The 213,582-nt window shown below is 50.0% G+C and carries 208 protein-coding genes, 4 tRNA genes, 3 rRNA genes and 1 pseudogene (1 of these 216 only partly in view); 123 read left to right on the top strand and 93 right to left on the bottom strand.

Annotated elements, in window-relative coordinates; translation table 11 throughout:
- The first annotated feature begins 107 nt into the window (after nt 1-107).
- On the top strand, nt 108-596 hold the full coding sequence (locus MLAB_RS09305) for a MogA/MoaB family molybdenum cofactor biosynthesis protein (RefSeq protein ID WP_011834120.1): 489 nt from the start codon (nt 108-110) through the stop codon (nt 594-596).
- Nucleotides 583-1,101 carry a GNAT family N-acetyltransferase gene (locus tag MLAB_RS09300; protein WP_011834119.1) on the top strand — a complete coding sequence of 173 codons (519 nt, stop codon included), beginning with the start codon at nt 583-585 and terminating at the stop codon, nt 1,099-1,101. Before MLAB_RS09305 ends, MLAB_RS09300 begins: the two co-directional genes overlap by 14 nt.
- Here the strand turns inward: MLAB_RS09300 and MLAB_RS09495 are convergent.
- The 6 genes from MLAB_RS09495 to MLAB_RS09270 form a co-directional block, all read right to left on the bottom strand.
- Nucleotides 1,074-2,030: a hypothetical protein gene (locus tag MLAB_RS09495; protein ID WP_143702808.1), complete on the bottom strand. Its 957-nt coding sequence runs from the start codon at nt 2,028-2,030 to the stop codon at nt 1,074-1,076. The genes MLAB_RS09300 and MLAB_RS09495 overlap by 28 nt on opposite strands.
- Before the next feature lie 163 nt (nt 2,031-2,193).
- Nucleotides 2,194-3,216, bottom strand: coding sequence for a hypothetical protein (locus tag MLAB_RS09490; RefSeq protein ID WP_011834117.1), 1,023 nt, complete (start codon nt 3,214-3,216; stop codon nt 2,194-2,196).
- Nucleotides 3,217-3,267: 51 nt separating this feature from the next.
- Nucleotides 3,268-3,762: a KEOPS complex subunit Cgi121 gene (cgi121, locus tag MLAB_RS09285; protein WP_011834116.1), complete on the bottom strand. Its 495-nt coding sequence runs from the start codon at nt 3,760-3,762 to the stop codon at nt 3,268-3,270.
- Between the two features lie 2 nt (nt 3,763-3,764).
- The gene (locus tag MLAB_RS09280; RefSeq protein WP_011834115.1) at nt 3,765-5,945 is read right to left on the bottom strand and encodes an ATP-dependent DNA helicase; all 2,181 of its coding nucleotides are present in this window, start codon (nt 5,943-5,945) and stop codon (nt 3,765-3,767) included.
- A gap of 93 nt (nt 5,946-6,038) precedes the next feature.
- Nucleotides 6,039-6,581: a KH domain-containing protein gene (locus MLAB_RS09275; protein WP_011834114.1), complete on the bottom strand. Its 543-nt coding sequence runs from the start codon at nt 6,579-6,581 to the stop codon at nt 6,039-6,041.
- Nucleotides 6,582-6,584: 3 nt separating this feature from the next.
- Complete coding sequence (locus tag MLAB_RS09270; RefSeq protein ID WP_011834113.1) at nt 6,585-7,451, bottom strand: serine protein kinase RIO; 867 nt, start codon at nt 7,449-7,451, stop codon at nt 6,585-6,587.
- Between the two features lie 956 nt (nt 7,452-8,407).
- Here MLAB_RS09270 and MLAB_RS09485 point away from each other — a divergent pair.
- The gene (locus MLAB_RS09485; RefSeq protein WP_052289008.1) at nt 8,408-9,409 is read left to right on the top strand and encodes a pentapeptide repeat-containing protein; all 1,002 of its coding nucleotides are present in this window, start codon (nt 8,408-8,410) and stop codon (nt 9,407-9,409) included.
- Between the two features lie 591 nt (nt 9,410-10,000).
- On the opposite strand, the gene MLAB_RS09260 is transcribed toward MLAB_RS09485, so the two are convergent.
- Nucleotides 10,001-10,804 carry an MBL fold metallo-hydrolase gene (locus MLAB_RS09260; RefSeq protein ID WP_048062333.1) on the bottom strand — a complete coding sequence of 268 codons (804 nt, stop codon included), beginning with the start codon at nt 10,802-10,804 and terminating at the stop codon, nt 10,001-10,003.
- Nucleotides 10,801-11,505 (bottom strand): flavodoxin family protein, encoded by a 705-nt coding sequence (locus tag MLAB_RS09255; RefSeq protein WP_011834110.1) that lies wholly within the window; start codon nt 11,503-11,505, stop codon nt 10,801-10,803. The genes MLAB_RS09260 and MLAB_RS09255 overlap by 4 nt, the downstream gene beginning before the upstream one ends.
- 364 nt (nt 11,506-11,869) lie before the next feature.
- Here MLAB_RS09255 and hmdC point away from each other — a divergent pair, with 364 nt between their 5' ends.
- The gene (hmdC, locus tag MLAB_RS09250; protein WP_011834109.1) at nt 11,870-13,390 is read left to right on the top strand and encodes a 5,10-methenyltetrahydromethanopterin hydrogenase cofactor biosynthesis protein HmdC; all 1,521 of its coding nucleotides are present in this window, start codon (nt 11,870-11,872) and stop codon (nt 13,388-13,390) included.
- Nucleotides 13,391-13,626: 236 nt separating this feature from the next.
- On the opposite strand, the gene hmd is transcribed toward hmdC, so the two are convergent.
- From hmd to MLAB_RS09190, 11 genes are all read right to left on the bottom strand, one after another.
- The gene (gene hmd, locus MLAB_RS09245; protein ID WP_011834108.1) at nt 13,627-14,655 is read right to left on the bottom strand and encodes a 5,10-methenyltetrahydromethanopterin hydrogenase; all 1,029 of its coding nucleotides are present in this window, start codon (nt 14,653-14,655) and stop codon (nt 13,627-13,629) included.
- 147 nt (nt 14,656-14,802) lie between these two features.
- Complete coding sequence (locus MLAB_RS09240) at nt 14,803-15,321, bottom strand: UPF0254 family protein (RefSeq protein ID WP_011834107.1); 519 nt, start codon at nt 15,319-15,321, stop codon at nt 14,803-14,805.
- Nucleotides 15,321-15,956 (bottom strand): ThiF family adenylyltransferase, encoded by a 636-nt coding sequence (locus tag MLAB_RS09235; RefSeq protein ID WP_011834106.1) that lies wholly within the window; start codon nt 15,954-15,956, stop codon nt 15,321-15,323. The genes MLAB_RS09240 and MLAB_RS09235 overlap by 1 nt, the downstream gene beginning before the upstream one ends.
- Nucleotides 15,943-16,674 (bottom strand): Nif3-like dinuclear metal center hexameric protein, encoded by a 732-nt coding sequence (locus tag MLAB_RS09230; RefSeq protein ID WP_011834105.1) that lies wholly within the window; start codon nt 16,672-16,674, stop codon nt 15,943-15,945. The genes MLAB_RS09235 and MLAB_RS09230 overlap by 14 nt, the downstream gene beginning before the upstream one ends.
- The gene (locus MLAB_RS09225; RefSeq protein WP_011834104.1) at nt 16,661-17,443 is read right to left on the bottom strand and encodes a DUF1188 domain-containing protein; all 783 of its coding nucleotides are present in this window, start codon (nt 17,441-17,443) and stop codon (nt 16,661-16,663) included. The genes MLAB_RS09230 and MLAB_RS09225 overlap by 14 nt, the downstream gene beginning before the upstream one ends.
- The gene (locus tag MLAB_RS09220) at nt 17,440-17,931 is read right to left on the bottom strand and encodes a DUF3236 domain-containing protein (RefSeq protein ID WP_011834103.1); all 492 of its coding nucleotides are present in this window, start codon (nt 17,929-17,931) and stop codon (nt 17,440-17,442) included. The genes MLAB_RS09225 and MLAB_RS09220 overlap by 4 nt, the downstream gene beginning before the upstream one ends.
- Entirely contained in the window at nt 17,928-18,977 is a 1,050-nt protein-coding gene (hmdB, locus tag MLAB_RS09215; protein ID WP_011834102.1) for a 5,10-methenyltetrahydromethanopterin hydrogenase cofactor biosynthesis protein HmdB, read from the bottom strand. Before hmdB ends, MLAB_RS09220 begins: the two co-directional genes overlap by 4 nt.
- Before the next feature lie 505 nt (nt 18,978-19,482).
- On the bottom strand, nt 19,483-20,187 hold the full coding sequence (locus MLAB_RS09205; RefSeq protein ID WP_011834101.1) for a flavodoxin family protein: 705 nt from the start codon (nt 20,185-20,187) through the stop codon (nt 19,483-19,485).
- 73 nt (nt 20,188-20,260) lie between these two features.
- The gene (locus MLAB_RS09200; RefSeq protein ID WP_011834100.1) at nt 20,261-20,965 is read right to left on the bottom strand and encodes a flavodoxin family protein; all 705 of its coding nucleotides are present in this window, start codon (nt 20,963-20,965) and stop codon (nt 20,261-20,263) included.
- Between the two features lie 32 nt (nt 20,966-20,997).
- On the bottom strand, nt 20,998-21,909 hold the full coding sequence (locus MLAB_RS09195) for a phosphotransferase family protein (protein ID WP_011834099.1): 912 nt from the start codon (nt 21,907-21,909) through the stop codon (nt 20,998-21,000).
- A gap of 12 nt (nt 21,910-21,921) precedes the next feature.
- Nucleotides 21,922-22,875 carry a tyrosine--tRNA ligase gene (locus MLAB_RS09190; RefSeq protein ID WP_011834098.1) on the bottom strand — a complete coding sequence of 318 codons (954 nt, stop codon included), beginning with the start codon at nt 22,873-22,875 and terminating at the stop codon, nt 21,922-21,924.
- A 149-nt stretch (nt 22,876-23,024) separates the two neighbouring features.
- On the opposite strand from MLAB_RS09190, the gene MLAB_RS09185 reads away from it, so the two are divergent.
- Entirely contained in the window at nt 23,025-23,306 is a 282-nt protein-coding gene (locus tag MLAB_RS09185; RefSeq protein ID WP_048062142.1) for a hypothetical protein, read from the top strand.
- Between the two features lie 633 nt (nt 23,307-23,939).
- Here MLAB_RS09185 and MLAB_RS09180 read toward each other — a convergent pair.
- Together MLAB_RS09180 and MLAB_RS09480 are read right to left on the bottom strand one after the other, a co-directional pair.
- Nucleotides 23,940-24,761 carry a winged helix-turn-helix transcriptional regulator gene (locus tag MLAB_RS09180; protein WP_143702807.1) on the bottom strand — a complete coding sequence of 274 codons (822 nt, stop codon included), beginning with the start codon at nt 24,759-24,761 and terminating at the stop codon, nt 23,940-23,942.
- A gap of 28 nt (nt 24,762-24,789) precedes the next feature.
- Nucleotides 24,790-25,236, bottom strand: coding sequence for a hypothetical protein (locus MLAB_RS09480; protein ID WP_011834096.1), 447 nt, complete (start codon nt 25,234-25,236; stop codon nt 24,790-24,792).
- Between the two features lie 196 nt (nt 25,237-25,432).
- On the opposite strand from MLAB_RS09480, the gene MLAB_RS09170 reads away from it, so the two are divergent.
- The 9 genes from MLAB_RS09170 to MLAB_RS09140 all read left to right on the top strand — a co-directional run bounded on the left by MLAB_RS09170 (nt 25,433) and on the right by MLAB_RS09140 (nt 31,332).
- Nucleotides 25,433-26,107 (top strand): hypothetical protein, encoded by a 675-nt coding sequence (locus MLAB_RS09170; RefSeq protein WP_048062140.1) that lies wholly within the window; start codon nt 25,433-25,435, stop codon nt 26,105-26,107.
- Between the two features lie 428 nt (nt 26,108-26,535).
- Nucleotides 26,536-26,682, top strand: a complete 147-nt coding sequence (locus MLAB_RS09915; RefSeq protein ID WP_187146122.1) for a hypothetical protein — start codon at nt 26,536-26,538, stop codon at nt 26,680-26,682.
- A 480-nt stretch (nt 26,683-27,162) separates the two neighbouring features.
- On the top strand, nt 27,163-27,582 hold the full coding sequence (locus tag MLAB_RS09165) for a hypothetical protein (RefSeq protein ID WP_143702806.1): 420 nt from the start codon (nt 27,163-27,165) through the stop codon (nt 27,580-27,582).
- 210 nt (nt 27,583-27,792) lie between these two features.
- The gene (locus MLAB_RS09160; RefSeq protein WP_011834094.1) at nt 27,793-28,224 is read left to right on the top strand and encodes a hypothetical protein; all 432 of its coding nucleotides are present in this window, start codon (nt 27,793-27,795) and stop codon (nt 28,222-28,224) included.
- A 303-nt stretch (nt 28,225-28,527) separates the two neighbouring features.
- A complete protein-coding gene (locus tag MLAB_RS09155) occupies nt 28,528-28,926 on the top strand; it encodes a hypothetical protein (RefSeq protein WP_011834093.1) in 399 nt (132 codons plus the stop codon).
- Nucleotides 28,927-29,092: 166 nt separating this feature from the next.
- Nucleotides 29,093-29,782: a hypothetical protein gene (locus MLAB_RS09150; protein ID WP_011834092.1), complete on the top strand. Its 690-nt coding sequence runs from the start codon at nt 29,093-29,095 to the stop codon at nt 29,780-29,782.
- A complete protein-coding gene (locus MLAB_RS09145; protein WP_011834091.1) occupies nt 29,779-30,204 on the top strand; it encodes a hypothetical protein in 426 nt (141 codons plus the stop codon). Before MLAB_RS09150 ends, MLAB_RS09145 begins: the two co-directional genes overlap by 4 nt.
- Before the next feature lie 240 nt (nt 30,205-30,444).
- A complete protein-coding gene (locus tag MLAB_RS09910) occupies nt 30,445-30,591 on the top strand; it encodes a hypothetical protein (RefSeq protein WP_187146121.1) in 147 nt (48 codons plus the stop codon).
- A gap of 63 nt (nt 30,592-30,654) precedes the next feature.
- A complete protein-coding gene (locus tag MLAB_RS09140) occupies nt 30,655-31,332 on the top strand; it encodes a hypothetical protein (RefSeq protein ID WP_011834090.1) in 678 nt (225 codons plus the stop codon).
- Nucleotides 31,333-31,383: 51 nt separating this feature from the next.
- Here MLAB_RS09140 and MLAB_RS09135 read toward each other — a convergent pair whose 3' ends face one another.
- Genes MLAB_RS09135 through MLAB_RS09125 form a run of 3 tightly spaced genes read right to left on the bottom strand, consistent with a single transcriptional unit; the run spans nt 31,384 to nt 34,045 of the window.
- A complete protein-coding gene (locus tag MLAB_RS09135; RefSeq protein ID WP_011834089.1) occupies nt 31,384-31,854 on the bottom strand; it encodes a VOC family protein in 471 nt (156 codons plus the stop codon).
- A complete protein-coding gene (locus tag MLAB_RS09130) occupies nt 31,851-33,011 on the bottom strand; it encodes a phosphoglycerate mutase family protein (RefSeq protein WP_011834088.1) in 1,161 nt (386 codons plus the stop codon). Before MLAB_RS09130 ends, MLAB_RS09135 begins: the two co-directional genes overlap by 4 nt.
- Nucleotides 33,012-33,019: 8 nt before the next feature.
- Entirely contained in the window at nt 33,020-34,045 is a 1,026-nt protein-coding gene (locus MLAB_RS09125) for a type II glyceraldehyde-3-phosphate dehydrogenase (protein WP_011834087.1), read from the bottom strand.
- Between the two features lie 207 nt (nt 34,046-34,252).
- On the opposite strand from MLAB_RS09125, the gene MLAB_RS09120 reads away from it, so the two are divergent.
- The 4 genes from MLAB_RS09120 (at nt 34,253) to MLAB_RS09105 (ending at nt 38,213) form a co-directional block, all read left to right on the top strand.
- Nucleotides 34,253-35,092 carry a class I SAM-dependent methyltransferase gene (locus MLAB_RS09120; protein ID WP_011834086.1) on the top strand — a complete coding sequence of 280 codons (840 nt, stop codon included), beginning with the start codon at nt 34,253-34,255 and terminating at the stop codon, nt 35,090-35,092.
- A gap of 227 nt (nt 35,093-35,319) precedes the next feature.
- Nucleotides 35,320-36,375, top strand: a complete 1,056-nt coding sequence (locus MLAB_RS09115) for an ABC transporter substrate-binding protein (RefSeq protein ID WP_011834085.1) — start codon at nt 35,320-35,322, stop codon at nt 36,373-36,375.
- 9 nt (nt 36,376-36,384) lie between these two features.
- Complete coding sequence (locus MLAB_RS09110) at nt 36,385-37,437, top strand: FecCD family ABC transporter permease (RefSeq protein WP_011834084.1); 1,053 nt, start codon at nt 36,385-36,387, stop codon at nt 37,435-37,437.
- On the top strand, nt 37,434-38,213 hold the full coding sequence (locus tag MLAB_RS09105; RefSeq protein ID WP_011834083.1) for an ABC transporter ATP-binding protein: 780 nt from the start codon (nt 37,434-37,436) through the stop codon (nt 38,211-38,213). Before MLAB_RS09110 ends, MLAB_RS09105 begins: the two co-directional genes overlap by 4 nt.
- Nucleotides 38,214-38,304: 91 nt before the next feature.
- Here MLAB_RS09105 and MLAB_RS09475 read toward each other — a convergent pair whose 3' ends face one another.
- The 3 genes from MLAB_RS09475 to putP form a co-directional block, all read right to left on the bottom strand.
- On the bottom strand, nt 38,305-41,073 hold the full coding sequence (locus MLAB_RS09475; protein ID WP_052289007.1) for a PGF-pre-PGF domain-containing protein: 2,769 nt from the start codon (nt 41,071-41,073) through the stop codon (nt 38,305-38,307).
- 255 nt (nt 41,074-41,328) lie between these two features.
- A complete protein-coding gene (locus MLAB_RS09095) occupies nt 41,329-49,647 on the bottom strand; it encodes a hypothetical protein (protein WP_011834081.1) in 8,319 nt (2,772 codons plus the stop codon).
- 368 nt (nt 49,648-50,015) lie between these two features.
- On the bottom strand, nt 50,016-51,512 hold the full coding sequence (gene putP, locus MLAB_RS09090; RefSeq protein ID WP_011834080.1) for a sodium/proline symporter PutP: 1,497 nt from the start codon (nt 51,510-51,512) through the stop codon (nt 50,016-50,018).
- Between the two features lie 123 nt (nt 51,513-51,635).
- Between putP and MLAB_RS09085 the strand changes: the two genes are divergently transcribed.
- Both MLAB_RS09085 and MLAB_RS09080 read left to right on the top strand, forming a co-directional pair.
- A complete protein-coding gene (locus tag MLAB_RS09085; RefSeq protein WP_048062137.1) occupies nt 51,636-51,830 on the top strand; it encodes a DnaJ domain-containing protein in 195 nt (64 codons plus the stop codon).
- Nucleotides 51,831-52,100: 270 nt separating this feature from the next.
- Nucleotides 52,101-53,045 carry a magnesium transporter CorA family protein gene (locus MLAB_RS09080; RefSeq protein ID WP_011834079.1) on the top strand — a complete coding sequence of 315 codons (945 nt, stop codon included), beginning with the start codon at nt 52,101-52,103 and terminating at the stop codon, nt 53,043-53,045.
- Here the strand turns inward: MLAB_RS09080 and MLAB_RS09075 are convergent.
- Nucleotides 53,042-53,725 carry an SAM-dependent methyltransferase gene (locus tag MLAB_RS09075; protein WP_011834078.1) on the bottom strand — a complete coding sequence of 228 codons (684 nt, stop codon included), beginning with the start codon at nt 53,723-53,725 and terminating at the stop codon, nt 53,042-53,044. The genes MLAB_RS09080 and MLAB_RS09075 overlap by 4 nt on opposite strands.
- Before the next feature lie 138 nt (nt 53,726-53,863).
- Here MLAB_RS09075 and MLAB_RS09070 point away from each other — a divergent pair, with 138 nt between their 5' ends.
- The 3 genes from MLAB_RS09070 (at nt 53,864) to thiC (ending at nt 57,697) form a co-directional block, all read left to right on the top strand.
- Entirely contained in the window at nt 53,864-54,829 is a 966-nt protein-coding gene (locus MLAB_RS09070; RefSeq protein WP_011834077.1) for an EamA family transporter, read from the top strand.
- Nucleotides 54,830-54,929: 100 nt separating this feature from the next.
- Nucleotides 54,930-56,111 carry a fibronectin type III domain-containing protein gene (locus MLAB_RS09065; protein WP_011834076.1) on the top strand — a complete coding sequence of 394 codons (1,182 nt, stop codon included), beginning with the start codon at nt 54,930-54,932 and terminating at the stop codon, nt 56,109-56,111.
- 308 nt (nt 56,112-56,419) lie between these two features.
- A complete protein-coding gene (gene thiC, locus MLAB_RS09060) occupies nt 56,420-57,697 on the top strand; it encodes a phosphomethylpyrimidine synthase ThiC (RefSeq protein WP_011834075.1) in 1,278 nt (425 codons plus the stop codon).
- Between the two features lie 103 nt (nt 57,698-57,800).
- Here thiC and MLAB_RS09055 read toward each other — a convergent pair whose 3' ends face one another.
- Nucleotides 57,801-58,658: a TetR/AcrR family transcriptional regulator C-terminal domain-containing protein gene (locus MLAB_RS09055; protein ID WP_048062135.1), complete on the bottom strand. Its 858-nt coding sequence runs from the start codon at nt 58,656-58,658 to the stop codon at nt 57,801-57,803.
- 165 nt (nt 58,659-58,823) lie between these two features.
- Here MLAB_RS09055 and MLAB_RS09050 point away from each other — a divergent pair, with 165 nt between their 5' ends.
- The 11 genes from MLAB_RS09050 (at nt 58,824) to MLAB_RS09000 (ending at nt 73,023) form a co-directional block, all read left to right on the top strand.
- A complete protein-coding gene (locus tag MLAB_RS09050; protein ID WP_011834073.1) occupies nt 58,824-60,890 on the top strand; it encodes an efflux RND transporter permease subunit in 2,067 nt (688 codons plus the stop codon).
- A 1-nt stretch (nt 60,891) separates the two neighbouring features.
- Nucleotides 60,892-62,406 carry a nucleic acid-binding, OB-fold, tRNA/helicase-type gene (locus tag MLAB_RS09045; RefSeq protein WP_011834072.1) on the top strand — a complete coding sequence of 505 codons (1,515 nt, stop codon included), beginning with the start codon at nt 60,892-60,894 and terminating at the stop codon, nt 62,404-62,406.
- Between the two features lie 91 nt (nt 62,407-62,497).
- Nucleotides 62,498-63,544 carry a DUF3089 domain-containing protein gene (locus MLAB_RS09040; protein WP_011834071.1) on the top strand — a complete coding sequence of 349 codons (1,047 nt, stop codon included), beginning with the start codon at nt 62,498-62,500 and terminating at the stop codon, nt 63,542-63,544.
- Nucleotides 63,545-63,645: 101 nt separating this feature from the next.
- Nucleotides 63,646-64,557: a DUF3089 domain-containing protein gene (locus tag MLAB_RS09035; RefSeq protein ID WP_011834070.1), complete on the top strand. Its 912-nt coding sequence runs from the start codon at nt 63,646-63,648 to the stop codon at nt 64,555-64,557.
- 118 nt (nt 64,558-64,675) lie between these two features.
- Nucleotides 64,676-65,587, top strand: a complete 912-nt coding sequence (locus MLAB_RS09030) for a DUF3089 domain-containing protein (protein WP_011834069.1) — start codon at nt 64,676-64,678, stop codon at nt 65,585-65,587.
- A gap of 130 nt (nt 65,588-65,717) precedes the next feature.
- Complete coding sequence (locus MLAB_RS09025; RefSeq protein WP_011834068.1) at nt 65,718-66,182, top strand: NfeD family protein; 465 nt, start codon at nt 65,718-65,720, stop codon at nt 66,180-66,182.
- Between the two features lie 3 nt (nt 66,183-66,185).
- Nucleotides 66,186-67,223 (top strand): SPFH domain-containing protein, encoded by a 1,038-nt coding sequence (locus MLAB_RS09020; RefSeq protein WP_011834067.1) that lies wholly within the window; start codon nt 66,186-66,188, stop codon nt 67,221-67,223.
- Nucleotides 67,224-67,355: 132 nt separating this feature from the next.
- Nucleotides 67,356-68,183, top strand: coding sequence for a DUF432 domain-containing protein (locus MLAB_RS09015; protein WP_011834066.1), 828 nt, complete (start codon nt 67,356-67,358; stop codon nt 68,181-68,183).
- A gap of 1 nt (nt 68,184) precedes the next feature.
- Nucleotides 68,185-69,117 (top strand): mechanosensitive ion channel family protein, encoded by a 933-nt coding sequence (locus MLAB_RS09010; RefSeq protein ID WP_011834065.1) that lies wholly within the window; start codon nt 68,185-68,187, stop codon nt 69,115-69,117.
- Complete coding sequence (locus tag MLAB_RS09005; protein ID WP_011834064.1) at nt 69,118-69,594, top strand: HEAT repeat domain-containing protein; 477 nt, start codon at nt 69,118-69,120, stop codon at nt 69,592-69,594. It abuts the gene before it with no gap.
- Nucleotides 69,595-69,597: 3 nt separating this feature from the next.
- A complete protein-coding gene (locus MLAB_RS09000; RefSeq protein WP_011834063.1) occupies nt 69,598-73,023 on the top strand; it encodes a DNA polymerase II large subunit in 3,426 nt (1,141 codons plus the stop codon).
- A gap of 388 nt (nt 73,024-73,411) precedes the next feature.
- On the opposite strand, the gene MLAB_RS08990 is transcribed toward MLAB_RS09000, so the two are convergent.
- Nucleotides 73,412-74,011, bottom strand: coding sequence for a TetR/AcrR family transcriptional regulator (locus MLAB_RS08990; protein ID WP_011834061.1), 600 nt, complete (start codon nt 74,009-74,011; stop codon nt 73,412-73,414).
- Between the two features lie 120 nt (nt 74,012-74,131).
- On the opposite strand from MLAB_RS08990, the gene MLAB_RS08985 reads away from it, so the two are divergent.
- Complete coding sequence (locus MLAB_RS08985; RefSeq protein ID WP_011834060.1) at nt 74,132-75,028, top strand: class I SAM-dependent methyltransferase; 897 nt, start codon at nt 74,132-74,134, stop codon at nt 75,026-75,028.
- 16 nt (nt 75,029-75,044) lie between these two features.
- Here the strand turns inward: MLAB_RS08985 and MLAB_RS08980 are convergent, their stop codons facing one another.
- Both MLAB_RS08980 and MLAB_RS08975 read right to left on the bottom strand, forming a co-directional pair.
- Nucleotides 75,045-75,728: a methyltransferase family protein gene (locus MLAB_RS08980; protein WP_011834059.1), complete on the bottom strand. Its 684-nt coding sequence runs from the start codon at nt 75,726-75,728 to the stop codon at nt 75,045-75,047.
- 12 nt (nt 75,729-75,740) lie between these two features.
- Nucleotides 75,741-76,400, bottom strand: coding sequence for a TetR/AcrR family transcriptional regulator (locus tag MLAB_RS08975; RefSeq protein WP_011834058.1), 660 nt, complete (start codon nt 76,398-76,400; stop codon nt 75,741-75,743).
- A gap of 146 nt (nt 76,401-76,546) precedes the next feature.
- Between MLAB_RS08975 and MLAB_RS08970 the strand changes: the two genes are divergently transcribed.
- The 4 genes from MLAB_RS08970 to MLAB_RS08955 all read left to right on the top strand — a co-directional run bounded on the left by MLAB_RS08970 (nt 76,547) and on the right by MLAB_RS08955 (nt 79,920).
- The gene (locus tag MLAB_RS08970) at nt 76,547-78,148 is read left to right on the top strand and encodes an amidohydrolase (protein WP_011834057.1); all 1,602 of its coding nucleotides are present in this window, start codon (nt 76,547-76,549) and stop codon (nt 78,146-78,148) included.
- On the top strand, nt 78,145-78,852 hold the full coding sequence (locus MLAB_RS08965) for a methyltransferase family protein (RefSeq protein WP_011834056.1): 708 nt from the start codon (nt 78,145-78,147) through the stop codon (nt 78,850-78,852). Before MLAB_RS08970 ends, MLAB_RS08965 begins: the two co-directional genes overlap by 4 nt.
- 91 nt (nt 78,853-78,943) lie before the next feature.
- Entirely contained in the window at nt 78,944-79,498 is a 555-nt protein-coding gene (locus MLAB_RS08960; RefSeq protein ID WP_011834055.1) for a GNAT family N-acetyltransferase, read from the top strand.
- A gap of 65 nt (nt 79,499-79,563) precedes the next feature.
- The gene (locus tag MLAB_RS08955; protein ID WP_011834054.1) at nt 79,564-79,920 is read left to right on the top strand and encodes a cupin domain-containing protein; all 357 of its coding nucleotides are present in this window, start codon (nt 79,564-79,566) and stop codon (nt 79,918-79,920) included.
- Between the two features lie 11 nt (nt 79,921-79,931).
- Here MLAB_RS08955 and MLAB_RS08950 read toward each other — a convergent pair whose 3' ends face one another.
- Both MLAB_RS08950 and MLAB_RS08945 read right to left on the bottom strand, forming a co-directional pair.
- On the bottom strand, nt 79,932-80,285 hold the full coding sequence (locus MLAB_RS08950; protein ID WP_011834053.1) for a hypothetical protein: 354 nt from the start codon (nt 80,283-80,285) through the stop codon (nt 79,932-79,934).
- Entirely contained in the window at nt 80,282-80,953 is a 672-nt protein-coding gene (locus tag MLAB_RS08945; protein WP_011834052.1) for a hypothetical protein, read from the bottom strand. The genes MLAB_RS08950 and MLAB_RS08945 overlap by 4 nt, the downstream gene beginning before the upstream one ends.
- A gap of 213 nt (nt 80,954-81,166) precedes the next feature.
- Here MLAB_RS08945 and MLAB_RS08940 point away from each other — a divergent pair, with 213 nt between their 5' ends.
- Together MLAB_RS08940 and MLAB_RS08935 are read left to right on the top strand one after the other, a co-directional pair.
- On the top strand, nt 81,167-81,685 hold the full coding sequence (locus tag MLAB_RS08940; protein WP_011834051.1) for an SOUL family heme-binding protein: 519 nt from the start codon (nt 81,167-81,169) through the stop codon (nt 81,683-81,685).
- A 118-nt stretch (nt 81,686-81,803) separates the two neighbouring features.
- Nucleotides 81,804-82,667 carry a class I SAM-dependent methyltransferase gene (locus tag MLAB_RS08935; protein ID WP_011834050.1) on the top strand — a complete coding sequence of 288 codons (864 nt, stop codon included), beginning with the start codon at nt 81,804-81,806 and terminating at the stop codon, nt 82,665-82,667.
- Between the two features lie 22 nt (nt 82,668-82,689).
- Here MLAB_RS08935 and MLAB_RS08930 read toward each other — a convergent pair.
- Both MLAB_RS08930 and MLAB_RS08925 read right to left on the bottom strand, forming a co-directional pair.
- Nucleotides 82,690-82,771: transfer RNA gene (locus tag MLAB_RS08930), tRNA-Leu, on the bottom strand.
- A gap of 560 nt (nt 82,772-83,331) precedes the next feature.
- A complete protein-coding gene (locus tag MLAB_RS08925) occupies nt 83,332-83,718 on the bottom strand; it encodes a zinc ribbon domain-containing protein (protein ID WP_011834049.1) in 387 nt (128 codons plus the stop codon).
- A 114-nt stretch (nt 83,719-83,832) separates the two neighbouring features.
- On the opposite strand from MLAB_RS08925, the gene MLAB_RS08920 reads away from it, so the two are divergent.
- Entirely contained in the window at nt 83,833-85,653 is a 1,821-nt protein-coding gene (locus tag MLAB_RS08920; protein WP_011834048.1) for a hypothetical protein, read from the top strand.
- A gap of 529 nt (nt 85,654-86,182) precedes the next feature.
- Here MLAB_RS08920 and MLAB_RS08915 read toward each other — a convergent pair.
- The 4 genes from MLAB_RS08915 to MLAB_RS08900 are packed head-to-tail and all read right to left on the bottom strand — an operon-like array spanning nt 86,183 to nt 91,419.
- Nucleotides 86,183-87,259 carry a hypothetical protein gene (locus tag MLAB_RS08915; protein WP_048062325.1) on the bottom strand — a complete coding sequence of 359 codons (1,077 nt, stop codon included), beginning with the start codon at nt 87,257-87,259 and terminating at the stop codon, nt 86,183-86,185.
- Entirely contained in the window at nt 87,252-89,795 is a 2,544-nt protein-coding gene (locus tag MLAB_RS08910) for an ORC-CDC6 family AAA ATPase (RefSeq protein WP_011834046.1), read from the bottom strand. The genes MLAB_RS08915 and MLAB_RS08910 overlap by 8 nt, the downstream gene beginning before the upstream one ends.
- A 4-nt stretch (nt 89,796-89,799) precedes the next feature.
- A complete protein-coding gene (locus MLAB_RS08905; protein WP_011834045.1) occupies nt 89,800-90,900 on the bottom strand; it encodes a DNA adenine methylase in 1,101 nt (366 codons plus the stop codon).
- Between the two features lie 36 nt (nt 90,901-90,936).
- Nucleotides 90,937-91,419: a hypothetical protein gene (locus MLAB_RS08900; RefSeq protein WP_011834044.1), complete on the bottom strand. Its 483-nt coding sequence runs from the start codon at nt 91,417-91,419 to the stop codon at nt 90,937-90,939.
- Between the two features lie 100 nt (nt 91,420-91,519).
- On the opposite strand from MLAB_RS08900, the gene MLAB_RS08895 reads away from it, so the two are divergent.
- Complete coding sequence (locus MLAB_RS08895; RefSeq protein WP_011834043.1) at nt 91,520-92,287, top strand: rhomboid family intramembrane serine protease; 768 nt, start codon at nt 91,520-91,522, stop codon at nt 92,285-92,287.
- A gap of 9 nt (nt 92,288-92,296) precedes the next feature.
- Here the strand turns inward: MLAB_RS08895 and MLAB_RS08890 are convergent, their stop codons facing one another.
- On the bottom strand, nt 92,297-93,373 hold the full coding sequence (locus MLAB_RS08890) for a DMT family transporter (protein ID WP_048062133.1): 1,077 nt from the start codon (nt 93,371-93,373) through the stop codon (nt 92,297-92,299).
- A gap of 760 nt (nt 93,374-94,133) precedes the next feature.
- Between MLAB_RS08890 and MLAB_RS08885 the strand changes: the two genes are divergently transcribed.
- Together MLAB_RS08885 and MLAB_RS08880 are read left to right on the top strand one after the other, a co-directional pair.
- Complete coding sequence (locus MLAB_RS08885; protein WP_011834041.1) at nt 94,134-94,721, top strand: flavodoxin family protein; 588 nt, start codon at nt 94,134-94,136, stop codon at nt 94,719-94,721.
- A complete protein-coding gene (locus MLAB_RS08880; RefSeq protein ID WP_011834040.1) occupies nt 94,718-95,320 on the top strand; it encodes a flavodoxin family protein in 603 nt (200 codons plus the stop codon). Before MLAB_RS08885 ends, MLAB_RS08880 begins: the two co-directional genes overlap by 4 nt.
- Before the next feature lie 436 nt (nt 95,321-95,756).
- On the opposite strand, the gene truA is transcribed toward MLAB_RS08880, so the two are convergent.
- Nucleotides 95,757-96,602, bottom strand: coding sequence for a tRNA pseudouridine(38-40) synthase TruA (truA, locus tag MLAB_RS08870; protein WP_011834039.1), 846 nt, complete (start codon nt 96,600-96,602; stop codon nt 95,757-95,759).
- Nucleotides 96,599-97,297 carry a CehA/McbA family metallohydrolase gene (locus MLAB_RS08865; protein ID WP_011834038.1) on the bottom strand — a complete coding sequence of 233 codons (699 nt, stop codon included), beginning with the start codon at nt 97,295-97,297 and terminating at the stop codon, nt 96,599-96,601. Before MLAB_RS08865 ends, truA begins: the two co-directional genes overlap by 4 nt.
- A 47-nt stretch (nt 97,298-97,344) precedes the next feature.
- On the opposite strand from MLAB_RS08865, the gene MLAB_RS08860 reads away from it, so the two are divergent.
- Both MLAB_RS08860 and MLAB_RS08855 read left to right on the top strand, forming a co-directional pair.
- Complete coding sequence (locus MLAB_RS08860) at nt 97,345-98,772, top strand: DUF4346 domain-containing protein (protein ID WP_011834037.1); 1,428 nt, start codon at nt 97,345-97,347, stop codon at nt 98,770-98,772.
- A 2-nt stretch (nt 98,773-98,774) separates the two neighbouring features.
- Nucleotides 98,775-99,698 (top strand): cysteine-rich small domain-containing protein, encoded by a 924-nt coding sequence (locus MLAB_RS08855; RefSeq protein WP_011834036.1) that lies wholly within the window; start codon nt 98,775-98,777, stop codon nt 99,696-99,698.
- Here MLAB_RS08855 and MLAB_RS08850 read toward each other — a convergent pair.
- From MLAB_RS08850 to MLAB_RS08835, 4 genes are all read right to left on the bottom strand, one after another.
- Complete coding sequence (locus MLAB_RS08850; protein WP_011834035.1) at nt 99,695-99,880, bottom strand: DUF1858 domain-containing protein; 186 nt, start codon at nt 99,878-99,880, stop codon at nt 99,695-99,697. The two genes, MLAB_RS08855 and MLAB_RS08850, sit on opposite strands and share 4 nt — an antisense overlap.
- 56 nt (nt 99,881-99,936) lie before the next feature.
- Nucleotides 99,937-101,175: an ABC transporter substrate-binding protein gene (locus MLAB_RS08845; RefSeq protein WP_011834034.1), complete on the bottom strand. Its 1,239-nt coding sequence runs from the start codon at nt 101,173-101,175 to the stop codon at nt 99,937-99,939.
- Nucleotides 101,176-103,155, bottom strand: a complete 1,980-nt coding sequence (locus MLAB_RS08840; protein WP_011834033.1) for an Nramp family divalent metal transporter — start codon at nt 103,153-103,155, stop codon at nt 101,176-101,178.
- 105 nt (nt 103,156-103,260) lie between these two features.
- Nucleotides 103,261-104,232, bottom strand: coding sequence for an ROK family protein (locus MLAB_RS08835; protein WP_011834032.1), 972 nt, complete (start codon nt 104,230-104,232; stop codon nt 103,261-103,263).
- A 68-nt stretch (nt 104,233-104,300) separates the two neighbouring features.
- Here MLAB_RS08835 and MLAB_RS08830 point away from each other — a divergent pair, with 68 nt between their 5' ends.
- The 14 genes from MLAB_RS08830 (at nt 104,301) to rrf (ending at nt 116,607) form a co-directional block, all read left to right on the top strand.
- On the top strand, nt 104,301-104,909 hold the full coding sequence (locus MLAB_RS08830; protein ID WP_187146120.1) for a DUF2975 domain-containing protein: 609 nt from the start codon (nt 104,301-104,303) through the stop codon (nt 104,907-104,909).
- A 2-nt stretch (nt 104,910-104,911) separates the two neighbouring features.
- Nucleotides 104,912-105,115, top strand: coding sequence for a helix-turn-helix domain-containing protein (locus MLAB_RS08825; protein WP_011834030.1), 204 nt, complete (start codon nt 104,912-104,914; stop codon nt 105,113-105,115).
- Nucleotides 105,116-105,189: 74 nt separating this feature from the next.
- The gene (gene nadX, locus MLAB_RS08820) at nt 105,190-105,948 is read left to right on the top strand and encodes an aspartate dehydrogenase (RefSeq protein WP_011834029.1); all 759 of its coding nucleotides are present in this window, start codon (nt 105,190-105,192) and stop codon (nt 105,946-105,948) included.
- Nucleotides 105,945-106,847, top strand: a complete 903-nt coding sequence (nadA, locus tag MLAB_RS08815) for a quinolinate synthase NadA (RefSeq protein ID WP_011834028.1) — start codon at nt 105,945-105,947, stop codon at nt 106,845-106,847. The genes nadX and nadA overlap by 4 nt, the downstream gene beginning before the upstream one ends.
- The gene (gene nadC, locus MLAB_RS08810; RefSeq protein WP_011834027.1) at nt 106,848-107,675 is read left to right on the top strand and encodes a carboxylating nicotinate-nucleotide diphosphorylase; all 828 of its coding nucleotides are present in this window, start codon (nt 106,848-106,850) and stop codon (nt 107,673-107,675) included.
- The gene (locus MLAB_RS08805) at nt 107,676-107,909 is read left to right on the top strand and encodes a hypothetical protein (protein WP_048062130.1); all 234 of its coding nucleotides are present in this window, start codon (nt 107,676-107,678) and stop codon (nt 107,907-107,909) included. It begins immediately after the preceding gene.
- On the top strand, nt 107,906-108,403 hold the full coding sequence (locus tag MLAB_RS08800; protein ID WP_011834026.1) for a GNAT family N-acetyltransferase: 498 nt from the start codon (nt 107,906-107,908) through the stop codon (nt 108,401-108,403). The genes MLAB_RS08805 and MLAB_RS08800 overlap by 4 nt, the downstream gene beginning before the upstream one ends.
- 134 nt (nt 108,404-108,537) lie before the next feature.
- Nucleotides 108,538-110,139 (top strand): hypothetical protein, encoded by a 1,602-nt coding sequence (locus tag MLAB_RS08795; RefSeq protein WP_011834025.1) that lies wholly within the window; start codon nt 108,538-108,540, stop codon nt 110,137-110,139.
- Nucleotides 110,136-110,741 carry an RPA family protein gene (locus MLAB_RS08790; protein ID WP_011834024.1) on the top strand — a complete coding sequence of 202 codons (606 nt, stop codon included), beginning with the start codon at nt 110,136-110,138 and terminating at the stop codon, nt 110,739-110,741. Before MLAB_RS08795 ends, MLAB_RS08790 begins: the two co-directional genes overlap by 4 nt.
- Before the next feature lie 476 nt (nt 110,742-111,217).
- Nucleotides 111,218-112,684: ribosomal RNA gene (locus MLAB_RS08785) — 16S ribosomal RNA — on the top strand.
- A 152-nt stretch (nt 112,685-112,836) separates the two neighbouring features.
- A tRNA-Ala gene (locus MLAB_RS08780) sits at nt 112,837-112,909 on the top strand.
- Between the two features lie 345 nt (nt 112,910-113,254).
- Nucleotides 113,255-116,172 (top strand): 23S ribosomal RNA (locus MLAB_RS08775).
- A 234-nt stretch (nt 116,173-116,406) separates the two neighbouring features.
- Nucleotides 116,407-116,478: transfer RNA gene (locus tag MLAB_RS09775), tRNA-Cys, on the top strand.
- Between the two features lie 7 nt (nt 116,479-116,485).
- Nucleotides 116,486-116,607 (top strand): 5S ribosomal RNA (gene rrf / locus MLAB_RS08770).
- Together the 16S, 23S and 5S rRNA genes with 2 tRNA genes alongside form the textbook arrangement of a ribosomal RNA operon.
- A gap of 471 nt (nt 116,608-117,078) precedes the next feature.
- On the opposite strand, the gene MLAB_RS08765 is transcribed toward rrf, so the two are convergent.
- Genes MLAB_RS08765 through thiM form a run of 4 tightly spaced genes read right to left on the bottom strand, consistent with a single transcriptional unit; the run spans nt 117,079 to nt 120,052 of the window.
- On the bottom strand, nt 117,079-117,720 hold the full coding sequence (locus MLAB_RS08765; protein WP_011834023.1) for a phosphoribosylanthranilate isomerase: 642 nt from the start codon (nt 117,718-117,720) through the stop codon (nt 117,079-117,081).
- Nucleotides 117,710-118,636: a class I SAM-dependent methyltransferase gene (locus MLAB_RS08760; RefSeq protein ID WP_011834022.1), complete on the bottom strand. Its 927-nt coding sequence runs from the start codon at nt 118,634-118,636 to the stop codon at nt 117,710-117,712. The genes MLAB_RS08765 and MLAB_RS08760 overlap by 11 nt, the downstream gene beginning before the upstream one ends.
- The gene (gene thiE, locus MLAB_RS08755) at nt 118,629-119,261 is read right to left on the bottom strand and encodes a thiamine phosphate synthase (RefSeq protein WP_011834021.1); all 633 of its coding nucleotides are present in this window, start codon (nt 119,259-119,261) and stop codon (nt 118,629-118,631) included. Before thiE ends, MLAB_RS08760 begins: the two co-directional genes overlap by 8 nt.
- The gene (thiM, locus tag MLAB_RS08750) at nt 119,258-120,052 is read right to left on the bottom strand and encodes a hydroxyethylthiazole kinase (protein ID WP_011834020.1); all 795 of its coding nucleotides are present in this window, start codon (nt 120,050-120,052) and stop codon (nt 119,258-119,260) included. Before thiM ends, thiE begins: the two co-directional genes overlap by 4 nt.
- A gap of 67 nt (nt 120,053-120,119) precedes the next feature.
- On the opposite strand from thiM, the gene hmgA reads away from it, so the two are divergent.
- From hmgA to MLAB_RS08710, 8 genes are all read left to right on the top strand, one after another.
- Entirely contained in the window at nt 120,120-121,334 is a 1,215-nt protein-coding gene (hmgA, locus tag MLAB_RS08745) for a hydroxymethylglutaryl-CoA reductase (NADPH) (RefSeq protein WP_011834019.1), read from the top strand.
- Between the two features lie 267 nt (nt 121,335-121,601).
- Nucleotides 121,602-122,396, top strand: coding sequence for a 2-amino-3,7-dideoxy-D-threo-hept-6-ulosonate synthase (locus tag MLAB_RS08740; RefSeq protein ID WP_011834018.1), 795 nt, complete (start codon nt 121,602-121,604; stop codon nt 122,394-122,396).
- 7 nt (nt 122,397-122,403) lie between these two features.
- The gene (locus MLAB_RS08735; RefSeq protein WP_011834017.1) at nt 122,404-123,441 is read left to right on the top strand and encodes a 3-dehydroquinate synthase II; all 1,038 of its coding nucleotides are present in this window, start codon (nt 122,404-122,406) and stop codon (nt 123,439-123,441) included.
- Complete coding sequence (gene aroE / locus MLAB_RS08730) at nt 123,438-124,859, top strand: shikimate dehydrogenase (protein ID WP_011834016.1); 1,422 nt, start codon at nt 123,438-123,440, stop codon at nt 124,857-124,859. The genes MLAB_RS08735 and aroE overlap by 4 nt, the downstream gene beginning before the upstream one ends.
- The gene (locus MLAB_RS08725) at nt 124,856-125,698 is read left to right on the top strand and encodes a shikimate kinase (protein ID WP_011834015.1); all 843 of its coding nucleotides are present in this window, start codon (nt 124,856-124,858) and stop codon (nt 125,696-125,698) included. The genes aroE and MLAB_RS08725 overlap by 4 nt, the downstream gene beginning before the upstream one ends.
- A gap of 1 nt (nt 125,699) precedes the next feature.
- Entirely contained in the window at nt 125,700-126,968 is a 1,269-nt protein-coding gene (aroA, locus tag MLAB_RS08720; RefSeq protein WP_011834014.1) for a 3-phosphoshikimate 1-carboxyvinyltransferase, read from the top strand.
- Nucleotides 126,965-128,038, top strand: a complete 1,074-nt coding sequence (gene aroC / locus MLAB_RS08715) for a chorismate synthase (RefSeq protein WP_011834013.1) — start codon at nt 126,965-126,967, stop codon at nt 128,036-128,038. Before aroA ends, aroC begins: the two co-directional genes overlap by 4 nt.
- Complete coding sequence (locus MLAB_RS08710) at nt 128,031-129,086, top strand: prephenate dehydrogenase/arogenate dehydrogenase family protein (RefSeq protein WP_011834012.1); 1,056 nt, start codon at nt 128,031-128,033, stop codon at nt 129,084-129,086. Before aroC ends, MLAB_RS08710 begins: the two co-directional genes overlap by 8 nt.
- A 21-nt stretch (nt 129,087-129,107) precedes the next feature.
- Here MLAB_RS08710 and MLAB_RS08705 read toward each other — a convergent pair whose 3' ends face one another.
- Nucleotides 129,108-130,040 carry an AEC family transporter gene (locus MLAB_RS08705; protein ID WP_011834011.1) on the bottom strand — a complete coding sequence of 311 codons (933 nt, stop codon included), beginning with the start codon at nt 130,038-130,040 and terminating at the stop codon, nt 129,108-129,110.
- Between the two features lie 64 nt (nt 130,041-130,104).
- Between MLAB_RS08705 and MLAB_RS08700 the strand changes: the two genes are divergently transcribed.
- A complete protein-coding gene (locus tag MLAB_RS08700; RefSeq protein ID WP_011834010.1) occupies nt 130,105-130,641 on the top strand; it encodes a hypothetical protein in 537 nt (178 codons plus the stop codon).
- 123 nt (nt 130,642-130,764) lie between these two features.
- Here the strand turns inward: MLAB_RS08700 and MLAB_RS08695 are convergent.
- A tRNA-Ile gene (locus MLAB_RS08695) sits at nt 130,765-130,838 on the bottom strand.
- 106 nt (nt 130,839-130,944) lie between these two features.
- Between MLAB_RS08695 and iorA the strand changes: the two genes are divergently transcribed.
- The 4 genes from iorA to MLAB_RS09470 all read left to right on the top strand — a co-directional run bounded on the left by iorA (nt 130,945) and on the right by MLAB_RS09470 (nt 136,110).
- Nucleotides 130,945-132,729 (top strand): indolepyruvate ferredoxin oxidoreductase subunit alpha, encoded by a 1,785-nt coding sequence (gene iorA / locus MLAB_RS08690; protein WP_011834009.1) that lies wholly within the window; start codon nt 130,945-130,947, stop codon nt 132,727-132,729.
- Entirely contained in the window at nt 132,726-133,307 is a 582-nt protein-coding gene (locus MLAB_RS08685; protein WP_011834008.1) for an indolepyruvate oxidoreductase subunit beta, read from the top strand. The genes iorA and MLAB_RS08685 overlap by 4 nt, the downstream gene beginning before the upstream one ends.
- Before the next feature lie 130 nt (nt 133,308-133,437).
- Entirely contained in the window at nt 133,438-134,163 is a 726-nt protein-coding gene (locus MLAB_RS08680) for an alpha/beta hydrolase (protein WP_011834007.1), read from the top strand.
- A 381-nt stretch (nt 134,164-134,544) separates the two neighbouring features.
- Nucleotides 134,545-136,110, top strand: coding sequence for a cache domain-containing protein (locus tag MLAB_RS09470; RefSeq protein ID WP_011834006.1), 1,566 nt, complete (start codon nt 134,545-134,547; stop codon nt 136,108-136,110).
- A 98-nt stretch (nt 136,111-136,208) separates the two neighbouring features.
- Here the strand turns inward: MLAB_RS09470 and MLAB_RS10015 are convergent, their stop codons facing one another.
- The 6 genes from MLAB_RS10015 to MLAB_RS08655 all read right to left on the bottom strand — a co-directional run bounded on the left by MLAB_RS10015 (nt 136,209) and on the right by MLAB_RS08655 (nt 140,870).
- Nucleotides 136,209-136,334, bottom strand: a complete 126-nt coding sequence (locus MLAB_RS10015) for a hypothetical protein (RefSeq protein ID WP_280841924.1) — start codon at nt 136,332-136,334, stop codon at nt 136,209-136,211.
- Nucleotides 136,335-136,560: 226 nt separating this feature from the next.
- Nucleotides 136,561-136,791, bottom strand: a complete 231-nt coding sequence (locus MLAB_RS09750) for a hypothetical protein (RefSeq protein ID WP_143702801.1) — start codon at nt 136,789-136,791, stop codon at nt 136,561-136,563.
- Between the two features lie 77 nt (nt 136,792-136,868).
- Nucleotides 136,869-137,756, bottom strand: coding sequence for an acetylglutamate kinase (argB, locus tag MLAB_RS08670; protein WP_011834005.1), 888 nt, complete (start codon nt 137,754-137,756; stop codon nt 136,869-136,871).
- The gene (argJ, locus tag MLAB_RS08665) at nt 137,753-138,916 is read right to left on the bottom strand and encodes a bifunctional ornithine acetyltransferase/N-acetylglutamate synthase (protein ID WP_011834004.1); all 1,164 of its coding nucleotides are present in this window, start codon (nt 138,914-138,916) and stop codon (nt 137,753-137,755) included. The genes argB and argJ overlap by 4 nt, the downstream gene beginning before the upstream one ends.
- Nucleotides 138,913-139,905 (bottom strand): N-acetyl-gamma-glutamyl-phosphate reductase, encoded by a 993-nt coding sequence (gene argC, locus MLAB_RS08660; protein WP_011834003.1) that lies wholly within the window; start codon nt 139,903-139,905, stop codon nt 138,913-138,915. The genes argJ and argC overlap by 4 nt, the downstream gene beginning before the upstream one ends.
- A 35-nt stretch (nt 139,906-139,940) precedes the next feature.
- The gene (locus MLAB_RS08655; protein WP_052289005.1) at nt 139,941-140,870 is read right to left on the bottom strand and encodes an ADP-ribosylglycohydrolase family protein; all 930 of its coding nucleotides are present in this window, start codon (nt 140,868-140,870) and stop codon (nt 139,941-139,943) included.
- Nucleotides 140,871-140,958: 88 nt separating this feature from the next.
- On the opposite strand from MLAB_RS08655, the gene MLAB_RS08650 reads away from it, so the two are divergent.
- Nucleotides 140,959-141,792, top strand: coding sequence for an RNA-processing protein (locus MLAB_RS08650; RefSeq protein ID WP_143702800.1), 834 nt, complete (start codon nt 140,959-140,961; stop codon nt 141,790-141,792).
- Entirely contained in the window at nt 141,789-142,391 is a 603-nt protein-coding gene (locus MLAB_RS08645; protein ID WP_011834000.1) for a fibrillarin-like rRNA/tRNA 2'-O-methyltransferase, read from the top strand. Before MLAB_RS08650 ends, MLAB_RS08645 begins: the two co-directional genes overlap by 4 nt.
- 33 nt (nt 142,392-142,424) lie before the next feature.
- Here the strand turns inward: MLAB_RS08645 and MLAB_RS08640 are convergent, their stop codons facing one another.
- Nucleotides 142,425-143,396, bottom strand: coding sequence for a DUF475 domain-containing protein (locus MLAB_RS08640; protein WP_011833999.1), 972 nt, complete (start codon nt 143,394-143,396; stop codon nt 142,425-142,427).
- 101 nt (nt 143,397-143,497) lie between these two features.
- Here MLAB_RS08640 and MLAB_RS08635 point away from each other — a divergent pair, with 101 nt between their 5' ends.
- Together MLAB_RS08635 and MLAB_RS08630 are read left to right on the top strand one after the other, a co-directional pair.
- Entirely contained in the window at nt 143,498-144,097 is a 600-nt protein-coding gene (locus MLAB_RS08635; RefSeq protein ID WP_052289004.1) for a DUF2115 domain-containing protein, read from the top strand.
- Nucleotides 144,098-144,155: 58 nt separating this feature from the next.
- Complete coding sequence (locus MLAB_RS08630) at nt 144,156-145,427, top strand: cation:proton antiporter (protein ID WP_011833997.1); 1,272 nt, start codon at nt 144,156-144,158, stop codon at nt 145,425-145,427.
- On the opposite strand, the gene MLAB_RS08625 is transcribed toward MLAB_RS08630, so the two are convergent.
- Nucleotides 145,424-147,262: a YgiQ family radical SAM protein gene (locus tag MLAB_RS08625; RefSeq protein ID WP_011833996.1), complete on the bottom strand. Its 1,839-nt coding sequence runs from the start codon at nt 147,260-147,262 to the stop codon at nt 145,424-145,426. The two genes, MLAB_RS08630 and MLAB_RS08625, sit on opposite strands and share 4 nt — an antisense overlap.
- Nucleotides 147,263-147,741: 479 nt before the next feature.
- On the opposite strand from MLAB_RS08625, the gene MLAB_RS08620 reads away from it, so the two are divergent.
- Both MLAB_RS08620 and MLAB_RS08615 read left to right on the top strand, forming a co-directional pair.
- On the top strand, nt 147,742-148,254 hold the full coding sequence (locus tag MLAB_RS08620) for a DUF2178 domain-containing protein (protein ID WP_011833995.1): 513 nt from the start codon (nt 147,742-147,744) through the stop codon (nt 148,252-148,254).
- A complete protein-coding gene (locus MLAB_RS08615; RefSeq protein ID WP_011833994.1) occupies nt 148,244-148,435 on the top strand; it encodes a helix-turn-helix transcriptional regulator in 192 nt (63 codons plus the stop codon). Before MLAB_RS08620 ends, MLAB_RS08615 begins: the two co-directional genes overlap by 11 nt.
- Before the next feature lie 73 nt (nt 148,436-148,508).
- Here the strand turns inward: MLAB_RS08615 and MLAB_RS08610 are convergent, their stop codons facing one another.
- Nucleotides 148,509-149,177, bottom strand: coding sequence for a DUF120 domain-containing protein (locus MLAB_RS08610; protein ID WP_011833993.1), 669 nt, complete (start codon nt 149,175-149,177; stop codon nt 148,509-148,511).
- Between the two features lie 107 nt (nt 149,178-149,284).
- Between MLAB_RS08610 and MLAB_RS08605 the strand changes: the two genes are divergently transcribed.
- The 10 genes and pseudogenes from MLAB_RS08605 to MLAB_RS08560 all read left to right on the top strand — a co-directional run bounded on the left by MLAB_RS08605 (nt 149,285) and on the right by MLAB_RS08560 (nt 158,017).
- Nucleotides 149,285-149,995, top strand: coding sequence for a helix-turn-helix domain-containing protein (locus tag MLAB_RS08605; protein ID WP_011833992.1), 711 nt, complete (start codon nt 149,285-149,287; stop codon nt 149,993-149,995).
- The gene (locus MLAB_RS08600; protein WP_011833991.1) at nt 149,989-151,032 is read left to right on the top strand and encodes a hydroxymethylglutaryl-CoA synthase; all 1,044 of its coding nucleotides are present in this window, start codon (nt 149,989-149,991) and stop codon (nt 151,030-151,032) included. Before MLAB_RS08605 ends, MLAB_RS08600 begins: the two co-directional genes overlap by 7 nt.
- Nucleotides 151,033-151,040: 8 nt before the next feature.
- Nucleotides 151,041-152,204, top strand: a complete 1,164-nt coding sequence (locus MLAB_RS08595; protein ID WP_011833990.1) for a thiolase domain-containing protein — start codon at nt 151,041-151,043, stop codon at nt 152,202-152,204.
- A gap of 1 nt (nt 152,205) precedes the next feature.
- Nucleotides 152,206-152,598, top strand: coding sequence for a Zn-ribbon domain-containing OB-fold protein (locus MLAB_RS08590; protein WP_011833989.1), 393 nt, complete (start codon nt 152,206-152,208; stop codon nt 152,596-152,598).
- A gap of 345 nt (nt 152,599-152,943) precedes the next feature.
- Nucleotides 152,944-154,890, top strand: a complete 1,947-nt coding sequence (locus MLAB_RS08585) for an NADH-quinone oxidoreductase subunit 5 family protein (RefSeq protein ID WP_048062128.1) — start codon at nt 152,944-152,946, stop codon at nt 154,888-154,890.
- Nucleotides 154,881-155,750 carry an NADH-quinone oxidoreductase subunit H gene (locus MLAB_RS08580; RefSeq protein ID WP_011833987.1) on the top strand — a complete coding sequence of 290 codons (870 nt, stop codon included), beginning with the start codon at nt 154,881-154,883 and terminating at the stop codon, nt 155,748-155,750. Before MLAB_RS08585 ends, MLAB_RS08580 begins: the two co-directional genes overlap by 10 nt.
- Nucleotides 155,747-156,181 (top strand): NADH-quinone oxidoreductase subunit B family protein, encoded by a 435-nt coding sequence (locus tag MLAB_RS08575; protein WP_011833986.1) that lies wholly within the window; start codon nt 155,747-155,749, stop codon nt 156,179-156,181. The genes MLAB_RS08580 and MLAB_RS08575 overlap by 4 nt, the downstream gene beginning before the upstream one ends.
- Nucleotides 156,178-156,561: an NADH-quinone oxidoreductase subunit C gene (locus MLAB_RS08570; protein ID WP_011833985.1), complete on the top strand. Its 384-nt coding sequence runs from the start codon at nt 156,178-156,180 to the stop codon at nt 156,559-156,561. Before MLAB_RS08575 ends, MLAB_RS08570 begins: the two co-directional genes overlap by 4 nt.
- Nucleotides 156,558-157,636: pseudogene (locus tag MLAB_RS10075) on the top strand (hydrogenase large subunit). The gene MLAB_RS08570 and the pseudogene MLAB_RS10075 overlap by 4 nt, the downstream one beginning before the upstream one ends.
- 6 nt (nt 157,637-157,642) lie before the next feature.
- Nucleotides 157,643-158,017 carry a 4Fe-4S dicluster domain-containing protein gene (locus MLAB_RS08560; RefSeq protein ID WP_011833984.1) on the top strand — a complete coding sequence of 125 codons (375 nt, stop codon included), beginning with the start codon at nt 157,643-157,645 and terminating at the stop codon, nt 158,015-158,017.
- Between the two features lie 404 nt (nt 158,018-158,421).
- Here MLAB_RS08560 and queC read toward each other — a convergent pair whose 3' ends face one another.
- The 3 genes from queC to MLAB_RS08545 are packed head-to-tail and all read right to left on the bottom strand — an operon-like array spanning nt 158,422 to nt 160,099.
- Nucleotides 158,422-159,090 carry a 7-cyano-7-deazaguanine synthase QueC gene (gene queC / locus MLAB_RS08555; protein WP_011833983.1) on the bottom strand — a complete coding sequence of 223 codons (669 nt, stop codon included), beginning with the start codon at nt 159,088-159,090 and terminating at the stop codon, nt 158,422-158,424.
- Complete coding sequence (locus MLAB_RS08550; RefSeq protein WP_011833982.1) at nt 159,087-159,695, bottom strand: 7-carboxy-7-deazaguanine synthase QueE; 609 nt, start codon at nt 159,693-159,695, stop codon at nt 159,087-159,089. Before MLAB_RS08550 ends, queC begins: the two co-directional genes overlap by 4 nt.
- Entirely contained in the window at nt 159,692-160,099 is a 408-nt protein-coding gene (locus MLAB_RS08545; RefSeq protein ID WP_011833981.1) for a 6-carboxytetrahydropterin synthase, read from the bottom strand. Before MLAB_RS08545 ends, MLAB_RS08550 begins: the two co-directional genes overlap by 4 nt.
- Nucleotides 160,100-160,514: 415 nt before the next feature.
- On the opposite strand from MLAB_RS08545, the gene MLAB_RS08540 reads away from it, so the two are divergent.
- Genes MLAB_RS08540 through MLAB_RS08530 form a run of 3 tightly spaced genes read left to right on the top strand, consistent with a single transcriptional unit; the run spans nt 160,515 to nt 163,767 of the window.
- Nucleotides 160,515-160,943, top strand: a complete 429-nt coding sequence (locus MLAB_RS08540) for a 30S ribosomal protein S12 (RefSeq protein WP_011833980.1) — start codon at nt 160,515-160,517, stop codon at nt 160,941-160,943.
- Between the two features lie 5 nt (nt 160,944-160,948).
- Entirely contained in the window at nt 160,949-161,533 is a 585-nt protein-coding gene (locus MLAB_RS08535; protein WP_011833979.1) for a 30S ribosomal protein S7, read from the top strand.
- Between the two features lie 35 nt (nt 161,534-161,568).
- A complete protein-coding gene (locus MLAB_RS08530) occupies nt 161,569-163,767 on the top strand; it encodes an elongation factor EF-2 (RefSeq protein WP_011833978.1) in 2,199 nt (732 codons plus the stop codon).
- An 841-nt stretch (nt 163,768-164,608) separates the two neighbouring features.
- Here MLAB_RS08530 and MLAB_RS08525 read toward each other — a convergent pair.
- From MLAB_RS08525 to MLAB_RS08480, 11 genes are all read right to left on the bottom strand, one after another.
- Nucleotides 164,609-165,151 (bottom strand): hypothetical protein, encoded by a 543-nt coding sequence (locus MLAB_RS08525; protein ID WP_048062127.1) that lies wholly within the window; start codon nt 165,149-165,151, stop codon nt 164,609-164,611.
- 515 nt (nt 165,152-165,666) lie between these two features.
- Nucleotides 165,667-166,158 carry a hypothetical protein gene (locus MLAB_RS08520; RefSeq protein WP_011833976.1) on the bottom strand — a complete coding sequence of 164 codons (492 nt, stop codon included), beginning with the start codon at nt 166,156-166,158 and terminating at the stop codon, nt 165,667-165,669.
- Between the two features lie 514 nt (nt 166,159-166,672).
- Nucleotides 166,673-167,110, bottom strand: a complete 438-nt coding sequence (locus tag MLAB_RS08515; protein ID WP_048062316.1) for a GxxExxY protein — start codon at nt 167,108-167,110, stop codon at nt 166,673-166,675.
- A 315-nt stretch (nt 167,111-167,425) separates the two neighbouring features.
- The gene (locus MLAB_RS08510; RefSeq protein WP_048062126.1) at nt 167,426-167,629 is read right to left on the bottom strand and encodes a hypothetical protein; all 204 of its coding nucleotides are present in this window, start codon (nt 167,627-167,629) and stop codon (nt 167,426-167,428) included.
- Nucleotides 167,630-167,660: 31 nt separating this feature from the next.
- Nucleotides 167,661-168,146: a hypothetical protein gene (locus MLAB_RS08505; protein ID WP_011833974.1), complete on the bottom strand. Its 486-nt coding sequence runs from the start codon at nt 168,144-168,146 to the stop codon at nt 167,661-167,663.
- Nucleotides 168,133-168,399: a hypothetical protein gene (locus MLAB_RS08500; protein ID WP_011833973.1), complete on the bottom strand. Its 267-nt coding sequence runs from the start codon at nt 168,397-168,399 to the stop codon at nt 168,133-168,135. The genes MLAB_RS08505 and MLAB_RS08500 overlap by 14 nt, the downstream gene beginning before the upstream one ends.
- The gene (locus tag MLAB_RS08495; RefSeq protein WP_011833972.1) at nt 168,396-168,923 is read right to left on the bottom strand and encodes a hypothetical protein; all 528 of its coding nucleotides are present in this window, start codon (nt 168,921-168,923) and stop codon (nt 168,396-168,398) included. The genes MLAB_RS08500 and MLAB_RS08495 overlap by 4 nt, the downstream gene beginning before the upstream one ends.
- Nucleotides 168,920-169,300 (bottom strand): hypothetical protein, encoded by a 381-nt coding sequence (locus MLAB_RS08490; protein ID WP_011833971.1) that lies wholly within the window; start codon nt 169,298-169,300, stop codon nt 168,920-168,922. The genes MLAB_RS08495 and MLAB_RS08490 overlap by 4 nt, the downstream gene beginning before the upstream one ends.
- Nucleotides 169,297-169,662: a hypothetical protein gene (locus tag MLAB_RS08485; protein WP_011833970.1), complete on the bottom strand. Its 366-nt coding sequence runs from the start codon at nt 169,660-169,662 to the stop codon at nt 169,297-169,299. Before MLAB_RS08485 ends, MLAB_RS08490 begins: the two co-directional genes overlap by 4 nt.
- Nucleotides 169,655-169,813, bottom strand: a complete 159-nt coding sequence (locus MLAB_RS09905) for a hypothetical protein (RefSeq protein ID WP_187146119.1) — start codon at nt 169,811-169,813, stop codon at nt 169,655-169,657. The genes MLAB_RS08485 and MLAB_RS09905 overlap by 8 nt, the downstream gene beginning before the upstream one ends.
- 488 nt (nt 169,814-170,301) lie before the next feature.
- The gene (locus tag MLAB_RS08480; protein ID WP_048062125.1) at nt 170,302-170,523 is read right to left on the bottom strand and encodes a hypothetical protein; all 222 of its coding nucleotides are present in this window, start codon (nt 170,521-170,523) and stop codon (nt 170,302-170,304) included.
- A gap of 96 nt (nt 170,524-170,619) precedes the next feature.
- On the opposite strand from MLAB_RS08480, the gene MLAB_RS08475 reads away from it, so the two are divergent.
- The 6 genes from MLAB_RS08475 to rhuM all read left to right on the top strand — a co-directional run bounded on the left by MLAB_RS08475 (nt 170,620) and on the right by rhuM (nt 175,215).
- Nucleotides 170,620-170,865, top strand: a complete 246-nt coding sequence (locus MLAB_RS08475; protein ID WP_048062124.1) for a hypothetical protein — start codon at nt 170,620-170,622, stop codon at nt 170,863-170,865.
- A gap of 294 nt (nt 170,866-171,159) precedes the next feature.
- Complete coding sequence (locus MLAB_RS08470) at nt 171,160-172,203, top strand: helix-turn-helix domain-containing protein (RefSeq protein WP_011833968.1); 1,044 nt, start codon at nt 171,160-171,162, stop codon at nt 172,201-172,203.
- Nucleotides 172,200-172,820, top strand: coding sequence for an adenine deaminase (locus MLAB_RS08465; protein ID WP_011833967.1), 621 nt, complete (start codon nt 172,200-172,202; stop codon nt 172,818-172,820). The genes MLAB_RS08470 and MLAB_RS08465 overlap by 4 nt, the downstream gene beginning before the upstream one ends.
- A 7-nt stretch (nt 172,821-172,827) precedes the next feature.
- On the top strand, nt 172,828-173,808 hold the full coding sequence (locus MLAB_RS08460) for a hypothetical protein (RefSeq protein WP_143702799.1): 981 nt from the start codon (nt 172,828-172,830) through the stop codon (nt 173,806-173,808).
- Entirely contained in the window at nt 173,805-174,857 is a 1,053-nt protein-coding gene (locus MLAB_RS08455) for a hypothetical protein (protein WP_048062123.1), read from the top strand. The genes MLAB_RS08460 and MLAB_RS08455 overlap by 4 nt, the downstream gene beginning before the upstream one ends.
- A complete protein-coding gene (gene rhuM, locus MLAB_RS08450) occupies nt 174,805-175,215 on the top strand; it encodes a RhuM family protein (RefSeq protein ID WP_245525966.1) in 411 nt (136 codons plus the stop codon). Before MLAB_RS08455 ends, rhuM begins: the two co-directional genes overlap by 53 nt.
- 364 nt (nt 175,216-175,579) lie before the next feature.
- Here the strand turns inward: rhuM and MLAB_RS08445 are convergent, their stop codons facing one another.
- The 4 genes from MLAB_RS08445 to MLAB_RS08430 all read right to left on the bottom strand — a co-directional run bounded on the left by MLAB_RS08445 (nt 175,580) and on the right by MLAB_RS08430 (nt 179,142).
- Nucleotides 175,580-175,912 carry a hypothetical protein gene (locus tag MLAB_RS08445; protein ID WP_011833964.1) on the bottom strand — a complete coding sequence of 111 codons (333 nt, stop codon included), beginning with the start codon at nt 175,910-175,912 and terminating at the stop codon, nt 175,580-175,582.
- A 243-nt stretch (nt 175,913-176,155) separates the two neighbouring features.
- Nucleotides 176,156-177,772, bottom strand: coding sequence for a CotH kinase family protein (locus MLAB_RS08440; protein ID WP_011833963.1), 1,617 nt, complete (start codon nt 177,770-177,772; stop codon nt 176,156-176,158).
- Nucleotide 177,773: 1 nt separating this feature from the next.
- Nucleotides 177,774-178,451, bottom strand: a complete 678-nt coding sequence (locus MLAB_RS08435; RefSeq protein ID WP_011833962.1) for a DUF4956 domain-containing protein — start codon at nt 178,449-178,451, stop codon at nt 177,774-177,776.
- Between the two features lie 4 nt (nt 178,452-178,455).
- Nucleotides 178,456-179,142: a polyphosphate polymerase domain-containing protein gene (locus MLAB_RS08430; RefSeq protein WP_011833961.1), complete on the bottom strand. Its 687-nt coding sequence runs from the start codon at nt 179,140-179,142 to the stop codon at nt 178,456-178,458.
- A 136-nt stretch (nt 179,143-179,278) separates the two neighbouring features.
- On the opposite strand from MLAB_RS08430, the gene MLAB_RS08425 reads away from it, so the two are divergent.
- A complete protein-coding gene (locus MLAB_RS08425) occupies nt 179,279-180,100 on the top strand; it encodes a PHP-associated domain-containing protein (RefSeq protein ID WP_048062122.1) in 822 nt (273 codons plus the stop codon).
- 567 nt (nt 180,101-180,667) lie between these two features.
- On the opposite strand, the gene MLAB_RS08420 is transcribed toward MLAB_RS08425, so the two are convergent.
- Nucleotides 180,668-181,237 (bottom strand): hypothetical protein, encoded by a 570-nt coding sequence (locus MLAB_RS08420; RefSeq protein WP_011833959.1) that lies wholly within the window; start codon nt 181,235-181,237, stop codon nt 180,668-180,670.
- A 48-nt stretch (nt 181,238-181,285) separates the two neighbouring features.
- The gene (gene cls / locus MLAB_RS08415; protein WP_048062121.1) at nt 181,286-182,776 is read right to left on the bottom strand and encodes a cardiolipin synthase; all 1,491 of its coding nucleotides are present in this window, start codon (nt 182,774-182,776) and stop codon (nt 181,286-181,288) included.
- A gap of 112 nt (nt 182,777-182,888) precedes the next feature.
- On the opposite strand from cls, the gene MLAB_RS09900 reads away from it, so the two are divergent.
- The 13 genes from MLAB_RS09900 (at nt 182,889) to rpl12p (ending at nt 192,565) form a co-directional block, all read left to right on the top strand.
- Nucleotides 182,889-183,032: a hypothetical protein gene (locus MLAB_RS09900; protein ID WP_187146118.1), complete on the top strand. Its 144-nt coding sequence runs from the start codon at nt 182,889-182,891 to the stop codon at nt 183,030-183,032.
- A gap of 2 nt (nt 183,033-183,034) precedes the next feature.
- Entirely contained in the window at nt 183,035-184,000 is a 966-nt protein-coding gene (gene cofG, locus MLAB_RS08410) for a 7,8-didemethyl-8-hydroxy-5-deazariboflavin synthase subunit CofG (protein WP_011833956.1), read from the top strand.
- Nucleotides 184,001-184,067: 67 nt separating this feature from the next.
- Nucleotides 184,068-184,856 carry a heparan-alpha-glucosaminide N-acetyltransferase gene (locus MLAB_RS08405; protein ID WP_187146117.1) on the top strand — a complete coding sequence of 263 codons (789 nt, stop codon included), beginning with the start codon at nt 184,068-184,070 and terminating at the stop codon, nt 184,854-184,856.
- A gap of 50 nt (nt 184,857-184,906) precedes the next feature.
- Nucleotides 184,907-185,719, top strand: a complete 813-nt coding sequence (locus MLAB_RS08400) for a heparan-alpha-glucosaminide N-acetyltransferase (protein WP_011833954.1) — start codon at nt 184,907-184,909, stop codon at nt 185,717-185,719.
- A 47-nt stretch (nt 185,720-185,766) separates the two neighbouring features.
- Nucleotides 185,767-186,600 (top strand): heparan-alpha-glucosaminide N-acetyltransferase, encoded by an 834-nt coding sequence (locus MLAB_RS08395; RefSeq protein ID WP_011833953.1) that lies wholly within the window; start codon nt 185,767-185,769, stop codon nt 186,598-186,600.
- A gap of 1 nt (nt 186,601) precedes the next feature.
- Complete coding sequence (locus MLAB_RS08390; RefSeq protein ID WP_011833952.1) at nt 186,602-187,933, top strand: D-aminoacyl-tRNA deacylase; 1,332 nt, start codon at nt 186,602-186,604, stop codon at nt 187,931-187,933.
- Nucleotides 187,930-189,246: a cell division protein FtsZ gene (gene ftsZ, locus MLAB_RS08385; protein ID WP_083755075.1), complete on the top strand. Its 1,317-nt coding sequence runs from the start codon at nt 187,930-187,932 to the stop codon at nt 189,244-189,246. The genes MLAB_RS08390 and ftsZ overlap by 4 nt, the downstream gene beginning before the upstream one ends.
- A 4-nt stretch (nt 189,247-189,250) precedes the next feature.
- Nucleotides 189,251-189,496 carry a protein translocase SEC61 complex subunit gamma gene (locus MLAB_RS08380; protein ID WP_011833951.1) on the top strand — a complete coding sequence of 82 codons (246 nt, stop codon included), beginning with the start codon at nt 189,251-189,253 and terminating at the stop codon, nt 189,494-189,496.
- Nucleotides 189,497-189,498: 2 nt separating this feature from the next.
- On the top strand, nt 189,499-189,975 hold the full coding sequence (locus MLAB_RS08375) for a transcription elongation factor Spt5 (RefSeq protein WP_011833950.1): 477 nt from the start codon (nt 189,499-189,501) through the stop codon (nt 189,973-189,975).
- A 159-nt stretch (nt 189,976-190,134) separates the two neighbouring features.
- Nucleotides 190,135-190,608: a 50S ribosomal protein L11 gene (locus MLAB_RS08370; protein ID WP_011833949.1), complete on the top strand. Its 474-nt coding sequence runs from the start codon at nt 190,135-190,137 to the stop codon at nt 190,606-190,608.
- 129 nt (nt 190,609-190,737) lie between these two features.
- The gene (locus MLAB_RS08365; RefSeq protein WP_011833948.1) at nt 190,738-191,379 is read left to right on the top strand and encodes a 50S ribosomal protein L1; all 642 of its coding nucleotides are present in this window, start codon (nt 190,738-190,740) and stop codon (nt 191,377-191,379) included.
- Nucleotides 191,380-191,381: 2 nt separating this feature from the next.
- Nucleotides 191,382-192,230 carry a 50S ribosomal protein L10 gene (locus MLAB_RS08360; RefSeq protein WP_011833947.1) on the top strand — a complete coding sequence of 283 codons (849 nt, stop codon included), beginning with the start codon at nt 191,382-191,384 and terminating at the stop codon, nt 192,228-192,230.
- Nucleotides 192,231-192,253: 23 nt separating this feature from the next.
- Nucleotides 192,254-192,565: a 50S ribosomal protein P1 gene (rpl12p, locus tag MLAB_RS08355; protein ID WP_011833946.1), complete on the top strand. Its 312-nt coding sequence runs from the start codon at nt 192,254-192,256 to the stop codon at nt 192,563-192,565.
- Nucleotides 192,566-192,670: 105 nt separating this feature from the next.
- Here the strand turns inward: rpl12p and MLAB_RS08350 are convergent, their stop codons facing one another.
- Together MLAB_RS08350 and hypF are read right to left on the bottom strand one after the other, a co-directional pair.
- Entirely contained in the window at nt 192,671-193,243 is a 573-nt protein-coding gene (locus tag MLAB_RS08350) for a hypothetical protein (RefSeq protein WP_011833945.1), read from the bottom strand.
- Nucleotides 193,240-195,468 carry a carbamoyltransferase HypF gene (gene hypF / locus MLAB_RS08345; RefSeq protein WP_011833944.1) on the bottom strand — a complete coding sequence of 743 codons (2,229 nt, stop codon included), beginning with the start codon at nt 195,466-195,468 and terminating at the stop codon, nt 193,240-193,242. Before hypF ends, MLAB_RS08350 begins: the two co-directional genes overlap by 4 nt.
- Before the next feature lie 109 nt (nt 195,469-195,577).
- Here hypF and MLAB_RS08340 point away from each other — a divergent pair, with 109 nt between their 5' ends.
- Both MLAB_RS08340 and MLAB_RS08335 read left to right on the top strand, forming a co-directional pair.
- The gene (locus MLAB_RS08340; RefSeq protein ID WP_011833943.1) at nt 195,578-196,378 is read left to right on the top strand and encodes a DUF7839 domain-containing protein; all 801 of its coding nucleotides are present in this window, start codon (nt 195,578-195,580) and stop codon (nt 196,376-196,378) included.
- 1 nt (nt 196,379) lies between these two features.
- The gene (locus tag MLAB_RS08335; RefSeq protein ID WP_011833942.1) at nt 196,380-199,091 is read left to right on the top strand and encodes a DEAD/DEAH box helicase; all 2,712 of its coding nucleotides are present in this window, start codon (nt 196,380-196,382) and stop codon (nt 199,089-199,091) included.
- Nucleotides 199,092-199,099: 8 nt separating this feature from the next.
- Here MLAB_RS08335 and MLAB_RS08330 read toward each other — a convergent pair whose 3' ends face one another.
- The 9 genes from MLAB_RS08330 to trmY are packed head-to-tail and all read right to left on the bottom strand — an operon-like array spanning nt 199,100 to nt 205,550.
- Complete coding sequence (locus MLAB_RS08330; RefSeq protein ID WP_011833941.1) at nt 199,100-200,605, bottom strand: catalase; 1,506 nt, start codon at nt 200,603-200,605, stop codon at nt 199,100-199,102.
- 57 nt (nt 200,606-200,662) lie between these two features.
- Nucleotides 200,663-201,007 (bottom strand): hypothetical protein, encoded by a 345-nt coding sequence (locus MLAB_RS08325; protein ID WP_011833940.1) that lies wholly within the window; start codon nt 201,005-201,007, stop codon nt 200,663-200,665.
- Nucleotides 201,008-201,034: 27 nt separating this feature from the next.
- Nucleotides 201,035-201,616: a HemK2/MTQ2 family protein methyltransferase gene (locus MLAB_RS08320; protein WP_011833939.1), complete on the bottom strand. Its 582-nt coding sequence runs from the start codon at nt 201,614-201,616 to the stop codon at nt 201,035-201,037.
- A complete protein-coding gene (rsmA, locus tag MLAB_RS08315) occupies nt 201,616-202,392 on the bottom strand; it encodes a 16S rRNA (adenine(1518)-N(6)/adenine(1519)-N(6))-dimethyltransferase RsmA (protein ID WP_011833938.1) in 777 nt (258 codons plus the stop codon). Before rsmA ends, MLAB_RS08320 begins: the two co-directional genes overlap by 1 nt.
- A 9-nt stretch (nt 202,393-202,401) precedes the next feature.
- Nucleotides 202,402-202,980 (bottom strand): DUF655 domain-containing protein, encoded by a 579-nt coding sequence (locus tag MLAB_RS08310; RefSeq protein WP_011833937.1) that lies wholly within the window; start codon nt 202,978-202,980, stop codon nt 202,402-202,404.
- Between the two features lie 9 nt (nt 202,981-202,989).
- Nucleotides 202,990-203,358 (bottom strand): RNA polymerase Rpb4 family protein, encoded by a 369-nt coding sequence (locus MLAB_RS08305; RefSeq protein WP_011833936.1) that lies wholly within the window; start codon nt 203,356-203,358, stop codon nt 202,990-202,992.
- 39 nt (nt 203,359-203,397) lie between these two features.
- Complete coding sequence (locus tag MLAB_RS08300) at nt 203,398-203,694, bottom strand: 50S ribosomal protein L21e (protein ID WP_011833935.1); 297 nt, start codon at nt 203,692-203,694, stop codon at nt 203,398-203,400.
- 2 nt (nt 203,695-203,696) lie between these two features.
- Entirely contained in the window at nt 203,697-204,932 is a 1,236-nt protein-coding gene (locus MLAB_RS08295) for a tRNA pseudouridine(54/55) synthase Pus10 (protein ID WP_011833934.1), read from the bottom strand.
- A 30-nt stretch (nt 204,933-204,962) separates the two neighbouring features.
- Entirely contained in the window at nt 204,963-205,550 is a 588-nt protein-coding gene (gene trmY, locus MLAB_RS08290; RefSeq protein WP_011833933.1) for a tRNA (pseudouridine(54)-N(1))-methyltransferase TrmY, read from the bottom strand.
- Nucleotides 205,551-206,037: 487 nt separating this feature from the next.
- Here trmY and mcrB point away from each other — a divergent pair, with 487 nt between their 5' ends.
- From mcrB to mtrC, 8 genes are all read left to right on the top strand, one after another.
- The gene (gene mcrB / locus MLAB_RS08285) at nt 206,038-207,351 is read left to right on the top strand and encodes a coenzyme-B sulfoethylthiotransferase subunit beta (protein WP_011833932.1); all 1,314 of its coding nucleotides are present in this window, start codon (nt 206,038-206,040) and stop codon (nt 207,349-207,351) included.
- Nucleotides 207,352-207,389: 38 nt separating this feature from the next.
- Nucleotides 207,390-207,863 carry a methyl-coenzyme M reductase operon protein D gene (gene mcrD / locus MLAB_RS08280; protein ID WP_011833931.1) on the top strand — a complete coding sequence of 158 codons (474 nt, stop codon included), beginning with the start codon at nt 207,390-207,392 and terminating at the stop codon, nt 207,861-207,863.
- A 2-nt stretch (nt 207,864-207,865) separates the two neighbouring features.
- Nucleotides 207,866-208,489, top strand: coding sequence for a methyl-coenzyme M reductase I operon protein C (gene mcrC, locus MLAB_RS08275; protein ID WP_011833930.1), 624 nt, complete (start codon nt 207,866-207,868; stop codon nt 208,487-208,489).
- 11 nt (nt 208,490-208,500) lie between these two features.
- Complete coding sequence (mcrG, locus tag MLAB_RS08270; RefSeq protein ID WP_011833929.1) at nt 208,501-209,265, top strand: coenzyme-B sulfoethylthiotransferase subunit gamma; 765 nt, start codon at nt 208,501-208,503, stop codon at nt 209,263-209,265.
- Between the two features lie 5 nt (nt 209,266-209,270).
- Nucleotides 209,271-210,977: a coenzyme-B sulfoethylthiotransferase subunit alpha gene (mcrA, locus tag MLAB_RS08265; protein ID WP_011833928.1), complete on the top strand. Its 1,707-nt coding sequence runs from the start codon at nt 209,271-209,273 to the stop codon at nt 210,975-210,977.
- Nucleotides 210,978-211,424: 447 nt separating this feature from the next.
- Complete coding sequence (gene mtrE, locus MLAB_RS08260; protein ID WP_011833927.1) at nt 211,425-212,312, top strand: tetrahydromethanopterin S-methyltransferase subunit E; 888 nt, start codon at nt 211,425-211,427, stop codon at nt 212,310-212,312.
- A gap of 2 nt (nt 212,313-212,314) precedes the next feature.
- Nucleotides 212,315-213,178, top strand: a complete 864-nt coding sequence (mtrD, locus tag MLAB_RS08255; protein WP_011833926.1) for a tetrahydromethanopterin S-methyltransferase subunit D — start codon at nt 212,315-212,317, stop codon at nt 213,176-213,178.
- Between the two features lie 10 nt (nt 213,179-213,188).
- Nucleotides 213,189-213,582: the 5' end (the start) of a tetrahydromethanopterin S-methyltransferase subunit MtrC gene (gene mtrC, locus MLAB_RS08250; RefSeq protein ID WP_011833925.1), read on the top strand. It continues 452 nt past the right edge of the window; only the first 394 of its 846 coding nucleotides appear in the window; it begins with the start codon at nt 213,189-213,191; the stop codon falls past the right edge of the window.

The following is a 213,582-nucleotide window of genomic DNA, read 5'->3' as shown; positions in this document are numbered from 1 at the left end:
AAAAAAACATCTGCAATATCTTAGACTTCCATCACAAACATTCATGGTAAATCACTTCTCCTAAACAGGAGAATAACCTATTATCTTTGAACTCATACATTTCCCTCATGTCAAGAGAACACCGTGAAGATATTTCGGTGAAAACTGCAGTGATCACTGTTTCAACGACCCGCACGGAAAAAACCGATCTCTCCGGAAAAATAATTCAGGAAGCATTTGAAAAAGCCGGTATTCCAGTTTTCCCGGTGAAAATCGTTAAAGACGATATTGGGGAAATCAGATCGGCCGTTATGGAAGCGCTCGACTCTGCAAACTGTATTGTCGTGAACGGAGGTACGGGTCTTACACATGACGACTGCACGATTGAAGCCGTCTCGCCGCTTTTCATAAAAACCATGGACGGATTCGGCGAACTCTTCCGGCAGAAAAGTTATGCCCAGGTGGGAAACGCCGTCATTCTTTCTCGTGCCGCAGCCGGTATAAACAAAGGCCGGGCAATATTCTGCATCCCGGGGTCCCCAAAAGCCGTCAAACTTGCAGCCGAAGAGATCATCGTCCCAGAAATCGTCCACATCCTGACCCATGCAAACCAGTGACCCCCGCATCCTGCTTACACCCGTTCGAACCGCTGAAGAGATTCAGACTGTTGCCGATCTTGCAGAAAAGGTTTGGACCGAACACTATACCTCTCTGATCGGTTCGGCGCAGGTTGTCTATATGATAGAAAAGTTCCAGTCGGTTCCGGCAATAACCGAGCAGATCCAAAAGGGATACAGATATTATCTGATGCAGTACAACGGCATATCCGTTGGATATACGGCAATACTCTTGGAGCCTTCGGAAAAATCGCTTTTCCTTTCCAAAATATATGTGGAAAAAGCCTACCGCGGCAAACACATCACCTCCCAGACGATTTTTGCTCTGAAAGAAATCTGCCGTGAGGAAGGACTCGAAAAAATATGGCTGACGGTGAACAAAGGAAATCACTCCTCCATTGCCGTATACGAACATCTGGGGTTCGTCAAGGTCCGTGACGTCGTGACTGACATCGGAGAAGGCTACGTCATGGACGATCACATCATGGAAGCGACCATTTCATAGGTCTCTTCCCTGCTGTAGGACCCGGTGTTGATCACGTCAAGTTCATCAAAGTAGGCATAGCAGGTTTCCATATACTCGTTATAGCTGGTGAGATTTTTCTCATATTTTTCGTAAACCGCCGGATCGTACGCCTGAGCGAGCTGAACCTCCTGTCCCATTATCTCGGTTTTAAGTGTTCTCATCTCCTGACTCAGCGAGTCGATGGTCTCAACAATTCTATCCCGCTGCTCTAAGATCGTGTCCACCTGCCAGGAGACCGTGTAGGCTGCCGTCCCCCCTCCAACAAGAATGACCGAATCCTCTCTGACCCTCGTTCTGTTTTTGGTTCTGCTTCTGATGACTGCGGCGTTCTCGCCGATGTATGCATATCTGGTCGTTTCGATCAGGATGTAGCTGCTGATCACCTGTCCTGCCTCCTCCGCTTTGATCGCGGCCGTCATATGGTTTGCTTCGCTGAAGACCGCGACTCCTGCCGCATAGCCGGATTTTGCAAGGAGCCCTGAGAGAAGAACGCTTTTGTCGTCACAATCCCCTTTGTTCTCGATTACCGTTTCGATCGGGAAGTTCACCGCGGCCCCGACCGTTTTGTAGGGGATGTTCTGGACGTAGGTGGTCAGCAGTTCGACGTACTCGTCGCTTGTGAGATTATGCTCCTTGGAATACCCTTCAAAAAATCCGAGAAGTTCTGCATACATTTCATCCTGGGCCGGGTCATTTACGATCGCAGCGTAATACTGCTTTGGGGAACAGCCGAAAAGAGGGATGGATTTTGCACCTTCTCTTTTTGCACCGTTGTAAGGAGAGAGATGAAGGGTGACTTCGCCCGAAACGATCCCGTCCTTAAAGGGAAACTCGATTTCGACGACCGTTGTCGAGGTGTCGGACGGATCCGCGGCGATTGCCGGAACCGTGTTTTGGATAACCGTCATGCCAACGGCCGATGAGGTTATCATACAGAGGATAAGCAGGAAAAAGAGTATTTTATTGAGTATTTCCATTCGATCTATGGAAATGGATTCTCTTTTGCATTAATCGTTTCGTTTGGTTTTTCTGCCGACCCTTTCAGTTCTTCAATACAGGCCCGTGATGCCCCTATTTCATGGACTGAATCGTCTGATACACCTTCTCTCTGTTGTAGGGTTCTGTGTTGATCATATGCAGCGTCGCACGGATTTGATTTCCCGCCTCGATCCCCTCGTCGTACTCATCGAGATGGAGATCATATTCATCGTGAAGGGTCGCGTTCGATGCATACTCCGGGGTTTCGAGCATCGCCTTTTCCGTTGTGATAGTTGCACTCAGACTGTTTAGATTGTGATACAGGACCTCCAAAGCTGCGTATGCCGCATCCCGGACATTCAGGATCGTGCTGACCTGCCAAGATGCCGTATAGAGACCCTTTCCTTCCCCGATCCGGTAGAATTTGTAATCGCCGTGATCGGTTCCCGAGTGCAGCAGTGCGGGGACTTCGCCGACATATGCATATCTGGTCGTTTCGATGATGCTGTATCCGCTGTTTTCATACTCGGTCTGATACCCTCCTTTCACTCCTGCAGCCATGTGATGGTCTTTTTCGAAGACAAATACACCGGCATCATAATTTTTTTTGGCGAGGAGACCTGAGAGAAGAATACTTTTGTCGTCACAGTCCCCCCAGTTTTCGATCACCGTTTCAATCGGGAATTTAATCTCCGTCTCGGATGTTTTGTAGGGAATGCTCTGCACGTAGGTGGACAGAAGTTCGACATACTCATCGCTTGTCAGATTATGTTCCTCTGCATAGGTATCGAAGACTTGAAACAGTTCTGCATACATCTGATTTTGGGCCGGATCATAGGCGATCGCGGAGTAATACCGTTCCGGCAGACAGCCTATCAGCGGTGTTACCTTCACTCCTTCCGTTGTTGCTCCGTAGTAGGGAGCAAGGTCGAGCGTGATCTCGGCTATGACCGTATCATTCATGAACGGAAAATCTATGTGGACGACGGTTGTCGAGGTGTCGGATAGATTCACCGGGATCTCCGGATATCTGTTTTGATCAACGGCCAGACCGATGCCTGCCGCAAGTATCAGGAGAATAACAAGAGAAAAAAGGAGTATACGCGGTGTTTTCATCGGTTGTATGGAAATACACCGTATTCTCAATTAATTGTTTCGTTTGGACGGTTATCGCCATGCATCGAGCATAGCGACCCGTTCTATCACAAGTTCGCCGATCCGGTCCTCGCCGACGACGCCGATCTCCTCTTCGGTGATGGAAAACTCCCGCATGAGGGTCTTTGTGTCGGCGGTGACTTCATTCGACTCTTCGATGAGCTCCCGGATCTCTTCCTCCGCTCTGCCGGCATCGCCGTCGAGAATCAGGACATACACCTGATTTTGACCTGCCTGCAGACCGAATCGCGGGGCAAGGGAACACTGTCTCTGCCCGGATGCATACAGCAGGATCTCCATCGAAAGAGTGCGGGCAATATTTTTTCCTTCGGCAAAGGACCGCTCTGCATGCATGACCGCCGATTCTATGTGGGGTTTTCCGGCGATCTTTGCCGCGTCGAAAAGAACGATGGTTGACCCTGTGTCTTTCCCGATGCCGTTAATCGTTTTCAGCGTGCCTGCAACACTCTCAACATCCAGTTTTCCTGAAAAAATCTTCATCGTCATGTTTATCCTCCAAAATCGAAAAGGGTAGCCTGCGGTTTTTTCTCGGTCGGCAGATCCTCTTCTTCGTGCTCATCCTCGCTCTCTTCAAGTTCCTGCTCTCTCTTTTTTGCGGATCTGCGGCCCGCCTGTTCGAGAACATTTTTCGCGATGGTCGCTCCAAGAATCGAGACGACCTCATCTTTTTCTGCGGCCATCAGCTTTTCCGGGCTGGTGATACCTCTGTCAAAGATTCTGCGGGCCCGAACCCGCCCTATTCCTTTGAGGGCGATCAGGGGGAGAAGCTCCTCTTTTACGCCGTGGGTCACCCGGAGTTCGAGATCCCGCATCTCGTCATCGCAGTCGGCGGCGAACTCATGACAGATCCTGCCTGCCGCATGCATGAGCCATCTGAGGTTTTCAACAACTGCATGGATATCGCCGGCGCCTACTCCGAACCGCTCGCAGATGGAGTCCTCGCCGATCTCGGAGATCCACTCCTCGGCGACGAGCGCCGTCTTGATCGCCGCAAAAAACTCCTCGGACAGATCATCGAGCAGGAGTTCTTCGCTTCTTTCCTTGAGGATTTTATCCACGAACTTCTCGTCCGAGGCTTTCAGATAGAATCTGAACATATCCGGCGTCATGCAGAGAAGGTGCAGCATCCCAAATGCCGTGAACTTTTTCCCGGCAAGGCCGTCTTTGATCATCATGGCAGATTCGGGGTCGAGGTAGAGCCGGGACGTCAGCGCTCCAAACAGGGTCCCATGGATCTCGTCTCCTTCCCTCTCGACCATCCCGGACTTTTCCAGATAGGCAAGCGTCTTCTCGATGTTTTTGTCGAGACGCCGGTGAACGGACTTCTGGCTTGCGTAGAAGGATTTTTCCATAAATCCCCTGACTTCGCCATCCGTCTGGGCAAAACCCGAGGTGATGAGTGCAAGAAGATGGCTTCTGAGTTCGTTCTCTCTCTGACACTGGGAAGTGATGTCTTCGGCCGGTGCATCGATGAATTCTTCGAAGAGCCGGTCCACGTCACGTTGCTGCTTGGCGATAAGGACCGCTTCTCCGTAGGGATCGAGTCTCGGTCTGCCGGCCCTTCCCGCCATCTGCCGGTACTCGAGGACCGGGATCGGGTTCATGCCGGCCCCCCGCTCATACCGCTGATAATCCCGGATGATCACCCGCCGTGCTGGCAGGTTGAGTCCGGCGGCAAGCGTCGGGGTCGATGAGATGCAGAGGATGTCTCCGTTCCTAAATCCCTCTTCGACTGCCGCTCTCGCTTCCCGGGGCAAGCCTGCGTGATGGAACGCGGCTCCGGATTTTACCGCAAGGGCGAGATTTTTCCCGGACGCAGTCGTGTCGGCTTTTCCGATCCGTTTTGAAAGTTCGTCGAGCGTGGGTGAGGTTTTTTTCAGCGTGACTGCGGCCCGCTTTGCGTATGCCTCGGCCGAACGCCTTGACGAGACGAAGACCAGGCACTGCCCGCCTTCGTTTACCGTATCCAAGAGAAGATTGAGATCATCGTCCTTTTTCGGGGTTTCGAGCAGACGTTCGGTTCCGTGGAAATGGATCGCTCCGTCATAGTAGACTCCTTCCCGGAGATCGACCGGCCGCCACTCGCTCGTGATGAGGGCGGCATCCAGCCATTTTGCAAGGCTTTCGGGATTGCCCATCGTGGCTGACAGGCCGATGATCTGCATGTCTGGGTTCTGGAACCTCAGCTGCGCGATCACCATTTCAAGAGTGCCCCCGCGTGATTCGTCACCGATGAGGTGGATTTCGTCAACGACGAGAAGAGAGATGCTTTTCAGCCACCCGGCTTTGTTTCTGATCAGCGAATCGGTCTTCTCGGATGTGGCGACAATGATGTCGTACCGCCCGAGGTACTCGTCGCGCTGATCCGGGTCCCCGGTCGCGATCCCGACCTTGACGGATTTGCCGCTGAAGTCTTCGTATTTTTCCGATGCAAGGGCTTTGAGGGGGACAATGTAGAGACACTTTCCCCCCTCGGCAACCTCCTTCTGCATCGCCATTTCTGCGATGAGTGTTTTTCCTGAAGCCGTAGGGATGGCGGCTAAAATGTTTTTCCGGTTGAATAGTCCGGCATTTACACATTCGGCCTGCGGGGGGTACAGCTCCTCGATCCCATTTTTCGCGTACGCCTCGCGCAGGTGATTTGGGATCGGCATCTCGTTTATTTTCATGAAACGAGTCCGGATCCGTTTAGACCCCTTTGTTTCCAGTGGAACTTTGCAGAATCACTCATGATATTTAACAGTTGCTACTTATGCTGTGCCTTAGTAGTAATAGTTCAGAACATCCAGCTTTGCTTCCTTCTTTTTGCGATCCAGGAAGTTAAAGACGGTATTGTGGTCCGAGCCGTTTATGAGCATGGTTATCGCGGTGTGAGCGTCGTTCATCTGATCCGGCATGCCGATGATGCCGACGGTCTTTCCGTATACGGAGATGAGTGCACCGGTCATATTTTCGATCTGTTCACGGGCTTTTCCTTCGCGTCCGATGATCCTTCCTCTGATGCGTGCGAGTTTCTGGGGGGTGTCTGCGATATCCGAGAGGTCGATCAAGGTCAAGATCATGTCGTCGTCTTCGAGGAGTTTTTTCGCACGTTCGGGCGAGAAGCCGCGGCCGATCGCTTTGATGACTTCCATCGAGCGGATCTCTGCAAGCGTATCTTCTTCGTTGATGATCTCGATGAGTCCGGTCTGACTGTCGATTTCAAGGGTTACGTTGAGGGATTTCTCAAGGAATTTTCTGGTCTCGCCGCCTTTTCCAATGATGGCGCCGATTCTGTCGTTGGGGATCTTTACTTCCTGTGTCATGATTTATATCTCGAAAAATTCTTCACCGACGATGTTTCGAAAAAGTTCGTGTTCGTCGGTGGTTTTGCATTTGTTTGCAAAAAATCTGTTGATGTTTTTGATGTCCCTGAAAAGGAAATTGTAGGCTCTGGGGTGTTCGGGGGTTACCGCCTGGGCCATGTCGATTAAAATGAGTCCGTCTGGTCCGGTGAGGATGTTGTACTCGGAGAGGTCGCCGTGAACGAGCCGTGCTTTCTGGTAGAGATCACGGATAAGCCCGATGGTTTCTTCGTAGGCTTCGGCGGGGGTTCCCGGGAGACACTGCCGCATCTGGGGGTAGGGGATGTTTCCCTCGCCAAGGAATTCCATGACGAGGATGTTTCTGTCGAATGCGTAGGGGGTCGGGCAGGGAATGCCGGCTTCTTTGGTCCGTGAAAGGTTGCTGTACTCTTTTTTGGTCCAGGCAAAGATGATGTCTTTGTGGGTCCGGCGGATGCCGGCGAACCTGGGATCACCGAGGATGTACTCGCTCATGGTGGTGAAGTTTCCTGTTCGAAGCCGATAGATTTTGACGGCGGCAGAGATTTCTTCACCGTTTTCATCGGTTTTTCCTGCGAGGAAGACGTTTGCCTCCTTGCCGGTGGAGATGGAGCCACCCATCGAGGAGATGATCTTTTTGTTGACGAGTTTGTATAATGCTAAAAGAGTGACTTCATCGAAGACTTCGCCGGTGACTTTTTGCGAGTCGGCGTCTTTGATCCGGATACCGAACTCGGCGAGTTTCCGGTCGAGGTACTCGATCCTTCCATCATGTTCGTAATGGCGGTCGGCTGAGGATGCGGATCTTGGTGGTGAGCTAACTTTGGATTTGCGGGGTTTTTCGGGGGACATAATAGGGGTTGATGTTTGGTTCAGCTGTGCTGCTCTGGTATATGTTTCTTTTGTCAGGTATTAGTTTTTGGGGAGAGGGACGGGTTTTTGGAGAGACCTATACAGAGAGCAGAATTTCCGACCGATGGTGAAATTTGGGGGCACGATGTATGTGCCCCCGTTTTTTTGTTTACTTTGCGGGGGCAGGTTTCAAAAATCTCCGTGCCCCCGAATTCTGTTGATTTGCGGGTTATTTTTGCGAAAAAAGCTGATATGCTGAGTTTTCGGTGCGGGGGCACATTTTTTTCAAAACTCTCTATTTTATAGTAATTAGGCTTATATTCGGGGTTTAGAAAATTTTCTGAGGGTTTTGAAAAAAATGTGCCCCCGAAATGGAGTTCTGTTAAGAATGAGTTGATCGACCCACACTCACAATGAAATGCGGGTGTTGAATTTGGACACGTTGTATTTGTTGATACCTGTCCAACTCGTTTCCATCTCGTTTTTGCCGGATGGTTTGGACACGTTTTGAAAACCGGACGTGTCCACGAAAATCTTTGTAATTCGGGTTTTTTGTCAAAAATGGATGGATATAGGGTTTTTATTATTTTGGACAGATTTTTTCCAAAACTCTGTTTTTCTGTAGTAATAGGGTTAGAGGTAGATTTTAAAGATTTTCCCAGGGTTTAGAAAAAAATGTGTCCAAATGTATTTTGGGTTTTTGAGTCCTCATGGAAAGGAGTTGGTCTGGTGTGAATACATGAAATATTCAACCGCGAATCTCCGCGAATTCCCGCGAATCGCATTTTTCTTGCGTCGTCGTGCTCTGCTCCGGCTGATCGCCTGCGCAGGAATCGCACGTCGCCTGGAAAAATGCTAGGGAAAAACCGGCGTGCCGGTTTTTCTTAACTGGGATTTCTCATCTTGAGCAGGTTCTGAGGTATAATTATATGGTCAGGTGGCCACTCTATGATATTATGGGGAATGAGAATGAAAGACCGAAAGGTTGGAATAAGGAATTATATGATAAGCTGAGTTTTGAATATTTGATCGAGTGTGCTCAGTATCGGAGGATCGAAGAATGGAATCTGGCGTATGAGAAATATCTGAAATCTGAATGGGAGAGGATTCTTCCAGATGAGGGATATAATTTGGAAAATATTGGGAAATTGTTTTATTATGGTTCTGGTTTTGTACGACCTGGTTTTCAATGTAAGGATTTTACCAATGCAATTCAGGAGGGAGCCGATTTCTCTAGTGCACATCTTTATGGAGCCGATTTCTCTAGTGCACATCTTTATGGAGCCGATTTCACTTATGCATCTCTTTATGAAGCCGATTTTATATGTTCACATCTTGAGGACACCAATTTATTTGAGACAATTCTTTATGGAGCCAATTTATCATGGGCATCGCTTATTGGAGCCGATTTTATATGTTCACATCTTGAACGAGCAATTTTTCACTTCTCTATAGTAAATGGTGAGACCCAATTTACAAATAGCACCATAGATGATAAAACAGATTTCACCGGGACTTCTCTTTCATCGGCCCGCATCGAACCGGAACTTAGAACCAAGCTTGAGAGAAACATCCGGCAGATACGCTGGGAAGAATGGTATAATGATAATAAACTGCTCGAGATACCGGCGAGAATATTCTGGAAAATTTCCGATTACGGCAGCAGCACTCGTGCAATTTTGTTCACCTTTTTATTTTCGAATGTTATCTTCATGATGTTCTATCTTGCACTTCGCGATGCGGGTCTCCTGGAAGGATCGATCCTTTCCTCAGGGAACGATCTCCTCTTAGCCTACATGCAGACGACGCTTGTCCCCTTCGGCATTTTGGGCATTGACCTTACGACCCTCTCGCTCTTTCCCGTATTCATCATCTTCCTTCAGGTGATTTTCGGCTACACCATTCTCGCAGCTTTGGTCACCAGAATGGCGATCATGTTCCAGAACCTGAGTCCCTAGACTCTTTTTTTCACGAGACTCTATAGAGAATAAAAGGAGGATATTTTCACGGTGGTCTCGATCTGAAAAAAAGAGGCGGGTATGCTTGGATGCATGAGATAAACCAACCGCGAATCGGCGCGAATCCCGCAAGCCGTTGGCTTGCTCCCAGAATCGGATTTGCATACCCTCACTTTCGCAATCCAGCTTCGCTGTCTTGCTCATCCCTTCATCGGGAACGTTCGGGCAAATCCTGTCGGCGCCCCGGCGGCTCCTGTGAGGGAATTATTCATTGAGCAATCCTAAATGTGAAAAAATGTTCTTAGTAAAAACAATCCAAAAATGAGATGGAGAGAGGGAAATCACCATTGGGAGGCGCTGGGGCGCCGACAGGATTTGCCCGAACGCTCCCGATGAAGGGATGAGCAAGACAGCGAAGCTGGATTGCGAAAGTGAGGGTATGCAAATCCGATTCTGGGAGCAAGCCAACGGCTTGCGGGATTCGCGCCGATTCGCGGTTGGTATTATCTCATGAGCCATAAGATAACAGTAACACCTCGCTCAGTGATTTGAGAATCTTTGCGAACGCGGTTAAATATTTCCTGAGTCCTCTCACCACTCGATCGTCAGCCCGACCCCCACTTCATGCACCGGGATCACGTAATGGACTGCTGCTTTTACCGCAAACGAAGTACAGTGACAGGGATACATCTCCGTGATCCCCTCTTTTTGCATATACTGGATCGTCTTCTCTGCCCGCTCATCCATCTTCTTCATATGCCAGCCGCCGATGATCCCAAGGATCGGTTTATTCGTCAGCTCCTTTGCATACGCACAGATATTACAGATCCCGGCATGCGAACAGCCCGTAATAATATAGATGCCGGCATCCGTTTCATAGAAAAGCGCCGAATCCTCCAGAATGAAATCCGGGACATATCCCTCCGGGGTTTTTCGCATGTCCATCTTCGGTCGCGGTTCGAACTCCTGCGTGATCGGGATCTCGCCAAGGAAGGTTATGTGTTCGCTGATTTTTATCGGAGCCTTCGAGAGATGCAGAAGTGTCTTTTCCCGCATCGTCTCTTCGGAGACCGGCGAACCCGTCAGCAGATCGCCCCGGCGTTTCTCGGCAAACGTATCCGGATGGGTGACCACTTCGAACGACGACGTATCGAAGCGTTCCAGTAGATGCGGCAGACCTCCGGTGTGGTCGTCGTGTCCGTGAGAGATCACGACCTTTGTAAGGGCTGAAAGATCGGTCCCGAGTTTCTTTGCGTTCCTGATAAAAAGATCCGAGTAGCCCGTATCAAGCAGGATTTTTTCCGTTCCGTCCTCGATATAGAAGCAAAGACCCGGCTCTCCGTAAAAATATTTGTCGATAAAGGTGTTGTTGTCAACGAGTACAGTGAGTTTCATGTTCTCTTCCATGGTTTTTTCCCGGCAAACCAACCGTTTTCCTTCCAGTATATCGCCTGCGGCTCATCAGACCAGAATTTCTTCTGAGCAAATCTCATCAGATAGAAGATCATCTTCACCTTGAGACGGGGCTTTGCTCCCGTTTGTCTGCGAATCTTTTTTGAGGTCTGTTTGATCTCTTGTGCAAATGCCGCTTTTCTTTTGTCGGAAAGCCCACGCCATCCTTTCATCCCGACCGTTTTTTTGAAGCGGTAGATCCGACCGACTCCCCACCAGTCGAGGGAATTTCTGACATCCCGCACTGTCTGCCGGATGCCGATACGTGCCCCTGTTGAAATAACGAGTGCCTGTTTATGGAAATAAACATCTTTTGGCTTATGCGCCATCCACTGAAATCCGAAATGATCCAAAAGTGCCTTGACCTGGCCTGGTACATGCAGTAAATATACGGGCGTTGTGAAAATGATCAGATCCGCACTTTCCATGGCCTCCTCTATCGGCTGGACGTATTTGTAGTGAGGACATTTTGTGCTGTCCGACAAACAGGTCAGACATCCGGTGCAGAACACCGGCATATCCCTTGGGAGATGGAATTCGGTGACGGTATCACCGTCTGCGAGTTCTTCTATGAACTGCCTGGCAATATTGTACGTACTCGATTTTTCCGTCCGGTTCGTTCCGTAGATGACGGTGATTTTCATTTTCCTCCTGCTGTTAGTTGGTTTCTTTTCTCATCTCTTTTTTGTATGGTATTATGTTTTGTGTCGATCTGATCGAGGTTATGCAAATAATGAATGGACGGCCACGTATTGTATTTGAAAATGGAAGGTGAATACTGGAGTCCGATCATAGGATTCGAGAGTATTTAAAAATGATATTTTACACAAAAACATGTGCATATAAACTAACTTAGTATTATAAAATATATTATTAGTAATATTTAACACATACAAAAAACAAACAAGTAACACGCACGAGATATACATCTTCGGTATAACTGCCGTTGCCAAAATTTTCCGAAAAGCTGTGAACAGGAACCCAAACAGATTATAAAGAGGACACATTATGAAATCACTACTGCAAGACGCCGCCAATGATCCATACAGAGCATGGGAACTCGTAAAATACGCCAAAAACCCAGAGCAGATAATAGAAGGATTGACTGCTCTCAATCGGGAAGAAACCATGCACCTCGGCATGAACTTCAAAAAATTTCCGCTCGGCTGCGATCTAACAGAAGTATTTGTCGGAACATGCGCATCCGATCTTGCCCTGCAGGATATTTATGGGAACTGTCTTTTGTCCGACACGATCGGCGCTTCGATTCATGTTTGTGCCTACGCATTTTCTGACATCGCCGAAGCGAACGGAATGCGGGGTATTGACCTTATGCGAAAAATCAGGGAAACAACCGAGGTCCCTCTTGATTTAGACCATTTCGGTATGTATGGTCCCATGCGGTTTCCTGAAACAATTGTGGGGTGTCCCGGTCAATGTTATAATCAGGGTCCGCCGTTTGACGGATGCCCACGCGGAAGAATTCATGCCCGGCTTATAGAAAAGGAAAAAGAGGCACTCGAGGATAAAGAAGAATGGATCAAACTCTCTTCGTCTGTTGCCGTAAACCTCACCAGTATACAGGGCGGCGAAGAACATGCTGCGTCGCTTGATGAAGCTGAAGATATCGTCAAACTCGCACGTAAATATAACAAAGGTATAGAAGCCATCATGTTTGTCGGAGATGGCTATGAAGATCTGATTGCCGGGTTTGATGCAGGTCTGAAAATGGGTGTGGATGTTTTTGTGATCGAAGGAGGCCCGTTCAATAGAGCAAAAGACAGGCTGGATGCATTTTCACGTGCGGTGACCGCTGCACGAATTCTTGCTCCAGGCAAGGTCGTCGCAACAAACGGAGCTTATGAGGATGAATGTAGGGTCGGGCTTCGTTCAGGTCTGAATGCAGTTATCAGCGGTTTTCCCAAAAACCACCATGGATATATGTGCGGATACTCGCCGGGAACTGCAAAACGCGGAAACTTCGGGCTGCCGCGGGTGATGCAGATTATTCATGATGAGGCAGCAACACAATGGACACATGCACCGATACAGAAAGGAGAATTGGAAGCTCTGGCACGGGCGGTAAAAGTAGTCGGACCGCAGAATGCCTATCCAAAAGTGATCGGAGCAACCACCCTTGGTGATGCCCACTGGGCATGTTTGTCCCACACTCCTCTTTACAGGCGGGTAACTGTAAACCGCACAATTAACGATATCACGCAAATGGCAGAAAACGGAGAATTTAACGAGACTGTTGCTCTTCTTGGAGGAAGATTTGTATCATGGGCGGTAGCAAAAGCGCTTTCCGGAAAAGTAGACAGAATACTTATCAGTGATGCAGATCCATGGGTCGAAAATATTACAATAGAAAACCTTCGAAGCGTAGTGGATACAGAAATCTGTTCCGGAAATACAGATGATGCAGGTTCTGCTGCATCAGCCGATAGCACGATTATCTGTTCAACAGTGCCGGAGATTGCCGGAAAAATACAACATAAGATCGGTAGAAACGCAATAACATTTATATAAACCACCATAAAAATGGTTCTCTCTTTTTTAAAGAGAATCATTTTCATTAATATTTCATGAAGTCGCCAGTTTCATAGGCGTTTTTTGAATATACACTGAGGGGGACAGATAAGAATATATTAAGCAGATATGCCTGAGAAAAAATTGATTTTACTGAAATTACAGTAAAAATGATATCCTATCTTCTGAAATCATCGAGAAGATAGTATCATGGTAGTTTGGGTGTAAGCCGAATTTTACTGAAGTTTCCGTTTTTCCAGTGCTGTCATCACTGTCGGCAGGATTTCGCTCAGTGCGCCGAAGTTCATCGAATCGGCTGTACCAAGGAATACGCCAGGGTCAAGACTCTTCTCCATATTGGCAATACCAGTCTTTTTCATAAGCGCAGTAATCTGTTCAAGTGACTCTGCTGCCATCATCTGAGCGAAGCCTGCCGGAGCACCAAGAACATTCATCACGGATTCGCGATAGGTCAGAAGGCCTGCATAGGTAACTGCAGTCAATGCTGCGCACATATCACAGACAGGACCGAGAAGTTCTGCCGGAAGTTTGTATGCCGTGCCGCGGGCTTTGTGACCGAGGTCAACAAGCTTCTGGATTGCCGGTTCTGCGGCGTACCCTTCAGAAATAAAGACCTGTCCTTTCATCTCAGGAACTGCTCCCGGGTGATAGGAAGTGACGTTAACCTTCTTGTTCTCGACTAACCCGAGCTCATTAAAGATGTTATAGAACTTGGTGGTTGGAATCGTGCAGGCATGAGTAATAATTGCGCCTTCCTTGATATCGCCGGCGAACTTTTCGATAATGCCTTTCTGCATATCTCCTTTCGGAAGCCATGTGATGATCAAGTCAGCATCAGAAACTGCCTCGCGGTCGTCAGTCGTAACTTTAATACCAAGAGTCTCGGGGTGGGTGAAATGAATCGCTCCCTTAGGCGGTTTTGGCAGATCTTTTGCTACTTCCTTAACCTTTGCACGAATCGCCGGCATAATCGACTCTGGATTGGTCTCATGTGCCTTAATCACATCTTCGTAAGCAAAATCGTCAATGACGGTGAACTGATTGTCAAATACCGGGTCTGCAATGACAATATCATTAATACCGGCGAGGTACTTCAGCTCTGCAGCCATAATACCTGTTGAATGCGTCATCGCAATCTCTGGTTTGTTCGCAAGCTTTGCAACTTCACATGCACGGGCGAAATTTGTAATTCCTGCTGCCGCATGCGTTCTATAGCATCCTGCTCCTAAAATTGCTACTTTCATGTATGTAATCTCCAGTTTGTACTGCCATCAATATGTGACAACAATAGTGTATTTAATAATATTCGTAATAAATCTTTCTAAATATGTTAAAATCAATATGATTAATGTAGTTATAATATTAATATTAATAGCAATTTGTGTTACTAATTATATGTATTTATTATAACTATCGGGGAACTCCCCCTCCAACAAAAATTCCTCAAACAAACGCAGTGCAGTAAAAACACCTGACTTTTCACGCTGCATCAGTTTTTTTGCATCTGAAGTCCTGAAATCTGCATCAATTCTTGTGACTTTGGAATAGATTTTATCCTGAGAGGCTATTGCCACTGCGCCTTTCCCGATGCCTGCAGTAGTTCCTATACCAATATCTGCCCCGGTCACCCGCATAACGGCCTCCGCCATCCGGCATGCCATAATACAATCCTGATCCTGTTCATAAACTTTCACCGTGTCTATAACCAACCGCGGTTCCAGCGGCTCAAAATGCAGAAGAGTTCTGACACCTGTAAGTGTTGGAATAAACATCCCGGCCACAACGGAAATATCAACTTTTTTCCTATCTATAGAAAAGAGATATTCATGCGGATACCCGCGGGCAAATGCATGGAGCTCATTTGCAACTTTTCCGTGGGTAAAGCATTCGGCAGTCGATATCGTCGGCATTATTTCCCCTCGGTCAGACGCAGTATTTCTGACGACATCACTTCTGCAATTTTATCCATGATATACGGAGTAACAGGTTCCCAGTCACGAATCAGTTTTCCAGTCCCGACAAGCATATGATGGGAAATCCCGTATTCAAGCATTGCGGCAACAATTGGATTATCTGTATTTGCTTCTTCCAGAGGAACGGCATAAACATTATCGCCGGAAATACCAAATACACCCATCGTACTGATAGTCTTCATGCCCAAAGACTGGGCATGCCGGATAATAGCCCCGGTAGTAGGCAATGTATCACCGCCTGCAATCTCGACACACGCAACATCCCCTCCGGTAATCAGAGACAGATTTTCCTCAGAAATATACTCTGGAACTGATATTATTTCCCTGCTGTATCCGGGGCCTGCAAGCCGTTTGAGGAAATCTGTTTTATATTCGCCAATTTCTCCACCCCACATGCGGAATATCAGATCATCGGCAGATATTTTTTGTCCGTCATACACAGTTATCCGAACTGGTCCGCCCCGATTGACATGCATGAGATTTAGGGCTGTTCTCAGACCAAGACGGCCAAGACCAATGAGGACAACTTCACCGTGCGGTACTTTTTTTTGTTCTAACTCAGTAATTTTCATAATAGGTTTTCATTCTCCATGGAACAGAAGTATCAAATACCGCTGACTCGACTCCAAAGGAAGCGATTAAATCTCGCAAACGATACAGTCCCGGAAGTTCAGTTGCATAATGCGTAGCATCAATCAGCGGAATTGTAAGGCTTTTTGCAAGAATGGCACCCGGGTGCGTCAGGTCTCCTGAAAGAAAAACATCTGCTCCTTTTTGTTTTGCCAGTTTGATCATGGATGGATTCAGACCAAACCCCGAAACCACTGCAACTGTTTCGATACTTATGTCGGGGATCTCGGAAACGATCTGCAGATATGGACGTCCCAGTTTTTTTGCAGCCTGTTTTGCAAACTCATCCAAAGAAACTGCCCCGTTTGGAAGTTTACCAACTCTTCCCAAACGAGTTGATGCATCCAAAAGAGCTCTTTCAGTCAGCTCGAATACATCGGCGAGAGCATCCCCTGCACCGCCCGGAAAAGCATCCCAGCCGGAATGAAGAACATACGTTGGGAGCGGTGGAATTCCTGTTTTAGGGGGGTGGTGGAGAACAAGAAATTCAGTATCTTCAGGAATTATCTGTCCAGAATAATAATCCATCATCACAGTGACTTTGCTGATATCTGTTTGCAAGGTCTGAGATGAACCGAAGAACTGAGGTTCATCACCGACCATGGAATAGATTGGAGGCACACTCGTCTCGATTTGTGCAATCAGATCAGCAACGATCATCGGTTTCTACCTCGATTATCTCTGTACGGATAAGGGACAGAGATTCCCGCAAAACTGCATCTACATCTATCTCCTTGAGGGAGGATATCCGAAGCGCCGGCTGACTCATTACAGCCTGAAACTGCAGCATATCCCGTTCTTTAAATAAAATACGTTCAGGAAAGTCGGCTGCAGAAACTGCATAAAGCGTTCCGCATAATTTTTCTGCTTCAGCAGCGGCATGGCGTGCGGCCGCGACCGTCAATGTCATTGTACCTGATGTTTTCGTGTTGAGTCCGGTTGTTGTAAGAAGCCCTTTTTTCGGTGCTGAATGATTCATCAGAATTTCCCGACGATTCGATGCTGAACAGATGCACATATCACTTGCATCTGAACACGGGTCTTCAACAATAAGAGCATCGCAATATAAAGAAGAAAGTGTCTGTTTATCTACACCGCCAAGACCGGTCGTATCAATAATAAGGCTCCATCGCCTGCACGGAACCTCGGAGATATGTGTGAAAAAATCTATTCGACCGTTAATGAGTTCTGCAAGATGAGGGTAGATATCAATAACAGTAACCTTTGCTTTCTTGTCCAATCTTGAAGCCAGAGCGGCTCCTGTAAAATATAGACCGAATATAAGTACATTGGAAAGTGAAAGATGTTCCTTCTCGATCCATGCAAGAACTGTGTCTGCTTTTTTTGCGGCAATTTCATTAGCGAGGTCATATTCTCTCAGAGTAGATGTGATGGTAATGACTGAAGATGTTATACCTGTTTCCGTCATATTTTCTCCTTTTGAAAACCGACGCGAACAAGTGCCTCCTCCATTTCATGAGTTACTGCATCAGATATGGATTTTGCGTGATAGAGATGAGACGGAGAAAGAGACGCTGAAAGTATGCGGCCGCGTGAATCCATTATTACAAGCATGGAACCGGAACCCGGAACTCCGAGCCTTCCACGTGCAATGACAAGATCGGCACCGGTTATATCAAGAGCCATAAGAGCCTTACTGACTGCAGGTGTTCGTGTGAGGTCCGGGCTGTTTGTCGGGATGCAAAGATGAACAGCACGGGGCAGACCAAACGAAGAAAGAACTGAATTAATTACTGCGATTTTTCGGTCATCATGATTCGGGACTACGATATGCCGTGAAGATTTGATGTATTCACGAATCGACATGGTTTCTTCTGCCGTGTCACCGAGCCGTGTGCCGTTGAGAGACTGAGAGTATGCACTGGAAACGCAGCAATCAATGGAGTCAAGATTCATTGGACTGATGCACCATCTGTAAATTTCTGGGTTTGATACGGGAAATTCGGATTCAACTGCGGAGAAAGACCAAGATTGTAAATGGTTGTCAGGACATCCGATAAGTTGCCGCAGACTGGAGATCCAACTCCCTTGACATCTACTGGATAATTTTCCGGAATGACCGTTGCGACATTCGTGGCGCCGGCTTTGAGCGAATAACTAACATTTTTTGGTCCTATGGTCGGGGTGGGAACAGTGATACGTATGTCTGGATACATCAGCCTGACAACAAGAATCGTTTTAATCTGTTCAAGCAGCGAGCATGGAGGATGATTGGCCATGGGAGTTCCAGGATACGGGTTAAAACCCATAATCGGGATCTCTCCAAGATTTTTGTATCGTTTCAGAAACTGAAGATGATTTAATCTATCCTGATGGCTTTCCCCGACACCAATCAGCAGACCGGAAGAGAGTTCAAGACCGATATCATCGGTCATCTGACAAACATGAATGCGGTTTGCAAGATTTTCTCCAGGTTTTAATTTATGAAAGAGCTGCTCATTGACGGTTTCAAGGTTGCAGCAGATGGTATCCGTATTATATCTTGAGATTTTTTCAAGAGATTCTCGGGTAAGATCAGCACCCACGTTGATAAGGAGTTCCAATGATGTGGTATTTTTTACAATACGTGCTGCAGAAACCGCTTGTTCACCGCCGTAACCGTGAGCTCCCGAACAACTAACGCGTGGAATGCCCGATAGTTCGATTGCTTTGGCGATTGTTTCAATTTCGCTGTCTGTCTTATGGAATGGAGTATAATATCCGTTTTCTGATGTTCCGGCAGCGAATCCGCAGTATGTGCATTTCGGAGTTACATGACATTGATTGGTAAGATGGATGGTGGACGTCAGTTTGATAGGTGAATGTCCGGATTTTTGTCGATCATAAATAACATTTATCAGCGGCTCCAATTCAGCATAGGAGGAACTGGAAAATATATTCAAATAATCATCCGGGGCAAATCTACGTCCGCTCTCCACTTTTTTCAGAATTTTTTCATTCATGATTGTAACCCACGTAATATGATACATTTATTAATGCTAATTATTAACATAAATTACTTATGTATTGTTACTAATATTAATATTAATATTAACTAATATTACACATTTTAAAATGATGATAACAAACTAATTTTATTTCCATGTGTTTTTTTTACAACAATAATCGTTTATGGCAGATGACATCGCTGTAAATCCATTGATATCCTCAAAAAAAGAAAAAATCGCCAATTATTTGACTTATATTAATTTGTGCTTTGTTTTAAATTGGTTTCACTTTATGTATAGTTTTTACTTCCATATACTACGAATGAACGGAATTTTTCAATTGTCACACCAGAGAAGAGCATCTTTTATTATCTTATCTCTACTGATTTCCCGATTTCTTTTTGTCCAAAAGATATGTGGCAGGATTCTCTACGTATGTCCCGTGATAGAAAAAACCGATCCAAGAATCTTCGAAAAGATGTGGTGATGAAGGTGTGTTTGTCAACAGGCGCGGTGCGTCTCAGGCGTCCTTCCAGGGTATTTTCCCGTCTAACCAGCCGTTTTCTTCCCAGTATGCTGCATCGGATTCAATAAACCGATATTTTTTCTGTACAAACCGCATCAGATAGAAGAGCATCCTGACTTTGAGCCGGGGTCCTGCTCCCTGCTGTCTTTGGATTTTTCGGGCTGTCTTCTTGACTTCTTGTGCAAACGCCGCTTTGCTTTTGTCGGTGACCTCCGTCCATTCTCCCGCCAGAACCGCATTTTTGAAACCATAGGTCCGGCCGACTCCCCACCAGTCAAAGGAATCCTGAATATCCTTTGCTGCACTCCGCATCCCGGCTTTTGCGGCCGTTATAATAAAAAGTGCCTGTTTGCGAAACATCTGCGGGTTTGGCTTGTGTCCCATCCACCGACACCCGAAGTGGTCTAAGAGTGCCTTGACCTGGCCGGGCACATGGAACACATACACGGGAGCAGTGATAATGATCAGATCCGCATTCTGCATTGCCTCCTCTATCGGCTGGATGTATTTATAGTGAGGGCAGGTTGTGGTGTCGGAAAAACAGTTGAAGCAGCCGGTGCAGAATGCCGGCATGTCCCGTGGAAGGTGGAATTCGGTGACTGGGTCGCCGTCTGCGAGTTCAGCTAGGAACTGCTGGGCGATGTTGTACGTACTGGATTTTTCCGTACGGCTCGTTCCATAAATGACGGTGATTTTCATTGGATGATGGAGTATTGGGTTGTGGAAACATGTACTTTTCCCCCCTCCCGATCCCGGCAGTGAACGAAGTTTTTCAGGTGTCCTTCCAGGGTTTTTTCCCGTCGAACCAGCCTTTCTCCTTCCAGTATGCCACATCTTCCGGATTGTACCGGTATTTTTTCTGCACGAACCTCATCAGATAGAAGATCATCTTCACTTTGAGGCGTGGTCCGGATCCTTTTTGTGCGAGAATTTTCCGGGAGGTCGCCTTGACTTCTTTTGTAATTTTCTCTCTCTTTTTCTCGGAAACCTGACTCCATTCCGAAGCCTGGACCGCTTTTTTGAAGGTGTAGGTCCGCCCGACTCCCCACCAGTTAAAAGAATCCTGAGCATCCTTTGCTGCGTGCCGCATACCTGCTCCGGCGGCCGTTGTAATAACGAGGCCCTGTTTGTGGAAAAACGCCTCAATCGGCCGGTGGGCTATCCATTGATAGCCGAAGTGGTCCAACAGGGCTTTGACCTGTCCCGGCATATGAAACACATACACCGGAGCCGAGATAATGATCAGATCGGCGTTTAACATGGCGTCCGAGATCGGCTTGATGTATGCGTAGTGGGGACACTTCGCCGGATCGGAAAAACAGTTGAAACATCCGGTGCAGAACTCCGGCATGTCCTTTGGGAGGTGGAATTCGGTGACCGGGTCGCCGTCTGCGAGTTCAGCTAGGAACTGCTGGGCGATGTTGTACGTACTGGATTTTTCCGTACGGCTCGTACCATAGATGACAGTGATTTTCATTGGATGATGGAGTATATAACTTCAGGAATATTCTATTTTGCCCCGTCCTTTTTTGCTTCCACATACCAGCAGGGAACGGAACTTTTCATATCATCATACCAGAATAGGACCTCTTTTGCCATTTCTACAGCCGTGTCGACCTCTTTTTGGCCAAAAGGTATCGACCAGGGGATCGAGGAAAGCGTATTGCTGCTGATGTACAAGAGAAGCAGATCCCAGAATTCATCAGGAACGGATCCTTCAAAATATCCGTCGATCCGTCCAGCCGCAAAATAGATACTTCTTTTCGCACACCACACGATCCGGTTGAACTCTTCCCAGGGATCCCCGTAATCGATCCGGTTGAAATCGATGATACAGGGCTCTCCCTCCTCGCTGATTATCAAATTCCCGCAGTGAAAATCTCCGTGCTGGAAACACTGCGGCCGGTTTTGTATCAGATGCCTGTGTTCTTCGATGTAGGCAAGCATCAGATCGTCATGCTCGAAACAGATGCCGCATTCAAGATACCGCTCACATTTCCAGTCGAGTTTTTTCCCAAACCGAACACCCCAAGGTTTCATATCTTTTGGAGCCGGAATCGAATTGAGCCGTTTCTGCAAATTCCCGGCCTTTATCCCAATATTATACTGCTCCTCTTTTGAAAGAAGAGGCAAAACGTCTTCTGCTTCTTTGCCTTCTGTCCAGCTGAGAAGCATGTACACCGAGGCATTGCCCCGGCATCTTCCAAATGCGATCGGTTTTGGTGCCGGAATTTCCAGAGATTCTATCGTTTGGAGAGCTTCGAACTCCTCTTTTTTCCGGTCGTATTTGTCTATGGCAGACACGCGAAGCAGGAGTTTTCGGCCGTCGTCTGTTTTGACACGATATTTTGCATCATCGGACCAGCCTTTGAGGATCGGCGTTATTTCAGTGAATGCCTGATTCGGGATTTCGTCCGGCATAAAAAAGGAAGATTAGTTTTTGTAGCTCTGCACATACGCGTAAGCGTCTGCGAGGAGTTCTGTGAGGGCATCGCCGCATGCAGCTTTGAGATCCATCGGGTGGATCTTGCCGCCGGCGTACGCCGCTTCGAGTTCTGCATAGCTGTGGAACTCGAGGTCCCCGCCGAACTTTTCCGGCCGGCGGATCGCGATCGTGTCCATTCTCGGGAAGACGTTGTACCGGAAGATCTGCAGGATCGGGTTGCCTTCGGTCTCCGGCGGGCAGAATGCCTTTTTCATCTTCTTTTTGATCTCTTCGGGCGAGTCGGCGACCGAGACGACGTTTCCTTTCGAGGAGGACATCTTCTCGCCGTCGAGACCGTTGACAATTGGCGTGTGGATACATACCGGGGGTTTGTATCCGAGGGTCGGCAGGTGTTCGCGTGCGAGCATGTGGATCTTTCTCTGGTCGATGCCGCCGACTGCTGCGTCGACGTTCAGGGTCGGGATATCGACGACCTGCATGACCGGGTAGACCATCTGGGAGACCATCGGATTATCCATCGCACGGCCGACTTCATCCATACTGCGGGTGGCACGGTTCAGGGTGATCTGCTGGCAGAGGGTCAGGACTTCGGTCTGATACTTCGGGGTGAGCTGGACGTCGGTTCCGAGGACGAACTCGGCGCCTTTGAGGCCGACAGCCTCGATGCAGGCTTTGTTGTAGTCTGCAAGCTCTTTGATCTGTTCGAAGGTTCCTTTTCTGTTCAGATAAGCGTGCAGGTTTGCGATCAAGACCACGACGTCAAACCCTGCTGCTTTCATATCCATCAGTTTATTGATGGTCACCAGGTGACCGAGGTGAATCTCGCCGCTTGGTTCATAACCGGTATAGACCCGTTTTGTTGGTTTGTTCAACAAAGCTCTGAGTTCGTCTTCGGTGACGATCTCAGCCGTATTACGGGTGACGAGTTCGTATGCGTCCATATCGGGATATGTTGTCCGTGAAATACTATAAAGGATGTGTGACAATGTGTGGACCGGGCTACGGTCTAACATGTAGACAGGAAGAATGTTCATTCGGGAAATGCCGGATCTCTCCCTGTTATGTCCGGAGTTCGGCTGGGTGATCTCAAATGAAAAAACAGACGTACTTCGATTTCGTGTACGGCATTCTTTTTGACGCAAGAGAAAAACCCACCGCGAATAAGCCCAAGCGGGTTTTCCCGCTTGAGGCGGCACGCAAGCCTTTGGCTTGCACGCCTCCGCGAATAAACACGAATCGCATTTTTCTTGCGCTGTCGTGCTCTGCTCCGGCTTATGCGTGCAAATCGGAGATTTGCGTGCCGCCTCAAATGGGCTTTGCCCATTTGGGCTTCGCCTACGCAGGAATCGCACGCCGTCTGGAAAAATGCTGATGGAAAAACCCGCGTGCGGGTTTTTCTGTTGGACCCCTCACTCAGCATATATTATAATAGAATAAATTTGGAGAAAACCCGTTCGCAAACCTTCGGTTTGCTCTCCGTAAACTTCTCTTTGTGTAATCGAAAAATAATGAAACAATAGAAAAACCCGCACGCGGGTTTTTCCCCAGCATTTTTCAAGAGAGGGTGCGATTCCTGCGTAGGCGATAAGCCGGAGCAGAGCACCCGAACGTAAGGAAAATGCGATTCGTGTTAATTCGCGGAGATTCGCGGTTAAATAATCTCTTGTCTCCACACCCAGCCAACTCCTTCCCCGAATGGGATGGTGATTCCTTCTTGGATTTTAAAGAGTGATAGACTGCAGACGTCGGGTCAGTATCTGCCATATAGACAGGTAAAAAAGAGAGGTGTTTATTGGAAGAATGTCATCTTCCGAACTTTGAACCGGATACGGCGATCGTGATGATCAGGACGACGAGTCCTGCCACGATTTTATCCAGCACTGAGGGTGCGTATTTCATACTAGATTATTGCCGTTATTCTCTCATAAATGCGGCGTTAACTACAAAAATTTTGTTAGTTATCGTATTATTCGAAAAATTTGCGGGAAATTCCCCTGATGGCTGATCACGTTTCCATCACAATGCGTTCACCGCCGCCCAACTCTTCAGGCCCCATCCTAAAATACACATTCATGGCATCCGGGCTGAGCGAGTAGTACGAGATCCCTCCCTCTTTCACCTCGGCAAGTAATCGGCCGTCGAAATTTTTCAGATGAAAATACACGGTGTCCGGAGATTTGCCGATGATCCCGGCGATCTCGTGGCGTGTCAGGTTTGGATTGCGATATAATGTTTTGAAAATCGAATTAGTGGTTTCATTTTCCAGAATGCCGTATATGACCGGTTCTAAGGATTCCTGATCGATCGGGTGTGCAGAATAGTACGTTCTTCCGTTCACTTCGGCTGCAAATATCTTCTGCTCGATCTGGAGTCTGTGAAGCTGATAGGCAACGGATCCCCGTGAACTTTCCACCCCGTTGACGATCTGTTTTTGCGAGCAGAATTTGTGCTGCCGAATGTAGGCGAGGATCTTTGCCGGCGTTGATTTTGGATTTTTTTCGGGAGATTTGCGGCGGCAGAAGACGACGAAGGTACCGCAGATACCAAAGATCGTAGAAAAAACCGGAATTAATATTGTGCTGGTCATGTTTCCAAGTGGCGTTGGTTCAAAGTAATCAAAGTATGAGCCGATATAGATGGGAAGCACCTCTTTCCAGTAAACAAGGTTCAGCCATCCGGTAATAGTCACTCCCTCAATTCCGTCATCGACAGGCACTATCTCATAGTCGATCGGGGTTATTACTAAGTCATCTTCGGCAGGGTAAGTGTAATAGAAGTCAAAGGCGCTTACTGGTCCACATACACCTGCAAGTACGCAAAGGAGCACAACCCATAGGAAAAAGTGAATTTTGTGTCTAAACAGCATAGAATTGCAAAGTATATGGCTGAGTACCGCTCACCGATGCCCCATTAATAGATATTGTCCATAGGCCTGCTGCAAGGTTTCCGCTTATGGCAAGGGGAATCACTCCATTTGCTACTCCATCAAATGAATCGTAATACGGTCCATATGAAGATTCATCCGGTTTTTTTATCTTCATACTGAGAGTATTTTGTGTATTCCCCCATGAGAGAGCAATCTCAATTCTTGATTTACCAGCAGGAAGGAGATATGAGTGACTCTTCCATTCTCCTTGCGTAATGATATTGTAAAGCGGCGGAGCCTTACTACCATCGGTAAACTTGTACCAGGGCGTTATCGTATACTTTGCGGCATTATCAGAAAAATCAGCTGCACCCGCAGGCATTACACAGCATGCGGTCAAAAGGAGCATGCCGATCAAAAGAATCTGTATCTTCATACATTGGTATGTTCTGTTGTTTCTTTGTTATAAATACATTGAGCATAGATTCCAATTCTGCCTCATTCCATTTAACTCTTGAATACATGCGTTGGAATCTATGCTCAATGTATTGATAATAGATGAGGGAGAAAGGGTAGTTTTGGTGGTGGTGTAAAAGCCAGCATCATTGAAGAAATGTAAGAGGATATGAAAAATGAAACAGATTATGAAATTAATTCCAATTCTCATCTGTATATTAGTGATGAGTATGATGTTCGTTTCAGCAGCATCTGCAAATTCAGTTAATTCCGAATTAAATTCAGATACAGTTTTCGTAAATGAAGCATTATCATGTACAAATACTCAGACAAACTCACCTGATGTCTTTTCTTCACCTGAAAATTTCATTACGTATTTGAAATCTTTCGATGGGAAATATGAAAATGTCTTAAATCAGTATTCTTCATTATCAGAGGAGCAACAGAAAATCTTTTTGGAAAAATTAAAGAATTTTGAAGATATAGAGGTCTCTATTCAAAAAGTACCAGTTACCTCAGCTAAATCCTCTGAACAGTATATATCTATGGATGCTCTCTTCTCTCTTCAGGGAATCAACTTGATGTCTATCAAAATGGATGGAAGATATACTACAAGTGGATCAATGGCTGTAAGTCCTCTTTATGCTAATGCTTACGTAACCACACTTTATGTACCTTTTGTCTCCTTGACGAGATCATCGTTGGATTCTTATGTCAGTAATGGTGTATTCTATGAAAATTCTGCATTTACTGCATTGGTAAATGTAGCTGGACTTGGTTTTACTCCCCGCACTTTCTATCTTGAAATGAGAGGGAACGGTTATGGAAGAACATATACTAATACGTGGTAAATAGTTCTTCAAAATAGCATTGGGTATTACATCTGCTATTTGTATTTTATTTATACTATCTGTGGTTACCTCCGGCATAGTTATTATCATTACACAGATGATTCCGTAATCCACATCTGTCGGCAGAGCAAAAATGGCAATGATCCAAAGCGGGCTGTAGTTTTCAACCCGACTTTAAACCATTGCAGCCTCACTAATTGTGGTTATATAGATTATTCCGGGATTAATTACATTTTTATTAATGGTTTATTTTTTACAAACAGGAGTTCTGATGTCTGTAAGTAAGGATAGATTAGATTATCTTTTTTTACCATAGTATACCACCAGCATTGGATTCTATGCTCAATGTATTGATAATAGATGAAAGAGAAGGTATAGTAATGATGGTTGTAAAAACCGGCCTATTATGAAATGTACGAGGAGATATAATGGTGAATGATAAAGAGTATTTCAAAGATGTTATGAAAATAGCATTAGGTATTGTATTAGGTGTTGTATCTGCCGTTTGTATTTTATTCATATTGGGTGTGATTGCGTCCGGTGTAGGTCTTCTCGTTGCCCAGCTCATGTCATGATCTGCACACGTTGGCAGATCAACAATGGCAATTATTGCAGTTATCTGAATGAATTATAAATGGATTAATTAGATTTGGCTTAATCAGTTTATTTTTACAAAAAGAGTCCTGATGTCTGTAAGTGAAGATATATTGGGCTATCCATTTTTAATCAGGGTACACATCCGGCATTGGATTCCTGGCTCAATGTATTGATTATAGATAAAGGAGAAGGTATAGTTGTGGATCGGGATCCAGTCTGCACGATTATTACAAAGAGAAGTCCCCTCTGCTGCTTACGTACCTTCGGGAAGAAAATCTTCTAACGAGATTCAAATGATGAAATTCAGTATAAAAATTCTTACTGGATGCATATGCATACTACTGTTGACCCTTAGTGCCGGCTGCATCTTACCGGATCACTACTCAGAAAATAATAGCCTGCCTGCCTTCATGCCGGGTATGTTTGATTTTGGGTTTTTGATATCACCCCCCGAAGTAGTGTCATATACCACTCCTGCTCTTGACTGGTACTACGATTTGGATAATGCAACGGGTTTTGTAAGCGTCCAAAGACGGGATGACCGGTCAAATCAGATTCCAATTTACATTACAGAACCGGGTGTTGAGGGAAGAATTGCCATAAAAATCACGGCATCCGGAGAGGATATTATTGTTACGCTCAATAGAACATTTCCTATGTCTCCTTTGTCGGAAGGGATGTCACTCACCCTCGAAGGTAAGCCGATCTACGTGAAGGACGGTGAAACGGCAGATGCAACTCTTATTCTCCAGGTAGATCCCTCTACAGTGAATACTGTTACGCACACGGTGGTCTGGCTGGAGACGACGAGTGGGTGGGGACGGGCACGTGTCTGTCAGTTGTATTCAGCTGCTGATCCAAACAGACCGGATATTTGAATATACAATATGCGGATGTGAGATTCCTCCCTTTATTTTATCACTATTTTTCTCACGATCTCGAAGGATACTTCGGCATTGGATTCTATGCTCAATGTATTGATAACAAATCAAGGACGAATTGGTAATTATGGTATTACAGTAGATTCTACAATATCATAAATAGATTTAATAGCTATTGCTCCTTGGGGTTAGATTAGAAAGATATCTATGAACACTAAAAAAAGTATACTCATTATCGTCGTGTGTATAGTGGGGCTGATATGTGCCTCTGCGATTTGGTTTTCAGTATTTGGTCTTCCGTTTACTGAGACAAAACCGCAAATACAGCACCCGATAAATATCGACATAACATTTCCGACAGAAGGGGGGACAGTAAACTATGATGTTGTTCCGGCAGGCCATGGGGTTTTTGGAACAATCCTTTCGGATTATGAAATAGAATCAGCATATGTCAAGAGTTTTGGTTACGGTGAACCGGAATTAACAAAAATAACATCATATACAGGTATGCTTTGTGGAGTTCCGACAACACCTGGAAAAACAAACATTACAGTTGTTGTTACTGATGTTAAAGGAAACACAGCAGAAAAGACGATTAACTTTACTGTAATAACAGGTCCGCCTGCTCCTCCAAAATAAAAATAGCAAAGCTGTTTGGATATTATTTCCATTGACATCAAACTTTTTTAATAAAAACCAAATTACAAAAATTCGCTGAAGAATGAGATCGAGATTAAACCGCTGAGAGTATGGGCGGAGAGTGTCAAAGTCAGGATAGAAATTGACCTGTTTTCTATTGCCCATAATATTCACGATTCCAACAGATATACCCATCATTGGATTCTGGGCTCAATGTATTGATAAGAGATGAGGGAGATAAGATAATTTTAGTGTTGTTGAACGTAAACCACGTATAAAATCTCTCAAAGTCAGGTACACATAATGGACGAAAAATCTGCCAAATCTAAAAAAATCATTTTAGACATTCTTATTCTGATCATTGGATTGAGCATCGGCTATGCCATTATATTTTTTGCGTTGGGTCTTGGAGATACATGGGGGATGACATTGCATTATATCCCAGATTATGATAGCAATAATAGTACCTTGGAACTGGTTGTTCTGACAGAGGATGATTTCCAAAAATATCCTGCATTAAAAGAGGCTTTCCTTACCAGAGATACAAATGTCGACACCTCGGATCCTGAAAAAAGACTATATGAGGTTAATTTTGTCGTGGTACAAACCAGACAGCAGATCAATGAAATTAGAGAATATATATTGAACAAGGTTTTTTATTGGGAAGGGGGATATTACTCGGCGATCATGCCTATAGAATAGAGAGATATCCTCTATTTTATCACTCTTTGTCTCACGATCCCTAAGGATACTCCCGGCATTGGATTCCAGGCTCAATGTATTGATAATAGATGAGGGAAAAGGTGTAATTATAGATCATAGAAACCATCTCCACAATCATAAACAATTTCATACACCTTGCCTGATCATGACTGAACAAACCAAAAATGCCCAACGAAGTGTCATCTGCATGGCACTCATCTATCTACTGCCGCTATGCATATTTCCCTCACCTTTTTTATGGAGTGTCTCCCGGCCGATATTTCTGTCAAACCCAATTGCCGATGGGCTGTGTGCGAGTCTGCTGTTTATTCTGCCGATTGTAGCTCTGATAGGGGTGATAACGTATAAAAAAACATTCGGCAAGGAAAAAACGACATGGTTCACGGTTCTTTTAATTGCCCTTGCTTTTTTGCTCGTCATCAATACAGTAATGGGCATCATGTATCTCATCTATGAAACTTTGCTTGGGACTCCTGCTTGGAATACCTTCATCTATTTCATCCTGATTCTTGCCCCTCTCCTCTCTCTTGCTGTCCCGAAGCTCTGCGAAGCACGAAAACCGCAGAAGATCCTGTCGGGAGTCTCGAAAGGATTTGCTGTATTCAGCATCTTCTATCTGATCTATGCTATGTTTCGTGGAATAGCAGGAGATGCATACGATGTTGTTGTCCCCGGCATGCCTCCCGCTTATCCTTGGTATATATCCCAGGTGTTTATGTTGAGCCTTAGCATAATCTGGGCCCTCTTCGGTCTCGCGGTTGGAGCCTGTATGATTTGGTTGTGTCGAAAATCTGAAAATGATGTATGCATGTGTAACGAATGTGATGAAAAATGAACAAAGACCCAAATCACGCGAAAAAATATGGGTATATATTATTGGTAGTTCTCATTCTCTTACTGTTCATACTTTTTGCCCCTCTTATGGTGGAATCCACCGGTATCTTGGACAGTAAGTCAATGATATTAACCTATTCATCATATCCTGAAAAACCGATCAACCACGTATGGAACGAATCCGGATATGCGATATTGAATATTACTGATGATGATTTCGAAAAATATCCTGAGATAAAGGAGTTGTTTCTGACTAAAGATACCAGTATAAAAAAATCGGACCCTAGAACAGATAACCCTGTATTGAATAGTGTCCAGGTTCTGACTCGACAACGAATCGATGAGATCCGGGAAAAATACTGTATTCACAGAATTCTCTACTGGGAAGGAGAGTATTATCAGGCAGGCATCCCGTATTCATAATTTATTCTGGTTCTTTGATGAATCGAGTGGAAAATAGATGTTTTGAATCTATCATCTCCCTCATTATTTGTTCCCTATAGAAATTGACCTGTTTTCTTTTTCCCGCACTATTCACCGCCCTGTTCAACAGATATACTCAACATTGGATTCTGGGCTCAATGTATTGATAATAGATGAGGAAGAAGGTATAGTTATGGTGGTGTAAAAACCGACCTATGATGAAATCTACGAGAACATATAATGATGAAAGATAAAGAGTTTTCCAATGGTGTTATGAAAATAGCATTAGGTGTTGTATTAGGCATTGTATCTGCCGTTTGTATTTTATTTATCCTAAGCGTGATTGCCTCCGGCGTTGTCCTTCTCGTCGCACAGATCATGTCGTGATTCTGTCAGGGACGACCCCTCTCATGAAATCAACATTCAACGTTATACTGCCCGTCGGGAACCATGACTGACCAAACCCAAAACACCCAACGAAGTGCCGTCTGCATTGCACTCATCTATTTTTTGCCGGTATCTGTATGGCTGCTGTATATTTTATTCACGCAATATTATTATCCTGCAATTTCCGGCAGCTTTGCTCCGGTATTCCTTTTCGGCACATCTCTCCTTGCGGTATTTGCGGTCTCCCTTCTCCTCCTCCCGTTTGCCGGGGCGATACAAGGTCTGCGCCTTCGCACAATGCGTAAACTTCCCTGCATACTGATAATAACGGCAGTTGTTCTCATTCTCGGTATATCAGTATGCTTGATAGTCATTGGAAAGCCCCAATCATTTGGAGAAGCTCTGCGGATATTTTCCTTATCTCTCTTCGACATCTCACTGATTCTCACGCCTCTCTACTGTCCGGCGGCATTTATGCTTAGAGGAGCCTCTTCGAAAAAGGCAGTTTCTGCGAAAACATCAGGTATCTGTCTTGGCATTGCCGGTTTAGGAATGACATATGTGTATTACGGCATCTCTCGCAGCGTTCAGCAGTATGATACATCGCTTAACCTGATAAAGGACATATGGTATTATTCGATCTGGGTATTACTCATCGGTTATGGCATATGGGCAGTGATTGGCGTGATAGCCGGAATTCTGACACTCGCGTCATTAAAAAATAGAGATGATCTGCAGTAGATCCTTCATCCAAAAGGACATGGAATCTGCGGCAGTTTCTGAACTTCCGAGTTATTCCTCTTCCAGAAACATCTCCACGACCTCTTCCGGGAACATCGTTTTCGCGACGATCTCTTCAACGGTCATGCCCTGTTCCTTGAATCTGCGGCAGACATTCATCATACTCTCGCCTACTTCGATGATGTGCATGTCCGGATCATAGAATCTGACGACCCTCTGACCCCAGGCATGTTCGATCACAGGATGAACGTATTTCACATCATACTTCTTGAGGCGCTCAATGAATGCATCGAACTCCTCCTCCTCGAAGTAGAGCTCGGCATCGTTTCCCTGATACCGGATCTCGGCATCGGGTTTATCGATAAATCCTGTCCAGGAACTCTTCGACTGAATCGCAAACGACTCGTCGAACGTGACGTTTGCCCCGAAATCCATGGTTATTTCCTGACCAAGGACCTCGGTATAGAACTTTTTCGATGCTTCGATATCATCGACTACGATTAACGGGCATATAAACTTCATAATTTTGTCTCCTTCCCTCTCCACCAGAGGTACCATATTTCATTTTTTCTAAATAAAATGCATCCGTCCAGAAAACCTGTCCAGTCATCCGTGAAATCATACTCGGTCAGCGTAGATACAAATGCACAAAGAAATACATCATGGGTCACACAGACCGCGATGCCGTCCTGAAATGCCGTACTTTTCAGGAATCCGAGCAGTCTGTCCGTTCCCTCCCTGATCGGATAATGACCGGGCAGCGTGCCTGTTCTGATATATTCAAGAGCCACCGTCTTGGTCGGATTTTTCACATAGAAGCCGCGGGTCAGCTCGTCATCAAAAACGTATGCCCCGGGATCGCCGAGAAAATCGTTTGCGCAGACATTTTCAGGCTCTTTTGCTCCTGCAAGGATCAGCTCGGCGGTACGCATGCACCGAAACATCGGGCTTGCATACGCTTTGATCCGCCGGCCTCCGATTCTTTCGCCAAAGGTCAGTGCTGCCCGCTCCCCCCGGATCGTGAGTTTTTTGTGGGACCCCGGCTCTCCTTTGATGAACGGCTCCCGTTCGGCATGCCTGACGAGAACGACCGCCGCATCCCATTCGGTCATCTTCAGAATAGTGGGGATCGGGCTTTCCGTTCCGATGAATCTGACCATTCCTGAAATAGGATATTCATCCTCGGGGGGATCGGCCCGGTGAATTTCCTTTCCCGTCATATCGATAACGAGCCAGCCGTCCTCGTCTCTGACGAGTGCTTCGCCGTTGACGAATCTTCGGGCATCGAAGTACCAGTCTCCGTAAAGCATCTCCCCTCCGGTCGTGATGTGGGTCGCTCCGTAATTTTTCCGGTAGATCACCGCCGTCCCTTCGAAAAACTCCTCGGCATAGAGATAGTTGTTGTGCCCGATCCGTTTTCCCTCTTCGTTGATGTGGAAATACTCGCCGTCTGCCGTTTTGACCACTGCACAGTCATACGAAAAATCCCCTGCCTGGGCGTATCTTTCTTCATAAAGGGGGCTGCCTGAAAAATCGATATGATACGCTCCCGATTCATCAACTACGGCGGCAAGGCCCGGGAACCGGAACGGTCCGACGGCCTTGAACCGTTTTTCATAGATAGGCGCACCGCCAAACTCGTGATACGTCCCGTCGGAACTTGGTAATGGAAGATCCATAAAAAAAGTCAGCGGATGGCCGTCAGACCAACAGCCTTGTTTGTCATTGCGATCGATTCCATGGCGGTCTTCACATCTCCGGCCATTGCCCGGATACAGTCCACGGTTTCCACGACGACATCCGCTTCCTGATGGATCGCCTGGAACAAATACAGATCCGTTCCGTCGAGGACCGACAGCGAGTCGGCAAAGATCCCGTTCTCCCAGAGGTCTCCTCTTGGACGGAGCAGATCGGAGGTGAACTCTTTCAGCTGGGCCGTGCTCGTGATCCCCGTGCTCTTTTCAATAAGGCCGAGACGGGAGTGGGCTTTGATCAGCTCGATGACCTGCTCTTTGGTTGCCGGGTTTTTCAGTTCCATATTGATGAAATGCATATGCATAAGTGTCGTCGGCACGATCATCGCCGAGGTTATGATATTGATATTCGGGAGAACGCTCTGCACGTCCGGACCGTGGTGGGACGGGATCGTGACCGGGTTCAAAACGATCGCATCGATCGGTCCTCGTTTGATATCCCCGGGGTCTCCTCCCCGGCGAACCATGGTTGCCCGGACTTTTTTCACGCCGAAAACGGAGTCGATGAGTTTGATGATCCGGCAAAGGCCGGTGGTATTACAGGACACGACCCGTGCATACTGTCTGCCGATCGCCTGCTCGTAATTGCAGGATGCGTTGAAGGAAAATCCGGCAACTTCGTGCTCCTCTCCTCCTTCCCAGATCGCTTTTTTCTGGTACTTTTCGTAGAGGGCTTTGTTTCCCTCACCGACTCCTCCGGGCGTTGCATCGACGACGATATCCGCCTTCTGGATCATCTCCTCGACCGAGCCGGCGACCTGTATGCCTGCTTTGGTGAAAGCGTCTTTTTTACTGATATCTGCGATGTAGAGGGGGTATCCTCTTTTCTGGGCAACGTAGGCCTCTGCGCCCGGTTTGGTTTTGGAAACGCCGATTATTTCCATATCCGGCTGACAGGAAACCGCGTCGGCAACGCGTTTTCCGATCGTACCATATCCATTGACTGCAACCTTGATCATTACAGTATGCTTTTCTTTTTTGATACATAAAAGGGTAGGTCATCCAGACTTCATCTGCAGAAAATGACTATGGACCCTGCCCGTTGGAATGGCATTTTCCAGGCTCTCACCATGTTAGCATAATATGATTTATTTTTCAATTAATTTGCGAATAGTATTTATCAGTTATCCGACAAATCAATTCTATCAATTCTGGAGTTTAACATTATGGATTCTCTTATCAACTGGCAGGCTCTGCAAAAACTGAGTATGCCGCAAATGCCTTCGCAGCAAAAGAACGGAGAAAATATGTGGGACACGGCCGCGACCATGTACAACAAAATGGCGGCCCTTGAAAAATCTCACACATTGAACCAGATCAACGCCATCCCTCTCAGACCAACGGACACAGTTCTTGATATGGGATGCGGACCAGGCCGTATCACGGTCCCCGTTGCTCAGCGTGTGTCCTCGGTTACCGCCGCCGATTCTGCAGAGTCGATGCTTGCTTACTGTAAGGAGAACGTAAAAAAGGCGAATCTTACAAACGTTGATCCGGTATTTCTCGACTTCAATGATGCCGTTATCGGTGAAAACCTTAAAAAACACGATGTGGCAATCTGTTCACGTTCCGCCGGTCTTCAGGATTTGAAAAAGCTGAGCTCCTTTGCAGACAGGATCGCAGCTATCGTGATCTGGGCAAATGCCCCAAGTATCCCGGAACTTCTCGAAAAACTGTTTACCGGAACCGGCAGCGAAGGCCGCAGACCCCATCCCGGAGGAAGAGATCGGCGGGTTGGCTACAATCTTTTCTATAATATCGTTTACGATCTTGGGTACGAACCGAACGTACATGTCGTCGATGACGGATTTACCTGCGAGTACGCCTCCCGCGAAGAGGCCTACAGAGATCTGTCGATCCTTGGCCAGATCGATCCGGATAAAACGGATGTGTTCCGGCGCAATGTGGATCAGTTCCTCACAGAAAATGCAAACGGTGGATATACTTTCCTTTTGGAGACCAGATCTGCGGTCATCTGGTGGGACGTCTCTTCAAAAACCTATTAACTTCCCGCTCTTTTTTTTCTTTTCGCTGCTGAAAATAGTTTTGCCTCGAAAATCGCAATTTGCGGGAATAGTGGGAATATTGGAATATGTAATATGCCGCGCTTTGTTAATTATTATATGTTACTTTTTTCAAAATTGACTGCAAAAAATTAATATTATTTAATTAACAGTTTTATTAAAATGAGTTAACTATATCTATGGCACAAAACTTAACATAAAAAGATAAAATGATGAAAAAATTTCTATTAATTCTCGTATCTCTGGTTCTGATACTTACCATTTCAGCAGCAGGGTGTGTCGATGTCTCTCAATCTCCCTCAAATCGGACCATTACCGATATGAACGGTGCCGAGGTTGTCATTCCTGCAGAAATTAACACGGTTGTGAATTTATGGCCGGCATCCAACTCCGTTATGCTCTGTATGGGTGCGGGCGATAAACTCATCGGAACGACATCCTTTACCAAATCGCTCTACTGGTCCCAAAAGGTGTATCCGGCAATCGTCGATGTACCGGTTGGAACCGATAATGTTGAGGAACTTCTCGCTCTCTCTCCCGACTTAATCATCACGCCTCAGAAAGCAACTGCCGAAAAACTCCGTGCAGCCGGTCTTCCTGCTATCTGTCTGATGTTCAGTGATTATGACACCATGAAACAGGCATTCGGCATCCTTGGCGAAGCGTTAGGCGGAGACTATGTTGAAAAAGCTGCAAAGTGGTCCGATCTTGTGGACGAGAACAAAGCCCGTGTCCAGGCAGCAATCGGCGACATCCCTGAAGATGAAAAACCCGTGGTTTATTACATCCAGGGTCAGTCGAATCAGGGTCTTTATGCGACCTTCTCTGCAAACTCCATTATGGAGGACTGGACGGAGACCGCAGGAGGCATTTTTGCATCAACCCGTCTTAATCTGACCGGCAATACGGCATCTGCAGAGGAAGTACTCGCCTTGAATCCTGATGTCATTATTATCGGCGGCCCTGCTCAGCATGAACTCTATGATGAACTGATGGCTTCTGAGGAATGGAAAGAGATCAACGCCGTCAAAAACGGTCGTGTTTATACGAATCCAAACGGTCTTTTCCCCTGGGAGCGGTTCGGTATGGAAAGCGCTCTGCAGATTCTCTTCGCTGCATCGGTGATCCACCCCGATTTATTCCAGGTTGACATGGTATCTGAAGTTCAGGACTTCTACAAAGAATTTGTTGGCATTGATCTAACAAAAGAAGAAGCTCAGAACATGATCAACGGTTACGGACCGAACGGCGAAACGTATACGTGAGAATAGATAATGGGAAATGATATTGCCGGAAATCTGAGCGGCAGAATAATATCCAACGCAAAATACCGGATGATCTTCATCGGTCTGGTCATAATGGCTGTTGGAATATTTTTCGTATCGCTTGCCGTTGGCAGATACAACATCCCCATTTTCGATACTGTTGCAATTCTTCTGGCCCAGATCTTTCCGATCCAGCCGACATGGACCCAGACGATGGCGGCGGTCATTTTCAATCTCCGTCTCCCGCGAACCATCGCAGCGGTCCTCATAGGCGGCGGTCTTGCACTTTCCGGGGCCGCATACCAGAGTATGTTCAAAAATCCTCTGGTATCTCCCGATCTTCTGGGTGTTTCGTCAGGAGCCTGTATCGGAGCATCCTTAGCTATACTTTACAGTCTTGGTCCGGTTATCATTCAGATATGGGCATTTATAGGCGGTCTTGTCGCCGTGTCGATAACGGTTGCCATCCCCCGTCTGATGCATAACAGTTCCACGCTTATGCTTGTTTTATCCGGTGTGATCGTCGGCGGTCTGATGTCCTCGATCATGGGAATCATCAGGTACGTCGCCGATGCGGATACTGCCCTTGCAGAAATGGTTTACTGGGCGATGGGTTCATTGGCGAATGTCGATATGATCGATCTGTATTATGTGGCTCCCTGTATGCTTGTGGCGGGTTTCATCCTTCTTCTCTTCAGATATCGTCTCAATGTTTTGTCTCTTGGCGAGGATGAAGCAAAGACTTTGGGCGTTGACGTCCGCAAAGTTCGCGGCGTTATCATCGTTTGTGCAACGCTTTTAACGGCAAGTGCCGTCTGCCTTGCAGGAACGATCGGGTGGGTAGGTCTTGTGATCCCTCACCTTGGAAGAATGCTTGTTGGACCCGACAACAGGAAGCTTTTGCCGGTTGCCGTGGTTCTTGGAGCGATATTCATGATTCTCATCGATATCACTGCCCGTTCTCTGACCAGCGCCGAACTGCCTCTCAGCATTATCACCGGACTTATCGGAGCACCGTTTTATTTCTATCTGCTTATACGGCAGAGGATGTCCATCACATGAAGCTGGAATTATGCCATCTTGGCTTTCATTATCCGAAACAGGAACGGATGATCTTTTCCGATGTCTCCTTTGGTCTCGACAAGGGAGAGATCATCTCCATTCTTGGAACGAACGGTGCAGGAAAAAGTACCTTACTGAACTGCATGGCGAATCTGTACCGGCCGATTACTGGTGATATCTTCATCGACGGGCGGAATATGAAGGAGATGCGTCAGCAGGAGGTCGCAAAATACATCGGCTATGTTCCTCAGGTTCATAATCCCGCATATGCCTATTCGGTCCTTGATTTTGTGGTCATGGGAAGAACGCCGTATATCGGCGTTTTGCAGACGCCTCGTGAAGAAGACTACTCTATCGCAGAGGAAGCCCTGCGCCAGATCGGGATATCTCATCTGATCGACAAGCCTTACACCGAGATCAGCGGGGGCGAACGGCAGATGGTGACGATTGCACGGGTCCTTGCCCAGCAGCCGGATGTCATTCTTCTGGATGAGCCGACCGCCCATCTGGATTACGGAAATCAGATCCGTATGACCAAGCTGATTCGAAAACTCGCCGATTCCGGGTATGCTGTTATTCTGACAACGCATATGCCGGATCATGTGATCATGCTGCAGGACATGGTTGGGATTCTGGATCATAATGGTCATTTTACCTTTGGAAAAACCCAGGATATTTTGTCGGACGCTCTTCTTTCAAAGCTCTATAGTATTGAGCTGAAACTGGTATACGTTGACGAAGCGAAACGCGATACCTGTATCTCAATCGTGGAATAAGAATATATCATCACTTTTTTTCTGATTTACTTCCGTTAGGTGTCGTCAGAGACGTGTTTCCCGGATGAAAAATAGAGGGGAGCTGTCAGTATTATTTCTTTAGAATCACTGCAATGATTCCTGCGGTGATTATGAGTCCGATAATCATTCCTATGAATGAAAAGTCAAGGGGTGAACTCACTGGTGTGTTTGTCTCTGCCGGAGTATTTGTTGAAAGTGTTTCTGTTTTTTTCCCGGTTTGCTCTGTTGGGATCGTTGTGGTAGTTGATGTGGGCGTTATCTCCTCTTCCTCCTCGAACGGGAAGGAAAGACCCTCAGTACGGTAGGCGATCACGAAAGGAGATGTACTGTTTGTCTTTACCGAGAAGGTAATCATCCCCTGATTTACCGTCAGATTCTCAACATGCAGCTGATACCAGGTTTCATTTTTATAATGCAGAACAATAATGTCTTCGGTTGTTTTGTTCGAGGGAATGTCGGTTAGCGGTACCGCGAAACAGATTTCAATTCTGCCGGCGTTTTCCGGGGTATGTACATCATATATCCCGTAGTAGCTGCCAAGATTCTTCGGAAGTTCAACATCGCCGATTGATCCAATTTGAATCGTTACGTTTCCGGTGGTATTCTGTGGAAACGTGATGGTCGTGATACCCGTTGTTGTGTTTGTGGTGAATATCCCGCTCGCATTAATCACACCTTTGCTTATATTCTGGGTAGGTGTCGGGGTTGGCGTTGGTGTTGGAGTACGGGTCGGCGTGATCTGACCGCCGATGTAGATGTTGATCTTGTTTACCTTCTGTCCGGAGATTCCGGTCGTTGTTGGATATTTTCCCTGATAATAATACCATTCAGATTCGTACATCGTTTCTTTCATGTCCGCAACACCGAAGATGTTATTTCCCCAGGGATTTACCGAGGTGTCAGGCCACCAGAGAAGACGCATCCCTTCGTCATACCCTTCTGAGACTTTGATCCCGTTCTTTTCCCATGCAAGAAACATCGGCCCCATTCTGGACGGCGGGTTTATGATGTAACTGGACGAAAATGTCTTGCGCCATCCGTCCGTCGATACAATCTGTACTGAACTTCCTTCGGGGATTCCTCCGACTGGTGCTGCAAGCATTTTAATCGTTGTTCCACGGACGGCTCCCATATCTTTTTCCAGAACATTGATCGATTCCGAAGGATCCCAGTATTTGGATTCATCCTCGTCACCTGCAAATACAGGACCCTGGAGATAAATATGGGTTACCCCGTCCCCGATATTTCCAAGAGAAATGATCTCTTCAAGAGTGTACTTTTTTGTTTGAAGAAGTGTTGATTTGTCTGAAGCGTAGAGGTTTACTTCTAACGCCGTTACTGAAATGGTGGGAGTTGGTGTGGGGGTACGCGTCAGCGTAGGAACGATGGTTGGCGTGGGATTGGGTGTTGAAGGTATCGAATAAATGGGACTTGACGTAGCCTCGGCTGCAAAGGTGAAGTATGAAAATCCCGGTGTTTCCACATCATAGGCGTATTCCAATACGGTGTCTGCAGTCTGATTATATTCTGTTTTCAGAGGAACCTGTACCCATCCCAAATCATTTTGCGTGTTTCTGTATGCTGCAACCCTGGTTGGATCGCTGCCTGTTAAAGAATTTACTGCCGTTTTATTCAGCAGTATCTGGAAGACCGCCGTATAATTAAGATCGTCGGGGTTGGCGGCATTGGTGAGGTTGATACGCAGAACCGACAGTATTCCATTATTTTGCGGGAGAGTGGCGTATGTTGGATCGCCGGACGCAGTCTGAGATGTATCTTCGGCAAGGATTATCGGAATACTGCCCGTTTCAATATCCGAGAGGTCAATGATTATCTGTCTGATCTCGGTTGCATTCCCACCGGATGTAATACCTATCGAGGTATCGTTCATGACAGGGCTTACGGGAAGGGATTTTTCCGGGTGTACTGTTACTGGAAAACTCTCTGTTGTTATGACCGTTCCTTCGCTGTTGAGAACAGATCCCCGAATGACAAATCCCGTCTGCTCGTCTGCGCTGAATGCATGGTACGCCGTTACGTTTCCACCAACAGCGGTATACACGATGGTCGTTCCGTCTCCAAAGTTTACGTTGATATGCGATGCATTGGGATGCTGAAAGGTGTATGTCCCCTCCACGTCCGAGGTGAGAATCTTTGGTCCGGATATGATCAGGGCAGCAGGTTCTGATGGAGTATACGCCGTTTCCTCGGTGTATATCATAATTCTGTCAACCGATCGTACCGACAGGCCGCGTGTTGAAGGATAGATACTCGAGTAGTTGTACCGATCGCTTTCCGGCATGGTCTGGAACATATCATAGTTCCCAAAGACACCGTCATCGGCGAAGAAGTAGATCCTCATCCCGTCTGATGCATCGCCGCTGCTTCCTGCTGCTGAAACGTTTACGCCGTTCACTTCCCAGACAAGGACTAACGGTCCCATTTTGGTTGTTGGGGAGATGAGATAACCGGAACTGAATGTTCGGGAAAGCCCATCGGTTGCAATGATTTTAACGGTGCTGTTTTCGGGAATTCCGCCCACAAGAGAGGCAAGATCAAGAACGGACGTCCCTCGCAGAGCACCCGCATCGTCGGTGTTGATGATCTCCTGCGGGTCCCAGGGATCGTCGTAGTAGCCGGAGGCTTCCTCAAACACCGGTCCTTGGTGACCGTAATGCGTTATTCCGTCACCGGCGATCGGAAGATTATCCTTCATCCATTCGTATGTCACTGTCTCGTTTGCGAGAACGGTTGTTCCGTCGGCAGCGATCCTTGAGATCTCGACCGAAGTCGTAGTATCCGCGCTGACCGTTCCAACGAGCAGTCCGACACACAGCAAAAGGAGAACCCATCTATAAATAGGGTAAGCAGATGACCGTACTTGATAATTTGTTCTATTTGACTTAATCAAAATACCACTTTCTATGAATTTTATTATAGGAGAAGAGCGCACGTCGCGTGTCTTCATACACAAGCATGTATCATTTGTCTCCCGCGAGATAAATAAGAAATGTTAGCCATGTATATTAGATTAAGTTAACAAACATGCTGTTTTTCCTGAAAAATGAAAGTTAAAGAAAATGAGAAAAAAATGTTATTTTCTCCTGAGAATCAATGCTCCAATTCCCAGTCCCGCGAGCAGTCCTGCAAAAGGCACAGGTGATTGCGTCTGTGTTGGTGATGCAGTTGTCGGAACTGAGGTCGGAGTCGAGGTTTGTGTTTGTGTCGGCGTTGATTGCGTCTGTGTTGGTGATGCAGTTGTCGGAATCGAGGTCGGCGTTACCGTAGTTGTTGATGTTACAGACGAACCTCCGCTGGCTTCAGTGTCTCCTCCGCTTGATGGAGGGTTTGTCGAAGAGACAGGACTTGATGCGGCAACTGCTGCAAAGGTGAAGTATGAGAATCCTGGTGTTTCTACATCATAGGCATATTCCGTTGCGGTGTCTGCGGTCTGATTATATGATGTCTTCAGAGGAACCTGAACCCAGGCACCATCGATCAGTGTGTTTCTGTAGGCAGTGATCTTCGTTGGATCGTTGCCTGTAAGCTGATTTACTGCTGTTTTGTCAAGGAATACCTGGAAGGTTGCCGTGTAGTTGAGATTGTCCGGGTTGGTAATATTGGTCAGACTGATATTCAGTACTGCAAGAAGACCGGCATTTTCAGGCAACTGTCCGTAATCCCCGTTCGCAGGTACGGAGGATGAGTTGTCTACGACAAGGATCGCAGGAACCGCTCCAGGGGAGATGAGATCCGACTCATCAACGGTGATGCCGGAGATCTGCGTTGCATTTCCGGTAGTTTGTGTAATTACTTTTGTACCGTTGGTTACAACCGGGTCAGCAGGCTTTAATTTTGCGTGTTCTACCGTAACTGAATATTCAGCGTTTTTCAGCAATGTTCCGGCGCTGTTATATGCAGCTGCCGAAATCGTGTAGGGTTGTTTGGCATTTGTCGTATAGGTGTGCTTTACAACAACAGCCCCGTCAGTCGCGGTATACGTTGTAACAGTTCCGTCACCAAAGTTTACCGTGATACGTGCTGCATTTTCACATTCTAATGAATAGGTACCTTCAATTCCGGAAATCAGGGTAGATGGACCGCTGATGGTTAATACATCGGGTTTTGTTACGGTGATGGTGAATTCCTGAATGACATTGCCGGTGGTCGTGTCGCTAAACGTTCCGGTGATCACATCTCCCGGTTTGACCTCGTAGATATTGACTGCTACATTCTTCGTTGCATCATTATATCCGTCGATCGTCGTTTCGTTGTTCACCATGATTGTCCATTCAGCAGTGTCACCGCTTTCATATCCGGTGAGTCCGTCGAACAGCAGAATTCCTGCAATATCCCACTTCTTTGTCCCGATTACCGGCTCCAGTCCTGCTTCGAGTATGACACCGAGCACTGTGTTGCTTGTGACATCATACGTCGTTCCGCTTACGTCCAGTGAGAGCGTTGTGTCTCTTAAAACGACAGTCTGATCGTAATCAAGTCCGGAATCTGTCACGGTTATTACAAACTCCTGGCTGACGGTGACTCCGTCATTTCCGAGGAATTTACCAGTGATCACATCTCCCGGTTTGACCTCGTAGATATTGACTGCTACATTCTTCGTTGCATCATTATATCCGTCGATCGTCGTTTCGTTGTTCACCATGATTGTCCATTCAGCGGTGTCACCGCTTTCATATCCGGTAAGTCCGTCGAACAGCAGAATTCCTGCAATATCCCACTTCTTTGTTCCGATTACCGGCTCGAGTCCTGCTTCGAGGATGACGCCGAGTACTGTGTTGCTTGCGACATCGTACTTCGTACCGCCGACGTCCAGAGAGAGCGTAGTGTTTCTCAAAACTACCGTGTCATTATACTCAAGTTCTTTCTCGGCAACAGGCTGCAGGTCAAGGTTAATTGCTTCAATTCCCTTAATCTGCATATCTCCGGTCACGTTTGCACCGACGAGTCTTAAAGGCCAGCCGTCATCTTCTTCGAGGATAGAACCGTTCAGCGTATTTGCAACAATATAATTGTTGCTCATATATGCATCGCGGCTGTCGATGATAACTTCTGAGCCGTCATCAGACACCACAGTGATGTTGTACCCCTTTAATGCAAGGGTTCTGTTGTAGGAATTACCGGTGTGTGAGTTTTCGTCATCGACGAATCCGGTCAGGATCCAGAGAGGCATTCCTGCCCAGACACGTCCTTTGCTGTCGGTATAGTATGCCTGATGGTCGGATACCGTTCCGTTTGCGAATGTGCAGGTCAAGCCGCTCTCAAAGTAGCCTTTGTCTATGGTCGCATTGATGGCGCCGTTAAGGTTAATCGTCCAGCTGTCTGCTTTTGGAATGATCTTGATTACATCCACCATCTGTGCTGAGATGCCTCCTGCAGATGCCCGGCCGCTGTTGTAGTGCCAGTAGGATTCATCCAGAGAGTAGTACATATCGGCGTGACTGAAGACGTTGTCGTCGGACGTGAAGTACAGACGCGGACCCTGCGAGTACTCGGGGATTGTTTTACCGTCGGCATACCAGGCAAGGAAGGCTGTTCCCTGTCTGACCGTTGGTGTATAGATGTTCGTGTAGTTCAGTGTGGTTGTCCAGCCGTCGAGACTGCAGATGAATTTGATCTCATCGGTTGTGTTCATGCCGCCGACAAGATCGGTCAGATTCTGAACAGCAGTTCCTTTAACTGCATTGGAAACTTTGTAGTTGCCGGTGAGATATTTCTCGTCAAGATCCCATCCAACACCCTGACCGATCTTCTCCCCCTCCTCTTCCATTACAAGTCCCTGGAAAGCATATACCGTTACCCCGTCTCCAATTACTGGATACGTGGCCGGATCAGCCCAGATGTCGGACCATAATACTTCTTCGCTTGCTATGATGTTTCCAGCCGTGTCGTACTTTTCGATGGTGAGTTTGGGAGATTCTGTTTCCGGTGCAAACTCTTTGAGTTCGATCTTTACCAGGCCGCCTACGGCGATACTGGTGAATTTGGAGGTGTTTGCATCTCCGGTATCCAGATAGGTTCCGCTTCCGACAAGTCTGAGCGGGTATTTGTTTTCCTTCAGGTTGTCGGATTTGAAAAGATCTTCTCCGTCGACTTTGTTTGCAATAATGTATCCATTTTTGTTGTTTGCCAGATCTTTGCTGTCAACTTCGGCACTGTAACCGTCTGCTGCCGTCAGGATGATGGTGTATCCGTTCTCTGCAAGCTGGAGATTGAACGATCCCCCGTGGTTTGAACCGACCGGCATCGTTGTATCGTCAACATATCCAACGAGCGATGCAAGCGTCATACCTGACCATACTTCGCCGGTATACGGGTCGGTGAATGTTTTGTAATGCCATTCGCATCCGACCGCCTCTTCAATCTCGGCCTTGCTTAAGTACACGCCAAATTCAGGTCCATCCAAGAGGATATACCAGTCATCTCCCTGATAAGCATCTCCTTTCAGTTCGATGGACTTGACGTTTTCAAAGATGGTGGAAACACTGTTTCCTGTGAGTACGAGCGATCCGTCAGCTTTCTGGGCAATGATGTAGTTCAATGCTCCCGTTTTTCCTGATGCGATCTCGCTTGATGGAATCTCACGCGTCTGTCCGTCGGTGCTTGTAATGAGGATTGTGTATGGTGAGGTTGAAATGATACTGGTGTTTAACGTGAAATGACTGCCTGAGTAGGTTCCGGGGATTCCCGCCTCCACGTCATCAATAGTTGCGACGAGCGTGTACAAAGGCATGCCCTCATAATCGCCGTAGGTCACGAAGTGATGATTGCTTCCGTCATATTGTTCCTGGGTTAAATACCGCTGCATCTTTCCTGAGAGGAAAAGCAGGTTTCCATCTTCCGGAACATCGATCAGTTCAATGGTTCCGATATTCCCAATAAGCTGTCCAGCCGATACACCTTTCATCTGCAGGGGGGCACACGGCTTTCCGGCAGTTGTTAATTCGGGGATCGGATCTCCATTGAGCGTGTTTGCAACGATAATCGAGTTATCATTCGCGATCACTGCGCTGTCAAAGTTTGTCGAGTATGGCGTTGCCTGAGAGTCGGTTACGCGGATACTGTAGCCGATTCCGGCAAGAACTTCGTTAAATGAGGATGCATCGTCATCATCGACAATTCCTGCAAGAACGTAGAGCGGGACACCGTTCCAGACACCGTTTTCATCCGTGCAGGGATATGCAGTGTATTTCGTTGCAAGCGTTTCGAACTCGCTCTGACTGAGGATCGTTTCCGTCTCTCCGTTGATCAGTTTGACTGACCAGCCTGCAGTTGTCCCTCCTTTTGTCGTGAAAAGGTATTCGTAGCTGTTTCCGGTTGATGCTTCATCGAAGAATAGACGTATGACCTGATCATCATAAACGGTGACGTTTGTCCAGTTTGATTCGGTTACTTCAACACCATCGATATAGACATACCATTTATCATTCTTCGTCGGGCTTTTGTGTGTATGGCCGTCGTAGGAGTCAAGGTTGAAGTATGCTCCCTGATTCCCTCCTTTGAAGAATCCGATACCGTCGATTCCTGAGAGAACGCCAATGAGTGATGAACCTGGAACGTTTACGTCAATATCGCTTCCTGAAATATCTGCTGCAGGAACAATCACATCTCCGTCAGTAATCGGAAGGATGGTTCCAACAGGTACCGTCTCAACGGTCATGTTGAAGTAGGAAACGGTGCCTGCTGTCTGATTGTCAAACATAAGGGAAACAACGTCTCCGTCTTCCACAGTTATCAGACTCCAGTCAGGCTCGGTTTTACCTAAGGTTACACCATTGACCGAAAGGTACCATTTATCATTCTTTGTTGGAATTTTGTGCGTGTTACCGTCGTATGATTCTATGTTGAAATAGGTTGTTGTATCCCCGCCATAATAGAAGAGAACTCCAGGCAAGGTGTTGTAAAGTACACCGATAACAGATGCGTTATCGACTTCTTTGGAAACGCCTGCAGTGATCTGGTCTGCCGGAATCGTCACATTTCCTTTAATCACAGCAGCAATCAGATTTGGTGCCGTGATTTTGATAGAGTAATTGTAGGTCTTGCCATTCGTGCTGTCATCGTAAAGGAGGCGAACCGTTTCACCGCCCGTTACGGTTACTTTGTCCCATTCACTTTCAGTAACCTCTGCGTCGTTGATGTATGCGTACCACTTGCCTGGACTTTTGTGGATGTGACCGTCATATGAATTGAGGTTGAAGTACGTTGCCGTCTGTCCGACTTTGTAGAATAATTCCGCTCCGTCAAGCGTGTTATAGACCGCACCAATCAGAGAGTTATTGGCTACCGTCTTTGGCACATCGCTACCGGAAATAACCGATGCCGGGATCTCTACCTGCCCAGTGTCTGCGGTATACTCATATGTGACGTCGGTTTCACTAACGATGATTTCCAGTTTATTGATCTTATAGACAGAGAAGTCGGCTGGTGTCGGGTAAAGGCCTGCATAGAATCCCCAGTCCTCTTCTGCCATACTCTCATGCATATCCCAGAGACTGAATATATTGTCGTCGGACGTCATGAACAGACGGAACAGAATATCATAGCCGGTCGGCCCGTCGATACCGTCATCGGACCATGCAAGGAACATTGTTCCCATTCTCGCATCCGGGTTGTAAATGTACCGGTATCCGTCAACGAATGTCTCTGATTTCCCGTCGCTTGCTGTGATTTTCAGCTGATCGCCTTCACTCATTCCGCCGACAAGATCGGTAAGGTTTATGATTGCCGTTCCTTTTACCTGATCATTGACTTTGAACCGCGGATCATCGGCGGTTCCGCATGGCGGGAACTGTTCATCTTCATCCCAGTTACCGTATTCCCCGATATAGTCGGGCATGATCGGACCCTGGATACTGTAGTTGTAGGTTCCGTCCCCGATTACTGGGAATGTGTCACGCATTTCCTGCCAGGAAATATAGGTCTGGTTGATGATTGTACCGTCAGCGGTTTTCTTGATGATGGTGAGACCCTCGATTTCCGGCGGGGCACGGTAGTTGGTGAACGTAATGGTTGAAACACCGGAGATACGGTCTGTTAACCCTACAACCTCACCAATGAACGTTGGAGTGATCTTTTCTCCATTTTTGTAGATGGCAATGATTGCTTTTTTCGTATCATCTTTGAAGATATCTGAATCTATGGTTGTGCTGTCGCCTGCACTGTTTGCAAACGTAATCGTAACACCGCCGGACAGCGTCTCGGATGCAAGTGCGTGGGGATGTTCGTCGTCGACCCATCCAAGGAACGTACTCATTCCCATTCCGAAATACACATCGCCGTTTGTATCAGTGTAGGTTATATTGTGGGTCGGTGCACATCCACTGTCCACCGCTTCGTAGAGGAACGTGTCTGCCAGTGTTCCGTTAATATTTCCAAACAAATCGATCGACCAGTTTTCTTCTACGGGTTCGAATGCAGAAACATCCATATTAATCGTACGGACATCCGTCAGTTTTGCAGGTACTGCTGAACCGACGAAGGTAAGAGCGGTCTTGACACCATTGAGCGTATCTGCAATCAGATATGCATCGGTATACGTCATATCACTGTTACGGGTTGCAGGCAAAACATCTGCGTTGACTGATGCGGTCGTCCCGTCGCCGTTCGTGAAAGTAATCGTATAACCGGCTGCGGCACGGGTTGCATTGAAGGTATAATGTGAAACTCCGTTTGCCTCGATATCATCGACCATACCAGTAAGAATTCTCAGCGGGACGCCGCTCCAGACATCACCATTTCCATCAGTGTAGGTTACACGTGCGTGAGTTGATGCATCTGCTTCGAAGTAGTCCTTGTCTAATGGAATATCAACAGCACCGTTCAGGTAAAGCGGCCATGTAGCGGTTTTGCCTGGTGCATATATTTCAGCACGGATTACTGCAGTTGAACCTTCAATTGTGTACTTATTCCCGCCGAACTGAATGTAGATCACATCTCCGGGAAGAATCTCCGCATCCGCCGGGAGTGTTGCAGATAAATCAGCGGCATTGTAGACATTAATGTAGTCATCCGCATAGACTATTCCAGTTTGCAGATCTGTGAAAGAATTAAAGTAGATGTTTCCGTTCTGTCTGACGAGATACTCAGTATCGAAGTCAAGACTCTTGAGAACTCCTGCAGGCGAATACCAGGGAATTTGATACTGGACATCGTTTATTGTCTCGGTAAACGTACCTGTTTTTCCGATGTCAACGACATTGTCGTAGATGTACATCGGATCTTCTGACGCTTCCATCCTAACGGTGAAGTTTTCAACGCCTACAGTATCTGATTCGTAAACAAGTTCAACAACCTGACCTGACGTTACGGTAAGATCAGTTGCCCAGCTTGAGATACTCTGTTCTGTACTGTCGACGAAGAGATGCCAGTAGCCTCCGGATTTGTGGGTTTTTCCAAGCAATGTATCCAGATTAAATTTATTTCCAGTCTGCCCTCCTTTCCAGAAGGTTACATCGCTGCCAAAGGTGTTGTAAACCATAGCAGCAACTGAATTATTTCCAGCAGTTGTGTCTGTTTTCAACGTGCTGCTGCTGCCGAGTGCTGCTGCAGGGATAGTGATTTGGCTAGTGTCAATGGTGACCACACGGTCAAATCCGGAAAGATCATATTCCGGTTTGGGCGTGGGAGTTACGGTTGGTGTGACTGTAGGTGTGATTGTGGGTGTGACTGTAGGTGTTGGGTTATACTCCGTTTCCTCGGTGTATATCTTAATTCGGTCAACCGATCTCACCGATAGTCCGCGTGTTGATGGATAGATCGTTGAGTAGTTATACCAATCACCTTCCGGCATGGTCTGGAACATATCATAGTTCCCAAAAACACCATCATCGGCGAAGAAGTAGACCCTCATACCGTCTGATGCATCGCCGCTGCTTCCTGCTGCGGAAACGTTTACACCGTTCACTTCCCAGACAAGGACCAGCGGTCCCATTTCGGTTGTTGGGGAGATGAGATAACCGGAACTGAATGTTTGGGAAAATCCGTCACTGGCAATGATTTTAACAGTGCTGTTTTCCGGGATTTCGCCAACGAGAGATGCAAGATCAAGAACAGACGTCCCTCGCAGAGCGCCGGCATCGTCGGTGTTGATGATCTCCTGAGGATCCCAGGGATCTCCGTAGTAGCCGGATGCCTCCTCAAACACCGGCCCCTGATGACCGTAATGTGTTATTCCGTCACCGGCAATCGGAAGATTCTCTTTTATCCATTCGTATGTCACCGTCTCGTTTGCGAGAACGGTCGTTCCGTCGGCAGCGATCCGCGAGATCTCGACCGAAGTTGTAGTAGCTGCGCTGACCGCTCCAACGAACAGTCCGACACACAGCAGAACCAGCAGAATCTTCCATGCGTGCTGCATATTGGATTCTGCATGTTTTTTCGTGTTTTTGTTCATACCATTACTCCAAATACTCTCCTGTCTTATTTGGTTAGACAGCAATAGGAGCCAAAAAAGATCTAATTCTCATGACCCCGTTGTTGAGCATGCGCATTATATACACTTTTTTATTAGAATAATGTGTGTGAATTAAGTAAATTTAATTAACTAAACGTGATGTACGCAACCAGTTGTTTCTCTATCTGATATATGAGTTGATATACTGCAACCTCGCGTAATTGAAGTACAAATGTTTAAGATTTTACATATCAAATGCGCCTTTGAGGTTATGTTCGCCCACCTTTAAAAAATTGGTCAGGAATCATGCGGCAACGTATCTATGAGAAGTTTATTAGCACAAATTCTTGAAAAAAAGAGGTGAGAGATCAGGTTCTCTCATTACCGATCTCTTTAACGTATGCATCAAAGGTATCGGTAACTTCTTTTGTGGGCGGTGCCGTGATCTTCGTAACAATGAAGATAGCAAGAACGCTTGCCGCTGCGCCCGGGATCATCTCATAGATTCCTGTTGGGGCTGCAAGGAACATGTACCAGAGGAATGCCGTAACGCCTCCGACGAGAATTCCGGCAAGAGCTCCCTGCCAGTTCATTCTCTTCCAGAAGAGTCCGACGAGGATCACCGAACCAAACGTTGCTCCAAATCCTGCCCAGGCAAAAGAAACGATGCCGAAGACGGAACTGGAGATATCAAGCGAGAGGAAGATCGCGAATATTGCGACGACGAGAACCGTTACGCGGGATAACCAGAGTAACGATTTCTGGGATGCTTTCTTGTTGATGAAGGTCTTGTAGAGATCCTGGGAAATTGCCGAGGATGCAACAAGCATCTGACTTGATGCCGTGCTCATGATAGCTCCAAGAATACCGCAGTAAATAATACCTGCAAGGAAGCTCGCGAGCGTCTCTTTACTCATTTCGATAAAGACCGTTTCGGGGCTTGCGAGAGGGGTGCTGAAGAAGACCTGACCTAAAAGACCGATGAAGATTGCAGCCGCCAGTGTCAAAATGACCCAGATCATGGCAAATCTTCGTGCCTGCGGGATCTCGTCGGGCTTTTCGATCGCCATGAATCTCGGCAGAATGTGCGGCTGACCAAAGTAACCGAATGACCATGCAAGACCCGATACGACTACAAAGACCGAGATGAACTCTCCGGTGGACGGATCTTTAAAGAGGGAAAGCATGTCCGGGTTGAGGGCCGCAGCGGATCCTCCGCCGGTCCCGAACATGGTGACGATCGCGACGATCGGGACGAGAATCAGGGCGAAAAGCATCAGCATTCCCTGGATTGAATCCGTCAGACATACGGCTTTGAATCCTCCGGTGAAGGTATACAGGACGACGATCGCTGCACAGACGAGCATCGCCCATGTGTAGTCAACACCGAAGATTGCATTGAAGAGTTTTCCGCCTGCAACAAACTGTGCTGCAGTGTAAACAACAAAGAAGACGATGATGAAAACCGAGGAAAGTGCCGATATATAGGCTTTTTTGTCGCCGAACCGGTTAACAAAGAACTCGGGAAGAGTGAGCGAGTCTTTTGCTTTGTGCGTGTATATCCGCAGACGTTTTGCAACCAGTTTCCAGTTCAGATAGGTACCGATCGCAAGACCGATCGCGGTCCATCCGGCCGACGAGAGGCCCGATACATACGCAAGACCGGGCAGACCCAAAAGAAGCCAGCCGCTCATATCCGATGCTTCGGCCGAAAGTGCCGTAACCCACCGGTGAAGGCCTCTGCCTCCAAGAATATAGTCTCCAACGGTCTTGTTCTTCTTCATATAGAAGAAGCCTATGTAGATCATTATGCCGAAATATATGACAAATGCGGCAATGATCCCGATTAAATTCCAGTCTACCACAAGAATACACTCCCTATTTTGGATCTTCGACCCACACCAAAGGTGATGAAAACCCAATTAGATACGAGATATTAGTTAAGTTCCCATAATATTTATGTAATATGAATCAACAGATTAGGTGATATGATCGAAGAAATGACAAAAGAACGGGCATACAGTATCCTCGGGCTCCCTATGGATGCGGATTTTACCACAACATCGCTTGCATTCCGAAATCTTCGCGATAAATACCATCCGGATACCAACCCCAGAATGCGCAGGGAATATACCGAAGTGATTGCCGCGTTTGAGTATCTTCAGCGCATGTTTTCAGACTGAACCCCCCTCAGCAAAACATACGAAAATACGGGAAAAATAGAAAAAATGTGAGCCTATCTCTCTGAGAGAGAACGGCATTTCTGCTGAATCCTGGGGCATTATCGCACCGCGCGGTCAGGGGTATATATACTCCTAGGTTGTATTATTGATTGTAAACCCCCGGGATGAGACTTCTGACAGTACCCTTTCGGTTTGGTCCTTCAAAAGTCCACCCACTTTTCTCAGGAATCATTTATTATATCTCTGTCCCCTATGAATCACTAACAGATCATGATCGAGATATACTCCTCCGTAAACGAGAGCAGACTCCCGGTCAAACAGGACAGCATCACGAAAGGCTGCTGGATCCGTCTCATCAGTCCAACGGATGAGGAGGTGTCGTATGTTTGTCAGGAACTCTCTCTCGACAGAGACGATCTTACGATCCTTTTGGACGAAGAGGAGCGTCCGCGTGTCGAACATGATACGAACGCCTCCCTCATCCTCATCGATACGCCGTATTTCCTGACCGAGGATGATGTCGAGTCGTACACCACTATTCCTGCCGGTTTCGTTCTTTTGCCCGACTGCCTCATCAGCATCTCGCTTCGGAAAAATCCGATCCTCGATCAGTTCGCATCCGGGAAGATCAAGAATTTTTCAACAGAGAATAGGGTCAAGTTCATTCTGCTGTTTCTCTACAGAAATGCGGATCTTTTTGTGCAAATCCTTCGAAGGATCGACAAGAGGACGAGTGAAATCGAGAAGACCCTCAAAAAATCCACGAAGAATGAAGAGATCTTCCAAATGCTCGCCCTCTCGAAGTCTCTCGTCTATATTATCAATTCACTCAAGGGAAATGAATCCGTTCTGGAAAAACTTTCCAAACTCCAGATTCCGGCAGGGGTCGTAAAGGAAGAGGACCGGGATCTTCTTGACGATGTCATCATCGAAAACCATCAGGCTCTGGATATGGCAGAGACCTATTCCGAGACGATCTCAAGCACGATGGGAGCATTTGCCTCGATCATCAATAACAATGTGAACTTTATCATGAAACTCTTCACCTGTTTTGCGGCCATTATGGCCATCCCGATGGTCGTTGCAGGCTTTTTCGGCATGAACGTTCCGGTACCGATGACCGAGTATCCGTTTGCCTTCGTCTCCATTGTAGTTGCCTCCCTCGGTTTATCGGTGCTCCTGATCTTTGTGATGTTCAAAAAAAGGATCCTCTAACCCTGAAACACGAAGCAGCTCCAGTCCATGAATTCCCTGCCGTAGGCAAGGTATTCATCCTGGATATGTCGGAGATATTCATCCATATTTTCAGATGCCGCATTCTGCCAGACCGCAGATTCATACCGGTCCCAGTCGTCGGATGAGGCCGAAATCATGCCGGTGAGGGTGAATCCAAGTTCCCTTGCCGTGGAAGTAAGTTCGAACGCGGTCGGGACCTCAGGCCATTCTCTTGCAAACTCCGGCGGCACCATTGTTTTCTTCCAGACTCTGTCTCCGATAACAAGACAGCCTCCTTCCTTTACATGTCCGGCGAGATGTTGAAGAGCCGCTTCCGCCCCTCCGAAGATGAATGCCGTGCCAAAAACGCTCACGACATCAAAAGATTCATCCGGGATATATGCAGCGGCATCTCCTTCGATCACCGTAATCCCGGTTCCCTGCAGAAGATTTCTTGCGCGGGAGGCCGACTCCTTCTGCAGCTCGATGCCGGTTCCGGAGACGCCAAACTCCTTATGCCAGAGATTTAAGAGGGTCCCGTTCCCGCATCCGATATCCAGCACCGACATTCCAGGTTTGAGACCGGCATAGTTTCCCGCAAGGATAAGCTTTGTTTCGGAAACTGGATTCATAATTTTCAGATTACTCTGGGTACGTTTGCCAATTTCATCATCGTCCATGACACAATAATGGTTGTCAAGCGTTAAAGCAGTCTTGCACAGATATCTTTGCGTGTTACTAAAGTAATTTGTACTTATTGCAAAATATGCATAATTTATTATAGATTCTTCAGCCTAATTTATTGAAAGGAGTCTTCTGTGGATCTGAAAAAATTATCAAACTCGGTTGTCTTTTGCTCGCTTCTGGTGCTTCTGGCATCCTGTTCGTATGCAATCCTTTCAACTATCGTAACGCTCGCCGTAATGAACGGTTTTGGAATCCCGGTCGTTCTGGTCGGTAAATTCTTCTACGGCTGGATCATTCTTCTCGTTCTAGTAGCTCTTGTCTGGTTCATCTATCAGAGAAAGCAGCCGAAGCATAAGCCAAGCACTCTTCCGCTCTGGAAACGCGTGATTACTCTCGTCATCACCGGTATCGTGATGGCTCTTGTGACGGTCTGTTACTTCCTCTCGCTTGGATACCTGCCGATTTCCCTTGCCGTTGTTTTACTCTTCCAGTACTCCTGGATCGGTGTGGTCATCGAGGCAGTTACCCGAAGAAAACTTCCGTCGAGAAACAAAGTGATCGCCTGTCTGGTCATCCTCGTTGGTACGATCCTTGCAGGCGGCATCATCGGTTCCGGTCTCTCGCTTGCCGAGATGAATCCGGCCGGTATTGCCCTTGGACTTCTCGCAGCATTCTTCTACGCTCTGTTCGTCTATCTGAGCGGCAGAGTCAGCCCGGAACTTCCGCCGATGAACCGCAGTTTCTTTATTGCTACCGCCGGGATGCTCTTTGTTCTGCTGTTCGTCGGAACGGTCTACGGAGGATCTTCCGTCATCGAAGGAATCACGAATGTGAATGCTCTTGCCTACAGTATTCCGCTTGGTCTGTTTGGTATCGCGATCCCGATCTTCTTCCTTGCAGTCGGTGCTCCCAAAGTCAGTACCGGTATGGCGACCATCCTGAACTCGGCTGAACTTCCGGTCGAGGTCCTTGCAGCCGCAGTGATCATTCTCGAACCGGTCGCCGCACTTCGCTGGGTAGGTGTCATCATCATTCTTCTGGGTATCGCTCTTCCGTACATCCTTGAACGAAGGATCACCAGCGGTCTGGAAGCGTAAAACCATCTAAAAAATATCTCATATCTTTTTTTGCCCGCTTTTTCAAAGGAAGGTCTTCTACCTCTAGCATTTTATATCCTCGAATATAACACAGATTATCATGCGAAAACTGCCTATGATCCTGTTAGGGACGGCGCTGGTTTTTCTGCTTTTCTCTGCAGGGGTCTCAGCCGATCTGCCCACCATCTCAACACTTTCATGTGATGGGATCACCACCGGTTCATGTACGTTTCAGGGGAACTTACAGAAAAACGGCGGCTTCGATGTAACTGACGTTGGCTTTGTGTATGGGACCTCAGCCTCGAACCTTGCATTTACGGTGTCTGAAGGATACCGCGGTCATTCGTACGGCAAGTACAGTACCACCGTTTCGGGACTTGCCGCCGGAACGACCTATTATTACAGAGCTTACGCGGTAAATCAAGACGGTACTGCCTATGGACCGGTCATGAGTTTCACAACCACATCTGCCGGTCCCGGTCCGTTCAGCATCTCGGCACCATACCAGAATCAGAACTGCGTGCTGAATGACGGAAATTGCGTGAATGCCCAGTGGAGTGCTGCCCCGGGAGCCGCAGGATACCGTGTTACGCTGAGAGATATGACGACGAATACGCTGTGCTTCAGTAACCGGGAGCTTGGATCCGCCACGTCGTATGGCATTCCCTCGGAGAATCTCACCGCAGGTCACGCGTACTGTTTATCGATCTGTGCGTATTCCGATGCGGGAGAGACGTGTCAGGAACAATGCTTCTCTGTTCAGGCCGCAAACGGTGTGACGCCGACTCCTGTTGGATCAGCGAACCAATACGGGAATCAGTATCAAAATGCCAGGATACTGGATTTAATCGCATCCGGAGAGGTCCTGCCTTTGCAGAGTAATGATACGTCAGGCACGCCGATGTACAGATACACGTTTACCGTCAGGACCAATCCCGATGCCGACCAGGTCTGTCTTTATCTCTATAACGGGACCAACAGCAGTCTGATCGGGGTCAACTCCACCTACGCTGTGATCGGTTCACCCATCCAGATGCGTGAATTCACGTTTACCCGGACGATGCTTTGGGAAGAGGTACAGAATTTGAGTGCCGAGGCATGCATCTATCATGATGGTCAGCCGATCAGGGACAGGGAAGGAGCTTACAAGTTCATCGCCGTTTCTTCCCCGGGTCAGGGTCAGACCTCGGTCTCCGGCAGTACGAATCAGTTTATGGACCGGGTCATGAATTTCTTCAGGAATCTGTTTTCCTGGAACTTCGGCAGATCGTCCGGCAACTAATCCAAAACATCATCTCTCTTTTTTCCTGATTTGGTATTCATCAGCCGCGTTCCAGAATTTTCCTACCCGGGCCATTAATCTGCGCCGGCCCTTTCCCTCTCCGTGAAGGTCGTTGGAATTGCACAATATTTCTTTCAAACCTCTCAAGCCGACTACTCTTTGAAACCAACTTTACTTGCCTGAGATCTGGAATTTACCTGAATAAAACCCTATAAAATGACATTTTACTTGTTAAATCAGCAAATAAATTTGTTTTTATTTATAGTAAATAAAATAGTTTATAATCTCCAGCATCCTGAAGTAAGGGTATGACAATCGTTGAAGATGCAAAAAAAGGCCTCATCACTGAAGAGATGAAGGTCGTGGCAAAATCCGAAGGGGTCACCGAAGATTTCATCCGCAGGGGAATTGCCGGCGGTCATATCGTCATCCCGATGACGCCCTACCGGAAAGTAAAACTCTGCGGTATCGGCTCGGGACTTCGCACAAAAGTGAATGCATCGATTGGGACCTCGTCTGATATCGTGAATGTGGAAGAGGAGCTGGAAAAGGCACGTCAGGCAGAACTCGCCGGGGCAGACTCGCTGATGGAGCTTTCGACAGGCGGGGACTTCCTCGATATCCGCCGCCGGGTCTGTGAACAGTCGAACCTTTCCGTTGGATCCGTTCCGCTCTATCAGGCGTTCATCGAAGCTGCCAGAAACAAAGGCGGCGTCGTTTTCATGGACGAGGACGATCTCTTCAAGATCACCGAGCAGCAGGCAAAACTCGGTACGAATTTTATGGCGATCCACACCGGAATCAACTACGAGACCGTGAAGAGACTGAAAAATCAGGGCAGACACGGCGGTCTCGTCTCCCGTGGAGGGGCATTCATGACGGCATGGATGCTGCACAACGAGATGGAGAACCCTCTCTACCGCAGGTTCGACTACCTCGTCGAGATCTTAAAGGAACACGAAGTCACCCTCTCCTTTGGAAACGGCATGCGGGCAGGGGCCTGTCATGACGCCACGGATCGTGCCGCCATCCAGGAACTTTTGATCAACGCAGAACTCGCCGATCAGGCACACAACGCCGGTGTTCAGTGCATTCTCGAAGGTCCGGGTCACATCCCTCTCGATGAGATCAAAACCAATGTCCAGCTGGAAAAACGGGTCACCAACAACAAACCGTTCTATATGCTCGGTCCTCTGGTAACGGATATCGCTCCGGGATACGACGACCGCGTTGCTGCGATCGGAGCTTCCGTCTCGTCCGCCGCAGGTGCAGATTTCATCTGCTATGTAACCCCGGCCGAGCATCTGGCTCTTCCGACCCCCGAAGAGGTCTATGAGGGAGTTATGAGTTCACGCATCGCGGCCCACGTCGGCGATATGGTCAAACTCCCAAAGACCCGTGAAGCCGATCTCGAGATGGGGCACGCCCGCCGCGACCTCGACTGGGAACGCCAGTATGCCGTCTCGATAAACGCAGAGAAGGCACGCTGCATCAGAAACTCCCGCATGCCGGCCGATTCCGATGCCTGCACGATGTGCGGCGATTTCTGTGCGATCAAGATCGTCCAGAAGACGTTTAATTTCTGAAGCGGGTTCATCCGCAGGATGGACCTTAGCGGAGAAAACCGGAGGTTTTCGTTAGGCATGTGAATATGCATGCCCTTACGGGTTCATCCGCAGACCATCCGGTTCAGATCTGCGGCACGATCCCGTACACGGCGATGTTTTCTTTGTCGAGTGCCCGGACAATTTCGGGAATCTGCTGGGCTGCAATCAAAACAACAAACCCATTTTTTATCTCCGTTATCTCTCCAGCAAACCCTAGTCCCTTCACGATTTCCTTGGCAGATTGTTGATCTCCTACCGTAAACGACACGGATATTTTTGCATCGCTGTAATCGGCGGGTTTTTCTCCCAATGGATTATCAGCTATCATTTGCTCACCCTCTCCCTGCCCTGAATCAGTTTCTCTTCCTTTTTCATATCTCATCACTGCCCCGTTCAGCTGATCCTTGACCGTCTTTTCCATGTATGCTACGATCATCTCAGGGGTAAGATCGATCTCGCCTAAAATCCAGCTCTCCACAATTCCTGCAAAAGCTACGGTATAGAAATGCGTGAGATACTCGACATACCCTTCGGAACGTGGAAGATCGCGCCCGTAGGTCAGCACGACATCCCGGACGACCCTCTCCAGATCCGCACTAAAGAAATCCTTCAGCGTCTCTCGGCTCAGGGAATTGAGCGTGCACACGCACATCTCCCGGTTCGCGGAAATATAGCCGAAAAGCTGCAAAATCTTATCCTGCCAGCAAAACACCTCCTCACTGCGCATAAGGAGATCGAACGCATCCTCCTCGTACATCCATCGGACAAGATCGTGAACATCCTCGAAATGATAGTAGAACGTCTGCCGGTGCAGCCCGCATTTTTCCGTGATCTCCTTTACGGTGATCGCATGGAGAGGTTTTTCACTCATCAGTTTTTTCAGGGATGCCGCAAGCATCTTTTTGGTGATATTGCTTTGGAGAGCTGCGTCTTTGGACATGTGTCTATACATATGTCTTGTCGGTTCGTCATAAATTCTTTTTCAATAAGATAGCATTAAATATAACATCATTAGACACCTGTCGCATTTTGTCGAAAATTCAAGATGTTTATCACAAATTCAGGGAGACATATTCAGACAACCGGTTAAACGGCTGCTTTTCCTATGATAGACATATCCGGAACCATCCTGCAAAAAAGAAAACAGGTTATTATCATAACCCTGCTGATCGCCGTTCTCTGTCTGATTCTGATACCGCAGGTCTCCGTAAACTACAATATCATTGATTATCTCCCCGATGAAGCTCCCTCGACCATCGCTCTTGATGTGATGAACGAGGAGTTCACGCAAGGGGTGCCCAATGCACGTATTATGGTGCCGGACATCACGATACCGGAAGCACTTGAACTGAAAAAACAATTCGCTGCCGTCGACGGTGTCGAAGAGGTAACATGGCTCGATGATGCCGTCTCTCTTGACGTACCGTTCGAAACCCTCGACACAGATGCCGTCGAAGCGTATTACAAAAACAACACCGCCCTTTTCAGCATCACCCTCGACAATGAAAAAGCCACTTCCGCCGTCAACGAACTTGCAGAACTTGCCGGTGACGATGCCGCCATGTCGGGCCTCTCCGTCTCCTCGACCTTCTCGAAAGGAACGCTTTCAAGCGATATCGTCAAGATCTTCCTGATTGCAATACCTTTCATCCTTGCCATTCTCTTCCTGACGACCACTTCATGGTTCGAACCTTTTCTCCTGATGTTCACGATAGGAGTTGCCATCGTCATCAACATGGGAACCAATATCATATTCGGAGAAATATCGTTCATCACGCAGGGAGTTGCGGCCATTCTGCAGCTTGCAATCGCTCTTGATTACGGAATCTTCGTTTTGTACCGGTTCACCGAGATCCGCAAAGACGGGATCCCGGTCTTTGAATCGATGAAGCATGCCCTCGTCAAATCCATAGGCTCGGTCACCGCATGCGGTATTGCCACGCTGATCGGTTTTGCCGCCCTTATCCTGATGAGAATCCAGATCGGTCCGGATCTTGGCCTTGTTCTGACGAAGGGAATCGTCATCAGTCTTCTCTGCGTTTTCACGCTTCTGCCGGCGCTCACGCTTGTCTGCAGCAAACTCATCGAAAAGACTCAGCACCGTCCGTTCATTCCCGATCTGAGAAAACTCGCAAAGTGCCTCGTCAAATTAAGCTTCCCCGCTCTCATCATCTTTGCCCTGATCGTGATACCTTCGGTTATCGCCATCGAAAACAACGATTATGTCTACTTCGATCTCTTCTCCGACGAACGGACAGCTATCGGTCAGGATGCCATAGCGATCACTGATACCTTCGGTGGGGCCTCCTCTCTTGTCCTCATGGTCCAGAAGGGGAATCTCGCAGAAGAGCAGGAAGTGCTTGATCAAATCGAAGAGATACCCAATGTTGTGTCGGTGATATCCTACGTGGGCACAGTCGGTGCGGAAATTCCGCAGGAGTATGTCCCTGGAAGCACCCTGTCCGAACTGGAATCCGCCAACTACAGCAGGATGATCATCACCGTCGACACCTCTCTCGAAGATCCCGAATCCTTTGCGGCGATTGAAAATATCCGGGCTATCGGTGAAGAGCATTATCCCGGGGAATGGTATCTGGCAGGAGAGATCGCCAACGCTTACGATATGAAATCGTTTATCGAAGAGGATAATATCAAAATCGAGGCGGTCGGCATCATTGCGATCTGCATCGTCATTCTGATAGCATTCCAATCCATCTCCCTCCCACTGATCCTCGTTCTCGTCATCAAATCGGCGATCTGGATCAACTGCGCAATACCCTACTTCCAGGGAGAGCCGATGTTCTACATCTCGTATCTGGTCATCAGTTCTCTCCAGCTCGGCATTACTGTCGATTACGCGATTATGTTTACCAGCCGGTATGTTGAGTTTAGAAAGCTTCACCCCAAGCGGGAGGCCGTCGAGCTGACCATCTCGAAGGCGGCGGTCTCGATTCTCGTCTCCGCCTTCATTCTTCTGGTAGCCGGTCTTGCCTTGTGGATCTTCTCCTCGAATGCTCTCTTAAGCGAAGTTGGGATGCTTGTTGGCCGAGGGTCAATCCTTTCGATCCTTGCAGTACTGTTCGTCCTGCCGGCTCTTCTCCTGATCTTCGATAAGATCATCCAGAAAACATCTCTGAACATGCAGTTTGTGCCTGATACAACAGGAGTATAACATGAAATCATTGGTAAAAATTCTCATAACCCTGATAATAATCACATTATTCATCGTCCCGGCCGCTGCGGCCGGAACACAAAAAGAAGAAGTCATCTATGTCAATCTCAACGGTGACGGATCGGTCAGCCACGTATATGCCGTAAACATCTTCGATATGCAGACCGGCGGCCGCATCACGGATTACGGATCGTACGCCTCGGTCAGAAACATGGTCACGACCGACCAGATCAATGTCAACGGCGACGAAATAACAATCGATACAGATCCGGGAAAACTCTACTACGAAGGAGATCTTGGATCCGTTCCGATCCCGTGGGATGTCGATATCACCTATTATTTGGACGGCGTTCCCTACTCTGCCGATGAAATCGCAGGTAAAAGCGGAAATCTCGAGATGCATATCGTCATCACCAAGGATCCGTCGGACAAGGAGGACTTCTATGAAAAGTATGCCCTTATGATGACAGTGACTTTGGATGCGAACAAATGCAGCAATATTGTTGCATCCGGCGCAACGATGGCAAACGTCGGAAGCGACAAGCAGCTCTCCTACACCCTCTTCCCGGGCAAGGGTGCCGATGTCGTCATTACTTCTTCAGTTGTCGATTTCGGGATGGATGCGATCTCGTTGAACGGCATTCGTCTTTCGCTCGATGTTGACCTTGACACAAGCGAAATGGAAGATGATCTTACGGAACTTCGCGACGGGATCGTCGAACTTGACGACGGCGCATGGGAACTTCGCGACGGTGTAAACAATCTTTCCCGGGGAATTATCAATGCGTCTGCAGGGGGTTATAAGGTTCAGGCCGGTGCGGCAACTCTTGCATCCGGGACGAATTCCCTGTCTTTAGGTCTTGCCTCGCTCGCAGGACAGAATGCCGCCCTGACCGGAGGTGCCGATCAGATCTTTAGCGGCCTGCTGGCGTCCGCAAACGCACAGCTTTCCGGATCAGGTATTCCGACGCTGACGAAGGATAATTACGCCGCTGTTCTTACCGCGGCCATCAGCTCAACCGGCGATCCGACCGGGCAGCTCACGCAGCTTCTCACGCAGCTTACCTCGTATCAAACCTTCTACACTGGTCTGGTGGCATATACGACAGGAGTCGGTTATGCGTCCTCGAACGCCACTCTTGTGGCATCCGGATCTCTTACCCTCGCCAACGGGGCATCAGCCTTATCGTTCGGTCTTTCGGAACTGACCGACGGGACGAACGATCTCAAAGAGGGCGTGGCAAATCTGACCGACGGCACGGGGGAACTCAGAGACAATACGACCGGGCTTGACACGAAGCTTACCGATAAAATAAATGAAGTGCTCGATCCCATCAGAGGCGGAACCGACAACACGAAATCCTTCGTTTCCGAGAAGAACACTCAGGTAAGTTCAGTCCAGTTCGTTATGCACACCCCGGAAATCAAAGTGCCCGAGGAAGAAACCAAGGTGGAAGAGAAGACAGAAAATCTGAATCTTATGCAGAGAGTTATGAGGCTTTTCGGCCTCGCATAATTTTATAATTATCAGATCTCTGTTCGACCATACACGAAACATACCCGGTCGGGGTCAGATAAATACCTTTTTTACTGGTGAAAAATACAGTATGTGTATGATCTTTATTCGATTGGAAAACAGTAAAAAACGATGTTTTTCTCTTGGTTTCCTCCTTCTTCTTTGTGTTTGTTTTATTTTTACATCAGGCTGCATCAATACTGAGCCTTCCGAACAGAACAGCGAGCCTGGGAATCTTATAGATACCGGGATCGATTACTCCGATCCCTACAACTGGCTGTCTCTTCCGAACGTCTCCAAAGAGGTGGATATTTTTTACGTGTATCCAACCGTAAGCAGCAATGAAACCGGTTCGATGTCCATCTCCGATGAGGGGGACCGGGCCCTGGCCCAGGGTATTTTTGCAGCGCAGGCAAGCGTGTATGAGCCGTACGGAAACGTTTTCGCTCCGTATTACCGGCAGATGACGACGAACGTCAAGATGGATGACGGGATGCTCGCGACCGATACCGCAGAATTCAAACAGGGAGCGGCTGACGTCGAGGATGCGTTCGAGTATTATATCAACAATCTTAATGCCGGCCGGCCGTTCATCATTGCGGGACACAGTCAGGGAACTATGGCCCTTATCGAGTTGATCAAGAATAAATTCGGTGACGACGAAGAACTCCGCAGCCGTCTGGTCGCCGCGTATCTCATCGGTTATACCGTAACGGATGACGATCTTGCCAAAGCCGGACTCACCGCCGCCGAGGGTGCATACGACACCGGCGTTGTGATCACCTACAACACCCAGTCCCCGACTTCGGTCGGCGGGCCCATGCTTATGGAAGGAGCCCACTGTATCAATCCTTTGAACTGGAAGACCGATTCCACATATGCTCCCGCCTCCGAGAATCTCGGCGCACGGTTTTACAATGATTCGACCGGGGAATTTATTCGTGAAGTTGTTGGCTACTCGGATGCCCAGATCGATTTAGAAACCGGAGCTCTAACAACCACGATCCCTGAGGGAGAAGATCTGGATATCGGAGCTTATCCCGAAGGAGTCTATCACAGGTATGATTATGCATTCTGGTACAGAAATCTGCAGCAGAATGTCGAAGACAGAATCAACGCCTATCTGCTGAAAACCTAAACGCATTTCTTCTTTAACCCCCATTTTTTCAGGATAAACTTCCCGGTTTCACAAACACATTATATACCTGAGGAGCCTGTATTATCTGTAAGGTCTTCATTATGTTAGAAAACGCAGGCGTCGATTATTCCGATCCGCAGAACTGGCTGTATTTCCCGGAGATCGCGAAACCGGTGGATATATTTTATGTGTATCCAACTGTAAGTAGCCATGAATCTGGGTCTATGCCCATCGCGGATGAAGGGGACAGGGCCCTTGCCCGGGCTTTTTCCACAACCGAGGCAAGCGTGTATGAACCGTACGGGAATGTATTCACGCCGTATTACCGTCAGATGACAACGCGGGTCAAAATGGAGGATGAAGATCAGTTCATCACCGACACCAAAGCGTTCAAGCAAGGGGCCCGCGACATTCAGGATGCATTCGAGTATTACCTTGAGCACCTCAATGCTGGTAGGCCGTTCATTCTTGCCGGCCACAGTCAGGGAACGATGACCCTTATCGAACTTATCAAAAACCGGTTCGGGGACGACGAAGAACTGCGAAGCCGTCTGATCGCCGCGTATCTGATTGGTTATACGGTAACAGATGACGATCTTCAAAAAGCAGGTCTGACCGCGGCAAAAGGTGCGTTTGATACCGGTGTTGTGATCACCTACAACACCCAGTCTCCGTCGGCAGTCGGCAGCTTCGTTCTTATGGAAGGAGCAAACTGCATCAATCCGCTGAACTGGACGACCGATTCGACCTATGCTCCCGCTTCGGAAAATCTCGGCGCAAGGTTCTACAATTTTGAAACGGGAGAGTTCCTGCGTGAAGTCATCCATTACGCCGACGCCCGAATAGATATGAAAACCGGGGCACTTACGGCCACGATCCCGGCGGACGAGAAGCTGGATCTCGGACCGTATTTCCCGGATGGCGTCTATCATATGTTTGACTATGCATTCTGGTACAGAAACCTTCAGCAGAATGTCGGCGACAGGATCAACGCGTATCTTCTGAAAACCTAAAAGCGGCCCTTCTTTACCCGCCCTATTTTTCCCGGCCGAAGGGCCCGCTGATGAATTTTGCGGTTTTGCAAATAGATTATTTACCAGAGGAGACTGTATTAACTGTAAGGTCTTCATTATGTCTGAAAAAGCAGGCGTCGATTATTCCGATCCTTACAACTGGCTGTATCTCCCTGGGATCTCGAAAGAGGTTGACGTTTTTTACGTATATCCAACGGTGAGCAGCCATGAATCAGGTTCGATGCCCATCGCTGATGAAGGGGACCGGGCCCTTGCCCGGGGATTTTCTGCAACCGAGGCAAGCGTCTATGAGCCGTACGGGAATGTATTCGCGCCGTATTACCGTCAGATGACATCACGGGTCAAGATGGAGGATGACGATAAACTCATCTCCGACACGAAAGCGTTCAAACAGGGAGCCCGTGACATTCAGGACGCATTCGAGTATTACCTCGAACACTTCAGCGGCGGCCGGCCGTTCATTCTTGCCGGACACAGTCAGGGAACAATGACCCTTATCGAACTTATCAAAAACCGGTTCGGGGGCGATGAAGAACTGCGAAGCCGTCTGATCGCTGCGTATCTTATCGGTTACACGGTAACGGATGACGATCTTCAAAAAGCAGGTCTCACCGCGGCTGGTGGTGCCTACGACACGGGTGTTGTGATCACCTACAACACCCAGTCTCCGTCAGCGGTCGGCAGCTTCGTTCTTATGGAAGGGGCAAAATGCATCAATCCTTTGAACTGGAAGACCGATTCCACGTATGCTCCCGCCACGGAGAATCTCGGCGCACGGTTCTACAATGTTGAAACTGGGGAGTTCCTGCGTGAGGTCATCCATTACGCCGATGCCCAGATCGATCCGAAAACCGGAGCGCTTATGGCCACGATCCCGGCAGATGAGGATCTGGAGCCCCTACCATATTTCCCCAAAGGCGTCTATCATAGATACGATTATGCATTCTGGTACAGAAACCTTCAGCAGAATGTCGGCGACAGAATCAATATCTATCTCCAGAAAAGGTAGGGGGAGCGGTTCATCCAGGCCCTCTGATTTTTTGAGGAAACCGGCTTTTTTGCAGAAAACCCGGTTAACCGGATTTCTTTTCCCGAGAGCAACTATTTAACGCCCCTCGCCTATAAGTAGTATATCAGATATGTTTGAATTACTCCTCAGCCCTACAGTTTTACCTTGGGTTTTAATTGCGATTGGAGCAGCACTTCTTCTTATCGAAGCCAGCTCGCCCGGATTTTTCATGGCAGTTCCAGGAACCGCCATGATCTTTCTCGGCGTCATGGACTTCTTTTTCGGGTTAGAGTTCCTTGCCTCCCCCCTGGGCATCACGCTGACCGTGCTTGCAGCGATCTGTGCTGCGGTGATCACGGTCTTTTTGTACAAAAAACTCTCCCCCGATCAGAAACCCACTACCTCGGGACAGGACTCGATCGTTGGAAAATCCGGTTTTGTTACGGTGGAAATCGTTCCCGATTCCATCTCGGGCAAAGTAGAGGTCGACGGCGTCGTGTGGAGTGCAAAATGTACTGACGGGACCATCCCTCCCGGAACAAAAGTCGAGGTGACCGCAGCAAGCGGGGTTCACCTCACAGTAAAAAAGGTCTAATTTATGGATGCATTTACATTACTTGCAATAATTTTAGTTGTCATCATCCTTTTCCTGTTTGCAAAAGGTGTTGTCATCGTTCAGCCGTATCAGAAAGGACTAGCTGTCCGTCTTGGAACCTACACGGGTCAGGTCAATCCCGGTTTCAAATGGGTCGTCCCGTTCATCACGACTGTCTACAAACTCGATCTCAGGACCCAGGTCATCGACGTTCCGTCCCAGGAAGTCATCACCAAAGATAACTCTCCGACCGATGTGGATGCGATCATTTATGTCCGCGTCATGGATCCGGAACGTGCCTTCTTCGAAGTATCGAATTACCGTCAGGCAACTGTGGCCCTTGCCCAGACGAGTCTTCGTGGAATCATCGGCGATATGGAGCTTGATGAAGTTCTCTACAACCGTGATATGATTAACCGCAGGCTCAGAGATATCCTCGATAAGGAAACCGACCAGTGGGGTGTCAAGATCGAACGCGTCGAGATCAAAGAGGTCAACCCGATCGGCGCCGTCAAACAGGCAATGACCGAACAGACCGCAGCCGAAAGAGAACGGCGTGCAGCAATCCTGCGTGCGGACGGAGAAAAGCGTGCTGCGATCCTCAAAGCCGAGGGTCTCAGACAGAGTATGATCCTCGAGTCCGAAGGTGAACGTCAGAGTAAGATCCTTCGTGCGGAAGGTACCAGGCAGAGCCGGATCCTCGAAGCCCAGGGAGAAGCCCAGGGTCTTCGGATCGTTTCGCTTGGTTCCCGCAGTCTGGATAAACGTTCGATCACGGTCCTCTCCTTAAACACCATGCAGAAGATGGCCGACGGTCAGGCGACCAAGATCATCTTCCCGTTCGAGCTTACCAATCTGGTCAAGCAGGGTGCAAAGTTCCTCGGCGGGGAAGATCTTGCTGAGGTCGACGAGATCCCCGATATAACTCTGGATGAAAGCATCTTAGGAGACCTCCCGAACAAGGAAGAGATCGCCAAAGCCGTCGAATCGGTGAAAAACGCAAGCGAACTTGCAAAAACACCGGAAGATATCGCCGACTGATACCTCTCCTTTTTTTCGTACCTTTTTTCGTATTCGGTACTGCAGGGCCGGAAAATACACGTCCCGCCGGCCAATGAAAACTAACTTACCCCGATACGACCTACAGTAAATATACGTCCGAGGAGCATGAACATGGCATTGAAAATACTCCATTCCGGTGGTCGGAAGAAAGAAAAAGAGACCGTTACCTACGAGCACGATAACGGGAGCGATCTCAAGCAGTTTGCATACGGCAGATTCCCGATCGACTATGCGGTCAACTTCGAAGGTCTCAATCTTGCCGTTGATCTGGACAGAGGCATGTATCATTACAGACGGGCGCTTGGGGACTGGAAAACCGATATCAACATCTCCGTAAACGGCGGTCATATGCTCATCCATCCCGTCGAACCGCTCAATCTCCCCGACAACCTCACCGATTTCATGGAGATCAGATTCGATCCGATCAAGATCGAACCCGACGGAATCTGCGTCATCTTTGTAACCATGCCTATCGAGATCGGCGTTTTTCTCGAGTCGCCAAGCGGCTCAACTGATGTCATCGACATCGTCTCCTATGTATATCCCAAATACTCCCTCTACGGGGGATCGAACCGCGGCGTCGTTACCAGATTCAACGAAAGCAAGGTGTATTATTATCCGCCGGCGATGAAAAACTACGAGGCGGGTCTGCTGAAGCTCGAGATCGAAAACAGATCCGATGAATGGGCGACAGTCGGCAGGGCCGTTATATTCCAGAAAGGTCTCTTCCTTTACTTTGACGAAAATCTCGTTGCCGCATCGGCTGAGATGAAGATCATCAGCCCGGACGTGGCGGTCGTCACCGGGGTCGATACTCCGCTCCGTCAGGGCATGACCCGGTCGAACCGGCTCTTTAAAACCCGCAAACTCACGCCGTTCTATAATGTGACCGGCATGCTCAACGACACCGCTTATACAATGGATATGGGGCTGATCTGACATGGCTGACAACACCACCGAGATCCTCGTCGGCAATGCATTTCTGGATACTCCGCTTTTTGGGGAGATCACCTACGGCAATCTGTTAGCGGCCATCCTCATTCTGGTTGGGACGTATGTCGTGGCAAAAGTCCTTTCCGTCATTGTTATGCGTGTCCTTGCCGGCAAAGTCGAGGTAAGCAACAGTACGTTTCTCGCAAAGATCGTTCGATGGTTAACCTACTTCGTCGGTATCGTTGCGGCAAGTCCTTTTCTGCACATAGACTTCTCCGGGCTGATCGTCGCTGGAGGAATTCTGGCGTTCGCGATCAGTTTTGCGTCGCAAAGCACGCTTTCCAACTTCGTTGCCGGCGTTCTGCTGATGTTCGAGAGGCCGGTAGGAGTCGGCGACAATATCAGTGTGAACGGAACCGAAGGCTATGTCGAGGACATAGGCATTTTGTCCACGACGATCCGTACCTACAGTGGTATCTTCGTCCGTATCCCGAATGAGTCGATGTTCACCTCCGATATCACGAATTATGTGGCACATATCGCCCGGCGGTTCGATTATGATATCGGGATCAGATACTCGGATGATGCGGATAAAGCGATCAAAGTCATCAAAGGTATCATCGAGAAGCATCCGTATGCCCTGAAAAATCCGGGCCCTTCGGTATATGTGGACGAACTCGGCAACAACAGTATCAACCTGAAGGTCAGGATCTGGGCCCCGTCCGCCTTCTGGTGGGATGTGAGGACGGACCTTTTGTGGAAGATCTTCCAGGCCCTGCGAAAAGCCGACATCGACATTCCATTCCCGCAGCTGACGCTTTGGTACGGCCAGGAACCGCCGAAACCGTCAAAGGCGGGCAAGGGAAGCGGTTTCACCCCGCAGGAAGTTCTTGGAAAAAGCGAGGTCTCCCCCGAAAACGCCGTGAAGGTGATCAAGTAAATGGATACTGCAGACGTAATTGCCCGGCTCTCTGCTGAAGACCTCGATCAGCGTCACGAGGCAGTAATGGATCTCGCGGCTCTGGGAAAAGAGGATCCTGACAGGATCATACCGGAGATCATTGATGCTCTGAAGACCGGGTCTATGAATCTTCGCTGGTATCTCGGCCGTACCCTGATCAGAATCGGGCCGTCCGTTATCCCCTTCCTTGTCGCCGCTTCGGAAAGGGAGACGGATATGTCTGTCCAGAAGTATTACGGAGCAGTGTTCGCCGTGTTCGGACCCGAGGCCGTTTCAACGCTTGTGGATCTTTTCTCGTCGAAAAACCCGACGACCCGGGGTATGGCGGCCGCAGCCCTTGAAAAGATCGGAGACCCCTCCCTCCCCTCATTGAGGGAAGCTGCCAAAAGTCAGGATGTTACCGTGAAAAGCTGTGCTATCCTGACGCTCGCCAAATTCCAGATATACGATTACTGATCCATGGCGGAACTTGTAACCTCCCCTGCCTACCGGGCGTATCTCGACGGTCTTATTGCCGGACTCGACCGGGCGATGGAAATCGCCAATAAGGCGAAAAGCCTCGGCGTCGATCCGCGGCCATACGTGGAGATACCGATCGCGAGCGATCTTGCAGGAAGAGTGGAGGCTCTGCTTGGATACAAAGGCGTGGCCGCCAAGATCCGGGAACTGGAGGACCGGATGTCGAGAGAGGAGGCCGCACTCAAGATCGGCGACGCGTTCGTCGGCAAAGAGTTCGGCGAATCGACCCGGGAGGATATCCTCGATCATGCGATTCGTACCTCCATGGCTCTTCTCACAGAAGGTGTGGTCGCGGCACCGACCGAAGGTATCGGAAAAGTCGCCGTTCGAAGAAACGACGACGGAACCGAGTATCTCTCGATCTACTACGCAGGACCCATCCGTTCCGCCGGAGGAACGGCCCAGGCACTTTCGGTCCTCGTCGGCGATTACGTGCGCCGGCTTCTCAACATCGACCGGTACAAACCCCGTGAAGAAGAGATCGAACGCTACGTCGAGGAGATCAAGCAATACAACAACATCCAGAGTATGCAGTATCTCCCAAAAGACGACGATATACGTCTGATCATCAGAAACTGCCCGATCTGTATCGACGGAGAACCGACCGAGCAGGAAGAGATCTCCGGGTACCGGAATCTGGAACGGGTCGAGACGAACGTCGTGAGGGGCGGTATGGGGCTTGTCATCGCCGAAGGTATCGGTCTGAAAGCCCCCAAGATCCAGAAAAACGTCGCGAAGATGAATCTCGACGGCTGGGAGTGGCTCGAAGAACTCATCAGCGGCAACACGCCCGCTCAGGAGGTTGAAGAAGAGCCAGGTGTCCACCCAAAGGACAAGTACATGCGGGATATGCTCGCCGGCCGGCCGTCGTTTTCGTATCCGATGCGAAAAGGAGGTTTCAGGTTCCGCCTCGGCAGATGCAGAAATACGGGACTTGCGACCTGCGGGTTCAATCCGGCTACCTTACATATCCTTGACGATTATCTCGCGGTCGGCACGCAGATGAAGGTCGAGCGGCCGGGCAAAGCCTGCGGTGTTGTGCCGTGCACGGACATCGAAGGGCCGACCGTTCGTCTGAAAAGCGGCGAACTCCGCCGGATCGACACGCTCGATGATGCGAATAAATACTACGATCAGGTGGAGTATATCCTCGACATCGGGGAGATCCTGATCTCGTTCGGCGAATTCATGGAAAACAACCATGTCCTGATGCCGCCGAGCTACTGCGAGGAGTGGTGGATCCAGGAAGGAGGACCCCGGCATCCGAAGAACGAAGCCGAGGCTCTTTCTTTTGTTCTCGAAGGAGCTTATCTTCATCCGGATTACACCTGGTTCTGGGACGACTGCAGCGAGGGGCAGCTGATTTTCCTCTCGGACAAAGTCGCCGGGACCGGCTCTCTTCGCGAAGGGGTTTTGTACATCCCGGAAGATCCTGCGGTGAAGTCCGTCCTCGAAGAGCTGCTCGTGCCGCACACCGTGGAAGAGGGCTTTTACGTTGTCAGAACGCCTCTTGCATTGATCATGGGGCTTGGTCTGACCGATACGCTTGCAAAAAGTCCGACCTGGAAGACCCTGCCGCCGTTTTCAAACGGTCTTTCCATGGCGATATCTCTCTCCGGTCTGAAGATGCGGTCGAAGGCCGGGACCCGGGTCGGCGGAAGGATGGGCCGGCCCGGAAAATCCGCTCCCCGCAAGATGAAGCCGCCGGTCCACGTGCTTTTCCCGATCGGCGAGTCGGGCGGGATGAAGCGTTCGATCGACAATGCGGCGAAGATCTGCAGTTCGGATTCGGAGGAGAATTTCCGCGGGACGTCGGTGACGACCGGCCAGGTCGAGGGTCTTATCCAGGTCCAGACCGGAGAGCGCCGGTGTCCAAAATGCGGGACGGTGACGTTTAAGAGCCGGTGCGCCGACTGCGGCACCCATACGGACGCGGTCTATCGGTGTCCCCACTGTAATCAGCTTGGAGAGGAGGGTCAGGAGTCGTGCCCGAAGTGCGGGGCGAATCTGGTCTGCTCGAAGGAGAGCATCGTGAGTCTAGGTCAGGAGTACGCGGCGGCACTGAAAAACGTCGGGATGTCTGCTTCGTCGTCGCCGGAACTGAAAGGGGTTCGCGGTCTTATTTCGCGTGAACGGGTGGTGGAGCCTTTGGAGAAGGGTCTGCTTCGGGCGAAGAACAACATCTTCGTGTTCCGCGACGGGACGATCCGGTATGATATGATCGATCTGCCTCTAACGCATTTCAGGCCGGCCGAGGTCGGGGTTTCGGTGGAAAAACTCCGGTCGATCGGCTACACGCAGGATATGCACGGCGCCGATCTGACGGATGCTTCGCAACTCGTGGAACTCCACCCGCAGGATATCATGGTGTCCGTGGACTGCGGCGAGTATCTGGTCCGGGTCGCCGCGTATGTGGACGAGCTTTTGGAAAAAGTGTACGGGATGGAGGCGTTTTATCACGTAAAAACGCCGGAGGATCTGGTGGGCCACCTGGTGATGGGTCTTGCGCCGCACACGAGTGCAGGGGTGCTTGCCCGGATCGTGGGGTTCACGAAAGCGAAGGCGGGATACGCCCATCCGTATTACCATGCGGCAAAGCGGCGAAACTGCGACGGGGATGAGGACTGCGTGATGCTTCTGATGGACGGTCTGCTGAACTTTTCGCGGTCGTTTCTGCCGAGCACCCGCGGCGGGACGATGGATGCCCCGCTCGTTTTGACGACGACGCTGAATCCAAAGGAGGTGGATAAGGAGACGCTGAACGTGGATGTGATGCCCCGCTATCCGCTGGAGGTGTATACGGCGTGTCTGACGTACCGTGCTCCAAAGGAGGTTGGAAAGTTCGTGGATTACGTGGAGAAGAGGGTTGAGACGCCCGGCCAGTTCGAGGGCTTTTCCTTTACGCACGATACGACGGATATCTCGGAGGGGCCGATCGATACGATGTACACGAATCCGATCCTGAAAGGAACGGCGGATAAGATCAAGGCGGAGCTGGGGCTCGCTGACCGAATCCGTGCGGTGGATACGAACGATCTGGCTGAAAGGATCATCAACAGTCATTTGATGCCGGATATGATCGGTAATCTGCGGTCGTTTTCCAAGCAGGCGTTCCGGTGTCCGAAGTGTAAGACGAGCTACCGTCGTATTCCGGTTTCGGGGAAGTGTAATAAGTGCGGGGGGCCGGTGAAGGCGACGATGCATAAGGGGAACGTGACGAAGTATCTGGAGATTTCGAAGTATATGGCGGAGCATTATACGCTTTCGGATTATACGAATCAGCGGATCCAGGTGACGGAGATGAATATCAATTCAACGTTCGGAGAAGAGGAGAAGGTCCAGATGGATCTTTCGGATTTTTTCTGATAGGACTATAAGAAAACCAACCGCGAATCTCCGCCAATCTTCGCGAATCGCATTTTCCTTGCGTTCGGATGCTCTGCTCCGTCTGATCGCCTGCGCAGAATCGCATCCTCTCTTGAAAAATGCTATAGGAAAAACCCGCGTGCGGGTTTTTCTGTTGTTACATTATTTTTCACTTACAAAAAAAGAGAAGTTAACGAAGAGAAAAACCGGCACGCCGGTTTTTCCTATAGCATTTTTCCAGCCGGCGTGCGATTCCTGCGGAGGCGATAAGCCGGAGCAGAGCACGCAGGCGCAAGAAAAATGCGATTCGTGGGAATTCGCGGAGATTCGCGGTTTGTTTTTCTTATGTTTTCGCACCTGACCCTACACTTTCGAAGGTGAGATTCTCTTACTCCCCCTTCGAAACCAGCAGCCGCACACCCTCCTGCCAGATCTTCATGATCTCCTCTTCGGGCATTTCCGTCATCTTATAATTCAGCAGACCCGAATACAGGGCCACCATAATATATGCCAGCGTCCGTGCATCCGTTTTCGTCTGGATACTGCCATTTTCCTGCTCCCGTTTTACCGCCCCCTCCGTCGCCGCCACCAGAGCATTCAGATACTCCACCGTCGCCCCCCTGATCGCCGGATTCCTGAGGGACAACGCAAACATCTCGTAAAAAAGGGCACGCCGCCCCTCATCGCCGAGATCGAACTGCTCGAAGATCGGGGAAAACAAAATCGAATACAGTGCATCCAGTGAAGCAGGCTTCGGCGAATCATCCGTAATGACCTGCATCTGCCGCTGGATCGTGGCCATAACCTCCTGAAAAAGCGCCTCCCTTGTCGGGAAATACCAGTAGATCGCTCCCTTACTCACGTTCAGCCTTTTTGCGATCGCATGAATGCTCGCCTCCGCATACCCCCTCTCTGCGATCACCTCGATCGCGGTCTGAATGATCTTCTTTTTCGCATCCTCTTTGTATTCGGGAATCACTTTCGGCATGGCTAGATTATATTTCAATCTCCGACGGGATTATTTTTGTCGTCCCTGTATGGTAAAAATACCAGATAGTATTTATACATTCTAATGCGTATGTTTTATTGCAAACGAGGCTGCAGTTCTATGACAGAGCAACCAACCGAAAAAAACGGCCCAAGCAAAATGGCTGAAGGAATCGCCTTACAGCGGTTCGCCGAATCGAAGCTCCCGGAAGACCGACGCATATTCTACGATCCGTATGCCGTCTACTTCGTCGATCCCCGGACGCTTGAGTATGCCAAAAAAAATCCGCTCCAGGCAAAAACCTTAGCAGAAGAGTATGAAAAAAAGATGCCCGGCTGGAGCAACTCGATTCGTGCCCGGGTCCGGTACTTCGACGACCGCATCGAAAAGGCTGCGGCCGAAGGATTCACCCAGCTCGTGATCCTCGGTGCCGGGTATGATACCCGGGCATACCGCCTCCCTGCCCTCAAAGAGGGGATGACCATCTTCGAAGTCGATCAGCCGCAGACGATCGAACGAAAAACCGGCATCATCACCGGGATCTTTCACGAAATGCCGGATCATGTGAGGTTCGTCCCTCTCGATCTCGAACACGACAATCTCTGGGACACACTGAAAAAATCCGGGTATTCTTCCTCGGAAAAAACGCTCTTCGTGCTCGAAGGACTTCTCATGTACCTCTCCCGGGACGCAGTCGGAGAACTTTTCTCAGGCATCGCCCAAAACGCCGGGACCGGCAGCATCGCTCTCTTCGATTTCGTCCCGCAGTCGCTCGTCGACGGCACCTCGGACAGCGAAGGAGGCGCCTACATCCGTGCGTATCTTTCCCAGGTCGGCGAACTCTTTCGCACAGGCTTTGCCGAAAACGAACTCAGACCCTATCTCGCCGGGCTTGGATTTACCGGTGTGGAGATCGTTCCAGGCAGTATATACAAGGGCATGATCTATACCGGCGTCAATGCCGACCGGCCCGTATCCGGCCTGCTCAACTTTGCCGCCGCGGTCGTTCGCGGCTGACACTCCCCAATCTTTTTTACCACACGAACGGGATCAGACGAAAGCGGGTCTTTGTGCAGTACTCCGGGTATCCGGGAAGATTCACGCCGAGGAACTTCTCCTCCTCCAAAAGCCGCAGCACGATCCCGGCGATCACGAGAAATGCCGGGATCAATGCCCAGAGAGAACCGAGAGCAAACGGCGATGCGAGCACAAGAAGGGATGTCCCGGCATACATCGGGTGACGGACCCATGCATACGGCCCGGTCGAGATGACCGTCTGACCGTTCTGCACTTCGACGATCGCGGCCGTAAAATGGTTCTCCCTGAACGTCAGATACACGACGTAGAATGCGGCCAGAATCAGAATATCCCCGGCGATCGCCAGATACGGCGACACCGACGACCAGCCGAACCGGTGATCGAGCCCCGCGATCACGAGGACGAGCAGATACGAAATTCCCCCAAACGTCTGGATGATCTTCTGGCTCCGTTCAGGCTCTGCTGACGGTCCGATCCGGAGTCTGCTTCTGATAAGCTCCGGATCCTTTTTCAGAAAATACAGGATGATGAAGACCTCGGCCGCGAGGAAGATACTCCAGTAGATCCATCCCTGCCAAAAATCCAGGGTCCAGGCGGGAACGAAAAGGATCAGCCAGAAAAAGACGAAGAAGCCTGCCGCATTCAGATAGGTTCTGCGCCGAAGGTGCGTTTCATCCATGTTTTGCCCTCGTTACTGCTGTTCTGCTCCGCCGCACTTCCCGCATCCGGCGCAGTCCTGCGGGCACTCATCCGGAACGCCGAACAGCGTTCTGACGATCTCCACCCACCGGGCGCGAAGCTCCTCTCTTTCGACGCCGAGAAGCATCATCATCCGCATCCCGTTGAACATCGACACGCAAGCAATAGCAAGGGTGCGGGGATCCATTTTCTGCGAGACGAGCCCCTCGTTTTGCTGTTCGGCGATCATTTGTGCGGGCTTCTCGATCCCGTTTTTCATCCGCTCCACGGAAAAATCCCGGATAACCGGCTCGCGGGCGCTGATCGCAAAAAGCTCGAGAAGCAGCGCATGTTCGTTTGGATTTTGCGACATCATCTGATCGAACGTATCGATCCACATCCTGACCGGGCAGCGGTCCGGCTCGTCCTGGTCGGTAACTTTGCGGTACTGACCCTGCAGGATCTTGGCGCTTTCGATAACAAGCTCGTCCTTATTTTTGAAATACCGGTAGAGAGCAGGCTTACTCACATCCAGACGGGCGGCGATGTCATCCATCGTGGTTTTGCAGTAGCCTTTTTCGTACATCGCCTCAAGCCCTGCCTGAACGATCCGCCTTTTCGCCTCTTCCCGGTACTCCGGCACCATCTTTGGCATACCCATTACCTCTTTCATAAAAATAGGCACCGGCTCTATAATAAGGTTACTTAACAAGAATATTAGTTACTATGCAGTAACTTTAATTAGTACACAGTATAATTAGTAAATTGGATTGTGCAGCGTATCCGGGCAGTTTGCTGGAGAGACAATCCGTGATCACCATGACAACAATACCGAACGAAAAAATAACTGCGTTCACCGGCGGCAAGATCCTCACCATGGATCCAGACCGCGGCCACGCTGAGACAGTAATAATTCAAAACGGCCGGATCAAGGATATCGGCGATGCAGAACTCATAAATCAGTATCCAAACGCCGCGGTCGTCGACCTCTCCGGCCGGACCCTTATACCGGGCTTCATCGATTCGCATAACCACCTCTCCTCCTTCGGCTGTTTTTTCCCGGAATGGGCAAACCTGATTGGGATCACCGATGAGACGGCGGTCTTTGCAGCTCTGGCCGAACATGAAAAAGAGAATCTGGGGCCAGGCTGGCTGGTCGGATTCGGCTGGTTCGATGCACAGTGCGGGGGAAAAGAATTCACCCGGGCAGATCTCGACGCGATCTATCCCGACCGTCCGGTCGTTCTGATCCAGGCGACATTTCATAAAAGCGTTGTCAACAGCAAAGCGCTGGAACTCCTCGGCATCGAATCATCGTCGCCGGATCCGCGGTGCGGGATCATTCAGAGGGATCAAAACGGTGTTCCAACCGGCATCCTGATCGAAGAGGCCCAGGTCCCGGTGTTTCAAACGATCATGGCGGCAGACACCAGGCGTCATGCCGATCTGATCGAGGCCCGGGCGAAGGAACTTCTGCCGTTTGGGATCACTGCGGTCCATGATCCGGGCGTCACCCCGGCAGCCGAGGCCGCCTACCGTCTGCTCTATGACGAAGGCCGGCTTCCCGTTTCGGTCCTGATGATGCCGCACGGAAGCGCCGTGCTCGATAATGATCTCGGCTCCCGTCTCGCAGGTCCCTCTACCGGAGCGGGAGACGAAAAGCTTCGGACCGGTCCTGCGAAACTTTTCGCCGACGGGGCAACCTCCGAGACCGTCGCTTTTGCGATGAAGATGCACGGCCAGGTCATCACCAGCGGAAAATACCGGGACGACTTCGCCGATGTCTTGTGCACGGCCGCCAGAAACGGATGGCAGACCTGCGTCCATTCGTTTGGGAACGCCACGACCGACGCCGTACTCGATGCCTACGAACAGGCGGCAAAGGAAACGCCCGCCGGCTTCGTGCTTCGGCCCCGTCTCGAACATGTGACGCTTCTTTCGAACAGCCAGATCGAGCGGCTTTCCAAAATGAACGCCTGCGTCTCCGTCCAGCCGCAGTTCCTTGTTCGGGGCGAGGGCATGAAGCGTGCTCCTCTCGACGAAGGAAAATGGTTTGCATACGGCGATCTTTCCCGTTCCGGCGTAGTTGTTGCGGCAAGCAGCGATGATCCCGGAGGATTCATGGATGCCCGCGATCCGATCAAATGCTCGGTCATGGGCTCGACGATGAGCGCCGGGGACGGCAAAACGATCTTCCCCGAGCAGGTCATGCCGTTTGTCGAGTGGCTGCGTATCTACACTGCGGGCAGTGCCTTTGCCGGAGGACAGGAGAATGAGAGGGGCATGCTGAAAAAAGGCATGGTCGCGGATCTCGTGCTCCTGAAAGGGGAACTCGACCCCCAAAATCCCCCGGTCGTCGATGAGACCTGGAAGGACGGCCGGCTCGTCTACCAACGGGAGGCCCCGGAGAAAACCGTATGACCCCGGACCCCGTTCCCCTTTCGAAAAAGGCCGTCCGCATCCTGCGGGCGAAAGGCATCCTTTCCGGAACGATCCCGGTTCTGATCATGGGCGTGATCCTGTTCCTCTCGGCAGGCACGCTTAACTGGCCGATGGCCTGGGTCATTCTTTGCGTCATGTTTGCGGCGACCGCGTTCGTGACCCTCGTCTGCAGTCCGGATCTGATCATCGAGCGGATGTACAAACAGAAAGGGGAAAAGGACTGGGACACCCGGCTGGTCAAAACGATGAACCTTGTCGGACTTCTGCCTCTCCTGACCGCGGGCCTTGCTCTGCGGTTTGGCTGGACCGGCCAGGTTCCGTTCGTCGTGGAAGGAATCGCTCTCTGCTTTTTCCTTCTCGGCTACGGGATATTCATCTGGGCGATGCTCACCAACCGCTTTTTTTCCCGCGTTGTCCGTATCCAGGATGAAAAGGATCACCACGCCGTGACCGGAGGTCCCTATTGTTTCGTTCGTCATCCCGGCTATCTGGGATTTATGCTGGTCGTTCTTGCCCAGCCTCTGATGCTCGGATCGTTTTGGGCGCTTATTCCAGGCGTTATTACCGCAGGATTATTCATTATTAGGACCAGGCGTGAGGATGCCGCCCTCTTGAGAGAACTGCCGGGCTATCCCGCGTATGCACGGGACGTTCGCTACCGGCTTTTCCCCGGGATCTGGTGAACGGATACCTGGTAAACCACCCTTTTTTCGATAATTACTAAATAACCCGGAAAGCATTGATATAAAAATACGAACTTTTCAGGTACATATAATGACGGAACCTACAATTTTCATCAGGGATGCGGCCGCGTCCGATTTTAACGATGTAATGATTGTCGAAAAAGAGGCTTTCGGTTACGATAAGGAAGCGATCCTTGTTGCCGAACTTCTGGAAGATACAACGGCTCAGCCGGTTGTATCCCTGCTCGCTTTTGCGGGAGACGAGCCGGTAGGGCATATTCTGTTTACGAAAGCGTCCCTTGAGGGGCCGGGTCCTGCGCCCTTGATCTATCTTCTTGCCCCGCTCGCCGTCAGACCCGCGTTCCAGAACAAAGGGATCGGCGGCATGCTGATCCTCGAAGGCCTGAAACGGCTCAAGGATATGGGGGTCGTGCTCGTCTTCGTGCTCGGCCACGAGGCCTACTATCCGAAGTACGGGTTTGTCGAGGGGGCCGAACGGATGGGATTTGCCGCCCCGTATCCGATCCCGGAAATACATGCGGGTGCCTGGATGGTGCAGAATCTAGGTTCCGATGATTATGCGGGCGTTTTTGGCCGGGTCGTTTGTGCGGACGCACTGCAGAAACCGGAGCACTGGAGGGAGTAAGGTTTTCTCCCTCTTTTATATGCCTCATCCCGAAGCTATTTGAGGCTTCTCGCGAAGTTGATAGTATGACGATCTACGTAACGACGCTGGATAAAACCCCGATCGCCGACAATCCCCATAACGTGGATGTCCGCAAAATCCACGGTTCGCCAAGCACCGATGTGGTGGTGATCACGCTCCAGCCCGGCGAGGCGCTGAAAAAACATCTGACCCCGGTCGATGTGCTGTTCTACGTTCTGGAAGGGGATGGGCTGATCGTGATCGGCGACGAGCAGGAGAAGGTCGAGAAGGATTCCCTGATTGAAAGCCCGAAAAACGTGCCGCATCTGCTGATAAACGACAGTGACGACGTGTTCCGGGTGATGGTGATCAAGAAGCTGACCACCGGGGACGGAAAGGAAGCGAAGCCGAGACTGCTCTGAGAGCCCCCGGCTTAGAGCGACGCTCTCTTCTCCCTGTTTTTCGCGAAGAGGGCGGCAAGTCCGGCACACAGCACGAGGATCGGGCCGATTACATACCCTGCCCAGAATACGAGCCCGAGGATCCCGAGGATCAGCAGTTTCAGCCACCGATATTTTCTCGGCTTTTTTTCGGGCCGGAGATAGTATCTCAAGACTAGGCATCCGAGAACGAGGGGGATCAGAATAAAGACCGCCGTTACGCCAAACGATGCCTCGAACCCGGTTTTTCCAAGAGCCATCAGGGCCTGAATAAGCATGAAGAGCGAACCGGCGATGTACAAGAGACCGCCGGCAGATCCGGCGAGCGTCTCAGAAGTGATTTTCACCGGCTCTTTTTTGCTCTGAAGAGATACACCAGCCCGAACATGACGATGAGGAGCGGGAATCCGATCACGAACGCCGGGCTGTTTCCTTCCCAGATGCGGATGTTCGCGATCGAGAGCGGGATCATGACCCATTCGGAAACGGAAAACTCTTCGCGGTAACCGAGGGCAAGACCGTAGTTTCCGGCCCCGGTTCCGTTGTTGACCATCACGATGAAGTAGGTGCCGGGCTCTTCAGCGATGTATTCGTATTCGAGCCATTGGTAGTTTGCGGCAGGCGTGAAGGGTTCATACTCCGGGAGGACGGGGGCTTCTCCCGGGATGAGAATGTATCCCTGTCCGTCCAATGACGCGACGCCGGCCGGGATATCGCCGGAACTTTCGATTCCCGGGCCGATGAGGACCGCTTCGGGAGAGGCGGCCCCGATATCCGGGGTGAATACCGAGAACCAGAGCCGGTCTCCGGTCTCGAGGGTAAATTGGTAGTAGGTGACCGATCCGGCGGCTGGGAATGTGCCGTAGATGGCCCATGATTTGTAGGGGTCGTCGATATGGACGGCGTTTTGGATTCCTTCGTCTGCTCCGACAATTTGCGGGACATGGGCTGCGGCACAGGAAGTCAGTGACAGGATGATGAGTAAAACGGCGAGTGCCGCTTCTCTTTTCCTCATAATAATTTGATTAATGTTCTCTGATGAATTAAATTTTTTCACGAAAAAATGGTGAAAATTATTTCGGATTTTTTCTGAAAGAATTTTGATCTGCGGCCGTTTTGCCTCATCAGTAATCTATTTCGTGGCTGGAACGAAGCAGGATAGTATGACGATCGATACAATTACACTGCCCGAATCTTCGATCTCCCTCATTTTTGGAGGGCTCGGATCATGACGGAAACGATCCCCTATGAGGTCACCGGGAAAGAAGGAGAGATCGAGTTTCGAAAGTATCCTGCACTTGTGCTCGCAACGGTCGAGAGTGCGGGGGACGATTCGGGGTTCAATCTTCTGTTTGCCTATATTTCGGGAAAGAATGCCGCGAAGGATTCTCTGCAGATGACCGCTCCGGTGATCACGTCGGCAAAGATCCCGATGACGGCGCCGGTCGTTTCCAACGCCTCGACGATGTCGTTTGTGATGCCGCCCGGAAAAACTTCTGGCGAGATCCCCGAGCCGCTGGACAGTAAGGTTCGGATCGTTCCGGTGCCCGAGCGGGAGATCGCGGTCATCGCTTTTAAGGGGAAGACCCATGATGAGGAGGTGAAGGAAGTTGAGGGCCGGCTCTTAAAAGGGCTTCGTGACGCGGGGATCGAGGCGGCGGGAGAGGTGTTTTTGATGCGGTATAATCCGCCGTGGATCCCGGGATTCCTACGGCATAACGAGGTAGGGGTGGAGGTTAGGCGGTGAGCCGGGGTCAGAGTTGAAAAGAAAACTCGGGTGATACGCTGCGTCCATTTTCTTCCCGACTCACCACATTTCCCGTCAATTACGTATTTTCTTATATAAAGGCCGTGAATGAATATTCATGGAGTTATTACCGATAGGAAACGTGCATAATCATACGTCTGAAGAGAGTCTGAAGATGCTGCCTTTATGGAGACAGGCAATTAGCGGTATTGATTTCGCAGATGCAGATGACGGATTTTTTACAGAGAAGTATTCTCATTATATAATAACGCACGACCCCCTTTGCGTTACGTTCCCTTCGGGTAAAGAGGAACTGAACAAAAGATTCTGCGCCGGTCTTGGGACTTCCGTTGTCAGCTACATCAGAAAGGAGGGAAATATGCATTACGTGCGGGGGTTGATGGCCGAGAACGGTGCGAATATCTACAGCATCGCTCCGTATACCTATTTTGACCGGGTGGAGGAGGCGCAGTTTCCGCAAAGTTACATGGAGCCGAGGAAGATGCGGGCTTTTGCCGAGGTTCTTCCTCTTCTTTCGGGAAAGAATATCCTCGATGTAGGGTGCGGTCTTGGCACGCTTGCAATCAAAATAGCGGAGGCAAAGCCGGAATCTCTTGTATACGGGATCGATCTGCTTGAGAGTTCTGTCGAACAGTCCAAATTGAATGCAGAGGTTGAAGGTGTGGCGAATACCCGATTTGTGGTGGCCAATACGTATGAGCTGCCTTTCGAGGAGGGATATTTCGATTCTGTGGTCTGTATTTTTATGCTGCATCATCTGGATGATATCCCGGGAGCACTGCGGGATATCAAACGGGTCCTGAAGCCTTCGGGTGAAGTGTTTGCGGTGGAGCCTATCGATCATTTCCATGATGTGCAGCGATATCCCGATGACTGGAAGGAACTTTTCCGTGATGCAGGGTATGAGGTTGAGGTCTGGGAGAAGGATAATATCTCGTTCATCCGTGCTTGTCTGAAATAAGAGGCAAAAACAGTAAATCAGATGCGAGGGGAGGGATTCGAACCCGCGAACTCCTTGAGAGCAGATCTTGAGTCAGCCTCCGTTGGCCACTTGGATACCCTCGCGAAAATACTTTTACATATTGGCTATGGGTTCTAATGAAGTTGTCGTCATTTGGCGGTCTAGGAACGTTTGAAGGGTGATGGGTTGGTGTGGAAACATGAGATTAACAAACCGCGAATAATCGCGAATAAACGCGAATCGCATTTTTCCTGTTTCGCCCTCTTGACCTTCGGTCGCGTCACTACGCTCTGCCTAATCGGCTCCGCGTGGTCGTGACGGCGAAACGAAAAATGCTGGAAAACCCGCGTCGCGGGTTTTCTCCAAATTTATTCTATATTATATAAGCTAGATGAGAGTTTACAATAGAAAAACCGGCTGGCCGGTTTTTCCCCAGCATTTATCCAGACGGCGTGCGATTCTTGCGTAGGCGATCAGCCTGAGCAGAGCACGACGGCGCAAGAAAAATGCGATTCGCGTTTATTCGCGGAGATTCGCGGTTTGTTAATCTCATGTTTCCACACCTGGCCGTACCCCCTTCTGAATTGGATTCACACCAACACCGCGTATGTCCTACTCTAAATTATAGAATTAAACCCGTCGAATTCGACGGGTTATCATCCCTCTACTTCTCTTCCGTCCGCACGACCCACTTCCCCTTCTTCTCCAGCTTCGCCTGCTCCCCTGCCGGATCATCCAGATACGCCAAAACCGCGTCAAGATTCCCGCCCTCCTCCAACTCCTCCTTCACCACATTCTTCATCCACGCGAAATACATCGACCTCTTACTATCCTTAAGACTCGACCCGCACTCATTACAGAACTTCGCCGTCCCTGCATTCACCGTCCCGCAGACCGGGCACACATTCAACAGCCCGATCCGGTTCTGGATCGCTTTCCTGATCCACTCCTGGGCCGTCATCCCCTCCACACGGGCTGCGCCCTCCAACTGTGCCTTCAGCGATTTCGGGAGCCTAATCAAAATCTGATCATCGTTCTTTTCTTCAGCCATAATTACTCTACATACCTATTCGATGTATATCTATAAATACTCTGCTATCTAATTACATTTGTAACTCATGATATCAAAGATATATCAACCCCTAAAAAACAACGGAGGGAGCGAATGGCCTTGAACCAGCCAAACCCTCCGCTTCCGGCGGGCTACACCGCCGAACTCACTGAAACGATCACTGAACCCCTTTCGCCGAAAGAAGCCAAAATCGGTCTCGACGTCCAATCCTACCGGTTCAAGCTCTATAAATTCGGCCAGCTCGTCGACATCCTTACGACCTTTGACACCGGCCCCGACCTTCGGCGCGCTGTCAGGGAACACATCATCGACACCGAACCGGAAGGCCCCGAAAAAGAGTTCCTTCTCCGGTTCTTCGACCCGGCATCCACCCCGCCCTGGGAGCGAAAAACCATGATCCGCGGGCAGCTCCCCACGCCCGACGCTCTCCTCAACTCCCTCAACGACGAAGGAAACGCCGTCCGTTTCGAAAAAGAAGCCGGCGGCAACCTCGTCTACGACATCGCGAGCGGCCAGTGGTTTGCCTTTATCACCAACCACTGGGAACCCGCCAGAGAAAAACTCGGGAAGGTCCTTCGGCTGGTCGGGAAAAGCCTCGAACAGGAACTCGACTACTGGAAGCGCCGGGCCGCCGCCGAAAACACCCCCGAGATGCGAAACCTCGTTGTCCAGCTCCAGAATCATGTGAATCTGAGCAAAAACCACACCAAACAGGTCGCCCTCAGAAAAATGATCGAAGGCTCGTCCATGCAGGTGAATCTTTCCGAGGCGTCCGACGGCCGGTATATCACCTGCAAAAACGGCGCTCTCGACTGCAGGACGGGCGAGTTCATCCCGATCTGGGCGTGCGATTCGATCCGGGAGAAGTACCCGCTGATCTATCTGGACGCCGTCTACACGCCGGGGCTTCGCTCGCCGGCGTTCATCGACCACCTCAAAAAGGTGTTCGATGACAATGTGAGCGGTCTTTCTGAGGAGGAGCGGACGCTCCAGATGATGGAACTCGGCAGGTGTTTTCTGCGTCTGCTGGGTTATCTGCTGTTTCCGGGCAATCCGGAGCAGGTGATTATTTTTCTGTGGGGGAAGGGGAGTAACGGGAAGTCGACGACGATCGACGTGCTGCGGGAGATTTTCGGGTCGGAGATGTCGGAGGCTTCGGTCCGTGAGCTGTATGCGGGGTCCGAGGATCGTCCGGCGTCGGGGGTTGCCCGGTCGCTTTCAAAGCGGGTGATGCTGATTTCGGAGGCGAGCGATGAGGAGTCGCGGGGCGGCCGGATCAGCGCGGATACGGTGAAAGCTTTGACGGGGGACGCGGTGACAAGCCGGTTTCGGGATATGTATGAGAAGTCCCGCCCGCAGCGGGTGGTGTGCACGCCGGTGGGGGTGACGAATGAGCTGCCCCGGTTCGATAAGACGCTGGATTACGCTCTTCTGCGCCGGATTTTTACGATCCCGTTCCCGCATTTGTTTGCGGGGGATGAGCGGGCGCGTGATATCCGGGAGTGTTTGCTTGCGGAGCGGGATGCGGTCTTTTCGATGGTGGCGGATGAGCTGATCGCGTATACGAAGGAGGGGCTTTTGCCGCAGCCGGCGTTTTGCGCATCCACGCAGAATGAGCTGCTGGCGGGGTTTGAGGTGTCGGCGTTTATCGAGGAGTGTGTGGAAAAATCTGAGACGGGGCGTGTGTCCCGTCTGGAGCTGGAGGAGGCGTATATTTCGTGGTGTGCCCGCCATGATATTCCGGTGGGGCTTGCTAAGATCCAGATGCCGGGGTATGATGAGTATTCGCAGGTGAATTTCCGGCAGGGTCTGTCGGAGAAGGAGAAGAGGGGGCTGTTTAAGGGGATGCGGGTGTATGGGTTTGAGGAACAGCGGACGAACAGTCAGCGGTATTTCAAGTGCCGGCTGAAATAGAGGTGAGTTTTGTGTCACGTTGCTTTTTGAAAAACGTGACACTTCTTTTTTGGAGGGAATTTGGTGTCAGGTTTTGAAAAATGATGGTGACACTAAAATCTGGCATATTTTGGCTGAATTTTTAAAAAACAGGGCATATGGTGGATTTATTATGTGGTGTCAGGTTTTTCCCGAAACTCTCGTATTTGTAGTAATTAGGCGTAGAATTAGGGTTTAGAAATTTTTCCCAGGGTTTTGAGAAAAATGTGACACTAATTACTTGGATCGTATCTCAGGAAGGAGTTTGCCGAGTGTGGCTTTATGAGATATCTCACCGCGAATAAGCCCAAGCGGGCCAAGCCCGCTTGAGGCGGCACGCAAGCCTTTGGCTTGCACGCAATCGCGAATAAACGCGACAATTTTTATGATCCCATTTAAGTCCAACTCAGCTACCCCGTTTTGATTTTGGGCAAGTTCTGAGCAATTATATTCACAAGGAATTACCCTATGATCTCAAAAACAATCGTAGGTCAATTCAAATTATGATATTCTAACCATTCAAATGATATTCTTCTGCTATAGATATCATATCATCCATATATGAATTGAATACGATCTGATGTATTTTATAGATTTCATCACTTGAATAACCCTCAAAAATATAACTATTAGGGATTGGATATTCCACGTGAATATCTGAGCAACAGTTTTTCATAAGTGCACAAGCAACTGCATGGAGTTTACATCCTGTTGGAGAAATGATTATCCGATTGGAATAATTATTCTCTTGATAAATTTTAGCAATCTTCTCAAAAACACCGATATAGTCTGTTAATTTATAATTCTGAATACTCTCATAAAGAGGAGATGTGTTAATTATATTTTTATGAATATCAATTGTTGCTTCTTCTCTCCACGTCTCTCTCTCATTTATGGTGTTAATAAGGAATATGGATTCGGGGTTTGTATTATTTAGTAAAACTGTAAGGAGTTGTTCATTAAACGATAAAAATGCAATCAAAATAGATGGACTATTTTGCATAACAATACTTGATAGTTTTGGTGTTTTGACAATGTCATATACCCCTACTGATGAAAGACCAAAATAAGTGAGAATGCTGTCATTATCACAAATATTACGTTTAGAGACTTCCTCATTGTATTTTTCCAGAGATGGGCTCCAGGTTATTGGTTCTGAATAAATAATTGTCAGTTTTTTATTATATCTATTAAGTGAACATAATAGTATCATGATGAGAATCTTTGACATCACAGTGATATCAATTATAATTTCATCAAAACGATCTATTTGAGATATGTGGTTATTTAATTTTTGTTCAAAAATAGTTGGACTAAATCGGTTAAATTCAATCGTGTGTACATTATTGGTCCTGCACGAGACTTCCTGTATCATATCTTGATATTTGGATTTTTTACTGGGTTCATATTTGCAAACCCATGCTTCATTAAATAGACTGCTATTCTTTGGTTGTGCGGTAATCCAAGATAATGATCGTGATTCAAACCCTTCTGAAATAATTAATAATCTTGTCGAAATAGATTTCTCATCTATTCTAGAAGCTTCTTCAATTAGCGGTAATCGTTTCATTTTATTGGTTTCAATCATCCTCATCTCCAAATAATTTTGTCTGTTGTTCCTTTTTCAGTTGATCCTTTTTCAGGCGTTCCTCCTTCAAGCGTTTCCTCTCTAAGTGCTCATTGCTCGATTTTATATATTTATCTGCAAATTCATCTGGTGTAAGAAGTAACTCTTTGAACTCTTTCCAACCAAGAGTTATACTATCCCTTTTAGAAAAAGTAATGTTAAAATATGGTACAAATAAACTACGTAAATATATTCGTGTTGCAATCGAACTTCGAACACTTTTTGCACGCGGATCCTGAACAAAGACGCCATATCGGATAAGGCCTTTATAATAACATTCGGCAATTGGGTCAAGTTTTCCAATTATTGATCCATCTGATATTTCAATTCTTCTAGCTTGTTTTGGAGGATTATAATCACAGTTTCTTGAAGTTTTATTTTTCAAATCATGATTTATGATTTTTTGAAACGCCGATGAGATAGCAAATAGATGATCCCCATATGTTTCCAAACTATTTTTATCGGTAATATTACCATTACCACAGGGATTCATTGCTGTTTTCAATAAATTAAGATAAGTTCCACCCGCCCTTCGAAATACATTATTCTGATTTTTTATCTGAATTATAAACGTGTCATCGGGATTATTTTTAGACCGTACATCTTCAATTCTCTTCCAAATATCCTTTTCTTCCGACACCATTTGTGAGAATATTTTAATTAATTCTCTGATGTCACTTGACCATATATCATAAAAAACTCCAACTCCATAGTAGGAATTTGAGGCCTCATTCTCTATAATTTTACGTGCCCGCTCATTATCTGAAAGTTTATACTCCCCTAGTAACTCCTTTAAATTTGTATTATAATTTGCAAAGAGATCACTTCTCTCTATTCGTCGTTTGAATATAGAGTTAATAATATCTTCGTTTTCGCTATTGTTCTCATTTGTTATCGATTTTATACTGAGATCAATCAGTTTGTAATCATTATTTTCTTCAAGTTTTTTATCATTTAATCCGTAGGGTATAAAACTCGCAACGCTTTCTGTAGATATTTTAAAGAAAACAGACGATGTTCTCCTGAAAATTATTGGATTAAGAATCTTTTGTGTACACTCGTTGATCATTGGGGATGAGTAATCGTCTAAAAAGAGGAAGAAATCTTTATCCTCTGCAAAACAACAATTTTTGATGATAGTTTTTATAAAATCCTCTAAGTAATCGTAATCAGAAAATACCCATGGTAGCTCGGGCAAATATTTGGCACCTAGTTTACATTTTAATAATTCGTTTTCACACCCAGATATCGCTGTATTAATTATTCCCTCATTAGATGTACTGGTAAAATAACAATCTTTCAAATACTGAGTAAAGAATGAACTTATCCAGAAACAATCTATATTTTTATTTTTCTCCACCTCGTATCGTAACCATTCAAGAATTTGAATCGTCCATTTCAGATTGAAATAATTGATGACTTGTTTACGTGCCTCATCTTGTTTTTCCAAAGGTAGCCAAGGAAAAGCTTCAGCAATTGTCCTCGCATTCAAATATAACCCAATAAATCCATCTTCCCCTGGGATACCGGCATTACCCAATCTCTTTTTTAAATCATGACTGACTCTCATAAAAATTGTTGTTTTACCGCAACCGCGTAATCCTGTCAAAACACAAATGTTTTTATCGAATAATTCATCTTTGGCTAGAAATTTAGGTACAAATAGGGCTTCCCAATCCTCAAAGCGCTCACCCATATATTCTGCAACTAAATAATCTCCGATAGATTTTATCTTTTTTTGGGATAATTCATCTTTATTAAATAATTTATACAATGCACTCCGAATTTCTTGTGGATTTTTTACATACTCACCCTCAGTTCTATCATTTTCAAATAATAATTTTGGGAATTCATTTTTTATGATCCGATATTTATTTCTGTCTTCAAGATTGAGAGAATGCATGTCAATTGATTCGAGACATTCTTGAATAATACGTGCAAAGCCTTTGTAGTCATCCATTATTTCTTCGGAAATGATACTGGGGGAGAAAGTACCATATCCAAAATCTGTTATGAATACCCTACGCTGATTTGGATTAATTGATAAGGGATCTGGATTTTCAATTATGATATTTCCGGAATGAAAGTCAGCATGTTGAATGCCCAGTTGTTTGCATGCATGAAAAACAGCTAGTGTTCGATCAATAATGTCGATCAACATCTGTATTGTAACTTTCTTCTTTTCTATAATGGTGGCGAGACTTTCACCATTAATATAGTCCCATATTATATAGAGATATTTTTTTCCAGAGATTTCTTTAAATCCATGATCATGATAACGGACTACTCCCTCTGTTTGTTCCAGTTTAACAACTTTAGTGATTTCTTGTTCCCATGTTGGTTTTTTTAATACCATTTCCTCTGGAACAAATTTAATTGCACGATTTCCGTAATTTTCCCTCTCTCCTCTAAAGACCTTCCCGTAAAATCCTTTGCCAATTTCCTCTTTAATTATATATTCATGTATATTAACATCAATGAAACTATCAGACTCCATTTTTTCATATCCTTTCTAAGACAGTAATTATCTCTCTTTTAACTAAATCTTTACCTTTAATCTGTTTTTTTGCTTCGGGTATAGAATCATAAAATGCTTCAACCAAACGATATTTTTTTGAGGAAATTTCCGTTAACATTTCAGCCAGAGGTATTTTCTGATTTTTATATTGAATATTTATATCTCCAAGAACAACTACACATTTATCACCAGATATTTGATGTTCAGACCATTTTTTGATGCATTGCTTCATCATTAAGATAAAATCATTCCCTTGTGGAGATATTTTTTGATCTAACGAATTCCAATCATCTTTTCCTAAAAACCATAATCTCAAGCGATTATCACGTGCATATGTTAATGACTTCATATAGGGTGGACTTGTAATAATTGTACCAATTCTATCTTGATTGATTTTCATTGATGCAGAATTTTTGTTGTAAACAATGCGCTCTTTAGAAAAATCCAAATTTGGTATGTATTTATAACTTCTTTTTATCTTTGCGTTGAGTTTTTCGTAAACATTTCTATAAGAATACATTTCCGGGTAATTTTCCCGAGGGTATTTGTTTGTACGTAAATAAGGTACCCCGTGACTTGAGGGATAGGACAAAAATCCTGGACGTTGGTGATGCAAAATACCCATGAGACAAGAAAGCAGGAACCATTCCTTATTTTTTCTGAGATAATACGTCCAGGCAATTATTTCCCGAAGTGTCTGAGGATGGTAAAAGGATTGTACCCATTCGGGAATAACATCCAGATTTATTTGACTTGTTTTTTTGGTTACTCGATTATTATATCTATCAAGAGTTGCTAATGCATCAAGTTCTGTTTGATAGGGATATAATTTACCCATTGTTAGAACATAAGCATAATAATTGAGGTCATTGCCCATTACATTGTAACCTTTAGCCCAACCCTCAAGTAATACTGTTCCACTACCACAAAATGGATCAAATAGTATTTCATCAGGTTGAGCATATTGATCAATCAAATACCCTGCGCACTCATAACGCAGTCTCCCGATATATGGTGATAATGAATTAAGAGAATTTTTATATTGATTATTATATTTTATCTCATCCAATTCTTTCAGATTCATATTTCACTCATATTAATATTACCTATCTTCAAGGTATTAATTCGTATCTTTCCCCAGGGGATTCCCCCTCACCCCCTCCATCATCTTCAGCACCCCTGCGATATCCTTCTCGATCAGCGGCCGCATATTCGCATTATACCTCCCCGTATCCGCTGTCTCCAGCGCCTGCCGTATCTCCGGGACAAGATCCCCTCTCGCCGAAACAATACTCTTCAGCGCCGAAATACACTGCCGGGCCGTGATCGGCTTCTCATCTAAAATATGCTCAAGATACTGGGGGAGGACACCGTCCAGCTTATGATCCGTATCCCATTTCGCGTTCGCTGCGATCAGCAAAAGGCCCCGGGTCCGGACATACGAATTCTCATTCTCCATCATCCCGGCAAAATCGTCCCAGAACCGGTACACCGAATCGCCCTCCTCGCTCTCTGCCTTCAGCCGCAAAAAACTCGCATACGCCGCTTTCGTATCCGGAGAATACAACCCCCGGACATCCTCCTCCAGCTCTTCTGCATCCATACTATTCTCCATCACCCGGGAACGAAATAATACTTATCCCCCCGGAATTACCCCTTGCGTCACCCTTATCAGGCCGCATTCATAATTACTCATATCCCCCATGACCTGGACCCCTCCCCTCTCCAAGCACCTGACCGACAGAAACATCAGCCTCTCTCCGTCAGGATTCCGGCTCTTCATCCTGATATACTGGTTCATTCTTGGAATCGTCATCCTCGGGATGTGGACCCTCCTCTCCTACGACATACTCTCGATCGACGCCGTCTCCCTTTCGTCATCCGGCACCCCCGTCAAGGCCCTCTATCTCGCCTCCTTCTCTCATGAAATTCCGCAGCATCTCCTGACAAACGTTTTCACCTTCTTCATTCTGGGCGTTTCCCTGACGATCATCACTGTTCTCTTTCGAAAACTCGACAGCCGGTTTTACCTCTGCCCGTTCATCGCCTGCATCCTCTTTGTAACCATCCTCCCCTTCTCCTTCTCGACCGCCCTACTTCTCGTCCCGGGCCTTCAGCTGGTGGATATCGTCGGGTTCTCCGGCATCATATCTGCCGTGCTTGGGATGACTATCGTTACGATCGCCTATGCCGTCTGGAAAAATTTCGAAAGCCTCCGATTTTTCATCGGGACGATACTCATCTCGGCAGCGGTATTTCTCCTCATCCCGCTTGCAGAATTCAGAAACGCCGCCGCCGCCGTCCCCAATACCGCTCACCAGATCGGATTTCTCTACGGTGTCCTCATCACCTGGCTGATCGGCGCCGCCCTGATGACCGATTCAAAAAAGCGTGTGTATCTCTATCTTGCGGCACTTCTGGCGGCGCTTCTCCTGCCGATCATCATCTTCGGCATAACAGTTCTCTTGTAAACGCCCCTCTCACTTCTTCTCTTCATGCACGTGAACGTGATGCATATCCGCCCCGTGGGGATGGTCATGCTCGAGACGTTCATGCGTATGCTCGTGCGTGTGTTCTTCGAATACAGGCGGCTCATGGACATGCGTGTGATGACCGTCCTCGTGCCCATGCCTATGGTCATGCATCACCGACTCGTGGATATGCTTATGCATATGCCCTCCCTTCGCCGCAAAATACGCTCCAAGAACCATAAGACCGGCCGCCAAAGCGAACAGAGGGGTGAGCGGCGTCTGAAACACCGCGAACGAAATCGCCGCTCCGATAAACGGCGCCACCGCGTAAAACGCACTCGTCCTCGCCGCCCCAAGATCCCGCTGTGCCCGGACATACAGATAGATCGACAGCCCGTACGCGAAAAATCCCAGGACCAGCGCCGCGATCACGCTTACGAGATCCGTCTGCATCCCGGACGCCAGAAACGCGATCAGCAAAGCCCCCGACCCTGCGCCGAACCCTTTCACAACGACTATCTGCATCGGATCTTTTAGGGAAAGCATCCGCGTACAGTTGTTCTCCACACCCCAGCAGACACACGCGAGGATCACTAAAATCGACCCTGCCGAGAACGAAAAACTGCTCAGATCATCGACGGTCAGAAGAACACTTCCTGCCACGATCAAAAGGATAGCGATCCACAAACGCCGGTCGATCGCTTCGCGAAACAGCAGAAGAGCCACCAGAGCCGTCGTCACGATCTCGAAATTATTCAAAAGAGACGCGTTTGCCGCAGTCGTGAGCGAAAGACCCAGCATCAAAAGGATCGGCGCCGCGATATCCAGTACGATCATGCCGATCACAAACGGCAGATCTTTTTTCGAAAGCGGAGCCTCCTTTCGCTCCCGGCTGCGCCGCTGGGTCGCCAGATTCACCGCAAACATCCCGATACCCGCCCCCAGATACAAAAGTGCCGCCATCAGTTCGGGGGACGTCGTTTCCAGCAGGATCTTTGAGACCGGCGCACTGATACCATACAAAAGAGCCGCCAGAATTGCAAATCCGATCGCCAGTCTGCCTGCGGAAACATGCATACTTTCCATTGGTCACGGACCGTGATGAGGTTTTTCCTACTGAGCATGTCCAATTGAAATATCGGTGTGCTGGAGAGAGTTATTATAAATTGGATGAGCATTTTTTGGGTTTTACTTCGGTTTTGTGTATGGAATTCTTTTTTATGGGCGCATTCATCACACGAAATTCACGAAAAAATTTACGAAAACGCGAAAAAGAAAGAATAGGCTGGGTGGGGAAAGATGTAGTTCCCCTCCCCCGTCCCCCACACAAAAACCACAAAAATCAACGAAATGCACCAAAAGGGGGAGGAGGATATGATCTGGAGATCTTAGTCAATTTTAGTACATACCCGAAGGTGTACGTGCAAAGGGTCGTGCAAAAAGTAACATCAGTTTTTTCAGTGGAGACAGAAGAATACCTCTCCTCCACCCCTGTCCCCCCTTTTGGTGCATTTCGTTGATTTTTGTGGTTTTTGTGTGGGGGACGGGGGAAGGGGATCTCATGTGTCCCACCATTTTCATTTTTTTACTTTCGTGTTTTTGTGTGGATTTCGTGCATTTCGTGTGATGAATACGCCACTCGAAAGTCTATCGACTATCTCGGCTGAGGGAGCTAAAGCTCCCCGCCAAAGAAAAAGGATCCCGTACACGAAACCGAAGTACACAAAAAAAACAACATATGAAAAATGAAGAGAGCTTTATATTACAGAATTTACGATTGGACAAATGCAGACTTCTCTCCCCTCATCACTGGATTTATCTGTGTCCGGGGTGATATACTGAATAAATGCCCTTATCCGTTCTTGCCATCACAACTTCACCGCGTCGTCACGGCAATACTGAATCCGCACTCGACACAGTGCTCGAATCGTTTTCCGGGATGTCGGTGGAAAAGGTCGTCCTAAACGACCTCAATATCGCGCCGTGCAAAGGCTGCGGAAAATGCGAAAAGACCGGCGTATGTATCCATCAAGACGACTTCGCCGAACTCGGCGAAAAGATCCGTGCCTGCGATCTTCTGGTCTTCGCATCCCCGGTGTATTCCATGTCGGTCTGTGCCCAGGCGAAGATCCTCATCGACCGGTGTCAGGTCTTCTGGTCGAGAAAGTATGTCCTCCACGATCTGCCAAAGCCGGAGGGAAAAAAGTTCGCGATGTTTATCTCGGCTTCCGGTCAGACCCGCAAAGGGATCTTCGATCACACCGTGCCTGTGGCCCAGTTCCTTTTCGACGTTTCCCAGATCCCGGCGTCACGGATCCGGTATCTCCTTCTTCCGGGTCTCGACAAGATCAGTGATTTCCGGAAAAATCCCGAGATGATCGCCAAAGCAAAAGAGGCCGGGGACGCGATGGCGGCACTGATGGTGGAAGAATGACCACGATGCTCGTGATAAACGGAAGCCCGCGAAAACGCGGAAACACCGAGACGGTAATGAATGCCTTCGTGGAAGGCGCAAAGGAAGCCGGTGCCGAGGTGACGGTCATCCGTCTTGCGGATATCGATCACAAAAACTGCAAAGGGTGTAATTCCTGTCACAAAAACGGGATATGCGTTATCAAAGACGCGCTGACGCCGGTCTTCGATCAGCTCATGGAAGTGGATATTCTGGTTCTGGCGTCGCCGATCTACTCGATGTCGGTGACTGCCGAGATGAAGTCCTTCATCGACCGCGGGCAGTTTTTGTGGGCGCAGAAGTTCGTGACGAAGACGCTTGTCTTCGACGAAGAGCATCTTTCAAAGCATACGGGCGTGTTTCTCGCGACTTCGGGACAGGATCTGCCGTACAGTTTCGATTCGGCGTTTCCGGTGGTCCGGGCGTTTTTCAATGATTCGGGTTTTACCTATACGGAGAACGTGCTGTTCCCGGGCATGGATCTGCACGGCGGGGTGAAGGGCTGGCCGGAGAGCGTGGTCGAGGCAAAGAAGCGGGGAAAAGAGATCGTAAAAAAGATGGATATGAAATTGAAGGCCTGACCCTTCACCTTTTTTATTTAGGAGTAGCGCGGTGTGGAAGCATGAGAAAAACCAACCGCGAATCTCCGCGAATTAACGCCAATCGCATTTTCCTTACGTTCGGGTGCTCTGCTCCGGCTTATCGCCTACGCAGGAATCGCACCCTCTCTTGAAAAATGCTGGGAAAAACCCGCGTGCGGGTTTTTCTGTTGTTTGATTATTTTTATTACACAGAGAGAAAAGTTAACGGAGAGAAAAACCGGCACGCCGGTTTTTCCTTAGCATTTTTCCAGCCGGCGTGCGATTCCTGCGTAGGCGATAAGCCGGAGCAGAGCACGACGGCGCAAGGAAAATGCGATTCGTGGGAATTCGCGGAGATTCGCGGTTAAATTATCTCTGTGTTCCCCACCAAACCGTACCTTTCCCGTATTGAATAAAAACCAACCCCGCACAACTCCTATTTCATCAATGCCGAGTATCCGCGGATCACTTTTTTCTTCCAGAACTCTTCCGGATCGTCTTCCAAAAGTGCCTCGGCGGTATGCATATCGGCACGTGCCGCGGCCGCTTCTTTCGCAAGCGATCGCTTTACTTCGCGTTTCTGCCGCATCGGGGTAAAAGAAAGATCGCAGACCACGTCCCAGAAGACGAGCCCTTCTGCCGGCGCCGGATGAACCCGGGCCGTTGGGGAACTCAGAAGTTCTTCGATGACGTCCGGTTCGCATAGGCCGAGGCCGATCGTCTGCAAAGCACCTGCCATCCCTCTGACCATGTTCCAGAGAAAACTTTTCGCGGCGACCTCGAAGACCGGGCAGCCGTCCTTTCCTTCAAAAACCTCGGCGCGGGTCACGGTCCGGACGGGATCCCTTCCCGCCTCCATTTTTGCAAACCCGCTGAAGTTGTGCGTTCCGATCAGACGGGACGCCGCATCCTGCATTCGGGAAACATCCGCCGGATACGGAAAATAATACCGGTAGCTTCGTTCCCGTGCGGCGTATCTTGGATAGAACTCTTCGTCGACCTCGGCGGCACCGATACACCAGATATCGTCCGGCAGATGAAAGTTCAGCGCCTCAATTGCGAGTTCTGGCTTCTCGGTCGTGATCGAAAAAAGCTGTCTTCTCGCACTCACACCTTTGTCGGTCCGTCCTGCGGTTCGAAAATGCGCCTCCTTTGCATCGGAAAAAAGCCCGAGTTCGATACCGCCGGCCACGAATTCTCCCTCAACGGTCCGTTTATGCGGCTGGTACTGGGAGCCGGCGAAGTTCTGTCCCCGGTATCCTGCAAGGAACGCGAGTTTCATCTCACCCGCCGGGGCTTCATCCGGGAGGTCTGCCTCCGGACCTTTCGGACGACATTGTGGAACGACTGGGAGGTGTAGGTTCGAATCGGCGTCTTTTTACATCTGCTCTCGATCTTTCCCTTTCTGATCGCGTCGAGGACCGACGCCACGGTCCGTTCCTCCGCGTCGATGATATTGATCCCGTAGCCGACGAACTGGCAGGTGTGGGCGTCGGATCCTGCGGTCATGGGTTTATGATATTTTTTGGCGACCTTCGCAGCGCGGGAATTCGCGGTCCCTATATAGTATCTGCTGTTGAACACTTCGATCGCGTCCGCTTCCTGCAGGGCGTCGGGAGAGTGGAGACCGACCGCGTGCCGCCAGCGGTGATAAGGGTGGGGAACGATCGTGAGGCAGCCTTCTGCTTTTGCCTCCCGGATCGTCTCGAGAACATCCTTTCCCTGCTCGAACATCTTCGTCGTGCCGAGCACGAGGAGATGTCCCTGTTTTGTCGAGACCTCGATGCCCGGAATGATCAGGATCCCCGGGTTTTTCAGTGCGAGCGCCTGCTTCGCTCCCTCGGTCGTGTCATGGTCGGTTATCGAGATCGCATCCAGTCCGCGTTCCTTCGCTTTCGCAATCACGTCTTTGACGGGGCACTTTCCGTCCGCTGAAGCGCTCGTGTGGATATGCAGATCGCAGGTAATGAGAACCATCTTACGGTAATTACTATGTAAGTACAAAAACATAAGGATAACATACAATGCATGTTCTCTTTCCCACAGGACGCCAGAGTGCCCCCTCCCTCGTTCTGGCATTATCCAAGGTAACCGAGTTTACCTGTGAGATCGTCGAAACAGGCGAAATTGCTTCTTTTTTAACGCCCGGATCATTAGAAAAGCTGATTCATGCGCACCCCTGCGATCTTGCGGTCGTTTCCGGGATGTGTACGGCGTCTTTTCGCGATACGGAAAAGAGAACGGGCGTTCCCATCAGGAAAGGAACGCGCCACGCGGCCGATATGGGGATGTGCGTTCCGCTGATATCGGCCGGCAGGCTTTCAGCGGATATGCCGGCCGACGATATGCTTGCCGAAGAGAAAAGAAAGGCCGCCCGGCAGAATCTGATCCTTGCCGAGTTCGAGGCCGAGCCGTTTTTTACGATCCGGGACGTGAAGATCGGGGGGACCTCGCGGATCAAGGTGATCCATGAGATCATGGACGCCCACCGGCACCCCTTCCTTCGGGAAGCGGTGATTAGTGCCCATGAAAACGGGGCCGACATCGTGGATCTCGGGTTCGGGTTCGATGCGACCGAGGATGATGTGGTAAGGTGTTTTTCGATGGCGGCGGATCTGGACATCCCGCTTTCGATCGACACGCTGGATCCGATTCTGATCGAAGCCGCGCTTTTCCGTGCGGATCTGATCCTTTCGCTTACGAAAGAAACGATCCCTCTTCTCGCAGAAAAGATCCTGGAGGCGGGAGCGGCGGTTGTTTTGATCCCGCGGGACGATGCATCTCTCGAGGAGACGATCTCGTCGGCTCTGGATGCCGGACTTTTCAAAATCCTCGCCGATCCGCTTCTCCAGCCGCCGCTTTCGGGGATGACCCGGTCCCTTGCCGGTTATCTGCCGGAGACAGTTTGCCCGAAGGTGCTTGGATGCGTGAACGTCGTCGAGATGGTGGACGCGGACAGTCCGGGAATGTGCGCTATGCTTGCGTCGGTCGCTGCCGAAACGGGGACCGCGTGCCTGTTGATTTCCGAACACTCGGACAAAACGCACGGGGCAACTGCCGAGATGCGGCGTGCGGTCGAGATGATGACGTTGTCGAAAGACCGCCCGTATCCAAAGGACGTCGGTCTCGATCTTTTGATCCTCAAAGAAAAACGCTGCCGGCGGGAACCTCCCCTTCTCTACGAAGAGATCCGGGACGCCGGGGTTCCTTCGGACTCCCTCGAGTATGATCCGAAAGGAAACTTCCGTATCGGGATCGAGAACGGATATATCGTCGCCGTCAGAGATGGAAAGGCGATCCGGGGGACCTCGTGGTACGATGTCTTCTCTGAGATCCTCGCTGAAGACGGCGTTTCCCTGCTGGACCATGCAGCGTATCTCGGTAAAGAGCTGTATAAAGCGGAGCTTGCCCTGCGGTTTGGCAGAAGTTTCGAGCAGGACGGGAACTTCTGACCATGCGGTATTATCTGCGAAAGGATGTTTTGATCGTCAGAGGAAACTTTCGGGCGGCAAGCAACGGTGTGGACGGCGGCCTTGCGGACGTCAGATCGATTCTGAACATCTCGGTCCCGCGGCTGTTTTCCGAGGATGCTTCCCGGCACATCAGCACTGTCTCGATGCGGAATGGATTTCTCCATCCGTATTTCGGTCTTCTGACCGCTCTGCCGATCACGAACCTCTGCATCGCCCGCTATGACTACGTTACGGTTTTTGTGACCGCCGCCGTTTCAGACCGGAACCGGACGATCAACATCATCGTGACGTGCGAGCGTCCGCTCACCGACGCCGCTTTGCTTGGGGCTATGATGACGGTCACCGAAGCGAAAATGCAGGTGATCACGGCGAGAAAAGTTCCGGGCAGCGCTTTGTCCACGGACGCCGTGGTTGTGGCCTGCGAAAAAACGGACGGGATCCCGGAGGCGTTTGTGGGACCCCTGACCGAGACCGGCATGCGGATCTCAAAAGCCGTGTCCCATGCCCTGACCGAGGCTCTTGTCCGGTTCGACAACTATCTTCTCTCCACCTGGGGCGTGACCCGCGGCTGGTCCCGGGGAAACCCTGCGATCGTCAAACGGCACCGGCCGTCGTTTTTCATCTACAGCAGGTACGGGGGCGACCACTGGAACGAATGGATCCCGGAGGACTGTCCGTATTATCCGTGCCATAATTATGCCGATCAGCAGTGCAGTTTTTGTTACTGCCCGCTTTACCCCTGCATGGACACGGAATACGGGCAGATGATCGAGACGCCTCACGGCGAGATCTGGAGCTGCATGGACTGCCGCTTAGTTCACGAACCACGGGTGGCGAATCATCTTCTCGCAAATCCCGAAGCCGGTGTTTTGGAACTGAAATCGTTAAAAAAGAAAAATATTTAGAGACCGAGCTTTTTTGCAAGCTCTTCTAATGGGATGCCGTGAACCATTGCGGCCTCGCGAATGGTTTCGTTGTTTGCGATCGCGCAGCCGAGGCAGCCCATACCGAAGCTCTGGAGGGTTGCTGCAGACTCAGGTTTCTCGCGGAGAAGGTCAGCGATAGTTGAATCAAGTGTGATTGCCATGGTACTATGTTGGCGGGATTACTACTTGATATTTCCGAAGAAGATACCAAAAAAGATCAGTGGGAGGAGGTGCCGTGAGCCGAGGATATCGCAGCCGCTTTCTTCTCGAAGGTCAGGACCTCTCTCCACGGTAGATCGACCCATTTGCCGTTTTGAAGCCGCATAACATCATACGACGGATAGGCATCTCCTTTTTCGTCGAAGACGATCGTTCCGGTAAGGCCGACATGTCTGATCAGGTCGAGACCTTCCCTGATGCCGTCCGCCGTGTATCCGCTGTGTTCGATTGCCTGGGACACCACGATCATCGTGTCGTATCCGTAGATCGAGTCGCGGGTCATCATCGCTTCTCCGAAGGTTTCTTCGTAATGCTCTTCGTATGAGGGGTCGGAGATCCTTCTCGCCTGGGAAAAACCGATGAGGCCTTCCGAGTATTCACCGACTTCCTGAGGGACCTGCCGGTTGGTCACCATGTCCGAGCCAAACCAGGTCGGGTCGAGTCCCTCCTTTTCTGCGGCCAGCATGATCTCTATGCACTGGCTCGGGTTTACGATCAGCAGAACGGACTGGGGGTCGGTTTTCTTCATTTCGGCAATGATCTCGGTCGTGTTCACCGTATTAGAGTCGGGGACCGATATGGCGGAGACGATATGCATATCCGGATAGGAACTGTTGGCTTCGTTCATGAAGGCGTATTTGAGACTTTTTCCGTAACTGTTGTCGAGACTTATCATCATCACATTCTGCGTTTCGTTTCTGCCGCCGATGATCTTCGCCATGCCGGCGCCGAGATAGAAGTCGGAAGAGACCGTTCGATATACGTAATTGCCGTATGCCGAGAGACCGGCAGATGTTGCCGATGGAGAGATAAGAACGATCTCGTATGACTCCGCATACGGGGCAAGGGCAAGCGTCACTGTGCTTGTCAATGCGCCGATCACAACTGGGACTCCGCTTTCTTTGATCGCTTTGAACTGGGCTTTTGCGAGCGTGACGTTTCCTTTGTTGTTGTAGTATTCGACCCGGACCGGGACGCCCCGGATGCCGCCTTCATCATTGATGTCTTCGACCGCGAGTTCGATTCCCCGCATATATTCGATGCCGAACTCTGCCATTTCTCCTTCAAACGGCATGGAAACCGCGATGATCACTTCGTCTTTTGGAAACGGCGTGGTAATGATCGTGCCAAACGGGTGGAATGCGACGATGAACATGATGACCGTGAGGGTGATGAGCCCGATGGTAATGTACTTCGCCGATTTCGTTTTCGGCGGTTTTTCGTGATGATGGGACATTTACTTTTCCTCCCTGATATTCACGTCAGTTTCCTTTCCAGTATCTTCATTGGTTTTTTGTTTTCCGCCGAACAGTCTGCCGGTTCCGGCAGCAAACACGAGGTGATCCTTCGCAAAATACGCAAACAGCGCTACTCCGAGAGTATTGACGATCGTGATCGGCAAAAACGTGCTTGCGATGATCGCGATGATTTCATCAATCGTCTGCGTACCCATGATCAGTCCGCATCCCGGCACGATGACGAGGAGGTGGATCCATTCGATGATGACGGTTAAAAGGGCCGCTTTGAAGACGGTGATCCTTCCCTGCCACCAGCGGACGGCAAACCCTGCGATAAGACCGGCCGCGAGAATGGCGAGCGAACAGCCGACAGCGGTCGGTCCGCCCTGGGCGAGCCGGTAGATGCATCCGATAAGGCCTGCAAGTCCGCCGACGATCGGCCCGCCTAAAAGTCCGGCAACGATCGGTCCGATCGCGCTGAAGTTGAAGATAAGGCCGTTAACGTCGATTCCTCTGAACACGCCGTAAATCGAAAGCCCGCCGCCTAATATGACCGTCCATACCTTATCGGGGAGGGTCGCAGCTCCGCTGACGAGCTTTTTGAACATCTCCGTTTTGGTAAAAACGAAGAGCACCACAACGATCACGAGCATACGTTCGATCAAGGGGATGCCGTTTTGCAGGAACGAGGCCTCGATCAAAAGCGCGATGTAGATCGAAAGTCCGCTGCCGACTGCCATGATGGCCATCCAGACTCTGGACCCTTTTGCATACTTCGGCAGTCTGCTGTCCAGATAAATGACGATAAAGCCGAAGATACCAAACAGGATCGCCGAAAGCGCCGAGATATCCCGGATTACCGTCATCGGATTTGCAATGAGCATGGCAAAAATAATCACGCCGGTAAATACGAGGAGCACGATCTGGTAGAGCTTAAACTCGTTCGGCAGTTTTACCCTGCTGTCTTCTCCAAGGTGAAGGACTACTTTCGCAAGCGCCCGTGCCCGGGCATCCATACCCACGACGACCGCTCCAAAGAAGATGACCGCCACAAACATCAAAAACAAATAGGGTCCGTAGGGGATCGAGCCGAAAATATAGAGGACCTGCGTGATCAGCGTATCAAGCGTGATCTCCGCTCCGTGCGGCATGAAGGATACGGCATATCCTGCATATCCGAGGAACATAAAACCGATCGTGATGATCGCGACGATCACGAATCCGGTTATCACGTCGACATTCACACTGCGGATGTATTTTCGGAAAAAAGATTCGTTTAGCAGATTGCATTCCTGTTCGTCTTCCGAGTGGATCTTCGTTTTCTGGGATAGCCAGACCGAATAGAGCATGAGGTTCAGTCCTGACCCGACCACTCCCAGAATTGCGAGGATCGCCATCTCCGACCCGGTTGGGATCGTAGGTTTCAAACCTTCGAGGAGAAGAGTAACGGAAAACGGGAACTGGGTGAGGGCGGCGAGAACGACGACTGCAAGTACGCTGACCAAGACGGCCATGACCGGTTCGAGGATCGCGTATGAACTCGATCTGATAACCACGAGCGTTAGCAACAGGAGGAAAACCGCTATCAGAAAGACCGAGTAGATGCCGGGAAGAAGATAGTCTAAAAATGTTGCAGCGAAAACGAGCATCGCACCGACCGCAAACATCTCCATGAGATAGGAGCCGATGATCAGGTACGAACCCCAGTTTTTCGGGCCGGGCAGACGGTTCAGCGCATCGAAGATGGTCAGGTTCGTCGCGAGCGTATATCGCGCGATCCCGTTGGTGAATGCATATTTGAAAATGAGAGTGATGACAACGACCCAAATCAGGGCCGGCCCGTAATGGGCCCCTATCTCGATTGCCTCAGTAACTCCCGCTTCGCCGGCTGCGGTTATCGCGAGAAGAAGTCCTGGTCCAAAGAACACGAAGTAGTTTTGAAACCATTTTCGAAAGCGGGTAAATACTGAGTCTTTCATTGATTCTATCTAATTTTGCAGGTCTGAGGTTATATACTCTTGGAGTTAGTTACTGGGAGGGGCAGCCAGAATATGCCGATCTTTTTCGTTTTTCCAGAAATACCGTCATAATTTCCTGCGTTCAAGCGCTTTGAACGCAGAGACCGACGCGCCGAGCAGAGGGCCCTTTCCCTCGAGAGCGGAGATCCGGATCTCGGGAATCGTGAGGTAGTGATCGATGTATTCGGTCATTCTTCCGGCAATAAGCGACGGATAGTTTCTGACGATGGGTCCGTCCATTACGATGAGATCGGGATTGTAGGCCGCAATCACCGAGGAAATGCCCCGCCCGTTTATTTTTGCGAGTTCATCGCAGAAAGAGCTAAACAGCGGGTTTCCCCAATTCCCGATGTAGAGGATCTGTCCTGCATTCAGCGAGGATTTCGGTTCGGAATCGCCGCGAGCCTCTCTCCATGCCTGGAAAAAGTTTGGGATGCCCGTTCCGCTCGCGTAGGCTTCCCAGTGTCCGGTCCCTCCGCATCCGCAGGGGAGATTCCAGGTCGTGTCCACGAGAAAGTGGCCGGCCTCTGAGGCATTTCCGTTCGAACCGCACAAGAGTTTTCCCCTCTCCAGGACTCCTGCCCCGATCCCGGTGGAAAAGGTCAGATAGACGAGCGTTTCCGCATCCTTTGCCCCGCCGAAGTAATACTCGCCAAGGACGCCCGCTTTGCAGTCGGTCATCATCGTAACCTGGATGCCGAACCTTTCCTCCAGTGGTCCGGCAAGAAAGATCTGTTCGCATTTCATATTGGGCGAACCGACGACCGAACCGGTCTTCAGATCGACGGGTCCCGCGGTGCTGACGCCGATCGCTTTGGGCGTAATTCCCGAAGTTTCGCCGAGATCCTCGATCATACTGCAGATCAGCAACCGGATATCCACGGCGCTTTGGCAATCTTTGACCTCATTTTGGGAAAATGCCTGGATCTCTCCCTCTTCATCTATGATTCCTGCACGCAGATGCGTCGCTCCCAGATCGACTGCGGCAACATACGAATGATCATCCATCGTACTGCTAGATGTGCTTTCGTTGCTCATCAAGTACTCCGTCACGCGGCTGTTTATTTTATGTCGATTATATTTTATCGATAAACGATAATTTATTAATGTCGTGCAGCAAATATGTGAGTGTGACGAGTTTAATGAATGCCACCCAGACAAAAATAGAAAAAAGCGCACGTATTGCAGATATCGTTTTAAAGATCGCCCGTATCCTTGGATGGATCGTTATTGCATGTATGATCCTCCTTCTCGGCGCGGCCGCGGTCATATATGGAATCGCCGGTCCGGAGCTGTTTAGCGACGTTCTTGCCTCCGAAAATGCGACCATCCTCTCCGCCGGCGGCGAATCCGTTTTAACCGTCGGGATGATCCCGGGACTCATCGCATTGTTCTCGATCGTCTCCTTTGTGTATATGGGACTGTTTATGGCGATCCTTATCATCGCCGGACGCATCTTTTCCGGAATCCGCAAGACGCTCCTTCCGTTTACCGAAGAAAATGCCCAGCATCTCAAAACCATCGCCGTTCTGATTGCCGTAATCTCCGTTGTTCCGGCATTCATCGAAGCGATCGGCGAGGCAATCATCGGCTTTTCGATGGACATGTTCTACTTCAGCATCGAAGGCCTGGTCCTTGCATTCGTCGTGTATTCCCTTGCCCACATCTTCGAGTACGGCCTGAATCTTCAGGAACAGGCGGATGAGACCCTCTGATCATGCCGATCATTCTCAGACTCGATCGCGTAATGGCGGACAGAAAAATGTCTCTTGGCGAACTTGCGGAAAAGGTCGGCATCACCAATGCCAACCTTTCCAAAATCAAAACCGGCAAGATCGCCGCTATCCGGTTTTCGACGCTCGAAGCGATCTGCCGGGTCCTCGACTGTCAGCCGGGAGATATCCTGGAATATCAAAAATGACCCCCTCTTTTTTCCACGTCCCGTGCAGACGGCACAATCCTTAACTATCTATAATCCGAAACTCTGTACTAATTATGATTACCGTCGGGCTTTTAGGGTGCGGAAATATCGGTCACGTGATCGCAAAGAGTCAGGAAAACTTCAAAATTACTGCAGTATACGATGTGGTTTTTGAACGTGCAGAGGCATTCGGCAGAGAGTTCGGCGCATCCCCCTACTCGGATTTTTCCGAATTTCTGAAAGAGCCGACCGATATCGTCGTCGAGGCGGCATCCGTTGCGGCGGCCACGTCCCATGCAGAGAGTATTCTTCTTGCGGGAAAAGATCTTGTCATCATGAGTGTAGGAGCACTTGCAGACATCTCTTTCCGCGAAGAACTCATCCAGACCGCCCGCGAGATGAAGAAAAAGATCCACATCCCATCAGGCGCCATCATGGGACTGGACAATATCCGCGTCGGACAGATCTCGTCGATCGACAAGTTCGTGCTCCGCACAACGAAAAATCCCAAATCCCTTTCGCGTGAGGCCGAGGAAAAGACCTGTATCTTTACCGGCAAAGCCTACGACTGCGTCCACCAGTATCCGAAGAACACGAACGTCGCCGAGTCCCTTTCGATCGCCTGCGGCAGAGATGTGGATGTCGAACTGTGGATGGATCCGAATGAGGACCGGAACATGCATGAGATCTTCTTCGAAGGAGAGTTCGGCGAGGCATACATACGCGTCAGAAACGTCCCGTCCCCGGATAATCCGGCAACGAGTTATCTTGCGGCCCTTTCGATCCTCTCGCTTTTGAAAAATCTTGACAATCCGCTGGTGATAGGCGCATGAACTATGAAAAAGAGATCAAAAAGCTCGCCGCCGAAAAAGGCGCTTTGATCCTTGCACACAATTATCAGCCGGCCGAGATCCAGGATCTTGCCGACATCACCGGAGACTCGCTCGAACTTGCCCGCAAGGCAAAGGAAGCAAAGGAGTCGACGCTTGTCGTCTGCGGCGTCTACTTCATGGCCGAGACGGCAAAGATTCTCTCGCCGGAAAAGACTGTTCTAATCCCAAGACCGGACGGCGGATGCCCGCTTGCCGATCAGCTGAACCCTTCAGCGGTTCTTGCAGCGAAAAAAGCCCATCCCGGTTCGCCGTTTGTTGTGTACGTGAACTCGAATGCGGCAACCAAAGCGGAGTGCGATATCACCTGCACGTCCGCAAATGCCGCGGATGTCGTCCGTTCCCTTAAGGAAGATACGATCCTGTTTGGTCCGGATGCAAATCTCGCGGCATATGCCCAGCGTCTCGTACCTGAAAAAACGATCATCCCCGTCCCGCAAGACGGCGGCTGCCCAACTCACCACCAGTTTTCCGTCCGGGACGTGGAAGCGGCGAGACGCGAGTATCCGAACGCGACGATCATCTGCCATCCGGAATGCTCTCCCGACGTTCAGCTCGCATCCGATCTGGTCGGCTCGACCGGGTACATGATCCGCAGATGCGGCGAAAAGAAAGAGTGGGTGATTCTGACGGAGAAAGGGATCATCCATCCGTTGCAGAAAAAGTATCCGGACACCATATTCCACGGTATCGATACGGCGGTCTGTTCAAACATGAAACTGATCACGAAAGAGGATCTCTACATCACGCTTAGGGACGGCGTCGTTCCGATCCAGGTGCCGGAAAGCATCGCGGACCGGGCCCGCCTTGCGATCGAGCGGATGATCGGGGCATCGGCATAAATGATCCCGACCGACCAGCTTCTCTCGTTCGTTGCCGAGGACGTTTCCGCAGGCGATATCACGACCCTTGCCCTTCTGGAAGACAATGTGGTCTCGGCCCATATCGAGGCACGTGAAGAGATGGTCGTATCCGGCATAGAAGAGTGCGAATGGCTGTTTAAAAACGCCGGGGTTTTTACCGAGGTCCTGGTCAAAGACGGTTCGACGGCCCATGCGGGCGAGAAGATCCTCGACCTCAAAGGCTCGGTCCATGCGATCCTCTCTCTCGAGCGGACGTGTCTCAATCTTCTGGGTAGAATGAGCGGCATCGCATCTTCTGCGGCGAAGGCGTCCCGTCTCGTTTCGGTCGTGAATGATCATGTCAGGGTCGCCGGAACGAGGAAGACGGCTCCCGGCCTCCGCTTTTTCGATAAAAAAGCCCTGATCGCCGGCGGTGCTCTTCCTCACCGATACACGCTTTCGGATCAGTTTCTCATCAAGGATACCCATCGGACGATGATGCCGGTCGATGAGGCGATACGCAAATGCCGGGAATATTCCGATAAAAAGGTGGAGTGCGAGGTCGAGTCTTTAGAGGATGCTCTTCTTGCGGCAAAGACCGGCGCCGACATCATCATGTTCGACAACATGACTCCGGAACTTATCCGCGAAGCGATCGCCGCTCTCGAGGAAGCAGGCCTTCGCGGGGAAGTGACTTTGGAGATCTCGGGCGGCATCACGCCGGAGACCGTCGATAAATACGCCGGTCTCGATGTGGATGTGATCAGTATGGGGGCGCTGACCCATTCGGTCCGCTGTGCGGATGTGAGTTTAGAGGTTGATATATAAATGCAGGTTGAGACGAAAGCAGCTCTCGCTCTTTTCGCCGGATCGATCCTGCTGACTGTCGTGTTTTTCCTTCTGGGATTGCCGTTCTTCTTCCTGTTCCTCTTCGTGCCGCTGTTTCTGTTCTTTCCGGGCAAACGTTCGCGGAAGGTGTGTCCGGTCTGCGGTGTGGTCTCATCGAACGATTCGGCGTACTGCCGGGTGTGCGGGGCAAAACTGGAGGATTCTAAAGTATGACGATGGAATGTACTATTCGAGAGATGCAGGACTATGACTGGCCGCGGGTCAGCGGGATTTACGAGCAGGCGCTGCTGGAAGGGATCTCGACGTTTGCAACGGTATGTCCGACTTTTGAAGAGTGGGACAAGGCACATCTCAAAGACTGCCGCTACGTCATGCTTGCGGACGATATGGTTGTCGGATGGTGCGCTGTTTCCCCGACTTCTTCCCGGGAGGCCTACAAAGGCGTTGTGGAGGTGAGTATCTACTTCGATAAAGCGTTCCGGGGGATGGGCCTTGGTACAAAACTGCTGGATCATCTCTGCAGGGAAAGCGAAGCGAAAGGATACTGGTGTTTGTTTGTGAACATTCTGTCGATCAACACCGCAAGCATCAATCTCCACAAAAAGTGCGGGTTCCGGGAGGTAGGTTATCGGGAGCGGATCGCAAAAGACCTTTTCGGCGTGTGGCAGAATACGATCGTCATGGAACGGCGAAACGGTATCAGTTAGATCCGTTTATCTCTATTTTATATCACCGCTCTCATTCAATGGGAACGGGGTTTTTGTTCAAACCCGGGGCATTATCGCACCACGCGGTAAGGGGTTTATATCATTACAAATCAATCTCTTAACCGGAGATCAAAATGGACGCACAGCAGATCCAGCAGATTACCGACAGAATCTCCCAGAACCTAGTGTCCAAAGGAGTTTCGCCGGACAAGCAAAACATTTCTGAGAAACTTACCCTCTACATCAACGAGTTTGGTGTGGTGCCGTTCGAAGCTGAACGCAAAGTGCTCTCCGATCAGTATAAGCAGTATAATATTCCCGAAGAGGCCAAGCAGGCATCCGGTTCGCCGGCGGGCGACATCGTCAATATCGCCGATATCCAGCCAAATGACTGGGTGACGGTCGAGGTCAAGGTCGTATCTCTGCAGACCCCGAATTCTCCGGCGATCGCGCAGAGCGGGATCTTTGCGGACAGTACAGGAGCCGTACGTTTTGTCGTTTTTTCCAAAGCCTCGGAGCTGCCGAAGCTCGAACTTGAAAAGTGGTATCGTATCGAATCGGCGGTCGTTGATTCTTTTAAGGGCGTTCCGAATCTGAAACTCCACTCGGGTTCCCGCGTTACGGAGATCGAGGATGACCGGTGCCTGGTTCCGTCCGAGCCGACGAAACTGCGTGATCTGAAGCCGGGCGTTGTTTCCTGCGTTCACGTGAAGTTTATCGAGGAGTGGGAATCCAGAAGCGAACGTATGATGCAGAGCGGCCTTTTGGCCGATGAATCCGGAAGGACCAAGTTTGTTTTGTGGCAGGATCCTGAAAAGGAGAAACTCGTTCCGGGCGCTGTATACAATATCTTCTATGCGAGCGTGGATGAGTACAACGGGAGACTTTCCCTGGCGCTGAATTCGGCCGTCTGGATCCAGGATGAAGATGCCGAGATATCCGTTCCGATTTCTTCAGGCAGTTCTGCGCCGAAAGAGCCTCTTCCGATCTCTTCGATCCGCGATCTGAAAGTCGGCTATGCCTCTCTTCGCGTCAAGTTCGTCGAGGAGTGGGAGTCGAAGAGCGAACGTATGATGCAGAGCGGTCTTGTCGGCGATGAGTCCGGCAGGATCAAATTTGTTTTGTGGCAGGATGATTCCAAGGAACGGCTGGAACTCGGACGCGTGTATGAGATCATCAACGCGAAGGTGGATGAGTTCAACGGCCGTCTTTCTATCAGTCTGAACCCGGCGACGTATTCTGCGGCCGAGCCCGAGGCGGATATCGCTGTCGGGACGCGTCTTGATGAGGTGGTCGGGACCATCGTTCAGGTTTCGAAAGGTTCCGGTCTTGTCCGGCGATGCCCGGTCGAGGGCTGCAACCGTGTCCTTTCCCGGCAGAACTTCTGTCCGGTCCATGAGATCCAGAACGCTTTCCATTACGATCTTCGGATCAAGGGTGTTGTAGATGACGGCCGGCGGGCATATAATGTTCTTATAAACCGGGAGGTCACCGAGGCACTTTCCGGTATGACGATGGAACAGGCGATTGAGATCGCCTCGAACAGTCCCTTGGGTCTTGAGGAGATCCAGGCGGTTCTTACCGAGAAGCTGTGCGGACGATATGTGAAATGTATGGGCAACGAGTTCGACGGCAGGATTCTGGTGAAGTCTGCGGAGTTCATTCATCTCGATCCGACAGTCACTGCCGAACTTATGAATCGGGCCGGGGCTGCTGCAGGAGGTAACAACGTATGAATTCGAATAATGTGCCAAACGGGCAGTTCATGTCGTATGAACGTGAGCCGGCAAAGCGCGTTTTCGCCGCTGAACTGCGCGAGGCTACAAAGACCATCAAGGATACCGAGGATGAAAAGAGTCCGGTGTATCTTTTGCTGCCGACAGGTGAGCGGTGTAACCGTGTTCTGATCGCCGGGACGATAACGCAGAAGGACAAGGTCGGTGATCAGAATATTTTGTACCGTGCGCGTGTTTCCGATCCGACCGGGATATTCTATATCAACGCGAGTTCGTATCAGCCTGAGGCGATGCATCAGCTTGCTAAGATCGATACGGCGAATCCGTCGTTCGTGGTGGTTGTCGGGAAGCCGAATGCCTACACGAATCCTGAGGGTAAAACCCTGATTTCCGTGCGTGCCGAGTCGATTCTCGTCGTTAATCAGGAGATCCGCGATCTCTGGGTCCAGGATGCGGCACGATCTACCCTTGATAGAATGGATGCGCTTTTGTCGGATTCTCCGTCTGCGGATGTTCTTCTCGCGCGTGAGACATATCATTTTTCGCCGGAGCACTGGAAAAAGATGGTTTTTGATGCTCTTTCGCGGATCATGCAGCTGTGATTCCCATCAATCCTTTCTTTTTTGAAACATCATTCCGTTTGGTTTATATGCCTGATTGGCTAACATTATTACCTCACAAGTCAACTGATCTCTGAGCGACACAATCCGGGAATTTTTCCCGGACGCCGCCTCACTGTTTCGGTGGGTTTATAAGTGATTGGGGGTAATTATGTTACCTCGCAAGGCTCACGAACTGAGCTCCAAGAACCGGGCAAGTTGCTTGCCTGCGTTCCGGGAAGTCGGTTCGAAGACTATATAAGCATTTGATGCGAATATGGTAGAGCTGTTTAAGTGGAGGACAAAACGCGAATCATCCGGTTGATGCCGGAGTGATTGTTGGTCCTGACGTTGGAATTGTGGCGATGCGGACATTCATTGAAATGACCGCTGATTCCTTTCATACGGTTGTGTTTTTGTGATTATGTCGTAGAAACAACAACTGTGTGCCTATAAGAAAGAAAAGTAAAAAAATAGTAATTCTGGTTGATCCTGCCAGAGGCCATTGCTATCAGGGTTTGACTAAGCCATGCGAGTCGAGAGGTGTAAGACCTCGGCATACTGCTCAGTAACACGTGGTTAACCTGCCCTAAGGTGGAGAATACTCCCGGGAAACTGGGGCTAATGCTCCATAGTGGATATGTCCTGGAATGGTATATCCTCGAAAGATCCGTCGCCTTAGGATGGGACTGCGTCCGATTAGGTTGTTGGCGGGGTAACGGCCCACCAAGCCTTTTATCGGTACGGGTTGTGGGAGCAAGATCCCGGAGATGGATTCTGAGACATGAATCCAGGCCCTACGGGGCGCAGCAGGCGCGCAAACTTTACAATGCGAGCAATCGTGATAAGGAAACCCTGAGTGCCTGTCGATGCAGGCTGTTCATATATCTAAATCATATGTGAAGAAAGGGCAGGGCAAGACCGGTGCCAGCCGCCGCGGTAATACCGGCTGCTCGAGTGATGGCCACTATTACTGGGTTTAAAGCGTCCGTAGCTTGACTGTTAGGTCTCTTGGGAAATCTTCGCGCTCAACGTGAAGGCGTCTAAGAGATACCGGCAGTCTTGGAACTGGGAGAGGTAAACCGTACTTCGGGGGTAGGAGTGAAATCTTGTAATCCTCGAGGGACGACCTATGGCGAAGGCAGTTTACCAGAACAGCTTCGACAGTGAGGGACGAAAGCTGGGGGAGCAAACGGGATTAGATACCCCGGTAGTCCCAGCCGTAAACAATGTGCGTTAGGTGTGTCGGTAACCACGTGTTACTGATGCGCCGAAGAGAAATCGTGAAACGCACCACCTGGGAAGTACGGTCGCAAGGCTGAAACTTAAAGGAATTGGCGGGGGAGCACCACAACAGGTGGAGCCTGCGGTTTAATTGGATTCAACGCCGGACATCTCACCGGATAAGACAGCTGAATGATTGTCAATCTGAAGGTTTTACATGACTAGCTGAGAGGAGGTGCATGGCCGTCGTCAGTTCGTACTGTGAAGCATCCTGTTAAGTCAGGCAACGAGCGAGACCCACGCCGACAATTGCCAGCAGCATCTCCGGATGGCTGGGGACATTGTCGGGACCGCCTCTGCTAAAGGGGAGGAAGGAATGGGCAACGGTAGGTCAGCATGCCCCGAATTATCCGGGCTACACGCGGGCTACAATGGACGGGACAATGGGTAACAACACCGAAAGGTGCAGTCAATCTCCGAACCCCGCCCTTAGTTAGGATTGCGGGTTGCAACTCACCCGCATGAATCTGGAATCTGTAGTAATCGCGTTTCACTATAGCGCGGTGAATACGTCCCTGCTCCTTGCACACACCGCCCGTCAAACCATCCTAGTGGGGTTTGGATGAGTCCCTGGTCTTTGCCGGGGTCGAATCTAGGTTCCGTGAGGAGGGTTAAGTCGTAACAAGGTAGCCGTAGGGGAATCTGCGGCTGGATCACCTCCTAAAGAATGATCCAAACACAACCTGTATGACAGAATTAGCATGGTCATTTCAATGAACCGTACAATCGCCACAATTCCAACACATCAATATCATACTCACGCTGTATGGTTTGTTAAACAGTATCTAACAAACGACTGAATATAATGTGTGAGGGGCGCGTAGCTCAGCTGGAAGAGCGCGGCGTTTGCAACGCCGAGGCCTGGGGTTCAAATCCCCACGCGTCCACTCCGTAACCGGCTGTGACAGAATTTCTGTCACCGGTTGCGGTTACCAATGCACCCGGAAACGCGAGTTACCGGGGAAGGGCCGAGAGTCATTGACTCTTTGAGGCTGTGTATAGGTTTTGCATTTGGACGTTAAATGGGTATCAGCGGAACCTTTCTTTACTGAAAGTATATTTGTCGGTATCGACACACTTTAAGAGAGACAAAGGGACCCTGGCAACAGCACATAAGCATGATGCTGCATATTCCATTTACCACAAATAATACATTGTTGTAACAAACAATCATCAAAAACAATCATCGACATACCCTTCGATGTTCCTAGCTTTGGAACATCGAAGAACAAAGAACCTGGTTCTTATGCCGGTTAGTGAATGGTTCGGTTTGAGAGCTGATGAAGGGCGTGCCAAGCAGCGAAATGCCCCGGGAAGACGCAAGGAGTCTGTGATCCGGGGATCCCCTAATAGGACCTCCCCACGATTTATCGTGAATCCGTAAGGATGGGGAACCCCCCGAAGTGAAACATCTCAGTAGGGGGAGGAAGAGAAATCAATTGAGATTACGTTAGTAGAGGCGATCGAACCCGTAATAGTCTAAACTGAATCCCGCAAGGGACATGTAGTGTATGGCCTTCGTTGTAGTATGTGTTTATCTAATGAAAGTAGCTTGGAATGGCTTACCTTAGAGGGTGACAGTCCCGTACGTGGTGGTAAACACAGCTTAGAAGTGTCCTGAGTAGCGCGGGTTGGAATTCCCACGTGAATATGGGGGTCACCTAACCTCCAAGACTAAATACTCCTCAAAACCGATAGCGAAATAGTAGCGTGAGCGAAAACTGAAAAGTATCCCTGAAAAGGAAATGAAAAGTGCCTGAAACTAACCGGTGATCGTGTGTTACGGCGTGCAAGGATCTTCCGATCGAAAGAACCCGTCGCGAGGCGGTAGTATGAGATTGGTTGCCGACGTCGTAACTTACGTTTTGAAGAACGGGCCAAAGAGTGTATTCCGCTGGCGAGGTTAACCGGAAGGGCAGCCGCAGCGAAAGCGACAAGCGCGTAGTTTACCTGGCGCGGCGTACTAATAGTGCGTGGAGTCAACGGGATACGACCTGAAACCTGGTGATCTATGCCTGAGCAGGTTGAAGCGTGCCGAAAGGTGCGTGGAGGACCGCATGCGGTATTGATATGCAAATCATTCGCGTGACTTGGGTATAGGAGTGAAAGATTCATCGAACCGGGTGTCAGCTGGTTCCTCTCGAAACATGTCTAAGCATGACCTCGACCGAGAATGATAGTGAGGTAGAGCACCTATTGGAAATCCCGGGGAAGAAATTCCTCGCTTTCCTGTAAAACTCCAAACTCCCTATCTTTGTAGACGTCGGGCAGTCCGGGCTACGGGGTAAGCTTGTAGTCCGTAAGGGAGACAACCCAGACCATGGTTAATGCCCCCCAATGTAGGCTAAGTGTCAACACTGAATGAAGTCCTAGGTCAAAGACAACTGGAAGGTGAGCTCAGAAGCAGCTATCCTTTAAAAAGTGCGTAACAGCTTACCAGTCAAGATTTAGGGCGCAGAAAATGGACGGGGCTCAAGCCTACTGCAGATACCATGGCGCACGTTTTTGAACGTGATCGAGTAGAGAGGCGTCCTGTATGGGCTGAAGCAGGGGTGTAAGTTCCTGTGGACCGTATAGGAATGAGAATTTTGGCAGTAGTAGAAGCAAAGAATGGTGAGAATCCATTCCGCCGAAGGGGCTAGGTTTCCTCGGCAATGTTCGTCAGCCGAGGGTTAGTCGGTCCTAAGCTGCATCATAAGTTGCATGCAGCAAAAGGGAAACAGGTTAATATTCCTGTACCGTGCGTTAATATACTGACGCATCGGGTTATGCATAGCGGGACCGTCGTCCCGTCCAATCGTATAAACTCTTGGAGTACCGTAATGGTGAGAATTGAGTGAAAGCGTGATGGCGTAAGTGTGTAAACACCTGGTGCCCGTGAAAAGGTAACGCAATGTCCGTACCGAGAACCGACACAGGTGCCCCTAGTTGAAAAGACTCAGGCGTGTCGGAATTATTTGTGGTAAGGGAACTCGGCAAAATGGCTCCGTACCTTCGGAACAAGGAGTGCCTGCCTAGTGATTAGGCAGGTCGCAGTGACCAGGGAGCTCTAACTGTCTAACAACAACATAGCAGACTGCAACTCCGTAAGGACTAGTATAGTCTGTGAATCCTGCCCAGTGCGGGTATCTGAACACTGATTACAATCGGACGAAGGACCCGTAAACGGCGGGGGTAACTATGACCCTCTTAAGGTAGCGTAGTACCTTGTCGCTTAATTGGCGACTTGCATGAATGGATTAATAAGGGCTCTACTGTCCCTACCGCAAATCCGTTGAACCTTTTATCCTTGTGCAGAGGCAAGGGACTCCCATCGGGAAGTGAAGACCCCATGGAGCTTTACTGCAGCCTGTCGTTGACTTACGGTATTACATGCGCAGCGTAGATAGTAGGTGTTAATGCTCATATTCCGGTATGAGTGGAGCCACAGTTGAGACACTATCCTTGTTCTGCTGTAATTCTCACTCATCTTTCATGATGAGGACATCGGTAGGTAGGCAGTTTGGGTGGGGCGCCACACCCTCGAAAAAATATCAAGGGTGCCCTATGGTCAACTCATGTGAGTCAGCAACTCACAGGAGAGTGTCAAGAGCATAAGTTGGCTTGACGTGATTTCGCATAGCAAGAAATCACGAGTGGAAACACGGGTCTAACGAACCAATACGCCTTTTTGGTGAGGGCTATTGACTACAGAAAAGCTACCCTGGGGATAACAGAGTCGTCGCCGGCAAGAGCACATATCGACCCGGCGGCTTGCTACCTCGATGTCGGTTCTTTCCATCCTGGCTGTGCAGCAGCAGCCAAGGGTGAGGTTGTTCGCCTATTAAAGGGGATCGTGAGCTGGGTTCAGACCGTCGTGAGACAGGTCGGTTACTATCTGATGGGAGTGTTCGAAATCTGAGAGCAAGAATGAAATAGTACGAGAGGAACTTTCATTCGTCACCTCTGGTGTATCGGTTGTCTGATAAGGCAGTGCCGAGCAGCTACGTGGCACGAGATAAAAACTGAAAGCATCTAAGTTTGAAACTTCGCTTGAAAAGAGATTTCGTTATAGAGCACCGGTAAAAGACCGGGTTAATAGGCTTGGGATGTACGCACGAAGGTAACGACGTGTTTAGTCCGCAAGTACTAACGCTCAAATCCAGATTCTTAATGAACTGGTATGCCTCGATGATTACACAATGGATGATTGGTTACTTCAATGGAATGCAGTGGTAGATGGACGTCGGCATCATGAAACAATGTGCCTTTGTTCTTTTAGAGAGCCTGTCTACTACCGGCATATATTGCAGTATCCGCTGTGCCCAGACGTTATCCGAATGCAAAACCTAAAAGTATATCCTTTATAAACAGTAACTGCTTATATATTATGCCAGATTACTGTGCCAAGTTGGCGGAGCGGCCACGCGGTTGCCTGCAGAGCAACTCTACTCCCGTTCAAATCGGGAACTTGGCTTGGGGGATCATGCGGCCATAGCAGAGAGGTTCCACCCGGACCCATTCCGAACCCGGCAGTTAAGCTCTCTTACGTCGGCTATTGTACTGAGATATGCGAATTCTCGGGAAGTTGTCAACGCTGCACCCCCCTTATTCTTTTGAAATGTTTAGTGTGTTTTTTGTATTGAGCGTAAGCTTTTTGCGTTTGTAGTATGGTTTTTGTTTTCCGTCATGTTTTATCAGGATACGGTAACGTATCCCGCATACATCAGGCAGGAAAGGAAAAAAGAAATTAAGAACGCAGGGTTTTGAACAGAAACTGTTCTGTATTCTGTAGCTTCCTCCTGGAAACTTACGGAGGCATAGTGTATCTCTCCTCGAGTATGGAAAATCCGTTCCTGAGCATAGGACACTGCATTGATGGTTCTGTTGTCGTACAATCGCGAGACGAGCTGTTGTCGAACTCGCTCTTGAAGCAAAGAAAAAGAATGAAGAACAGACCATTGTCTTCAATCTTTCAGGGCATGGCCTGCTTGATATGACTGGATATGCAAATCACTTCAAAACCTGTAAACAGCCAGTGATTGAAGTCTAATTTTTTTTGGAAAAAGAATGTGAATCAGACGGCAGTATGTGCCGTCTTGACGAATGCTTTCGTCTTCTCGGCATCCCTGACGTCGTTTTTCTTTACGCCGGTGTGGACATCCACCGCGTAAGGGTGAACCCGTTCGATCGCCGCGCCGACGTTTTCCGGGGTGAGGCCGCCGGCAAGGATCACCGGTATCTTTGATGATTCCACGATCTTCGCACTGATGTTCCAGTCATGCGTAAGTCCTGTTCCTCCAAGTTTCTCGGGCGTTCGCGTATCAAGAATTATCGCGTCCGCATAGGCAGCTGCCTGCTCTGCTGCCTCTACGGCTGACATATCCATCACATGGACTGCTTTCAGGATCCGAATATACGGCAGCGTCTCCCGGATGATTGTAATATCCTCCCGGGTAATCGCGTTCTGGATTTGAACAGTGGTGCATCCGGACCGCCGGATGATATCGATAATAGAAGATGCATCCTGCAGATGGGTGACGGCGACCGGTTCCATGAACGGGGGCAGTGTTTTTATCATTGCCGCCGCTTCTTCGGGAGTCACGGCATCCTGGGTGATGTGGGTGATTCCCATCAGAAAACCTACTGCGTCTGTTCCGGCGTCAACGGCACATTTCAGGTCTGCAAAACTTCCGGTGCCGCAGATTTTACATTTCATTGCTTACCTCAATATCGTACACGGCGTGCCAGCTGGTCGGTGAGTAGGAGCGAAGGAATCGTTCGGTGATTTTCGCGTTCGGAAAAGCACGGAGTATGTCTTCATTATGTTCTCCCTCTTTCTCGACAAGCGAGTAAAGGTGGATATGTGCGCCTTTTGCCGCAAGTTTGGCAGCTCCTGCTAAAAAGCCGTATGCTGCGAAGGGCAGGTTCATGATTATGCGGTCAAACTTCAGCGAATCGAGCATTTCCGGAAGATTCATCGCATCCCCGAGAATCGGAACTACGTTATGCAGATGGTTCAATCTGATATTTTTCTGAAGAAGATAAACTGCGGACGGGTTTATATCGTTTGCAACGACAAGCTTCGCCTTTCCGCCGAGCATCACGGGAAACGGGCCGACGCCGGCGAACATATCAAGAATTCTCTCTCCCTCTTTCATGGATGAAAGAATTCTCTGGCGTTCATTCGAAAGTCGTGCTGAGAAGTATGCGGCGGTGAGGTCGATGATCATCCTGTGCCCGTATTCATGATACATCGTCTCGGTTGTGTTTTCTCCCGCAAGAACTCTGAACGTTTTTGTTCTAAACTCCCCCTCAACCGGAGAGGTGGCAAAAAGGGCCGTGTGGGCCGAAGGCCGCGCTGCGAGAATCTTTTCCGCTCCCGCGATATCTTCCTCCTGAAGAACGACGATCCCGCCGATCTGTTCGTGGCGGGGAAGTTCTTCCCGGATGCCTGTGGTGGAAAACTCTGCCTGAAGGCTGGTCTCTTCCAGAACTGGAACAAGCAGATGTCCGTCCTCGACATACGGCCGAAGGCTTCGGTCTGCCTTTCCTTCGGCAATCAGTTTCCTGCGTCCCTCTTCTCCTTCGCGAACCGGGATCCGCACGCACCACTGCATGACTTTTTCACTCATTCTTTGCACTCCTGATCTTTTGACACAGATCTTCCGCAGCTTTTGTAATATCCGGGGCACTCACAACGGCGGATATGACGCATATCCCGTCTAATCCTGCTTTGATGACTTCCGGAATATTGTCGCAGTTGATGCCGCCGATTCCAAGAACTGGGATATCTTTTTCGACAGCCTGTCTTACTGCGGAAATACAGGAGATCCCATGGCCGGTTCCGGCATCGGGTTTTGATCCGGTTGAAAAAACCGGACTCACCGCTACATAATCCGCTCCGTCTTTGACCCCTTTCAACGCCTCTTCAACCGAGCCGATCGATATGCCGATGATGAAATTCTCCGGAACAAGGCGTCGTACGACATCGACCGGTAGATCGCTCTGCCCCAGATGAACGCCGTCCGCTTTCGAGGCGAGGGCGATATCCAGCCGGTCGTTGACGATGAAGAGGGCTTTGTCCTTGGTGATCATGCGGATTTTGACTGCTTCGGTGAAGAGGGATGCGGAGTCCATATCCTTATCGCGAAGCTGAATCACGTTGGCCCCGCCGTCGACTGCAAGCTTTGCTATCTCTGCATGGGAATATCCGTTCGAGAGATTCTCGTCGGTTACCACATAGAGATCATACTTCATTGATACTCGGAAATCCTCGCAGATTTGATGAACTGCTCATTGGTAAGTGAAGTGACCGCATCGAAGAATGCCGGCTTGAACGAGCCGGGACCTTTGGCGGTTTTTGCTGCTTCTTCGCCGGCAATGCCGAGTGCAGCCATCGCGGTTATACAGCCGTCCATAGAATCGGAAACTGCAGCGCAGGCTCCGCAGACCGCGCTCGCCATACAGCCGGTTCCGGAGATTTTTCCCATGATTGGAACGCCGTTCAACACGCCGGCGATGCGTTTCCCGTCACTTATGATATCCTCTGCTCCGCTTATGACAACGGTGCATCCGTATTCTTTTGCTAAACTGTGTGCGATCTCTTTTGGATCTCCGGAAATATTTCCGGAATCAACTCCGCGGACCGTTGCCGAGACGCCGGCGAGGGTTCCGATCTCCCCTGCGTTTCCTTTGATAACTGCGAGGGGGAACTCGTTCATAAACCTCTCCGCGGTTTGTGTGCGATAGAGGGTCGCCCCGGCGCCCACAGGATCCAGAACGATGGGAATCCCGCATTTCTTTGCTTCGTTTGCCGCGGCAATCATTCCTTCGATCTGTTTTTCATCGAGCGTTCCGATATTCAGAACAAGAGCGCTCGCTATTTTTATCATATCTACAACATCTTCGGGCGCGTGTGACATAACGGGCGATGCGCCGAAACAAATTGTCATATTTGCGCAGTCATTTACGGTAACATAGTTGGTTATTTGATGAACCAGGGGATTTCTCTCTCTGACAAGGTCCAGAATCTGAGCGTATTTCTGCATATGCCTGAATACTATTTGCCCGTTTGACAGAAAAATGTATTAGTCCCCTCTGAACTATTCTATAATTATGGATGAATATATCTCAAAGATCCGTTCCGGCGATCTGAAACTTTATGCCCTGGAAAAGAGTCTGCCGGCAGATGATGCCGTCTCTCTTCGCCGAAAATATATCGAAGAGGAGACCGGCGCGGATCTTTCCGCTGTTGGAACCTATACGATACCCATCGACCGCGTAGTGACCAGAAATATCGAGAATATGATCGGCTGTGTTCAGATCCCGCTTGGGGTTGCGGGACCTCTGACGGTTAAAGGTGAGTATGCGAACGGCAGCTTCTGGCTTCCGCTGGCAACGACCGAAGGTGCTTTGGTCGCTTCAATCAACAGGGGGTGCAGTGCTATCACGAAAGCGGGCGGTACCGAGGTACGTATTCTCAGGGACGGAATGACCCGTGCTCCTATTTTTGCGGCGAAAAGCGTGGCCCACGCAGCCGAGGTTGCCAGATGGGCCGAGGACAATCTCCTTCTTTTAAAAGTCGCCGCCGAGGAAACCACAAACCACGGCGAGCTGATTGGACTAACCACGTATACGGCAGGTACGAGCGTCTTTATCCGCTTTGAGTTCGACACGAAGGATGCGATGGGCATGAACATGGCGACCATCGCCTCTGAAGCCGCGGCTCATTTAATCGAAGAAGAAACGAAAGCAAAACTTATCGCCGTTTCAGGAAACATGTGCTGCGACAAAAAACCCTCCGCGATCAACATTATCGAAGGCCGGGGGAAAACGGTTTCAGCCGGTGTTTTTCTCTCTGATGAACTTGTATCCATGGTTTTTAAAACAAACTCGGCTACCCTTGCCGAGGTCAACACCCGGAAAAACCTGACAGGTTCTGCCCGGGCGGCCTCCTTTGGATTCAATGCCCAGGCAGCGAACGTGGTCGCCGCCATGTTCATCGCCTGCGGGCAGGATCCGGCACATGTGGTTGAGGGAAGCAATGCGATCACGACCGTGGATCTGGTCGAAGGGGGAGTATATGTCTCGGTTACGCTTCCCTCGCTTCAGGTCGGAACGATCGGCGGAGGAACGAGTATTGCCACCCAGAATGCATGTCTCTCAACGCTGGGTGTGGCCGGCGGAGCGGAAAATCCGGGAGACAATGCAAAAGCATTTGCCGAGATCGTAGCTTCCGGGGTTCTCGCCGGCGAATTGTCGCTTCTTGGAGCACTTGGGGCCCAGCATCTCGGCAAAGCTCACCGGGAACTTGGAAGGGGCGAAAAGTAATCTATCAAATCCTCCTTTCTCCATTTTTATTATAATGTTCTTTTTTCTGCGTTCTTCACTGGTTTTATGCGCGGAGATTCTCTTACTCTCGCCTTGGAAGACCTCATTTTTTGTATTTTGTATGGGGTAAATTATCTGGAATATTGTTGATTTATCGATGGTTGTCGTGTAATAAATGCCATATATCTGAATATATCGGCCATAATTTCATTGCTATGTATTATATCCAGAAGATTGATGTTGTCACCGTGCTAATCATTAGCACACATGTTTGGAAAACATATCCGTATGGAACGGATTATCGACCGGAATTCCGGTCGTGCCGTAATTGTACCATTGGATCACGGCATTTCGATGGGCCCTATACCTGGACTCACCGATATGCGTGACACCAGAAATAAAATCTCGATTGGCGGAGCAACGGCCGTCCTTATGCACAAAGGGATGGTTCCCTACGGTCATCGGACATCCGGAAAAGATATCGGTTTGATCGTCCATCTTTCCGCCGGAACCGGTCTTGGAACCGATCCCAACTCAAAAGTCATCGTCACGACCGTCGAGGAGGCGATCACGCTTGGAGCGGACGCCGTTTCAATTCACATCAATCTGGGAGCCGATACCGAACCCGAGATGATCTGCAATGCAGGGGAAATTTCCCGCAAATGCCAGCAGTGGGGCATGCCGCTTCTTGCCATGGTCTACCCTCGCGGCAAAAACATCAAAGACTCGTTCGACGTGGATGCCCTCAAAACCTGTGCCCGAGTCGCTGCCGAACTTGGTGCCGATCTCGTAAAAACCAGCTACACAGGAGACATTGACACGTTCCGCGAAGTGGTCCGCGGAGCTCAGATCCCGGTCGTCATCGCCGGAGGTCCTAAGATGGGCTCTGATTTGGAGATGCTTCAGATGGTTCGCGACTCCCTTGATGCTGGGGGAAAAGGTGTTTCGATAGGAAGAAACATTTTCCAGCACAATGATATTATCGGTATTACCTCGGCCGTATCCGATATTGTATTAAGGGATGCATCCGTAGAAGAAGCCGCGAAACATCTCACCCGGTGAAAAATATATGACAATCCAACTTCCTCCAATCCTGATCCGTGCCGACCACCTGCAGACTTATGACGAAAGAAAGGCAATCGTCGCCTCAGCTCTTGAATCCGGGTATACTCATATTATTCTAAGACCCGAAGATGAGGCTCTCCGTCATCTCGGCAGATATACAGCAATACTTGCCGACGGCAAAAATCTCATGTATTCCGGGGAACGCATCGGCGTTCTTCTGAATCTGACCGGTGCCGAGGAGATGGAGGAGGCGTATAGCCTAAAAAATGCCGTTCCAAATCTTATCATCTCTCCCGAAAACTGGAAGGTCATCCCTCTTGAAAATCTCATCTCAAGGTTCCAGAATGCCGAGACGAGTGTATATATTTGCGTGAAGACCCCCGAAGAAGCCCGTCTCGCTTTCCAAACAATGGAGGTGGGCTGCGACGGTATCGTCATCACACCGGACGGTCCGGCCGATCTTGCCGCATTTTCCGGAATCAGAAATGATGAATACCCAATAGTCGATCTCGAAACCGCAGTGGTTACCAAGATCTCCACGCTCTCTTTAGGGGACCGTGTCTGTATCGACACCTGTTCGCTTCTGGAGAGGGGCGAAGGCATGCTGATCGGCTCCCAGTCGTCCTGCCTCTTCCTTGTCTGCTCGGAAAGTTTTGAAAGCGAGTACGTAAACTCGCGGCCTTTCCGGGTGAACGCCGGGGCGGTCCACTCATATATTCTCTGTCCGGACGGTACGACGAAATATCTCTCCGAGATTGCGAGCGGCAATGAACTGCTTTCCAGAATGCCTGATGGCAATCTCCGGACCGTGAATGTCGGCAGAGTAAAAATCGAGATCCGCCCCATGCTCTATATCGAGGCAAAAGCCGGAGGAAAGACCTACTCCGTCGTTCTCCAGAATGCCGAGACCATACGCCTTGGAACTCCCTCGGGCGCGGTTTCCGTATCCGATCTCGCGATCGGCGATCTGGTCTACGTCAGACTTGAAAGCGGCGGCCGCCACTTCGGGCATACGATGGCGGAAACAATCTGCGAAAAATGACTGCAAATTGTGCCGTTATCGTGGCGAAAGATGAGAGAGAAGTTCGAACTCTTTCAGAAGAAGCGATCTCGAAAGGAGCAGAGGCTCTTGAATTCCGGCTGGATTCCTTCCCGGTTATTCCTGCAGACCTCTCCTTTCTTTCATGCGGGGTTCCATCAATAGCCACACTCAGATCTCCGTTGGACGAAGAGCGGAAGGAGATTTTCATCCGTGCTCTTTCGTCGGGCGCGACATACATCGACATAGAATCAGATTCGGTTCTGAGAGGTCAGTTTCCAAAAGAACAGGTCATCTGTTCGTATCATGACTTTGAAAAAACTCCTGCCGATGATGAAATTCTCACGATCTTCAAAGACCTCCAATCTTCGGGAATCCCCAAAGCCGCATTCATGGTGAGGGGGCCGGCGGATCTGCTTGCCGTCTGGAATGCAGCATCAGTTCTGAGAGAAAGAGGATATCCGTTTATCTTTATAGGCATGGGGGCCGCCGGTGAGGTTACACGTATCCGTGCCGCCGAGCTTGGATCAATGCTCAACTACTGTGCCTTAAGGCCGGAACTTGCATCCGCTCCGGGTCAGATAACACTGGAAGAGGCTGAGAGACTCGGTACCGACCCGCAGATTACTGCCGTAACCGGATATCCTTTGACCCATACCTTCTCGCCGGAGATCCACAACGCAGCGTTCAAAGCCGCGAAGATCCGGGGAAGATATGTGAAGATCCCCGCAGCTTCTCAGGAAGTGCCCCTGATTCCTGATGTTATCAAAAAATATCGGATCATCGGGATGAACGTAACCATTCCTCATAAAGAGTCGGTCATCCCTCTCCTGAAACGGATAGATCCTCTCGCGGAGTCTGCCGGCGCAGTGAACACTATCCGAAATTCTCCCGCCGGCCTTGAGGGGTACAATACCGATATTCTGGGAATAGCGGCGTCGCTCGCTTCGGTGGATATGGATCCAAAGGATGCCGATGTGCTTATCATCGGTGCCGGAGGGGCAGCAAAGGCCGCCGCCGCATATCTGAAATCTGCCGGTGCTCGTCTTTCGATAACCAACAGGACCCATTCCCGGGCAGAGACACTTGCCGAAATATTTGGTGCCCGGGCAGTGAAGCTGGAGGACCTTGCTCCGGAGTATCAGCTGATTCTGAATGCGACCCCGGCTGGAATGAGCGGGTTTGAACACTGCTCACCGGTTCCAAATACGCTATTCACCAAAGACACGGTTGTTATGGATATGATCTATGATCCGGAAGTGACTCCCCTTCTTGCCGCTGCAAAAGCAGCCGGCGTTCGTGCCTGCATCAACGGAAAGACCATGCTTATCGAACAGGCCGCCGCGTCATTCACTCTCTGGACAGGAATTACTCCGAATCGTGATGTGATGAGAAAAGCATTCGAAGCGAGGGCGGCATGATCGGTAAAGGCATGTCCTACGGTGCTTTGTCGGTGATCAATGCGGTATCTACCGGAAAAGGGGCAGCATTCGGCATAGACCTCAAAACCGAGGCGACCGTTCAGCTCATTTCAGAACCTGAGTTCACAGTTGAGATCGACGGCCACCCGACCGAGTCCGTTTCCCTCGCTCGTTTTTCCGTCGAGGAAGTACTTCAGCGGTATCCCAACGCGGGAATGAACGGTGCGGTGATCCGGACCACCTCGAATATTCCCATATCCCAGGGCCTGAAAAGCAGCAGTTCCGCTGCGAACGCTATTATTTCGGCCACTGCCGCGGCCCTTGGGGTTACGATCGATCCGCTCGAGATCGGCCGGATCGGCGCGACGGCCGCTATCAGGGCCGGCGTCAGTATAACCGGGGCATTTGATGATGCCTGCGCCTGTCAGCTCGGCGGTCTTGTCTTTACCGACAATTCTAACCGCGAACTTCTGCTCCGCCGCCCGATGCCTGAAGGTTACACGGCTGTAATCCACATCCCGCCGTTCCAGATTCGGAAAACCACATTTCCGAGTGAAAAGATGCGTGAAATGCGTGAAATGGTCGCGGCAGCTTACGATCTGGCGGTCGAAGGAGATGTTTTTTCAGCGATGTACGTGAATGGAAGATGTACCTGTGAGGCGATCGGCATCACGCCGGAGACGGCCGATAGAGCCCTCTCATGCGGAGCCGCTGCGGCCGGACTTTCCGGGACGGGTCCCGCCACCGGGATCCTTGTGCCGGATGAAGGCCTTGACGAATTTCTCGATCGGTTCGGTCGGGAGAATGTTCTCCTCGCGAACATCAGGAACGGTGTGTAAGATGAAACTTATCGTATCTCGTTCTCAAATCTCCGGATGTGTCCATGCACCTCCCTCAAAAAGTCACACACACCGGGCATTTCTCCTTGCGTCTCTTGCAAAAGGAGAATCGGTCGTTCTCTCTCCGCTTCTGGGCGAGGACACTCTGGCTACTCTCTCCGCGGTCAAAGCGCTTGGAGCGAACGTATGCGAAGGGGATGATCGAATCACGATCCAGGGCGGCAATTTACACGCCCCGCTCCCGAAAGGAACGGTGATAAACTGTAAAAACTCGGGCACCTCCATTCGGATGCTTGCAGGCATAGCTTCCCGTCTGGATGGAACGACTGAGTTCACGGGTGACGCTTCGCTCTGTTCCCGCCCTATGAAGCCTCTGCTTGACGCCCTGTCAGAACTTGGAGCCGGGGTAACATCCGACAACGGATGTGCTCCGTTCACCATAACGGGTCCGGTATCGGGCGGCGATGTCCATATTCGCGGTGACGTGAGTTCTCAATTCATCTCCGGCCTGCTGATCTCTGCTCCGCTTGGCAAAGCTGACACGAGGATCCACCTGACAACTCCCCTCACGTCAAAACCATACGTGGACATGACGATTTCTGCTATGAAAAAGCACGGCGTTTCGGTCGAGACGATCGAAGATGGATATCTTGTCCGTTCAGGTCAGGTCTATTCTTCCGAGGATGTTCAGGTTGGCGGCGACTACTCGTCGGCCGCATTTCTGTTTGCGGCGGCGGCACTCGCCGGGGAGATCGCCGTTTCCGGACTCGACCCGGCTGACCCTCAGGGCGATCAGGTTGTGATCTCCATCCTTGAAACATTCGGGGCAGGAGTAGTTCGTGATGGCGAAAACGTTACGATTCGAAAAGCAGCTTTGAAGGCTGCAGACATCGATCTTGCGAACGCTCCGGATCTGTTTCCCATTATCGCGGTCCTTGCGTCGCAGGCGAAAGGCACCAGCAGATTATACGGCGCCGCTCATCTCAGATTCAAGGAAAGCGACCGTATCATGTCCACGGTCCTTTTCCTCAGATCGATGGGTGCAGATATCAGCGAGACTGAGGATGGATGCATTGTTACGGGACCTGCCAATCTTTCCGGGGCAAATGTTACTACATTTGGCGACCACCGTATAATGATGGCATCAGCGGTTGCCGGGCTTATCGCAGATAGTACTACGACCGTAGATGATGCCGGCTGCTGCGCAGTTTCCTATCCGGGTTTTGTGAAAGATATGCAGAAACTCGGTGCGGATATGAGGGAAGAATGAATCGAATCGGAGAATCAATAACGCTCACGTTGTTTGGGGCGAGTCACGACAGTCGTATCGGCTGTGTTATAGACGGAATTCCTCCGGGCTATCCTGTAAACGTTGAGAGTATCACTGCAGATCTCGAGCTTAGAAAACCATCCGCCGGTATCGGAACTCCGCGGGTGGAGGCGGATGTTCCTGAGATCTCCGGTATTGTGGATGGAATCACTACGGGCTGTCCGGTCGTGATTACTTTTTCAAACAGCAATACCCGGAGTTCGGATTATGAACAACTCCGCCGCATCCCCCGTCCGGGCCATGCCGATTACCCTGCGGTATCAAAATTCGGTCCGGCTCATGACATCCGTGGCGGCGGGATGTTTTCCGGCAGAATGACGACTCCCCTTGTTGCGGCTGGTGCTCTCCTCCGTGATCTGATCGGCAGTTTGGGAATCTCCGTCGGCTCGTATGTTACCCGGATCGGCAGCGTCGTCGATACAAATACCTACGATCCTGCCGATGTGCTGACGAGATCGCGGACAAATCCGCTTCGTGCCATGTCTTCGGGCATCGAGGATCGGATGAGAGCCGAGATCCTCGTGGCGAAATCGGATGGAGACAGTGTCGGCGGGATCGTTCGGTGCTTTGCGACAGGTCTTCCGGCTGGTCTTGGAGAGCCTTTCTTCGACACGCTCGACGGCGAGATATCTAAAGCGGTTTTCGCCATTCCCGGCGTGAAAGCCATCGGATTTGGCGAGGGGTTCGCCGCCGCTGGCCTTCGCGGATCCGAAAACAACGATGCCTACCGTATTCAAAATGGGTCTGTCGTCACGCTGACGAATCATGCGGGCGGCGTCCTTGGCGGGATGTCGAGCGGCGCTGTTCTGGATTTTTCCGTGGCATTCAAGCCGACCCCGTCTATTGCAAAACAGCAGATGAGTGTTGATCTGCTGACCCGCGAAGACGCCGAACTTTCAGTGAAAGGACGCCACGATCCGTGCATTGCGAATCGGGGAGCGATCGTAGTCGAAGCGATGACCGTGTTCACGCTTGCGGATCTCGCACTCAGAGGGGGATTTCTTGTCTGATATTAATGGATTCAGGGATGAACTGGCGTCGATCGACCGCGAGATCATGGAACTTGTCGGCCGCAGAAACAAAATAGCTCTGGAGATCGGTGAGAAAAAGGCAGCCGCCAACAAGGAGATTGTCGTTCCATCCGTCGAAACAAACGTCGTTCAAAGATATGTTGATGCCGGGAAAGTTTCCGGCGTGAGTGCGGAAACGGCTGCACGAATCGCCCGGGCGGTTATCGATGAGTCGGTGGATGTACAGGGTATGATTCCACGCCGTTCTGTTCCGCAGAAAATCTTCATTATCGGAGGGAACGGCGGGATGGGCAGATGGCTCTCTGAGTTTTTTTCTTCCAGAGGTCATATCGTAACAATCAATGACCAGAAACACAATGGGGCTGTCTATCCAGTTGTGGATATTTTTTCGGGATGCAGGAATGCCGATGTCATTATCGTAGCAACGCCGATAAAAATCTCTGCAGAAATCCTTGAGACCGTCCTATCCGAAAACAAAAACGCTCTCATTTTTGATCTCATCTCCGTTAAAACTCCGGTCATTCCGGTTCTCTGTAAAGCGTCAGCTTTGGGTGCGAAAGTCTGCTCGGTTCATCCGATGTTTGGGTCCAGTGCCCCTTCGATAGCCGGCAGAAACATCATCGTATGTTCATGCGGCAACGATGAAGCGGCGGATGAAGCGGCGGATCTTTTCAGCGGAGGGACCATTCTTCGGCTGAATATCGAAGATCACGATCCGATCACTGCCTACGTTCTCGGCCTTTCCCATGCGGTGAATCTTGCTTTCAGCGAAGCACTTGTTAGAAGCGGCTTTTCTTCAGAAACACTCTGTGCCGCGGCCTCGACAACGTTTCAGAGACAGACGGCCGTATCCTCTGATGTTTCCCGGGAAAACGGCGAACTCTATTACTCCATCCAGAAGGAAAATCCATATAACGAAGCGGCCGTCCAAAACCTGCTGGACGCTCTTTTGGACCTTCGGTCATCCAATAAGGACGTATTCATAGAGAAAATGCATGAGGGTGCTGCCTGGTACCCGAAAAAATAGAAATATTTTTTTACACTTTTATTACCCTGTCAAAAACACCGCGAGGAGCGGTAGCGTCACGAGACAAAGCAGTGTTGAGATACAGATGCCCTGGGCCGCAATATCCGGATGGGCCTTATGTTCTTCAGCCAGCAGCACTGTATTCACGGCCGCCGGCATTCCCGCAGTTACGACGATGATTCCGAGGATCAGCGTGTCGTCGATGAACTGCGAGAAGATCAGATACACCAGTGCCGGCATACCAAGAAGACGGATCGCCGCAACGATGTACTGCCGGACATTTTTGAATATCGAGGTGAAATTCAGCTGGGCAAGGAACCCGCCGGTCACCACAAGAGAAAGCGGCGTGGTAACGTTATTCAGCAGTTCCAAAGAGCTGTAGAGGGGGTCTGGAATCGAAAACGACGTCAGGAAAAAGATCAGTCCCACGATCGTTGAAAGAAAAGCCGGGTTCAACAGGAGCTTCGGATTGAATGATATTTTCCCGTTATCTTTCTCCTGTGCCCGCAGAATCCATATTCCAACGGAGTATGTCAGTATCGTGAAGGGAATATTGAAGAGCGCTGCATAAAATATTGCGTCCTGGCCGTACAGCATCGAAAGGATGGGAAATCCCATGAACATCGAGTTCGAGAACATGATCATGAACCGGAACACGCCGTATTCCTCCTTCTTTGCCCTCATTAGAATGGGCGAAAACCAGGCAACCAGAAATGCGATCCCGTAGTAGGCAAACGCCGCTAAGATCAGATACTCGCCCTTCATGAGAACTTCGTTCGTGAAAGGTATCTGCATGGAGAAGATCACCATCGCGGGAATACAGATGTGCAGAAGGAACTTTGAAAGGGAAGAGACGGAAGCGTCGTTCAAGAGTTTGATCCGTCGTGCAAAGTATCCTATCCCAATCAGAATAAACAGGATGAGAATCTGATTCAGGGCGATGAAATAATCCATTCTTCTTCTATACAGATAGCACAAGGCATGTAGTTAATCTATCGGGACCGTCATACTATATTACATGGACCCAATTGTAGAACAGGGATTTGACCGTCTCCTTGATATTATCAAGGAAACGAAAGCAAAACAGCAGGAGACGTCGGAACTGATCATCCATGAGGATAAGGTCCTTCTCGAAAAGATGCTTTCTGCCGTTGTTCCCGTGGTTGAGGCCGCCGGATCGCTCTTTCTGGAGAAAGCAAAACAGGACACCAAAGGGGATCTCTACGATCAGAAGTATTACCCTGAGAAGATGATCATCCTTGGAAAAACTGAGAGCCCGGCAAGTTTTAGACCTGACGATCCGAAAAAGAAGGTCACCCAGCAGTTCTGCGTCGCATCGGAGAAGGGTGAACTGTTCGAACTGATGTTCTCGAATGACGGTTTTGTGGTGGACACCTATGCCTCGCCCCTTTCAGCGGAGGATGCTCTTGACTTCTACGGCTATGATATCCTGTACATGCTCTACTCTGCGATACGGGAGTATGCCCTTGCAGAAGAAGATGTTCTGGAAGCTCTCAGTCTGACGCTTGGGTATCTTCAGCAAAAATCAGACTGAACTCAGTCAAAACCAAAACCTGTTCTCTTTTTCCGCAGCATTTCAGAAAAGCGCATGCTCTTTGTCAAACCGAAAATGATGGAAGATACATTTTATGATAAAATACAAAAATCAGAAAAACAGTGGGCCCGATGAGATTCGAACTCATGACCTCCCGGTTATCAGCCGGGCGCACCACCTAGCTATGCTACGGGCCCCCTTTTACCTTACTACATAGGATGTGGCCGTATAAATATGTTCTGAAATTCATTTCCTGCCTTTGACGTAGGCTTATTCTCTTATCATGCCAAACATTATGGAGATATGGCAGAAGAGACACCCAAGAAATACCTCCTTGGAAACGACGCTATCGCCCATGCTTGTCTCGAAGCGGGCATCGACTTTGTTTCCGGGTATCCCGGGACCCCGTCATCCGAGGTTGTTGACCGACTGCGTGCCGAAAAAAACCCCTGGTACTACTTAGAATGGTCAGTTAACGAAAAAGTCGCGTTCGAAAATGCTCTGGCCGCAAGCTGGTGCGGCCTTCGGTCGATCGTCACCATGAAGCACGTCGGTCTGAACGTTGCGGCCGATCCCCTTATGACCTCGTCCTACACCGGGACGAAAGGCGGCTTCGTCGTTCTTTCAGCCGACGACCCGTTCGCGCACAGTTCTCAGAACGAACAGGACTCGAGGATGTACGCGAAGTTTGCTCAGATCCCGTGCCTGGATCCCTCTTCCGCCCAGGAAGCGCATGACTTTGCCAAGTCTGCGTTCGAACTCTCCGAAAAGTTCGCGCTTCCCGTTCTTCTTCGTCCAACGACAAGGATCTGCCACTCGAAAGGGGATGTCCGTCTCGGCGAGCCTTCGCCCTCGCCCCGGAAAGGCGAGTTTGTCAAAAATCCGAAACAGTACGTCGTGATCCCGGCACACACCCGTCCGCTGCATGTCGCCCTCACGAAAAAACAACCCGAGGTCGCAAAATATCTGGTGGAGGCAGGTCTCAACTCTGCAGAGATCCGCGGGAAAAAGGCCGTCATCGCCGGAGGCATCTCCATCTCCTATGTCGAGGAGATCATCCCTGATGACGTTTCGTTCATCAAAATCAGCGCATATCCGATCGACCGGAACTGGCTTGCGGAGATCCTTGCAAAACACACCGAGGTTCTCGTTGTGGAAGAGCTTATGCCGGTCATCGAAGAAGCGGCACTCCAGGCCGCATCCTCGACGGTCGTTCACGGAAAACTCGACGGCTATCTGCCTCACGAGGGAGAATACTCCCCTGAACTGATCGCCGGAGCATTTGAAAAGGCAGGTTTTGCGAAAAACACCTACCCGGTCCCGCCGGAAGTGACCCAGGTCGCGGTCCGTCCGCCGATTCTCTGTGCGGGATGTCTCCACCGCTCGGTCTTCTACGCAATGAAAAAGGTCTTCAAAGACGGTGTATTCCCATCCGACATCGGCTGTTATACGCTCGGTCTCCAGCTCGGCGCGGTCGACACGACGATCTGTATGGGTGCTTCGATCACGGTCGGCTCGGGAATCGCCCACTCCTGCCCGGGAACTGACGTGGTCTCCACGATAGGCGACTCGACTTTCCTCCACACGGGTGTGAACGGTCTTATCAACGCGGTGTACAATAATACGAACCAGATCGTGATCATTCTGGATAACCGGATCACCGCAATGACCGGTCACCAGCCCAATCCGAACACCGGTCTGACCGCGACCGGTGAGGAGTCGCCGAAGATCTCGCTCGAAGAACTTGCGAGAGCCTGTGGTGTCGCGTATGTTGAATCGGTCGATCCATATGATCTGACCTATCTTCTTGCCACTCTCCGGGAAGCAAAGGAAAAACCCGGCGTCAAGGTCATCATCGCCAAACAGCCCTGCGTTATCATGAACAAACGGCTCGGGATCAAAAGAAACCGGTATGTCGTGGATGCAGAAGCTTGTACGAAATGCGGGGCATGCCTGAGGTATGGATGCCCGGCGATCGAGACCGATGAGACCGGCGCTGCCAAGATCACCGCTCTTTGTACCGGCTGCGGCGTCTGTGCGGATATCTGTCCAACCGGCGCGATCCACCGAGGAGGTGCGAGACAATGAAGAAGAGTTTTGATGTTCTGATCGTCGGTATCGGCGGACAGGGAACGATCCTTGCCTCGAATGTTCTGGGCGATGCCTGTGTGATCGAGGGTCGTCATGTCCGTGGGGCCGAAACGCACGGCATGTCCCAGCGCGGCGGCTCGGTGGAAACACACATCCGTATCGACGGAAAATTCGGCTCTCTGATCGCTCCGGGCACCGCTGATCTTCTGATTGCCTTCGATGTTCTTGAGGCAGTTCGCTATCGGCACTTCCTCAAACCCGACGGCGTGATGATCGTGAACCGCGAGATCGTAGTCCCGACCTCGGTCTTTTCTGCAAAACAGTCCGTCCCGAAAATCGAAGATGTCGAGGCCGAGCTGAAAGCAGGTTCGGCTAAGGTGATTCTCGTGGATGCGACGAGTATTGCTGCCGAGGCAGGAAATCCCCTTGCGGCAAACATCGTTCTGCTTGGTGCTGCTTCACACAATCTCCCGCTTGCAGCAGAATCCTTATCCGAAGCGGTTCGCCGCAATGTTCCGCCAAAGACCGTCCAGATTAACGAGAAGGCATTCAATCTCGGAAAAGAAGCGGTATAAGCTTCTCTCTTTTTTTCAGAATCCTTGTCGATCCTTTTCTGCGTCTCTGCCTCTCCACGCAAAACGTGGATGTATTTTACATTGAAAATCGTACAGATAGATATATCAAATATTTTAGGCAGGCGATTATATGTTACAAAAATCCGTCACTATACAGAATGAAAACATCAGGATCCCGGCAATTTTGTGGGGGGAAAATACGGGAAAGCTCTATATTGCCGTGCACGGCAGTATGTCGAATAAAGAGGATGACGTCATCGCGGTTTTTGCAGAGGAAGCGGTCGAAAAGGGCTATCAGGTCCTGAGTTTCGATCTTCCGGAACACGGTGACCGGTCAAACGAGCCGTATCTCTGCAAACCGGATCCTTGCGTAAGCGATCTTACGGCGGTGTATCAGTATGCCAGGTCTATCACTAATCATATCAGTTTTTTCGGCTGCAGCATGGGTGTTTATTTCGGCCTGTTGGCCTATTCCGGCATGCCGATCGAAAAAAGCCTGTTTCTCTCGCCTCTGGTCGATATGGAGCGGATCATCGACGGTCTGATGACGAGTTTCCATATTTCAGAGAAAACGCTGGAAGAAAAACAGGAGATCGTGCTGCCGATCGGCATAACGCTTTACTGGGATTACTACTGTTATGTGAAAACGCACCCAATCGGTTCCTGGAATGTACCGACACGGATACTCTACGGGGAACATGATGATATGATTCCTTTTGATGAAGTGTCCGCTTTTGCAGAGAAAAACTCAGCAGTCCTTGACGTCGCGAAAGGGGCAGAACATTATTTCCATACGGAAGAACAACTGGGATCTTTTAGAAACTGGCTGAAAAAGAGTATTGATTGCGCAAAATAATATAACCATCAATTTTTCTTATGATTATTCTCTGTTGAGCTGCTATTCATATTGGAATTCCCGCTGTTTTGGAAAAAAAGTGGATTTTCAGAGAATTTGCTGGATATCCATAATTATTTGATTTTTTCAAGAATAGATTGTTTTCGAACAATTATCATGGTTATTCATGCTGAAATTGAGTAACTATCCACATTCCTTAATGATTAACTATAATTACTGCACATCCATATGAATATATGAATAGTGGTGATAAGCTTGTTCAGACATGCATTTTCAATAATATCCCTCCTGGGTTTCACAATACTCTGTGTATGTGCTGCCGGCTGCATAATTCCAGAATCATCTACTCAACAGTCCGTTTCCGATGAGCAGGTAATCGACATGAACGATGCTCTTCTTCCGGTGATCAATACCGTTGAAGATGAGATGGATGAGGTCACTTCTTCTTTGTGGAATACTGCCCGTGAACTGGACGGAATCCCGGCAGATGATCCGGCAGTGACGCTTGCGTTATATAAACTCAGAAGCGAGATCCCGCTCTCGATCGAGATAGGCAGATTCGACAAAAACAATACGTTGATCACCACGACCAGATACCTTGATCCATGGTGGGTTCCGGGCGAAACAAAATCCCGACTCAATTATCCGGTGGAGGTGCTTGAAGCCGCAGGTCCCTGCTGTGTGGTCTCGGATTTCTACCAGTATCAGGATGGGGACCGCGGACTTATGATCATCACACCCGTCTATGATGAAAACGGCGAGTATGACGGTGTCCTTAGACTCTCCTATGATATAGACAGTTTATTCTCCGGACTGACTGAATATCTCAAAAACGAATACGGGTACACTTTGTGGGCCATGCATACCACAGGGTTGAAGTTCTACGATGAAAATGCCGTGGAGATTGGAAAGTATCTGACGGATGATCCGGAATATCAGACCCCGGAACTTCAGAATATGGTGAACGCCGTTTTGACGACCACATCCGGAAACATCTCCTATCCCTTCTATGACACATCCAGAGGCGAAAAAGCCCAGATAAATGCAGTTTGGAATACGGTGGATCTCGGATGCGGCAAGGAGTGGCGTGTCGTTCTTACCGATAACGTTCCAAAGAGTACGGGACCCGACGGGTCCAGTGTCACCGTCGAGGAGCTGAAGGCATTTGTCGAGAATGCATATGTGTATGCGAATAAAATGGGTAAGACCGCTGCTCTCTCCGCGTTTAATGATCCTAAGGGAGAGTTCATCGACGGAGAGCTGTATATTTTTGCCTATGATATGAACGGAACCGTTCTGTCTCTGCCGTATCAGCCGGATCTGGTAGGGGAAAACCGCTGGTATCTCCAGGATACAACCGGGATAAAGTATATTCAGCGCATGACCGCCCGGGCAAATCTTGGCGGCGGGTTTGTGCTTTACCTGTATGAAAACCCGTTCGACAATTTCGCGAGCGAACTGAAGCTTTCCTACGTGATGGCCGTTGATGACACATGGTTCATCGGCTCGGGCATCTATCTTGAGGACCAGCCGTTTTCCGACACGTTCTATATCGACTGGCAAAAACGCGAGGACCTTGTCCGTCAGGTGCGGGGCATGGATTATCTCACGATCGTTGAAGGAATCCCTGCCGTTCTGGATATGATCAATGATCCAAAGAGTGAACTGAATGGGCAGGAAGGACTGTATCCGTTTGCAATTACGGAAGACGGCACGATGCTGGCATACGCGCTTGATCACTCTCTTGTGGGCACGAATCAGCTGAGTATGAGCAATTCGTACGGCATGTCGGTCATGCGCGAGGTCATCTCTTTGTCCCAGGAAGGCGGCGGACTGATGTACAGCAAGGTCTGGACTCCGGAGACGATGCAGGAAACCTATGTCCTGATCTACGTGGAACCTGCAGACGATGCAACGTATTTCGGCAGTATGCTGATCCTCGAATAAGGGGCTTATCCCCCTCCTTCTTTTTTAAACGTTCATTATCGAAATCCACGCTTGATAAGCTGAATCCGCAAAAGAGATGATGATGAAACCTGCTGAATCTACTTCATCAGCAGATGGTTCGCCAGTTTGATAAACAGACATTCTCCTGTACTAAGCTCATAAAAGGTATCGGCTTTTTTATCGATTTTCGCATCGGCACGCCAGAATTTACACTGCTTGCCCATACATCTCTCCTGCGTCATAGGACAAATAAAACCCATTACTGAGAACTAGGACAGCAGGTCATAAATATGCATCGAAATTCGATTTCGTGTAAGGCATTAGTGTGGATGTATGAGATAAAAGAACCGCGAATCTCCGCGAATTAACGCGAATCGCATTTTCCTTACGTTCGGGTGCTCTGCTTCGGCTGATCGCCTACGCAGGAATCGCACCCTCTCTTGAAAAATGCTATAAGAAAAACCCGCGTGCGGGTTTTTCTCTCCTTTTTCTTCTCTCTTTGTGCGATGAAAAAATAATGAAACGACAGAAAAACCCGCACGCGGGTTTTTCCCAGCATTTTTCCAGACGGCGTGCGATTCCTGCGTAGGCGATCAGCCGAAGCAGAGCACGACGGTGCGAGAAAAATGCGATTCGCGTTAATTCGCGGAGATTCGCGGTTAAATAATCTCTTGTGTCCACACCCAACAACCTCCTTCCCAAATTTGATCCGCCCCAACTCCGCGTAACTCCTATAAAAAAAGAGTGGGTATTTTCGGTTATAACGAGATCATCGAGGCCGTGATCATCGTCCCGACGCCGTCGTTGGTGAAAAGTTCCAGCAGCAGGTTATGTTCGGAATTCCCGTTCAGGATATGTGCCCCTTCGACACCATGACGTACCGCGTTCACGCTCGCCTCGAGTTTCGGGATCATTCCGCCGGAGATCGTTCCGTCAGACATCAGGGCATCCACATTTTTCAGCGTGAGTCTGTGGAAGATCTCGGTCCGCTCTTTGTTCATAACGCCGTCTACATCGGTGAGGGAAATCAGTTTGAATGCCTTTAAGGCTACGGCGATCTCGCCTGCCATCGTGTCGGCATTGATGTTCAGGTCGTTTCCTTTCCGGTCGAGAGCCAGCGGGGAGATCACGGGGATATATCCGGCATCCAGCAGAGTCTCGAGAAGGTTCGAGTTGATCTCCTTGACGTCGCCGACAAAGCCGAGATCCACTTCAACTTCCTCGTCTCCAACCATCATTTTTCTGATCGGCGTCTTCTCTGCGATGACCAGACCGCCGTCGTTTCCTGAAATCCCAACGCCTTTTGCTCCATTCTTTGCGATCATGGAAACGATCATGTTGCCGATCTTTCCGGCAAGGACCATCTGGGCGATCTCGAGCGTTTCTTCATCCGTCACGCGAAGACCGCCGACAAACCTTGCTTCTTTCCCGAGCGCCTTCATCTTCAGCGTGATCTCCGGTCCGCCGCCGTGGACGAGGACCACACGCATCCCAACGTAGTGAAGAAGGACCGCATCCTGAACCACCGAGTTCATGATGGCCGAATCGACCATGGCATGTCCGCCGAGTTTGATCACAATAGTTTTTTTATGGAACTTCCGGATGTAAGGAAGTGCCTCCATTAGCACGCTTTGTCTATTATTCATGTTGTATACTTCCCGTTGATCTCCACATATTTTTCTGTGAGGTCGCAGCCCCACGCGGTGGCCTGTTTGCTGCCGGACTCGAGCATGAGGGTGAACACCACGTGGTCGCCGGCCATCGCAGATTTTGCCCGTACAAGGTCGGCCACGATGACGCCGTTCTTCACTAACGGAGTCTCGCTTTCTCCTTCACCGATCGAAAGAGACAGCTCCTCGACCGTAAACTCTACGCCGGAATATCCTGCGGCACAGACAACTCTGCCCCAGTTTGGATCTTCCCCGTAGACGGCACTTTTCACGAGAGGTGAAGTGATGACGGTTTTTGCGATCTTTTCTGCGTCGCGTTCACGTTTGCAGCCGAGAACTTTTACCTCGAGCATCTTTGTCGCTCCCTCTCCGTCTGCCGCGATCTGCTTTGCAAGGCTGATGCAGACCGTCTCGAGAGCCTCGGAAAACTCGGTCGCCGGGACCTGTCCTGCTTCGCCGGTTGCGGTACAGAAGAGCGAATCATTCGTACTCTCATCTCCGTCTACGACAACTCTGTTCAGACTCCGTTTTACTGCAGATTTCAGAGCGTCCTGAAGCTTTTTTGCCGGGATCTCGGCATCGGTGTAGACGAAAGAAAGCATCGTCCCCATGTTCGGGGCGATCATCCCGGAGCCTTTACAAATGCCGGCGACGGTAAATCCCTCGCGGCGCACGATCGCGTGCTTTTGCCGCGTGTCGGTCGTCATGATCGCCTTGGCCGCCGCGATTTCCGCTTCGGGAGAGTGTGCGAGTTTTCCGGCAACGTCTCTGGCCTGTCTCCTGATCAGGTCAAGATCGAGATATCGTCCGATAACTCCGGTGCTGGCGACCCCGCACTCGAGTTCGCTGATTCCAAGAACCTCGGCTCCGATCCCTGCCATCTTTTCAGCATCGGCAAGGCCCTGCTTTCCGGTGTATGCATTGGCGCATCCGGAGTTCACGATGACTCCCGACAGTTTTCCGCGTTTGGTCCGCTCAGCCATCAGATTGACGACAGGGGCACGTACCCGGTTTTTGGTGAAGACCGCAGCTCCGGTTCCGGAGGCCTGGATGAGAGCAAGACCGTATTTTCCCTCTTTGATACCCCAGGCGTTGACTCCTTCAACACCGCAGATGCTTTGAAATTCCTGCGTCATGGGAACATCCCCGGCATTCTAATGCCTTCGGCTTCATCGAATCCGCACATGATGTTCATATTCTGGACCGCCTGACCTGCGGCTCCTTTCACAAGGTTGTCTATTGCCGATACGGCGACGAGTCTTGTTCCGTCATTTTCCAGCTCGAAGTTGATGTCGCAGAAGTTCGACCCTCTGACTCCTCCGAGTTTTGCAGGCTGAAGTCGGACGAACGGTTCGTTTTTGTAGAAGTCCTGATAGAGTTTCTGTATCATTTCCAGCTCCATTGGTTCATTGAAGAGAATATGGGCAGTTGTTATGATCCCCCGTATCGCCGGGAGGAGATGGGGGGTGAAGTAGACATTTGCTTTCGATCCGAGGAACGCCGCTTCCTGACGCATCTCCGGCAGATGCCTGTGTGCTGTTATTTTATAGGGAAGGATATTTTCAGCAACATTTGGGAAGTGTGTGGTCTCCGAGATCGAGTCGCCGGCTCCGGAAACCCCGCTCTTTGAATCGTAAATTATCGTGTGTGCGAGTTTTGCCACCGGAGCTGCAGCAAGGGTCGCCCCTGTCGGAAAGCAGCCGGGGTTTGCGACAAAACTTGCGTTTTTCACCTCATTTCGGTGAAGTTCGGGGATACCGTACGGTGCTTTGAAGTAATCGGAATGTTTCACCCCGTAGGTCTTTTCATAGATCTCTCTTGGCAGGCGGTAGTCTGCAGAGAAATCAACGGTTTTGATGCCGCGTTCTTTCAGTTTTCCGGCATACTGCATGGCAGCGGTATGAGGAACGGCGAGGAAAGCAAAATCTGCGTCGATGTTTTCGACATCAGGATTTGTGTACTCAAGGTCAATGAGATTTTTCAGGTGGATGTGATCTTTGGTTACCGGGGTGCCTGCCAGCTTCCGTGACGTGGCACAGACTATGTCTGCTTCCTTGTGCGTCAGCAGCAGTCTGATAAGGTCGCCCCCGGCATAACCGGATGCTCCGATAATCGCTATATCCATACGTAAATTATTGGTTTACAACTAGTTTAAAGATGTTATTCCCCGGACTCCTCGTCCGGAGATTTTGTCTCCCGGTTCATGAGTTTTTCTGCAAGATCAGCAAAGATGCCGACCCTTTCCAATTGGGGTATCAGATCCTCGGGAAGAGCCGAGATCCCGAATCTGGCCCCGCAAAATGCCCCGCACAAAAGTGAGACCGTGTCGGCGTTGCCGCCGCAGGTGGAGGATATTCCAAGGAGTTCACGCGGAATATAATATCGTCGGCAGAAGAAAACCGCTAGGGGGAGCGTCTGATAAACGGAGGCGGTGTTTCCAATAATACTCACGGCATCCGCCGTGGGCATGCCCGTTTTTTCAATTCTTACGGCATTGGCGATCTTTCCTGCAAGCAGAGGGTCCATATTTTCCGCTGCTGTCTGAAGTGCTGTAAAACCAGCTTCCACATCATGTGTTTCGAGAAGCGTGTTCAAAAGAAGAGCGAATCCGATCACGGCCGCATGGACTCCAGGATGCGTGTGAGTCACCATGCAGGCGGTCAAAAGCTCCTTTGCCATCTCTTTTCGGTCTTTGAATGCGAGGGCAAAAGGAACGGCGAGTCCGATACATCCGGTACTGTCGGAATAGATGCCGGATCCGGTGAGGTCTCCGCTTTTCTCCATTTTTTTGCATGCGGCAAACGTGGTCCCGTCAGGGTATCTGAATTTCTGTAAGGTATAGGTCCTGAGAAGTTCTTTTGCATAATTGGTATTGTCCCAGGAACCTTCTGCAAGAATACGCGAGGATATTAAGATCAGCTGGCCGTCGTCGGTGTACTGACCTGGGAGGAGATTATGATTCGGGTGGCCTTTGTATGCTCGTGAAAAGGCGGGTTCTGTTGAAAAACGTGCGGTGTTCGTCTCGCTCGGCATGCCGAGAGCGTCACCAAGGATTGATCCTACAAGGCATCCTTTGTAGTTATTAAGCATGATGTATTATTGAGAGAGGTTTGTGTTAATTGTTATGGTTGATTTCCCTCACGCTATCTATATCCCCCACAACCTCCCACATTACTATATGCACTGGTATGGGGAAGCTGGAGATCTGTCGACGGACACGGCCGCATGCGAAGAACGGGTACTGAATACTACTACGATACCGTCCGTTCTTTGTAACTGGGAAGACCTCCGGGATGCCGGCCTGATCTCATCCAGAGATGAATACATCCGGGCGGTCAGGGAGGTCACGTTTTCTCTCGCGGAAAAAGGCATCGCCGCCGATCTTGACAAAAAAGATGCCGCTCTCCTCCAGATGGTTCGGACCCTCGATGAGATGGATGATGTGATCAACCTCTTAACGGAAAGAGTGACCGACTGGCATGCGGCGACGACGCCTGGGACCTCGCATAAATATACCCGGTCGAACGGTCCCCGTCTCGTCCAGAAGATCGCAAAATCCGGGAGTCCTTCCTTAAAACGTGTAGCACGAGAGATCCTCTCTCTTTCCGGAGTCAGAACCGATCTCATGAAAGAAGTCTCCCGGGAAGCCGTGAGCGTTATCCCGAATATGAGCGCCCTTGTCGGCGGTCTTGTTGCCGCACGGCTGATTGCCCGTGCCGGCGGTCTTGATGCGGCGGCAAAAATGCCCGGCTCATCCATTCAGGTGATCGGCGCCGAGTCTGCCCTCTTTTCCCACATCAGAACGGGTTCTTCCTCGCCCAAACACGGAATCATCTTCCAGCACCGGCGTGTTCACAACGCCAAAAAGGAGGTCCGCGGAAAAGTTGCCCGTCAGCTTGCCGCAAAACTCGCGATCGCCGCCCGTCTGGATCTGTATCGGGGCGAACTTGATCCCGAATTCGTCGATCAGGCGAATGCCAAAATCGACAGCATTTTCGGAGGGGAAGCATGATTCAGATCAACGGCACGCTCGTCTCCGAAGGCCCCGGAGGAGTGTACAATGAGCGGATGCTTGGAAACTTCCGTGTCTGGGATCCGTACCGGAGCAAACTTGCCGCTCTCTGGTATCTGGACAAAACGACCTCCCTTGGGAAGGACGATGTCGTCCTCTATCTCGGAGCCGCAAACGGAACGACCGTCTCCCACGTGGCGGACTATGTGGAATCAGTTTACGCCGTAGAGTTTGCTCCCCGCCCGATGGAGGACCTTCTGGCGGTTGCCAAAAAACGTAAAAACATCATCCCGATCTACGCCGATGCGACCCGCCCGGTTCGATACGCCGCTCTTCTCGAACCGGCAGATCTGCTGTATCAGGATGTTGCCCAGCCGGATCAGGCAGAGATCGCAGTGAAGCATCTGCCGTTTGTAAAATCAGGAGGCCGTCTCATTCTGATGCTGAAAACCCGGAGCGTGGATATCAGAAAGTCTGCCGATGAGGTGTTTGCCGATACGTGTGCGGAGCTGACGGCCGGCGGATATCTGATGGAAAAAAGCGTGTGGCTGGATCCGTATCACAAAGAGCACGCGGCGATCGTCTGCAGAAAAATCTAAGAGGGGCAGTTTCCCTCTAAAAAATTACTTATCTTACTCTTTTCTCGGTGCCGGGCACTCTCCGTAATCATGTCTCTTTATTCTTCTAAGGGAGAGCCAGAAGAAGACCGCGACAATGCTCACGGTAAGGACGGGTGCGATCCAGATCGGCAGTTCAAGACCGAATCCTTCCGAGCACATGATGATACCCAGACAGAATATAGAATACATCGCTCCGTTCTTGAGATACGCATATTTCCGGATACTGTCAACATTTCGAATCGTCAGTTCACGAACGACCAAGGCTCCGATACCGTTTCCAATCAGAATCAGCGGTACCGACATCGTGAATGCGAATGCCCCGACGACTCCATCGATGGAAAATGTTGCGTCGATCACTTCGAGAAGCATCAGTTTGCTGATATCGGACTTGTGTCCCGTTTCATTCACGTCAACCGTTTTCGTTTCAAGTTCCAGGGATTTGGCATCTGCAAAAAGCCTGAATCCCTGCATGATAAAGAAGATCGCAGATCCCGCGACTGCCGCGACGGCGAGGAACGGATTTATCTGAACGGTAAAGTAAACGATTGCGAGAAGAATAATCGCAGCTGCCGCATAGAACCAGGGGCCTGTTTTGGAGAAAGCGAGTTCTCCAGGCACGATGCAGTTTTTCTGCTCCACCATAAACCAGTGCAGAAACAGAAAAATCATAAACACTCCTCCGGCGAGAAGGAGGAACGGAGCGCTATGCTCGATTGCGAGAGCCGCCGTCTCATCGCCTGAAAATGTCGCGGTAAGTGCCCCGATCGGACCAAGCGAGGGGGCTGATGCCCATATAATGGCCCAGGGAAGAAGCCCTCTGACTCCAAAAACTGCGATGATAAGACCCCAGGTAAGGAACCACCGGCGGGCCCAGGCCTTCATCGTGGATAAAATATCTGCATTAATTATGGCATTATCTATGCTGGCCACGGTCTCGAAAGCGACAAGACCAATGATGACGACTACAGCGTAGAGAATGTCCATGAAAACTACACTGTAGTTTGACGTATCGGGATATAAACATGTGTTGTTTTCCAGAACACAGATATTATAGGATTCGGAGCCAATGTTATATTCATCAGTCAATGGACATCTTTTCGCGTTCGGCCTCCTCCTCCCGGGAATTTATCGAAGAGACGGTCACGGCTCTTCTTTCTGCCGAGTCGAACCAGGCCGCGGCCGAGATCATCGGTCGGGCTCTCTCTGCCTACACGGTATTCGATCTCCAGTATATCGGCGGATATCTGAAGTGCGAAGCGGAACGCCTCCCCGATCCGTACCGTCGGTTGTATCGGCCGTACTGCATGGATCTCTTCGATCAGTATCATGCATTCATGCAGGATTTCAGGCCGGGTATTGTTTGTCATGGTCCGTTGCCCGATCTTGATCTCTGGAAAAAATACTGGACGGGTGTCCCCGAATACTGTTTTCAGGATGCGGTTTCTTCACAGAGTCCAAGGCCGGTCCAGAACCACCCCTTGTCCAAATTCTTCTACCGTCTGGTGTTTGCCTACGTCATGTTCGTAAAAGGGGGCTGCGGTCATCCGGTCGGCATGCCGTTTCCGGGAGGTTTTCGCATCCGGCAGGCGGGCGACATCGTCTACTGCCCGATTCGTGATCGGGAAAAGGATCTCCCGCAGGCGTTATGTAATTACTGCCCGGCAAAACAGGATCCCGATTTTTGAAATCCGAAGGCATTAAGAGAAATTCTTTTTACTAGCAGAACCTAAATTCAAGATACTTATGTTGGAAGAACTCATATCCACCATCGAATTTCAGATGAGTCTTCTGTTATTCGTTGCGCTGGGTGGTTATCTTCTCGCTACACGGATCCACCAGTCCGCGGTCATCGGCGAGATCCTGGTAGGTCTGATCGTCGGACCAAGCGTTCTCGGACTCATTACTTATACGGATTTTGTCCAGAGTCTTGCGGGTCTTGGCGCAATCATTCTGCTGTTTGTCATAGGGTTTGAATTTGAGCTGCGTGATATCACCAACTGGCGGTACATGGTAATTGCCCTCATCGGCGTTATCGTTCCGTGGGTCGGGGGCTACATCACCGCGGTCTTCTTCGGCATGGACTTTTACAGCGCCATTTTCATTGGTACCGCGCTGACGGCAACGAGTATTGCGATCACGGCAAATGTTCTGCGGGAGATGGGCAAGCTCCATCAGCCGTTTGCGAAGGCCATCATCGGTGCTGCGGTCATCGACGATATCTTAAGTTTGATCGTGCTTTCGATCTGTACCGATCTTGCCTCGACCGGCGAGCTTGTCCCTCTCGGAATCGGTTTAACCGTTATCAAAGCGTTCGGTTTCGTGATTATTGCTGCCGGTGTCGGTGTTAAAGTTATCCCGTATCTGATCACCAAGATGGATGAAACAAAGATCGCCCGGCAGTTCCCGGAGTTCGTGTTCATCTTTGCTATGATGATCGCATTCTTCTACGCAATGATGGCTGAAATGGTGGGGATCTCCGCTATTGTGGGGGCGTTCCTTGCGGGTGTCTGCGTGAACAGAGTCAGTCTGAAACATAGTATGGATATCAAACTCGGCGCCGAGTATCTGTATATCATCTTCGCGGCTATATTCTTCGTCTCGCTTGGTATCATCGCGGATCTGCGGTATCTCACGCAGGACATGATCCTCTTTATCGCCATCCTGACTGTCGTCGCCGTCATCACGAAAGTTGTCGGCTGCGGTCTCCCGGCGAAACTAACCGGGATGAGCTGGCGGGATGCGGCGGTGATCGGATTTGGTATGACTCCCCGCGGCGAGGTGGCAATGATCGTTGGTCTTATCGCTTTGAATCATTTCGAAGAGATGGCAGCCTTGGCTGTGGATCCGACGGAGGCTGCACATCTTCTCCAGCTTGGAAATGAGCTTTTCATCGCGATCGTGGTCGTGTCTCTTGTGACGACGATCATCGTTCCAATGATTTATCGGGGATTTTTCTTCAAGGGAGAAAAGCCCAAACCCCTTACATGTGAGCAGGAAAAGGAAATACAGGTTTAACTTCTTCTTTTTTTCGAACTGCCTGATTTTCTCACCGGGGGCAGACCTCTATTTGGAACCAGATCGCCGATCAGATCACGTCTTCCTGCTTTCAAAAGCCCCGAGACGACATATTCATACTGTTTTGGATCCTTCCACTGAAGCAGAGCTCTCTGAATCCGCTTTTCATCCCCCAGCGGCACGTAGACTTTTTTTCCGGTAAGAGGATGGATCCCTGTATAATACATCGCCGTCGAAAGGGTCATCGGGACCGGGGTAAAGTCCTGGACCTGTTCGGTGTACATCCCTTTCTCTCTAAGATATAGGGCAAGGGTAACCATATCGTCTATCCGGCACCCGGGGTGGGACGACATAAGATACGGAACGAGATACTGCCTCTTTAGCTTGTCTTTTTGGAGGGCATCGAATCTTTTGCAGAACGCATCGAAGACTGCTTTACCCGGTTTGTTCATCAGCTGAGTTACCCGATCGCTGATATGTTCGGGTGCCACTTTCAGGTGGCCCGAGATGTGGCGTTCGGTCAGCTCTCTCAGGTATCGGTCGCCCTCTTCCGTTTTTGGGATGAGGTCGTATCTTACTCCCGAGCTGATGAAAACATGTTTGACTTTTCGAATCTCCGATACGTTTCTGAGGAGGGAAATCTGTTCTGCTGTGCCTAACTTCATGGAAGGGCATGTCGTACAGTTTTTGTCGAGACACGGTCCGTTTTTCTCCCATTTTGCACAGCTGCAGGCATACATGTTTGCCGACGGCCCGCCCAGATCCGAGATCGTCCCTTTGAACTCAGGCATTTTGGCGATCCGCTCTGCTTCTCTCAAGATGGACGCTTCGCTTCGCGAGACGATCTCTTTTCCCTGATGATGAGTGATGGCGCAAAACGAACAGGCGCCGAAACAGCCGCGGTGGGTGGTGATGGAAAACTGGATCGGGGTGAGAGCCGGTATCGGCTCCTTGTATGCCGGGTGCTGTTTTCTTGTGTACGGAAGTTCGTAGATGATATCGAGTTCCTCGCTTGTAAGCGGGCGTGCCGGCGGGTTCTGGACGATGACCGTTTTCGGATGGGGCTGGATCAGCGTATCCTTCGAGAGGTACTGTATTTTAAACGTCTCCGCATAGGTTTCCTTGTTAACTACTGCCGGATATGCGGGAAGGATGATTCCTGTCGGCGGATGTTCCCGGAATTCTGCAATAGATATTGTGTAACTGGTGCCTCTGATATCGGTGAGGTCTTTGATCTCTTCGCCGTTTTTCAGGCGGGCGGCGATCTCGATCATCTGGAGTTCGCCCATTCCGTAAACGAGAAGCGAGGCGGGAGCGTCGGCAAGGATCCCCTGTTTGACCGAGTCGCTCCAGTAATCATAATGGGCGAAGCGTCTGAGACTTGCTTCGATCCCGCCGATTATTATTGGGGTGTCTTTGAACAGACGGTGCAGGATATTCGTGTAAACGAGGGTCGTTTTTTCCGGGCGGGTAAGTTTTCCTCCGGGCGAGTATGCATCGTCATGCCGGCGGCGGAGTGCCGGGGTGTAGGCGCTCACCATCGGATCGACGGCTCCGGGAAGAACGGCGAAGAAGAGGTTCGGTTTTCCAAACCGGGCAAAGTCCTTTCCTTCTCTTTCTTTCCAGTCGGGCTGGCTAATTATCGCAACGGAGAATCCTGCGTTGATCAGTGTTCGTCCGAGAAGTGCGGCGGCAAATGACGGATGATCGACATAGGCATCGGCCGATACGAGAATAATGTCCGGGGTCGATTTTCCGGTATTTTTTAGTTCTTCCGCTGTTATCGGGAGATAGTGCGGCTGGTCGGTTATTTTTCCGGGGGTGATTGCAGGCATTCTTATCACTATCGTGGGTTCTTTACGGAGATTAACTTTCACGCAGAGTTCCATGTTCAGAATGTTTATATTGTTAAATGAATTATATACAGATTAATGAAGTGTCGGATATGCCGATCCTTCATGACACAGACAGCACAGATTTTCCCAAATAGAACCATATACACACCAGCACACTCCGGATTCGGTCCACACACGCCATACAGGATCCGGAGATTCTTCTTTTTATTTTATTGATGGCATCTCCATCGCTGAAAACGGAAACTATATAATACATTATGTAAAATATGTTATACGCTGAAGTATGGGGTGGACGGGGATCGCCCTCCTGTTCTTCAGTACACAACAGGAAAAAGCAGAATCAGATTTTTTCTCATACCACCATACACAAATATCCGCCCTGACCCACACACACGGGGCGGATATTTATATTTTGCAAATCCTTATCGTGTTCAATTAACATAAAGTAGGATTAACCAATGAAGAAAAATACGTTCTATATTATATGCGGTCTGCTGGCTGTCTTGCTTCTTCTTTTATTCTGGCTCTCGATAGAACTTTCGAGTCCGGTGATTATCGCAGTTTCTATCCTAATAGCTGCTGTGCTTTTCTTCGTTCTCAAAAAGCGTGTCACCGATCTTGTTATGGATGAACGCAGTGTTTTAATCGATATGAAAACCGCCGCCGCTACGATCAAGGCATCGGTCGTTCTTTTCCTGACCGTTAATCTTGCAACGATCGTCTATGTGTTCAGCGGCCCCCTGGGTTTTCAGTCATTTACCTATCATCGCCAAAATGACATGATGCTCCCTGCCGGGAGTTTAGAATCCGTCCCGTATTTTCCCGTCCCTCCTGAGACGATCCCGATTTCACAGCTGGGGTTATTTGCCGTACTGCAGCTCATTTTGATTGTTGCGGCCCTCTTCATCTATGTGGGATTCAGGTTCTATTACGCCCGCAAGTTCGGGGTATGGGGTGAAGATGAAGAATAAGATCAAGGTCTACCGGGCTATGCACGATCTGACGCAGGACGCTCTTGCAAAAGAGTTAGGCGTGACCCGCCAGACGATCCTTGCGATAGAAAAAGGCAAGTATGATCCGTCCCTTGAACTGGCTTTTAGGATTTCCCGATATTTTCAGACTACTATCGAAGAAATATTTTCCTTTGAGTGATCGCTGGTTATTAGAATCCTGATCTTCTTTTCCGTGATCCGGATAAATGGAAATTTGCTAAAAAAGTTATGGTTTATCCTATGACCACAACGACTTCACTGTTTTCTGTAAGGTCCAGCGCATCGCGGAGCTGGGTGCCGGATATAACTTCAATGACTTCTTCCGGGTGGTGGGTTCGGCCTGGTACAACTATTGCGCACGGGATTCCTGATATTGTGCATTTGATGCAGCGTGCCTCGCCGAACATCCGGTGCTCATCTTTGAACCCGGGGACGATTGTCCATTCCAGAGAGTCCATACGTTTTCTGATCAGAACACTCTGCGGATTGAGTTTAATGTTGAGTGTCCCCGGATACGGAGTAAATCCGCAGAGTTTTTCAAACTGCTCCTGGTAATGGGGGATCGACATGTAGTATCTTCCCTCGCCCACCCCGGACATGACCGTCCCTGTGAGGACATACTGCTCGTCTTTTACATCGAATATTTTGGCGTACTCGGCAAACTCGCGGCGGAGATGCTCCTCCCCGGACCTGGTTACGAGAACATACTGGCCGGTCGACTCGGCGGTCCGCGAGATCATCTGTGCCTTTTCGAGCGACTGAAGTCTGCGTGATGCGGTCTGCTGACTGATCCCAAGCTGGTCTCCCAGTGCCTGCGTGGACAGACGCACCGGGCCTTTACACCCTCCAAGCAGAGCGATCCGCCGCAGACAGGCTGCATCCTCAGCATCTATTGTCTCCATAACTCATTGTTGGAGTGATTACTATATATGAGTTAGTATCGGTCATGTTCGCGTATTGACGAATTCGACAACCAACTTCTTATGTAAGTAACGAAATATAGGTAGGTATGAAGCCGGTACTTCGCCAGCAGCTTGCCGAGAAGATGGCAGGCGAAATCACCCTCTCCGATTCACCGGGAAAAGCTCTGAAAAAATGGCGTACAAGTTTTCAGATAGCTCCAGGTGTACTCGCAGATCATCTTGGAGTATCTCCGTCCGTTATCAGTGATTATGAGAGCGGTCGGAGGAAAAGTCCGGGAACGGGTGTCGTTGGGAAAATCGTAGACTCGCTTCTGGATGTTGACGAAGAAAATGGTGGGACATACATCAAAAAGTATGGCAAACTCCTGTTCTCGGATTACGACGACGAGGTCATTTATGATATTCATGACTTCGCTTCTTCTATTCCAATCAAGGAATTATCGGAACTGATTGAATGTACCCTCATCTGCGGGGAGCTGGATTCACAAATCTTCGGCTATACTGTTATAAACAGTACGAATGCCATTCTGAATCTTTCGCCCAATGAATTCAACCGCATTTACGGCTGGAGTACGGAGCGCGCTCTGATTTTCACGGATATTTCAACCGGAAAATCCCCGATGATCGCAATCCGCGTGACACCGTTCAAACCCCCGTATGTTATCCTTCAGGGGATAGAGGAGGCACATGTCAACCCGCTCGTCAAAAAGCTTGCAGAAAAAGATCACATTACCGTTCTCTGTACGCCCCTGGGAGTTCAGGATCTCGTTACACGTTTAAGGAAAACACAATGGTAGGCATAATCACCTACGGGGCATACATCCCCCGTTTCAGAATAAAAGTCGAAGAGATTGCCCGTGTATGGGGAGCGAACGCCGCGGAGATCACCGGCGGTCTTGGCGTTTTAGAAAAAGCCGTACCCGATTACGATGAAAACACGGCAACCTTTTCTGTAGAGGCCGCACGCTCGGCCCTTCGCCGGCGTCCAATAGACGTTGCCGACATAAAGGCAGTCTATGTAGGATCCGAGTCACACCCCTATGCCGTCAAACCGACCGCGGTCACCGTCGGAGAGGCAATCGGCGCAACACCCGTTATGACGGCTGCAGATTACGAATTCGCCTGTAAAGCCGGCACTGCCGCTATTCAGACGGCAATGGGTCTGGTATCATCGGGAATGATGAAATACGCCGTCGCAATCGGAGCGGACACCGCTCAGGGAGCTCCCGGCGATGCACTGGAATATACGGCAGCTGCCGGAGGAGCGGCATACGTTATTGGAAATGACGATCCGATAGCGGTCATCAATGAGACCTGCTCTTTTACCTCCGACACGCCGGATTTCTGGCGCCGCGAAGGAGAGGATTATCCAAGACACGGAGGAAGATTCTCCGGTGACCCCGGATACTTCAAACACACCCTTGGGGCTGCAAAGCTGATGATGGAACTTCGCGGAACGAAACCTTCCGATTATACGCATGCAGTCTTCCACCAGCCGAATGCCAAATTCCCGCAGAAAGCATCCCAGATGCTGGGATTCACGAAAGACCAGATCAAGGCGGGTCTTCTGGCCCCCACGCTCGGCAACACCTACAGCGGCGCTGTTCCTCTCGGTTTAGCAGCCGTTTTAGATGTGGCAAAACCCGGCGACCGGATCTTCGTTACAAGCTACGGCAGCGGCGCAGGATCCGATGCCTTCGACATCACCGTGACCGACGCGATTTTAGATAAGATCGACCGTTCCCAGGGTCCGTCCGTTGAACAGATGCTTTCCACAAAGAAGTATCTTGACTATGCAGTGTATGCCCGGCACAAGGGCAAGATCCGGATGTGAGGTGTATCATGAGAGATGTAGCAGTAATAGGTGCAGGAATCACGAAATTCGGAGAAAGATGGGACACATCTTTCCGTGATCTGTGTACAGAAGCAGGAATCGCCGCACTTGAAGATGCAAATGTGGCGGGCGAACAGATCGATGCATTGTTCGTCGGTTCGATGTCCGCCGGAAGATTCGTCGGTCAGGAACATGTCGGGGCACTCGTTGCCGATTACGTAGGACTCGGCGGAGACCTCCACACCCCGGCTACCCGTGTTGAAGCTGCCTGTGCCTCCGGAGGCCTTGCCTTCCGTCAGGCCGTAGCAGCAGTTTCTTCCGGCATGTCCGATGTCGTTATCGCGGCAGGTGTCGAGAAGATGACTGATGTCGGCGATTCGACGGATGTCCTTGCCGGAGCCGCTGACAGAGAGTGGGAAAGCTTTGCAGGAGCAACTTTCCCCGGTCTGTATGCGATGATCGCCTGCGACTACATGCACAAATACGGACTGACCCGCGAGCAGCTTGCCCAGGTTGCGGTGAAAAACCACTTCCACGGAGCAAGAAACCCGTATGCGCAGTTCCAGAACGAGATCACCCAGGCTACGGTGATGAACTCAACGCTCGTTGCCTCCCCGCTTAGGCTCTTCGACTGCTCGCCCGTTTCCGACGGTGCCGCGGTCGTTGTCGTCTGCCCGCTTGAAAAAGCACGGGAGTTTACCGACACGCCGATCAAGGTCCTTGCCTCAGCCCAGGCCGGCGATACGATCGCTTTACACGACCGCCCGGACTTTTCCACGATGGGTGCCACGGTCGCCGCAGGAAACTCCGCGTTCCGTCAGGCAAAACTCGAACGAAAGGACATCGACTTCGTTGAAGTTCACGACTGTTTCACGATCGCCGAACTTTGTGCGATCGAGGATCTCGGCTTCGTTCCGAAGGGAACTGCCGGCAAATTCACCGAGCAGGGCGAGACCCAGCTTGGCGGAAAGCTTCCGGTAAACACGTCCGGAGGTCTCAAGGCATGCGGCCACCCGGTCGGAGCCACCGGTATCAAACAGATCTGGGAAGTCGTCCAGCAGCTTCGCGGCGAAGGCGGCAAACGTCAGGTCGAAGGAGCAGAAATAGGTATGACCCAGAACGTCGGAGGAACCGGCGCAACCGTTGTATCGCACATCTTCGGGAGGGCCTGAGATGACCGTAGCACGATTCTGGAGAGAGATTCCCCAGAGATACAATATGGTCGGAACGAAATGCGATATCTGCGGGGATGTATTCTTCCCGCCAAGAGCAATCTGTCCGCACTGCCGCCGGGATGGAAAAATTGTCCCCTGCCAGTTCTCCGGGAAAGGAAAGGTTCTGACTTACTCGGTCCTCTCCGCAGCAAGCGATCAGTTCTCCGCACTGAAACCGTACGTTCTCGCGATCATTGAGCTCGAAGAAGGAACAAGGGTCACCTCCCATCTCGTCTGCGAACCCGACGAGGTCCGCATCGGTATGCCGGTCAAGTCCGTCTTCCGTGTTCTGGACCGCGAAGGTTCGGACGGGATCATCCATTACGGAACCAAATTCGTTCCGGATATCTAATCTTTTTTTTCTTCATACCTGTGCGGGCGCGCAGTTTCGGCCGCATTGATGGAATTCTTTGAGCATTTTTCAAGGAAATGTCCGTCCCTCATCCCATGGGTTAGGGAATTACCAGCTCTTCCCGGCGAATACCCCGGCTGTTTTCGTATCCGCACCGCCGGGCAAAAGACGGGTGCATGTTCAAATTGCGGGGGTGTATTCGAATATTTTGGAGGTATTCTTGAATATTTCCTCATGTTTTTCTGTATCGGGGCCTAGTATCCGCACCGAAAATGTTGAATCATCCCCGGGATGATTAGAATGATTAATAATGATGAATGCCCATACTTTCAACAAGTGATATCAATGTACCCGCCGGAACTCATTGCCATACTGATATTGCTGCTCGTTCCTGTTTGCGCCGCTGCACTCTTAGCGGTCTTCAAACCGGATCTTGTCCGCAATATCCTCGTAGGCATAACTTCGGTCATTATTATCGGGACGTCCATCTTCCTCGCTTGGAAAGCATTCCTTGCTCCCGTATCTGTGACCCTTGAGAATACCGAATGGATCGGCATTCTGTTATTCATCGTCGACCTGGCAATTGCCCTCATAATTCTGGGACTGTCCATAAAATATCGGAAAATACTTCCGCTCATTCTTTCCGGGATCCAGCTCATCCTTATCGTGATCCTCGAACTCTTCGGTGTTACCGGACCCCATGCAATAAAAACGTTCACGGTCAGCAGTCTTTCCGCGATCATGGTTCTTATCATCGGAATAATCGGAACGCTGATCTGCGTCTATGCTCTTGGCTACATGAAGGATTATCATGAACACCAGATCGGTGTTCCGGTGAGGAAACGCTACTTCTTTGCCGTGATGTTCATCTTCCTCTCGGCAATGTTCGGGCTGGTTCTCTCGAACAATCTGATGTGGGTTTTGTGCGCCTGGGAAATAACCACGCTCTGCTCCTTCCTTCTGATCGGGTACTCCCGCACCCCCGAAGCAGTGAAAAATGCGTTCCGTGCCGTGTGGATGAACCTGATCGGCGGGATATGCTTTACCCTGGCGATATTCTTCCTGCTTCGCATCAATTCGCCGGTAAGTCTTCTCTCGGTAAACAACCTGCTCAACTTCCCGAACGTCTCTCTTCTCACGATACCTCTGGCATTGATCGCCGTCGCGGGATTGACCAAGGCAGCTCAGATGCCGTTTTCCACCTGGCTTACGGGGGCAATGGTCGCTCCGACACCGGTCTCCGCCCTGCTCCACTCAAGTACCATGGTCAAGGCCGGCGTCTACCTTCTGGTCCTTTTCGCCCCGCTCTTCTCGCAGACCTGGGTTGGTATCTTCCTTGCTTTGATCGGGGCATTCACCTTCCTTGTGACCTCGGCTCTGGCAATCTCGCAGAGTAATGCGAAGAAAGTTCTTGCCTACTCCACGATCGCCAATCTCGGTCTGATCACCGCATGTGCCGGTATAGGCACGGCAGAGGCTATCGAAGCGGCTATCCTTTTGATCATCTTCCATGCGGTCGCCAAGGCGCTGCTCTTCCTTTGCGTCGGCGCAGTCGAACACAAGATCGGCAGCCGGGACATCGAGGATATGGACGGACTTCTGGTCCGTCTCCCGCTCTTGGCAACGATGATGGTCATTGGTATCTGCGGCATGTATCTTGCGCCGTTTGGTATGCTCATTTCCAAGTGGATAGCTCTGGAAGCCTTCATCACCGCTCCGTTTGGATGCGTCTTCGCATCTCTTCTTGCCTTTGGAAGTGCGTTTACCATATTCTTCTGGACCAAATGGCTCGGAAAACTGTTCATGAGAATGAACAGACCGCCGGCAGAAAAGATCACCCTGCACTTCTCCGAAAAAATTTCGGTCATCGTCATGGGGATTCTCGTGGTTGCCTGCTGTCTCGGGTTCCCGGCGATCATCTCCGGCGTGATCATTCCGTATCTCGACAGGATTCACCCGTACTTCTATCAGCCGAATAACGGATTATTCTTCTTCGATACCCTGGTCATGCTTGGTCTCATGGCGGCAATTCTCGTCTTCCTTGTGATCGGGGCTTTCCTCGGATCCAAAGAAGGCAGACCCATTCCGCCTTATCTTGGCGGCCGTGCGGTCGATACGGAAGGCAGGTTCCTCGGCTCCCTTGGCGTCTACAAAGAGGCGAAGGCCTCGAACTATTATCTCGAAGAATACTGCGGTGAGAACGTGCTTCTCAAACCCTCCTGGGTTATCTCGGGAATCCTTCTCATCGTGATGCTTGTTCTCGGATTTATGGGGGTGATGATATGGATATAATGTTTCTTGTAGGGGCGGTGGCCTTTCTGATACTTGCCCCGATCTTCGGCGGCCTTCTTACCGGATGCGACCGGGTACTGACTGCCCGTTTCCAGTCAAGGGTCGGCCCGCCGTTCCTTCAGCCGTTCTACGATGTGGCCAAACTCTGGCATAAGGAGAAGGCGTTCTCCAATCCTGTCGAGATCATCTTCACGACGGCATACTTACTCCTGATCGTATTTACCGGAATGATGTACGCGACCGGGGGCAGTTTCCTGTTTGTCGTCTTCTCGCTCGCACTCGCCCACACCTTCCTGATCCTTGCCGCGTATGCCGCGAACGCTCCGTTCTCCAACATAGGGGCGGAACGTGAACTTCTCGGCGTTATGATCGCCGAACCGATCCTGATCCTGCTTGCCGTAGGATTCTATATGGTCAGCGGAAGTTTCGAGACATTCCATATGCTGACTCTGGATGTACCAGGAATCGTTTATCTTCCCGGTGTGTTCATTGCTCTGATTGCGGTCCTGACGCTCAAACTGAGAAAATCGCCGTTCGATATCTCGACCTCGCACCATGCCCATCAGGAACTGGTGAAAGGCGTGACCACCTCGCTTTCGGGCAGGAGCCTTGCCAAAGTCGAGATCGCCCACTGGTACGAGATGATGATCTTCCTTTCCATGATTCTCATCTTCTTTGCCAATTATCCGGGACTTTCCGCAATTGCGATCGTTCTCGCGTTCCTTCTGGAAATCGTCATCGATAATGTCTTCCCGCGTGTGACCTGGAAGATGACGGTCAAGAGTCTGTGGATCATCACCCTCGTCTTTGGTGTTGGAAACATTGTCATACTCGGTATCTTTGGAGGTATGTTATTATGAGTTCGGCATCAAAATCCCCCTGGCTTCTCCATTACAATGCGTCCAGCTGTAATGGATGCGATATCGAGATCCTTGCCGCCTTAACGCCGGTGTACGACGTCGAGCGGTTTGGGATCATCAATACCGGAAACCCTGCGCACGCCGATATCTTTGTGGTAACGGGCGGGGTGAACGAACAGAACAAAGTTGTTCTGAAAAATCTCTACGACCAGATCCCCGAACCGAAAGTAGTGGTCGCGGTCGGAATCTGCGCATCGAGCGGCGGTGTTTTCCGCGACTGCTATAATATTTCCGGCGGCGTTGATACGATCATCCCGGTGGATGTGTATGTTCCCGGATGTTCCGTCCGTCCCGAGGCGCTTATCGAGGGAATTGTCAAGGCTCTCGGCGTTCTGGAAGAGAAACGTGCAGCTCTGGAGGCAAAAAAATGAATATGAAAATCGACCCAATACAGGCTGCCGATGTGCAGAAAACCGCCGGCACCATGAGATCCGGCGGCTACCGGCTGGTTGTCATTACCTGCACGCCGGCCGACGAAGGCTACTATATCACCTACTCATTCGAAAAGGAGGCGGATCTTCGGCATTACCGCATTACCGCTGCCGAAGGGATGACGATCCCGTCGATCGGGTCATCCTACGGCGGGGCATTCGTGTACGAAAACGAGATCCACGATCTGTATGGGTTTACGTTTGAAGGGATGTCTCTGGATTTCGGCGGAACGTTCATCAAAACATCCGTTCCTTATCCGTTCAAAAAGAAGGAGCAGCCGGCGCCTACGGTGACCGTCGTTAAGGAGGATAAAGAATGACCGGCAGACAGACGGTGATCCCGTTTGGACCCCAGCACCCCGTGCTTCCCGAGCCGATCCATCTGGATCTGGTCGTGGAAGACGAGCATGTCGTTTCGGCGATCCCGTCGATCGGGTATGTTCACCGCGGTCTCGAGAGCCTGGTTGACCGCCGGGAGTATCAGGACTTTGTGTTTCTCGCGGAGCGTATCTGCGGTATCTGCAGTTTCACGCACTCCTCGACCTTTTGCCAGGGCATTGAAGGTCTGATGGGTGTTCAGGTCCCTCCCCGGGCAACGTATCTTAGGACGATGTGGGGCGAGTACTCGCGTATCCACAGTCACCTTCTGTGGCTCGGCTTGTTTGCCGACTCGCTCGGGTTCGAGAGTCTGTTTTATCAGGCATGGAAGATCCGCGAATCGATCCTGGACGAGCTTGAAGCAACGACCGGCGGTCGGGTGATTCAGGGCGTAAGGTTGGCGGTGTCCACCGGGATGTTTCAAACTCCTTCCTTTCGGATATGGATGACCGGCTCGACGAGATCGAGGATGAGATGAAGGATCTCACGAACGTGTTCCTGAATGATTATACCCTGACCAAACGTCTGATCGGCAAAGGCGTTCTCTCAAAAGAGGATGCCTATTATCTTGGAGCGGTCGGTCCGACCGGCCGAGGCAGCGGTCTTGAGCTGGATGCCCGGTCTACCGGCTATCTCGCCTACGGCGATATCGGGTTCAAACCGGTCGTTGAAAAAGGCGGCGACGGATACGCCCGCTGTGCGGTCAGATGCAGGGAACTTTTCCAGTCGGTGGAGATCATCCGCCGGGTGATCACCGATATGCCGGACGGCGAAGTTTTCACAGCCGTGAAGGGCACTCCCGACGGAGAATACTTCAGCCGCTCCGAGCAGCCCAGAGGCGAAGTCATCCATTACCTGAAAGGGAACGGAACCAAGAATCTTGCACAGTTCCGCGTGAGAACGCCGACTCTGACGAATATCCCGCCGCTGGTGTCGATCCTTGCAGGCTGTGAACTTGCCGATGTCCCGCAGATCGTTTTGACGATCGATCCGTGTATCGGCTGTATGGAGAGGTGAAACGTCATGAAGATGCTTAAAACGATCCTGAAACAGTTCTTCGACAAGCCTGCGACGACGACGTTCCCGTATACTCCGCTGGAAAATTTCGAGGGGACACGGGGTCATCTGGTCTTCGATCCGTCGAAGTGCACGTCATGCATGATGTGTATGAAACGGTGTCCTTCGCAGGCGATCACCGTTCAGCGGGCCGAAAAGATCTGGACACTCGACCGGTTCCGCTGTGTTATGTGCGGGAACTGTGTTGATGTGTGTAAGTTCGATGTTCTCTCGATGGAACGGGAATACGCGAAGTCCGCGACCCCGACGGAGCGGGGCGTCGAGACCTACGAGATCACGTATGTGAAACCCGAGCGGCCGAAAAAGGAAACCGCAGAGTAATCCTTTTTTTTCTTTTATTTTTCGAGCGAATTTTCCGTAGAAAAAAGAGCGTTTTTTTAATGGGAGTTACGAGGGTCTCACCCAATCCAATTCGGGAGGGGTATGGCTGGGTGTCGAGACAAGAGATTATTTAACCGCGAATCTCCGCCAATCTTCGCGAATCGCATTTTTCTTGCGCCGTCGTGCTCTGCTCCGGCTGATGCGTGCAAATCTTCGATTTGCACGCATCAGCCGGAGCAGAGAACCCGAACGTAAGGAAAATGCGATTCGCGTTAATTCGCGGAGATTCGCGGTTGGTTTTTTTCTTACGTCTGCACTAATGCCGTACACGAAATCGAAGTACATCTCATAAGTGCGTCATTTTTTTCGGTTGAGAGTACACCGCAGAAGCCTGATTTCAAAAATTATTTTTTATAGGGGATCGGATCTTCCATCCCGAGGTCGGCAAAAGCCTTCAGCCGTGCAAGACAGGATGAACATACCCCGCAAGCCTCATCGTTCTCCGAATAACAGGACCAGGTATGCTCATACGGAACGCACAATTCCATCCCTTCCTTCAGGATATCGGTCTTGTTCATCATAACAAAAGGAGTCAGCAGTTCAATCGACTTTTCCGTCTGGGTCCCGACATAAATGGCATGCTGCATCGCCTCGATGAACCGGGGAGTACAGTCCGGATATCCTGTGTGGTCGCCTGACTGGACGCCGATGAAAATCGCCTCGCCGTCACGCGATTCGCAGTAGGACGTCGCGATCGAAATCAGATTCCCATTTCTGAACGGCACATACGTATTCGGATTATCCGCTCTGCCAAGCACGCCGGCTTCCACTTCGATGTTCATATCGGTCAGACTGCTCGCTCCAAACTTCTTGAAGTAATCCAGAGAAATCTCCAGAAATTCCACCACGCCAAGGACGTCTGCTACCTTCTTTGCAGCTTCAAGTTCTTTTCTTTCCGTTCTCTGACCGTAATTCACGTGAAGGGCCAGAATATCATACCCCATCTTCTTTGCAACAAAGGCAAGAGTCGTGGAGTCCATTCCTCCTGAAAGGAGGCATACTGCTTTTTTCATTGTACATTCACCACTTTATGCAGCTGAAGCTGGAATCTGACCGGCAGACGTTCAGCTATGATCGTTTCAACGAGCCACTTCGTATCCGTGCCGAATACGGGCGTGATACAGACCGGGGCTTTCGGTTTATGGGCGGCGAGGACCTCGACCATATACAGATAATCCGCCTCGTCGCCGATCACGAATTTCACACAGTCGTTTTCCGTAAGGGCCGACAAAAGCGACAGATCGCTCATCTCCCCGGAAGAAGGGCACTTCACATCCATACAAATGGACGCATACGCCGAAACATCGTCGAACGGGATCGTACCGTTCGTTTCGATATCCACATGGATATCAGCGGCCGCAAGGATCTCCAGAAGGGGAATCAGCTCCTCTTTCTGGAGAAGGGGTTCGCCTCCCGTCACGCAGACATAGGAAAGACCGGAGTCCGCGATCTCTTTCACGAGTTCATCCACGCTTCTGTCGGTCCCTTTCTCGAACGAGTATTCGGTGTCGCACCAGGCGCATCGGAGATTACAGCCCGAAAGCCTGAGGAAAAAACAGGGCATACCCTGTCTTTCGCCTTCTCCCTGCAGACTCACAAACGTTTCGGTGACTCTCATTCTGCAAAGACCTCGGCATAGCAGCCTTCCGACTCCCATACCCGCAGTTTTGCGACCCGGGCGCTCAGATCATGCTCTCTGCAGAACGTGTTGAGCCGTTCGCGAATATCTTCTGCCAGAAGTTCGCTTGTCGGGTCGCCGTTTGTAAGAACCGGTGTCTGGAATCGGGAAAGGGCCTCCACCATCGGATCGTCTTTATTCAAAACGACCTGATGATCGTAGACGTTGATGATGTTTTTGATGATATTGTAATCAAGCAGGATCCGTGATTTTTCGTCGGGCGTTCCATCCATCCAGACCTCAACACTCCAGCGGTGACCATGCAGCCTGGAACATTTGCCTTCGTAATGCATCAGACGGTGGGATGCATCGAAGTGGGTTTCTTTATAGATCCGGGTAACCATTAGTGTACTGTTTTGCCTTGAAGACCATAATACTCTTCCTCGAGGCTCATCGGCATTCCGCGAGGGCACGCATTTTTCCCGTTGCTCGCCCGCAGTCTGCGGTGATGTGGGGGTGCCTGCTGTCTTCACCCGCGAAACCGATTCCTGAAATGTAATATATAAATGTGCTGATTGAAAGTTGGCCTTTCCAAAATTTATCGACAAAACTGCTGTTTTTTGCTCTCTCTGAGAGTGCCCATTAGTATTATTATCACTCCCCGCTCATAAGTATAGGAACACGCTGAGAAGACCGTATCCATGTTTGGCATGGTCTGTCAGCAGGTGTTTGGGTTCTTCTATGCAGGATCCCGAACCATCCCTCCCGTTATTCGGGCGGGTCCATTCACAATATAATCCAAACCAATGAGGAAACTTCATGGGACAGGGAAAATTCGCAGCTAGAAATCTCGTTCGCACCGCAAAGAAATTCCGGTGGAGCGACTCAGTTTACTCGCGCAGAGCACTTAAACTGAAACTGAAAGCAGATCCCCTCGAGGGAGCACCAATCGGACGCGCAATCGTTCTTGAAAAGGTCGGTGTGGAAGCAAAACAGCCGAACTCGGCAATCAGAAAATGTGTCCGTGTTCAGCTGATCAAAAACGGCCGCCAGGTCACCGCCTTCGCGGTCGGCGACGGTGCCATCAACTTCATTGATGAACACGACGAAGTTACCATTTGTGGTATCGGTGGTCGTGCAGGCCGTTCAATGGGTGATATCCCCGGTGTCCGTTTCGTTGTAAGCGGCGTCAACGGCGTCTCACTTAACGAACTTGTTATCGGACGTGCCGAGAAAGCAAGAAGGTAAATAGTATGACCGAAGAAGCAGCAACCAGCAAGATCCTTCTCTTTAACAAGTGGGATATGAGCGAAGTCGTCGTCAAAGACGCCGGCATGGTCAGATACGTCACTATCACCTCAACCGAAGTTCCAAGCAGCTGCGGCAGACTTACCCAGCAGCAGTTTACCAAGAGCGAAATGGCGATCGTCGAAAGACTCATCAACCGTCTCATGCAGCAGGAGTACAACACCGGTAAGAAGATGATGTGCACCAAGATGGTCATGGACGCGTTCGATGTCATCAACAAGAAGACCAAGCAGAACCCGCTTCAGGTCCTTGTCGACGCCGTAGCCAATGCAGGACCCCGCGAAGAGACCGTTCGTCTGAAGTACGGCGGTATCAACGTTCCAAAGTCCGTCGACTCGGCCCCGATCCGCCGCGTCAACACGGCTCTCAGATACATTGCTCTTGCAACCTGGAAAGGTTCGCACAAAACAAAGAAGCCGGCATATCTTGTGCTCGCCGATGAACTCATCATGGCGGCAAAAGGCGATGCAAAATGCTTCTCTGTTGGAAAGAAGGAAGAAGTCGAACGGATTGCAAAATCCGCACGGTGATCCCCCCATATATTCTTTTTTAAAAAAGGTGTTTTATGTCACGCGGAAAAAAGATGGTAGAACGAATTACGGAGCTCATGAATGATCCCGAGCACATCCGTAATATCGGTATCGTAGCGCACATTGACCACGGAAAGACCACCCTTTCAGATAACCTTCTTGCCGGCGCAGGAATGATCAGCGAGGAACTATCCGGTAAAGCCTGCTGGATGGACTCGGATGAGGAAGAGCAGGCACGCGGTATCACCATTGATGCATCGAACGTATCCATGGTCCACAAAGTCGGCGACCACGAGTATCTTATCAACATGATCGATACTCCCGGCCACGTCGACTTCGGCGGAGATGTTACCCGTGCAATGCGTGCAGTCGACGGCGCAGTCGTCGTTGTGGACGCAGTCGAAGGTCCGATGCCCCAGACGGAGACCGTTCTTCGTCAGGCACTCAAAGAGGGTGTTCACCCGGTCCTGTTCATCAACAAGGTCGACAGACTTATCAACGAACTGAAGGTCAACCCGCAGGAAATGATGATCCGCCTTGGAAAAGTTATTGACAAGGTCAACAAGCTTATCAAAGGCATGAACGAGGATCTCTACACCAACGGCGGCTGGAAACTCGATGCAATGAAAGGAAACGTCGCATTCGGATCCGCTCTTTACAACTGGGCAATTTCGATCCCCTACATGAAGAAGTCCGGCGTCACGCTCCAGACCGTTATCGACAAGTGTAACGAGGGCGACTCGAAGTACCTTGCAAAGGCATCCCCGCTTCACGCAGTCCTTCTCGATATGGTCGTAACCTTCCTCCCGAACCCGCTCCAGGCACAGGGTAAGAGATGCCACATCATCTGGCACGGCGATGTTGAGTCACCGATCGGAAAGGCAATGTACGCCTGCGATTCAAACGGTCCGGTCGCTATGATGATCACCGATATCTCCTTCGATAAACACGCAGGAGAGGTCGCAACCGGTCGTTTATTCTCGGGAACCCTTTCCCGCGGTCAGGAGGTCTTTATCTCCGGTACTGCAGGTAAGCCGAACAGACTTCAGGGTGTCGGTATCTTCATGGGTCCGACCCGTGTTGAAGTAGATAAGATCGTTGCCGGAAACATTGCGGCAGTCACTGGTCTCAGCGATGCTATCGTCGGTTCAACCGTTACGTCCCTTAAGGATATGACGCCGTTCGAATCCCTCAAGCACTACTCCGAGCCTGTTATGACCGTCGCGGTCGAAGCAAAGAACATGAAGGATCTTCCAAAACTCATCGAAGTTCTTCACCAGGTAGGTAAAGAGGATCCGACCGTTCGTATCAACATCAATGAAGAGACGGGCGAGCACCTTATCGCCGGTATGGGCGAACTCCACCTTGAGGTCGTTACCGGCCGTATCAAGAGAGATAAGGGTGTAGAGATCGTTACGTCCCCGCCGATCGTTGTGTACCGTGAGACGGTTTCCAAGCCGCTTGAGGGTACTGTCGAAGGTAAGTCTCCAAACAGACACAACAGATTCTTTATGTCTGTCGAGCCGATGCCGGAAGCCATTCTTAATGCGATCCAGTCGAACGAGATCTCCATGAACATGGACAACATTGCCCGCCGTGATGCGCTTGTCGCACTTGGCATGGACAAGGATGAAGCCAAGTCCGTGAAGGATATCTACGGCTCGAACATGTTCATCGACTGCACGAAAGGTATTCAGTACCTGAATGAAACGATGGAACTGATCATCGACGGTATTCACGAGGCACTCGACGGCGGACCGCTCGCTGACGAGCAGGTTCAGAATGTTCTGATCAAGCTGCACGATGTGAAGCTTCACGAGGATGCTATCCACCGTGGTCCGGGACAGGTCATTCCGGCAGTTCGCGGCGGTATGAAGGCGGCTCTTCTTATGGCCGGCGACACGCTGCTTGAACCGATGCAGAAGATCCAGATCACCGTTCCGCAGGATCAGATGGGAGCTGCCATTTCCCAGATCCAGGGACGCCGCGGTCAGCTGTCCACGACCGAGTCCGAGGGTGACCAGATCGTGGTTAACGGTGAGGCACCGGTTGCCGAGCTCTTTGGTTTCGCGGGCGATATCCGTTCAGCAACCGAAGGCCGCGCTATGTGGTCTACCGAGTTCGCAGGTTTCTCCGCTGTTCCCCAGGGAATGCTTTCCGAGATCGTTATGGGTATCAGAAAGAGAAAGGGTCTCAAAGAACAGATCCCGACTCCGAAGGATTACCTCGAGTAAATTCAATCGTTCACGTCCAAGGGTCATTGGGTCGTTTCGCACAGGAGGATATGCCTGCTGCGAAACATGAATATCTTTTTTTTGCATTTTCCAGCCGGGAATATTTTTGACGAAATAGGTGGTGTTTCCTATTTTCAATATGGAAAAATATGGGAAAAATACTAGAGATGGATAGAGAAAAGGGGCCTGTTATCGAAGAGATTTATCGGATGTGCGGTTTGATTCGGTGAATCTGTGTTGTTGTGGATTTTCGGGTGCGGGAGCGTACGTTGAATTCGTGTAAGGGATTCTTTGGAACTATAAGATATCCCACCGCGAATAATCGCGAATCTCCGCGAATCGCATTTTTCCTGTTTCGCCTTCTTGACCTTCGGTCGCGTCCCTACGCTCCGCCTTATCGGCTCCGCGTGGCCGGGACGGCGAAACGAAAAATGCTGGAAAACCCGCGTCGCGGGTTTTCTTTAAAGAGGGTCAAATCCTCGTAATTACAAAAATATCACAATTCTCTCGGTAGAAAACCCGCGACGCGGGTTTTCCAGCATTTGTCCAAGAGCCAAAGGCTCTTGAGACGTCTCACGAGCTTAAAGCTCGTGGACTTTCCACGCTGGCGTTCCGGCCATGCGAAGCCGATAAGGCGGAGCATAGGAACGCGGCCGAGGAGTGAAGCGACGAGGACAAGAAGACAGCGTAAGGAAAATGCGATTCGTGTTTATTCGCGATTATTCGCGGTGGAATTTCTCATGTGTCCGCACTCGGTCACCCTCCATCCCGAATTGGATTGACGCTAGCACCGCGCAACTCCAATTGGAGAAAAATATGTGATATCTATAATATGGGGGTATTACGTCAATATCCCGGATTTCCAGAAAAAGTTACTGCAAGGATTTCTTTCATACTGCTGCAAAACAGAGGGGAAGATCTCAGGATATTTTGCCTTGCTTAATGGTATGCAGAACATGAATTCCGGAATCTCTTTTTTCCGAATGTCACTTCCATTTCCAATACCTATGACAATAAATACTGGAATCTGTCTTATCTGCTGAAACTCGTTATACCTGTAAATTTGTTCTGGATACGACCATTTCACACAATTATCATCAATCTTTTCAGAATAGGTAAAATCGGACCGATATTTACATTCCACGGCAAATCGTTCCCCGGTTGGATTATATCGGATAACCATATCCGGATTTTTGTTTGACTCAACATATGAGCCATTGCGTTTATTGTAGATGTCTGACGTCCATTCTTCGGTTACGAAATATCTTTTATCAAAAAGGCTCTCAACGTATATTTCAAACATATCTCCTTTCATTTTATTTTTTTCTTCCTCTGATGGTAAATAAATAGATTTTGTAGCACGTAATTTATCTAGAAAGTCCATAGTGAGCATATAAGATCCCATCAATCTTTAATTTATGGAAATGTTCTTAAAAGAAGGGGCATTTATTTGCTGGGTGTTAAATATCGGAGCGGAAAAATGCACAAATATGTGTCAACGCGTTTATTCACTCTAACTTCCATCACCACAAAAGTACCCCGCAGGCAGAGGTGAAATTATCTCTGACCTGTGAGGAAACTCGCAAATCAGAGATTTGATCGCAAGTTTCCTTCGAAAACTTGCTCAGCTATGGCCGCCCCTTTGGGGCAACCCGCCTCAGTTGAGGTCGTCCGCTTTCAGCGTCCAACCCACAGTCGCAAGTTTCCTTCGAAAACTTGCTCCGCTGAGGGCGAGCCTGTTCGCAAACCTTTGGTTTGCTCTCCGACTCGGGTCTACGACCCTCGCTTCTCGGCTCACCTCGCCCCTTCTACAAGCTTCCCAAAAAGCATGATGAGAAACCCGAGGAACACAAGGATCAGCTTCCTGAGCCGGCGGGAGATCTGCATCTCCGCCTCCCGTTAGTTCAGGGCCGGCTTGGTGTCTGCCCAGGCGTCAACTGCTGCAAGGGTGGCGTCGTCGGCATAGCCGGAGACGGTCATCGAATCGCGGTTCAGGCTGATCTGGAAGGTGTCGGTCCCAAGCTTCGCGGAAATGCGGACGTTCCACGTTGCTTCGGTACCGATCTCGGTGGTCTCTGCGGTACCGCCGTTCCCGAATGCGGTCTTGAGATCCGCACTGCCGGTGAGGGCGGTGATTGCCGCGGCATACTCGGCCCGGGTATATGCCGTGACCTGAACCTTGCCGTTCATTTCGCTGGTGTTCGGGTCGAAGTAGCCGACATAGGTCTTGTAGATCTCCTTCCCGAGTTCGACTTCGGCAAGGCCGAGGGGATTTTCCACGCCGGTAATTTCTGCGACGATCGCATCATACGCGGCGGCGTTCGTAAACTCTGCGGTGAAGATCCGCTTTGCGGACTTCGAGATTGCTGTCTGAATGAAATCTGCTGTCATGGTGGAGGTGATCCGCTGAGACCGCCCACGGCGGTCGAAGCGAGGAGCAAACCGGAGGTTTGCGACCCGTCGAGGTCACCGAAGGCATCTGATGATCGTCAAACCATCCGGCAGGGTCCAAAGAAATATGGAACCTGCGACCGGGTTAGTCGAGTCATCGACTCTCAACGATTAGACACATGCAAAACGCACGTGGTTTTTTCTGTCCTATTTGGAGGAGATCGTTGATCGGAATTCACGTGCCGTTTCACACATGCTATAGGATTATAGGGGGTAAAAGAAGATATAACGCGGGGGAAATGTCTTGATTTCTCTGTATTTTTTTGGAATTTACTTCGATTTCGTGTATGGTAAGACGCGGAAGCATGATATCATTTAACCGCGAATCTCCGCGAATTAACGCGAATCGCATTTTTCTTGCGCCTGCGTGCTCTGCTCCGGCTGATCGCCTGCGCAGGAATCGCACGCCGTCTGGAAAAATGCTATCGGAAAAACCCGCGTGCGGGTTTTTCTTTCACTCTATTGGAATATTTGCATTATTCAGATATCGTTCATCGGAATATACGACCCGCTGCCACTCGAGTTTTCGCCGTTTTCCAAAATTGATGAGAATTCCAAGTTTGATTCCGGTTGCTTTCAGATAATTGATGAGCTGTGCCTCATCCTCTTTAACCAACTCTGTCTCAGTTTTCAGTTCAAGGATGATCTTATCATAACAGACCACATCTGCCTGATAGTAACTCGGCAGTTTCACGCCTTTATAAAAAATATTCAGATGTTTCTTGTGTTCAAAGGGAATTCCCTGTAATTCCAGTTCAACTTCCAGAGCATCATGATATACGGCTTCCAGAAACCCGCGTCCCAGAATATTATAGACGGTCATAGCGCAGCCGATTATTTTGTGAACTTCATCAGGATAGAGAATCTCCGGTTTTTCCACAATAAGATCCATGATCCTTTTTTTCTTCATTCTAAATTATATATGATTTACCCCAAAAAGAAAAACCCGCACGCGGGTTTTTCCGATAGCATTTTTCAAGTGAGGGTGCGATTCCTGCGCAGGCGATCAGCCGGAGCAGAGCATCCGAACGTAAGGAAAATGCGATTCGCGAGGATTCGCGGAGATTCGCGGTGGGTTTTATCTCATGTATCAATACCCAGCCTTACACGAAACCAAAGCACGCTCGCAAACCTGCGGTTCGCTCTCCGCTTCGCTTCGCTCGCAAATCAAAGATTGCTCAGCTAAAAAAAAGAAAAAATAGGGATTCTACTCCCCTCCCCTATTGATAAACCGCGGCATCACCCCCCGCTGCCCCTTCGCCGCAAGCCCGTGCCGCTTCAAAGCTGTCTCCACGCACTGCCGTGAACACCCCGCCCTAATCGACAGCTCCCGGACACTCAGCCCTGCATCCACCAGTTCCTTCAGCTTCGTTCGATCCAGCAGTTCGGGAAAATCATACCAGTGCTTCATCGGTTCGTTCCTCCCTCGTCGGCAGTATCCTTCACGACTTCACCTCGATCACATACTTCTCCGAGATCAGCTTATCCGAAACATACCGCGAATACTCCGGTTCCGGCAGCCGTGCCTCAAGCTCCTTCACATTCACCTCCTCATACTTCGTGATCCGATCCTTGATCAGCTTCTTCGTCGCATCATAGATGAACCTCTTCGACAGAAGCTTCGACGCATTCGCGGCGGAAACAAACGCCAGCTCCGCAAACAGATCCGGCATCTCCTCGCGAAGCAGCGGCACATTCACCATCTTACTCCGCCGCTCCTCCACCCGGAGAACAAACTCCGTAGACTCGAGACCGCCTGCTTTGATCTCCTCGACCGTCTCCGAAAACCGGGTCGCATAGAAACCCGCGAGTTCCTCCAGGACCTTCGTCATCTCCTGGCAGAAAAACGCATCCGCATACTCCTCCTCCGGGCAGGGAAACGCCGTCTCCAGAATCTCCCGGATCCCGTCAGCATCACAGATAGTCATACGTATCCTCCATCTGCTCAGCCATCCGCTCGTGAATCGTCCTTCGCATATCCAGATAGGCGAAGAACTGGATATCATCGTCCGGCGAATCGATCCGCATCGTCGGCGACCCGCAGACCGGGCAGTTCTGAACCGCCTGTTTCAGATCGCGTGTATCCTCGACCCAGACCTTTTCCGTAACCGAGTTCAGGCAGACCGGGCAGGAGAATTTGATCCTTCGCAGGTATTCTGTCCCGGGTTCACTCCCACTCACAGACCCACCTCCGCATAGCTCCGCCGGGAAACGATCCGGTGAATCGTGCTCCTGGCCACACCAAAATCCACCGCAAGGATCCGCGGGGGTTCGCCCTTTGCGTATCGTCGTCGGATCTCTCCAACCTGCTCGTCCGTGAATATCCGCAGTTTTCGCCCCGACTGCGGGTGGTTGTTGTCCCAGCACGGAATCAGCCGGAGGTTTGCGAGCCGGCAGTCATCGATGTTCCCGTTGATGTGGTCAATATGGAGGTTCAGATCGACCGGAAGATCGTCCATCGTTCTGCAGGTCCCGCCGATGTAGACGGCCCGGTGTTTCGTGATGTCCACCATGAACCCCTTATACTTGGCCCGAATCGAACGATACCCGTTGTTCTTACGGGAAAAGCTCAGGGGCTTTCCTGTATTTCGCGAGATGATCTCGCCGTTTTCCCCGTCGACTCTCCAGGTCCCGGCAAGGACCCGCGAGAGGATCACCCGGTCGGCGAGCCGGAGACCCAGGCAGGGTTTATGTTCCTGGGTCATGGTGCCTCCGGGATGTTTTTGAGGAACCGGATCGTCACCCGGAGGGATTCTCCGTCCAGCGAAGAAACGGCGACGCCCTTTGCAGCGAGGATCGAGAGAATCGTCTGGGCGATGTCGTAGTGTGCGTCGTTTAAGATCGCGCTGAAAACGGTGCGTTCTACCGGGTCGAAATGTTCGAGATGGGAATAAAGGCCCGGGGTGGCGGCATACGAGAACCCGGTGACGATGTGGATCTCCGGCCCGGTGGATTTTTGTGTTTTCGGGTCGAATCTGTTGTTGCCTGTTCCCTGATTCTGTTTCGCGACGGTCATCGGGCAGGCATGTTTTTCGCGAATGGTTTCGCTACTTGTGGTTTGTTTCTTTCTGTTCTGTCTCATTGTGTAATTCCTGTGATTTTTGCAAGGTTTGGATGGTCTTTGTTCAGCTGGGCGATGACTTCCGGGTAGAGAGCCGGGTATTTTCTGCAGAGTTCAGCCGTCCGATTGAGGAGTGCTGCTTTCATGTTTTCCCTGCCTCCAAGGAGGTCGGAGAATTCGCGTTCGTTTTCGATGTCGCCGAAGTAGATTTCGTAAATGAAGCGGGTCGTTTCCTCGGGGTTTTCACGGATCTTCGGCGTTTGGATAACGCTTTGTTCCATGAATCCGACGATCATGGGCGAGGCGTCTTTGCCGAACTGTTCTTTGTACTGGTAGAGAAGGCCGGCTTTTGCTTCGGGGATGTAGACTTTGTAGTCAGGCATCAGGTTCTCCGTGGTCGTTTAGGTGTTTTCTCATGAGACCGAGGATCATTTTCGATGTGTGCGGTCTTGGATACTTTCTGGAGAAGGCTTCGAAGGTTTTTCTGTCGACTTCTCCGACATAGAGCGAGAATATCTGTGCTATCTTGATCACGTCCTTTGGTGATTGGTGCGTAAGCCGGATGACTTACAAGAAAAGATGGGTTCTGCAGATATTTAATATTAATTATTTGCATCAAATTGTATGTAAATTTATATATTTTAAGATGCTGTGCACGTATGCAGATGTGTAGATGGATATGTATATGTGTTGAAAAAAGACTAGGGGAGGAAAAGTCCGTCCGTAAGTAAGTAAATACGGGAAGAAAAAACTCCTCATCAATCACTTATTTTTTATCCATATATTATACTATTTTTAGTACAGACGAGAGAGAGAGAGAGAGAGAGAGAGAGAGCGTATTTATCTATGCAGATAGATGCACAGATGAGTACATAACCATCTATCTGTCTGTTTACGTCCGGACGTAGTTTTGTCTGAGGTATCATTTTTTTGATCCGCATAGATGGATAGATAGATGGATAGAAAAATAGAGCCGAGCGGATGAATACTTTGCAATCCGAATAAAAGAGGTTGAATGTTGGTCAGGTTTTGTCCCGTCCTTTTTCCAGGATCTCTTTGATGCATCCAAGAATAAGTGGTGAAAACAGGGTCTGGATGCTGGGATCCCTGTAGTCTATCTGGGCCAAAATGCCTTGCTGTGCTTCGGGGTACTGCCTGTGGCTCCCCTCTGCCAGATGCTGCCGGTAAGTAGTGTGGTTATTCTGATTCAGATAGGTATTTGCCCCGCCGAGTTTTGGTTCCATTGGGGTTACAAGAGTAATTATGTCATGAGGATATTTAATTGCTGTTGTTTTGTATTGGTATTATATACTCATGCGTATATAAGTTTACATACAGACATGGTCGCAGTGAAAAGTAAGAAGCCTTTGCTGAGCACACGGGTGAGCTGGGAGGTTTATGACCGCGTGGTTGCTTTGACGAAGGGAGAGAAGCCGCAGTTTGAGTCGATCAGTGATTATCTGACGGCGACGATTCTGACGGATCTTGCCAGAAGAGATATGGGGATCGATGCGGAGAAGGCGAAGATGCTTGCAATGCTGCAGGATCCGGAGATCCAAAAGGAGCTGTGCAGAAGGTTGGGGTGATTTTTTGTTCGCAGCCCACGCGAGCATGATCAGCAGATTCTGGATGAAATGAACGGGGCTCTGGTTGGATACGTGCCCTCTCCAGATGTTTTTCAGCAACCCGTTCTTATTTCTGAAACGTAGTTATTTACTGTGTTTGCTTACTTTTTTGTGATTATTATCTTGATTTACAGTTATTATTTGCCGGTTTTTTTCATCACAAATAGATTTATATAGTGAAGGTGCGTATGATTACATTAGGTTACAAATTTATTAAAAAATAGATTTCAGTAAACCGTGATTTGGTGATACGTTATGTTTGGTGAAAGGTTGAAACAAGCAAGAAAACTTTCCGGGCTGACCCAAGAAGAGCTCGGTGAACTGGTTTCGGTAGAAAAAATGACCATTTCCAAATATGAGGCTGGGAAAATCAGTCCATCGTCCAGTACGCTGATTTCACTGAGCCGCGCTCTCCATGTCGATATTGATTATTTCTTTCGCGAGACTTCGGTTGTTTTGGCATCGACGCCTCAGTTCAGGCTTGCGAATCCTAAGGAAAAACTGCCGAAGAAGGAAGAAAAACAGATCATTGCACGGACCCAGGAGCTTCTGGAAAAATATCTGGAGATCATGTCAATCATGGATATTCCTGATGAGATGGTGGATTATTCTGATCTCAAATGGGATGTAAAGGATTTTCATGAGGATATTGAAGCCCTCGCTTTCGAGGTTCGGAAAAAGTGGAACCTCGGTCTGGATCCGATCGACAATCTGATGTCTACTGCGGAGGATAACGGGTTTAAGATCATGCTTGTGGATGGGCCGGATAATTTTGAAGCTGTGACTTTTCCACATGAGAGTATAGGTACCGTGATCGTATTGAGGAAAAATGCTCCAAAGGAACGTCAGCGGTTTTCTCTGGCACATGAACTCGGGCATTATTTTGTGAATCGCGGATGGTGTGATGCCGAGATGGCGGCAAACAGGTTTGCTGCTGCTTTGCTGGCTCCAATGCAGATGCTGGTGAAGGATACTGGGGTGCATCGAACGGATTTCACAAAAGAGGAGCTGCTTTTGCTTCGGGAGAAGTATGGGATGAGCGTTTTCGCTCTTCTGGTCCGGATGGAGTCGCTCAAGATCATAGATGAGAAGACGAAGAAGAAACTCATGAAGGCTGACAAGGAGAAGAGATGGAGTGTTCGTTCCAACGGTGAGGCATATTTGCATACGGAGGAGCCGAAACGCGTGGAACTTCTGGTTCGCCGGGCTGTTTCCGAGGGAATCATTTCGGCAAGTAAGGGGCGTGAGCTTCTTGGAGAGAAGATCTCCTTTACGAGTCTGTCCGGGGAGGTTGCATGAGTCTGTTTAACCAGGTTTTGCTTGATATGAACGGGCTCACATACTTTTTGGATCTTTCGATCCAAGAGGAGTTTTTCGGGAATGTGGGAGAGTCCTTTACGCTTGATTTGATTAAGGAGACGGAAATGAAGCGACCGTCATGGGAGGAAATGGCCGGTTACGGTCTGCAGACGATGAGTTTATCTGGGACGCAGATGTCGGATGCGGCATCCCTGATGAGAAAACGAAGAGGTCTCAGTATATATGATGCTGGGTTGCTGATCCTCTGCAGGGATACTGGCATCCCCCTTATTACTGAGGATAAGAAGATGATTTCGGAGATGGAACGAGAGGGCTGGCAGCGTATTCCGCTTCCTGATGTTGTCGGTATGATGATGCAGGAGGGTATTATTTCTCACAAGAGGGCATGCCGCATTTTTGATCAGCTTGGTTCGACATTTTTGAAGAAACGGTATGACTGCAAAAAATATTTGGAAAAGTATTCTGAGACGTCATCGGAGGATGCGGTTTTGGAGGAGAGTCCTTTGTATGCTGAGGGTTTTGGGGTAGTTTCTGAGGTTGAGGAGATCGTTGTTATGGTTTCTCCTGAGAGCAGGTCGGATTATTCTGGGGTGTGAAATGGGAATGAGTGAAGAGAGCGGGAATGCTGGTAAGAGAATCAAGTCCAATTGGATGATCGGCGTGCTGATCCTTCTGTTTGGCGTGATTGGATTTTTCTTGGGACTTGGCGCGAGCGGGATTGTCGATGCCGAAGGGTTTTGGGAGTGGGCAAATATGTATTCCGGTGTTCTTTCGTTTTTTGCCTCGGTGATTTTAGTTGGCGTGACAATTAGCTATGTAATATTTACTCACTCTATGGCAAAGGCTTCGGAGAAATCATTAGAACAGGCTGAAGAACAGACGAAGTTATTATCAAAGCAGATTCAACTGGACAAACAACCCTTAGTTATTCCCTCAATTCTTTCAACAAATATAGTAAGAAATCTTGAGCTCTCAAAGTTGTTGACTGGACACCTGCAGGTTCGTTGTAAATGTGTTAATATATCGAACGAACCGGCACTATCTGTATTTTTATTTGGTTATATTGAGATCCCAAAAACAGATGGTGACGAAACCGTGATAATGAAATCAAGTTCATATCGTGATTCATTTTCTTATCTTTTGAAAGACGGTCAAATTGATTTGTGTCTTGAGTTTACTGTAAAACGATCTTCGCCTTTATGTAAGAGACTTGGAATAGGGTTTGACGAGTCGGGGAATATTATGGGGGCAAAAATTCGTTGTAGCACACCGCATCCAAAGATAGTAGTAACAACCTATTACCGGAATCTTGCTGGACAGTGGTTTAAAGCCTCAGTTCTAAATGAAATATGCGGGTTTACTGAGATTATTGATAAAGACGGCGTATCAAAATGCAAGATAATAACCGAAAATGGAGTGGAAAGATGCGAAGTATTTTGTCATGTGCCTTGGACTAGTGCTCCTTATATTTTTAAGGATGTAACCCTGGATGACTTTAAAAATGATTTGAAAATTCATTCAGATGAGAGTTTGTATAACAAGTTGGAGAGTGCTGATGAATGTGAGGAGATGAGTAAAGAATGAATGCAGATTTTGATACCACTATCCGGCAAATTAGAGCTCATATTATGAGGACGGAAACCTATAATCTCATTTATCAAAAGAAAGAAAACTGGAACATGCTCTGTGTTTCTCTGGATACTTTGCAGGATACTGAGGAGATGATACAGTATTTCCGAGAAAGCGAGTTTCCAGAGGATATGAGAGGAAAGTTTCTCGCCATCTATGGGCTATTACAAGCATTATTTGTTCAGCAGGATGCTTTAGTGAATGCCAACGCCGCATTGGAATTGCCAAAAATAACAATACATACCGATTTTCCAGATATGCATGCAATTCGCGAGATAAGAAATGATGTGGCGGGACATCCTACTAAAAGAGACCAGGGTAAGAAAAAACCCGAGGATTACACGTATTTTCAACTTGCACGTCATGGTTTGTCTAAATCCTCTTTTAAGTATGCAGCATGGAACAATGAAATAAATGGGGAAATGATGGATGTTGATATTATGAAGAATCTGGATAAACAACACGAAGAGGTAATAAAAGGCCTGAATACTATTTCAACGGAATTGGATGTCAGATTTAAAAAATATATTGACGCACATCGTGATCGAAAAATGACTGATATTTTTGCAAAATACGGATATGTCAGAGAAAAGTTACTCTATGAACCCCTGGAAGGATCACGTCCTGTCTGGAATGCAAGTCTCGCTGCTGTTAAAGAGATTATTGCAGCGTATAAGTCTGAATTAGTTCAGAGATATGGATCTTGGGAAAATGTTGAAAATAGCAGTTATATCCTCTGGGAGATTGATGAACTCTATGCAATTCTTTCCACAAGAGAAGCAGATTTTCCAGAAGATATTCAGTGTAGGCTGATGAGATGTGCTGCAGAATCACTTTGCTGGAGATTGGACACGCTTAAGGAATACAGCATTGAAACAGACAAATACTTTGAGACCTATGATGATCTGTTTACCTCTCCTGATGCTGCGGGCAAATGCGGATCTACCGCATATGGGGCTTTCGACGTGGAAGGAGAGTCCAAACGGGAAGATTCGTCAGGCTGATGTTTTGACGGCGAAAAATTATCTTTCGAGCGAGGAGCTTACGACGATGAATTCGCTGGTGAATCAGTTTCTGGAGTATGCGGAGCAGCAGGCACGTTCCAGGAAGGTTATGACGATGCATGACTGGGAGGTGAAGCTGGAGGCGATTCTTCGACTGAATGATATGAGTATTCTTGCTAATGCCGGGAGAGTTTCGATGGAGCGGGCAAAGAGTAAGGCTTCGCGGGAGTTCGAGGTGTTCGAGGCACGGGAGCTGGAGCGGGAAAATACAGAGGATGAGGATGAACTGGAAGAGGTACTAAATACGCTGTTGAATCTCCCGAAATCCGATTCCAGCGAAGATCACGAGTGTAAGTAAAATGGATAATTTTTTAAATAACATTCCAACAGTCCGGTTTAACCGGATAGTTCGAAGTGCGATGTTTGGCATGAAGGCAGGTTTGTGAACAAGTAAGGGCCGTAGACCCGAGTCGGAGAGCAAACCGAAGGTTTGTGAACGAGTCGGCGACCTTAGCGGAGGCGGGCTGCCCCGAAGGCTCGCCCTCAGCGGAGGCGGGGACCTTTAGGTCCCTTAGTCGAGCAAGGCTTTGCCTTGCGAGCAAATCTTTGATTTGCGATTGCGGGTTGAAGGCGTTTGGGATCGGGCGTTAGCCAGGCTAGACCAACGTACGATCAGCAGAGATAAAAAGAAAAGGGGCTCCTTCCCCGTTTCCTGTCTGGAGTTACAGACCCTGCCCATCGGCAGCGACCGCAGCAAAGCCGCGGGCAATAATACGGGCGAGGCAGGCATCCCACTCAATATTGAGTGCTTTGCGCTGTTCATCAATAATATCCATCTGTTTTTGCGTGATACAGATTTCCATGGCCGGTATTTCGTCCAGTGGTTGATCGGGATATATCTCGGAATTTCCATACCCTTTTGGAAATGCCTCTTCTGCTCCCTCAATATGAGCTACTTGGTTTTCATTGAAAACGTAGGTTATTCCTGAAAAATACAGAACATCTTTCTCGAGAATGGTGAAATCAACATCTAATTCATTGTCTTTTTCTGACATATATACAACATCATCATATACCAATATAAATCCCGAACCGCGCGGTGCGATAGTGCCTCCGATTTTAGCGGAACCGCGGTGATCAGTGAGTGGATGTGGGTGTTTTACGATACAAAAATAGTCGGGTTAGGGTGACATCTTCTTTTTTCTGGGATATTCGCCGCGTCATCTCACCAGGCATCGTCTGATTCCCGAAATCCTGATTGCCCATAGGGGCCACCCCGCCCAGTCGTAAGTTCTCGCTTACACTCGACCTTGCTCCACTGAGGGTGTCCCCATAGGGAACGCCCCGCCGCCTCCACTCATGGATCCCATCGCTGAAAGATTGAGATCCGATGCATCCACCAAAAGATCGGGATTCGCGGTCTGTTCCTCCTCGGTCGACGGAATCGTATCATTCAGCTGACCGAGAATACTCTCTGCCCTCAGATCGCCGTACTCCACAAGCGTGGTGATCCCGGTCTTATACTCATCATACGTATAGAACGCCGTCGGATCGGATTCCACGTAATCACCTATCAGTGCATCGATCGCCGCGATCCGCTCATCGAACGAATCCCCGTAGAACTCGGTCGCGATCTTTTCCAGATACGCGTGATAGAGCTCCTTATACTCCTCGTTTTCCAGCAGAACGCCGATCAGCGGCCGTTCATCAAGAGAAACACCGCTTGCGACCGGCGTATCGATCGGGAAATTCACCGCCTCGCTCGCATCACTGATTCCGTAGGCAGCAAATGCCAGATTGAAATCCCACGGCAGGATCGAAATCTGACCATCCTCCTCGTACAGATAGTAATTGTGCTTCATCGAACTCACGTAACTATCCAGATTCACCAGAGCCGTATTCGCCGCAAAGTATCTCAGCACCTCGTCAACATCGACGTAGGTCTCCAGATAGGTGCCTTCATTCAGATTCCTGATCGCTGTAATCACGCGTTTTTCATCCGACTTCTTCGCATCAGTAACCGCATTATCGAAGATCTGATCATAACTGTCGATATCGTCATCGATATAGACAAGATCCGCACCTCCGCCGCTGCCGCTCATCCCTCCTTCCATTCCTCCGCCTCCCATAGTAGGCATCGTCATGTTTTGATCGTCAGTCTTGGTGAAATTCATTATCCCGGTTCGGTTCTGGAAATCCATCTGGTTCATATCGTCCGGGAAACCCGTGAGATTCCCGGCATCGGGCATCTGGAAACCGGTCCGCTCGTCTCCCTCGCCGCCGCCCATATTGCCCATTTCGCCCGAAATCGAATCCGGCTTATAGAGTTCGCCGTAATCCGCTCCGTACACTCTGTCAAGGAAATCTTCTTCGGGCGCCTCCACCATCAGATACAGACCGAAATATTCGCCGTTGATATAGACCGCCGCATACGAATACAGCGGCGTATCGACGCCGATGTAATCCATCATCTCGTACGAGAGATATTCTTTCATGTAGGTCGCATCCTGATAGATATTGTTCAAAACGAACTCATCCAGCCCGTCGAAACTCTGCCCGCTCACATACTTATCGGCCTTGAGTTTGAAACTATATCTGTCCGAATCGCTGCTTGCAACCGACGACAGACTTGTCAGCCCCTTCGTCCTTATCGCGACCGAATCGTATGTCTCGCCGTTTACCGTGATATCGCAGAGATGGAACTCCTCCTCAAGAGGATTTTCCAGCATATCCGCCCAGTTTTCATCGCTGATCGTGATGTTGACCGTCGTGATCCCGTCTTTATCGAAAAGGGTGCTCTCATAGAGAGTATCCTTTGCCGTTATCCCGAGAGCCGTCGGATTAAACATAAGCATGCAGGTGAATAACACCGCACCAACGATCAGAAAAATAGTGATGGTGTTGATATATTTCATCTTACGTCATATATTCGCCGTTGTAGCTGACTAAAACGGCATTCGAGACGCCGGTAAGTTCCGAGATCTTGTTCACGAAACCGCTCTCCTGATCCGGAAGGCGGACCTCGATCGTGAGTTCCAGGCCGGTCTTAGTGACGGTTTTTGATTTCAGGAGGGACTTTTTCACGGTTCTCTTGAGAAGGGCGGTCACGCCTGCTTCCGCATTTTCATCCTCGCAGTCCACGATCAGGATGTAGGGTTTGTCCGTCGGCTTCTTTGCCGAGAAGATGTAGAGAACAACACCGATGAACACCGACCCGAAGATCGCAAGCGGGATGAGTCCGGCACCAAGAACGATACCTGCCGAGATCGCCCAGAACAGGTAGGCTATATCCATTGGATCTTTCACCGCCGATCTGAATCTCACGATTGAGAGAGCACCGACCATACCAAGAGACAGGATGACGTTCGATCCGATCGCGAGAATGATCATCGTCGTCACAAGCGACATGGCAACAAGCGAAATCCCGAATCCGGACGAATACATCACGCCGGTGAACGTTTTCTTGTAGATATAGAGGATAAACAACCCGAGCACAAACGCGAGCACCATCGCGATGAGCATGTCCGTTAAGGAGAACTCGGTCACCGTCGACAGAAAGTCCGAGGATAATATATCGTCAAAGGTCAGTGCCATTTACTCACCCAAAGACCCGTGCAACTGCATATTTCGAGAAGGCAGTGACCCTTCTGTTTTGTACCTGTACCATACTTCTGATAATTGTGGGGAGATAATTGTCATATTTTACTTCCATTATGATGATTTGTTCTTCATTTGTTCTGATCATGGGGATATTGGCGTTTAATAAATCAACTGCGTTCACGCCGGTCGAGATCTTGGTGTCGAAGGTCACCCGCACATTTCCGGGGCGGTAGACAAACGGTTCTCTCATGTAGTCGACGAGCGTTTTCGGGCGGAGAAGTTCATACTTCATCTTTGCATACAGTTCGAGAATGAGGCCGTTTTTCGATTCACGCATCCATTCCGTATCGCCTGCTATGAGTTTTTCGCACTCTTCTTTCGTGATGGGTGCGGAAATTTTGTTCGTGAGATTGTTTATTTTGGTCTTTTTTTCTAAGCGGATGAATGAGGTATCGTTGTTGTAATACCTGATCCGAAACTTTTCCCGTTCATTTACTCCGTAGAGTTTTTCAAGGAGCGCTTTGTCGTCCGGTGTTTCAAAATACAGACTCCGGATTCTGTATGACCCTTTGGAATCGGCGTGTTCGTCAGGTCCGGCAATGGTCGACAGACGGTTTTTGATGATCAAATAGTCTGCCGTATTCAGGTAGTATTTTAATTCGTGCCTGAATTTTCGTGGATTCATTTTTTCTGTCACCTCGTTTATACTCAGTTTGATGTAAAACATTATTAACATATTGGTTTGTTTATATTACATAATGTCAAACCATTGCCGCAGCCAATTACTTTTTGACCTCCGCGCTCCAATATACTGAAAACAGATGCAGACTAATGTTTTGTATGCCCCGTTCGTAAAGGACGATGAGAATAAAGGGTTCGATATGCATGTTCATTCGACCGCGTCGGACGGGAGGACACAACCAAAAACACTTGCCAAATATCTCAATAAAAACGATATTTCAGCCGCAATAACGGATCATAATGTGATTTTCGGGGTGAAGGAGGCGCTTGATTATTCGGAGAACGTTATTCCGGGGATCGAGGTCTCGGCTCTGGAGGGCCCGCACGTTCTGGTGTATTTCGAGACGTACCGGGATCTTGCTTCCTACTACGCCGCTTCGATCCAGGATCACCGGGGGAAGTGTCCGCATATGGCGGTGGATATTTCCACGGAGAAGGTCATCGCCGACGCGAAAAATGCGGGCGGGTTCGTGATCGCGGCCCATCCTTACGGATACGGGATGAGCGTGAGGGGGGTTATGAAAGGGATCGATGTGGGCGTTATCGAGTCCTCGGTCGCAGGAGAGCTTGACGGTCTTGAAGTGATCTGCAGCGGGATGTCGGTTCGGCAGAATATGCGGGCCGAGAGGTATGCGCAGAAGAACACTACGTGCATGACGGGCGGTTCGGATGCCCACGTTCTCTGGGAAGTGGGACGGGCCGTGACCGTCGGCTATGCCAATCAGACGCCGCTTGAGTTTCTGGAGGATGTGAGATGCAGGAAAACGGGTGTGTGCGGGGTATCCCGCTCTTCGGGGCAGAATATTCTGATGGGTGCGTGTATGACGCCGGGATATATTCCGTATGTGGCGCCGGCGATGAGGATCCATGCCCGGCAGAGCTGGATGCGGATGAGAGCTTAAGTCCTGGTAAAGAGGGGGTCACGTGGTGTTGTGGTCTCGGTCAAGATAAACGGACGTAATGCTGATATGCACTTCGATTTCGTGTACGGCATTCGTTTTGACACAAGAAAAAAACCAACCGCGAATCGGCGCGAATCCGCCCTTCGGGCGAAGCTAATCGGATTTGCTGATCCTCACTTTCGCAATCCAGCTTCGTTGTCTTGCTCATCCCTCATCGGGACCGTTCGGGCAAATCCTGTCGGCGCCCCAGCGCCTCAGTTGAGAGAGATGTTCAGATAATCGTTTTTGGGAAGAGGGGGTGGAAGAAGTTCTTATTGGGAGCCGCTGGGGCGGCGACAGGATTTGCCCGAACGTTCCCGATGAAGGGACGAGCCGTCGTATCGATCAGATACGACGAGCGAGAGTGAGGATAAGCAAATCCGATTCTGGGAGCAAGCCGAAGGCTTGCGGGATTCGCGCCGATTCGCGGTTGTTTTATCTCATCTATCCGCACCCAACAAGCTCCTTCCCGAATTGGATTGAGAACACGCCGCCGAAGTCCCGTCTTAAAAAAAGAAATGTGGAAGATCAGTAGTTTATTCTGATGAATCCGAGCGGCTCCTCTTTTACTTCGTAGGCAAGTTTTGCGTCGCCCTGCGGAATGATATAGGCGAGCCAGCCTTCGGCAGTTGCGTATTTGAGGATGTTGGTGGTGGGGAAATCCGTATATCCCGAGGGCAGGACGGCAGGTACGGCAGGATAACCGATACCGTTCACATAGATCTCGTAATGATACGGGGAAACCAGCTTGGCTGTGCTTTCCCCGCCGTCAAAGGTCTCCGCGATTTTCAGCATGACGGCATACTGACCGGGAGCCGGCGTCGGATTCGCCGAGGATCCTTTTGCCAGCACATCTTCGGCTTCACTGCTGAACTTTCTCTGCGAAATGCCTATCGTGATCGTGTTTCCCGTATCGGTAATGGTCAGTTCCTGACCCTGCATGACTTCCACCGGTGTTGGAACGGGGGTTGGGGTCGTCGTGGTTGGGACCGGGGTCACGGGTGTCGGGGTATCCGAAGGAGATGAGATACACCCTGCTGACAGGGTCACGGCCATCAGGACAATGAGTGTACCAAGAACATACCAGATTTTTTTCATACATTCTCTACTGGAGCTCTTCGCTATAAATAGATTATTGAAAAAAGGTCAGAGGATCGGTGAGAACAGCCGGGAAATACCCTCTTTGATCCGCACGTATACCGACCGCTGATTGTACTCTTCAAGCGTGATCTCCGTACAGTTCGTCTCCAGTTCCGCGAGGAAGAGCTCGTTCATCTTTTTCCCGAACTCGAGATCATAGACGAACGCGTTCGTTTCGAAGTTCAGCTTGAAACTCCTGATATCCCAGTTGGCCGTACCAATCGTTGTCCCTATCCCGTCGAAAACGCCGGCTTTACTGTGGATAAATCCATCATTGTAGGTATATCCCCGCACGCCTGCCGCAAGCAGATCCCCGAGATAGGCATGGTTTGCCCAGTAAACGAACGGATGGTCCGGTTTGCAGGGGATCACGATCCTCACATCCACCCCGGAACGTGCCGCAAGAATGAGTTCGGTCAGCATCGGGTCATCCGGAATAAAGTACGGGGTATGGATATAGATCGACTCCTTTGCATGCCCGATCAGACTCAGATAGCCCGAATAGATCGCTTTTTCTGCTGAATCCGGCCCGGATGACGCGATCTGGATATAGGAATGCCCGGCAACGTCCCGAAATCCCTCCTCCGGATAATACGGCGTATCCCGGTCTTCAACAGAGATCTGGGCATCCTTTGCCGCGTAGTTCCAGTCCATGATGAACCGGGTCTGCAGGGCAATAACGGCTTTTCCGTGGAGACGCAGATGCGTGTCCCGCCAGTATCCCATCGGTCCTTTCCCGAGATACTCGTCCCCGATATTGAATCCGCCGATAAACCCGATTGTTCCGTCGACCACCAGAATTTTCCGGTGGTTCCTGAAATGCAGCCGGGTATTGAGAAAGGAAACCTTGAGCGGAAAAAAGATCCGCACATCCCCTCCCGCCTTTTTCAGCGGAGTAAAAAAATCTTTTTTCACCGAAAACGTCCCGGCGGCATCGAAGATCGCTCTGACTTCGACGCCTTGTGCCGCTTTTTCTGCAAGAAGTTCGATGATCTGATTTCCAAGTTCATCGTCCCTGATGATGAAATACTCCAGATGGATGTGATGTTTTGCCCCTCGAATCGCCTCTTTGAAGGCTTCGAACTTCATCTCCCCGTCGGTGTAGAGCGTGATCTCGTTATTTCTCGTTAAGACCGCGTTGTCGAGACTGAGAAGGAGGGCGATCGTGCTGTCGAACCGCGAAATGTTCGGGGCGAGTTCCAGTGCATTCTCCGTGATCTTGTGGAACTGTTCCTCAGCCTGGGCTGCCAGCATCAGATCGGCCTGGGTCTTTTTGCTGAAGATATGGGAACCATACAGGTGTCTGCCGAAGAACAGATACATTACCAACCCGAAAAACGGCAGGAATATCATTACCATGACCCAGGTCAGTGCCGCCTGAGGACTGCGTCTTTCCAGAAAAATGACGACAATGCATGCTGCGATATCCATCAGCACAACTATCACCTGGAAAAACCACATAAGCTCGCCGAAGATCACAGACAGCAGATCAATCATAGGATACATGAATATGCTTTCAAAGGATGATAAAAGTTGATGTATCTACACCTCGTATGATACTGATATTGTGGTATCCTACAGAATGCTTTTCGAGTACTGGGGTAGGGGTTTGTTAGTAGCCGCCGTCATTTCTGCGATCGCGGGACTGCTGGTTGGATTTGGGTATGTTCTCTATCTGATCGCCGGCATCTGCCTGATCGTTTCGCTTTTGTGTCTTGTTATCGGACGCCGTGTTTTCAAAGAAGGGGCGTGATCATGCCGGTCATTACGTTTTCCCGCAACGTGTTTCTTCCGCTGACCAACGTCTGTGCAAATACCTGCGGATACTGCTCGTTCAAATCCCCGGTGGCCGAAGGCTGCGTGATGCCAAAGGAGGAGGTTGTCTCCACGCTCGAACGCGGGGCGGCGTTTTCCTGCACCGAGGCCCTTTTCACGTTCGGCGAACGTCCCGAACGCGAAGCAGGTTTCACCGCATACATTAACCGGATGGGGTATCCCGATATTCTTTCCTACTGTAAAGACATGAGCAGATACGCAATCTCGCTTGGGATTTTGCCGCACACGAATGCCGGCATCCTCACCTATGAGGAGCTGGAGGATCTCCGGCCCGTGAACGCGAGCATGGGTCTGATGCTTGAAACGACCGCCGAGATCCCTGCCCATGCCCACAGTCCGGGAAAAGATCCGTCAGTCAGGATAGAAATGATGGAAAATGCGGGAAAACTCAAGATCCCGTTCACCACCGGACTGCTGCTTGGGATCGGCGAAACCCGGGACGACCGTATCGAGTCGCTCGAAGTCATCCGCGATCTGCATAAAAAATTCGGGCACATCCAGGAAGTGATCGTCCAGAACTTCTGCCCGAAAGAAGGTACCGACATGGCGTCGTTTCAGGGAGCTTCGACCGAGGTGATCGCGGATACCCTCCGGCTTTCTAAAGAGATCCTGCCCGCTGATGTGTCGATCCAGATCCCGCCGAATCTTGCCGATGCTTCCCTCCTTCTTGATCTCGGCGTGACCGATCTTGGCGGAGTGTCGCCGGTTACGATCGATTACATCAATCCGGAACATCCCTGGCCGGCTCTGGATGCATTGAAGGACATTGCCCGCGGATACGAGGTACGGGAACGTCTGTGCATTTATGAGAAATACTGCACCCCGGCGTGGGTGGCTCCGGAGTTGTTCGGACTCGTGAGCGAACTCGCGAAGAAGGTGTACTGATGACTGCTTGTGGGTGTGTCGTAACAATACTGAACATCTTTACCTCGCCGGCCCAATACTAATGTACATGGATGACGTCTGTCCCGCCCCGGTGAAGGAACGGTACTGGGAAATCGATGCGATACGCGGTTTTTCGCTTCTGGCGATGATTGCATTCCACACCGTCTTTCTCCTGGGCGTTTTCCACATCATCAATGTGGATGTCTGGCTTGGACTTGGGGTCTATCTGCCGCTTGGGACAAGCGTTTTCGTTATAATATCCGGGACCTCCCTGATCCTTCGCCACGGCCGGATGCTCGATAAACCGCGCCGGGCCTATTATATGGCTATACTGAAACGCGGGATAGAGATCATGCTGATCGGGCTTGGGGTCTCCGTTATTGCGTCCCTTTTGATTCTGGTGTTCATCAACGACGGAAGATATGTGTACTTCAACTTCCTGCAGATGATGGGTCTCTCCATGATCCTGTGCATCCCGTTTTTACGATTCGGGAAATGGAGCCTGATCCCTGCGGTATCGTTCATCCTGCTCGGTCTCTTTCTCGAAACGATCAAAGGACCCGCCTTGCTGATGGTTTTCGGGATCCTGCCGCCGGATTTCTATCCGCGTGACTTCTTCCCCGTTTTTCCCTGGGTCGGCGTTATGCTGCTTGGCGTTTTCCTCGGCTCTCTTCTGTATCCAAACGGGATCCGCAGGTTCAATCTCCCCTCGGCGGGTAAGATCGGCCAGAGTCTTGCACTTATCGGCAGGTATCCTCTCGAGATATATCTGGCCCATATCCCGGTGATTGGGTCCGTCATTCTCGTGATCGTCGTAGTTTCCGGGATGCTCGGTTGTCCCATCGGGCATCTCTGACTTTTTCTAAGGAACTTACTTATCTGCTTAACACCTACATGCCTGAAACAATGAGCGACGAACAGAGCATATCTCCGGGATCTCCCCCTTTAGTAAAGAGCGGAAGGTATTGGGAGATCGACGCCGTTCGCGGCCTTGCTCTGTTTGGGATGCTGTATTTTCATTTTCTCGCCTGTCTCGTGATGTTTCACATTCTTCAGGAGACCCGCGAGTTTCTGTATTATTACAGTCCAATCGTGATCGTCTCGGCAGCCTTCGTTTTCATTGCCGGCGTTGCGATCGTTCTTCGCTATAACCGGATGCTTGGAAGGCCTCTGGATGCATACTATCGCGATATCGCAGTCAAAGCCCTGGTTCTGTTTTTTATCGCCATGTGTATCACGGCGCTGACGTGGCTTGCTTCCGTGGTTATCTTTCACGATGACGTGTTTGTCAAGTTCGGCTTTCTTCATATGCTGAGCATATCGATGCTGATCGCGATTCCTTTGATCAGGTTTGGCAAATGGAACATTCTTTTCGGCCTGCTGATCATCCTTGTTGGGATTTTCATCATTCCGTTCATCCATGATCCCGGCTGGCTCTATCCGCTCGGCATTCACGGGGCCGACTTTATGGATCATACGCCGGATTATTTCCCGCTCTTTCCATGGAGCGGATTCATCCTGTTAGGCATCGGCCTTGGCAATATCTTCTATCCGAAAGGCGTCAGGGCGTTTTCTATGTGGCAGCCGAAAATCCCCGGGAAATTCTTTGCCAGACTCGGCCACGGCAGAACAACGCTGATCGTCTACCTCGTCCATATGCCGATTTTCTTTGTAATGCTGTGGATTTTGAGCGTGACGACCGGCATCGGGTATGTTTAGTCGTCCAGAAATTACTTAGATATACAAAAACCAATATGAAGGGAACAATGGGTGGTGAAGTACGGGAATATGATGATTCGATCCTTACCGAGTCTGGAGACTCGCAGAGTTCCAAGAGCGGAAGATACTGGGAAATAGATGCTATCCGCGGGATCGCAATCCTTGGCATGCTGTTTTACCATCTCCTCGCCTGTCTTGTTTTGTTCCATATAATCGTCGAGGATCCGAACTTCCTTTCCTATTATAATACGTATATGTTCGGGTCGGGAGTCTTCGTTCTTCTTGCGGGTATCGCGATGATCCTTCGTCATGAACGGATGCGGGGAAGAACGACAAAGGAATACTACCTGGCTCTGGTCATCAAGGCGATGTTTCTTCTGGCTCTCGGTTTCTGTATTACCATCGGCAGCTGGATCGGGGCTTCGCTTTTTCTCGGCAGCGAGGCATTTATCAAGTTCGGTTTTCTGCATATGCTTGGTGTATCCATGCTTTTGGCGATCCCTCTCCTTAGATACGGGAGATGGAACATCATCCTTGGTCTGATTATCATCGCGATCGGGGCGTTTATCTTCCCGTACATCAATGATCCGTCCTGGCTGTATCCTTTGGGCATCCATGCCGAGGATTTCATGCAGTATACGCAGGATTATTTCCCGCTGTTCCCCTGGTTTGGCGTGCTTCTTTTAGGGGTCGGTCTTGGAACCGTTTTCTATCCAAACGGCAGGCGCAGTTTTACCATCCGGGAACCTGGAAAAATCGGGGAGGCTTTTGCGAAACTCGGGAACGGGGCCGTTACGCTTTTCATCTATCTCGTCCACATCCCGGTGATATTCGTCATTCTCTGGATCTTCTCTTCCCTGACGGGAATTGGGTATTTGTGATATGATTATTGATATACTGAACTCCGACTCGGACCCGGCCGGGCGAAATATCCGGGCAGCTATCGACGAACTTTTGAAAAATCCGCCGGAGGGGGGTTTCCCTCTTTTCGACGGGAACGAGGTGACGTTTCACACTGTTTCAGGCCGGATCATCCATGCGGAAAAATCCGCGGTGAACCCTGATGCGGATCTGATCATTGTTGTTTCGCGTCATTCAAGTGTGAATCCGGTTCCTGTTCTGACGGTCCATCCGGCAGGGAACTTCGGTATCGCGGGGCTTGGCGGCAACGACCGGGAACTGGGTCTGACGAGTCCTGCCTGGATGAAGTCGATTCTGCAGAACCACGCCGAGTTCGTTCCGGAAGGGTACCGGGTCTCGTACGAGATCACGCATCACGGGCCGACGGATTTTCCGGTCCCGTTCTTTTTTGTCGAGGTGGGGAGTACGGAAAAAGAGTGGAACGATCCCGCAGCCTGTATTGCGGCGGCAAAAAGCGTTCTGTATGCCCGCCCTTCGCCGGAGATTGTCCCTCTGATCGGGTTTGGCGGTACGCATTATGCGGTCCGGCAGACGGCGATCGGTCTCGAGACGAAGGGAGCATTTGGGCATATGATGCATACCCGGGATGTCGGTTCGGTTTCCAAAGAGATGGTGTCCCAGATGATCGCAAAATCGTGCGGGGTGTTTGCCGCGCATATCGACCGGAAAGCTCTGTCAAAGCAGGAGATCTCCCATATCGAAGGGATACTTGCTGAAGTCGGGCTGGAGGAGATCACCGAAGGCGATCTGCGGAAAATGAACGCGATGTCTTTTTCGACCTGGGTCGCCTATCGCGATCTGGCCGCTTTGCAGGCTCCCGGTCTGAAAATATTCCCGCACGGCAGAATCTTTGACGGAGACCCGGCCGTGGTCGAACTTCCGTCTGATCTGTTTTCCGCAGCATTTCTCGGCTATGAGGAGATTTTCCTTGCTGAGCTGGACAAAATGGGAAATATTTTTCACACGACCGGAAAAGGCGGCAGACTTATGCCGACTTTGCTGACTTCTGCAAAAAACAGGCAGAAGGTATCAGGTGATTTAATAGTCTTATCCGTTCAACAAATAACACGTACACAGGATAGTTTGGTGGAAGGTGATCAAATCACGATAGCCCGCCGGCAGTTCGACCCCGTGCTCGCGCGCACGCTCGGGGTCCCGTCAGGTCCGTTATACGGGCAGCTTGTTGCCGGAAAACCCGTGACTCTTCCCGACGGCAGAATGATCACGCCGGATATGGTCACGAAAGTGGTCAGGACATCCATCAAAATACCGGGATTGGAGAATTACTCATGAGATCAATTGTAGAAGAAGCATTATCACGCAAACGGTTCGAAGACGTTGCACGCGACGACACGCCGGTTTCCGCAATTTACGACGCAGAAACCGAAGCTGAACTCGGTGCAAAAACCTACTCAGTCCGTCCGCAGACACCCGAACCGGTTCAGGCAGCAGCCCCGGTTCAGGCTCCCGCCGTGAAGAAAGAGCAGCCGAAACCCGAGGTTGACTACTCGAGTCAGTACAGTTTTTCCGCTGCCAAGACGACACCGACGGACGAGGATGACGAATTCGACGAGATCCTTGATGCTCTCCGGACAAAAATCACCGTAATCGGCTGCGGAGGCGGAGGATCCAACACCGTCGCCCGTGTCTATGAGGAAGGAGTCGAGGGTGCGGACATTTACGCACTGAACACCGATGCCCAGCACCTCTCGATGCTGAGAGGAAGAGTCGGCCGCCGTATCCTTATCGGCCGCCAGACGACCAAAGGTCTCGGCGCCGGTGCAATTCCCCAGCGCGGCGAAGAGGCTGCCATTGAAAGCGAGGATGTTATCCGCCAGGCACTTGCCGGCAGCAACATGGTGTTTGTGACCGCCGGTCTCGGCGGAGGAACCGGTACCGGTTCTGCCCCGGTCGTTGCCAAAGTCGCAAAAGAGATCGGCGCTTTGACGATCGCGATCGTTACTCTGCCGTTTACCAGTGAAAGTGCGACCAGAATGGAAAACGCCGAGATCGGTCTCGAGCGTCTCCGGGAAGTTGCCGATACGGTTATCGTGATCCCCAATGACCGCATCTTAGAAGTCGTCCCGCGCCTTCCGCTTGCCCAGGCATTCAAGGTCTCGGATGAGGTTTTGATGCGTGCTGTCAAAGGAATTACCGAACTGATCACGCTCCCGGGTCTCGTGAACCTCGACTTTGCCGATGTCCGGACCGTTATGGAACAGGGCGGTATTGCCATGATCGGTGTCGGCGATTCCGACAGCGAGGACAAAGCAACCGACTCGATCAAGAAAGCTCTGCGTTCTCCGCTTCTGGATGTCGACATCACCGGCGCGACCGCTGCTCTCATCAACGTTATCGGCGGACCCGATATGACGATGGTCGAGGCCGAAGGTGTTGTCCAGGAAGTTTATCAGAGAATCGATCCATCTGCGCGTATTATATGGGGTGTCCAGGTCGACCCGAAGATGGAGGGCCGTATGCGGACCATGCTTATCGTCACGGGTGTCCAGTCACCACAGATTTATGGTAAGCAGGAACAAATATCTAGGGCATCACAATCAAGTCAGGTCCAGCGCTCAAAGTTTGAGATTGACTTCCTGAGGTGAATACATGGCTAAAAACGAGAAAAAGACCGATGAAAAAAAGGCACTCCCTTCCGTCCAGATAAAGAAACCGGAGATTACGAAAGCAAGTGTCTCAGAATTCTTCAGAAAATATATCCGTGTTCTAAAACTTGCACGCAGACCTACAAAAGAGGAGTTCTGGAAAATTTCCGCAGTCGCTGCAGTAGGAATCGTACTTATCGGCGTTCTCGGATTTCTGATATATCTGATATTTGAATATCTCCTTCCATAACTATGACTGAATCAAAGTTTGGCAATCACTACTATATCTTAAAGACGACATCCAAGCACGAGCGGACCGTTGCCGATAACATCCGCGAGGCAATCGAGAACAATATGACGGACGTCGTCGTCACCGCAGTAGTCGTGCCGGAAGATATCAAAGGCTACGTCTTCGTGGAGAGTCCCGAAGAGCATGCCAGGATCGAGGAGCTTGTCGAATCGATCGCTCATGCCAGGATCGTTTTAAAGAATGAAACATCTCTGGAAGAGATCAAACATTTCCTCGTTCCAAAACCGGCTGTATCCGGTATCGACGAGGGAACCATCGTGGAACTGATCGCCGGTCCGTTCAAGGGCGAGAAGGCTGTGGTCAAGCGCGTTGATCACACCAAAGAAGAAATCACTGTTGAACTCTACGAATCGATCGTTCCGATCCCGATCACGATTCGCGGCGACAACGTCCGTGTGATCGATCGCAATCAGGATTGAACCCGGATTTTTCCGCGTGAATGCGGGAAATCCCCATACATTCTCCAATCAATCTCTTTTTCCGGGGACATTTATCCAGTAGGTTTATGTTCTCAGAGGTCGACCTTAGTGAACCAATGTTGGGCTACCTTCGGGTATGCGCCAACATACGGTGATACAATGGCAGAAACTGTCGAGGTACTGGTACCCGGCGGTAGAGCAACTGCAGGACCACCACTCGGTCCGGCACTGGGTCCCCTTGGGATCAACGTAAAGGCAGTCGTTGATGATATCAACAAAAAGACTGCTGAGTTCAATGGCATGTCCGTTCCGGTAACGGTAATGGTCGATGACAAAAAGAACGTCACGTTAACAGTCGGTATTCCTCCGACAACCGCTCTTGTAATGAAAGAAGCGGGTGTTGAGAAGGGTTCCGGCACTCCGAACACTCAGGCAGTTGGTAATCTGCCGCTTGAAGCTGTCATTCGCATTGCAAAGATGAAGATGGAATCCATGCTTTCCTACGACCTGAAAACGGCCGCAAAGGAAGTCATGGGCACCTGCGTTTCCGTTGGTGTAACCGTCGAAGGCAAAACTGCCAAACAGGCAATTGCCGCCGTCAATGCAGGCGAGTGGGACGAACAGCTCGCATAAGCGAGTTTGTTTGCACCGCTTCAAACGGGTACGTGGATTTCCCACGTAAAAAAATGTACAGTAGTAGAGAACAAAACCATAGGAGATTGGGGAACACTCCAGTCGAAGAACTATGGGAGGCTTCATCAAATGGTTGAAAGAACCCAGATTATAAATGCTGTTACGGCAGCAATCACGCAGGCCCCCGAGCGTAAGTTCCAGGAAAGTATTGATATTACTATCAACCTGAAACACGTTGACATGGCCCAGCCAAAAAACCGTATTGATGAGACGATTCTTCTGCCACAGGCAATAGGCGTCAAAAAGATCGCCGTCCTTGGTAAGGGAGATATTGTATCCCAGGCACGTAACGCCGGTGTCGATTTAATTATCGGCCCTGACGAGATCGAGCGTCTGGGCGGCGTTCCGCGTGAAGCACGCAAAATGGCCGGACAGTATGACTTCTTCCTTGCAGAGACCGCGGTTATGCCCCTTGTTGGTCGCTGGCTTGGTCAGAGACTCGGTCCACGCGGTAAAATGCCGCAGCCGATCCCGCCGACCCAGGACATCACTCCGATCGTCGAGCGTCTGAGAAACTCCGTTAAGATTCGGTCAAAAGACAGACTCAATATGTCTGTGAAAGTCGGCAACACCGGCATGACCGTTGAGGAAGTTTCTGAAAATATTGACGCCGTCGTAAAGAGGGTTGTAGGAAGACTTGAAAGCGGAGAGTTAAACATCCGTTCCGTCTACGTCAAAACCACGATGGGTCCAGCAGTGAAGGTGATGTAAGTATGGCAATTTATACCCACCATCTTCCCGCATGGAAACGTGAAGAAGTTGAGCAGATCAAAGATCTCGCCGACAAGTATGCACTCGTCGGCTTAGTTGATGTCTACGGTATTCCCGCAAGACAGTTCCAGCAGATCCGCAGAAATCTGCGCAGCAATGCAGTTGTGAAGGTTGCAAGAAACACCCTTGTCGAGCATTCCATGAATGAACTCGGCGGTCACTTCGTTGATCTGAACGGGAAGGTTTCCGAACACTCCGCCCTCATCTTTGCAAACGGCAACCCCTTTAAGCTGTTCAAGTCCCTTGAGCAGACGAAGACAAAGCGTTCCGCAAAAGCAGGCGAGATCACTCCTGAAGACATTGTTGTTCCGGCAGGACCAACTACCTTTAAGCCCGGACCGATCGTAGGAGAACTCCAGCAGGCTGGTATCCCGGCAGCTATCGACGGCGGAAAGGTCAAAATCAAAGAGACCAAGACCGTTGTTAAAGCTGGCGAGGCTATCAACAAGAAACAGGCCGATGTGCTTTCAAAGCTTGGCATTAAACCAATGCCGGTCGGTCTCTCCCTCCTCGCAGTATGTTACGAGGGAGACCTGTATCTGCCGGACGTCCTCTCTGTAGACGACGAGGCATACAAGGCAAAGATCACTCTCGCAGCACAGCAGGCATTCAACCTCGCAGTCAACGCAGCAGTTCCAACGGCATGTGTCGGTGTTACTGAGGCTCAGATCGCGAAGGCCGTCCGTGAGGCAAGAAACCTCGGTGTAGAAGCATCCATCTATGAGAAGGGTGTCATCGAGCTGATCATCAGCAAGGCATACAGACAAGCAAACGCCCTGAAGGCAATTTAAACAAATACAAAGGTGAAATCAAAATGGAGTATATTTACGCAGCTCTGTTAGTTCACTCCGCAGCTAAGACTGTGGATGAAGAATCGGTAAAGGCAGTTCTCTCTGCCGCAGGTATCGCAGTTGACGACTCCCGTGTCAAAGCATTAATCGCAGCACTTGACGGTGTCGACATCGAGGAAGCAATCTCCAAGGCAGCAGCAGCACCAGTCGCCGTTGCAGCAGCACCGGCAGCAGCAGGCGCAGCAGCAGCAGTCGAAGAGGCAGCAGCACCCGAAGAGAACAAGGAAGAAGAAGAAGAGAACGCCATGGCAGGCCTTGGCGCACTCTTCGGCTAAATCTTTTTTTTAATAATTAATCCGGCATCAATCGGCTGAGGTATTTCCCATCGTTTAGGATATTTTCCTGACGGGATTTTTTTGAAAAAGAGGATGGTTTATTTTTCAGGTTTGTTTATCCCATCTGCGAGTATCAATGGGTATCGTTTCCAGCTGTGAGAGCATTTTTCTCTCGTCAATCATGTCGCGGCGATCATAAAGATAGAACTCTACGGGTCTCCAGAGGGCGACCCAGCCGATAATGACAAAACTCTGTCCGATCGCATAGATGATATCATTCTGATTGTGAATGCTGGTTACCACACTACTGAATATCAGACAGATTATCAGGAAAATCAGTCCGCGGATGAGGTATCTCCGCCCTTTGTTCATGGCCTGTTTGTATTTCAGGGTCGCCGAACAGACTCTTTCGGCAAAATGGGAATGGATTGCCTTTTCCATATCCTTGCGTGTTTTTTCATCATCGTAAAGAGTCTGTTCGAGATACAAAACGATCTTCGCGGAACCACGTTTATCGTTTTGCATGTCATCGAGCGAGTCCATGATGTAGGATTCGGTTACCTGATTGATCTCTTTCTCGTCGTTCGGCGCAGGGTCGAGCAAATTGTAGAATTGTGCCGGCTGCGCTATCCTCAGTTCGATTTCATTCCATTTTTCGTGTACTTCACATGCTGTCATATGCGTCCCTCTTTTGCAAGAATCCCGGCGGTAACAACCTGGCCGCAGGAGATACAGCCATCACCGAATGGGTATCTTGGATTCGTGAGGCAGGCAACTCCCGCCTCTTTGAGCGTTTCAATGATCGTCTCCCGAATGGAGCGGTTTATGGCAACTCCTCCAGAGAGTGCCGCTGTATGTATGCCGGTTTTTTCGATTCCCGCAAGCGCCGTATCCGCGATGCCCTTTGCCAGAGTCGTTTGGATCGATGCTGCAATGTCTTCAACAGATATGCCGTCAGAAAGCATCTCCATCCCCTCACGAAGGATGGAGGATGTCAGCAAAACATCCCGCCCTTCCCTTGATTCGATACTGATTTCCATAGGCTGGGCAACGCCCCGTGCGGCATATGCCTCCAGCATCATTGACGGTTCGCCGTCGTATGTCCGTTCCCGGCAGATCCCAAGTAATGCCGCCGCTGCGTCCAGAACCCGTCCCGTAGACGTCGTGACGGGGGTGTTGAACCGTTTTTCCGTCTGCTGGGCAAGGATTCTCAGAGCCGTATCGTTCCACCCTCTGTTCTGAAGAAGCGACAGGGTGTCTTTTGTTGGAAGAATGCCGTAGAGCATTCTCTCCGGGAACTTTGTTGCCAGATCCCCCCCGGGCATAAGCACCGGTTCAAGATGTCCGGTCCGCATATATCCGTTTCCCGGCGATCCCGCAAGAATCTCCCCTCCCCAGATGGTTGCATCCTCTCCGTATCCAACCCCGTCGATCGCGATGCCTACGACCTCCTCGGTCGTCACCGAGGCGATGTGTGCGCAGTGATGCTGGACCGGGCAGAGAGTTGCCCCGTATCGTTCGGCAAGTTCCTGAGCGACCCGTGTACTCAGAAACTGCGGGTGGAGGTCGTGGGCAATGATCTTCGGCATCGATCCGGTAAGACTGGTCAGTTTTTCGATCGTCTCCTCTAAATATGCCACGGTCGGGGGGTTTCTGATGTTTCCGATATGCGGCGACGTTATCAGAAATCCGCCCTTATAGATCGTTGCATTCGCGTTCAGTTCCGGCCCTACGCCGAGGATCTGCCTGTCCCCAAGATCCATTCTTGTTCTGAGCGGGGCAAAACCCCGCGACATTCTGATCAGATACCCGTCTCTTACAACCGAATCATCGCACCGGTTCACGATCTCCCGGTCGTGGGTGAGAATATAATCCACAACCCGCCCCATCTTTTCGATGATGATTTTCGTTTCGGTGATCATCGGCGTTCCCGGAGCATTCGCGCTGGTCATTATCAAAAGGGGAGATTTGAGTTTTGCAAACAGCAGATGGTGGAGTCCCGTATACGGCAGCATCACGCCGAGATTGTGGAGCTGGGACAGGGCTCGGTGTGATTCCGGATCGATCTTATCAAGGATCATGATCGGATGAACAGGTCCCTTGAGGAGATCCCACTCCTCCTTTGTCGGCTCGACGACAAAATCCCGCATCGTCTCGGGCTTCATCATTACGGCGAGTGACTGGTTCGGTCGTCCGAGATTTTGTTTCAGACGTTCTGCCGTCTTTTCAACACAACAGATATGAAATCCTCCAACCCCTCTGACGGCCACAATATTTCCCGCATCCAGCAGTTCTGCCGCCGCCGAGATGGGGTCGGCCCCCTCAATATTCTCACCCGTCCCTTTCAGCAGAGAAAGTTTTGGTCCGCATTCTCTGCAGGTGATCGTCTGGGCATGATGCCGCCTGTTTCCCGGATTCTCGTAGTCTTTCAGGCAATCCGGACATGCCGGGAATTCATCCATACTCGTTCGTTCCCGGTCATAGGGAACGGATTTGATGATGCTGTATCTTGGTCCGCAGTCGGTACATGAGGTTGCCCAGTATCCAAAATACCGGCTGTTTGGATCCATAATATCGTGGAGACAGTGTTCGCAGGTCGCAATATCTGCAGGAACAAATCCCGTCCTTGCCCCGTCCTGACTTTTCAGAATAGTAAAATCTGCCGGAGGATTCCAGTCGTGCAGCGGCTCGACGGACACCGAGTCGATCACCGACATCTTCGGTCCTTTTCTGATCTCGCGGCAGAACGCATCGAACTCCTCGCCGGCAGCATCGATCTCCACTTCGCTCCCGTGATTGATGACCGTCCCTTTTATTCCAAACCGTTGTGCCTGGGCATAGACAAACGGGCGGAATCCTACTCCTTGTACGATCCCGCGCAGGATTATTTTACCAGACTTCATCAATCCTTCTCAAAAAGGATTATAGAATCACAGACAATATAAGTGTAGGGTTTTGTGCCCCACATATTTTCTTTGTGGAGCGCCCATAATACAGAATAGGAGATATACCATGCCTGATGATCCATTAACCAACATCCTTCGCAGTAAACGTGAAACGACCAGATTCCAGGTCTTAGTTGAGGTTGCCGAACACCAGCCGTCGATCCGCCAGCAGGAAATTGCGGAAAAACTCGGCGTGACTCCCCAGGCAATATCTGAATATGTCCGTGATCTCGCCGAAGAAGGCTACATCAGTGCCGAAGGAAGAGGAAGATATTACGTCACCCACAAGGGTGTCGAATGGGTCCTGAACAATGCGGAGATCTTGGAGTCCTATGCACGTCACGTTCGCCGGGATATCATTCATCAGGTCGTAACCTGGGCTGCCATTGCGGATGCTGATTTGAAAGCAGGCGATTCGGTAGGCGTGTACATGAAATCCGGCTGGCTGTATGCGGGCAAACGTCCTCAGACCGCGATGGGCATGGTCACGGCCGATGCCTCCGCAGGAATGGATGTGGGCGTGGCACGGCTCGCAGGGATCATTGAGCACACCGAAGGAAAAGTGGATGTTGCCAAAGTCCCGCGTATCGAACGCGGCGGCTCGAAGATGGTTTCGATGGAAAAATTCCTCTCTCTTGCAAAAAATGCCGATATCATCGCAGCAGTTGGACTGGAAGCCTATCTGGCCTGCAAAAACTCGGGCATCAAACCGGATATGTTTTTCGGGGCACGGGAAGGAACCGTCGAGGCGGCTTTCCATGGAATGCGCTGTCTGATCCTGGTCGTTGATGAGGAGTTCACCGATTTCCTGAAACGTCTGGAAACCGCGGGTCTTTCCTATACGATCCACGAACTGGTGACAGAATAACGTGACGACCATCGTCCAACCCTGGAAAAAAGGGTATAAAGTCTATTTTTGTGACGACGCAAAGGCAGGCAAAATCAAACATGTAGGGACCGTCGAACTCGAAGAGACCTCCAAGGGGATGCGCCCGTCTGAGTTTTTCGTCAGACGTCCTGGGACATCCCATGCCGAGAAGACGCCGACAAAGGAGTTCATCACGGTTCTTCGTGCAAACGGTCCGATCAAACTCACGCAGACGATGCCGGCGTTTCAGGATTTTCTGCGCGGGATGCAGTTATCCTGGGAGACAACGACGCTTTGCCGTACCTGTCTCTTTGACGATCGTATAACTCCTCTTACCGAAGAGACGCGGATCAGATGCGGGCAGGAGTATGTCTGTCTTGATTGTGCGAAGCGTGAGCTCCGCCGCGAACTCGGTCATATCAAACATCTGGGAAAACGAACCCAGCTCCATATCGAAAATCTTCTGGAAGAATACCGCGATCTGGACATGGTGCTCGCGATTCTTCAGCCCGAATCTCTCGATACCAAGAAAACGATGTTCGACCGGCTCGAAGCGCATGATCAGACGCCGACCGAACGTATCGAAAATCTACCGCTGCCCCGCAAATTCGTCGATCTCTGCGGTGTTGAGACACTCATGCCCGCCCAGCAGCGTGCGGTCGAGTCGGGTCTTCTGTACGGAAAAGATCTGCTCGTTGTTGCGGCTACTGCAAGCGGCAAGACCTTCATCGGAGAGATGGCGGGGCTGAAAAATTATATCGAAAAACGCGGGAGAATGCTTTTCCTGGTCCCTCTCGTCGCTCTTGCGAACCAGAAGTATGACAGGTTCTCTGAAAAATACAAGTCAGTTACCCAAACCTCGATAATGACCGGTGTTTCCCGGGTGAATCTGCCGGAAACACGCCCGGTAGGAAACCGCGGGGCAGGCGGCGGGATCGTTGTCGGAACCTACGAGGGTATGGACAATCTCTTGAGAAAGGGCATGCCGGTCAGCAATATTGGAACAGTCGTGATCGACGAGGTCCAGATGCTCGAAGATCCTGAGCGTGGACACCGTCTCGACGGGCTGATCGCGAGACTGAAATACGTCGCGCCCAAAGCCCAGTTCCTCTATCTTTCAGCAACGATCGGTTCACCGAACCTTCTCGCAAAAAAACTGAACGCCGCTCTTGTTTCCTATGCAGACCGTCCGGTTGCTCTGGAACGCCATCTGATTTTTACGGAAAAAGACGGGAAGATCCCGTTCATCAAAAAACTGGTGTTCGAGGAGTTCAACAAGACTTCTTCCAAGGGATACAAAGGTCAGACGATAGTTTTCACGAATGCACGGAGCAGGTGTCATACGATCGCCGAGGCAATCGGCGGAATGGCTGCCCCCTATCACGCCGGACTTACTTCCCAGGAACGCCGGGCAGTTGAACGGCAGTTCGAGGAAGGAAAACTTGCCTGTGTTGTAACGACCGCGGCACTGGCTGCCGGTGTGGATTTTCCTGCCAGTCAGGTCATCTTCGACGCTCTCGCGATGGGAATCGACTGGCTCTCCGTTCAGGAGTTCCATCAGATGATGGGTCGTGCCGGTCGACCGGATTTCCATGATCTTGGACGTGTTGTTGTTCTCGCCGAACCCGGGGTCTCGTATTCGCGTGAAACGAAACTGACCGAGGAGGAAGTTGCCATCCAGCTTCTCAAAGGAGATATGGAAGAGGTCTCTCCGGTATACGACATCGAGGAAACATCCGAAGAGTTTGCGGCGAACGCCATAACCTGCCGCGGCCGCGAGGCTGACATCATCACCGTTGGAAACAGTATGGTCGGTGTGGGTGACGATCCGATCCAGGAACTTCTCAAACATAAACTTGTCAGAAAGTCAGGAGGTTTCCTGGAACTTTCCCCGCTTGGAAAAGTTATGGCCGAACATTTCATCGGCATGGAGCGGCTCTTGGAGATCGACAAACTTGTCCGCGTAATGGACGATCCTCTGGAAATGATCGCCGAACTTTTCTGCATGGAAGAGGAACGGGAAAAAGAAAAACGGAGGGTCGACCGCCGCTCTACCGAGAAAAAAGAGTCTGCATGGATCGGTGACAAAAAAGCCTCTGCCAAACCCGATTCCGAGCCTGCCTGGGTCGTGAAAAAGAAAGAGATTCATGCGGTGGAAAAGCATGCTCACGATGATGCACGGCGCAAAAAGGCCGGGTCCCGTAAACTCCGCCGCGAAGAGGACGAAGTTGAGGTGGCGAAGCCTCCCCGCCGGGCGAGCAAGGAGATGGAAGACCGTGTCGAACGCAAGAAACGCGAGGCTTCCCAGTTTATTCCTCCACCGAAGCGAAAACAGCGTGAAGGCACAGGTCCTGGGGTTTCCGGCAAGGGATCCAAAACCGGTTCTTCCGGTGATCCGGTCAATATAATTGAGGGTGCCGTCGATCTTCGTCGTGCCGGCAAGTATGACGAGGCATTAAAGATCCTCGGCAATTATGTTGCCGATAATCCAAAAGACAGCCGTGCCCTTGTTGAGCTGGGAAAGGTGTATGACCTTCGAAACGAACGGGACACGGCATATTTGTGTTATCAGAAGGCTGCCGCGGCTAATACCCAGAACCGGGAAGCAATCGACAGAATGAACGCATTCCTTATCGGGATCACGGTGGATATCGATAATGATGCCGCTGACTCTGGAAAACAGCCGGCTGTTGTGAAAAAGAAAAAAGAATAATATTTTCTCTAATTTTTTGTATGTTCCATCCTCTCTGCGTGACTCATTTTGGCGAGTGAGATGACTTTATCCAGATCAAGACCGCAGATTTTGGCAAATCTCGTACCATAATTTGGATCTGCAAGATAACAGTGGGCAGCGTGACGGTATTTAATATTCTCCGTTACGGTCTCCATGTTTCGGGCGGTGTTTTCGATCAAAACCTGTTTTTTATCTTCCGTCATCAGACGGTACAAATCACCCGGCTGATAGAAACAGTCGTCGTTCACATCATCCTTCTGCTCATATCTGGCCATATCGCCGGACAGGCTCAGCGGCGGGTCACGATATGCTTCCTGCCCTGCCCATTCACCATAACTATTTGGAACATACCCTTTCGTTGCCCCATAATTTCCATCCACCCGCATACGCCCGTCCCGGTGATAAGCATGGACAGGTACTTTCGGACGATTGACCGGGATGAGTGAATGATTCACCCCAAGCCGGTAACGTTGAGCATCTCCGTAGGAAAAGAGTCTGCCTTGGAGAAGTTTGTCGGGAGAAACGCCAACCCCCGGAACAAGGTTCGCCGGATTGAAAGCTGCCTGTTCCACATCAGCGAAATAATTCTCCGGATTTCTGTTGAGTTCGAGAACGCCGACTTCAATCATCGGATACTCTTTGTGGCTCCAGACTTTGGATATGTCGAATGGATTTTCTTTTCGGACTCTTGCCTCCTCCTCGGTCATAATCTGGAAGTACATCGTCCATCTTGGGAACTCTTTTCTCTCGATTGCTTCAAAGAGATCTCTCTGGTTACTCTCCCTGTCCATGCCGACGAGCATTTCTGCTTCCTGATCGGTGATATTTTTGATTCCCTGCTGGGTTTTGAAGTGATACTTGACCCAGAATCGTTTTCCTTCTGCATTGATGAGACTGTATGTGTGGCTTCCAAATCCATGCATGTGCCGGTAGCTTGCCGGGATACCTCTGTCGGACATGACGATCGTAACCTGATGAAGCGCTTCAGGCAGCGAAGTCCAGAAGTCCCAGTTGTTCTGTGCAGAGCGCATGTTCGTTTTCGGATCACGTTTTATGGCATGGTTCAGATCGGGAAACTGCAGCGGATCCCTGATGAAAAAGACCGGCGTGTTGTTCCCTACCAAATCCCAGTTCCCATCTTCAGTATAAAATTTTATGGCAAACCCGCGGATATCACGCTCTGCATCAGCTGCTCCGCGCTCGCCTGCCACGGTTGAAAATCGGACAAATACATCGGTCTTTTTTCCTTTTTCGAAAACTTTTGCTTTGGTGTATTTTTCCACCTCGCCTGTCACGGTAAAAGTCCCGAATGCCCCGGAACCTTTTGCATGCATACGCCTCTCAGGGATGACTTCCCGGTCGAAATGAGCAAGTTTTTCCAGAAACCACAGATCCTGGAGCATTAATGGTCCGCGGGGTCCTGCAGTGAGTGAGTTCAGATTGTCGGCTACCGGCGCTCCGTTCTCATGAGTAAGAGCCTGTTTCTCGTCCATAATATTTTGATAATATATTTCTGAGATTAAATAATATTGGAATACAGCAAAAAAGGATTATTGACACTGAATGCCCATTTCGTAGAGTGCATACAACTCATTTGCAGCCTCTGCCCCGGCCCGCCGCATTGCCTGTTCGATTAACACTTCTGCACACTCCGTTGGAAGGCAGGTTATTCCCTCCTCTCCCACACGGATCAGTTCAATAAGCGAGACAAACTCCTCCTCCGTTAGTCTGTTGAGCCGTGCCGCGAAATCGTCGGCATCCTTTGCATAATGGTTTGCCACCGGCGGCAGAATGGAACGGTACTGATTTTCCGATGTTCCGCAGACAAGCGTATCACACTCCGGTGCGAGTTTTAAAAGAATTTCAATATCGTGTTCGGATAATATGCGAGACATATTCTACATTGGGGATTCAGGGATTAATTAGGTTCCGCAAAGAGAACACAGATCCCGCGAGATCCGAAGAACATACAGGGTTTCGCCGTCTTCCTGCCGCTCCTCTGCCGTGACAAGGGCAATGAATCCTTGTGCGTGACAAAGCTTGAGAATCTCATTCATGCCGGTAAGGGAGGAGATGAGAAGGAGGATTCTGCCAAATGTCGCGAGGCGTGATGGAGCTTCCCGAAGGAACCGCTCGACAACGTCACGTCCAGAAGGTCCGCCGTCGAGAGCATACTCAAGCCAGTCGTCAAACCGTTCGGCCGGGTCTGTTGGAAGGTAGGGCGCGTTGAATAGTATCAGATCGAACTCTCCGCAGACCGGATCAAAGAGATCCCCTCTGATGACCTCGATCCCGTTTACTTCGCGGGCATATTGTGCCGCATGGGGATTTATTTCGACGGCGAGAACGGCGGGCGTTATCTCAGCTACGGATTTTGCGACGGCTCCCGATCCGGTTCCGATCTCCAGCACGCGGTCTTCCTGTTTTACTTCGGTACGTGCAGCTTTTATCAGGAGATACGTATCTTCGGCGGGAAAGTAGATCTGGCTTGTATCGATATCCATTATAGCAGGTTAGTAAGCCGGTTGGCGAGTTCGATAAAATCTACAATGGACAGCATCTCGGGGCGTTTGCCGAGCAGATCGTTTGGGAGACTGCCGATGAGCTTCGTCATGACCTCTTCGCCGTAGATGCTTTTCATCCCTTTAAGTCCGTTTTGGATCGTCTTTCTCCTATGGGAAAAGAGTTCGCGAACGAGGACTGCATGTACGTCCCGGTTGAGAATTTTCACCGGCGGTTCATGCGGAATGATTTTTACGACCGCTGAATCAACTTCCGGCGGCGGGTTGAATGCCTGCGGCGGGAGTTTGAGGATCAGTTCGACATCGGCATAGGTCTGAACCATCACGGAAAGTCTGCCGTATTCTCCGTCGCCCGGTGGGGAAACCATGCGTTTTGCAAACTCCCACTGATACATCAGGACGGCGGTCTCGAATCCGGTTTCGAGGAGCCGGAACGTGATCTTCGAGGAGATCGAGTAGGGAAGGTTTGCAATGACCAGATCATATGCGGGAAGCGGGACCCTGGATGCATCGCCGCGGGTGATCGTCAACTGACCGGTGGAGAGTTCCTCTTCGAAACGCTGTTCAAGGTTCGGCAGAAGTGTTCCGTCCAGTTCGACGGCTCTGACGTTTGCCCCCCGCTCGAGAAGTGCTGCTGTTAAGACCCCGCCGCCCGGTCCGACTTCAAGCACTGTTCTCCCCTGGATTGGGATCGAATCGGCGATAAAATCCACGGCGTCTGTATCAATCAGAAAATGCTGATCCTTTGGCGCTTTCATAAAAAAGGATTATTTTGAGGTAAAGAGATGATACTTCTCTTCCGGATTCTCGAGTTCAAGCATGATCCGTTCGCGGATAAACTTCTCGGGTTTCTGCAGGGTCTTCACCCGGGTACGAATGTCTTCGAAACTTTCAAACGGTTTTTTCTGTCTTTCTTCCAGCGTGTCGGTCAGTGTTTTCTTACCGAATCCGGGAAGCAGATTTAACATGTGCATCTTGAGGCTGATGGGGACTGCGGTGTTGTAAAACTCCACGAACCGTCCTTCAGACTCTGCGATGATTTTCTCGACGACCGGTTCCAGTTCACCTTTTGCAGTTGGAGTCAGTTCATCGTAAGATAGCCGGCGTTTTACCCGTTCGACATGTTTTCTTTCATCTTCACCGATGTAGACTTTGTCGTGCAGATTGATCGCCACGTCTTTCTTTGCGATGAGTTCGAGGAGTTTGAACTGGTCAGTACCTACTGCGAGAATAATTGATTCGCGCTGATTCAAAGGACGCCGGTCGCTTGCATATCCCCACTGGAGATAGTCAAGGACTATAGCTTCAACTTCCTTCTTATCGGTCCTCTCAGTTTTTGGCGGCATTTCTACCACTCACTCGAATTTATGCAGAGTGTCAAGAATCTGATCTAAATCTTCGGGAAGAAGAGTAAACCGCTCTTTTGCGTAAATTGCCCGGATCTCATCACGGCTTTTTGGCATGATGTTTACGATCCTGCAGGCGATTTCCGGTTTCGTCTTCTCCATGGATCCGAGGATAGCAAGGAGGGATTTTGCCGTTTCAACGCTGCATTTACTGAGACTGTCTGCATGGTCAATACTCTTACGCAGTTCGTATGATATGCTCCTGGCGGTGTCTTCACCCTCTTCTCCATTGGAACGATTTTCGCGGATCGCAATAAGTTCTTCGCGAAGCTCTGGAAGGGTCATCATATCTTCACTGATAATTTTCTTTACTTTCATGCAAGACTCCTGATAAATATAAAATAAGTATGTGGGGGTTTAATTATATTTCTGCGCCGTGAGGTGCTGCGGTCTTGCAATGACGGTTTTGGTTGCATTGCCGTCTTTGATCTCAAGGAGCCAGGCTCTGCCTCTCTTGCCGACGATCGTTCCGGTTTTTCCGTGGAATCTCGGGTGGGGCTGACCTTTCTGAACGCTTGAGTCTAAGACAAGGTGAACTTTCTGTCCTTCATCGAAGTTCTGAATGACCTTGGTCACGTTGGGCATACCGCGGGTACGCAGGGTTTTCTGTAACTTATATCTTGTCCGTTTTTTAATTCCATTGTGCTTTGCCATGTTTACTCATCTCCAATATTTGGTAATCCGTCTACCTGCACCACGTCTAATTCGACGACTTTGGCGGGTACGGCGAGGATTTCAGCAAGACTGGGCGTTGTTCTGCCCCCGTCTCCTGATACGAGTTCTTTGATGTAAAGACCGCCTTCACCAAGCACTTCAAGCCGGTAAAGTCCGTTCTCTTCACCAAGAACTCCTATGTCAATGACCTGTCTCTTTCGAACGAGATCTGCACGCCGATGGGAGACCCGTTCAGGCGTGCGCTGATCAATCCAGGCTCCTTTGAGCTTGGATACGGCGTTTTGCACGGTTTCCAGAGAGATACGGTCATCTATTGAGACTAGAATCCTGTATGTTTTATGCCCTTTGTTTGATTTAAGCATTTCCACGGTCTTTTTGTCGGACCAGCTTTCCAGAACGACGCCTACACGTGGATTCGCAGATGCATTAATTGCATTTTCCAGCTCTTTTAAATCAAATGAGCGTTTTTTCGGGTTCTGCATCTCCATAACAAAGGGTCTTCCGGTTCCGATCATTACCGCATCGATGTCTTCTCTTCCCGCTCCGTGAAGGACCCCGCAGTCACTTTCAAAAATCCGTTTTGGTGCTTCTGCAATGAGTTCTTCCACTGATGTGGGGTATTGTTTGCCGGTAAAGTTGCATATTTCGCAGCCTTTCCCTTTGCATGCGCGGCAGTCCCAGTGCGTCTGCGGGATTCCGCGTTCATATTTCAGATATCTGCCGTAGAAGTAGAGGGATGCGATCTGAACCTCAACGCAGTCATCGGCGATGTTCAGGACGATGGTGACCTCGGGATTTTTCGGATTTCCGTGTTTTCCCGTGAGGGCGGATACTGCCTTTCCGACTTCGCGGTTCATCTCGGATTTGAGGGGTTCGGGATTTTCGAGCGCAAGGTCGGACCAGAGCATCTCTTCCGATTCCGCCATCATGGGGGGAACTCTGGTGCCTATGACGAATGTGTCGTGTTCGATTCCTTGTACTGCCGCCGCTGCTTTTTCTGCCCAGTAGGGAATGGTATCGAATAGGTCGTTACAGACCCAGCAGGTTCCTTTTTCGTATGGTTTGTAGGGGATATTATATGCGAGAGCATGGGCTATTCTCAATGAGCGGCCACGTTCTTCGTTAGTGAGTCCGAATGATTTTTTTGCGAACAATCTTCCAAGGCAGTGATCGCAAATATCGCCGTACTCTAATATGGCATTGACGAGTTCAAGCATTTGATTCTATATTGTTGGATGGGAAACCATTTAGGCTTGTTCTCCTCTGCGGTCGAACTCGTTGAGGATTATTATAATTGTGTGATCGGCATGGAGAACGCGGGGGCCGACCGAGTATTTCGGGAGGTCTTTGATCAGTTCCATTTCCTCTTCGGTAAAGTTCTGATGATCGCTCAATATGAAATTTTCAGGCAGGGTCTCTGCGGTTCTGATATCCTCTCCGTTTTCGTCAAGGACGGCGAAGGGATGTTCTTCAAGCAGTTTGGCAAGGCCGCTTTTTCTGATGGAGATGCCGGGTGCCGCCCGCTGATATTCTTCTTCGGGGATGGTTACGAGTGCTTTTTTTATCAGTGCTCCCGCACTCCGCTCGTCGGGATTAAGGGATTTGATTTTTTCACCGGAGAATCGCAGCGTGACCGTATTTGCAGGATCCGCCTGTTCACCTCCTTTTAGAATCAGGAAACACTCGGTGTCCCGCCGGAGATCATGACTCAAAAAAAACGAGGCGTTGATGCATCTGCATAATACATCCATACGCCCGGCTCCGCCCGGCATATCGTTTAAAGAGAAGTCCGGTGTTGAGACGGCTTTGTGTCCTATTACTGCAAATCTTAACATTGTGGTGTATAGTAGGAGGTATGGAATGAAAAGCTCATCTGGGGATTTTAAGATAAATTCTCATTTTTTTCGAATTCTGAGGGCGCATGCACAGGTATCACGCATACCGCACAATAATATAATAAAGTATTACAAACGAGTGTGTAAACACATACAAAAATTTTGCTCCGTATTAAATGCTCTCTAAAATCACGTAAATTTACAAAAATGGCTGAAATAATGGTTTTGGATGATGATGTCGCACCCCTCATTTGTAAGGAGAATCCTTATATCTCGACACAAAGATACAGTTAAAATGTCCCGAGAGGGGGCAGATATCATAGCTATGCATATCTGCCTGGCCAAAAGGTTTTACAAACCCCGGCCGTGGACGTGAAAAAAGTAACCGTCATCAATTATCAGTGATCCTATTAGCGACAATCAGCAATTTTCAGGAAAAGTAACGGTAAAACAGCCAATCAAATCACCTTACAAACGAGGAAAAATTATGGCAAAATACAAAGATGTAATCGACCTTTACGACGACAACGGCAAACTCTTAAAGAGCAATGTCGCACTCGAAAAGATCAGCCCGCTGGTTAACCCGGCAATTAAGAAAATCATCGACGACACCAAGAGGACCGTTGCGGTCAACCTTGGAGGCATGCAGGATGCATTAAAGACCGGTAAGATCGGTAAGCACCAGCAGATTCTCGGTCGTGAACTCAACCTCGATATCGTCGGCAACATTGACGCAATCGAAGCAAAAATCAAAGAGTACGTCTCTGTTGAAGCAGGCGACGACACGATGATTAAACGCTACAACGGCGGAAAACTTCTGCTGGTCAAGGTGCCTTCTGCACGTATCGCAGCAGCAGCAACCTACGATGCAGCACTTACCTCTGTCGCAGCAGCAACCACCTATGCAGTTGTCGAGCAGTTCAACGTTGACATGTTCGACGCAAACACCGTCAAAGCAGCAGCATTCGGTACCTACCCGGTCACGATGGATCTCGCAGGCGGAGCATGTTCTATGATCATGTCTATCCCACAGAACAACGAGTCTCTCGGATATGCACTTCGTAACATCCCGGCAAACCAGTCTGTGATGATCACTCACCGTAATGCAATGCAGGGTGCAGCACTTACTTCTGTCTTTGAACAGGCAGGAGAGTTTGAAATGGGCAGTGCAATCGGTCCGTTCGAGCGTGCACAGCTCTTACTTCTCGCATACCAGGGTCTGAACGCAAACAACATCGTCTACGACCTTGTAAAAGAGAACGGCCAGACCGGTACCGTCGGTACTGTTGTCCAGTCCTTAGTCGAGCGTGCGATCGAAGACAAAGTCATCACCCAGGGTGCAGCAGCTAAAGGCGGATACTTCAAGCCCTACGAAACCAAAGACCCAATGCTTTGGAACGCATATACCTCTGCAGGAACTCTTGCAGCAACCATGGTCAACTGTGGTGCCGGACGTTTCGCTCAGGCAGTATCATCAACCTTACTGTACTTCAACGACCTTATCGAACACGAAACCGGACTTCCGGGCTCTGACTTCGGAAGAACGATGGGTGTTGCGGTCGGTTTCTCCTTCTTCAGCCACTCCATCTATGGTGGCGGAGGACCGGGTATCTTCAACGGAAACCACGTCGTTACCCGTCACGCAGCAGGTGTTGGTATGCCCTGTATCGTTGCCGCTTGTGCACTTGATGCAGGAACTCAGATGTTCTCTCCAGAAGGAACCGCCAAGATCTATGGTGAGACCTTCGGTCAGATCGACGAGTTTGCCCACCCGCTCCAGGCAATTGCAAAAGCAGTTTAAACCTGTATTGATTTCTGCGTAAGCGGAAAGGAATTAGAATGACAGAATCAACATACCCACAACTAAGAATCGTCCCCACGAGATTCCTGAATCCGGAGACCACCGAGATTCTTCTCGAAAAAATCTACACAATAGATGGGATACGCCGCCTTGTGCTCAATGGTCCAAACCTTCCGGCTACCGTACCTTACGGTCCGGCCAGAGGCACGGTCAATGATAACTCGCTCCGGCGCATCATTAAGGTCTGCGGTGAAGATTATCTTCTCCACGTTCAGGTCGGTGCAATTCTTCTTGAATTGGAAGATGCTTCTGTGATTCCGCTTGTCAAGGCGGCATGCGATGAGGTCTTCGCTGACAAATTCCCGTATGGAATCACCGAAGGTACCTACATGCGGTCGAACATGACGACCACCGACTATGCCAAATACGGTATTGTCGATGATAAACGAATTCTCGGAATGAGCGATCCAAAAAGCAAGCAGCGCCCTATCATCCTTCAGGGAACTAAATAAGCATGCCTCTTGGTCGTGTAACACAACTCGTCGATTGCAGACAGAGTATGGGTATGGGTAAGGGGGGATCTCTTGCTCAGAGGGGAACCATCTCTGAATGTAAAAATCCTGATGTCATCATCGTGGGCATGTCTCCAGGACGGAGGCATATCACAAAACCTGTCTGCGATATTACGTCAGCACTGCGGCAGCAGGGGATCGAATACAGCGTAAGTACCTTGGTGCTGAACGCAGGCAGCGGCGTCCCGCCTGATGCGGATATCGGCGGGGTATCACTCGGCTCAAATTTCGGAATTCTCGATCGCGAGATAGAACAGATAGAACGCCATAAAGTGGCTGTTCTTCACCACGGTAACATACGGTCTCATGTGGTCCACAAATCAAGGAAGATCCTGCAGGAATGCAACGTAAATGCCGTTGTTGTCTGTCAGGCTCCTGTTGATTATGAGGATCTTGCAAAAGCCGGAGTTAAGACCGCGTACGTCATGCCAAAACCAGACGACATTCGGACCAAAGGCACAGTAATGGGACTTGTTACCGGCATCACCCGGGGACAGACGCCAAGTCGTGTGGCCATGTCAGATGTCATTCATGAAGTACTCAGAATAATCAAATCTACAAATTAGGTGAACAAACTATGGCATACAAACCACAGTATGGTCCGGGAACCTCCAAAGTTGCGGAAGTACGTCGCAACCAGATGAACCCGAACGTAAAGCTCGAAAAGATTCGCAGCGTCACTGATGAGGACATCGTCCTTATTATGGGACACCGTGCACCAGGACAGGCATACCCGTCGGCACACCCCCCACTCGCAGAGCAGGGAGAACCCGACTGCCCGATCCGCAAACTCGTTAAACCGACCGAAGGCGCAAAGGCCGGTGACCGTGTCAGATACATTCAGTTCGCTGACTCTATGCTGAACGGCCCGTCCCAGCCTTACCAGAGAACCTATCTCGAATGCTACCGTTTCCGTGGTATCGACCCGGGAACTCTCTCCGGCCGTCAGATCGTCGAGTGCCGCGAGCGTGACCTTGAAGGATACGCACGTGAGCTTATCGAAACCTCTATCTTCGACCCGGCAACCACCGGTATCCGCGGTGCAACCGTGCATGGACACTCCCTCCGTCTCGCAGAGAACGGTATGATGTTCGATATGCTCCAGCGTTGTATTCTCGACACCGACGGTGTTGTCAAATACATTAAAGACCAGGTCGGTGTCCCACTTGACCGCAAGGTCGCTGTCGGTAAACCGATGGACGCAGCCTGGCTGAAAGCGAACACCCCGATGTTCCACTCCCTTGTCGGAACTGCATTCCGCTCCGACAGTGAATATGTTGCATACGTTCAGCGTATCCACGCCCTCCGTACCAAATACGGATTCATGCCCAAGGAGGCCTGAGTAATATGGCAAAAGTAGAAAAGACCCAGAAACTTTTCCTTGATGCACTCAAGCAGAAGTTCCCAAAACAGGACGTTGCATCCACCACCGCCGAGTTCTATAAATTCAATGGTCTTGAGCAGTCTCCTCGTAAGAGAGAGTTCATGGCCGAGAACAAGAAGATCGAAGCTGCACGCGGCATCTCCATGTACGACCCGAACCGCTGCCACCTTGGCGGTATCCCGATGGGTCAGCGCCAGCTGATGACCTACGAACTCTCCGGCACCGGAACCTTCGTTGAGGGTGATGACCTTCACTTCGTCAACAATGCTGCCATGCAGCAGATGTGGGATGATATCCGCAGAACCGTAATCGTGTCCATGGACATGGCCCACCAGACCCTGCAGAAGCGTCTCGGCAAGGAAGTTACTCCTGAAACCATCAACGAGTATCTCCACGTCGTCAACCACGCAATGCCCGGAGGCGCCGTCGTTCAGGAACACATGGTCGAGACCCACCCGGGACTTACCGACGACTGTTACGTCCGTGTGTTTACTGGTGACCAGGAACTCGCCGACAACCTTGAACCCCAGTTCGTCATCGACGTCGAGAAGCTCTTCCCGAAGAAGCAGGCAGAGGCCCTCCAGGCAGCAGTCGGTAAATCCCTCTGGCAGTGCGTCCACATGCCGACCATCGTCGGCCGTACCTGCGATGGAGGAACTACCTCCCGCTGGTCCGCCATGCAGATCGGTATGTCCTTCATTGCCGCATACCGTATGTGCGCCGGTGAAGCAGCAGTCGCTGACCTGTCCTTTGCAGCAAAGCACGCTGGTGTCATCAACATGGCCCACCACCTGCCTGCACGCCGTGCACGCGGTCCGAACGAGCCCGGAGGAATGCTCTTTGGTAACTTCTCCGATATGATCCAGGCAGACCGTGTCAACCCGAACGACCCGGCAAAAGCATCCCTGGAAAATGTCGCAGCAGGAGCCATGCTCTTCGACCAGATCTGGCTCGGATCCTACATGTCCGGCGGTGTCGGTTTCACCCAGTACGCAACTGCAGCATACACGGATAACATCCTTGATGATTTCACCTACTACGGAATGGACTACATCCACGACAAGTACAAGGTTGACATCAAGAACCCGAACCCGAAAGACAAAGTTAAAGCAACTCAGGAAGTTGTCAACGACATCGCAACCGAAGTTAACCTTTACGGTATGGAACAGTATGAACAGTTCCCGACCATGATGGAAGACCACTTCGGCGGTTCCCAGCGTGCAGCAGTTCTTGCAGCAGCATCCGGTATCACCACCTCCATTGGAACCGGAAACTCCAACGCCGGTCTCAACGGCTGGTATCTGTCCATGCTTATGCACAAAGACGGATGGTCCAGACTTGGTTTCTTCGGCTACGACCTGCAGGACCAGTGCGGTTCCGCAAACTCACTCTCCATCAGACCCGACGAGGGCTGTATCGGCGAGTTCCGTGGACCGAACTACCCGAACTATGCAATGAACGTCGGTCACCAGGGAGAATACGCAGCAATTGCAGCCTCTGCCCACTTCGGCCGCGGCGACGCATGGACGCTCTCCCCGCTGATCAAGATCTGTTTCGCAGACCCGGCCCTGAAGTTCGACTTCGCTCACCCGCGTGCAGAATTCGCCAAAGGAGCAATCCGCGAATTTATGCCTGCTGGTGAGAGATCCCTCATCATCCCGGCACAGTAAGTGGTTCATTAACCACTCACTTTTTTCTTTTTTTCTATGAAACGCGCAGACTAGTTCTTTATTTATATACTGCTCCAAAAAATCACGACAACAAAGGTATTATACAGCAATTATCATCGGGATTATCTGTTTTGGAGTAAACTTCGCTTGATTTAATCAAGTTCTCTATCATTAAGCAAAATAAATTGATTTTGATTTTACGTTTTTACAGCGCTATTTTTGTAAAATCCAGAATCTCTGTGATATTCTTACACATTTTTCGCATGTCTTATATATCTCTGAAAGTAAACAAAATACTTGTCCACACTTTGTACTCCATTCTTTAGAGTGGTAACGTTTTACGAACACTTGAGACGCATCCTTCGTTTCAGCCTGTGGTGCTGAAACATATTAGGTTCCTGATTAGTTATCCACAATCGGGAAACAAAACTCAAGGGAGAATCTTACATGCAAGAAATTATAATCGGCATTGGAGTAACTGCCCTTGCGGGAGCTCTCGCAGCGGTTGCCGGTGCAGCCGAAGATACTGAGTCCAACATCGGATCACAAGGTGACCCGAACTCTCAGGTCCAGCTCGCACCGCAGATGGGATACACTCACCGTATCTATAACAAAGCAGTGAGTGGAGAACCACCGGCATACACCCTGTGGGTGACCCTTGCTTGTGGTGTTGCATGGGCATTCCTTATGTTAGGAGTCAATGCAATCCTCGCAATCATCTTCGGAACAGTTCTCGCAACCTTTGTGCAGGGAGTTTACGCAACTACTGCATACCTTGGAAGAACCGCAAGTCTTTCCAAGTTTGGACAGCCGGTCTTTATTGATGTTGTTAAATCAGTAACGACTGTGACTATGGCTCACGCATTCGTAGCTATCTTTGCAACGGTAACCGTATGTTACCTCATGATGACAGTCATCGGACATCCGTTTGCTCTTCCGCTTCTTGGTATCGTATGGGGTCTTGCTCTTGGTGCAGCAGGTTCTGCAACCGGAAACCCGTACTACGGTAAAGAGCGTCAGTATCAGAATCAGAAATTCGGTGCTGGTGTCCCCATCTCTGCATCCGGTAACATCGTTCGTTATGCAGAAGCAGGACAGAGAAGCTCGATCGACAACGGTTTCTTCACCGCGAAATTCGGTGGACCCGCATCAGGTCTTTGTTTCGGATTAATTGTTTTCTTCGAACTCTGGCGTACCATCATCTTCGAGGACTTCCTCGCAGGATGGGGTGCAGTGATCGTTGGAGCAGTTGTAATTATTGTCTTCATGATCATCGACCGTTATGTTGAAGTCTGGGCACGCAAGAGCTACGGACCCTACACTGTGGAGGCCTGAATATGAGTGCAATCGCAGCTAAACCCGGAGCAAATGCCGGCGCATTCCAGCCAATTCCTTCGGTCATCGCAATCGTTATTGCAATCATTCTCGTTGTTGCTGCTTACTTCCTTGGAAGTTCCGGCATTCTTGCCGGCGGTGCAATGTTCGTTCTTCAGACTCTGTGTCTGATCATCCTTGGTGCAGCCTTAATCGCATTTGGTGTTCACTTTGTTCCCGTCGGCGGAGCGCCGGCAGCAATGGGTCAGGCACCCGGTATTGCTACCGGTGTCGCAATGCTTGCAACAGGTGCAGGTCTTGCAGGACTCTTTGGCGGAGCATGGGCAGCAGAGTTAGGTATTGGAGTCGCACTTGCCAGTGGAGCAATTGGCGGTGCATTAATGATGGCAATCACCTGTCTTATGGTGAACATCTCCTATGTCTTTGGCATGGGTATCCCGGCAGCCTCCGGTAAGGTCGAAAAAGATCCGATCACCGGTGATTTACAGGCAGCATACAAATCCCAGGGAACCGAAGGTCACGGTTTACCGTTCATCTCTTATGTTGGCGGTGTTATCGGCGGTCTTTTCGGTGGTCTTGGCGGAACACTCATCTACATTGAACTTCTCGACTTCTACAATGCTGGTCTTCCAGCACTTGGTTTTGTTGGAGCAGCAGACATCAATATGCTCTCCGTAGGTCTTGCAGGCATCTTTGCAATCGGTATGTTCCTTGTTATCGCAGTACTTTCTGCATACAACATTACCGGAACCATCGAAGGTCCGCACGACCCGAAGTTCAAGCGTTTCCCCCGTGCAATCGTCGCCGCAATCTTAGCTTCAGCTGTGTGCGGTCTTGTTGCAATGCTGGTGGTGGCATTATTCTGAGGTGTAAAAAATGTCAGTAAAAGTTGAAGCATCCCACGACGGAATTCCACATGACAAGGTCATGGTCATCGGAGCCGTTATTTCACTGGTATCCCTTTACATCGCTATCATTGGTACAGTCATCGGTGTTGACTATCTCGCATTCTTTGGTGGATTTGCAGCAGTCGGCGCCCTGATCTGGGGTAACAGCACAATCAAAAAGCTCTGCAGCTATGGTATCGGAACTGGTGTTCCGTCTGCAGGTATGCTCGCATTCGGATCCGGTGTCATTGCCCTTCTCTTTGCAGCTACCCTTGGCGGAATCAGCATCTGGATCGTACCGGTTGCAGGATTAATCATTGCTCTCATCGTCGGTCTCTTCCTTGGATGGATCTCAAACTCCGTTCTGAACATGAAGATCCCGG

Origin of the sequence: Methanocorpusculum labreanum Z (assembly GCF_000015765.1) — an archaeon.
GTDB lineage: Archaea > Halobacteriota > Methanomicrobia > Methanomicrobiales > Methanocorpusculaceae > Methanocorpusculum > Methanocorpusculum labreanum.
Note: the sequence above shows the minus strand (reverse complement) of the source record. Positions and strands in the feature narration are given on the sequence as shown.

Coding starts and splice junctions, on each gene's coding strand:
- MLAB_RS08340 (WP_011833943.1), top strand. CDS start 195,578: ATGCCTGATGATCCATTAACCAACATCCTTCGCAGTAAACGTGAAACG.
- MLAB_RS09080 (WP_011834079.1), top strand. CDS start 52,101: ATGATCGAGATATACTCCTCCGTAAACGAGAGCAGACTCCCGGTCAAA.
- MLAB_RS08445 (WP_011833964.1), bottom strand. CDS start 175,912: ATGTCAGAAAAAGACAATGAATTAGATGTTGATTTCACCATTCTCGAG.
- MLAB_RS08615 (WP_011833994.1), top strand. CDS start 148,244: ATGAAGAATAAGATCAAGGTCTACCGGGCTATGCACGATCTGACGCAG.
- MLAB_RS08630 (WP_011833997.1), top strand. CDS start 144,156: ATGTTGGAAGAACTCATATCCACCATCGAATTTCAGATGAGTCTTCTG.
- hypF (WP_011833944.1), bottom strand. CDS start 195,468: ATGAAGTCTGGTAAAATAATCCTGCGCGGGATCGTACAAGGAGTAGGA.
- MLAB_RS08880 (WP_011834040.1), top strand. CDS start 94,718: ATGACCACGATGCTCGTGATAAACGGAAGCCCGCGAAAACGCGGAAAC.
- truA (WP_011834039.1), bottom strand. CDS start 96,602: ATGAAACTCGCGTTCCTTGCAGGATACCGGGGACAGAACTTCGCCGGC.
- MLAB_RS08760 (WP_011834022.1), bottom strand. CDS start 118,636: ATGAGTGAAAAAGTCATGCAGTGGTGCGTGCGGATCCCGGTTCGCGAA.
- mcrA (WP_011833928.1), top strand. CDS start 209,271: ATGGCAAAAGTAGAAAAGACCCAGAAACTTTTCCTTGATGCACTCAAG.
- nadC (WP_011834027.1), top strand. CDS start 106,848: ATGATCCCGACCGACCAGCTTCTCTCGTTCGTTGCCGAGGACGTTTCC.
- MLAB_RS08805 (WP_048062130.1), top strand. CDS start 107,676: ATGCAGGTTGAGACGAAAGCAGCTCTCGCTCTTTTCGCCGGATCGATC.
- MLAB_RS09225 (WP_011834104.1), bottom strand. CDS start 17,443: ATGACGGAAACAGGTATAACATCTTCAGTCATTACCATCACATCTACT.
- MLAB_RS08635 (WP_052289004.1), top strand. CDS start 143,498: ATGGACATCTTTTCGCGTTCGGCCTCCTCCTCCCGGGAATTTATCGAA.
- MLAB_RS08850 (WP_011834035.1), bottom strand. CDS start 99,880: ATGGCAATCACACTTGATTCAACTATCGCTGACCTTCTCCGCGAGAAA.
- hmdC (WP_011834109.1), top strand. CDS start 11,870: ATGAAATCACTACTGCAAGACGCCGCCAATGATCCATACAGAGCATGG.
- thiC (WP_011834075.1), top strand. CDS start 56,420: ATGACAATCGTTGAAGATGCAAAAAAAGGCCTCATCACTGAAGAGATG.
- MLAB_RS08905 (WP_011834045.1), bottom strand. CDS start 90,900: ATGAATCTGAAAGAATTGGATGAGATAAAATATAATAATCAATATAAA.
- cls (WP_048062121.1), bottom strand. CDS start 182,776: ATGATTGATCTGCTGTCTGTGATCTTCGGCGAGCTTATGTGGTTTTTC.
- MLAB_RS08990 (WP_011834061.1), bottom strand. CDS start 74,011: ATGCCGAAAGTGATTCCCGAATACAAAGAGGATGCGAAAAAGAAGATC.
- MLAB_RS08655 (WP_052289005.1), bottom strand. CDS start 140,870: ATGCTTAATAACTACAAAGGATGCCTTGTAGGATCAATCCTTGGTGAC.
- MLAB_RS08620 (WP_011833995.1), top strand. CDS start 147,742: ATGAAGAAAAATACGTTCTATATTATATGCGGTCTGCTGGCTGTCTTG.
- MLAB_RS08370 (WP_011833949.1), top strand. CDS start 190,135: ATGGCAGAAACTGTCGAGGTACTGGTACCCGGCGGTAGAGCAACTGCA.
- MLAB_RS08800 (WP_011834026.1), top strand. CDS start 107,906: ATGACGATGGAATGTACTATTCGAGAGATGCAGGACTATGACTGGCCG.
- MLAB_RS08475 (WP_048062124.1), top strand. CDS start 170,620: ATGGTCGCAGTGAAAAGTAAGAAGCCTTTGCTGAGCACACGGGTGAGC.
- nadX (WP_011834029.1), top strand. CDS start 105,190: ATGATTACCGTCGGGCTTTTAGGGTGCGGAAATATCGGTCACGTGATC.
- MLAB_RS08420 (WP_011833959.1), bottom strand. CDS start 181,237: ATGAAAAAAATCTGGTATGTTCTTGGTACACTCATTGTCCTGATGGCC.
- MLAB_RS08830 (WP_187146120.1), top strand. CDS start 104,301: ATGTCGTGCAGCAAATATGTGAGTGTGACGAGTTTAATGAATGCCACC.
- MLAB_RS08470 (WP_011833968.1), top strand. CDS start 171,160: ATGTTTGGTGAAAGGTTGAAACAAGCAAGAAAACTTTCCGGGCTGACC.
- MLAB_RS08980 (WP_011834059.1), bottom strand. CDS start 75,728: ATGGATGAAACGCACCTTCGGCGCAGAACCTATCTGAATGCGGCAGGC.
- MLAB_RS09005 (WP_011834064.1), top strand. CDS start 69,118: ATGGATACTGCAGACGTAATTGCCCGGCTCTCTGCTGAAGACCTCGAT.
- cgi121 (WP_011834116.1), bottom strand. CDS start 3,762: ATGACGATGAAGATTTTTTCAGGAAAACTGGATGTTGAGAGTGTTGCA.
- MLAB_RS08680 (WP_011834007.1), top strand. CDS start 133,438: ATGTTACAAAAATCCGTCACTATACAGAATGAAAACATCAGGATCCCG.
- MLAB_RS08605 (WP_011833992.1), top strand. CDS start 149,285: ATGAAGCCGGTACTTCGCCAGCAGCTTGCCGAGAAGATGGCAGGCGAA.
- MLAB_RS08640 (WP_011833999.1), bottom strand. CDS start 143,396: ATGGACATTCTCTACGCTGTAGTCGTCATCATTGGTCTTGTCGCTTTC.
- MLAB_RS09010 (WP_011834065.1), top strand. CDS start 68,185: ATGGCTGACAACACCACCGAGATCCTCGTCGGCAATGCATTTCTGGAT.
- MLAB_RS08610 (WP_011833993.1), bottom strand. CDS start 149,177: ATGGAGACAATAGATGCTGAGGATGCAGCCTGTCTGCGGCGGATCGCT.
- rsmA (WP_011833938.1), bottom strand. CDS start 202,392: ATGAAAGCGCCAAAGGATCAGCATTTTCTGATTGATACAGACGCCGTG.
- MLAB_RS09160 (WP_011834094.1), top strand. CDS start 27,793: ATGAACACTAAAAAAAGTATACTCATTATCGTCGTGTGTATAGTGGGG.
- MLAB_RS08305 (WP_011833936.1), bottom strand. CDS start 203,358: ATGAAAGTAAAGAAAATTATCAGTGAAGATATGATGACCCTTCCAGAG.
- MLAB_RS09205 (WP_011834101.1), bottom strand. CDS start 20,187: ATGAAAATCACCGTCATTTATGGAACGAGCCGTACGGAAAAATCCAGT.
- MLAB_RS08725 (WP_011834015.1), top strand. CDS start 124,856: ATGATCGGTAAAGGCATGTCCTACGGTGCTTTGTCGGTGATCAATGCG.
- MLAB_RS08350 (WP_011833945.1), bottom strand. CDS start 193,243: ATGACAGCATGTGAAGTACACGAAAAATGGAATGAAATCGAACTGAGG.
- MLAB_RS08895 (WP_011834043.1), top strand. CDS start 91,520: ATGACCTGGACCCCTCCCCTCTCCAAGCACCTGACCGACAGAAACATC.
- MLAB_RS08425 (WP_048062122.1), top strand. CDS start 179,279: ATGCAGACTAATGTTTTGTATGCCCCGTTCGTAAAGGACGATGAGAAT.
- MLAB_RS08560 (WP_011833984.1), top strand. CDS start 157,643: ATGAAGATGCTTAAAACGATCCTGAAACAGTTCTTCGACAAGCCTGCG.
- MLAB_RS08330 (WP_011833941.1), bottom strand. CDS start 200,605: ATGGACGAGAAACAGGCTCTTACTCATGAGAACGGAGCGCCGGTAGCC.
- argJ (WP_011834004.1), bottom strand. CDS start 138,916: ATGACGCAGGAATTTCAAAGCATCTGCGGTGTTGAAGGAGTCAACGCC.
- MLAB_RS08625 (WP_011833996.1), bottom strand. CDS start 147,262: ATGCCTGCAATCACCCCCGGAAAAATAACCGACCAGCCGCACTATCTC.
- MLAB_RS08575 (WP_011833986.1), top strand. CDS start 155,747: ATGAGTTCGGCATCAAAATCCCCCTGGCTTCTCCATTACAATGCGTCC.
- MLAB_RS08740 (WP_011834018.1), top strand. CDS start 121,602: ATGTTTGGAAAACATATCCGTATGGAACGGATTATCGACCGGAATTCC.
- MLAB_RS09270 (WP_011834113.1), bottom strand. CDS start 7,451: ATGTCCCCCGAAAAACCCCGCAAATCCAAAGTTAGCTCACCACCAAGA.
- mtrE (WP_011833927.1), top strand. CDS start 211,425: ATGCAAGAAATTATAATCGGCATTGGAGTAACTGCCCTTGCGGGAGCT.
- MLAB_RS08960 (WP_011834055.1), top strand. CDS start 78,944: ATGACGGAACCTACAATTTTCATCAGGGATGCGGCCGCGTCCGATTTT.
- MLAB_RS09240 (WP_011834107.1), bottom strand. CDS start 15,321: ATGCCGACGATATCGACTGCCGAATGCTTTACCCACGGAAAAGTTGCA.
- nadA (WP_011834028.1), top strand. CDS start 105,945: ATGAACTATGAAAAAGAGATCAAAAAGCTCGCCGCCGAAAAAGGCGCT.
- aroA (WP_011834014.1), top strand. CDS start 125,700: ATGAAACTTATCGTATCTCGTTCTCAAATCTCCGGATGTGTCCATGCA.
- MLAB_RS08540 (WP_011833980.1), top strand. CDS start 160,515: ATGGGACAGGGAAAATTCGCAGCTAGAAATCTCGTTCGCACCGCAAAG.
- hmdB (WP_011834102.1), bottom strand. CDS start 18,977: ATGAATGAAAAAATTCTGAAAAAAGTGGAGAGCGGACGTAGATTTGCC.
- MLAB_RS08855 (WP_011834036.1), top strand. CDS start 98,775: ATGCGGTATTATCTGCGAAAGGATGTTTTGATCGTCAGAGGAAACTTT.
- MLAB_RS08645 (WP_011834000.1), top strand. CDS start 141,789: ATGATTCAGATCAACGGCACGCTCGTCTCCGAAGGCCCCGGAGGAGTG.
- MLAB_RS08590 (WP_011833989.1), top strand. CDS start 152,206: ATGACCGTAGCACGATTCTGGAGAGAGATTCCCCAGAGATACAATATG.
- MLAB_RS08505 (WP_011833974.1), bottom strand. CDS start 168,146: ATGACTATCTGTGATGCTGACGGGATCCGGGAGATTCTGGAGACGGCG.
- hmgA (WP_011834019.1), top strand. CDS start 120,120: ATGGATGAATATATCTCAAAGATCCGTTCCGGCGATCTGAAACTTTAT.
- iorA (WP_011834009.1), top strand. CDS start 130,945: ATGGCAGAAGAGACACCCAAGAAATACCTCCTTGGAAACGACGCTATC.
- MLAB_RS08885 (WP_011834041.1), top strand. CDS start 94,134: ATGCCCTTATCCGTTCTTGCCATCACAACTTCACCGCGTCGTCACGGC.
- MLAB_RS08945 (WP_011834052.1), bottom strand. CDS start 80,953: ATGAGGAAAAGAGAAGCGGCACTCGCCGTTTTACTCATCATCCTGTCA.
- MLAB_RS09220 (WP_011834103.1), bottom strand. CDS start 17,931: ATGAATCTTGACTCCATTGATTGCTGCGTTTCCAGTGCATACTCTCAG.
- MLAB_RS09125 (WP_011834087.1), bottom strand. CDS start 34,045: ATGATCAAGGTTGCAGTCAATGGATATGGTACGATCGGAAAACGCGTT.
- thiM (WP_011834020.1), bottom strand. CDS start 120,052: ATGCAGAAATACGCTCAGATTCTGGACCTTGTCAGAGAGAGAAATCCC.
- MLAB_RS09140 (WP_011834090.1), top strand. CDS start 30,655: ATGACTGACCAAACCCAAAACACCCAACGAAGTGCCGTCTGCATTGCA.
- MLAB_RS08835 (WP_011834032.1), bottom strand. CDS start 104,232: ATGAGCAACGAAAGCACATCTAGCAGTACGATGGATGATCATTCGTAT.
- MLAB_RS08380 (WP_011833951.1), top strand. CDS start 189,251: ATGGCTAAAAACGAGAAAAAGACCGATGAAAAAAAGGCACTCCCTTCC.
- MLAB_RS09145 (WP_011834091.1), top strand. CDS start 29,779: ATGAACAAAGACCCAAATCACGCGAAAAAATATGGGTATATATTATTG.
- mcrG (WP_011833929.1), top strand. CDS start 208,501: ATGGCATACAAACCACAGTATGGTCCGGGAACCTCCAAAGTTGCGGAA.
- MLAB_RS09255 (WP_011834110.1), bottom strand. CDS start 11,505: ATGAAAATCACCGTCATCTACGGAACGAACCGGACGGAAAAATCGAGT.
- MLAB_RS08955 (WP_011834054.1), top strand. CDS start 79,564: ATGACGATCTACGTAACGACGCTGGATAAAACCCCGATCGCCGACAAT.
- MLAB_RS09915 (WP_187146122.1), top strand. CDS start 26,536: ATGGTGAATGATAAAGAGTATTTCAAAGATGTTATGAAAATAGCATTA.
- mtrD (WP_011833926.1), top strand. CDS start 212,315: ATGAGTGCAATCGCAGCTAAACCCGGAGCAAATGCCGGCGCATTCCAG.
- MLAB_RS08845 (WP_011834034.1), bottom strand. CDS start 101,175: ATGTCCCATCATCACGAAAAACCGCCGAAAACGAAATCGGCGAAGTAC.
- MLAB_RS09050 (WP_011834073.1), top strand. CDS start 58,824: ATGATAGACATATCCGGAACCATCCTGCAAAAAAGAAAACAGGTTATT.
- MLAB_RS09185 (WP_048062142.1), top strand. CDS start 23,025: ATGAAAAAACAGACGTACTTCGATTTCGTGTACGGCATTCTTTTTGAC.
- MLAB_RS08970 (WP_011834057.1), top strand. CDS start 76,547: ATGACAACAATACCGAACGAAAAAATAACTGCGTTCACCGGCGGCAAG.
- MLAB_RS08525 (WP_048062127.1), bottom strand. CDS start 165,151: ATGGACTTTCTAGATAAATTACGTGCTACAAAATCTATTTATTTACCA.
- MLAB_RS08890 (WP_048062133.1), bottom strand. CDS start 93,373: ATGGAAAGTATGCATGTTTCCGCAGGCAGACTGGCGATCGGATTTGCA.
- MLAB_RS08825 (WP_011834030.1), top strand. CDS start 104,912: ATGCCGATCATTCTCAGACTCGATCGCGTAATGGCGGACAGAAAAATG.
- MLAB_RS08510 (WP_048062126.1), bottom strand. CDS start 167,629: ATGAAGCACTGGTATGATTTTCCCGAACTGCTGGATCGAACGAAGCTG.
- MLAB_RS10015 (WP_280841924.1), bottom strand. CDS start 136,334: ATGGGCAAGCAGTGTAAATTCTGGCGTGCCGATGCGAAAATCGATAAA.
- MLAB_RS09095 (WP_011834081.1), bottom strand. CDS start 49,647: ATGAACAAAAACACGAAAAAACATGCAGAATCCAATATGCAGCACGCA.
- MLAB_RS08460 (WP_143702799.1), top strand. CDS start 172,828: ATGAGTGAAGAGAGCGGGAATGCTGGTAAGAGAATCAAGTCCAATTGG.
- trmY (WP_011833933.1), bottom strand. CDS start 205,550: ATGTTAAGATTTGCAGTAATAGGACACAAAGCCGTCTCAACACCGGAC.
- MLAB_RS08320 (WP_011833939.1), bottom strand. CDS start 201,616: ATGGATATCGATACAAGCCAGATCTACTTTCCCGCCGAAGATACGTAT.
- MLAB_RS09190 (WP_011834098.1), bottom strand. CDS start 22,875: ATGGACGCATACGAACTCGTCACCCGTAATACGGCTGAGATCGTCACC.
- MLAB_RS08400 (WP_011833954.1), top strand. CDS start 184,907: ATGAGCGACGAACAGAGCATATCTCCGGGATCTCCCCCTTTAGTAAAG.
- hmd (WP_011834108.1), bottom strand. CDS start 14,655: ATGAAAGTAGCAATTTTAGGAGCAGGATGCTATAGAACGCATGCGGCA.
- MLAB_RS08455 (WP_048062123.1), top strand. CDS start 173,805: ATGAATGCAGATTTTGATACCACTATCCGGCAAATTAGAGCTCATATT.
- MLAB_RS08530 (WP_011833978.1), top strand. CDS start 161,569: ATGTCACGCGGAAAAAAGATGGTAGAACGAATTACGGAGCTCATGAAT.
- MLAB_RS09055 (WP_048062135.1), bottom strand. CDS start 58,658: ATGTCCAAAGACGCAGCTCTCCAAAGCAATATCACCAAAAAGATGCTT.
- MLAB_RS08570 (WP_011833985.1), top strand. CDS start 156,178: ATGAATATGAAAATCGACCCAATACAGGCTGCCGATGTGCAGAAAACC.
- MLAB_RS08585 (WP_048062128.1), top strand. CDS start 152,944: ATGTACCCGCCGGAACTCATTGCCATACTGATATTGCTGCTCGTTCCT.
- MLAB_RS09065 (WP_011834076.1), top strand. CDS start 54,930: ATGCGAAAACTGCCTATGATCCTGTTAGGGACGGCGCTGGTTTTTCTG.
- MLAB_RS09015 (WP_011834066.1), top strand. CDS start 67,356: ATGGCATTGAAAATACTCCATTCCGGTGGTCGGAAGAAAGAAAAAGAG.
- MLAB_RS08535 (WP_011833979.1), top strand. CDS start 160,949: ATGACCGAAGAAGCAGCAACCAGCAAGATCCTTCTCTTTAACAAGTGG.
- MLAB_RS09155 (WP_011834093.1), top strand. CDS start 28,528: ATGGACGAAAAATCTGCCAAATCTAAAAAAATCATTTTAGACATTCTT.
- MLAB_RS09195 (WP_011834099.1), bottom strand. CDS start 21,909: ATGCCGGACGAAATCCCGAATCAGGCATTCACTGAAATAACGCCGATC.
- MLAB_RS09150 (WP_011834092.1), top strand. CDS start 29,093: ATGACTGAACAAACCAAAAATGCCCAACGAAGTGTCATCTGCATGGCA.
- mcrD (WP_011833931.1), top strand. CDS start 207,390: ATGACAGAATCAACATACCCACAACTAAGAATCGTCCCCACGAGATTC.
- MLAB_RS09110 (WP_011834084.1), top strand. CDS start 36,385: ATGGGAAATGATATTGCCGGAAATCTGAGCGGCAGAATAATATCCAAC.
- MLAB_RS09280 (WP_011834115.1), bottom strand. CDS start 5,945: ATGAAAATAAACGAGATGCCGATCCCAAATCACCTGCGCGAGGCGTAC.
- MLAB_RS08735 (WP_011834017.1), top strand. CDS start 122,404: ATGACAATCCAACTTCCTCCAATCCTGATCCGTGCCGACCACCTGCAG.
- MLAB_RS08545 (WP_011833981.1), bottom strand. CDS start 160,099: ATGGTTACCCGGATCTATAAAGAAACCCACTTCGATGCATCCCACCGT.
- MLAB_RS08910 (WP_011834046.1), bottom strand. CDS start 89,795: ATGGAGTCTGATAGTTTCATTGATGTTAATATACATGAATATATAATT.
- MLAB_RS08700 (WP_011834010.1), top strand. CDS start 130,105: ATGGACCCAATTGTAGAACAGGGATTTGACCGTCTCCTTGATATTATC.
- MLAB_RS08300 (WP_011833935.1), bottom strand. CDS start 203,694: ATGGCAAAGCACAATGGAATTAAAAAACGGACAAGATATAAGTTACAG.
- MLAB_RS09115 (WP_011834085.1), top strand. CDS start 35,320: ATGATGAAAAAATTTCTATTAATTCTCGTATCTCTGGTTCTGATACTT.
- MLAB_RS08515 (WP_048062316.1), bottom strand. CDS start 167,110: ATGGATCTTATTGTGGAAAAACCGGAGATTCTCTATCCTGATGAAGTT.
- MLAB_RS09200 (WP_011834100.1), bottom strand. CDS start 20,965: ATGAAAATCACTGTCATCTATGGTACGAGCCGTACGGAAAAATCCAGT.
- MLAB_RS08685 (WP_011834008.1), top strand. CDS start 132,726: ATGAAGAAGAGTTTTGATGTTCTGATCGTCGGTATCGGCGGACAGGGA.
- MLAB_RS09130 (WP_011834088.1), bottom strand. CDS start 33,011: ATGGATCTTCCATTACCAAGTTCCGACGGGACGTATCACGAGTTTGGC.
- MLAB_RS09300 (WP_011834119.1), top strand. CDS start 583: ATGCAAACCAGTGACCCCCGCATCCTGCTTACACCCGTTCGAACCGCT.
- MLAB_RS09230 (WP_011834105.1), bottom strand. CDS start 16,674: ATGATCGTTGCTGATCTGATTGCACAAATCGAGACGAGTGTGCCTCCA.
- MLAB_RS08935 (WP_011834050.1), top strand. CDS start 81,804: ATGGAGTTATTACCGATAGGAAACGTGCATAATCATACGTCTGAAGAG.
- MLAB_RS09000 (WP_011834063.1), top strand. CDS start 69,598: ATGGCGGAACTTGTAACCTCCCCTGCCTACCGGGCGTATCTCGACGGT.
- MLAB_RS08865 (WP_011834038.1), bottom strand. CDS start 97,297: ATGGTTCTCATTACCTGCGATCTGCATATCCACACGAGCGCTTCAGCG.
- MLAB_RS09490 (WP_011834117.1), bottom strand. CDS start 3,216: ATGAAAACACCGCGTATACTCCTTTTTTCTCTTGTTATTCTCCTGATA.
- MLAB_RS08795 (WP_011834025.1), top strand. CDS start 108,538: ATGGACGCACAGCAGATCCAGCAGATTACCGACAGAATCTCCCAGAAC.
- MLAB_RS09235 (WP_011834106.1), bottom strand. CDS start 15,956: ATGAAAATTACTGAGTTAGAACAAAAAAAAGTACCGCACGGTGAAGTT.
- MLAB_RS08790 (WP_011834024.1), top strand. CDS start 110,136: ATGAATTCGAATAATGTGCCAAACGGGCAGTTCATGTCGTATGAACGT.
- MLAB_RS08310 (WP_011833937.1), bottom strand. CDS start 202,980: ATGCCGCCAAAAACTGAGAGGACCGATAAGAAGGAAGTTGAAGCTATA.
- MLAB_RS08975 (WP_011834058.1), bottom strand. CDS start 76,400: ATGAAAGAGGTAATGGGTATGCCAAAGATGGTGCCGGAGTACCGGGAA.
- MLAB_RS08650 (WP_143702800.1), top strand. CDS start 140,959: ATGCACTGGTATGGGGAAGCTGGAGATCTGTCGACGGACACGGCCGCA.
- MLAB_RS08405 (WP_187146117.1), top strand. CDS start 184,068: ATGGATGACGTCTGTCCCGCCCCGGTGAAGGAACGGTACTGGGAAATC.
- MLAB_RS09275 (WP_011834114.1), bottom strand. CDS start 6,581: ATGACACAGGAAGTAAAGATCCCCAACGACAGAATCGGCGCCATCATT.
- MLAB_RS08920 (WP_011834048.1), top strand. CDS start 83,833: ATGGCCTTGAACCAGCCAAACCCTCCGCTTCCGGCGGGCTACACCGCC.
- mcrB (WP_011833932.1), top strand. CDS start 206,038: ATGGCAAAATACAAAGATGTAATCGACCTTTACGACGACAACGGCAAA.
- MLAB_RS08550 (WP_011833982.1), bottom strand. CDS start 159,695: ATGAGAGTCACCGAAACGTTTGTGAGTCTGCAGGGAGAAGGCGAAAGA.
- MLAB_RS08915 (WP_048062325.1), bottom strand. CDS start 87,259: ATGATTGAAACCAATAAAATGAAACGATTACCGCTAATTGAAGAAGCT.
- MLAB_RS09470 (WP_011834006.1), top strand. CDS start 134,545: ATGAACGATGCTCTTCTTCCGGTGATCAATACCGTTGAAGATGAGATG.
- MLAB_RS08765 (WP_011834023.1), bottom strand. CDS start 117,720: ATGAAATGTAAAATCTGCGGCACCGGAAGTTTTGCAGACCTGAAATGT.
- MLAB_RS09480 (WP_011834096.1), bottom strand. CDS start 25,236: ATGAAGATACAGATTCTTTTGATCGGCATGCTCCTTTTGACCGCATGC.
- MLAB_RS08435 (WP_011833962.1), bottom strand. CDS start 178,451: ATGGCACTGACCTTTGACGATATATTATCCTCGGACTTTCTGTCGACG.
- ftsZ (WP_083755075.1), top strand. CDS start 187,930: ATGAGATCAATTGTAGAAGAAGCATTATCACGCAAACGGTTCGAAGAC.
- MLAB_RS09485 (WP_052289008.1), top strand. CDS start 8,408: ATGGGGAATGAGAATGAAAGACCGAAAGGTTGGAATAAGGAATTATAT.
- MLAB_RS08375 (WP_011833950.1), top strand. CDS start 189,499: ATGACTGAATCAAAGTTTGGCAATCACTACTATATCTTAAAGACGACA.
- argB (WP_011834005.1), bottom strand. CDS start 137,756: ATGAATAATAGACAAAGCGTGCTAATGGAGGCACTTCCTTACATCCGG.
- MLAB_RS08430 (WP_011833961.1), bottom strand. CDS start 179,142: ATGAATCCACGAAAATTCAGGCACGAATTAAAATACTACCTGAATACG.
- MLAB_RS08360 (WP_011833947.1), top strand. CDS start 191,382: ATGGCAATTTATACCCACCATCTTCCCGCATGGAAACGTGAAGAAGTT.
- mcrC (WP_011833930.1), top strand. CDS start 207,866: ATGCCTCTTGGTCGTGTAACACAACTCGTCGATTGCAGACAGAGTATG.
- MLAB_RS08840 (WP_011834033.1), bottom strand. CDS start 103,155: ATGAAAGACTCAGTATTTACCCGCTTTCGAAAATGGTTTCAAAACTAC.
- MLAB_RS08490 (WP_011833971.1), bottom strand. CDS start 169,300: ATGAGACAGAACAGAAAGAAACAAACCACAAGTAGCGAAACCATTCGC.
- MLAB_RS09085 (WP_048062137.1), top strand. CDS start 51,636: ATGATCGAAGAAATGACAAAAGAACGGGCATACAGTATCCTCGGGCTC.
- MLAB_RS08295 (WP_011833934.1), bottom strand. CDS start 204,932: ATGCTTGAACTCGTCAATGCCATATTAGAGTACGGCGATATTTGCGAT.
- MLAB_RS09105 (WP_011834083.1), top strand. CDS start 37,434: ATGAAGCTGGAATTATGCCATCTTGGCTTTCATTATCCGAAACAGGAA.
- MLAB_RS08985 (WP_011834060.1), top strand. CDS start 74,132: ATGACAGAGCAACCAACCGAAAAAAACGGCCCAAGCAAAATGGCTGAA.
- MLAB_RS09135 (WP_011834089.1), bottom strand. CDS start 31,854: ATGAAGTTTATATGCCCGTTAATCGTAGTCGATGATATCGAAGCATCG.
- MLAB_RS09020 (WP_011834067.1), top strand. CDS start 66,186: ATGGATGCATTTACATTACTTGCAATAATTTTAGTTGTCATCATCCTT.
- MLAB_RS08705 (WP_011834011.1), bottom strand. CDS start 130,040: ATGGATTATTTCATCGCCCTGAATCAGATTCTCATCCTGTTTATTCTG.
- rpl12p (WP_011833946.1), top strand. CDS start 192,254: ATGGAGTATATTTACGCAGCTCTGTTAGTTCACTCCGCAGCTAAGACT.
- MLAB_RS08485 (WP_011833970.1), bottom strand. CDS start 169,662: ATGCCTGACTACAAAGTCTACATCCCCGAAGCAAAAGCCGGCCTTCTC.
- MLAB_RS09045 (WP_011834072.1), top strand. CDS start 60,892: ATGAAATCATTGGTAAAAATTCTCATAACCCTGATAATAATCACATTA.
- MLAB_RS08925 (WP_011834049.1), bottom strand. CDS start 83,718: ATGGCTGAAGAAAAGAACGATGATCAGATTTTGATTAGGCTCCCGAAA.
- MLAB_RS08580 (WP_011833987.1), top strand. CDS start 154,881: ATGGATATAATGTTTCTTGTAGGGGCGGTGGCCTTTCTGATACTTGCC.
- MLAB_RS08595 (WP_011833990.1), top strand. CDS start 151,041: ATGAGAGATGTAGCAGTAATAGGTGCAGGAATCACGAAATTCGGAGAA.
- MLAB_RS09040 (WP_011834071.1), top strand. CDS start 62,498: ATGTGTATGATCTTTATTCGATTGGAAAACAGTAAAAAACGATGTTTT.
- MLAB_RS08395 (WP_011833953.1), top strand. CDS start 185,767: ATGGGTGGTGAAGTACGGGAATATGATGATTCGATCCTTACCGAGTCT.
- MLAB_RS09170 (WP_048062140.1), top strand. CDS start 25,433: ATGAAACAGATTATGAAATTAATTCCAATTCTCATCTGTATATTAGTG.
- MLAB_RS09305 (WP_011834120.1), top strand. CDS start 108: ATGTCAAGAGAACACCGTGAAGATATTTCGGTGAAAACTGCAGTGATC.
- MLAB_RS09025 (WP_011834068.1), top strand. CDS start 65,718: ATGTTTGAATTACTCCTCAGCCCTACAGTTTTACCTTGGGTTTTAATT.
- MLAB_RS08465 (WP_011833967.1), top strand. CDS start 172,200: ATGAGTCTGTTTAACCAGGTTTTGCTTGATATGAACGGGCTCACATAC.
- aroE (WP_011834016.1), top strand. CDS start 123,438: ATGACTGCAAATTGTGCCGTTATCGTGGCGAAAGATGAGAGAGAAGTT.
- MLAB_RS09495 (WP_143702808.1), bottom strand. CDS start 2,030: ATGACGGTTATCCAAAACACGGTTCCGGCAATCGCCGCGGATCCGTCC.
- MLAB_RS09120 (WP_011834086.1), top strand. CDS start 34,253: ATGGATTCTCTTATCAACTGGCAGGCTCTGCAAAAACTGAGTATGCCG.
- MLAB_RS09260 (WP_048062333.1), bottom strand. CDS start 10,804: ATGAAACTCACTGTACTCGTTGACAACAACACCTTTATCGACAAATAT.
- MLAB_RS08600 (WP_011833991.1), top strand. CDS start 149,989: ATGGTAGGCATAATCACCTACGGGGCATACATCCCCCGTTTCAGAATA.
- MLAB_RS09075 (WP_011834078.1), bottom strand. CDS start 53,725: ATGGACGATGATGAAATTGGCAAACGTACCCAGAGTAATCTGAAAATT.
- thiE (WP_011834021.1), bottom strand. CDS start 119,261: ATGAAGTATGATCTCTATGTGGTAACCGACGAGAATCTCTCGAACGGA.
- MLAB_RS08325 (WP_011833940.1), bottom strand. CDS start 201,007: ATGTCTCGCATATTATCCGAACACGATATTGAAATTCTTTTAAAACTC.
- MLAB_RS09910 (WP_187146121.1), top strand. CDS start 30,445: ATGATGAAAGATAAAGAGTTTTCCAATGGTGTTATGAAAATAGCATTA.
- MLAB_RS08390 (WP_011833952.1), top strand. CDS start 186,602: ATGATTATTGATATACTGAACTCCGACTCGGACCCGGCCGGGCGAAAT.
- MLAB_RS08495 (WP_011833972.1), bottom strand. CDS start 168,923: ATGACCCAGGAACATAAACCCTGCCTGGGTCTCCGGCTCGCCGACCGG.
- MLAB_RS08365 (WP_011833948.1), top strand. CDS start 190,738: ATGGTTGAAAGAACCCAGATTATAAATGCTGTTACGGCAGCAATCACG.
- MLAB_RS09035 (WP_011834070.1), top strand. CDS start 63,646: ATGTTAGAAAACGCAGGCGTCGATTATTCCGATCCGCAGAACTGGCTG.
- MLAB_RS08480 (WP_048062125.1), bottom strand. CDS start 170,523: ATGGAACCAAAACTCGGCGGGGCAAATACCTATCTGAATCAGAATAAC.
- argC (WP_011834003.1), bottom strand. CDS start 139,905: ATGGATATAGCGATTATCGGAGCATCCGGTTATGCCGGGGGCGACCTT.
- MLAB_RS08860 (WP_011834037.1), top strand. CDS start 97,345: ATGCATGTTCTCTTTCCCACAGGACGCCAGAGTGCCCCCTCCCTCGTT.
- MLAB_RS09030 (WP_011834069.1), top strand. CDS start 64,676: ATGTCTGAAAAAGCAGGCGTCGATTATTCCGATCCTTACAACTGGCTG.
- rhuM (WP_245525966.1), top strand. CDS start 174,805: ATGGGGCTTTCGACGTGGAAGGAGAGTCCAAACGGGAAGATTCGTCAG.
- cofG (WP_011833956.1), top strand. CDS start 183,035: ATGCCGGTCATTACGTTTTCCCGCAACGTGTTTCTTCCGCTGACCAAC.
- MLAB_RS08520 (WP_011833976.1), bottom strand. CDS start 166,158: ATGACAGCAGATTTCATTCAGACAGCAATCTCGAAGTCCGCAAAGCGG.
- MLAB_RS08965 (WP_011834056.1), top strand. CDS start 78,145: ATGACCCCGGACCCCGTTCCCCTTTCGAAAAAGGCCGTCCGCATCCTG.
- aroC (WP_011834013.1), top strand. CDS start 126,965: ATGAATCGAATCGGAGAATCAATAACGCTCACGTTGTTTGGGGCGAGT.
- MLAB_RS08940 (WP_011834051.1), top strand. CDS start 81,167: ATGACGGAAACGATCCCCTATGAGGTCACCGGGAAAGAAGGAGAGATC.
- queC (WP_011833983.1), bottom strand. CDS start 159,090: ATGAAAAAAGCAGTATGCCTCCTTTCAGGAGGAATGGACTCCACGACT.
- MLAB_RS08900 (WP_011834044.1), bottom strand. CDS start 91,419: ATGGATGCAGAAGAGCTGGAGGAGGATGTCCGGGGGTTGTATTCTCCG.
- MLAB_RS08440 (WP_011833963.1), bottom strand. CDS start 177,772: ATGAAATATATCAACACCATCACTATTTTTCTGATCGTTGGTGCGGTG.